The organism is Polaribacter atrinae, assembly GCF_038023995.1.
Taxonomy (GTDB): domain Bacteria; phylum Bacteroidota; class Bacteroidia; order Flavobacteriales; family Flavobacteriaceae; genus Polaribacter; species Polaribacter atrinae.
Map to the genome: position 1 here is coordinate 2,314,021 of NZ_CP150660.1, position 230,686 is coordinate 2,544,706.

Consider the following 230,686-nt stretch of genomic DNA (forward strand, 5'->3'; position numbering starts at 1 on the left):
TTGCAATTGGTTATGGTAAATTATTTGAAGCAAGTATCGATTTTCTAATCATTGCATTTACTGTTTTTGTAATTGTTAAAGCAATGAATTCTATGAAAAAGAAAGCAGACGACCCAAAGAACAAAGCAGTGGTTACACCTAAAAACATTGAGTTAATGAACAAAACCAATGAACTTTTAGAAAAACAAAATGAATATCTACAAAAACTTTTAATAGAAAAAAGTAAATGATGCTACATTTTGTAAAATTTACCTAAAAATAACGACCTATTTGTTATTAGATACTTAAGCTACAAAATATGATAAATACTAAAACAGCACTTTTATACCTATCTCTTTTTTCTTTTATAGGTTGCCAATCCGGACAAACCAATAAAACGCCTCAAGCAACTGTAAAAAAAGAAAAAAATCCTATTTCTGTAAATGAGCAATTTAATAATTATTGGTATTCTGGGAAAGCTGAGTTAAGTAGTTATACTTTAAAACAAGCTAGATATGGCGAAATACGAGACGGAGAAGTTGTCTTGGTTTTTGTTACAGAACCTTTTTCTGCTAGTAAACAAGTAAAATTAGACAATCCGCAACAAGCGGAAACCGATAATATTTCTGTTTTGAAATTAAACCATATTCGTAAATTTAATACAGGAATTTACGATTACTCCATTGTCACTTCTACTTTTACACCTATTAATACTAAAAACCATCCTTTTACTTTAAAATCAACAACTAGTATTCAAGAATGGTGTGGACATACATTTACACAATTAAATCTTGCTGATAATAACTATAATTTTAAACAATTCTCTTATTTTGAATCTGACGGAGACGAAGAAAAAACAATACAAAAAGCACTTTTAGAAGAAGATTTAATGACGAGAATTCGCATTCAAAAAGGACAATTATCAGAAGGCAAAATAGATTTGATTCCATCTACCATTTACAGTCGTTTTAATTATAAGAAAATGGATGTAGAGAAAGCTATTATCAGTAAAACAACTTCAGATAACACCTTAAATTATCAGATAAAATACCTAAGTATTGATAGAACAGTTTCTATTGATGTAGAAAAAGAATTTCCGTACAAGATCTTAGGTTGGTCAGAAGATAATGGTAGTGGTTTAATAACAACTGCTACGCTAAAAGCAAGTAGTAATGAACCTTATTGGAAACAAAAGAAATTAACAGATGCATCTAAAAGAGAAGCCCTAAAATTAAAATATTAATAAACTCTTTTAGGTTTCTTAAAATAACAACCATTTTAAAATTTAAGCCACCAGTAATGCCTATTGGATAAATCTTATTGGTTTTCTTAAACTTTTGTTGAGACAAAAAACAGTTGGAGTAAATACTGAATCTAGTAAATTAGTTTTTTCTATTGTAGAATTATAAGCAATTATAGTTTTTTATTGCCAGAAGTTAACATTTTATATAAATTTGATAGGTTTAACTTTTAACAAAAAGCGATGGTATTCTACAACAAAGTAAAATGGGTTCTTGGTATTTTAATGGTTTTCATTTTAATAATTGCAACAAATCTTATTGACAAAAACAATTTTTCTAGAGTTAAAGACTCTGTTGTTGCAATCTATAACGACAGACTTATTGCAAAAGATTTAATCTTTAAAATGTCTAATTCTATTCAAGAAAAAGAGTTAGCCGTTGTTGCTTCAGATTCAGTATTCTTTTCGGGCAGAAATAAAGAGGTTAGCCAGGATATTCAGGATTTTATTGAGATGTTTGAACAAACAAAACTAACACTACAAGAGAAGAAAATATTTAGTGCGTACAAAACGAATTTAGAAATATTAAAAAATACAGAATCCGATTTTATTCAGTCTAAATTTGTTGATAAGACTCCTTTAATCAACCATATATCAGCAGTAAAACTAAATCTTAATGACTTGTCAAAAATTCAGATAGTTGAAGGTAAAAGGCAAATGTCTTTAAGTGAAAAAGCGATTGATTCCATAGAGCTTTTTACAAAAATTGAAATTTATATATTGATTTTTCTTGCAATTTTAATTCAGATAATTGTCATTTATAAACCAAAAGAAAACTAAAAGCTAAAAGTATTAAATACACATTGCCTCTTATTTAGGTATAACTCAAGTAAGCTAAAGTAGCATAAGGGCAGACGTAAAATAAACACGCATTTTTTATCATTTGTAAAATTTTACTCGAATACCATTTCTCACCTTTGTGAAAAATAAAAATTATGAATTGGATTATTTTAGTTGTTGCAGGTTTATTTGAAGTGGTATTTGCTTTTTGCCTAGGAAAAGCAAAAGAAACTACGGGGAATGAGATGTATTTTTGGTACTTCGCCTTTTTTATCAGTTGTGCTATAAGCATGGGACTTTTAATCAAAGCAACTCAAACATTACCAATAGGAACAGCATATGCAGTATGGACAGGAATTGGAGCAGTTGGAACGGTTTTAGTAGGAATTGTTGTGTTTAAAGAACCCGCAACATTTTTAAGGTTACTATTTATTACTACACTAGTAATCTCTATTGTTGGCTTAAAAGCAGTATCACAATAAAGAAAACAACAAAGTTAAGATACAAAATAGACTCACTTCCTTTTCTTTAAATTGATATCGTTTTAGAAGTTCTTCTTCTATTTATTTACAAATAAATATACTTTATTCTTCAAAAAAACAGCTAACTTCGTTTAACTTTTGATAAGATTTAGTGAATTAAAACACACCTTATTATTATCTGTTTGCAAAATTAATTACAATAAATGAAAGATAAAGTAGAAGAGCTAATAAATGAAGCTCAAGAGCATACCTTAGATAAAAATATATACTTACATCAAAAACTAAGAGAACATTACACTAAGTCTACTCCTGAATTACAAGGTTGGATTGCTGAATGTGAAGATTATATTTTAAAAAATTATGGAAAAGATAGTGCTCCATGGAGAATATTTGAAAGATTAGATGTCAGAAAATTTGACGGAAATTACCCAGAAGATTTTGATAAGCAAAAAAAAAAAATCATTAGTGCACTAACATCTTGTCTAAGAATAAAATCTACTAAAAATACTGTAAACCATATACCTACTCCTGAACTTGACCTTTCAAAGGTATTCATCGTTCACGGTCATGATGAATTATTGAAAAATGAAGTTGCTAGATTTATTGAAAAATTGAAATTAGAAGCAATTATCTTACATGAAAAAGCAAGCTCTGGAAAAACTATCATAGAAAAAATAGAAGAATATTCTAATGTCGGATTTGGTATTGTTTTGTACACAGGGTGTGATATTGGAGCTAAAAATGAAGAAAATCCAACTCTTCAAAATAGAGCTAGACAAAATGTAGTATTTGAGCACGGTTTTCTAATTAGTAAAATTGGAAGAAGAAACGTTTGCGCATTAGTAAAAGGAGATATCGAAAAACCTAATGATATTTCAGGAGTCGTTTATGTTTCAACACAAGAAGAATGGAGGCTCAGTATATCTAAAGAGTTAAAAAATAGTGGGTACAATATTGATATGAACTTAGTTATTTAAAAAAAAGCAAAATATTTATATTTAACTAAGTAATAATACGAAACGAAAGGGCTTATCTCTTACCCTGCGTTTCACACACAAACACGTCAGTCTAACCCCATAAAAAAAAGGCGAAAATTTAAAATTTTCGCCTTTTTTTCATATATTATTTACGCTGAAATTACTCATTCTTTAAAGCATTCCAACCTTGTGCTTTTAATTCAATTTCCTGTCCTGCTCTTGTCACTAAATTTAGTCCTTGGTTTTCTGCAGTAACATGACCAATAATAGAAAAATGTGGGTTTCCTTTTATTTTATCAAAATCTGCAATAGGCACTGTAAATAAAAGTTCGTAATCTTCACCACCACTTAAAGCAACCATCGTAGAATCTAATTCAAATTCTTCACAAGCAGAAATTACTTGCGGATCTAAAGGCAATTTATCTTCATACACTTTACAACCTACTTTACTTTGCGTACAAATATGAAAAAGTTCTGACGAAAGTCCATCAGAAATATCAATCATAGAAGTTGGTTTTATTTCCATTTCTTTTAATAATCCAGAAATATCTCTACGTGCTTCTGGCTTTAATTGACGTTCAATTAAATAGGTATAACTATCTAAATCTGGCTGATTATTTGGATCAACCTTAAAAACTTGCTTTTCTCTCTCTAAAACTTGTAACCCTAAATAAGCAGCACCTAAATCTCCAGAAACAACAATTAAATCTGTTTCTTTTGCACCGTCTCTATACACAACATCGGCTTTTTCTGCCTTACCAATTGCGGTAACAGAAATTAAAATCCCTTTGGTAGATGACGTTGTGTCTCCACCAACCAAATCTACATTGTAACTCTCACAAGCTAACTGAATTCCGGCATACAATTCTTCAATTGCCTCTAACGGAAATCTATTAGAAACCGCAATAGAAACCGTAACCTGTTCTGCAACTCCATTCATCGCATACACATCAGATAAATTTACCATTACAGCCTTGTAACCTAAATGTTTTAGTGGCATATAACTTAAATCAAAATGTACACCTTCTATCAACAAATCTGTGGTAACCAACGTTTGTTTATCCGAAGCATCTAAAACGGCAGCATCATCTCCAACAGCTTTTATTGTTGATGCATTTTGTACCTTAAAATATTTTGTAATATGATTGATCAAGCCAAACTCACCTAGTTCAGCCAACGACGTCTTTTGTGTATTTTTATCTTCTAACATTTTGCAAAGATAAGTACATTCTAAAAAATTACAGAACTACTTTAGCACCTATATTTTTTATTATAACTTTTAAACAGTACTTTTAAATTCTAATCCTATTAGTTATGATTCGTTTTGTTGTTGTTTGCTTATTTATTTTTGTACATATTTATAGCGGAACTGCCCAAGAACTCATACAAATTGCAGAAGCAGAAGCAAAATCTGCTGCAACAAAAATTCATTTTAAAGCAAACCCAAACACTGCTAATTACAATATTACCTATCATAAATTAGAGTTTTCTGTAGATCCTAAAGTTGCAGCTATTTCTGGTAAAGTAACCACCACTTTTACCGCTTTAGACAATTTAACTACCGTTACTTTCGATTTAGACGATAATATGACTGTTACTTCGGTAACGCAAAACGGAAACGCTGTATCTTTTTCTCAAAACTCAAATGACGAATTGGTTATTACGCTTCAAACCACATTAAATCAAGGAAATTCCACATCAGTTACCATAAATTATGGCGGCAACCCAACAAGTAATGGTTTTGGTTCTTTTGAAGTAAATACACACGGAACAGCAAACACTCCTGTACTTTGGACACTCTCTGAGCCTTATGGTGCTTTAGGTTGGTGGCCTTGTAAACAAGATTTGAATGATAAAATTGACACTATTGATGTGTATATCACTGCACCTGAACAATATGTTTCCGTTTCCAACGGATTGGAGCAAGGCACAACCACTACTTTAGGTTCTAAAACAACACATTTTAAACACCAATATCCTATTCCTGCTTATTTAATTGCCATTGCAGTTACCGATTACGAAACCTATTCTCACCAAGTTTCTCATAATGACAACAACTTTCCGATTGTAAATTATGTCTATCCAGAAAGTTTAACCTCAGCCCAAAACAGTACTTTAGTTACCGTTGATATCATGGAACATTTTATCGATTTATTTGGTGATTATCCTTATAAAAATGAAAAATATGGACACGCTCAGTTTGGTTGGGGCGGCGGAATGGAACACACAACCGTTTCTTTTATGGGAAGTTTTAATAGAGGTTTAATTGCCCACGAGCTAGCACACCAATGGTTTGGTAATAAAGTTACTTGCGGCAGTTGGAAAGATATTTGGTTAAATGAAGGTTTTGCAACCTACTTATCTGGCTTAACAATAGAGCATTTAGACGGAGAAACTTCTTTTAAAAGCTGGAGAAATTCTACTATAAACTCCATAACTTCCTCTACAAGTGGAGCAGTTTACCTTTCTGATGTAGACACCACAAGCGTTAGCAGAATTTTTAATAGCAGATTAACCTATAATAAAGGCGCCATGGTTTTACACATGTTGCGCAAAAAATTAGGAGATACAAACTTTTTTAAAGGGATAAAAAACTACATAACCGATCCTAATTTGGCGTATGGTTATGCTAAAACACCCTATTTAATAACACATTTAGAAACTGCGAGTAGCTTAGATTTAAACGAGTTTTTTAACGATTGGGTGTACAACCAAGGATACCCAACTTACAACGTTGCATGGCATCAACCAACAACAAATACCATAAATATACAGGTAAACCAAACACAGAGTCATACTTCTGTTTCTTTCTTTGAAGCCAATATTCCTATACGTTTAAACGGAACGAATGGAGAAGTTTTAGATTTGGTTTTAAACAACTTAACGAATGGAGAAATATTTGTAGAAAATATAAATTTCCCAGTAAGTTCTATCGATTTTGACCCTGATTATCACTTAATTTCTAGAAATAGTACTACTACATTAGCTGTGGAGAACAATCCTTTTGTATTAGAAAACATCTCTTTGTTACCCAACCCAGTAAATACAGATTTAACCATTAAAACATCAAAAAATATAATTTTTAAAAAAGCTCTTTTATACAATACCCTTGGTAAAGAAGTACTAAAATCTAACAGTAAACATATAAATATTAGCGAACTAAGTGCTGGGATTTATTTTATTAAAGTTTTTACAGATTCAGGAAACTTATATAGAAAGATTATCAAAGAGTAGTTTTTTTTTAATTGAAATGTTCTCGATACAAAATTTCTTAAAAAGAAATTTCACTCGAACTGACAGTATGTATTATTCAAAAGACCTCTTAAGCGGAAATGACAAAACTGGGTGTAATAAAAACATACAATAACACGTTCAATTTGTCATTTCGAAGTATTGAGAAATCTCATAACAGTGATAACACAACACCTTCCAAACTTTATGTGATTTCTCCCAAAAAGATCGAAATGACAAAACTGGATGGAAACAAAACTGAACGCAAAAAAACACAAAGCTTATCACTTCGAAATATTGAGAAGTCTCATAACAGTGATACCTCAAAATTGTGGTAACAAAAATTGTATCGAGATGTTTTTAATCCCTATCACCAGTTTATAAATTAGTTTTTCTATTTTTACCGATATAAATAAACAACTCCTTGATTTCTATAACAACTTCAGAAAATAAAAAAGTCTATTTTGCATCCGACCAACACTTTGGAGCACCAACGCCAGAAGCTAGTTTTCCTCGCGAAAAAAAGTTTGTTGCTTGGTTAGACGAAGTAAAAAAAGATGCAGAAGCTATTTTTTTACTAGGTGATTTATTCGACTTTTGGTTCGAGTATAAAACAGTTGTGCCAAAAGGTTTTGTTAGGGTTTTAGGTAAATTAGCTGAAATAAGAGATAGCGGAATTCCTATTTACTTTTTTATTGGTAATCATGATTTATGGATGAATGATTATTTCGAAAAAGAACTCAACATACCGGTATATCATGAACCACAAGAATTTATAATCAACAATAAGAAGTTTTTAATTGGGCACGGAGACGGTTTAGGCCCTGGAGATCATGGCTACAAACGTATGAAAAAAGTCTTCACCTTCCCTTTATTCAAGTGGATGTTTAGATGGTTACACCCAGATATCGGAGTCAGTTTAGGGCATTATATGTCTGTAAAAAACAAATTAATTTCTGGTGATGATGATGCCAAATATTTAGGTGATGAAAACGAATGGTTGGTTTTGTATTGCAAAGAGAAACTAACCAAACAACATTACGATTACTTTGTGTTTGGACACAGACATCTTCCTTTAGAAATAAAATTGAAAGAAAATAGCACCTACATAAATCTAGGAGATTGGATTCAATATTTCACCTATGGTGAGTTTAAAGACTCCTTTAAACTTTTACAAGACAAATAAAAAAAGCGGCAAATTGCCGCTTTTTATTTTATAAAATAATACTCTTATTTTAGGTTAAAACTTACTCTAGCAAATAGGTGTCTACCACCAATACCAAATTGTTGAGATCTTCTAGACCAATCGAAACGACCATCACTACGGTTTGCATCAATTGCTCTATCTGGATATACATCTAATAAATTATTTGCACCTATGGTTAAAGTTAAACTCTCACTAGCTTTATAACCAAAAGATAAATCGGTAACAACTTTGGTTGCAAAGTCTTGTTGATTAGCAAGTGTATTCGTCGCTTCTGATACTTCTCCGAAATATACATTTCTTAAGAAAACATTAAACTTACCAGAAGTTAAACTGTTAGATAATACCATTTTTGTTCTTGGCACAGACTCTTCTAAATAGATTCTACTATCTTCTGGAAAATACGTTCCTTCTTGACCTGCATCTTTTAAAATTTGAGAAGAGTTAATATCTCCTGTTTGTTTTGTTTGAGAGAAAGTACCCGATAAATCTGTTTTTAACCTTGTAGTTGCCCCTAAATTTGCTTTGTGAGAAATTACAACATCTACACCTGTAGATCTAGTATCTATAGCATTTGCAAAGAATGATGCTGCTGTTGCATTTGCTTGCACTAATAATTGTGAAAGCTGTAAGTTAGCAGCATCAATTGGTACACCAGAACCATCTAGCATAGCCTCAAACTGACCTGTATATACTACTCTATCATCAATATTAACAACATACCCATCTACAGTAAAAGTAATATTAGATTCTGGCAACTTAGCTGTAAAACCTGCACTAAAACTATTAGAAGTTTCTTCTTTCAATTGAGGAATTCCTAATAACTGAGCCGCTTTACTATCATTTGCAAAAGTACCAACTTCTACTGGTAATCCTTGATCATCAAAAATTGTAGAAGTAGAATTATAATTTAATTGATGTAAAGAAGGTGCTCTAAAACCAGTATTAAAAGAAGCTCTAATTCTAAAGTTATCAGAAACCTTATAAATAGAGGCTAATTTAAAGTTTAAGGTACTACCAAAGTCTGAATAATTTTCATAACGTGTAGCAAAAGTAGTTGAAAAAGCATCCGAAAACTTTGCATCTAAATCTACATAAGCAGCAACACTACTACGTGCTCTATCTAATTCGTTTTTAGGACCAAATCCAGGAAATACCTGAGAACCTCCTGGTCTAGATCTTCCAAAGAAATCTAATAAAGGACTTGTTCCTGAAACACCTGTAAAAGCAGTACCATTTGCTTGGTATTGTGTGTATGATGCTTCTTCTCCTGAAATAATTTCGTAGTTTTCTAATCTGTGTTCACCACCAAAAGCAACACCAAAACCTTCAAACGTATCTTTATAAAATCTTGATAAATCTAAGTTGGTTGTATTCTGTGAAAATGAGAATCCACCAGCATCAAAAGTAGTACCAGATGCAGTTCCTTGAGAAGCATTGTAAGTATTACCAATAACATAATCGAAGGCATTTTTACCGTAGGTATTAGAAAAATCTACACTCCACTCACCAATATTTCCTTTTATACCCACTGCAAAAGATTGATCTGAAATTGTTGAGTTAATTTCAGGTAAAAATCCATTAATATACGCTGGTGTATAAGTTCTTTCTTGGTTTGGTAATCTGTAAAAACCTGCAGAGTTTCCGTCTCTAGAACTCATACCTGCAAAAGAATACAATTCTGTTCCATTATCATCTAAAGGTAATTTAAAATTAGCAAAAAATCTACCTCCACGTACTTTAGATTGTCCCACTCTCATGTTAAAATCTTTTCTTTCTAAGCCTCTAGCAGCTAATTCTGCAGTGGTATTATCTCCATTTAAAATTCCTTGCAACTGAGTTTTTGTAGTTGCTCCATTTAAATTAATACCAGCTTGGTTTGCATATTGTATTACATCACTTACATCATCATCTATTAATTTTGTAAGATCGTAACCATCATCACTTGCAAATCTTTCTACCGTATTATATAAGTTAAAGACATCACCTTCCCACTCTTTCATTCTGTTGTAAGCTTCTCTTACATCAAAATCTCCAGAAAAGTTAATAAAACCACCTTTGTCTCCTAAAGGCAACCCGTAACTAGCACTAACATTTGTTGTTTGCCCATCTACACCACCAGTTTGTCCGTTTGCGTTTTTACTAAAATTTGCTCCCGTAGTAACAGACATAGATAACTCATTAACACTTTCATTTAAAACAATGTTAATAACACCAGCAATTGCATCAGAACCGTATTGTGCCGCTGCACCATCTCTTAACACTTCTAATCTTTTAATAGCAGCTGCAGGTATTGCGTTTAAATCTGTACCAACAGAACCTCTACCAAAAGTACCATTCACGTTTATTAAAGAAGAGGTGTGTCTTCTTTTTCCGTTAATTAAAACCAATACTTGGTCTGGTCCTAACCCTCTTAAAGAAGCAGGATCTACGTGATCTGTTCCGTCAGAAATGGTTTGTGTATTTGAAGTAAATGAAGGTGCTACAAAATTTAAAATCTGATTTAAATTTACTTGCGGTGCACTTGCTGTTAATTCTTTAATATCTACAATATCAATAGGTACAGGAGAATCTATAGCAGATCTATTGGGATTTCTAGAACCAATTACTACTACTTCTTCTAAAGAATTATCTTCACTTAGCAAAATTGTTAGATAAGAAGTACTAGTAACATTTACCACTTTAGCAGCAAACCCCATAGAAGAAACCGTTAGTTTAACAGGTAAACTTTTTTACACTAACAGAAAACTCTCCATTAATATCTGTAACTATTCCGTTGGTTGTTCCTTTTTCAATAACATTAACATATGGTAAACCACCACCAGACGAATCTGTAACTTTACCCTTTATAGTCTGTGCTACCATGGCAAAAGGAAGCAAAAATAATAAAGTAATAACTACGTTTTTAAATAAGTAATTTTCTTTCATATTAAGGTGTTTTTAAGATTATTATCTCTAAATATCGCCTTTTAAAACTAAAAAGGCAATATTTTAACATTTTATTTAAGCTATCACTTTTTTATTAATTTAAAAAAATAGACATCTTTAACCTTCTTTTAACAACAATAATTTTGTTAATATTGTAGCTTTGTTCCTGTAAATTATAACACCTAACACAATATTACAATGGATGTAGATGTAAGAGCTATTAATGAAAAAATAGAAAGAGAAAGTGCCTTTATAGATATTCTTACTTTAGAAATGAATAAAGTAATTGTTGGTCAAAAACAAATGATAGAAAGTTTGTTAATTGGATTGATTGGAAACGGTCATATTTTGTTAGAAGGGGTTCCTGGATTGGCAAAAACATTAGCAATTAATACATTATCTAAAGCAGTACAAGCTAGTTTTAGTAGGGTACAGTTTACACCAGATTTACTACCTGCAGATGTTGTTGGAACCATGATTTACAACATGAAGGAAAATGGTTTTGAAATTAAAAAAGGACCTATTTTTGCAAACTTTGTGTTAGCAGATGAGATTAACAGAGCACCTGCAAAAGTACAATCTGCTTTATTAGAGGCAATGCAAGAGCGCCAGATTACTATTGGTGATACTACTTTTAAGTTAGACGAGCCTTTCTTAGTAATGGCAACTCAAAACCCGGTAGAACAAGAAGGAACATATCCTTTACCAGAAGCACAAGTAGATAGATTTATGCTAAAAGTGGTAATTGATTATCCTAAATTACAAGACGAGCAAATTATTATGCGTCAAAATTTATCTGGCGGATTTTCAAAAGTAAATCCTGTAGTTTCTGTTGATCAAATTATAAGAGCAAGAGAAGTTGCTAACGAAGTGTATATGGATGAAAAAATTGAGAAATACATTCTTGATATCATCTTTGCAACTCGTTATCCAGAAAAATACAACTTACCACAATTAAAAGATTTAATTAGTTTCGGAGCTTCACCAAGGGGAAGTATTAACCTTGCAAAAGCCGCAAAATGTTATGCTTTCATTAAAAGAAGAGGGTATGTAATACCAGAAGATGTTAGAGCAGTTGTTTTTGATATTTTACGTCACAGAATAGGAATCACATATGAAGCGGAAGCAGAAAATGTAACTTCTGTAGACATTATCAATTCTATTATTAACGAAATTGAAGTACCATAAAATTGTGTAATTGTTGAAACGTTTAATTGGGTAATTGTTAGTAATATTATCCTGCAATTCTCAATTAAATAAGTACACCAACGCACGCTTACACATTTAAACAATTACACGCTTACACATTGGAAACAAAAGAAATACTTAAAAAGGTTCGTAAAATAGAAATTAAGACAAAGCGTTTGTCTAATGATATTTTTGGAGGTGAATACCATTCATCATTCAAAGGACGTGGTATGACTTTTTCTGAGGTAAGGCAATACCAATTTGGCGATGACGTAAGAGCTATTGATTGGAATGTTACCGCTCGTTATAACGAACCTTATATTAAGGTTTTTGAAGAAGAACGTGAGTTAACCATGATGCTATTGGTAGATGTTTCTGGTTCTGAATTGTTCGGAACATCAACGCAGTTTAAAAAAGATACCGTTACAGAAATTGCTGCTACATTGGCTTTTTCGGCCACTCAGAATAATGATAAAGTAGGTCTAATTTTATTTTCTGATGGTGTAGAACTTTTTATTCCTCCTAAAAAAGGAAAAAGTCACGTTTTACGTATCATTAGAGAACTGATCGAATTTAAACCAAAAAGTAAAAAAACCAATATTGCTGCTGCTTTAAAGTTTTTATCTAGTGTGATGAAAAAAAGAGCCATTGTTTTTATGTTATCCGATTTTATGGATGATGATTATGAAAAAACATTAAAAATTGCGGCAAAGAAACACGATTTAACAGGGATAAGAGTTTTTGACAAACATGATGAAGAAATTCCTAATTTAGGAATGGTTCCTATGCTCGATTCAGAAACCGGTAATGTACAGTTGATAAACACAGCATCGAAATCTGTAAGAACAAGTTACAAAGCAAATGCTTTACGTTTAGCAGATTATTATACAAACATGTTTAAAAGAAGTGGCGCAGGTACCGTTAACACAAGAGTTGATGAAAACTACGTAAAAAAATTATTAGGTTATTTTAAACATAAAGGAAGATAGTAACGCAGTTACCCTTAAAAATGAAAAAACAAATACTCTACATACTGCTATTTATTTCTACTATTGGTTTTGCACAAAACCCTATAGTAAGGGCAGAAATTGATACTACTAATATTAGAATTGGTGAGCAATTTAATTTAAAGATTACAGTGGATGATACACAGAATGTAATCATGCCTAAACTGAATCTAAAAGGCTTAGAAATTATAGATTCTACCAAAGTAGATACTGTAAAAAACTCGTTAATAAGAAAGTATATTCTAACGGGTTTTGATAGTGGTGCATTTTACATTCCGCAACAACAAATTTTTGTAAAAAATCAAGCTTTTTTAACTGATTCTTTATTAGTAAACGTAGCTACCATAGCTATTGACACAACCAAGGTGAAGAAATTCCCGATTAAATCTATTAAAAGTGAACCATATACTTTTGATGATTTTAAAATATACATTTACATCCTTTTAGCAGCATTGGCTATTATTGGCTTCTGGATTTACTGGTTTGTGATCAGAAAAAGAAAAGAAGAAACAGAAGACCCAACATACAGAGCATTGCCTCCTTATGAAGAAGCTATTTTTAAGCTGAATGAATTAGATGAAAAACTATTGTGGCAAAACAATAAAATTAAAGAATACTATTCTGAATTGACAGAAATTGTGCGTGGTTATATAGAGCGAGAATTAAAAGTACCTGCTTTAGAAAAAACAACGGATGAGGTTTTAGATATGCTAAAAGACTTTAAAGATGCAGAAACTATACAAACATCAGAAGAAACTATTAAAAAGTTAAGAGATTTATTACGAGAAGCAGATTTGGTAAAGTTTGCAAAATCGAAACCTTTAGCTTTAGAAATAGAAGAAGATAGAAAAGATGCTCAGGATATTGTGAGTAGTTTAAAACCTAAACCAATTATTGAAGAGAATGATGAATTGGAGTAATTTTGAGTTTCATAATCCGGAGTTTTTATGGTTACTAATACTAATTCCATTAGTAGCGGTTTGGCATTTTTTTATGCGCAAAAAAGATGCAGCAGTTTTAACAATGCCCAGTATAAAAGGTTTTAAAACAGACTCGCTTTTATCTAAATTAAAACCACTTTTATACCTTTTAAGAATATTAGCCTTGGTAGCAATTATTGTTGCTTTAGCAAGACCAAGAAATGTTTCTGTTAGTAAAAAAACAAAAAGTAATAAAGGAATAGATATTGTAATGGCAATTGATGTTTCTGCAAGTATGTTGGCCAAAGATTTAAAACCTAACAGATTAGAAGCTCTTAAAAAAGTTGCTATAGATTTTGTTGATAGAAGACCAAACGACAGAATAGGAATTGTTGTTTATGCCGGCGAAAGTTTTACACAAACGCCTATTACAAGTGATAAAGGAATTGTAAAACGTACTATTTCTGAATTAAAATGGGGACAATTAGAAGGCGGAACCGCAATAGGTATGGGACTGGGTTCTGCAGTTAACAGATTAAAAGAAAGCACTGCAAAAAGTAAGGTTATTATCTTATTAACAGACGGTGTAAATAATTCTGGTAATATAGACCCAAGAACAGCTACAGAGCTTGCTAAAGAATTAGAAATTAAAACCTACACCATAGGATTAGGAACTAATGGAATGGCAGATTTTCCTTATAGTAGAGATCCTAGAACAGGTGAATTACAATTTAGAAAGCTTCCTGTAGAGATAGACGAAGATTTGCTTAAAGAAATAGCAGCGGAAACTCAAGGTAAATACTTTAGAGCTACAGACAACGAGTCTTTAAAAGAGATTTATGATGAAATTGATAAGCTAGAAAAAACAAAAATAGAAGAATTTAAATATTACAATTATCAAGAAAAATATAGAATTTTTATCTTTTTAGGATTAGGATTCTTGTTATTAGAGTTTTTTTTAAGAAACACCATCTTTAAGAGTTTTATATAGAAAAAGGTGTAATTGTTTATTTGTGTAATCGTGTAATTGAAAAAAGATGTATGTATTTTCATTTGAAAAATTAAAAGTTTGGCAAGAAGCTATTGATTTATCTGTTGAAGTTTACGGTATCTCAAAAAGTTTTCCTGTTGATGAAAAATATGGAATTACAAGCCAATTAAAAAGAGCTACAAATTCAATAGCTGCAAATATTGCAGAAGGAACATCAAGAATTACAAACAAAGACAAAGCACATTTTTCAACAATTGCTTTTAGTACAACAATGGAAGTTTTAAATCATATTATTTTATGTCACAAATTAAAGTTTATAGATGAAATTGTTTATAACGATATAAGGCAACGTATTTACAAAATATCAAACATGCTTAATGCTTTAAGAAAATCTCAATTAAACAGTTAAACAATTACACAGTTACACCTTTTCAATATGTATCGTATAGAAGAACCAATTTATTTTTCCCTGCTCATAATCATTCCAGCAATGATTGTTGTTTTCTTGTTGGTTTTATGGTGGAAAAAAAGAACACAGAAAAAATTTGCTGATTTAAATTTACTTCAAAATTTAGCACCAAATACTTCCACCTTTAAATCTGTTTTAAAATTGGTGTTTTTACTTTTAGGAATTACATTTTTAGTAATTGCTTTAGTAAACCCTAAAATGGGAACCAAATTACAAACCGTAAAAAGAGAAGGTGTAGATATTGTTTTTGCCTTAGATGTTTCTAAAAGTATGCTAGCAGAAGATATTGCGCCAAACAGATTAGAAAAAGCAAAACAAATTATCTCTAAAACTATTGAAAAACTAGGTTCTGATAGAGTTGGTATTATTATTTATGCAGGAAATGCGTATCCGCTTTTACCAATAACTACAGATCATGCCGCAGCAAATATGTTTTTGCAAAATGCAAATCCAGATATGGTTTCTAGTCAAGGTACAGACATCAATGGAGCTCTAGAATTAGCAAAAACTTATTATAATAATGACGAACAAACAAACCGTTTTTTAATTATTATTTCTGACGGAGAAGATCATCAAGAAGAAACAAAACAAGTAGCACAAACATTAACCGAAGAGGGGGTAAAGATTTACACAATTGGTGTAGGTTTAGAAAATGGAAGTCCAATTCCTATGCGAGTAAACGGTACTATGATTGGCTACAAAAAAGACAATAAAGGAGAAACTGTACTCACCAAACGCATGCCAGATGTTCTACAAGGCATTGCAGATGCAGCAAATGGTACTTATATTGATGGTAATGTTACAGATAAACCAGTAACAGTAATTGCAGATATTATTGCGAATGCTGAAAAAAGTGAATTCGAAACAAAACAATTTTCAGACTATAAAGACCAGTTTCAATGGTTTGTAGCAATAGGATTACTTTTCTTATTGATAGATATTTTATTATTTGATAAGAAAACGAAATGGTTGCGAAAAGTAGATTTGTTTGATGAAGAAAAAACGAAAAAATAATACATTTCATCCATCAGGAACGAAGCAATCACATACTTTTTATAAAACAAAACTTAAATGAGCCGATTAAAATTTTTAATCGGCTCATTCGTTGTATTTCATTCATCAGAAAGACTTTATTAGAAAATACAATTGGCTATTCTATTTAATAAATAAGGATACATTTTACTCACTAAGTGGGTAAAAAATACACACATAAAACATCGTAAAAAAGCTAAAACCCTGTAAACAAGGCATAGTTGCTAATGGTACATAAATTGATTTAAAATAGACATAACAAGATCTAATTAATAATCAACATGAAATCAGCAACCTTTAATTTAAAATTACATAACAATAAGTTTTCTATAGATGATAAAAAAAAGTCTCCAATTAATTTTAAAGCTATTCTTACGCTAGTAAGCTCATTTGTAATAATGATTGGTGCAGCTTTTGTAGTTTACATGTTACAAGATGATTTCTCTAAATTTAACTATGACAGATTAAACAACAACTTTGGATTTCTATTTTTTAGTCTAGCTGCAGCCCTATTTGCTTTTGGAGTAATGACATTTCTTTATGATCTATACTTATATTTTAAATACAAACCTATAGCATCTGTAAGCGATGAAGAATTACCTACAGTTACGGTAATTGTACCAGCATATAACGAAGGAAAACAAGTTTGGGCTACCTTAAAAAGTTTAGCTAAAAGTGATTATCCAAAAGAAAAATTACAATTATTATCTATTGATGATGGTAGTAAAGATGATACTTGGCAGTGGATGAAAGAAGCTAAAAAACTTTTAGGAGATCAAGTAACCATAATGCAACAACCAAAAAACATGGGTAAAAGACATGCTTTATACCGTGGTTTTAATATGGGAAGTGGAGAAATATTTGTAACTGTAGATAGTGACTCGATAGTTAAAAAAGACACACTTCGTAATTTAGTAAGTCCGATAGTTGTAGATAAAAAATGTGGTGCTGTAGCTGGTAATATTCAGGTATTGAATAACAACAAAGCTTTGTTACCAAAAATGCTAAACGTAAGTTTTGTAATGAGTTTCGAATTTAAGCGTTCTGCAGAAAGTAGTTTAAATTCGGTTTTATGTACTCCTGGTGCTTTAGCCGCTTACAAAGCTAGTGCTGTTTTTGCTTGTTTACCAGAATGGATAGACCAGAAATTTATGGGTAAAGCTTCTGATATTGGAGAAGACAGAGCCTTAACGAACATGATTTTAAAACAAGGATACAGCGTATTATTTCAAAAAAATGCATACGCATATACAAATGTACCAGAAGACTATATTGGTTTGTACAAAATGTTTATTAGATGGGGAAGAAGTAATGTAAGAGAAAACATTGCTATGTATAAATATGTATTTACCGACTTTAAAGAAGGTAGTAAATTCGGATCGAGATTATTATTTGTAACGCAGTCCATAAAAATGATCATGTCATATCCTTTTTTATTATTTATGATGTATTTCATTTTTACACATCCTGTTTTATTTATAAGCTCTACTTTGTTAAGTATTTTAGTCGTGTCTACTTTCCCTGTATTATTCTACACTAAGAGATATGATTTAAAACAAGCACTATGGGCGTATTCTTATAGCATACTTTATACTTTTGGCTTATTCTGGATTACTCCATACTCTATTGCAACCGCAGGTAAAAGCGGATGGTTAACAAGAGAAATAGCTGCATAAATAAAAACCAGAACAAAAACTACATACTCTTCTACAGTTTAAAGGCAGAACGAGAAACAAAAACATCCAATAGAATCTATAACAGGTTCTATTGGATGTTTTTTGATTTAAAGAAGAATAGCATTAAAATCTACTACAACATAACCAATTTACAACTGTAATAAGCCTACTAAAAACAACCTAAAACTATGAATATTAGGCTTATTAAAAATAACAACTTATTAACAAAATTCTTTTTTTGAATACCTTACTTTTGTAATCATTATTTTTATGTAAAAAGACACAAATTATGAAAGAAGTTAAAGATAACATGAAGATTTTACAGTACATCCTTATCGTTTTCTTGATGCTATTTTCACCGAAAGAAATTTTAGCACAAAAAGACTCTATTGCCCTACAACGAGAAGCTAGAAAACTCTTAAGACAAGGAAATGATTTATACAATAAAAAAAAATTTACAGATGCTTCTGTTGCATATCAGAAATCATTAGCAAATAATACAAAATATGATAAAGCTTCTTATAATTTAGGAAATGCTTTTTATGAAAATAATAATTTTAAAGAAGCTGTTCCACAATACGAATTGACTGCAGAAACTGCAAAAGACAAATTTACAAAGGCAGAAGCGTATCATAACATTGGTAATGCAATGATGGAACAAAAACAATATCAACCTGCCGTAGACGCCTATAAAAACTCTTTAAGAAACAACCCTAATGATGATGAAACTCGTTATAATTTAGCCGTTGCTCAATCTTTATTAGAAAAAGAAAATCAAGATAACAAAGACGATAGAAATAAGGACAACAAGGACAATAAAGATAAAGACCAGAAAGACAAAGACGATAAAAAAGACGGGGACGACAAAGACAAAAATAAGGACAAAAAAGACGAGAAAAACGAAAAAGATAAAGACGGTAAGGGGGATGATGAAAAGGATAAAAACAAAGATCCTAAAAAAGATGAGAAAAAGGAACAAGAAAAGCCAAAGCCTCAAAAAGGTAAAATGTCTCCAGAACAAGTAAAACAATTACTAGAAAGTTTAAATAACGAGGAAAAGAAAACTCAAAAGAAAATGAATGCTCAAAAGGCAAAAGGCGAAAAAGTAAAACAAGAAAAAGATTGGTAGAAATATGCCATTAATCTATATTGAAGCCTATTTTACATCATATTCTAAAAATTAGTTTATTTAAAAAATAAGTACAAAATTGAATACCTATAAAATTAAAAAAATAAGTAAAACTCAAGAGTGGTTTTCCCAGGCAGGAAAATTCCAAGGAGCTATCATGCTTATCTTTTGTTTAGTAACCACTTTTGTAGCTGCTCAAGAAGCTACTTTAACAGCCACAGTAAGTAAAAATAAATTGGCCGTAAACCAACGTTTACGAATTGAATTTACAATAAACAAACAAGGTGGAGATAATTTTTCTCCTCCTAAATTTACTAACTTTAAAGTAGTAGGAGGACCAAGTCAATCTGTTAGCCAGTCTTGGGTAAATGGAAAAACAAGCTTTTCACAATCTTATACTTACATTCTTCAACCAGAAAAGAAAGGAGAATTAACTATTGGAACTGCTAGTATTAAAATATCAGGAAAGACCATAAAAACAGATCCTATAAAAATTATAGTTTTAGATGCTGTAGACATTCCCAAAAACCCAAACGACCCAAATTATATTGCACAACAAAACATTCATTTAGTTGCAGAAATCTCTAAATCTAGACCTTATGTAGGAGAGGGTATTTATGTAGAATATAGATTGTATGTAAGCGAAAATGTAAGTGTCTATGATACCAATGTAACAGAAGCACCACAATACAATGGTTTCTGGAACCAAGCTATTAAATTAAATAATTTCCCTGTAAAAATGGGAAAATACAATGGAGAAGACTATAGATATATTGTACTTCAGAAAGCCTTATTAATACCTACAAAAACAGGAAACCTAACAATAGATCCAATGAAAATGGATATTATTATAGGAGTTCCTACAGGTAGAGCAGACTTTTTTGGAAATGTAATTACAAGAAATGTTCAGAAAGAATTTGCATCAGCTAAAAAAATAATTAATCCAAGAAGTCTTCCTTTAGAAGGCAAACCAGCAAACTTTACAGGTGCTGTTGGTGATTTTAATTTTGATGTTGCCTTAAGCAAAGAGGTTTTAAAAGCCAATGAAAGCTCTCAAATTAAAGTAGCAGTTTCTGGTAAGGGTAACTTAAAATTATTTGAATTACCAGAGGTAACAACTCCTGTTGAGTTAGAAAAATATCAACCAGAAAGAAAAGAAAAAGTTCAAGTAAATGCTGGTGGAATTTCTGGTGAAGTCTCAGATTTATATACTGTAGTTCCGCAGTATAAAGGAAAGTATAAAATACCGAATGTTTCTTTCTCTTATTTTAATCCGAATGAACAAAAATACCATACTATTACAACCGAAGATTTCTTTGTTGATGTTTTAGAAGGAAAAGAATTAAAACCAGCAATAGATACAAATGCTACACAAAAACAAGATGTAGTTTCTACAGGTAATAACTTTAGATACATACAAACAAAAAGTAATTTAGAAGCTGTAGACACAGAAGATTTCTTTAAATCTAACTTGTTTTACCTATTGTTATTATTACCGCTAATAACAATTCCTATTGGTATTTTTATTGCTAAAAAGAGTGAAGAAAGAAGCAATGACCTTATAGGAAACAAGCTTAGAAAAGCAGAAAAATTAGCTAAAAAATATTTATCTGAAGCTCAAAAACAATTAGGTAAAAAAGAAGCTTTTTACGAAGCTTTAGAACGAGCATTACACAATTACCTAAAAGCAAAATTAGGTATTGAAACAGCCGAAATTAGTAAAGAAAGAATTACAGAAATCTTAGAAAATAAAAAAGTTGAACCAACAACCATTATTCAATTTATAGAAGTTTTAAAACATTCTGATATGGCGCGTTACTCTCAAATAACAAATACAGAAATGGAAGCTGAATTTGAGCGTGCAAAACAAGTTATTGTTCAATTAGATAAACAATTATAATAAAATGAAGAAACTATTTTTTTTATTGCTGATAATTGCCAATTCGGTTACTGCACAAAATGTAGATAGCTTATTTGTATCTGCAAATAACTTATATAAAAACGGTAAATTTAGCGATGCTATTGAGTTCTATAAGAAAATAGAAGCAAAAGAGTTGGTATCATCAGAATTGTATTATAATTTAGGTAATTCGTATTATAAGCTTAACAAAGTAGGACCAGCAATCTACTATTATGAAAAAGCGTTACTCTTAGATCCTTTAAATGCAGATGTAAAAAATAATTTAGTTTTTGCAAAACGTTTGGCATTAGATAATATAGAAGAATTACCAAAAACAGTATTACAAAAATTTAAAATAAATTACCTACAAAAGCTCTCATATAACCAGTGGGCAATAGTAGCTGTATTATTTTCTATTTTAGGAAGCTTCTTATTTTTAATGTTTTATTTTGCTGATGGGCCTGCTAAAAAAAGATTCTATTTTACAACAAGTATTGTTAGTTTTCTATTTTTAATAACCTCTTTATTTATTACATATAACCAATATAATTTTGCTATTAATAATAAAGAAGCTGTTGTTTTTGCAGAAAAAACAAAAGTTAGAAATGCACCTACATTAAACTCAGAAGAAATATTTATGTTGCATGAAGGAACTAAAATTATAGTTTTAGATGACGTAGATGAATGGAACAAAGTTAAAATTAAAGATGGTAGGTTAGGTTGGATACACGCTGAAGACATCAAACTATTAAGCGATTTTTAATTTTTATTTAACATTTATTTCAAAAAGCTTTATTAAATTCGCAAAAACTAAAAAAACTTGAAGGTTAGAGTTGCAATTTTCTTTATAGTAATATTTTCATCCTTATTTATTGCGCCTACCGTAATTAGTTTGATTGATAGTACACAAGATGTAACTGTCTATCTAAATATGAGTGAGGAAGAAGAGAATCATGGAAAGAACACTCTTAAAGAAGTAAAAATTATTTCTTATTCTGATGTAGCGATCTCTTTTAGAAAAAATCAGAAGCGAAAAAATGTACGTTTTATGTCTAAAGACTACATTTCTGAGTACCCAAAAATTGCTACCCCTCCACCAAAGTTTGTACTATAACTTCCGTACAAAAAAAAACAAAAATTTACAAAATTTAACAAATAGCTCTACTCTAACAAGAATAGAGTAAAAAGATATTACATATGTTTAAAAATATTAAAAACGACTTACCTGCAAGTATTGTAGTGTTTTTCGTAGCGTTACCATTGTGTTTAGGTATTGCATTAGCAAGTGGTGCACCATTATTTTCTGGAGTAATTGCAGGTATAGTTGGTGGAGTTGTTGTAGGAGGACTTAGTGGTTCTAAGCTTGGTGTTAGTGGTCCTGCAGCTGGTTTAGCTGCAATTGTATTAACTGCTATTGCTACTTTAGGGAGTTATGAAAACTTCTTAGTAGCTGTAGTTTTAGGAGGAATTATTCAAATAATTTTTGGGTTTTTAAAAGCAGGTGTAATTGGATATTATTTTCCATCATCGGTAATTAAAGGAATGTTAACAGGTATTGGTATTATCATTATCTTAAAACAAATACCAAACTTTTTTGGTTATGATGAAGAATCTGCATGGGATTTAGAGTTTTTTGAAATAGATGGTGGAAACACTTTTTCTGAGCTTATTAAAATGTTTAGCAACATTAACCCAGGAGCCGCTTTAATAGGTTTTTTAAGTTTAGCAATTATCCTTTTTTGGGATATTGTATTAAGTAAGAAAGCTAAAATATTTAAAGTTATACAAGGCCCATTTATTGCCGTTGTTGCAGGAATCATTTTTTTCACCCTTACTTTAGGTAATGAAACACTATCAATAGCTAGTAAACATATGGTAAGTGTACCAATTCCAGAAGATTTAAGTTCTTTTGTTGGGCAGTTTAGTTTCCCTAACTTTTCAGTGATTTTTCAACATGAAGTGTGGATTGTAGCCTTTACAATTGCATTGGTTGCTAGTTTAGAAACATTATTAAGTGTTGAGGCCTGTGATAAATTAGATCCAGACAAAAATGTAACACCAACCAATAGAGAATTACTTGCACAAGGAACAGGAAATATCATTTCTGGTTTAATTGGTGGATTACCAATTACACAAGTAATTGTAAGAAGTTCTGCCAATGTACAATCTGGTGGAAAAACAAAATTATCTACCATTTTACATGGTTTACTTTTGTTAATCTCTGTAATTTTAATTCCTACTTTATTAAACAAAATTCCATTAGCTGTTTTAGCTTCGATTCTTTTAGTAGTAGGATATAAATTAGCAAAACCAGCACTTTTTAAACAAATGTATAAGTTAGGTTGGAAACAGTTTGTTCCTTTTATTGTTACGGTTGTAGGTATTGTATTTACAGATTTATTATCAGGAATTGGATTAGGGCTTTTAGTAGGAATTGTAGTGATCTTATTAAAGAGTTACCAAAACTCTCACTTTCTTCATATTGAAGACAACAGTAATGGTAAGCATAAGATAAAAATGACTTTAGCAGAAGAAGTAACTTTTTTCAACAAAGGAGCTATCTTAAAAGAACTAGACAACTTACCTTCTGACTCTTACTTACAAATAGATTTGATTAAAACAAGATATTTAGATAATGATATTATTGAAATACTTGAAGACTTTTTATATAAAGCTAAAGAAAGAAATATAGACATTAAGCTTATATCTAAACGAGGTACAGTAGAAAACCCAGAAAGTTTTATCAATTTTTTCAAGGAAAAACCAAAGTCTAACATTAGTTTGAGTTAAAAACTATACGTAAAAGAACTTAATAGCATCTACTTAGAAAAAGACGCTAAATTTTAAGACAAATAATTAATGAAACAAACGTTTCATTAACACAAAACATAAAAGAACATGAAAGCACATACTAAAGAAACACAAGCAACAATGACGCCTAAAAAAGCGTTAGATTTTTTAACAGAAGGAAACCAAAGGTTTCAAGATAACTTAAAGGCACATAGAAACTTATTAGAACAAGTAAACGACACTAGTACAGGTCAGTTTCCTTTTGCAACAATTTTAAGCTGTATAGATTCTAGAGTTTCTGCCGAGTTAATTTTTGATCAGGGTTTAGGAGACATCTTTAGTATTAGAATTGCTGGTAACTTTGTAAATCAAGATATTTTAGGCTCTATGGAGTTTGCTTGTAAGTTAGCAGGTACAAAACTAGTAGTAGTTTTAGGTCACACAAGCTGTGGCGCTATAAAAGGTGCTTGTGACAATGCAAAATTAGGAAATCTAACGGCAATGCTTAACAAAATTAAACCAGCAGTAAATTCTGTACTAGAACCAAAAGAAGTAAGTTTAAGAAAATCATCTAATTTAGAATTTGTAGATAACGTTGCCGCTAGAAATGTAGCACTTACTATAGACAGAATTAGAAATGAAAGTGATGTTTTAGCTGAAATGGAGCAAAATGGAGAAATTATGATTGTTGGCGCTATGTACAACATTAATGATGGAGCCGTTAATTTTATTAGTTAATTAAAATAAGTAACTTAATAAAAGAGGTACTACAAATCTCTTTTATTAAGTTATAATAATTACCTTTCCATAATAAATGTATTTATAATTGGTACTACAACTATAAATACATTCACATAAACTAAATATATAATTTAGCTAAAATTAAACGGAAAGAAACGAACTAAAACTTAAAAAATGAACTTAGAAACTGTATTTAAAAACAATGAAAATTGGGTTAATGAAAAACTATCTACAGATAAAGATTATTTTAAAGAATTAGGCAAAGGCCAAAAACCAGAATTATTATACATTGGTTGTTCAGACAGTAGAGCTACTGCAGAAGAGCTAATGGGTGCAAAACCCGGAGAAGTTTTTGTACACAGAAATATTGCTAATATGGTTATTAGTATCGATTTAAATGTAATGTCTGTAATTAATTATGCAGTAGACCATTTAAAAGTAGATCATGTAATTGTTTGTGGGCACTATGGCTGTGGCGGTGTTAAAGCTGCAATGCAATCTGCTGACCTTGGTATTTTAAACCCTTGGTTACGTAATATTAGAGATGTTTACAGAATTCATTCTACAGAATTGAATGCTATAAAATCTGAAGAAAAAAAATACGACCGTTTGGTAGAGTTAAACGTTAAAGAACAATGTGTTAACCTTATTAAAACGGCAGCCGTACAAAAAGCATACAGAGATCGTGGTTTAAAAGTACATGGTTGGGTCTTTGATGTACATTCAGGTAAATTAATTGACCTAAAAATAGACTTCGAAAAATACTTAGATGATATTATGGAAATTTATCATCTAGATTAATAAATAAAAACCCAAGGAACATTCCTTGGTTTTTTTATTTATATTTTAAAATATATAGTTCTTAAGAATTAGACCGTTTTCTCTGGTTTCTCTTCCTTTATGATGGATGGAAAAATAGTAGGCGCTACTTTTTTTACTGGACCGTACAAAATAGACTCTTCTAATGTTTCCTTTTCAATAAAAGGGATCGTATCATTCATTTTACCAAAAAATATAAAAACAACACTTAATATCAACCCTATTTTTAAAGCACCAAATACACCACCTAATATTTTATTTAGAATTCCTAAAGAAGCAAAATCTGCAATTTTAGTCAATGCTTTTCCTAGAAGTGCAATTACCACGATAATTATTATAAACGTAATGGCAAAAGAAGCTAAAGAGATATATTCTGGTGTCCAAGAAACATACTGTTGTAAAAAATCAGAAACAAAATAAGAGAAATGAATTGCTCCATACACACCACCAACTAACGCTACCAAAGAAGCAACTTCAACAAACAAGCCTTTTAACACCCCTCTAACAAAACCAAAAAGCAGTAATGAAGCTATAATAATGTCGAAAATATTCATGAAATTAATTTCCTCAAACCTACATAATTTTTTGTCAATTTAAAAATGTCAGTTGTATCTTTACAACTTATAAAAAAAGTAAGATGCCCAAAATACTCACCTTAAAAGAAAAATGGGATTTGTTAGTTCATAAATTAACAAATCAATTTGCAGATGGAGACGAATTAAATATGGATGGAATTATCTATTTAATTGGTGTACAAGAATTAGGACAAGGTCAAAGAGAATTTAAAAAAGACGAGAAAGTAAATCTAATGCATATTGCTATATGCAAACTTTTAGAGCCTTATGGTTATTACGAATTCGATTATTTTGATGATGATACTTGGCCACATTATAAAATACTTACAGAGCTACCAAACTTAAAACCTGGTGAACAAACCGTTTTAATGAAAGAGGCTATCATCAACTATTTTGAGTCTTTAAATTACTAATAATAAGCTATGTAACTCACAGCTCTATCACCTTTCTTAATACCATTTTTTGAAGAAGATATTTTTAAACCACTATCTCATCTTTAATAAATTGTAATTAATTTATTTTCAATTAGAAATCTAAACCTCTAACGATTAATAATTTAATAGAGAAATAGTACTTTTGGTACGCTTCTTGAAAATAGTTTAACAAGAACAAAAATCAACCTTAAAAGATGAAAAATATACTCGCGTTTCTATTCTTAATTTCTTCGTTTGCACATGCGCAATATACTATTAACGGAACCATGTCTCCAACCGTAGATACAGATTGGGTTATTTTGTACAAAATAGAAGGTGCAACACAGAAATTTATTCAAAACTCAAAAATTAAAACAAGTTCTGTTGATATACAAGGAAAAAAACAGCCATTAGGTAGCTTTAGTTTTACGTTACCAGAAAACACAAAAGTAGGTTCTTATAGAATAACATATAAATTAGAAGGTGCAGGTTTTGTAGATTTTGTTTTTAACAAAGAAGATGTAAGCTTTGGTTTTCACCCAAACTATGCAAACCAAACCGTAACTTTTACAACTTCTAAAGAAAATATGCTGTATAAAAGTTATTTAGATAAAATTTCTCCAGCGCAACAAACATTAGATTCTATACAAGTTGCTGCTTTACAAAATCAAAATTTAAATCTAAAAAACGAATACAAAGAAGCCTTAAAAATAGTGAATGCCATACAAAAAGAATACTTAGAGGCCTCAAACGGAATGTATGTTCAGCCTTTTATTAAAGCTTCATTAAGAAATAATCTTCCGGAAATTATAGAAACTCCAGAAAAGTATATGTCTAATATGATTGGAACTTTCTTTGATCCTATAGATTTTAACAACAAAACATTACTAAACTCTTCTTTTATTACCGATAGAATTACCGATTATGTTTTTTACATTAATTACTCTCAAGATGCAGAAACACAACAAAAACTATTTAAAGAATCTGTAGATAAAGTTTTTTCTAAGATTGATAATATCTCTTATAAAAAAGAGATTATCGAGTTTTTAATCAATCAGTTTGAAACTGATATGAATCTTGAATTAATAGATTATTTGTTCGATAATTATTATTCTAAACTACCAATTAACGTTCAAGACAATAGCTTTAAAGAAGAGAAACAAGCCTTATTTGCTGCAGAAGTAGGCAGAATTGCACCAGATTTCTCTTGGAAAGAAAATGGTAAACAATTTATGCTTTCTAAATTAAATGATGCCGAAAATTATTTATTGATTTTTTGGAGCACTACTTGCTCTCATTGTATTACAGAAGTACCTCAAGTACATACATTTTTAAAAGAAAATGACAAGGTAAAAGTAATCGCTTTTTCTTTAGAAGAAGATGCTTATGGTTGGAATAGTTTTAAGAAGACATTACCAAATTGGCATCATGTTTTAGGGTTAAATAAATGGCAAAACAAAACTGCTAGAACTTATAATATTGTTTCTACACCTAGTTATTTTATTTTAGATGCTAACAAAAAAATAATTGCAAAACCAGAACACTTAAAAGATGTAAAACTATTTTTCGCAAATAAATAATGATCAAAAAAGCACTTATAGCTCTAGTTTTCTTTATTAATTATACTGCTGTAAGTCAACATTTTTTTAAGATTAATTATACTGCTCCAGAATTTAAGTTATGGCTTACAGACGGCTCTAAATTAACCAATAAGGACATTAAAGGAAAAGTAGTAGTTTTTAAATTTTGGTTTACTTCTTGCATGCCTTGTTTAACAGATATTCCTAAATTAAATGATCTTGTTAAAGAGTTTGATAAAAGAGATGATCTTCTTTTTATAGCACCTGCTTTAGACAGAAAACCTGTGGTTGAAAAGTTACTAAAAGCACATCCTTTCAACTTTAAAATAGCTTATTCTGCTATGGATGTTAGTAAGAAATTTAACAAGCAACAAGTATACCCTTCTTATTTTATCATCAATAAAAAAGGCAAAATTGCTTACATAGATAGTGGCAGTAAAAAATCTGACATTAATGATTTAAGAAAAGCAATTGTAAAAGCATTAAAATAATTATTTCTTTTTCTTAGCTTGTTTTAAAGAAGTTATAACAATACCTATTATCACTAAAAAAGCACCAAAAAACTGAACTAAAGTCAATCTTTCTCCTAAAAAAAAAGACGCTAATATTATGGTAGATATTGGCCCAACACCTGCAACAATAGCAAAGTTTGACGAGCTAATCATCTTAATAGAAGTACTTACTAAAAACGAAGGAATTACGGTTGCAAATATTGCTATTAGAAGTCCAAAACTATATACTTGCCAAGGCAGATTAAACAAGTCTGTTTCTCCAATAATGCTAAAGTGAATAAACACACAAAAGCACGAAACTAACATGGCATAAGCTGTAAATTTTAGAACTCCGAATTTAGGAATTAACCAACCACTTCCAACCAAATAAGAAGCGTAGGTTATGGCACTTAAGAGCACGAAAAATCCACCTAAATAAACGTTGCTTCCAGAAACATCTACTTCATCAGAAAACGCAATTACAATTCCTAGATAAGATAAAAAGATGGCTAAGGCTTGGAATTTTGTAATAGGTTGCTTAAAAAAAAGTCTATTTAATAGAATTACATTTGTTGGGTATACAAATAAAATAATCCGTTCTAAGCTTGCTTTAATATAAGTTAAACCTTCAAAATCGAAATAGCTCGCCAGATAGTAACCAACCAAACCAAAAAACACTACCCAATAATAGTCGCTTTTTGTAGTATTAATAGCTGTGTTTTTATTTCGATATACATATGCAATAACTACATAAAACGGAAAAGAAAATAGCATTCTTAACAACAACATGGTAATGGCATCTACATTATAATTATATGCGAGCTTAACCATAACTGCTTTAGATGAAAAAAGTACAATGCCTAAAACACCTAATAAAACACCCAACCAAAAGTTTTTTTTCATCATAAAACGAAACTAAAATTTACGGTTTTAAAAAGTTGTTTTAAAATTGAACGATTACGATGTTCAGACAGGAATTTACGCTATTAATTCAGAGATTTAAGTTTACCTAAATACGTTTATCACAAGAAAATTTCGATTGTCAAAAACTTAATCAACAACCTCATCCCACGGCAAGGAGTATGCTTCCAAGACTAATACTTTTCATTTATAAGAAAACCAAAGGAGCATTAAATACTTGTCCATCGCCCTGCGATTAAAAATGAAGAAAAGCATCTTCTAAATGCTCAATTTTAGTTTCTTTTTTATGATGAATAATAGCAATAATATCAAACCGAACCTCAACATCTAAATCTTTTTCTACCACATAATAATCAATTGCAGAAACTAATAATTTAATTTTTTTAGCCTTTACAGCATCTTGTGGTTCCTCAAAATAATCTGAACTTCTTGTTTTTACCTCTACAGCAGCTAATATTTCTCCTTTTTGGGCAATAATATCTACTTCTGCCTTTAAATAACGGTAGTTTGTTTCTAAAATTTTATAACCATTTTTTAATAAAAAATCGATGGCTAATTTTTCTCCTTTTTTACCAAGCTCATTGTGTTCTGCCATTTTTTTAGTCTTCAGTAGGCAGTGTTCAGTTATCAAATAAAAATCGATAATAATTCGTTATGAAATTGCCAATATGTTAATTTACAAAATAATTGACAAACCAAACCTCAAAGGTTTTTAAATTCTTTGAGGTCTTCTTTATAAAAATATCTTTATTTAATTCTCAAAAACCACAGAACTCTGTCCTGTTCCAACTGTCAACTCTATTTTTCTTCCAAGAATTAAAGCTCTATTATCAGGTTCGTGACCTGCAGGAAAATCAAACATCACCGGAAAATTATACTCTTTTACAACATCTAGAACAAGCTCTTCTATAGTATGCCCCCAATTGGTAGAATTACTCTTGATTTTAGAAATGTCTCCAATAATTAAACCTTTACATTTATCAAAATAACCAGCACGTTTTAAGCTTTGTAACATTCTATCTATAGAATATTTATATTCTCCAATTTCTTCAATAAAAAGGATCTTACCATTTGTATCAACCTCACTATTAGAACCCAACATAGATGCTAATAATGCAAGGTTACCTCCTACTATTTGTCCGCTAACCTCTCCTTTTCTATTGTATTTAGAAGAAGGAATCGTGTATTTTAATTGCTCACCAAAAATTGCTTTTTTAAAAGTAGACAACGTTTCTACAATTAACTCTGGTTTATCATCTACGCTAGACCCCATCATTGCATGCATCGTTTCTACCCCAAGATTGTGAATATGACTATGAAAAGCCGTAATATCTGAATAGCCAATAATCCATTTAGGATGTTCTAGAAAAAAAGTATAATCTAATTTATCTAAAACCCTAACAGACCCATAACCACCACGTCCAGACCAAATTGCTTTAAAATTTGGGTTATCTAATGCTTTTTGAAAATCTGCTGCTCTTTCATCATCAGAACCTGCAAAATGACTGTCTTTATTAAAAATATGTTCTCCTAAAACAACTTTTAATCCCCAACTTTCTGCTAATTGTTTTGCTCTAGCAATGGTTGCTTCTCGGTTTTTTAAAATTCCGGCAGGTGCAACAATTGCAATAGTATCTCCTATTTGTAGGTAGGGAGGTGAAATTAATTTTTCTTGTGCTTTTACGAATGAGAAAATCATTAAAAGTGAAAGTGTAAAAAGTGTTTTTTTATTCAAAATTTGTCTTATTTATTTGGTACTAATCAACTAAAAATCTAATTACTGTAAATGTATCAATTTTCAATGGTTTTTAAAACTCCCTTTTTTGTACTTTTGCACTTCAAAAATCAGTCCACAATTAATACATAGAACACATGAGTGCTCCTAAAAGATATACAATTACTGCCGCTTTACCATATACAAATGGTCCAATACATATTGGTCACTTAGCAGGTGTTTACGTTCCTGCAGATATTTATGCGCGTTATTTACGTTTAACAGGTAATGATGTTGCCTACATTTCTGGTTCGGATGAGCATGGTGCTGCCATACCAATGAGAGCTAAAAAAGAAGGCGTTTCTCCGCAAGTAATTATTGATAAATACCACGGAATCATCAAAAAATCTTTTGAAGATTTCGGAATTTCTTTTGATAATTATTCTAGAACATCAGCTAAAATTCATCATGAAACTGCCTCAGAGTTTTTTACAAAAATGTATAATGATGGTGAGTTTATAGAAGAAGTTTCGGCACAATTGTATGACGCAGAAGCAAATCAGTTTTTAGCAGACAGGTTTGTGGTAGGAACTTGCCCAAAATGTGGTTTCGAAGAAAGTTATGGAGATCAATGTGAAAACTGTGGTACTTCTCACAACGCTACAGATTTAATTAATCCTAAATCTGCAATTACAGGAAATGTACCATCAGTAAAAGAAACAAAACACTGGTTTTTACCTCTAGATAAACACGAAGCTTTTTTACGTGAGTGGATTTTAGAAGGTCATAAAAAAGATTGGAAACCTAATGTTTACGGACAAGTAAAAAGTTGGGTAGAAGATGGTTTAAGACCAAGAGCAGTAACAAGAGATTTAGATTGGGGAATTCCGGTTCCTTTAAAAGATGCCGAAGGAAAAGTGTTATATGTTTGGTTTGATGCGCCAATTGGCTACATTTCATCTACCAAAGAATGGGCAGCAAGAGAAGGAAAAAACTGGGAAGATTATTGGAAAAAAGATGATACCAAATTGGTTCATTTTATAGGAAAAGACAATATTGTTTTTCACTGTATTATTTTTCCATCGATGTTAAAAGCACATGGAGATTATATTTTACCAGATAATGTACCTGCAAACGAGTTTTTAAATTTAGAAGGAAATAAATTATCGACTTCTAAAAACTGGGCAGTTTGGTTGCATGAGTATTTAGAAGAATTTCCAGATCAGCAAGATGTTTTACGTTATACATTAACTGCAAACGCACCAGAAAGTAAAGACAACGATTTTACTTGGAAAGATTTTCAGGCTAAAAACAACAACGAATTGGTTGCTATTTTTGGTAACTTTATCAACAGAGTTGTGGTTTTAACTAATAAATATTACGAAGGCATTATACCTGCGCCAAACGATTTTACAGAAGTAGATGAAGATGTTTTAGCAGCTGTAAAAGAGTTTCCGAATATTATTGGAAAGTCTATTGAAAGATATAGATTTAGAGAAGCTAGCCAAGAATTAATGAATTTAGCAAGACTCGGTAACAAGTATTTAGCCGATGAAGAGCCTTGGAAAGTTATAAAAGTAGATGCAGAACGTGTACAAACAATTATGTATGTTGCTTTGCAAATTTCTGCAGCTTTAGCAGTTGTTTCTAAACCATTTTTACCTTTTACTTCAGATAAATTAAAAGGTATTTTAAATATTGATGATAAACTGTCTTGGAATGATATTACTGAAAAAGAAATTTTATTACCTGCAGCTCATCAAATAAACAAAGCAGAATTATTGTTTTCTAAAATTGAGGATAAAACAATTGATGCTCAAATTGAAAAATTAGAAGCTACTAAAATTGCCAACGAACAAGAAAATAAAGTGGTAGAACCACAGAAAGAAACTATAGAATTTGATGATTTTACCAAACTAGATATTAGAATTGGTACCATTTTAGAAGCAGAAAAAGTAGCTAAAACTAAAAAGCTTTTAAAATTAAAGGTAGATGTTGGTATTGATACAAGAACCATTGTTTCTGGTATTGCAGAAAGCTTTAAACCAGAAGATATTATTGGTCAACAAGTTTCTGTTTTGGTAAACTTAGCACCTAGAAAAATTAGAGGTGTAGAAAGCCAAGGAATGATTTTAATGACAGATACTCCTGATGGAAAATTAGCCTTTGTAGAACCTACAAAAGAAGTTAAAAACGGACAACAAGTAAGTTAATACTTAAAAGAAATACAACTATAAAGAAGCCCTTAATTTTCATCTGAAAATTAAGGGCTTCTTTTTTTTTAAGTAAAATTAGCATAAATTAGTTCTTTTAAAAACTATGCCTTATTTATTAATAATAATTGAATTTTATTCAAAAAACACATCTTAAAGTTTAACTTTTCACCGATAATCACAAACAATTCACAGAAAGTTATGTTCTTTTTAACGAATTAATATTTTTTCTAATACCTAATGAATTAAATTTGTAGTAGAAAAACATTTTTACCTTAAAGATATTAGAGAAGTAACATGTTAAGAAATCCCTATAATTTTTAACAAATAAAAGTTACCCTCACTTTTGTTAAATCGCCAAAACATTAATTTATTTTGGCGATTTTCATTTTATTCTAATAATGCTTTTAACTATCCTAAAACTTCACTCTTATTCAATTCATTAACAAAAGGCTGACGATATAGTCTCTTACCCAATGCAGCGTTAATTGCATTTGCCACTGCGCCTCCTGCTGGTGGTAAACCTGGTTCTCCTAATCCGGTTGGAGATAAATCATTTTCTACAAAATGAACTACTACTTTTGGAGTTTCTTGCATTCTAATTAAACGATACGTATCAAAGTTTTTTGCATTTGGTTTTCCATCTTTAAAAGAGAAACCTGCATACATAGCATGCCCTATTCCATCTAAAACACCACCTTCTACTTGGTTTCTTGCTCCCGTTGGGTTTACAACAATACCACAATCTACGGCAACAGTTACTTTTTTAACTACAGGAAAACCATCTTTTAACACCATTTCGGCAATTTCAGCAACGTGTGTATTATGGCTATAATAAGCAGAAAAACCTTGGTAAACACCTTCTTTTGTTTTACCCCAATTTCCTTTTTCTCTCACTAATTTAATAGTATCTTCCATTCTTTGTCCAGAATATTCAATCTTTTCATCGGTAGATCCTTTTACAGACTGCAATAAATCTAAACGTAGTTGAATGGTGTCTATATTTAATTCTGCTGCTAATTCATCAAAGAAACTTTGTTCTACAAACGCTAAAAAATTGGTGTAAGGAGCTCTCCATGCTCCGGTTGTTATATTGCTATTATAACTACCTGTTTCTACTTTATAGTTAGGGATACATCCTGCAGGAAAAAAGTTAGGAATCAATCCGTACATGTTTCCATTTACAGCGGCTTCCTTTAAATGATAACCGGTTACCTTTCCGTCTTTTAAAGCTGCCTTTATTCTATATTTTACAGCTGGCTTATAAACTCCCGTTGTCATATCATCTTCTCTAGTAGAAACTAATTTTACCGGTTTTTTAATGGCATTAGATATTTCTGCAGCTTCATACACAAAATCTGCGTACAATCTTCTACCAAAACCACCACCCATTCTGGTCATTTCTAACGAGATTTTATCTACCTCAAAACCTAATAAATCTGCAACTACATTTGCTGCAAATTCTGGTGTTTGTACAGGGCCTGCTAAATGTATTTTTTCTGATGTAACATCAGCATAAAAATTCATGGGCTCCATACAATTATGTGGTAAAAAAGGAGAATGATATGTTTTTTCTATCACTTTATCTGCAGTGGCAAAAGCCTTTTTTATATCACCATCTTCTCTTCTTGTATTTAGTTTTTTACCCTCTAAAATTTCAGTTAAAACTTTATCATGGGTTTCTGTAGATTCTAATTTGCTATCTTTTTTCCAAACAGCAGCAAGTGCTTTTTTGCCTTTTATTGCCGCCCAAGTATTTTCTGCAATAACAACTACTTTATCTGTTTCAGACATGGTAAATGTCCAATTTGTCTTACCAGATGCCACATACTGTCTTATCTTATCACCAATCGTAATTACATCAATAACTCCTTTTACTTTTTTTGCGGCCGTAGCATCAAAACTTTCTAATATTTGTCCGAAAGCGGGTGGTCTTAAAACAGTAGCAATCACCATTCCGTCTGTTTTGTAATCAAATCCAAAAAGTGGTTTTCCTGTAATAATTTTATCAATATCTACATTTACAATTTCTTGACCAATAATGGTATAATCCTTAGTTTCTTTTAATGTTACATTTTCTGGCACTTCTAATAATGCTGCTTCTTTTACAACATCTCCATAACCTAATTGATCTCCATTTGCATTGGTAATAATTCCTTTTGATGCTTTACACGTACTTGCATCTACATTCCATTTTGCAGCTGCAGCATTTATCAACATTTGTTTAGTGGTTGCTCCTGTTTGTCTTAAAGCATCCCAACCAAATCGAATAGATTGACTTCCGCCAGCCAATTGTCTTGTAAAATTATTAGTGTCTAAATTTCCTTGCGCTACGTTAACTTTACTCCATTCTACATCTAATTCTTCTGCAATAAGCATTGGCATTGCTGTTTTTACACCTTGTCCAATTTCTGGATTTGGAGAAAAGATAGTAACATAACCGTCATCAGAAATTTTTATAAATGCATTAAAATCATTGAAGTTTAAACTCTCAATATCTACAGGCATTACTGCTTCTGGCTTACAAGCCGTTAATAAATTAAAGCCAATTAATAAACCACCACTTGCTAAAACTGATGCCTTTAAAAAGTTTCTTCTACTAAAATTATTTTTTGATATAGATTCCATTTTGTGAAGTAGTTTTATGATTAAGACATTTTATTTGCAGCAACTTTTACCGCTTTTTCAATTCTATTATATGAAGCACATCTACAAATGTTACCATTCATTGCTTCTCTAATTTCTTCCTCTGAAGGATTCTTATTTTCAGCTAAAAAAGCAGAAGCAGTCATAATTTGACCTGCCTGACAATAGCCACATTGCGGCACATCTATCTCTTTCCACGCCTCTTGTACCGGATGTTTTCCATCATTAGACAGCCCTTCTATAGTGGTGATTTTTACAGCATCTAAAATAGAAACTTGCATTTGACAACTTCTTGTTGCAACACCATCTAGATGAACAGTGCAGGCGCCACATTGCGCAATTCCGCAACCAAATTTTGTACCTACTAAATTTAGTTCATCTCTTAAAATCCATAGCAATGGAGTGTCTGCATCTGCAGATACTTTACGTTCTTTTCCGTTAATATGAAGTGTGTAATTTGGCATAGAAAGTCGGTTTTAAATTGAAGTTGGAAGTTACAAAAAATTGCTTTCGTTATTTTAACTAGAAGTTAAATGAATATATTTTGGGATTATTTTAACGAAAACAAACTATAAATACCTAAATAACAACACAATAATAAGTTAAAAATAGTTTAAAGCAAAAAAAATCCACCCTAAGAAAGGGTGGATTCAACTTTTTCAAATCAATTTTACGCAGCTTTATCTTACTATTTCTTTATTCCACATCTATAATTCGTTTTTGTTTTTCTGTTTTCTTTATCTTTTTTAAAATATCAAACAAACTTAGTTTTAACTCCCTGTGTTCTTTTAAGTGATTTTTAAATAAAATAAGTAATGTTTTATGCTCATTCTTATAAGTTTCTTTTTGCTGATCACCCTTACTATCTATAACTTCGAGGCTATTTTCATGTTTTTGAACCAATTGAATTAACGCATCATTGGTCTTTATAGAATTACTTAATTTCTCAATAATTTCTTTGCTTTTAGCGTAAGATTGAAAATTGATTAATTGAAGGGTATTCCATTTTATTAAGTCTTCGAAAAAGAGATATTCATCATTTAAAAACTCTAATTCTAAACGCCATTCTTTAGATTCATTGTGCATTTCTTCTGCACTTAACCATTTTATATAACTTGTATTTACATGTTTAATTTTCATCATAAATAGTATTAAATTCTATACTAAAAACTTATCTCCCCCTAATTTACTTAAAAAAACAAGCTTATAAAATGATTAATATCATCTAAATTAGTTTGTCTTTTCTCCTGAAGGAATTACTAAGAAAGGTACATTTAAGTGAAAACCTATTTGACTAATTGTTGATTTAAAAAATAGATTTTCGAAAAAAGAATGCTTATTGTTTATCATCACTAACAGATTTATTTGCATTTTTAATTGAAATTCAGAAATAGCACCTGTTACACTTTGGTTGCTTACACTATAGAATAAATGGGTAACATTTTTTAATATTTTATCTAACTTCTGTTTATTTTCTATTTGATTTTTAGATAAATCATCGCCATAAGTAGTGTTTATTATATTTATTCTAGAACTATTAGAAAGGCCAATATCTACAATTAGTTTTACTTGTTTTTCATTAAAAGAAACTTCATAGTCCGAAGGAAATAATACTTCTTTAGGAGCTTTAAAAGCATAATTACTTGGTATTGCTAACACTGGGCATTTTGCATTTTTAATTATATGTACGGTGTTAGAACCAAATAAAATTTCGGTTAAACCCGTTGCTCCTTTGGTTCCCATTAAAATAAGATCCATTACATATTTTTCATGCAACTCTTCTATCTCATTTATTAAAGTATTAAATGAAGCTATTTTACGATACGTATGGTTTGGATTTTTAAATTGATTTTCAATTTTTTGTTGAAGTTTATCAAGTCCTTCCTCTGATGTCTTTCTTACAACATCAATTAAATTAAAACCGTCAACACCCGGTGTCATATACTCTACATCATAAATCATTGGTGTATAAGTATTCATTATAAAGAAATTACATTTTTCGTCCTTAAATAATTGAACTGCATATTGAATTGCATTCCACGAATTATCTGAAAAATCTGTAGGTAAAAGTATATTTTTCATGATGTTTGTTTTTAATAAATTCTAAATTATATTTCCTATTCCATAATCTCCTAGAAGAGATCTTTCCTATAGATTTATTTTATCTATATGGCTTTAAAATAGACTATGTTGCTTTTTAAGTATAAAATGACCTCCTAAGTTTCTTAGATTCTCCTTAATAAAGAGTTAAATATCTATCAGAAAGATAGAGCGCATCTGTTGCAGAATTATTATCAGACTAAAAAAAAGTCTTTATTAGCCTGATAATAATTTAACCGAGCATTGATCTGTATTTACAGATAAGGTTTTGTAATTGCCTTTCTCTTTTGTAATTGCTTTTCTAAATCTGAAATAGTATTTTTTACAGCAAGTTCGTAATTTTTTTCATTTGACGATGCAAATAATCTTGGTCCTGGTGCACTTAATTCTATTTCACAAATTACGCCTTTGTTTTTAGAATCATTTTCTTTTTTAAAAAACACATCTGCTTTAATAATTGTTTCGAATTTTTTAACCAAACCATCTAGCTTTTTTTCTGTATAAGCTTCCATAGTTTCACTTGTAGACATGTTAACAAATTGAATATTCATTTTCATCTTTATGGTGTTTTTAGTTATTAATAAAAAAATTATTGAAACCTATCGTTTCGTATGTAGTTCTAAGATAATCCTTTTTAATTAAATTATTATAATAGCATATGCAATATTTAATAGATATAAACCTATTAGAAAAAGTAATGTATATATCGCCTGTACAAATCTAATATTTACAAGTTTTAACCAATGTATGGTTCGCTTCGGAATACTAAAAAGAGACAACCCTATAAGTAATGATGACCAACCAATTAGGGTAATTATAAGTTTCCAATTAGGCTCCCAAATGTTATGAAATAGAATATTTATCAAACCAATAATAATGGCTAAAAAAGAAAAAATAATCAGAAATTTTTGATCTTCTAAATCATTAAATATTTGCCTGATTCTTTTTGGATTAAAACTGAGTATAACGAAAAAAATAAGTAAGTAATAACCCCAAAACTTTGCTAAAAAAATTGAATTATCCATAACATATTGTTTTTATTCATGCAGTACTAAAAAAGGAACATCGGTATGATAACTTATTTCCGCTACCTTGGTATGAAATAATATTTGTTGAAAATAATTAAGATTTTTTGCAACCATGGCAATCATATCTATGTTTCTACTATTTACAAAACACTGTACAGCATCTTCTACTTTTTTATTTGTTAAAAAATGAAAACTGTGTTTGTAATTGTATAAGTAATCTTCGAGTAGTTCTTTACTTTTTCGTTGATCTTCATTTAAAACTGTAACTTTTTTACTTATATTTAAAACCCTTAAAGACGATTTTTTCTCTTCTAATATTGCTATTATTGGTTCTAAAATTTGTAATTCATTACACAAAGAAAAATCTGTTGGAAACGCAATTTCTTCTATTTTTTTAAATTTAGCATTTTCAGGCACCACTAAAGTTGTACACTTTACTTTTGTAATAACATCTCCCGTATTACTGCCTGTAATAAAACCAGTAAAACCACTAGCTCCTTTTGTTCCCATAACAATTACATCTATTTTTTTTTCTTCTACATGTTGTCTTATAGATTCAATAAAAAAATTAGAGTCTGTTAGAGTATAAAATTTATGGTTTTTATTATTATTAAAATTTAGCGCTATTTTTTGCTGAAGTTCTTTTAATTGTTTTTTTGCATTTTCTACGTTTACATCTATAATTATTTCTTGAGTGTTATCATAAAAATAATTGTCTACTACAACGTTATTTAACCTATTAACGTGTAACAAATAAAAATTGCACGTTGAGTGCTTATAAAAATTTAAAGCATACTCAATAGCATTCCAAGAATTGTCTGAAAAATCTGTAGGGAGTAAAATAGCTTTCATTTAAATTCATCTTTTTATCTAAAAGACAAATTTATTGCTACAATACTTTTTAAAAAATGATATTAGTCATATAGCCGCTAATTCATTTAATATCAAGAAATTTCTTTTAATTTTTCTAAGTCTAAAATTCTAATTGTTCTACCTTCTATTTCTATAAGACCTTGCTTTTTAAAACTAGACATTGTTCTTATTAAAGTTTCTGTTGCAATACCTGCAACACTAGCTAAATCGTTTCTAGAAATTTTAATTTGATCTTCTGGTTTTCTATTTAATTTCTCTGCAAACATTAAAATTGTCTTAGCTGTTTTTTTACTTACAGAACTATAAGCCATTTGCAAAAGTTGGTCTTTTACAACAGCTAAGTCTTCTGTTAACAACTCTATTAATTCTAGCGTTACTTTATGGTTTTTATTTAAGACACCTGTTAATGTTTTTTTAGAAAGCCCAACTAATTCTGTTTTCTGAATTGCAGTTGCAGATTCTTGATAGGCTAAATTTTGAGAAAAAGAAGTGTAACCAAATAAATCATCTTCTTTGTATAAAGCCGTAGTTAACTGTTTGCCTTGCTCATCTAACTTATGGCATTTTATGAGTCCGCTATTTATTAAGTAAATGTAATTAGAGTTATTACCTTCTTTATAGATACTTGCATCTTTAAGAAAAATAAAGGTTTCACCGTTATCTTCAAAATAATTTTTTAAATCATTAAGGCTTCTTATATCTTCTTCCTCTTCTTCTATGGCTTCGTTTATTTCTCTACGATCTTTTAGTATCGATACTTTAGCCAACCTACTTTCTATAGCACTTATTAATTCATCTTCATTAAAAGGCTTTGTTATATAATCATCTGCCCCTAAATCCATCCCTTTTCTTACATCACTTCTTTCTGTTTTTGCAGATAAGAAGATAAACGGAATGTGTTTGGTAACTTCATTTTTAGTTAAAGCTTCTAGAACACCATAACCATCTAACTCTGGCATCATAATATCACAAACAATAATATCTGGTACTATTTTTTGGGCTAGTTGTACACCTATTTTACCATTAGAAGCACTCGTAACTTCATAGTTTGATAATTCTAAAAGTTCTGAAGTGTTTTCTCTTAAAACTACATCATCCTCAATTAATAGTATTTTTCTCATTTTGCTGTATTAATAATCTTCAATGTAAACGTTGATCCTTTATTCTCTTCACTTTCAAAAGTAATCGTTCCGCCTAAGTTTTGTAAATGACTTTTAATAATATTTAAACCAATTCCTGTTCCTTCGGTTAATAAAGCATTTTCTGCTCTAAAATAACGGTTAAATATATTTTTTTGATCTGCTTTTGGAATCCCAATTCCTTGGTCTTTTATTTTAATAGTAGTAGCTGTATTATCTTGCTTTATTTTGATATCAATTTCCGTATTCTCTGGCGAATATTTAATAGCATTGTTTATTAAATTGGACAATGCCAATGCTATTGTTTTTTCATCTTGTGTTAAAGAAATTTCATCTATATCTTCTGGGTATTTAATTCTTTGTCCTTGCTTTAAAAGCATGTTTGCATTATAGATTACCTCATCTACTACCTTACTTAATTTAAAAGTATGAAACTTATAATTTATTTTACCAGTTTCTAATATTTCTATTGATAGAAAATCATTTAAAATATTATTTAAATAATGTACTTTATTGGTAATGGTCTCTAAATGCTTATTTCTTTTTTCTTGTTGTTCTGTTAACTTATACTTACCCAAAAGCATTGTAGAAGTTAAAATACCACTTAACGGTGTTTTAAACTCATGAGAAACTAAAGACAAAAACTTTGTTTTTAGTTCATTCAATTCTTTTTCTTTTTTTAAAGCATCTTTAATTTTGTTCTCTGCGTCTATCCTTTTTTGATTTTCGGCATCCAACTCTATGTTTACAGTCTTTAACTCTTGAACCGTTTTGCTTAATTCTTTTGTTCTCTCACAAACCTTTTTTTCTAGCTCATCATTTAGCTGAAATATTTCTTCTTCTTGTTGCTTACGAACAGAAATATCTATAACTAAAGCCATTATAAAAGTTTCTCCATTTATTTGAAACGGATTTAAACCTGCTTCTAACGGAAAAATGTCTCCATTTTTTCGGGCTCCATATAAGTCTCTCCCATTCCCCATCTGCCGTTTTTCTTTATTCATCATAAAACCCTTAAAATGGGCTCCATGACCAGCATGATAATTCTTAGGAATTAAAACATTAAGCGGTTGGTTTATAAGTTCTCCTGTATTATAACCAAACATTTTTTCTACAGAACTATTTACAGAAACTATATTTTGTTTGCCATTTACAACTACAACACCCTCCGAAACAGCTTCAAAAAGTACATTAAAAACATCCCGATCTTTACTTAGCATTTTAGTTATAAATTAACTGATTAAACAAAGAATAAAAATACTACATTTTAGAGGAAAATTACAGCATTTTATGACTATTATCATAATTTTATGCCTCAAAATTCTATAATTTTACTTTTACTCATAAATTCTTAATTATGAAACCTTCACAAAACACAATTATTTCTTTTTATGAAAACTTAGGTAAATTATTTTTCGCAATTGCTGCTGCAGACAATGTGGTAGAAGAAGTAGAATTTAATGTTTTAAAAGAAATTGTAAAAAACAAATGGACTAAAATAGATCCTACTGATGATGATTTTCATTCGGATGCTGCGTATCAAATAGAAACCGTTTTCGATTGGTTAAATAATGAAAGTTTTTCTAATTCTGAAACTTGTTATAATGAGTTTATCGATTTTAAAAAAGAACATCCCTCTTTATTTACAGAAGATATTAAGAGTCTAATTATAAAAACAGCAACTAAAATAGCTGCTTCCGTGGCAGATTTAAATAAATCTGAATTAATGTTGGTTGCAAAACTGAGTTTAGAACTTAAAAAATAATATATTTAGGTATCCTTTTAACTCAGTTGTAATACACAAATTTGTTGTAAAACATATAACATATTACTTTTTAAATACCTTAACCAATGGCTTCTATAGATTATTATAAAGTTTTAGGAATTACAAAAAATGCTTCTGAAGCCGATATTAAAAAAGCGTACAGAAAATTAGCACGAAAGTATCATCCAGATTTAAATCCGAATGATAAAACTGCCGAGAAAAATTTTAAAGAAATTAATGAAGCAAATGAAGTATTAAGCAATCCAGAAAATCGTAAGAAATACGATAAATATGGAGAGCATTGGCAAAATGGAGAAGCTTACGAGCAAGATAAACAAAGACAGCAGGAACACCAAAATAGGTCTCAAAGCAATCAAAGTGGTTATTCTCAAGAAGATTTTTCTGATATTTTTGGAGACATGTTTGGCGGCGGAGCATCTTCCGGAAGAAGAACCAATGCCAAATTTAGAGGACAAGATTATAATTCTGAAATTCAATTACATCTAAAAGATGTTTATGAAACGCAAAAACAAGTAATTACTGTTAATGGTAAAAATATTAGAATAACAATTCCTGCAGGTGTAGAAAACGGACAGGTTATCAAAATTAAAGGGCATGGTGGCGTAGGTGTAAATGGTGGTCCGAATGGAGATTTATACATTCAGTTTTCTATTGTTAATAACACTAAATTTAAGCGAGACAAAGACAATCTTTACTTAGATGTTGATTTAGATGTATATACCGCTTTATTAGGCGGACAATTAATGGTAGATACTTTTGATGGTAAAGTAAAGCTAACCATTAAGCCAGAGACAGAGAACGGAGCAAAAGTGAAACTAAAAGGAAAAGGGTTTCCTAAATACAGAAAAGAAGGTCAGTTTGGTGATTTATATATAACTTATCAACTTAAAATACCTACTAAACTAAGCGAAAAGGAAATAGAATTAATTAAAGAATTACAAAAACAACGCTAAACATGGAAACTCAAAACTTAATATCTATACAGCAGTTTTGTAAACACTATAGCATACCTACAGCTTTTATAGACGAATTAAAAGAGTATGAATTAATAGAAGTTATTGTAGCAAACGATGATCATTATATTAAAATTACTCAAATAACAGAAGTAGAAAAAATGATTCGTTTGCATTATGATTTAAACATAAATTTAGAAGGCGTTGATGTAATTTACAACTTATTGAACCAAGTAGATTCTTTAAAAAAAGAAATAACCAACTTAGAAAACAAACTTAAATTTTACCAAAACGAATAAAAATTTTAGTTAAAAAAGCGCATTAAAAGCTTATAAATTTCATTAAAATAAAAGAAAAAATTTACTAAACTGATTTATATCATATTTTATGTAACTGATTTTAATAAACTTAGTTACTTGTTTTAATTAAAACTTAGCATCATGATAACTAATTTAAAAGATAATGAATGCATACATCTATTAGCAAATAACTATGTAGGGCAACTGAGCTATATTTATATAGAAAGACCTTTTATTGTACCCATGACTTATTTTTTTGACAAGAAAAATAGTATTGTAGGTTATTCCGAAGAAGGTCATAAAACAAAGGCAATGAGAAATTATAGAAAAGTTTCTCTGCAGGTTTCAGAAAAAGCAGACAGCAATACCTGTAATTCTGTTTTAGTTCATGGAATTTATGAAGAACTAGCTGGTTCTGTAGCAAAAAAATATTTACATGATTTTACCGAAGGTATTAAAGCAATTATTTTAAAAAAGGAACACAGAGATTTGCATTGTATAAGCGATTTCTCTAACAAAAGAACACAGAAAAAAATTCCAATTGTTTTTAGAATTACTGTTGATGAAATGACCGGTAAAAAAATTACAAACGAGAGTTTATAACAAGAAAACATAAATATCAAATTTAAAAAGACCATCTAAAAAGGTGCAATACTTTCTAGACAGTCTCTTTCTATGTAATTTATTTAGCTCCCAAAAGCAATAATTCATTCACCATAATTTCGGTAACATATCTTTTTTCTCCTTCTTTGGTATCATAAGAACGGTTTGTTAACTTCCCTTCAACGGCAATTTCTTGTCCTTTATTTACATAGTTTTCTACCACTTTAACCAAACCTCCAGTAATAACAATATTATGCCAATAAGCACGCTCTACCTTATTACCTGCTTTGTCTTTGTAACTGTCATCTGTAGCCATAGAAAATTTGGCCATTTTATTACCGTCTTTAAAAGTTATTATTTCTGGATCTTGACCCAATCTACCAATTAACTGTACTTTGTTTCTTAACGTATTCATAAGATAAGTTTTTATGCATTTTTTTTGAATGCAGGTTTATAATTTGTTTTTGTCAATTCATTTTGACTCTGCAAAGTTGCGACACCATTGCAATTTTATTCGGTTACAAAACAATTACTTTCGGTTGTAATTATTTGTAGTCGTTTGTAAACGGATATTTTTAAGTATATTTACCTTATGATATTTCATTTAGAAACAGAAAGACTAATTCTTAGAGAACTTAGAATAACCGATTTAGAAGGTATTTTTGAATTAGACTCTAATCCAGAAGTGCATAAATATCTTGGTAATAAAACAATTAATACCAAGCAAGATGCAGAAAAAATAATTGCCTTTATTATAAATCAATATAAAGAAAACGGTATTGGACGGTTTGCTGTAATAGAAAAATCTACGGGTAATTTTATCGGTTGGTCTGGTTTAAAACTAAATAAAGGAACAAAAGAAAGCTTAAATGGTTTTCAAGATTTTATTGATATTGGCTATCGATTTATTCCAAGGTATTGGAAAAAAGGATATGCCTTAGAATCTGCCATTGCTTGTTTAGAGTACGGATTTAAAACCATGAATTTAGACATTATTTATGGTGCAGCAGAAACAGAAAATATTGGTTCTAATAAAATTTTACAAAAAATTGGATTGCAATTTGTTAATGAATTCGAAGAAGATAATAAGCAAGTAAATTGGTACGAACTTAAAAAAGCGAACTATGGAAAATAGAAAATGTTTAGAATGTGATGAAGTTGTTAAAGGTAGAGTTGATAAAAAATTCTGTTCAGACTATTGTAGAAATGCTTATAATAATCGGGTAAATAAAGACAGTAAAAACCTCATCAGGAATATTAACAATCGTCTTAGAAAAAATTACAAAATTTTATCAGAATTAAATACATCTGGTAAAACAAAAGTTACCAGAACCAAATTATATGATAAAGGTTTCGATTTTCAGTTCTTTACCTCTATTTACAAAACAAAAACAGGCAACACCTATTTTTATATTTATGATGAAGGTTATTTATCTTTAGAAAACGAGACTTTTTTATTAATTAGAAAAGAGTAAATCTTTATACAAATTGCAACTTATACTTCTTTAAAATGTTTTTAATTACAGATGTATCCCCATTCTTAATCCCGTTACTCTTTTTTGTAATAGTTGGTCTTATTATTTTTATAACTTATTATTTTAGTACAAAACAAAAAATTATAAGAACACTTTCTAAACTACCAATTAAACAAATAGGAAGCTTAAAAAATAACGAATTAACAAGATTTACAGGAAAAGCTTTACACGTTAAAGAGCCTTTAATTGCACCTTTTAGTAAAAGAAAATGTGTGTTTTATGTCATAAAAATTAAACAGCGGAAAAGTAATGGAAAACAACAACGCTGGCGAACAATTGTACATGAAGAAAAGGTACAAGATTTTTTTCTAGAAAAAAATAGTGATTTTGCCATGGTAAGACTCCATCAAAACCCTAAAAACTACACTAGTTATTTAGTAGCTGATAAAAAAGTAAAATCGGGTACTTTTAATGCACCAACTCCAGAATTTACCGCACTATTAGAAAATTATAATATTAAAAGTGAAAGTTTTTTCGGTTTCCATAAAACCTTGCGCTATACAGAAGCTATTATAGAAATTGGAGAAGAAATTACCGTTGCGGGTATTGCAAAATGGAAAAGTCTAAAAGCCCCCATAGAAGGCTATTCGTATTCTAAAATAGCCGAACTAGAAAGTTCTGATAAACAAAAGTTGATAATTACAGATTTACCAAATATTAAAACTAAAAAAAGGTTTTAACTATTCCAAGTATTTCCTTTTACGCTAATTGCAGCCTTTAAAACATCGGTTTGACTAATTTGACCAATTAATTTTCCGTTCTCTACCACGGGAAACCTTCTTCTGTGAGAACTAATAAATTTAAAAGCGGCATCAAAAATATTCGTATTCTTATCTATAGTATCCACACCGGTAGCCATATACATACCTACTGTATTATTAACATCCGAAGGCATATTGTAATATTTACTTTCAGAAATATGCTTAATACAATCTGTTTCAGAAATAATACCAATTAAATCATTTTTATCATTTACAACAGGTCCTCCAGAAATTTTATGTGTAATTAACTGCTCAATTACATGATCTAGCGTATCCTCAGCTTTAAAAGTGATCAATTTTTTTGTCATATAATCAGACACTAAAATTTGTGCATCCTCTTTTCCCTGACTAGTATCTCTTTTTCCTTGAAAGCTTTTAATTGCCATAGTAATAGTATTTTTTTGGTTCTCTTAAATTTACTGTTTTTTCTGTTTTCTGCAACTTTTTAGTCAAGTTTTTTTTTATTTCATACATTTATAGAAACTTATTTATCAAATAATCAAATGAAAGCCTTTTCTTCTCTTATATCTGTACTTATAATTATTGGAGTTATTTTTTGGAGTTTTTCAGATTTAAAACCCACTTATTCTCCCAAAAAGATAACATCAAAAAACGAATTTTCTATTAACAATGCCTTATATCATTTAAAAAATATTAGCAAAGAGGCACATTATACCGGTTCTAAAAACCATAAAGAAGTGCAGAACTACATTATACATGAACTTCAGAAAATGGGATTGAAAACGGAAATTCAAACGCAAACAGCCATTAACAAAAAATGGTTTGCAGCTACCACAGCAGAAAATATATTAGCTAGAATTAAAGGTTCTGAAAACGGAAAAGCGTTAATGCTCTTAACGCATTACGATTCTAACCCGCATTCTTCTTTGGGAGCAAGTGATGCTGGTTCTGGAGTAGTTACTATTTTAGAAGGAATTAGAGTTTTCTTAGAAAAAAATAAACAGCCTAAAAACGATATTATTATTCTTATTTCTGATGCAGAAGAACTCGGTTTACTGGGTGCACAAGCTTTTGTTGATGAACATCCTTGGACAAAAGATATTGGTTTGGTATTAAATTTTGAAGCTCGCGGAACTGGAGGTCCAAGTTATATGTTAATGGAAACCAATGGAAAAAACAGCAAGTTATTGTCTGAGTTTATGGCTGCAAAACCAAATTATCCTGCAGCAAATTCATTAATGTACAGTATTTATAAAAAATTACCAAACGATACAGATTTAACTATTTTTAGAGAAAAAGGAGACATAAACGGATTCAATTTTGCCTTTATTGGTGATCATTTCGATTATCATACTGCACAAGATTCTTATGAGCGTTTAGACAGAGAAACACTTTTACATCAGGCAGATTATTTTACGTCTACTGTAAATTATTTTGCAAATTCAGATCTAACAGATTTAAATTCTGATGAAGATTTTGTTTACGTAAATTTTCCGTTGGTAAAATTAGCTACTTATCCTTTTTCTTGGGTTTCAGCGATGCTGATTAGCGCTTTCATCCTATTTTTAGTATTACTTTTCTTCGGATTTAAAAAAGATAAACTATCCTTAAAAGGAATTTTAAAAGGTTTTGGAGCCTTTATTTTGGCTATTCTCTTATGCGGAGGAGTTTCTTTTGGTTTATGGAAGCTACTTTTACTAGTTCATCTTCAATATAAAGACATTTTACACGGTTTTACCTATAATGGATATCAATATATAGCTGCGTTTGTATTTCTTAATTTATGGGTCTTATTTAAAGTCTATAAATATACTTCTAATCACAAAAAAACTACCGATTTAATAATTGCGCCAATAATAGTTTGGTTCATTATTAACTTCTTTATAAATGTGTATTTAAAAGGTGCTGGTTTTTTTATCATTCCGGTGTTTGCTGCATTGATCATTTTAGCCGTTAATATTTTTGTAAATTTAGAAGAGAAGTCCAAACCAATCTTGTTTACCATTTTATCAATTCCAACTATCTATATTTTTGCGCCCTTAATTAAAATGTTTCCGGTTGGTCTCGGTTTAAAAATAGTGTCTGTAAGCGGCATTTTAATTGCCTTGGTTTTTGGGTTGATGATGCTATCATTGCATCAAAAGAAAACTTTTTGGATGCAAAAAACGGTGGGTTTGTTCGCTATTATTTTCTTTGGATTGGCAACCTACAATAGTGGTTTTTCTGTTGATAATAAAAAACCAAATAGCATTGTGTATATTGAGAACTCTGATGATAAAACCGCCTTTTTTGGAACTTACGATACCACTTTAGACACCTACACCAAACAATTTTTTGACGAAAATGCAGTAAAAGGAAGCATTGCAAATGCAGAAACCAAAAGTAAATACAATACGCGCTTTACCTATTATAAAAAAACGGAGTTTAAAAACATTAGCGCTGCTAACTTAGAAACAGTACTAGATACTATTATTGGAGACAAGCGTTTTTTAGAATTCACCGTTTCCTCCAATAGAAAAGTGAATAAATTAGAGTTTATCACTAAAAAGGAATTGAAGTTGCATCAATTTAAAGTAAATGATGTTTTGGTAAATGACGGGAAAAATTATATTGTAAAAAAAGGGACTTTTCTAGTCTATCATTTAGCAAACCAAGACAAAGAAGTAACACTTTCATTTAGTGTTTTAAAAGAGGCTGAATTAGACATTGTTATGAATGAAATTTCTTACGACCTATTAGAAAACAATCATTTTTCAATTATATCAAGAACAGAAGAAATGATGCCAATGCCTTTTGTTACGAATGATGCTATTATTATTTCTAAAAAGTTAAAATTGTAAAATTAAGAGGTTGAAAATAAAACTTTACACTATAGCTTGGCAATTAATCTTCTAATAACGAATAGTGCACAAACAAGTCTAGCCCTGATTGAAACGGCATCCTTTTTTATGTCTGTTCGAGTGATTTTTATGACAAAGGAAGAAAAATTGTATCGAGAACAGTAGAAAAAAGATATAGTGGAAAGCAGGTAACAGCTTCTAAAAAAACATGACTAAGATTTAATTTAAAACAAAAAAACATCCTGATTTCTCAGGATGCTTTTAAAATATATTTTTAAGCTATTTTTAATCTATTTCAGATACTCTTAAAGTATTTACCATTCCTTTTGCTTCTACTGGCATAGAGGTAAGGTTAATCATTAAATCTCCATCTTTAACAAATCCTTTTTCTTTAGATATTTTATTAATATCTACAACAGTATCATCTGTACTTAAGTTTTTGTCATAATAAAAAGCTTTTACACCCCAAAGTAAGTTTAGTTTTCCTAAAATTCTTCTTTCTGATGAAAATGCCAATATTTTAGCTTGTGGTCTCCATGCAGAAATTTGGAATGCTGTATAACCACTATTTGTTAAAGTAGAAATTGCGGTTGCATCGATGTCATTAGCCATTAAAGCTGCGTGATGACAAACCGATTTTGTAATAAATCTGTTTGTTCTAATATGTGGCGCTTCATGAGGTACTTTAATCATTCTAGAGTTTTCAACAGCTCTAATAATTTCAGACATTTTCTGAATTACTTTTAAAGGATGTTTCCCTACAGAAGTTTCTCCAGATAACATTACAGCATCTGCTCCGTCCATAATAGAATTAGCAACATCATTTACTTCTGCTCTTGTAGGAACAGGGTTATCAATCATTGTTTCCATCATTTGAGTTGCAATAATTACAGGAATTCTTGCTCTCTTAGCACGTCTTACTAATTTTTTCTGAATTAATGGAACGTCTTGCATAGGAATTTCTACTCCTAAATCTCCACGAGCAACCATTAAACCATCACAAAAAGGAATTAATGCATCTATATTTGCAACTGCCTCTGGTTTTTCTATTTTAGCAATTACCGGCACTCTATAATCTGAATGCTCGTCTATTAAATCACGTAACATTCTTAAATCTTCTGGTGTTCTTACAAAAGAAAGTGCCATCCAATCTACATTTAAACCTAAAGCAAAAACGGCATCTTCTTTATCTTTTTCTGTTAAAGCTGGTAAAGAAATAGCAGTGTTTGGTAAGTTTACTCCTTTTTTAGATTTTAAAGGCCCTCCAACAACGGTTCTTACAACAACTTCTTTGTCTTTATCTGTAGAAACTACTTCAAATAACAATTTACCATCATCTACCATAATATGCTCTCCAACTTTTACGTCTTTAGGAAAACGTTGGTACGTCATAAATGCTTTTTTGTTGGTACCAATACATCTTTCTGTTGTAAAAGTAAACAAGTCTCCATCATTTAAAACAACATCTTCTTCCATAACTCCTACACGAAGTTTTGGTCCTTGTAAATCTGCTAAAATGGCAACATTAAATCCTTCTTCTTCATTAATTTCTCTAATTCTTAGCACGTTTTGTTTTACAACATCGTAATCTGCATGAGAAAAATTAATTCTAAAAACGTTGACACCTGCAATTGCCAACTCTTTCATCTTTTCTTTAGTGTCTATTGCTGGACCTAAGGTTGCAACTATTTTTGTTTTTTTGTAGTCTTTCATGTTTAAAATATTAAAAAGTCTTTAGACTTTAAGGTGTTTTTATCTATTGAATATGCGGTAATTACATTCTCAATACTTTTAATTCTATTTAATGTCTTCATAACAAACTCATACTCTATATCTCCACAAATTTTTATAAAAAAATCTACTTTTTTCTTTTCTGGAATTAGATATGTTATTGTTTCTGATGTTAATAATAACTCGTTAGACGCTGTTTGGTTTTCTGTTCTATAACTGTTCGTTATTAGAAACCAGACGTAATCATATTCTATATTTTCGTAATTATATATAGAAAAAGAGGCTTTCTTTTCTTCTATAACAAATTCTAAATCTTCTTTTGCTTTATAAAACCTGGTATTTAGGTTTTTATTTAATAAGTAGGCAAGTTTATAGTCTTCTAAAGTAGAATGGATTCCTATTAAAGAATATTCTTCTTCGCAAAATTCGTCCATTTCTAAAGCGTGTACCTGCATAGATTATAACTAATACTCGTTTTTATGAAAAAACAAAATTACTAATTGTTTATGAACTTTACCGTTAATTTTAACGAAAACGTTATCGTGAGTTAGCCTAAATTAATTTCTTTTTGAAATGCAAAATAGACTCTTTTAGCAGCTTGCTCTTCTGCTTTTTTCTTAGAAGTAGCTCTACCTTTAGCTATCTGTTCTCCGTCTATACTTACCTTTACACTAAAGTGTTTGATAGCTTCGTTACCAGAATCTTCATAGGTTTCAAAAGTATATTTCTTCTTTTGTTTCTGACACCATTCTATAATAAGACCTTTGTAGCTAGTAACTTTTCCTTCTAGCTTTTCAATATCTACATAAGGAACAATTACATTCTCATAAATAAATTTCTGGCAAGTATTGTAGTTTTTATCTAAATAAATAGCACCTACTAATGCTTCAAAAATATTACCATGAATGTTATCTCCAACATTAGCTTGATCTATATTACTTTTTACGAAACGTATTAAGTTTAAATCTTTTCCTAATTCATTTAAATGCTCTCTACTAACAATTTTAGAGCGCATTTGTGTAAGGTAACCTTCGCTACCTGTAGGTACTTTTTTATATAAATACGATGCAATTACAGACCCTAAAATAGAATCTCCTAAAAACTCCAAACGTTCGTAATTAATAGGTATTCCTTTGCTGTCTAACATTTGCACAGATCTATGTGTAAATGCCTTTTTGTATTTATTTATTCTTCTAGGAGAAAAATTAAGTAGTTTTTTTAATTCGTTGTATAATCGTGCATCCTCTTCACTGTGAGGTTTTACTATTTTACGAATAAAATTCATAGAGTATTATTCATCTAGTTTTTTAAATGCAACACATGCATTATGCCCACCAAAACCAAAAGTATTACTCATAGCAATATTAATCTCTCGCTTTTGAGCTTTATTTAAAGTTAAGTTTAATTCTGGATTGATATTTTCATCTACATTAACATGATTAATTGTTGGAGGTACAATGCCATGTTTCATGGCTAAAATTGCGGCTATAGACTCTATAGCTCCTGCAGCTCCTAACAAGTGACCTGTCATAGATTTTGTAGAGTTGATATTAATATTCTTAGCATGCTCTCCAAAAACTGCAGAAATAGCTTTCAATTCTGCAACATCTCCTAACGGAGTAGAAGTACCATGTGTATTAATATGATCTACATCTTCTGGTTTAATTCCTGCATTTTCTAAGCAGTTATTCATTACAGCAATCACACCTATTCCTTCTGGATGTGGTGCCGTCATATGGTGAGCATCAGAAGACATTCCTCCTCCAATAACCTCAGCATAAATTTTTGCCCCTCTAGCTTTAGCATGCTCATAGCTTTCTAAAACCAAAGCACCTGCTCCTTCACCTAACACAAAACCATCTCGTTCTGCATCAAAAGGTCTAGACGCTGTTTCTGGACTTTCGTTTCTTGTAGACAAGGCGTGCATGGCATTAAAACCACCAACACCAGAAATTACAACTGCAGCTTCAGAGCCACCAGTTACAATAACATCACAAGTACCTAAACGAATATAATTTAAAGCATCTATCATTGCATTCGCAGATGACGCACATGCAGAAACCGTAGTATAGTTTGGCCCCATAAATCCATTTTTAATAGAAATATTTCCTGGCGCAATATCTGCAATCATTTTTGGGATAAAAAATGGGTTAAATTTTGGCGTACCATCTCCGGCTCCAAAATTTATAGCTTCGTTTTGAAAAGTTTCTAAGCCTCCAATTCCTGCTCCCCAAATTACACCAACGCGTAATTTGTTTAATTTTTCTAGATCAAAATTTGCATCTGCAATAGCCTCATCAGAAGCTACCATTGCATACTGCGTAAATGGATCCATTTTTCTAGCGTCCTTTCTATTAATAAAGTCCGTTACTTCAAAGTTTTTTAATTCACATGCAAAACGAGTTTTGAACTTGGCAGCATCAAACCGCTTGATAGGTGCTGCACCGCTAACTCCGTTAACTAAAGCATTCCAATACTCTTCAATATTATTACCAATTGGCGTAAGTGCGCCAAGTCCAGTGACTACAACTCGTTTTAACTGCATATAAATTTACTTTTTAGCTTCTTCAATATAGCTTACTGCTTGACCTACTGTTCCGATGTTCTCTGCTTGATCATCTGGTATTTGAATATCAAATTCTTTTTCGAATTCCATAATTAATTCAACAGTATCCAAAGAATCTGCTCCTAAATCGTTTGTGAAGCTAGCTTCTGTTGTTACTTCGTTATCGTCTACGCCTAATTTGTCTACGATAATAGCTTTTACTCTTGATGCAATGTCTGACATAATTTTGTGTTTTTTAAAATTTTAATCGGGGCAAAAATACAAATCTTAGCAATTAAAACTAATTTTTGTCCTAAAAATGATTCTTAAAAGTAAAGAAAAATATTTAATCTTCACTTATAATAATCAATTTGTTAATAATTATTCTTTTTTTTGTAGCTTAGAAATGAAGTTATGAAACGTATAGTTATTTTTGCTTCTGGTTCTGGAACGAACGCAGAAAACATTATCAAGTTTTTTAATCATACTAAAACCGCTAAGGTTACTTATGTGCTATGTAACAATGAGCATGCCAAAGTGTTTGATAGATGTAAAAAATTAGACATCAAATGTTTACATTTTAAAAAAGAGACTTTTTTTACTTCGGATGAAATCCTAAACCTATTAAAAGAGCAGGCTGATTACATTATTTTAGCAGGTTTTTTATGGAAAATTCCAACCAAAATTATCGATGCTTTTCCGAATAAAATCATTAATATTCACCCTGCATTGTTGCCAAAATATGGCGGAAAAGGGATGTACGGAATGAACGTTCATAAAGCGGTTAAAGAAAATAAAGAATCAGAAACTGGTATTACAATTCACTACGTAAATGCCAATTATGATGAAGGTGCCATCATTTATCAGGCAAAAACAGCTCTTTTAAGTGAAGATACCCCAGAAAAAATTGCAGAAAAGATCCATATTTTAGAACAACGTTACTTTCCAAGAGTTATTGAAGATGTAATTTTAGCTATAAATGAGTAAAAAAAAGTTTTATGTTGTTTGGAACGGGCGTAAAAAAGGGGTTTTTACGTCTTGGAAAGTCTGTAAAAAGCAAATTGATGGTTTTGAAGGTGCACAATACAAATCTTTTGCAGATTTAAATGAAGCCGAAATTGCAGCAACCAAAAACTATGCAGACTATGTAGGGAAAGACACTAAAAAGAAGACGTTATCATCAACAGAAAAAGAAAAAATTGGGAGACCTATTTTAGAAAGTATTTCTGTGGATGCAGCTTGTTCTGGAAATCCTGGTAAAATGGAATATAGAGGTGTTTTAACGCATAATAAGCAACAAATTTTTATAAAAGGCCCATTTGCTAGAGGAACTAACAATATTGGAGAATTCCTAGCTCTAGTCCACGGAATTGCTTTGTTAAAGAGCAAGAACAAGGAAAATATTCCTATTTATTCCGATTCTAAAATTGCCATGAGTTGGGTAAAGCAAAAAAGATGTAAAACCAACATGCATTTTGATGCTTCTAACAAAGATTTATTAGAATTGATTAAAAGAGCAGAAACTTGGCTAAAAAATAACACGTATAAAAATCCTATTTTGAAATGGGAAACCAAAGCTTGGGGAGAAATTCCTGCAGACTTTGGAAGGAAGTAGTTATCAGTTATCAGTTATCAGTTATCAGTTATCAGAATTTAAAAATTCTATGACTTCTATCCAATAGAAAACATAACAATTCTTATTAATACCTACTACCTGTCACTTAGAAGTGTTGAGAAGTCGCATAACAGTGATAACACAAAACCTATCAAACACTATGTGATTTCTCCCAAAAGGTCGGAATGACAAACTGCATAAAAATAAACTCAAAACTTGTCACTTCGAAGTATTGAGAAGTCACATAACAGTGATAACACAACAAAACTGAATAGCATTATGGGATTTCTCCCAAAAGGTCGAAATGACAAACTGCATGTAAAAAAAACCAAAACTTGTCACTTCGAAGTATTGAGAAGTCACATAACAGTGATAACACAAAACTGAACAGTAGTATGTGATTTCTCCTATCGTCGAAATGACAAACTGCATGTAAAAAAAACCAAAACTTGTCACTTCGAAGTAATGAGAAGTCGCATAACAGTGATAACACAAAACTTAAAAAATAGTATGTGATTTCTCCTATCGTCGAAATGACAAACTGTATAAAATAAACCACAAAACTTGTCACTTCGAAGTATTGAGAAGTCACATAACAGTGATAACACAAAAACTATCAAACACTATGTGATTTCTCCTAAAAGGTCGGAATGACAAACTGCATAAAAATAAATCATAAAACTTGTCACTTCGAAGTACTGAGAAGTCGCATAACAGTGATAACACAAAACTGAACAGTAGTATGTGATTTCTCCTATCGTCGAAATGACAAACTGTATGAAAATAAACCACAAAAATTGTCACTTCGAAGTACTGAGCAGCCGCATAACAGTGATAACACAAAACTGAATAACATTATGTGATTTCTCCCAAAAGGTCGAAATGACAAACTGTGTAAAAAGAATCTCCAAAACCTGTCACTTCGAAGTATTGAGAAGTCACATAACAGTGATAACACAACAATACTTAAAAAATAGTATGTGATTTCTCCTATCTTCGGAATGACAAACTGCATGAAAATAAACTACAAATTATACCCAATACTAAACATAATTATTCTAGGTAAAATAAAGGTTTTACTATCTGATATTAAATAATCTGAAAAGCTATTGCTTTGTTTAAACTGTGTATTAAACATATTTTGGACACTTATTTTATAAGACCAAGCAGCATCTTCTTTTTTATAAGAAAGTGTTGTATTTGCTATTTCATACACATTTTTTTGGCCTAATGTTTTATTCTGATAGTTGCTTAACTTATAATCAAAATTAAAAATAAAGCCTTTTAAAAAATCGTAATCTACAGTTACAAAAGGTTCTGTAGTTATAAATTTTGAAGTAGCATTACTAGAAATAAATTTACCAATATCTCTACTTACACCAACTTCTATTGTCGGAAAATTATCAAACAAGGTTTCGAAACCAACTTCGTAATTATAACCATTATTTTTATTGGTTTGTGTATTTCCGTTTAATTCTTGTAGGTATTTATTGTTACTAAAACCAACATCAAACTTATATTTTATATTTTTAATACTTTTTTCTAAATGTATGTTTCCATGAAGATCTTCAGACGGATTGTCGAACATTTTTACGGTTAAAAACTGGTTAATATCATTAAAATCTACTGTATTTCTAACTCCTTTTATCTGTTTACTAAAGTTTAAGTTTGCAAAAAGCATTAAACCTCTATACAAACTAAAACGACTGTAATAAATACGCGCTGCGTGATACAGGTTATTTTCTAGCGTTTCATTTCCTTTAAAAACCGAATTATACGATTGTAAATAAAAACGATTGGCAAATTTATCTACATCAGAAAAAGACGTTTTTAAATTGTAATTAATGGTAATTTTTTTGGATTTATTAAACTCAATTTTTGCTAAGAAATCTGGTAAAACAATCCATTTATTGTTTTCTAAATGGGTTTGTTTGTCTAATTTCCATTTATAATTGTGTAATTCAACTCCTTGTTTTAAAGTAAAAATTCCTGCTCTAAACTTATAATGCAATCCTACAAAGAAATCGTTTAGCTTTAAATTTAAATCGTTGCCAAAATCATCCGAAGAAAAATTATTTGTGGTGCCGTTATCTAACGTCTGAAAATCATCGCTAACAAAATCTTCGTTTAAAAATTTATTTCCCAACGTTGTATAAATATGATTGCTATTGTTAATTTCCCAAAAGTGTTTAAAAATAGCATCAATATTTTGTTCTTTAGTGTTTTTTAGTTGATGAATTCTTAACAATTCTTGATTTGTATCTGCCGGAATTAAACCTTGTAAAATAGCATCTTGTGTTTGCCAATAGTTTGTTTTATCACTTTTATCAAACACATAATTAAAAATGGATGAAAACGTGTGTTTATCATTTTGTCTTTTGTGCCATTCTATATTTTGGTTCATGTACGTTGCTGTTAAATCCCTATCTGTAGCAATAGTATTTGTATTGGCATTTATTAAGGAAGCAACTGTATTTATTTTAGTGTTATTGGTCCTTTTTACTTGGGTTCTTGCATACCATTTTTCTTTATTATTTGGTGTGTACTCTATATTTAGGTTTCCAATGCCTAACAAGTTATCTGTGGCTGTTTTATTGGTTCTTTGTTCTGTAAACGTGGTATATTCATTTTGGTTTTCTACAAAACTACTGGTATTTGTATTCGAAAAAATAGCATAACCAGAAACATCTAACTTTGAAGTTGCCGTTTTTGTAATGTTTAAAGCTCCAAATTTTTGGCTACTTGTCTGCAAATCTTTACTTTCTAAAAACTGAGAAAAATCGCCACCTTTCCATTTAAAATTACCGCTAAATATAGCATTCATACCGCCAGAAAAACTCATATAATCTCTAAACGTAAATGTTTTTTCGCCTATATTATTAATGTTACCTATAAAATTGACATTGGTTTTGGGTGAATAATAAAACAAATTGGCGCTAGTTTTATAAAAGTCGTTGTTGCCTTTACCTGCTTCTACATCACCAAAAAGAAAGCGTTTTTTATCTTCTTTTAGTTTGATGTTCATTGCCATCTCATCAGAATCTGTTAATCCTTTTAAAAATGAAACTTCGTTATAATTATCGATTACTTCTATATTACCAACAGCATTTGCAGGAATGTTTTCTACTGCCAATTTAGAATTACCTCCAAAAAACTTTTTACCATCTACCAACATTTTGGTTACTTTTTTACCCTGCACGGTAACTGTTCCGTTTTTACTTACTTCTACTCCAGGTAATTTTTTTAAAACATTTTTAAGTTTACGTTCTGTACCGTTTACAAATTTATCGGTTTTATAAGTAGTTGTGTCTCCTCTAACAGTTACAGGCATTTCTATAACCACCTCATCTAACTGTTCTGAAGATTGTTGTAAAACAAAGTCTTTTTTAGTAGTTTTTAAGGCTATAAATTGATGTTCTACAGGTTTATACCCTAAATAAGAAATACTAATAGAAATGGTGTCTCCTTTTTCTAATAGTAACTTATAATAGCCTTCGTTATCTGTAATGGCAAATTGTAAATTCTTAGAAACATCTTTGGGTTTTGCAATTACATTTGCATACGGCATTGGGGTTTGTAAGCTATCTTTTACGGAACCACTTAATGTTACTTTTTGGGCAAATAAAGAAGTAGAAATAATAATAAAAAAAAGTAATGATAGAAAGTGATTTAATTTCATATATGATTATCTTTTTTTATAAAATTCGGAAAATGATGTTCTTTTTAAAATGTCAAATTCTTTTCTAGAAAGTTTTTTTATTTTTTTCGGTTCTTTTATTATAATCTTTCCAATTGGGTTTAATTCTATTTTTATAGCCGTAATAACTATTGTATTTTTACTAATCTCTAAAATTACGCCAGGTAAACCAAAATAATTCATAACTCCGTAACTGTATGGGATTTTTGGAGTGTACCAAGCTTCTAAAGTTATTTTTTCTGTTTTTTTATTTCTTAAAACGGCTTTGTAACATAAAAACCCTCCGATCTTTTTAGTTTCTTGTTTTAACTCCCATATTGGCATTAAGTTTTGTATCAAAAAACACTCGCCTAATAAATAACAATCCAGAGTATTATTTTCATAGCTCATAACATTGTTAGATGTGTAGTATTTTTTTGAACTTCCTGACATAAGATATGTAAAGTTAAATTCTTCTTTATTTGTTAAATCCATTTTTTTTATAGCATGATATTCTGAAGCTACACTATTAAAACTCAATATTACTTTAACATCTTTTGCCTTTTTATAAAGTTCATTTACATGTTTTCTTATGTGTTTTTTATTCTTTTTACCTTTTTCTTGAATATAAGCTAAGGCCTTTTTGGCTGAAGCAAGGTATGTAATTCTCCCTTCGATGTTTTGTGAATGAAAAACAATTACATTTAAAAATAAAAAAATTAACAAATTGATATATTTTTTATTCATTTTATAAATAATTTTATACCCTCAAATTTTTTTAAACATTGAGGGTATTATTTTTTAATATTATTAACAACCTCTAAGACAACCAGTGTAATACCTCATATAAATTTCCATATACATGTCGTCATCGTTAGGATGATCACCTATATCTTCTGCAATCTCAAAAGTATTACCTCTAGCCCATCTTACACAATCACCAGCACAACCAAAATCTTCGACGATTTCAATAGCCTTTGCTGTTGTTGTAATCGGTGTTTCAGTCGAAACATTCGCATTCATCATAGTCCCAGTTGCAAATACAAAAACCATTGCAAAAATTATTTTTTTCATAATATAAAATTTGTAACCTAATTATTTATTTAATAATTTTTAGAACTTTATATGACTCAACAAGTTTAAAATTCTCTAAAAATTGGTAGAAAAAGGTTTACACATCAATGAGATTTCTCAATCGCTTAAAAAAGCTCATTTCGAAATGACAATCGTTTCATTTTTATATTTCTTAATGCTAACATAAATAAATATTCAAAATAGTTATACTATCTCCTTTTTCTAAAAGCAACATATAATAGCCTTCGTTATCTGTAATGGCAAACTGTAAGTTTTTAGAAACATCTTTGGGGTTTGCATACGACATTGGGGTTTGTAAACTGTCTTTTACAGATCATTAAAGGATTACTTTTTGGGAAAACAAAGTAGTTGAAACACTGAAAATAAATAGAAATAGGAGTTTGTTTTTCATAGGCTGTAAAAATTAATACCCTTTACTTTTTAAACAAAAAAATATTGTAATTATAAAATTATCTGTACTAATCAATACTTTTTAAATTTAAACCTTTGTACATTTTTTTACTCAATAGATTGAATTCATGTAAATTAATTTTCTTTCCAGTTTTGGTTTGTTCAATTTTTAGATTGTCAATTTTAACAATTTCTTTTAATTGATATTGAATATTACCTTCCTGTAATTGTATAATTAAACCCGGTAGACCATTAAATTCTTTTGGCCCAAAATTAAAAGGGATTTCAGGTGAAAACCAAGCAGTAATGTGCCTTTTTTTCAAACCACTGGTAGTTTCAATTTCTTTTATTAAAGTTGCTTGATAGCACAAGTACTTTCCACACCCTTTTGATAAACTCTTAATATTCCATCTATTTGCAGGAAGGGAAACTAAAAAATCTTGTCCAAAAGAATTTTTTTTCCATAAAACTCCTTCTTGATTTGTAAAGTAAGTTCCTTTGAACCTTCCAATTCTCTTAATTATAGAAATATGTCCTTTTTTTACGTCTAGTTGCTTTGGTAAATAAAAAATAGATTTCTTTTTATCAAAATCTAAAATAAAATCTATTTCTTTTGAAAGTGAAATAGTTTTAAGTGTCTCTTTTTTTTTTTTTAGAAGTAACTTTTCATATTTAGTTCCCAAATACTTTTCAGGTACTTTAAATTTTGTACTATCTATTACTTTTACATTATAATATGCTCTAAATGAATTTTGAGAGTTCATGTTATAATTAATAAAAAATAATACAATTGATATTTTAAGTATTTTCATATTGATTTTTTTTACTTAAACCTCAAGACATAACTCTTGAGGTTTTTAATTGATTGTTTTTTCTTTTTATAGGAAAAAGAAGTAAAACTGTTTTTATTATTGCCAATTTCTGAGACACGAATCATAAGCCTCTGCAAAGACATCGTAAGATTCTTCATAGCTTAACCCCCCAAATCCATACCAAGGCGTAGCCTCTATTTCTGCAAAATAAACAGCAGATTCTGCATTTTCCCAACAGACATCATTTAAAATAATATTTGAACTCATCATTGTTCCTGTTGCAAAAACAAAAACCATTACTAAAATTAATTTTTTCATAATATAAAATTTATAACCTAATTTTTTATTTAGGTTTATTTATTAAAAATATTTAGAGTTTTAGTTGAGTTAACAAGTTTAAAATTCTCTAAAAACTTGTAGAAAAAGGCTTACACATCAATGAGATTTCTCAATCGCTTAAAAAAGCTCATTTCGAAATGACAATCGTTTCATTTTTATATTTCTTAATTCCGCTAGCGGAGTTTTTTTTACTATTGATTATGAGGTTCTTAAATCACTTTAATGAACTCTCTTTACGGAATAACACTCGTTACAATCTATTGATTGATTAATTCGTAGTAATAATGTTATTTTGAAGGGAAGAAATTTTCTTTTTCACAGCATTTTTCTCTTTCCAAAGATGGAAAAGATATTTTTAAAAACCTAAAAAATCACTTTCCATTATAGCATACCCAATTATAGGTATAAGAACCTCACTGTTTTCAGGTATGCCAAAATGGAAATATTTTAAATACTAATTTTACTTATTTTTACATCGAAAAAGAAAAAATTAATGAGAGAAAGAGAAAGAGAAAGAGAAAGAATAAAAGATACTTGTAAAATTATATTAAACAATTTAGAAGAAAAAAGAAAACAAATTGGTGTAAGCCGTTATGAAATGGCACTTCATTTAGGCCTAACAGAAAATGGTTATTTTAAGGTTATTAAAGGACATACAAAGTTAGATGTAGAGCGCTTATTACTTATTTTAAATAAATTAACTATTTCTCCAAAGGAGTTTTTTAAAGATTATAAAGACTAATTGTAGATTACAAACAAAAAGTAAAAACCCAAAACTATGTTTAGTTTTGGGTTTTTATATTTATTAATTTACTTTAAGATTGCTTCGTAAAAACTCGCAATGACAATTCATTCTTATTATTAAACAGATTGCTTCACTATCGTTCGCAATGACAAATTATAAATTAGCCTTCATCAATTCTCTATTCATTCTTGCAATATTGTCTAAAGAAATTCCTTTAGGACACTCTACCTCACAAGCACCTGTATTTGTACAGTTACCAAAACCTTCTAAATCCATTTGTGCAACCATGTTTTTTACACGATCTGCAGCCTCTACTTGTCCTTGTGGTAACAAAGCATACTGAGATACTTTTGCACCTACAAATAACATTGCAGAAGAGTTTTTACAAGTTGCCACACAAGCACCACAACCAATACAAGCTGCTGCATCCATAGCTTCATCTGCTGCATGTTTAGAAATAGGTAATGAATTAGCATCTTGTGTATTACCAGAAGTGTTTACAGAAATGTAACCACCTGCTTGCTGAATACGCTCAAAAGCCATTCTATCTACAATTAAATCTTTTATTACTGGAAATGCTGCTGCTCTAAATGGCTCTATAGTAATAGTATCTCCATCGTTAAACATACGCATGTGTAACTGACAGGTAGTAATACCTCTATCTGGTCCGTGAGCTTCTCCATTAATGTATAAAGAACACATTCCGCAAATACCTTCACGACAGTCATGATCAAAAGCTACTGGTTCTTCTCCTGCATTTACTAATTGTTCGTTTAAAACATCTAGCATTTCTAAGAAAGACATGTGTTCTGAAATATCAGTGACTTTATAATCGACCATTTGACCTTTAGCGTCTGAGTCTTTTTGTCTCCAAATTTTTAACGTTAAATTCATTCCTTTACCTGACATATCTTTCTTATTTATATGAACGTTGTTTCAATTCAATATCGTTAAACTCTAATTCTTCTTTATGTAAAACTGCATCAGCAGGTTCACCTTTGTATTCCCAAGCAGAAACATAAGCAAAATCTTTATCGTTACGTTTTGCTTCACCTTTTTGTTCTCCGTCTAATTCTACAGATTCTTCTCTAAAGTGTCCTCCACAAGATTCATTTCTATTTAAAGCATCTTTAGCAAATAATTCTCCTAACTCTAAGAAATCTGCTACACGTCCTGCTTTTTCAAGTTCTACATTCATTTCGTTTGCAGATCCAGGCACCATTACATCTTTCCAGAATTCTTCACGAATTGCTTTAATTTCTACCATGGCAGCTTTTAAATCTTTTTCGTTTCGAGACATTCCTACTTTATCCCACATTACTTTACCTAAACGTTTGTGGAAATGGTCTACAGATTTTGTTCCTTTATTATTGATAAAGAACTCAATTCTATCTTTTACTTCTTTTTCAACTTCATCAAATTCTTTAGAATCTGTAGGTATTTTTCCTGTTCTAATATCATCAGCTAAATAATCTCCAATTGTATAAGGTAATACAAAGTAACCATCTGCTAAACCTTGCATTAAAGCAGAAGCGCCCAATCTGTTTGCTCCATGATCAGAGAAATTTGCTTCACCAATACAGTATAAACCTTCAACAGTAGTCATTAAGTTATAATCTACCCAAACACCACCCATTGTATAGTGTGTTGCAGGATAAATCATCATTGGAGTTTCATACGGGTTTTCAGCGATAATTTTTTCATACATCTGAAATAAGTTTCCGTATTTTTCTTCAATAATACCTTGACCTAATTTTATAATTTCTGCTTTAGAAGGGTTTTTAATACCGTGAATTTTTGCTTGCTCTGTACCATAACGTTCAAAAGCAGAAGCAAAATCCAAATACACAGCTTCACCTGTTGCGTTTACACCAAAACCAGCATCACAACGCTCTTTTGCTGCTCTAGAGGCAACATCACGCGGTACTAAGTTACCAAATGCAGGGTAACGTCTTTCTAAATAATAATCTCTATTTTCTTCAGCAATTTCAGTTGGTTTTAATTTACCAGCTTGTATTGCTTTTGCATCTTCAATTTTTGCAGGTACCCAAATTCTACCATCATTACGTAAAGATTCAGACATCAAGGTTAATTTAGACTGATAATCTCCAGAACGAGGAATACATGTTGGGTGAATTTGTGTAAAACAAGGGTTTGCAAAATATGCTCCTTTTTTATGAATTTTCCAAGCTGCAGTGGCATTAGAACCCATTGCATTTGTAGATAAGAAATACACGTTACCGTAGCCACCTGTTGCAATTACAACTGCATGCGCAGAATGACGTTCTATTTCTCCTGTTATTAAATCTCTAGCAATAATCCCTCTTGCCTTACCATCTACTTTTACAACATCTAACATTTCATGACGATTGAACATCTCTATCTTACCACGAGCAATTTGACGGTTCATTGCAGAATAACATCCTAATAATAATTGTTGTCCTGTTTGTCCTTTTGCATAAAAAGTTCTAGAAACTAAAACTCCACCAAACGAACGGTTGTCTAATAACCCACCATAATCACGTGCAAAAGGAACTCCTTGTGCCACACATTGATCTATAATGTTACCAGATACTTCTGCCAAACGGTGTACGTTTGCTTCACGAGAACGATAATCTCCTCCTTTTACAGTGTCGTAAAACAATCTGTAATTAGAATCTCCATCTCCCATGTAATTTTTTGCTGCATTAATTCCACCTTGTGCTGCAATAGAATGCGCTCTACGAGGAGAATCTTGGTAAGCAAATGCTTTTACGTTATATCCTAATTCTGCTAAGGTTGCTGCTGCAGAACCTCCTGCCAAACCTGTTCCTACAACAATAACATCTATGTTACGCTTGTTTGCTGGGTTTACAAGATCTATTTTGTCTTTATAAATTGTCCATTTATCTTTAATTGGACCTTTTGGTATTTTTGAATCTAAAGCCATAGTTATAAGATTAATGGTTAATGATTAAAATGATGAAACAATGCAACGATGATAAATCCTAAAGGAATAATAATAGAATATATTTTACCAAAGTTTTGTAATGCTTTTTTTCTACCTGCGGTAACTCCCATAGATTGGAAAGCAGAAGTAAAACCGTGTGCTAAATGTAATCCTAAGAAAACAAATGCTACAACATAAAATGCAACTCTCCAAAGAGGTACAAATTTTTCTTGCAACTCATGAAAATATCTTACAGGATCTTCTGGTAATGCTGCAATATATTTATGGTTAATTTCTGGAATCCAGAAATCTATAAAGTGAAGTACAATGAAAGCTAAAATAGCTGCTCCACTAAAAATCATGTTTCTACTCATCCAAGATGAATTAGCCGCTCCATTGTTTTTGGCGTAGGCAACTCCGTTTGCTTTTTTATTTTTTATTTCTAAAATAAAACCTAATACAAAGTGAAAAATAACACCAAAAACTAATACCGGTTGCAACGCAAACTGTACTAATGGATTGGTACCCATAAAATGAGATAACTCATTAAAGAGATCATCACTAAAGAGTGATGTAATATTTACCGCTAAATGTAAAATTAAGAAAAACATGAGGAAGAATGCAGAAAGCGCCATGGCTATCTTTCTTCCAACTGAAGATTTGAAAAATCCGCTCATTGTATAAATGTATGATTAAGTTATAATTGTTCTTTTACAAATGTACCATTTAGATATTCTTTATTGAAATATTAATGGTTGTTTTTTGGTTATTTAGAATCATTTTAAGATGACGATTTTGCGTAGCTTTATACTTCTAAATTTTGTTTTTTTTATACAGTTTATAACAGTGCCATTACTTCTGCAACAATAATTATAAGTACCAAAGAAAAAGGGTATACAGCCGCATAAGCTATTTGTGGTGCATCAGATTCCGTCATAGAATCGGTAGCACTTAAACCTGGTGTAGATGTCATACCTCCTGTTAATGCTCCTAAAATAGATAAAAAGTTAATTTTTAAAAAGAAACGACCAACAAGCACCGTAATAATCATCGGAATCAAAGTAATAAGAGCACCATATAAAAACAAAATAAAACCGTGTTTTTCAATCGCCGAAATTAAACTCTGTCCTGCTTTTAAACCTACAGGCGTTAAAAACAATAAAAGTCCGAACTGACGTAATATTTGATTTGCGGGACCTGATAAATTCCAAATTACAGTAGCAAATTTCCCTTTCCAACTTAAAAATATAGAAGATAAAAGTACACCACCAGTAAGCCCTAATTTTAAAGCGATACCTCCTAACGGAATGGCTATAGCCCCCACAAGAATACCAATAACAATACCAAATGCTACTGGTAAAAAACTTGTTTGTCCTATTCTTTTTAAACTATCGCCAAAGAGCTGAGTAACCGCAGGAACATTTCCTTTAGAACAAGAGACTAAAATCTTATCACCATATTTTATTTTGGTTGATGGATGTGGAGCTAAATCTATACTAGCTCTTCTAATACGCGTTATGGTAGCAGAATAATTTTCTAAAAGGTTAAGTTCTTCAATAGTCTTATTTACCACAGCATCATTGCTTACTACATACCATTTTACTTCATATGTTCCACTTCTAGGAATTTTAATATCGGTAACTTTACCTAATAAAACTTCTATTCTTTGTAATGCATTTACTGTACCTACTGCCTTTATAATATCTCCCGTTTCTAAAATAGTATCTTTTGTAGGAGAAATAGGCAGTTGATTAGGCTTCATAATACGTGAAATATTAGCCTTGGTCATAAAACGAATTCTCAATTCTCTTATCGTTTTACCGTTCACGTTTTCATTAGAGATAATCAAGTTTTTATTGATAACCAATGGGGTATTAGATTTCGATTTTTCTTCAAAATCCTTTTCCTCATTCTTAATATTTATTCTAAATAATGAAGGTCCTAATTTTACAAATAAAATAACACCTAAAACACCAAATGGATACGCAATACCATAACCAATAGATGCTAAAGGGGATTGAGAAGCCTCTATAGAAGCCGCCAAACCAGGTGTAGATGTTAACGCACCTGTTAACAAACCACTCATCATATTCATATCTACATCATAAATATAAGAAATAGACACAGCAGTTATTCCACCCGTTATAACTGTAAGTCCTGCCAAAATAATTAATTTAGCTCCCTGCTCTTTAAAAGAACTAAAAAAAGAGGGGCCTGCTTGCATACCTATGGTATAAATAAATAAGACCAACCCTACACTTTGTATAATTGGAGGAATATTAAAGGTAATCCCATTTAAATTGTACAGATATCCAAAAAAGATAGCGACAAAAATAACCGCAGAAGTATCAAAACTAATTCCTTTTATACGAACGTTCCCTAGGGCAATCCCTAAACCAATGACTAGAAATAACACAAAGTAATCTTTAGTGAGTAATTCTAAAAAAAATTCCATAATTTTTAATATTAATTTTATTCTATTTTATAAAAAATTGACTTTAATTTAAGTAGACAAAAGTAGGGCTTTACTGCATTTAATTTTTATGATAATTATCACTAGAATCCTTGCTATTACTGGTATTATTTAATTACATGTTCTCTAACTACTATATCTATTGAACGAATACGTTGTAGTATGTTTTATAAATTAAAACAAGGGGATTATTTAGTATTTGAAGGAATCAAGCATTTATCATTCTCCCATTTACCTCTAAGCGCCTCTTTGTGAATTACTTCTCCATTACAAGTTAAAAAATTACCTTTTTTATCTTTTTTTATGATTTTCATTTTCCCCTCCTCAATAGCATTTACAATTCTATAAATTAACCCTTTTTTAGAAACAACACTTCCTTTTGTTATTAGTTTTAATCCTTCTTCATTATTATGTAAATCCATTTCAGATGAAATTTCATCCGGCACAACACCATCTTCTAATTTTTGTTTTTTGTATGTTAAATAATTTTCTTTTTCATGTGCTTCTCCTAAAGAACGTGCAGAGCTCTCACCCATTTCTTGTGCTAATCTTGCCATCCAGTATGCATGCCTAAAAGCATCTACTTGCCCACCAGCTCCATCTTTATCTAATACATCTGTTTTTGCAATAGAATCTGCTACTTTATTTGTTTCTTTAGAAATCTCTAACGATTTTACAGCTTTAAAAGGATGAAAAATAACCCATTTTTTAATGGGTGCAGAAAGTTTAAAAAAACTTTTAAAATTAGATTGCCCAAATGATTGTAGAGCAAAAAGTATAGTTAAAAGAAATAGTGTCTTTTTCATTTTAGAAAATAATGGTTTATAAAAAGAAGTAAAAATACTTCTTTTATTCGAAAGCAATTTATCTAAGTTTTACAACCACTATGGCTACAATAAAATTATTTAACGTTTAACAACATAAATTTCCTGTAGAAAAATAAAAATATAGAAACCTATTTTAAAGACAGGATATTTATAATGTTTCCATTAAAAAAAATCTCATCTCCTACCTTTTTACCTAACAACAACTTACCTATAGGAGATGAAACAGATATAGCAAAATAGACCTTATGATCAATTGTAATTTGCCCTGCAGAAATAGACAAAAAATAATTAACCGAAACTGTTTCAACTACACTTCCTAGGTGAGCAACTGTAGATATTTTGTTTACTTCTATTTTAGCTAAAATTTCTTTCATTAATGTAATTCCGGTAAGTTGTTGACCCGCTTTTTCCATTTCTAATTGCAACATTGCCCTACCAGTTTCATGCTTATCACCTGCAGAACTTTTGGTTTCTGATTGCAATGCTTTTTGATTAGATGAAATAATTTCCGTTACCGTATGTAACCGTTTGTTTACAAAAATTTCACACTGATTAAAAAGTGCTTCTTTAATTTTTAATTGCGACATATATTATTCTACTATTTTCTTTTTCAGGAAACACAAAGGTATTTTCTAACTTATTATTTGTTGATTTCCGTTTAATTTAAAAAATCTTTTCACCATAAAATTTGAATATTTTTTTTGACTTTTCAGATAAATAAAGCCAAAGTTACGAGAACATAAAACCATTAAAAGATCTAATTTTCATAAATACTCTTCCTACTCTTTTTCATCTAAAAAAATTGAATTGACATTACTTTATAAACCCTAAAACCCACTGATAAAAGAACCACTTAAAACTAATCATCAAATAAAATACAAACACACTACTATTTTATATGATTCAGGATAAACATATCATAAAAACACACTAACAACCCAAAAACAAATACATAATTAATTATATAAACTCAAAAAACACCTTAAAACACTTTAATAAGTAGGTATATTTATCATTATACCGAGATAACAACACCTATAATTTAAACATAATTATGAGGTTTATAAAAAGACGTTGTACTTCAAAATTCAAACTTTAATTGTACCCAAACTAATTCTTTATTCTCTGTATTTAAATTCCCAAAAGACAATCCTAATAAACGGACAGAATTTGTAATTTCATCTTGAAACAACAACTCCTTTACCACAGGAAAAAACTCTTCTTTTGCCTGCATAAAATAATCTTTGGTTTTGCTTCTTGTTTGTTGTGTAAAATCTGAATATTTAATTTTTAAAGTAATGGTTTTTCCTTTTGTGTCTGATTTTTTCATGCGCTTTTCTAACTCATCAGCAATTTTATCTAACCTCTCTATCATAAAAATTTCAGAGGAAATATTTTCGCTAAAAGTTCTTTCTGCGGCAACCGATTTTCGAATTCTATTAGGTTTTACTGCACTATTATGAATACCACGAACAATGTTATAATAATGAGCACCAGATTTACCAAAAGATTTAACCAGCTCTTCTAGCGATTTTTTCTTTAAATCGTTTCCAACAAAAATGCCTAAATTATACATTTTAGCAGCTGTTACTTTACCAACTCCATAAAACTTATTGACTGGTAATTCTTCTAAAAACTGAATTACCTCATCTGGATGCACTGTTTTTTGCCCGTTTGGTTTGTTTATATCAGACGCCACTTTGGCAATAAACTTATTTATCGAAATTCCGGCGGAAGCCCTTAAACCTGTTTCTTCAAAAATTCGATCTCTAATTTCTCTTGCAATGGTATTTGCAGACGGATTTCCTTTTTTATTTTCTGTAACATCTAAATAAGCTTCATCTAAAGAAAGTGGCTCTACCAAGTCTGTATACTCGTAAAATATTTCTCTAACTTGTAATGAAATTTCTTTATAACGAGCAAAATCTGTGTTTACAAAAATTAAATGTGGGCATTTTTGTTTGGCTAAAGTTCCGCTCATGGCAGATTTTACTCCAAATTTACGTGCTTCATAACTCGCAGCAGAAATAACACCTCTTCTCCCTTCTCCACCAACAGCAATTGCTTTCCCTCTTAATTCTGGGTTGTCTAATTCTGCTACAGATGCGTAAAAAGCATCCATATCTACATGAATTATTTTTCTAAAGGGTGGTTGCAATTCCATGTTTCGAAAGTACAAAATGAGTTATAATTTTCTCTATATTTTGTTACTTGATTCAAAATTGTTTTCAAAATGATTTCATCAACAAAAAAATACCTACACGTAATTTGCTTAAATCAAAATTTGTCAATTTCTAAAACCAAATTAGCAATCAAAAACAATAACTTTGGCTTAAAAACGATAACCTAAAAGTACAATCAATAAAACCAATTCTTTAATTAGGTTTGATAATGAAAGTTTCCTTTTTTTCTTCGACTTATATCGTATATTTGCAGACAATTTAGATTTAATCTATTTAAAATTATGATAAAAGTTTCAGACACAGCGAAAAAGAAAGTCATAGAACTAATGACTGACGATGGCTTTAATGCAGCAACCGATTTTGTGCGCGTTGGTGTAAAAAGTGGTGGTTGTTCAGGTTTATCTTACGATTTAACTTTTGATAACAAACAAGAAGAAAATGATAAAGTTTTTATAGAGAATGATGTTAAAATCATTGTTGACAAAAAAAGCTTTTTATATTTAGTAGGAACCACCTTAGAATATTCTGGAGGTTTAAACGGAAAAGGATTTGTATTTAACAACCCAAACGCAAATAGAACTTGTGGTTGTGGAGAATCATTCTCACTTTAAAAATTTAAGAAAAAGATGTCAAAGTACACAGAGGAACAGCTAGAAGAAGAATTAAAAACCCAAGAATATAAATACGGTTTTTATACAGATATAGAAAGTGACACATTTCCTATAGGATTAAGTGAAGATGTTGTTCGTGCAATTTCTAAAAAGAAAAACGAGCCAGAATGGATGACCGAATGGCGTTTAGAAGCGTATAGAGTTTGGGAAAAAATGGAAGAACCAGATTGGGCAAATGTTAATTATGAGAAACCAAATTTTCAAGACATTGCTTACTATTCTGCTCCAAAAAAGAAGCCTAAATTAAATAGTTTAGATGAAGTAGACCCAGAATTATTAGACACTTTTAAGCGTTTAGGAATCTCTTTAGATGAACAAAAAAAATTAGCTAATGTAGCTGTAGATATTGTAATGGACTCTGTTTCTGTTGCTACTACTTTTAAGAAAACATTAGGTGAAAAAGGGATTATTTTTATGCCTATTTCAGAAGCAATTCAAGAACACCCAGAATTGGTCAAAAAATATTTAGGAACCGTTGTGCCAACAACAGATAACTTTTATGCAGCATTAAATTCGGCAGTTTTTTCTGACGGATCTTTCTGTTACATTCCTAAAGGTGTTCGTTGCCCAATGGAATTGTCTACTTATTTTAGAATTAATGAAGGTGGAACAGGACAATTTGAAAGAACTTTAGTTGTTGCAGATAAAGGGAGTTATGTTTCTTACTTAGAAGGATGTACAGCACCAAGTAGAGATGAAAACCAACTACACGCAGCAGTTGTAGAATTAATTGCATTAGACGATGCAGAAATTAAATATTCTACAGTACAAAACTGGTATCCTGGTAATAAAGAAGGAAAAGGTGGTGTTTACAATTTTGTAACTAAAAGAGGAATTTGTGAAAACAACGCAAAAATTTCTTGGACACAGGTAGAAACAGGTTCTGCTGTTACATGGAAATATCCTTCATGTATTTTAAAAGGAAACAATTCTGTAGGTGAGTTTTACTCAATTGCAGTTACTAACAATTTTCAACAAGCAGATACTGGAACAAAAATGATTCACTTGGGTAAAAACACCAAGTCTACCATTATTTCTAAAGGTATTTCTGCAGGTAACTCTCAAAACTCTTATAGAGGTTTGGTACATATTGGAGCTCGAGCAGAAAATGCGCGTAATTTCTCTCAATGTGATTCTTTATTAATGGGTAATGCATGTGGCGCACACACGTTTCCATATATAGAAGCTAAAAATAAATCTGCACAAATAGAACACGAAGCAACTACAAGTAAAATTGGTGAAGAACAATTATTTTACTGTAACCAACGTGGTATAGATACAGAAAAAGCAATTGCATTAATTGTAAACGGATTTAGTAAAGAAGTTCTAAATAAATTACCAATGGAATTTGCTGTAGAAGCTCAAAAATTATTGGAAATCAGTTTAGAAGGAAGTGTTGGATAATTGATAGCCAGCCATAAAATATATAATTATTAAAATAATGCTTTTAGCCAAAAACTAAAAGCCAATAGCATAAAAAGGATGTTAAAAATAGAAAATTTACAAGCGAGTATCGACAATAAATCAATTTTAAAAGGATTGAATTTAGAAGTAAAAGCAGGTGAAGTACATGCAATTATGGGACCTAATGGTGCTGGTAAAAGTACTTTAGCAAATATTATTGCAGGAAAAGAAGACTATGAAGTTACTGCTGGTACAATTGAATTAAATGGTGAAGATATTAGTGAATTAGCACCAGAAGAAAGAGCACATAACGGTGTGTTTTTATCTTTTCAATATCCTGTAGAAATTCCTGGAGTTTCTGTAACAAACTTTATTAAAACTGCTATTAACGAAACTCGTAAAGCAAAAGGTTTAGAAGACATGCCAGCAAAAGACATGTTAAAAATGATCAGAGAAAAATCTGAATTATTAGAAATAGACCGTAAATTTTTATCTCGTTCTTTAAACGAAGGTTTTTCTGGAGGAGAAAAGAAACGTAACGAAATTTTTCAAATGGCAATGTTAGAGCCTAAATTAGCTATTCTAGATGAAACAGATTCTGGTTTGGATATTGATGCTTTACGTATTGTTGCAAACGGAGTAAATAAATTAAAATCTAAAGACAACGCTGTTATTGTAATTACACACTACCAACGTTTATTAGATTATATCGTACCAGATTTTGTACACGTTTTACACGATGGAAAAATTGTAAAAAGTGGAGACGCTTCTTTAGCTTTAGAATTAGAAGAAAAAGGGTATGATTGGATTAAGCAAGAACTAGTATAAAATGTTTCTTGTTTCTATTGTTTAAAGTTTCATGTTTTGGCTACTATAAGAAGATTCGAAGATTTAGAAATATGGCAACTAGCTAGAAAATTAGCTCAACAAGTTATTTTTATTTCTAAAAATACTGATTTGAAAAACGATTATCGTTTTAAAGATCAAATTAAAGCTTCTTCTGGCTCAGTAATGGATAACATTGCTGAAGGTTTTGAAAGGGATGGAAATTTAGAGTTTAGACAATATTTATCAATTGCAAAAGGTTCTGCTGGAGAAGTTCGTTCACAATCTTACAGACTCTTTGATTCGGAATATATTTCTGAAGAAAAATTAAACAATTTAATTATTGAGTGTGAACATTTGAGTAAAAAAATAGCAAATTTTATCAGCTATTTAAATAAAAGAGATTTTAAAGGAACTAAGTTCAAGTAGTCACAACTTGAAACAAAAGAAACTTTAAACCTGAAACTTATAAAACAATGGAATTAAAAGATAAAATAGTATCGTCTTATGTTGCTTTTGAAAATGATGTAGATATCAATTCAGAAATACATAATATACGTACAAAAGCATTACAAAATTTTGAAACATTAGGGTTTCCTACCAAAAAATTGGAAGCATGGAAATACACTTCTCTAAACTCAATTTTAAAACAAGATTATAGTATTTTTCCTAACAAAGAAAATACAATTGAATTTGCGGATGTAAAACAGTATTTTATTCATGATATTGACACCTATAAAATTATTTTTATAGATGGAAAATACAGCTCTTTCCTTTCTGATGTAACGCATGATGGAAAAGATATTTGTTTACTTTCTTCAGCAATATCAAAACATAAGTATAGTCCTGTAATTGAAAACTATTTCAATAAAATTGCAAAACAAGATAATTTAACATCGTTAAATACTGCTTTTGCAAATGAAGGAGCTTACATTTATATTCCTAGAAATGTAGAGGTAGAAAAGCCAATTCAAATTATTAATTTTACAACAGGTTCTGAAGCTGCAACTATGATTCAGCCAAGAAACTTAATTGTTGTAGAAGAAAATGCACATGTTCAAATTATAGAACGTCATCAAAGTTTAACAGACAACGCTGTGTTGTCTAACGTTGTAACAGAGGTGTATGCAGCTAAAAATGCTACAGTAGATTATTATAAGATTCAGAATGACAATATAAATGCTTCTTTAGTAGACAATACCTACATAGAACAAAAAACAAATAGTGTTGTTTCTGTACATACCTTCTCTTTTGGAGGAAATATTACCAGAAATAATTTAAATTTCTATCAACGTGGAGAACACATGGACTCTATCTTAAAAGGAATTACAATTATTGAAGGAAAACAACATGTAGATCACCACACTTTGGTACATCACATAGAGCCAAATTGCGAATCTCATCAAGATTATAAAGGAATTTTTGACGAGCGTTCTACAGGAGTTTTTAACGGTAAAGTAATTGTTAATAAAGAAGCTCAGAAAACAAATGCATATCAACAAAACAACAATGTTTTAATTAGTGATAAAGCAACGATTAATGCAAAACCACAATTAGAAATTTTTGCTGATGATGTAAAATGTTCTCATGGTTGTACTATTGGTCAACTAGATGATGATGCTTTATTTTACATGCAACAACGTGGTATTCCTAAAAAAGAAGGGAAAGCATTATTAATGTTTGCTTTTGCAAATACCGTTTTAGAAAGCGTTAAAATACCAGAGGTAAAACAACGTATTACCAAATTAATTGCAGAAAAACTAAACGTAAATATTGGTTTCGATTTGTAAATCTTAAAACCACTTTTTATATAAAATACAACCACGCAAATTGCGTGGTTTTTTATGTCTATATATTTTTCGTAACTTTATAAAAAAACATAGATTATGAACAAAACAATTAAAACAATATTATTATTGGCTGGAGTTGCCTTGCTTGTTTACGGAACTTACACCATGATTCAACCAGAGACAGAAGTTTCTATTGGTGATTTAGATTTGATAAAATCTCAAGACAATACAAACTCTTATATTACAATTGCACTAGGTATTGCTGCTGTAGCACTTAGTTTGATAAAAGGTAAAAGTTAATAAACCAAACATTAAATTGCTTAATAAACCACTTAGAAATAAGTGGTTTTATTATGTTTTATCCTAAAATAGTTTACTCTGGTCTTGCTTTAAATTTTCTGATAAATAACGAATACACATAGACTGTAATTATACTAACCAACAGTATTGCCCAAAAACCATAATTCTGAAACCAGATTTCAAAATTACTTTTATAATTATAATTTTGAGGGTTTAACTCTAAATAAACATCTTTTAAATATCTAGAATAGCTAAAAGCTGCAAATAAAAAGAAGGTTGGTACTGCAAATAAAACTAAAGACCAAAAGATAGATATTACCGTTTTTTTCCATTTTAAAATATAAGAAAAAATTGAAAAAACGATAATTAAAAACGAGATAAATAACATTATAAAATACTCGTTGTACTTACTATACCCAAACAAATTGTTTGAAGAAGACATTAACCAAACTATTAATACCAAAACAACCAAACTTGCTACAAAACTTAACAATATTGTTTTAATACTTGTTGTTTTAAATATTAAAATAAGAATGCTTAAACAAAAAGAAAAGGCAATTATAAAATACATAAAGATAACATCAAAACCAGAGAAATAAGATTCATATACGTTCTTAAAGAAATTATCAGTATCATTAAAATCAAAGTACAAACTCTTAGAGTACGGAATATCTTTACCCGAAGATAAATTGTTGCCTTCATAACCTACACTTGTATAATATTCTACTTTAGGATTGCTTGAATGTATCAATTCAGTTAAAAGGTAACTTGGTTTATTATCAATTAATTCAAACCAATTATCTATTGTTAAGTTATGTTTTATTTCGTATTTTTTTGATAAAGAAAGCACCTCATTTAATCCTTCTTTTATTTTAACATCATCTTTATTACTTAGTATTTCTTCATAGAAATTAAGTTGATTTTTATAGTCTAAAGAGTCTTGACCGTAATTAAATTTCTCTTCTGAATAATTGAATAATGATGGATTTAAAAACTCTTTAAACTCACTTATATCAATTATAGTTCTATCACCATAATGATCAAAAGCAATTGCAGATCTAGTTTTGTTAGAGTTGTTCGTTTCTAAATTAGAATTATTATTGAACTTATAAAACTGTAAAAAATGACCATCCTTTTTAAAAAAAGCTTGAGTAGTATCAATATTATCTGTTAAATTATAATCATAACCAACTGCAACTTTTAAAGGAAAAGGAGCCGGATATTCTTTTTTATCTATTTCATATTTAACTTGTTCTTGCATTAAAAACAAACTAAACTTATTAAAAACCTTAATATCTCTATCTAATTCTTGCCAATTATAAAGAGATCTTGTTTTAATTTTCAACCCCGCTTTAAAAGAATAAAATTGTGATGTACTTATTAAAATGATAAGAAAAACAATACAAAATTGCTGAAAAACCATTCCCTTTTTTATAGAATATAAATTTTTAAAAGCATTGTTTCTTAAGTAAAAAATGATCCAAATTAATAAGATAAAAATAGAAATCAACACATTGTAATACACATTAGATGTATTAAAGAAAAAATTATCTAACTTATAGTGTTCTTTTAAGTCTGCTAAACCATTAACGGAAGAAAAGCCTATTAAAAAGAAAAGTAAATGAACAATTATATTTACTCCGAGCATCCAAACTAAACGAGTATTCCATATTAATGGGTAATGCTCTAAAAGGTATTTATTTATTTTATTGATGAAATTCATTTTTATTGTTTACATGATTAAGATACAAAAAAGCGTCTGGTAGATTTAGAAATATCTCTAATATACGTTACATTTAATTGATGAATTGCAATTGTATTTAGCACATTATTAAATGTAATTTCATCCTTAAAGTACAAGATATAAACACCTCCATTAAACTCTAGCTTTTCTAAATTCAGTTCTTTAAAAACAGTTTCTAATTCTTCTCTAGAGTTGGTTGCATCTAATTCTATAATTAATTGCTTTTCTGTTTTTTCTGCAATGTTTAACTCATTAGAAGGTTTACCGTTTCTTAAATAAATAACCTCATCAGAAATTTTTTCTACTTCATATAATTGCTGAGAAGAAAACACCATTGCAATTGGGTTTACAGGCGATTTAGACATCATCTTTAAATCTTCTAAGATAATTTGTTGTGCCAAAATATCTAAGTTTGCCAAAGGCTCATCTAACAAAATAATTTCTGGTTTGCGTAACATTGTTCTTGCCAACTCAAAACGCATTTTATATCCAGAAGAAAGTTCGCTCCATTTTAAATCTTTGTATTTCCAAAGACCAAACCTGGCAACCATCATTAAAACTAATAAATCATTTTTTTTACCTTTTACACCATAATGTACCAACGCAAATTTTAAATTATCTAAAACTTTACCATACCAAACAGCCGTTCTTTGTGGTATGTAAACCAACTTAGACAACACATCGTACGCGTCTTTATTTTCTGATGAAAAAGAATACTCTAAACTACCTGCAGATACTTTATTTAAAGAAGCCAACACCGTTAATAACGTTGTTTTTCCATTTCCATTTTCGCCAACTAAACCAAAAATATCTCCTTTTTTCAATTCTATATTTACAGGACCTAAAACAAAACGACCACTGTTATAATCTTTGGTAATATTTTCTGCTTTTAAAATGGTTGTACCAACTAAATTTTTGGTTTCAATTTTTATATTTTTTAGTTGATTACAGCATTCTGTAAACAACAAAAGCAGCGACGATTTATCATCACTACTTTCAGTTTCGTATTTTTCTACAAAGTCTAACACCTTAGTAAAAACTTCTACAGAATCGGTATTTAAAGAAGCATCTAAAAGCGTTCTATAACCTAAAGAAAAATCGCCTCTCTTAAAATATAAAAGCGCATTTTCTATTAATTCTTCTTGTGTTTGTATCATATTTCTCTGAATTCTAGCAATTTTTCTAATTTAGAAGTAATAAATTTATTTAATCGACTCAATCACACCTTTTAAAAAGGTGTTTTCATCAAAATTTCTCAAACCAAAACGGACAATCACCATCTCTTGGTCTGGTAAAACATATACTCTTTGTCCTTGAAAACCATCTGCATAATACATGTTTTTAGGTACATCTTTAAAATCATTTTCTGCATTTAACCAAAACTGTGCACCATAAGTTCCGTTAGAACCTAGTGTTGGCGTTGTAGCATAAGTCACCCAATCTTTAGTAAAAAGCTCTTCTCCATTCCAATTTCCGTTTTTAAGGTATAAAAGACCAAATTTAGACCAATCTCTTGCCGTTGCCCAAGAATAAGAAGAACCAACGTAATTTCCGCTTAAATCGGCTTCTAAGACCATAGAGTTCATTCCTATTTTATCAATAAAGTTAGTGTACCAAAAGTCTAAATATTCTTGATGTGTTTTAAAGTAAGTTCTTAAAATACCTGACAATAGATTGGAAGTTCCAGAAGAGTAATTCCAACTTTCGTTTGGGGTACCCACCAAAGGCTTATTTTCTTGCATCTTGGTCATATCTCTTTCTAGAAACAACATTTTAGTCGCATCAGAAATTTTTTCATAATTCTCATCCCATTCTAAACCAGAATTCATTTGTAATAAATTGTTAATGGTAATATTTTTACGATCATCATTTTGCCAAGAAGCAATTGGAGCTTTATCAAACACATTAATTCCACCTTGAGTTTCCATAATACCAAAAACAGTACTTAACAAACTCTTAGTCATAGACCACCCCAGTAATTTTGAATTTTTATCAAATCCGTCTACATATTTTTCTGAAACAATTTTATCTTTATAAATAACCAAAACCGCTCTTGTTTTATGTACAGCATCAAACAATAAATCAACCGATTCATTTAACTTATCATAATCTAAACTTGCAAAAACGGTATCAATTTGTGGTGCATTTCCGTAAGGATAAGGCGTATTATTGTCTGCTTTTAACCTTCTAGGAACTAAATAATCTGCAGTTTCATCGCTCTCTTCTAAAGTTAAAACAGCCCCTAAACCTTCTCTAAATATAGCTTTTCTGGTTAACAAGCCAAAAGCAGAAGACGTTGCATTCTTATTCTCTAAATCAATGGCATCAGCAGCCAAATTAACTGGAGAAAAATCATTGTCTGTTGTATCTGTAAACTCTAAAGTTCTATCTGCAACAAAAACAGACGAGGCGATATTTTTAGCCGAATAACCAGCCAAAAGATTCAATTTTGGGTAATTGTAAATAACAACACCAACTATAGTAATCAATATCAAAAGTAGAATTCGTTTAAAAATTTTCATCAGAAAAGAGTTTAGTTATGTAAAAATAAGAAATTCATATTGTCTTTATTACAAGTTTCACACTTCAACGGTTATCTTTGTGTTTTAAATTGATTTTGTATGATAAATGTTGATAAAATTAGAGCAGATTTTCCAATTCTAAAAAGAACGGTTCACGGAAAACCTTTAGTCTATTTTGATAATGCTGCCACTTCACAAACACCACAAGTTGTTATTGATGCCATTGTAGATTATTATAGTAATTACAATGCTAATATTCATAGAGGTGTACATACTTTAAGTCAGGAAGCAACCGATAAATATGAACAAGCGCGTATTAAAATTCAGCATCATTTTAATGCAAAAGAAGCGTATGAGATTATTTTAACTGCTGGTACAACAGACAGTATTAATAGAGTTGCTGCCGGTTTTGCATCACTTTTAAACACAGGCGACGAAATTATTGTTTCAGCTTTAGAACACCATTCTAATATTGTGCCTTGGCAAATGTTGTGCGAAAAAACAGGCACTATTTTAAAGGTCATTCCGATGTTAGAAGACGGTTCTTTAAACATGGAAGCTTACCACAATTTATTGAATGACAAGACAAAATTGGTTTTTTGTAACCATGTTTCTAACGCATTGGGAACCGTTAACCCAATTGAAGTAATTATTAATGCTGCACATAAAGTAAACGCTGCTGTTTTAATAGATGGAGCTCAGGCTACACCTCATATTAAACCAGATGTACAAGCTTTAAACGTTGATTTTTATGTAGCTTCTGCCCATAAATTATGTGGACCAACAGGTGTTGGAATGTTATACGGAAAACAAGAATGGTTAGAAAAACTACCGCCTTACCAAGGTGGTGGAGAAATGATAGCTACCGTAACTTTCGAAAAAACAACCTATGCTGGTTTGCCTCATAAATTTGAAGCTGGAACACCAAATATTTGTGGAGGAATTGCTTTTGGAGCTGCCATAGATTATCTAAATTCTATTGGTTTTGATGAAATTGCTGCGTATGAAAATGAACTTTTAGCTTACGGTACACAAGAACTTTTAAAGATTGAAGGCTTAAAAATTTACGGAACTACTAAAGATAAAACAGCGGTAATTTCTTTTAATGTAAATGATATTCATCCTTATGATATTGGATCTATATTAGATAAATTAGGAATTGCCGTTAGAACAGGCCATCATTGTGCACAACCCATTATGGACTTTTATAAAATACCAGGAACCATAAGAGCATCTTTCTCTTTCTACAACACAAAAGAAGAAATAGATGTTTTAGTTGCTGGACTAAAAAGAGCTGTAATGATGTTGTCTTAATTGTCATTGCGAAGAACGAAGAACGAAGAAATCTACTTATTCTAAGCTACAAATTTTCAGGTATTATATTCTATAATATAAAAAAAGGTTGAGAATTAAAATTCTCAACCTTTTTTCTGTACTTAATTGTATGTCTTTCTTATTGTAAAAGCGGTGAATAATTTGTTGGAAAATCCCCTGCTTTCGCTAAACCATTTGTAGCGGTTGTAAAGTTAGATCCAAATTTAGTGTCCATAGCAGCTAAAATTTTATTAGCCATTAAGGCATACCCTCTAGCAGTTAAATGAACTCCGTCTAAACTTACTAAGCCACCAGTAACTAAACTTGTAGTCATAGTATAACCATCAAAAACAACTCCTGTAGAAGCTTCTTGTAAAATACCTTTAAAATCTACCATTGCAATGTTATCATTAGAAGCAACAGCATCTTCTATTACTGTATTATAAGCATCTGTAGCCGTTTTAATTGCTAATTGTTCTTGTGGTGTAAGCACCCATTTATCTGCTAATGGAAGTGTAATTCCTTCTGCAGAAAACTGACCCGCTAAAGTTGCTGGTAAAAGTCCACCACTTTGAGTAATCAAAGTCCCAGCTGCAGTCATATTTACTTTTCCAATAACCGTACTACTTGGTAAAACAAATAAATCATTAGAAGTAGCAGACCTTGCTTTTCCATATTGTTGTCCTAATAAGCCAGCTACCAAAGGTGCAGCTGCTGCAGGTAAACCTAAAGACTCTACAAAAGGTACAAAAGTTGGGCTTGCTCCTAAAGCTGTAGCAATTGCCACAGTTAGATCTGTTGCATCTTCATCATACACAACCACAGGGTTTGTTTCTGTTGTAGAAAAGACAATAGAACGCTCTGGCTCTCCAGCACCTACATATATCTGATTAACAGCACCAAATACAGAGTTTAATAAAGGTATTTGAGCTTTTAAAGTTGGTCCTGTTTCTGCATCATTAGGATCTAAAGGGTTATAAGGCACCGTTGTAAAATGTGCTAATGTTGTAATATAAGGCAGATTAGCAACCACTCCTTTTGCTCCTCCGGATGTTAAGGTAGCAACCATGCCGTTAAAAACATTTGCAAAAACTAAAGGGTTTGTAATATCATTACTTCCATATGTAGCAGGATCTAAATTTCCTGTTGGATTTATTGCTGAAGGAGATTGATCTACTCCAGAACCTCCAGAAAGTGCATATCCTAAAACATCATTACCACCAATTTCTGATAATGTGAAAAAAGTTGGTGCCTGTGCCATAGCATCACCTAAAACAGTTGCTGAAGATGAAGATGCCATTCTTGCAAAATAAGGATTTGCTAAACCTGGAATAACGCCTGCAGAATTACCATAACCTGGCGCTAATAAATGAAAGCTTTTTGCACCTGGAATACCAAAGTTATTTAAGTTTCCGCTTACAGAAGAAGTAACTTCTGTAGTTGGCATTGCTGTTAAAGATTCTGGACCAGCACCATTAAAAAATAATCTTGGTCCTTGTATTACATTTCCTGAATATAACAACCCACCAATATTATCATTCATTAAAGGTTGATTAAAATCAGTGCCAAACTTTTTAGCTAGAATATTAGGAAAAGAGTTTTCTTGGGCTGCTTTAAACAAAGCTCCATCTGTAAAACCTGCAGTAAAAGAAGCTCCTATAGAAACATATTTAGAGAAATCTAAACCATTTACATTTAATTGAACTTCTGCTGCTATTTCTTCTTGAATTGTATCTAAATCATTGTTTACATCACAAGATATAAAACCAAGAGTTAAAAGAAACAATCCTATATATTTATAATTTTTCATAAATTATTCTATTTTTTTTTAGTTATTAATTGTCCAAGAAAGGTAGTATTGAGATCCAATTGCACCAACACCAGGCGCACTTAAATATTCTTTACCTGTTAAATTTGCACCTCCTAATTTAAATACAGATTTCCAAGTAGGAACACTGTAGTTAATTTGCGCATCTAATACAGTTCTAGAAGCAATAGTTGCGTCTAAGAAAGTAGATTCCCATCTATATTCATCTTGCCATCTTGCATTGATATTAAAACCAAAGTTTTTAAATAAATCTGTTTTTCCAAATTGTAATTTTACTTTGTGTTCTGGTGTATTAAAACCTGCTTCAAAATCAGGATCAGAAGATTGATCAAAATCAAATTTAGCATACGTGTAATTTAAACCTAAGTTAAAATCATCAAATACCTTAGTATTTAAACCAATTGTTGCACCGTAAGAATTAATATCTGCTGCAGAGTTTGTGTAGGTCTGAAATGCTACAAAATCTCCACTCCCTAAAGCAACTAAAGACAACGGAACTAAAGATCCACCTGGTCCAACAGGTGCTGTTTGTGTAAAAGCAACATCACCATAAAAAGGAACTACCACATTTTTATTTGCAATAAAGTCTTCATATTGATTGTAATACACACTTAAATCTACCGTAATTCTTTTCGTATCGCCTGTGTTAACAATACCTCTATAACCAACTTCAAAAGCGGTTACTCTTTCTGGCTTTACTAAAGCTACCTCAGCAGCAATAGGAGCAGCAATTTTACCTGCAGCAAAATTCTGAACAGAAATTGCAGAAAAAGCATTCTCATATGCAGATCTACCAGACACAGTAGTAGTACCAGAACCGGTAAAGTTTTGTCCTGTTCCACTAACAATTAATGATTGAGTAGAATATCTATCTAAATTATCTGGAGCAGAACCTACTAAATAAGCTCTTCCTGCATTTAAACCAATGTATTGGTCTTGTGTAGATGGGTTTCTAAAACCTGTTTGAAAAGAAGCTCTAAAATTTTGATTTTTATTTTCTCCACCTGCATACGCAAATGAAATTCTTGGAGAAAAATTACCTTCAAAGTTTTGTGCTTTGTCATAACGAATAGAGGCAGTTACTTTTAAACGATCTTCTTCTAAAAACTTCTTTTGTACTTGTGTGTACACACCATATTCATTGTACTTTATAGGACCATCATAATCTGTAAAAATACTTCCGCTAGAATTTAAAGAATATAATCTATAAGAACCACCTACTTGAAACTCTGCCCAATCTATATAATCTTGCAAGTTAAGGTTACCATCTGCATGGTAATATTTTGTATTGTCTTGAAATTTAGCCCCTGTAACTAAACTTGGGTCTGCTGTAACTTGATCAAAAGCAGCTTTAAATCCTGCTGTACCAGGTAATAATCTACCTGCTTCTGCTGTTTGTCTTGCAACTGCATGTGCTTCTTCTGCATTTAAACCACCTAATGTTCCTTGTACAAAAGCGCCAGTATATTGACCAAACCAAGTATTATCATCTTTCCAATATCTATTAATATTAATAGCTGCAAAACGAGAATCATAAGAGTTACCAGCATCTTCATTTGTTACGTAACCTCTAACAAAGAAATTTTTACCTTTAAGTTCTAATTTATGTTGCTCCATAAAGAAGTCCTTAATATTGTATCTATTAGTACCTTGATAAATGGTATTTCCAATACCAAATTTAGTGTTCCAAATAATTTCTAAACGATCATTACCCCAAGGGCGATAATTTAATGATCCTCCAAATTTTACACTTTTTGCTTCATAAGACATTAAATCACTTTCGTTGTACCCTGTTCTACTTACACTTTCATCAGGTAATAAAGCAGAAGCTCCAGCTGGTAAAATACCTAAACCTTCTAATGTCTGCGCTACACCTCTTAAGTTTGTAGAAACCTCATCTCCATAAACATTTAAACCATCATAATTTCTATCAGAATCTCTATCTCCAGAAACATACACTCCATCTTTTGTATTTCTATAATCTGTTGCATGCCACTCTTCTCCTTTTAAATAAGATAATGTAGCTTTTGCTGCAAACTTATCAGAAAAAGCATGCGCCATTCTAATATTAAAATCATAAAACTCATTGTCTCCTGCTGCTTCTTGACTTGTAATTCCTCCTTTTAAAGAAACACTAATTCCCTGATCATCAAAAGGGTTTTTACTTGTCATAAACATAATACCATTAAATGCGTTTGCACCATACAAAGCAGAAGAAGCTCCTGGTAATAATTCTACCGTGTTTACGTCTAGTTCAGACATACCAAGTAAATTACCCAATGCAAAATTTAATGCTGGAGATGAATTATCCATTCCGTCTACCAACTGCATAAAACGCGTGTTTGAAAAAGTAGCAAAACCACGCGTGTTTACAGATTTAAACGTTAAACTATTGGTATTTACATCTACTCCTTTTAAATTCTCTAATCCGTCATAAAAAGAGGGTGCAGAAGTGTTTTTAATAGCTCTACTATCCATTCTTTCAATGGTAACAGGAGATTCCATAACACGTTCTGGTGTTCTAGAAGCAGAAACTACAATTTCATCTAAAGAGGTTTCATTTTCTACCAAGCTAACCATTACTTTTTGATTGTTTTTTGTAATCTCAACTTTTTCTACATGAAACCCTAAAACAGAGATTTCTAAAGTAAATGGTGGGTTGTCTGAAACGTCCAATACAAATTTCCCATCAAAATCTGTGGTTGTTCCTAAAGCTTTTCTAGAAATTTTAATGTTTGCACCGGGAATTGTTTCGCCTGTTTTAGCATCGGTAACAGTACCTGTAACCGTGGTTTGACCAACCATGGCTACACTACTAAAAGCTATAAACGCAAGAAGTATAAGTTTTTTTATCATAATTTTAATTATTTGTTAGTTAAATGCAAAATACAATATTTTTTGAATAATATAATAAATAGGTCGTTATTTTAAGATTATAGCAATAAATCGCAATTATATTATCAAATAGAAAGTTCAAAAAAAACTACTCTTTTTACTATTAGCAGAAACACTTAGTTATTGTACATTTGTAATATCTTTAATTATCTTTTTTTGAATACAATTCAGAATATTTCTAATTTTTCTACTTCAGAAAAAACCTACGTTACCATTGGTACTTTTGATGGGGTACATTTTGGGCATCAAAAAATTATTGATAAACTTGTTTTAGAGGCTAAAAAAGCAAATAGAAAATCTGTTTTACTTACCTTTTTTCCGCATCCAAGAATGGTGTTGCAAAAAGACGCCACTATAGAGTTGATTAATACAATTGAAGAACGTGCCGAATTACTTAAAAAAACAGGCTTAGATTACTTAATCATTCATCCTTTTAGTAAAGATTTTTCTAGAATGACGGCACTTGAGTTTGTTCGTGATATTTTGGTGAATAAGCTTAATATTTCTAAATTAATTATTGGCTACGACCATCATTTTGGTAAAAATAGAGAAGGAAATATTGTTCAGCTTACTGAATATAGTCATTTATATGATTTTATTGTAGAAGAAATTCCAGCACAAGATATCGATGATGTTTCTGTAAGTTCTACCAAAGTAAGACACGCTTTAGCAACTGGAAACTTAAAAACTGCCAACAATTATTTAGGCTATAATTTTATGTTAAGCGGTACTGTTGTAAACGGGAAACAGTTAGGTGGAAAAATCGGTTATCCTACAGCAAATATTGATGTAAAAGAATCGTATAAATTAGTTCCTAAAACAGGCGTTTATGTAGTAAAATCTACCATAGACAATAACACCGTTTTTGGAATGATGAATATTGGTAGCAGACCAACTGTAGATGGAACTTACCAAACTATTGAAGTGCATTTTTTTGATTTTAACCAAGATTTATACAACCAATATCTTACAATAGAATTGCTTTATTTTTTACGTGATGAAGAAAAATTTAGTTCTATTGATGCTTTAATTGTTCAGATTAAAAAAGATGAGAAAACTGCTAGAGACTATATTAAGAATAAGCTTTAATTTTCTACCAAGTTTTATTTACACATAGTTTGTCTTTTAGACCTTTTAAGAGAAATCACATAAAGTTGCTCAGGTTTATGGGATCACTGCTATGAGATTTCTCCTTAAGTCGAAATGACAAGTTGGGGGTTTTGTTGTGTCTTTATTGTTATGATCTTTTCGAGACTTCAAAGTGACTGATTAAATTCATTTAGAATCTCTATGCGTTAAGGATAGCGCAATTGTTTGAGCTCTTTTTTGTTTTTCTACAAAAAAAGCGAGTGCAAAAGCCTGACCCTTGTGGTAACGCCCAAAAAACAAGTATTGCAAATCTTCTTTTTACCCTATTTTCTGCACATCTATATACTGAAACTTTTTATTAATGATTTCGTGGTAAAACCATTGTACAAATTATATCTTTGCATTTACAAAAATCTACAAAAATGTTACAAGTACAATTTATTAGAGACAATAAGGAAACGGTTTTAGCAGGTTTAGCTAAACGTAATTTTGCCAATGCAGCAACTATTATTGAACAAGTTTTAACTGCCGATGAAAATAGAAGGGCTACTCAGGTTGAGTTAGATAATACTTTGGCAGAATCTAATAAATTATCGAAAGAAATTGGTGGATTTTTCAAATCTGGAGAAGTACAAAAAGCAAATCTTTTAAAAGAAAAAACAGTTCAGTTAAAAGAAAAATCTAAAGAGCTTGGTGAAAATTTTAATGATTTTGCAGAAGAATTACAAACGCTTTTATACCAGATTCCGAATATTCCACATGCTTCTGTAAAAGCAGGAACTTCTGAAGAAGATAATGAGAACATTTTTAGTGAAGGTACCATTCCGGATTTAGGAGAAAATGCATTACCTCATTGGGAATTAGCTAAGAAATACGATATTATAGATTTCGAATTAGGAAATAAAATCACCGGTGCTGGTTTTCCGGTTTATAAAGGAAAAGGTGCAAGATTACAACGTGCTTTAATCAATTATTTTTTAGATAAAAACACAAAAGCAGGTTATACAGAAGTGCAAGTGCCACATTTGGTAAATACAGAATCTGCAACTGCAACGGGGCAATTGCCAGATAAAGACGGACAAATGTATCATTCTACAGTAGATGATTTATATTTAATTCCTACTGCAGAAATTCCTATTACCAATATGTTTCGTGGTAATTTAATGCAAGAAACAGAGTTCCCTATAACAGTTACAGGTTACACGCCTTGTTTTAGACGTGAAGCTGGTAGTTATGGTGCACACGTTCGTGGACTAAATAGATTACACCAGTTTGATAAAGTAGAGATTGTAAGAATTGAGCATCCAGATAATTCTTATAATGCTTTAAACGAAATGGTAGAGCATATTAAAGATATTTTAAGAGACTTAAAATTACCTTATAGAATTTTACGTTTGTGCGGTGGTGATACTGGTTTTACCTCTGCCCTAACATTCGATTTTGAAGTGTTTTCTACAGCGCAAGATAGATGGTTAGAAATTAGTTCTGCCTCTAACTTTGAATCTTTTCAGGCTAATAGATTAAAACTTCGTTTTAAAAATAAAGAAGGAAAAAGCGAATTAGCGCATACCTTAAACGGAAGTTCTTTGGCTTTACCACGTGTATTAGCAGGAATCTTAGAGAACTACCAAACAGCAGACGGAATTAAAATACCAGATGCTTTGGTACCTTATTGCGGCTTTGATATTATAGATTAATAATTAGTAAGCAGTATTCAGTTGGCAGTAAGCAGTTGGCTTGTTTGTATACTATTTGTTTATACAATTGAGTCCTGTTTACTTCAGCTACTAGCTGTAAACTAATTTTAGTTGGCAGTATTCAGTTAGTTTTTGTCTGAGTACTGAAGACTGAAAAACGGTAGACTAGTTTGCAACTACAGCTACCATTAATCTTTTATATTTATTCATTTCTAAAAGAGCATTTAAATACGCACTAATTTGTCCGTTTTTCATAAACTCGATAGAATTATTTTTTGCTATTTCGTATTGTTTTTTAAATGTATTCATCTTCTTAAAATTTGATTGGTTATTACTCTTTAGACAAGTTTCGTGCCAAAATGTTACAAAGAACACCCTAGAATAGGAGTCTTTAATAAATTTTTAACATATTTCTTACCTATCTTTGAAATTGATGAAACAACTGTTTTTACTTATTTTTATTACTATAACTAGCGTTAGCTTTTGTCAAAGTGATTATTATTTGGCGGAAGATTACTATAGAGAGGGAGAATATGAAAAAGCAACTCAAATTTTTAAAAACTTATACTCTAATAACCTTTTTAATACAACCTATTTAAGTAGATTAATTTCTTGCTATCAAGAAACCAATAAATTTAGTGAAGTAGAAAAACTATTAAAAACCGCACTTGACAAAGACCCTAAACAAGCTTTTTTTTATGTGCATTTAGGGTACAATTACCAAAGACAACAATTAACGGAGTTAGCAGAAAAAAATTACGCTATAGCTTTAAACTCTATTGATACAAACAGTTTTTATGGTGGTTTTATTGGTAGACTTTTTAAAGATTATAACCTTTTAGATCATGCAATTTTAGCTTACACAAAAACAATGGCTAAAAATAAAAAGGCAGATTATAACTTTAGAATTGCTCAGATTTATGGAGAAAAAGGGAACCTAAAAAAAATGTTTGAAGCTTACTTTAAGCTCGTTGATAAAAACATTGAAAATTACGATTTAGTAAAAAGATATACAAGTAGTTATATTACAGATGATGCAAAAAATGAAGCAAATATTTTATTTAGAAAAACACTTTTAAAAAAATCTGCAAGTAACCCAAAAGATGTTTGGAATGTATTATTAAGTTGGCTTTTTACACAACAAAAAGATTATAATAAAGCCTTTACACAAGAAAAAGCTTTGTACAAAAGAAACCCTGTTGACTTAAATTCGGTTTTTGATTTAGGAAAAATAGCTTTTGAAAACAAAGATTATAGTACTGCTAAAGAATGTTTTTATTTTATTACCCAACAAAAAACTTTACAAATAGAAAAAATTGAAGCTTCTTTATACCTTACAAAAATAGCTGTAGCAACGAATAATCCTGAAGTAGAAAAAATGTTTCTATCTCTTTTTAATCAGTACGGTAAAAATACATCAACCATAAAATTACAAGTGGAGTATGCTGATTTTTTAACTTTTAAAAAAGACAAACCAAACGAAGCTAAAACTGTTTTAGAAGAAGCTTTAAACTATTCTCGATCACGATTTGACAAAGCAAGAATAAAATTAAAGTTAGGAGATATTTTGGTTTTTACAGGGAACTACAACAAAGCATTAATCTATTTTTCTCAAATTCAAACGCAACTTAAAAATCACGAATTAGCACAACAAGCACGTTTTAAAGTAGCTCAAACAAGTTATTATAAAGCAGATTTTGCATGGGCTAAAGCACAGTTAAAAGTATTAAAAGGCTCTACAACACAATTAATTGCTAATGATGCATTAGAGCTGTTTTTAAAAATTACAGATAATGAACCAGTAGACTCTATTCCGTCTGGATTAAAGCAATTGGCAAAAGCAGAACTACTTTCTTATCAGAATAAAAATGAGGAAGCATTAACGGAATTACAGGGTTTATTTACACCTAAAAATGTTTTTGAAAACGGATTAACACCAGGAGAAGTTATTTATGATGATGTCTTATTTTTTGAAGCAAAACTATTCATCAAACAAAAAAAATATGAGGATGCTATTGTAAGTTTGTCTAAAATTATTGCAGCCGACAATCAAGGTATTTATGCAGATGATGTGTATTATGAAATGGCAGAATTGTATAATAATCAATTAAACAATCCAGAAAAAGCTTCAGAATACTATCAAAAGATTATTTTTGACTATTCTTCTAGTATTTATCTAGTAGATGCTAGAAAAAAATATCGAAAATTAAGAGGAGATAAAGTTTAGCGCTCTTATTTTTACAATTAAACATTTACCAAAAAATTACAATTACACAGCATAATGTACATATACAACGTAACTATAAATATAGATGAAACCGTTCATAAAGAATGGCTTACATTTATGGAAACTCATATTTTAACAGTCTTAAATACTGGTAGATTTACTGCAGCAAAACTAACTGAAGTTTTGGTAGAAGAAGAAATGGGTGGTAGAACTTATTCTATACAATATACTGCAAATACTAGAGAAGATTTAGACGATTATTATAAACACGAGGCAGAAACATTGCAACAGAAAAGTCTTCAAAAATTTGGTGATAAAATGTTAGCTTTTAGAACAGAATTAAAATTGATAAAAGAATTTTATCCTACAAATGCTAGTAATTAAGAACAAATATCTTACTTTTTAAAAACAGAAATATGTCAGTTAAAGCAAAAAAACATTTAGGTCAGCATTTTTTAACAGATGAAACCATAGCACAAGATATTGCCAATGCATTAACTGGTAATGGATATGATGATGTCTTAGAAATTGGCCCTGGAATGGGTGTTTTAACCAAATATTTATTACCAAAAAAAGCAAAGGTTACTGTCATGGAATTAGACAGAGAATCTGTTGCTTATTTGCATGAAACATTCCCTTTAGAGCACATTAAGTTAGACACTTCTAAAGAACATTTCGAAATTATTGAAGGCGATTTTTTAAAGAATCAAATTCAAGAGATTTTCAACAAAAAGCAAGTAGCAATTATTGGTAATTTCCCTTATAATATTTCTACACAAATTGTTTTTAAAGCGATAGAAAATAGAGAGTACGTACCAGAATTTGCTGGTATGTTTCAAAAGGAAGTAGCCATGCGAATTGCAGAAAAAGAAGGAAGTAAAGTGTACGGAATTTTGTCTGTTTTAACACAAGCCTTTTTTGATGTAGAATACTTATTTACGGTTCCGCCAACAGTATTTAATCCACCTCCAAAGGTAGACTCTGGTGTAATACGCTTAGTTCGTAAAAAAGATTATTCGTTACCTGTAGATGAAAAACTATTTTTTAGAGTTGTAAAAACAGCATTTAATCAACGAAGAAAAATGCTTCGTTCTAGTTTAAAGTCTTTCAATATTTCGGATACCTTAAAGGAAGACCCTATCTTTGCGAAACGCCCAGAACAATTATCTGTTTCTGAGTTTATTTCACTTACGCAAAAATTAGCAGAAAATGACGTTCGAAATCACTGATGAATCTTTAGAAAACCTTTCAGAGCTTATCATTGCTAAAAATGATAAAGAAATAACAGCATTATTTTCTGAAGTCCATTTTGCAGATATTGCAGAAGTTTTAGACGAAGTAAATTTTGATGAAGCTATTTATATTATCAAACTTTTAGATAGCGAAAAAACATCAGAAATACTTACAGAATTAGATGAAGATACGCGTGAGAAAATTTTAAAAAACTTATCGGCAAAAGAAATTGCCGATGAAGTTCGAGAAATGGACACGGATGATGCTGCCGATATTATTGGTGAACTTTCAGAAGAGCGTCAAAGGCGGGTAATGTCTGCTTTAGAAGATGATGATCACGCAGCAGATATTAAAGAATTATTGTCTTATAATGATAATTCTGCAGGTGCTTTAATGGCCAAAGAGCTGGTAAAAGTGTATGAAACCTGGACCGTTGCCGGTTGTATGCGTAGAATAAGAGGGCAAGCAAAAGACGTTACCAGAGTGCATTCTATTTACGTAGTAGATAAAGAAGATAAACTGGTGGGTAGAATGTCTTTAAAAGACTTAATAATTGCCAAATCAGACCATAAAATAGCAGACATCTGTAAAGCAAAAGTAGATGCTGTAAACGTACATGAAAATGATGAAGAGGTTGCCAAAATAATGGCAAAATATGATTTAGAAGCCATACCTGTTGTAGATGATAACAATGTTTTAGTAGGTAGAATTACCATTGATGATATTTTAGATGTTATTAGAGAAGAAGCCGATAAAGATTACCAAATGGCCGCTGGTTTTTCTCAAGATGTAGAAGCAGATGATACCATTTGGGAACTGACTAAAGCACGATTACCTTGGTTAATTTTAGCCCTTTTTGGAGGTTTTGTATCTGTTTCTGTCTTAGGTAGTTTTGATGGTGCCATAAACAGTTTTCCAGAACTGTTCTTTTTTACTCCATTAATTGCTGCAATGGCAGGAAATGTAGGCGTACAATCTTCTGCAATTATTGTACAAGGTTTGGCAAACGACAGCTTAAAAGGATCGCTTTTTAAACGATTGTTAAAAGAAATATTACAAGGTTTGTTAAACGGTTTTGTATTGGCAGCGTTGTTAATGTCTGCAGGAATGTTGTTTTTAGGTTTTCCTTTAGACTTAGGTATTACCGTAGCAGCATCTTTAATTTCTGTAATTATAATTGCCTCAATTATCGGGACTTTTATCCCTATTCTTTTAGCTAAAAAAGGCATCGACCCCGCTTTAGCAACAGGACCATTTATAACTACTAGTAATGATATTTTAGGAATTTTAATCTACTTTTCTATCGCTAAATTAGTCTTAGGTTTTTAATTTTTTTAGAAGCTATTTCCAGCTTTCTGCTATATCTTTTTGCTAAAAAAGCAAAAAGGATGCCGCTTCAATCTGGGCTAGACTTGTTTGCTAACTATAAGATTTTTAAAAAAAAATTAATAATTTAATGGCTCTTTCCTAGAATGTTTAACTCTTAAAATATAAATTTCGTTATCTTCAATTAAATAAGAAATTCGATAAGAATGTTTTTGAAAAGCTCTAATATTTCCTTTGTTATTCGTTTTAAAGTATCTAATTTATAAATTTCTGAATCTGTAGAAAGTATAGATACAGATTCGTAAACTTCTGTAATTATTTTAGAAGTAATATCAACAGATTTAGATTGTTCAAGAAGTTCTAAAAAACAATTATATAAATTTGATTCAGCTAAATTAGTCCAAATTATTTTTTTGACCATTGCTTAATATTTTCTCCAACTTTTTCATGAGAAAGTACCGATCCTTCCTCAACTTGATTTATAGCTTCTTCAATTTCAATATTATAACGTTTAATATCAATTCTTTCAGAAGAAGCAATTTTTCTATTTTTTAAAATCATTTTTATAGATTTTATCAAGTCAATATCTTTAACCTCATCAAGTTCTTTATGTATCCAATTTAAATCAGCTTGTAAATCCATAATTATTTATTTTTAAACCAAATATACAATTTATCAAGTTATTTTCTTAATTTCGAAAACAAGTCCCAAATAACAACTCCTGTAGTTACAGAGATATTTAAAGAATGTTTGGTACCCAACTGCGGAATTTCAATACACAAGTCAGAAGCAGTTACCACTTCTTGTTGCACACCTTTTACCTCATTCCCCATTACAATGGCATATTTTTCTCCTTCCGTCGGATAAAAAGTATCTAGCTTTGTACTATTTTCTGCTTGTTCAATTGCCAATACTTTTACACCGTCTGCTTTTAATTTTTCTACTAAAGTTAGCGTGTCTTCTACATATTCCCAAGCAACAGATTCGGTTGCTCCTAAAGCTGTTTTATGAATATCTTTGTTTGGCGGAGTTGCACAAATACCACATAAATAGATCTTTTCTATCAAAAAAGCATCACTAGTTCTAAAAACAGAACCAATGTTGTTTAAACTTCTAATATTGTCTAAAACTACTATAATTGGGGTTTTCTCTACAGTTTTAAATTCATCAACTGTAATTCTACCTAACTCGTTATTCTTTAATTTTCTCATAATTTAGTTTGGCTAAAGCCAATATTTTGTTCATTATTTATAACAATTGGGTTAAAACCCATTGCAATTGATGTCTTGCTTTTTATCAAATTAAATTCTGTTGTATTGAATCTAATTGAATTGCATCAGCTTTAGCTAGATAATTATAAACATCTAAAATGGTTTTAGCCAAACCTAACTTTGTTTTGTGAATAAGTTCACTACAAACTGCTACTGAATACTGCTCACTAATTTTTATCTTCGCAAAACTAACTGAAAATTTCCAAAAACTTGGCAAAATCAAAACCAAAAAAGGTTACTCCTTTAATGAAACAATACAATGCTATCAAGAATAAATATCCTGATGCGATGTTACTTTTTAGAGTAGGAGATTTTTACGAAACTTTTGGTGAAGATGCTAAAAAAGCTGCCGGTGTTTTAGGAATTACGTTAACAAAACGTGGTGCCGGAAGTGAAACAGAAACTGCTTTGGCAGGTTTTCCGCATCATTCTTTAAATACCTATTTACCTAAGTTGGTAAAAGCAGGAATGCGTGTTGCTATTTGCGATCAGCTAGAAGACCCAAAAATGACCAAAACCATTGTAAAACGTGGTGTTACAGAATTGGTTACGCCTGGTGTTTCTTTAAACGACGAAGTTTTACAAACCAAAACAAACAACTTTTTAGCGGCTGTTCATTTTGATAAAAAACAACTCGGAATTTCATTTCTTGATGTTTCTACTGGTGAATATTTAGTAGCGCAAGGAAATGCAGAATACATCGATAAATTGCTTCAAAATTTTGCTCCGAGTGAAGTTTTGGTTCAGAAACAACACAAGCAACAATTTTTAGAATTATTTGAAAACAGATATTATACGTTTTATCTTGATGATTGGGTTTTTCAAAAAGAATACGCAAACGAAACGTTACAGAATCATTTTGAAGTAAAAAGCTTAAAAGGTTTTGGAATTCAGGATGTTAAAAACGGAATTATTGCTGCCGGAGCGGTCATGTATTACTTGTCGGAAACGCAACATAATCAACTAAAACATATTCAGCATATTAGTAGAATTGCAGAAGACAATTATGTTTGGATGGACCGTTTTACAGTCAGAAATTTAGAATTATACAATCCGAATTCTATCAATGCAGTCACGCTTTTAAATGTTATTGATAAAACCATTTCGCCAATGGGCGGAAGACTTTTAAAACGTTGGTTGGCATTGCCATTAAAAAATATCGACGAAATTAAAAATCGTCATGAATTGGTAAAGTTTTTTATAGATTCAGATAAATTTTCACAAACGGTAACCTACCAACTAAAACAAATATCAGATTTAGAAAGATTGATTTCTAAAGTGGCAACCGGTAAAGCATCACCAAGAGAAATTGTACTTTTAAAAGATTCTTTAAAAGCGATTCTGCCGATAAAAGCATCCGCAGAAAAAAGTAAAAATAATACAGTAAAAGCACTCGGAAATCAATTACATACGTGTGCAGATTTAATAGAAAAAGTTTCGCAAACGTTGTTTGATGATGCACCTGTAAACATCAATAAAGGAAATGCAATTGCTACTGGAGTTCATCAAGAATTAGACGATTTACGTGCCATTTCTAACTCTGGTAAAGAGTATTTAGACAATATGTTAGCACGTGAAACGGAACGAACCGGAATTACAAGTTTAAAGATTTCCTTCAACAACGTTTTTGGCTATTATATAGAAGTTAGAAACTCGCATAAAGACAAAGTTCCACAAGAATGGATTCGTAAACAAACCTTGGTAAATGCAGAGCGTTATATTACCGAGGAATTAAAAGAATACGAAACCAAAATTTTAGGTGCCGAAGAAAAAATAGCCAAATTAGAGCAAGATATTTTTACTAAATTATTACAGTACATCATTCAATATGTACAGATAGTCCAAGAAAATGCACAGGTTATCGCAAAAATAGATTGTTTACTCTCTTTTTCTGTTTTGGCTATTGATAACAATTATGTGCGCCCAATTATGGATGAAAGCACAGATTTAGAAATTAAAAATGGTCGTCATCCAGTAATTGAAAAACAGTTGCCAATTGATCAAGCATATATTGCAAACGATGTGGTACTGAACAGAACTCAGCAACAAATTATAATGATTACCGGACCCAATATGTCTGGTAAATCGGCTATTCTAAGACAAACTGCATTGATTGTTTTACTAGCACAAATGGGAAGTTATGTGCCTGCTCAGAATGCAAAAATAGGAATTGTAGATAAGATTTTTACGCGTGTTGGTGCAAGTGATAATATTTCTATGGGCGAATCTACTTTTATGGTAGAAATGAATGAAACGGCATCGATCTTAAATAACGTTTCTGAGCGCAGTTTAATTCTTTTAGATGAAATTGGTAGAGGAACCTCTACTTATGACGGAATATCGATTGCTTGGGCTATATCTGAGTTTTTACACGAGCACCCAACCAAAGCAAAAACATTATTTGCTACACATTATCATGAATTGAATGAAATGACTACCACTTTTGAGCGCATTAAAAACTTTAATGTATCTGTAAAAGAATTAGAAAACACCATTATTTTCTTACGTAAACTGGTTTCTGGTGGTTCTGATCATAGTTTTGGTATTCATGTAGCTAAATTAGCAGGAATGCCAAATATGGTGATTCATAGAGCGAATAAAATATTAGCACAGTTAGAAAAAAACAATAAAAGCGGTCAAGTTAAAGATGTTTTAAAACAAGAACAAAATGAAGAAATGCAACTCAGCTTTTTTCAGTTAGATGATCCGTTATTAGAAAATATTAAAGAAGAAATTTTAGCAACAAATATTGATACTTTAACGCCTATTGAAGCCTTGATGAAGTTGAATGAAATTAAACGAATGTTGATTAAAAAGTAATGGTAAATAATTTAGAACAAGGTTTTTTCGGCATTGGAATTCAGAATGGAAAAACGCCCGAAAATTTAGGAGTTCTTTGGCGTTCTGCCCAAAATATGGGTGCTAGTTTTATTTTTACAATTGGTAATCGCTATGCTAAACAAGCTTGCGACACACACAAAGCAACAGGTGCAATGCCTTATTTTCATTACGAAACTTTTGAGGATTTCTTTAACAACCTCCCAAAAGGTGCTATGTTAGTGGGTGTAGAATTAGACGAAAAAGCAGTACAATTAGAAACTTTTACCCATCCTAGACGTTGTGTTTACTTATTAGGCGCAGAAGATCATGGAATGTCTAAATTAGCTATTGAAAAATCGCATCATTTAGTAAAGTTCAAATCTGAATTAAGCTTAAATGTTTCTGTTGCCGGAAGCATTATTATGTATGATCGGCAAGCGAAGTTTAATTTTTAAGTCTAAGAGAATTAAAATTACTTTCTATTAAGAAGCGTTGTTTTATTTTAATCGCAACTAATTTTGATAAAGCACTAATTTAGTAATTTTTCATAAACAGTGTTGTGTCACATTATTTTCTATTTTGGTTCAAACTTCCATTCAAAATCTGGTGTTATCATTGATTTGAAATCTTCCATTAAAAAATTCTTATAATCTTTATCTTCAGGTTTGAGGTCTTTCCATATAATAACATTTTTTTCAATTGTAGCATATTTTGAAAAAGTAATATCAAATTTCCCAATAGATTTATTGATGTTTTTAAGTTCTACAATATAAAACCGTTTTACTTTTAAGTTATTATCTACAAAATTTGGATGAATAGCCATATTTATTCCTTAATAATTAGACTGCTTGCTTGGATATATTAAAATATCGGTTGCAAAATTATGTCTTGCATATAAAGTCCTATGTGCTAAAGTCGCTGATAATTCATAACTATTATCGTTAATAAAAATATTCTGAAGATATTTTGTCAACTCTACAATTCCTGCTTGTTTATCTAAATTTATTCTCTCATCGATTGGTTTCTGCAATTGTTCACTTTCTTTATTTTTTAGCACGTTAAAGTTATTGTCAGGATGCAAATCTGTTTGTATAAATGTTTGAAAAGCTAGTTTTTCGTTTGATTTTTTAAGTTCCCATTTTGAAATACAATATTTTTTACCTTCTAAATTATTTTCTCTAAGAACTTCCATAAGTGAAATCATAGGATTGTCAGAGCAATAAAAAACAGGGAATTTAGGGAAGTTACATCTTCCAAATCCAACTAAATTAATTGGTGGATAACTATGTTCTGAAAATAAATTTTTGTTATTGAATGAATTTAATTCTCTAACTCCATAAAAAGGTAAACCAAAATTTTTATGTTCAATAAATTTAAAAATATTTGGTAAAAACTCAAATTCAGTTTGAATCAAAGCTTCAATTTTCTTTACAAAATTCTCAACATTATCTGATTTATTAAATTTTGAAAATTCAAGTTTTTTTAATCTTTCTATAGATTTGATTGTTTCTTTAAGACTTGGAAATTTTTCTATATCTAAATTCATTTTTTAATGTTGCACAACGTTTTTGTATAAGCTTTGTTTCCTGTTTTAATCAGTGAAGTTAATAAAATAAAACACAAACCAAGAAAATCCGCGAGGACTTTCGCAAGTGAGCAAAAAGCCAGTAATAAAATTTATAAGGTGTTATATGCCGCTATTTTTCCATTTATTTAATTTGTTACGGTCTAATTTTTCGTCAATTTTGTATTCAAATGCTCTAATTATCTTGTCATTTTCAATATTAAAAAACAGAACTCCATAATCGTTAAGTTTGACACACGGAATTTGTCTGTCTTTATTTTCGTATTGAAAAATCTCTGTCCATAAGCCCATCATATTTTTACGTTCAAAATAAACGCTGTCAATAAACGACTTTTTTGTCCTGCCGAAATAACGGCTAATACAAACAAAGTCGTCTGAGGTGATTTTATACAATCTTTCAAATTCTTTCACATTACAACAGTCAACAAAAATCTTCATCAATTCAATTGTCTTTTCGTCATTTATTAAGTATGTGTAGTTTTTATGATTTACGATTTTGTCAAGAGTTTTATATTGTTGCCTAACTTCGGAGTCTGTCGGATTAATTTCCAACGCCATTTTATAATACTTCAATGCTACTTCGTCTGCACTGTCGTTTGAGAAGCTTAGATTTTTCTCTGCTGTTACTATGTATTCTTTGAATTGCTCTAAATTCTCCATTTTATAAAGCATATAATATGTTGAATGAAAGTCCTGAATTGGTTTTCAAAAAATCAGTTTCTCTTTCTTTAAGTAATTCTATGATTTCTTCTGTTGTCATTGCCCTTTTATATATGTGTAATAACGTTGTTGTGTTATGGAAAGTTACGTATTTAAGCAATGAATTTACTAAATTAAATACGAACAGCGAAATTCCGAAGGAATTTCCCAAGTGAGCTATAATTAGCAATAAAGTTTATACAGCTTAAGTTAGCAGCTTTATTTTATTTCAAATTCTTTCACTATTGAATTTATTGGAATTGCTTTGACTTTCTCACCTTGCAATAAAAAAATTACATTTTTCGTTTTTCCAATTACTATTCCATTAACATTTTCATTGTCAGAGTATTTTAAGTTTATTGGAGAACCTCTTTGTTTGTTTATTTGTGAATTTTCCATAAAAATCAGCAGAAAGGTAAAGGTAGAAAATAAAAAGAATGAAAAATAAAGAGTACCTGTAAGAATTGAACCAGCTTTTTTTATCCCAACCAAAGTTCATTCTCGAGTAATTTTTAGGGATTTTTTTTTCATAAAAACTATCAAGTTTAGAAAATAGAAAAACTAATATTATTGTGATTGTAGAAAATAATAATATTTTAAAATCTGAAAAAGGAGCTACTAAAAAATCAAAAACATCTGCATAATCAAAAATATTGATTCCGAATTCCGAGTATTTTTGATAAGTAAAAAGCATTCCAATTCCAACAATCAAAATATAGAAAACTGTAATAACTGTTTGTATTTCTTTAAAAATAAGTTCGTAAGTATCTTTAATTAATCCTTCTTTCATATTCTTGGTCATATTGCTGCTAACGTTGTTGTGTTATGGAAAGTTGCGATTTTGTGAACGAGGAATTTCCAGCGGAAATTCCGAAGTTAGCAAAAAAGCAACAAGTTTTAAATTAAGCTAAATATAGCATTTTTTTATACAAGGTGTTGGCTACAGTTTTTTTATTTCTTTTGTTAATAAATGTAAATATGTATCTTTTCCAAAAGTTAATTTCATGGTTTTTTCATCTATTGGATTTGAGTTGTAAGGAACTTTTCTAATTTCGTGTTTTTCACAAATTAAATCTGCAATTGAATTCTTTGAGATTCGAAATTTTAAGTACTCATTATTTTTTGTCTTTAAAAAACGATTGAATTATTTCGGGAATATTTACTAAACCCAAAAATGGAAAAATAAATTTTAAAAATCTCTTAATATATTCATAGCGTTTTTAGTTTAAATTTTTGGCAATAGTTTTTTACTAGCTATAATTTTATATTCATATTTGTTTCCAAACAACCAACTCCATTTTCTCTTGTAATATGGGTCTTTCATTTTGATTATTCTTTTTCCTTTCTCCGAAATTGGATAAATTCTTTTTCCTTCTATTTCAAATATTCGAGTATTTAATATTTTTGGTGTTTGTGAAATACTATCTTTTATACTCATACTTATCGGTTTCCACATAAAAATATAAAAATCAAAAGTCAGTTTGTTTTCCTTTATTTTATATTCTCCATATTCACTCCAACTCAAATCATATTCATTTGTCCATTTAAAAGTTTTGTCAGGATATAACTCAAAAGATTCCAAAAGAAAAGTTTCTCTTAAATTACCTTTTATTCTAATTGTGTCCTGTCCGAAAGATTTTTGGTAGTTAAAAATCAAAATCAGAATGAAAATCTTCAATATGTTTTTCGTTTTCCTCAAATTGTAGCCAACGGTTTGATATCACTATCAAAAGTTCTTTTATCCCATTATTTAATGGTTTTGCTTACTTCTGTGATTTTCAAAAGTTATATTCCTCTGTTTTTTTATATTTTTGAAATGAGCGCTTAAATTTCAGTTACTTTTTTAGCAATCTGTTTTTATCCAAATTTACAACAAAAAGAATATTTTTGTGCCCCTATAATGCTAAGAAATAAAATATCGGTTAGTCTTTTTTCAATTGTATCCAAGTAAGACGATGCCATAATTTTTCTAAAGGCCCTTGTCCGTATTTGTTTATCCACCATTTAAAAAAGTAAAACTGAATAATCCACAATACAATACCGATTCCTAAACTTACCGTATGTCTTACATTTGGCCCTAAACCTAAGCCGTAACCAAAAAATACAAAGCTTCCTAATATAGATTGTAGCACATAGGCTGTTAAGCTCATACGACCAACATAACGCAAACCACCTACTAGTTTTCTAAACCCACCATATTGATAAAGCAACATAAAACCAGAGACTAATACAAATGTAAAGCTCAAGTTTTGATACATGGTAATGGCTTTTCCTAAAGAACCCACCACCACTTTTGTTTCTACCAAAGCAGCAAAATTTTCACCCAAGAAATAAAGCGGTATAAAAGCAATAGCAGCCACCACAAGCATTCTTTTCCAGAAACGAATAGAAGCATTACTAATAACAAATAGATCTTTAATACCTAGCCAATAGCCTAATACAAATAGTCCTGCAGTTTGTACGGTTCTACCTACTTGTAAAGACCAATAGAAAGTTACTTTATGTCCGTAAAGCGTGTTTGATTTTACTAAATCAAAAAAAGAATCACTCAATTGCCCTTCTTTAAGCATACGCCACAAATTACCTGTAGGCAAAACGGGTAAAACATAATCTGGGTCTATTAATGATTGTACATAATGCCACAACTCAATTGGCTGTAATAAAAGTAAAAAAGCCGCTAATAAAACAAAATTAGAAGACCAACCACGTACAAGAATAAGCACTACTCCTACCATGGCATAAAGTGACAGTATTTCTCCAGGGAAAAAGGCTCCGTTTACAATAGCAAATCCAACTAAGAGAATAAGTCGCCAAAAAAAACGACCTCCAAAATCTACACCAGCTTTAGCTTGCTTGCGATACATCATACTAAACGTAAGTCCGAAAAGCAATGCAAAAATGGCATACCCTTTACCTCCAAAGAGAAAAAACAACGTATCCCAAATATAACCATCTAACGTAGTTAACCATACTGGTTGTAAAGAAGCATCTGGAAATACATAAAAATTGAAATGCTCTATACTATGTAAAAGCATAATGGCTAAAATAGCGAAACCACGAAGCGCATCAACAGCATCTAATCTTTGCTTAGTGTTAGGTACGGAAGCTTTCATATGTAAGTTTTTGTGTAAAAATAAGGAATGATTTTAGCTTAAAAAAGCATAATCTATTGAATATAATATTCCACTTAACAATTCATTATAAGAGAAAAGAGCACCTATCACCCCAAAAAAAAGAGGAGAATTATTTTTTACTAAAACGTCTAGATACTTTGTATAAAAAATAGACCAATGCTGCTAAAAAAACTATTTGAATTACTTGCCAAATAAGAATACCTGCACTAAAATCATTTATTATTTCTTCCATAGTTTATGCTATTTTAATCAATATTTTTAATAATTATCTCTTAGTTCCTCAAATATCATTTGCATTCTCTTTTTTACTTCGCCGTTAGAATGCATGTAATGATTATTCATATAACTAAAAATCAATATTTTACCCGAGTTTGTAATTAAGTATCCGCTTAAATTATAATTATTTCCTAAAGTACCAGATTTTGCATGAATATACGGTTTTGGATTTCCAGAAAACCAATTTTTTAAAGTGCCTGATTTCCCTCCTACAGGAAAAAACTGAAACAATCTTTTTTCTGGCATATTTTGATACATTTTGGTTAAAACTTCTACAAAAGAAATAGGGGTAAATAAATTATACCTACTTAAACCAGAACCATCTACCCAGCGTGGTTTTTGTTTTAAATCTTGTAATTGATGTTCTAAAATAAAGTTTCTTGCTTTTGCAGAACTCAATGTATCTGAAAGTGTTGAGGATGCTAAAACTAAAATCTGTTCTGCTAAAAAATTATCGCTTACTTCCATCATTCTTTTAAATAATGAATCTTTAGGAATGCTATAGGCAATTGTAGCTGGTTTTAAAGGCGATTTATCTATCAAACCTACTTTGTTAGGTAGAATATCATTCCAGAGACTTAAAAGTAAAGAATCATTTATAATCATCGGAATTTCGGTGTCTCTTTTTCTATTTTTTCCGAAGTAAAAAGAATTAGAAAGCTCTTTTCTCCCATAACTTCTATCTGTGATTTTTAATTTATCAGCAAAATAAGTTGGGGTTAGTTTTATAGAATATTCATTTTGTATTGCAACGACATTTCCATACATTGGAAAAGCACTAACTTCTGGACTAAAATAACTATCGAAGTCTTCCCAAGCCCAACCTGGTCCGTATTTTTTATCAGAAATATTATTAGCAAGTAAATGTACTTTTTTATATTTTTTTGCCAATTTTAAAGCGGTACTGTCTTTAAAAAATGGATGTAAAAAAGTAGGATCTCCTGTGGCTTGTATGGTAAGTGTATCTTTATTTACAGCGTATTTAAAAGCCGGAATTGAATCTGGCAACATTTCTAAACCTGTAAAAAGTGTAAAAATTTTGGTATTACTAGCAGGAGTAAAATACTTATCTGCATTATAATTATAAAGTATTTTATCTGCTGTTACATCATAAATATAAATTCCTGTAAATTGATTATCAAAAAAAGAAGTTGTTATTTTTTGATCGATACTTTTAGCTAATTTAACAGTTTTACAGCTTGTAAAATACACGGTTACAAACAAAGTTACAAGGACTCTTTTAAGCATTTAAATTGTTTTTGATATATTTTTTTTCTAAACTACAAATATTTTGGTTTGTGAAGTTTATATATTGAATAAATATTTACCTTTGTAGTATATGAATACAATTCTTTTATTTATTAGTGGTCCAGAAATAATGGTTGTCATGTTAATTGTGGTAATGCTTTTTGGTGCAGATAAGATTCCTGAAATTGCTAGAGGATTAGGAAAAGGAATGCGTCAAGTAAAAGATGCAACCAACGATATTAAGAGAGAGATTAACGAAAGTTCTAAATTACCAAAAGCAGAAACTGATTCTGCAAAAGAAGTTACTCAAGGTGTTGGTGAAGATTTTAAAAAAATTCAAAACGACCTTAATAAAGGAATCAATTCTGTAAAGCAAGATATTGAAGATTTAACTGGTCCTATAAAGCGTAATTTTTAATTTCTACTTTATTCTAAATTTATTCTTAGAATAATGTAGTACCCTTTTTTTTAAAAAAAAATCACCTTTACTTCGCAGTAAGAAAAATCATATTTATACCCGTTAAAACAGAAACTATTTTACTCTAGTTATTGTTAAACCATCTCTAATAGGTAAAAGTACAGTTTCTACTCTATCGTCTGTATTAAGCAATTTATTGTACTCTAAAAGCACTTTAGTGTCTTTGTCTTTAGGATCTAATTTTTCAACTACTTTTCCACTCCAAAGTACATTATCAGACAAAATAATTCCGCCAGAATTCATTTTATCAATAATTAAATGAAAATAATTGATGTAATTAGATTTGTCAGCATCAATAAAAACCAAATCAAATTTCTCATCAATGGTAGGAATAATCTCTATTGCATTACCAACAAATTGTGCTATTTGATTTCTAAAGCCAGATTTCTCAAAGTATTTATTTTGTAGTGTTTCTAATTCTTCATTTTTATCTAACGTAAAAATTTTTCCTTCGGATGCCAAACCTTCTGTTAAACACAAAGCAGAATAACCAGTATAAGTACCAATTTCTAAGATGTTTTTTGGCTGAATTAATTTTGAAATCATAGACAATACTCTCCCTTGAAAAGCACCGCTTAACATTCTAGGATTCAAAACCTTTTGCCAAGTTTCTCTGCTTAATTCTTGTAAAATTGTAGGTTCTTGTTGTGAGTGATCTACAACGTAAGTATCAATATTTTCTGGTAAAAAATGCATCTTATAACTGGTCGAGCGCAGTCGAGACCTTATTAAGTTTCTTTAAAAATCCTCTCGACTGCACTCGAAAGGTAAAAAACAAAAGTACAAAAAAACGGAATCTATATTTCTATAAATCCCGTTTCAATCTAACAAAAAATCAAAAAATGTAGTTTTTTAAAAACTACCAAAATATTTTTATTCTTTAATTTTATTCAACTCTATTTTTAGAGCTTCCTTTTCTTCTTTACTAAGGCAACGGTTTGTTGTTTTGCAACTTTTTGCATGCCCTTTGTATACCTTTGTAAGTGTATTATTTTGCTTTGTGTATAATGAGCAAATTTTACATCTTAAAAAATGAATACTTAATTTCACTTTTTCCCCTAGAGTAGCAGCACCATATTGGCTTTTATCACAAATGGTTGTAGCTTCATCGCAGGTAATTTTTAAATTTTTAAACATGTCTTAATTATTAAACCAATTATCTTCCATACATTTTCTGAGCTGTGTTCTTGCCCTATGAATGATAACCCATAAATTTGACGCTGTAATATCTAATTCCTTACAAATTTCTTCAGTTTCAAACTCTTGTATGGTTTTCATTCTAAAAACCATTGCATATTTTTCAGGCAAAGCATCTATACAAGATTCTAACTGACTTTTTAATTCTTCATTTTCAATGGTTTTTTCAGATTGATTATCCCAGCTTTTTGGCACTCTCTCTTCCAACCAATTACCTTCATTTTCGCCATCATCATAAAAATTCATTCTAACTTCGGCTTGTCCTTTTTTAGAATTTATTTTTCTGTAATAATCTATTATTTTTCTTTTTAATATAGAAATCAACCAAGTTCTTTCTGTAGATTTTCCTTGAAAATTTTTAGCAGATTTTAATCCGGCAAAAAAAGTATCTTGAACTAAATCTTTAGCTAAATCACTATTATTTACACGTACAACAGCATAATTATACATATAATCTGCATAATTATCTATCCATTTGTCTGTGTTTAATACAACTTGCTCTTGTGTCATCTATATAAATAAAAACCAAATATAATGTTATTTTTTAATCTTTGCTCTTTACAATTCTTACTTCTTTTTATATCTGTCAAATAATAAACGACATTTTTGTTCTTAGAAAATTAAATCTAAATTTATAATTAGCCAACAATAAACTTACATAAATAATCTATTCTTAAAATTTTATCTTCTTAAGATTAACGAAAGATTAACTAGTATAATATTTGATGCTTTTCCTTACATTTACATACTATTTAAAAAACAAAAAGTATGTCAACAGCAAAAAAAGAATACAAAAAAGTTACAGTAAAATCTTTGGTAGATATGAAGAAGAATGGAGAGAAAATTTCCATGTTAACTGCCTATGATTTTACAATGGCAAAAATTTTAGATGGAGCTGGTATCGATGTTCTTTTGGTTGGTGATTCTGCTTCTAATGTTATGGCGGGCCATGAAACTACATTGCCTATTACACTAGATCAAATGATTTATCATGCAAGTTCTGTTGTTAGAGCTATAACTAGATGTTTGGTAGTTGTAGACTTACCTTTTGGTAGCTATCAATCGGATCCAAAAGAAGCGTTACGTTCTGCGATTCGAATTATGAAAGAAAGCGGTGGACATTCTATAAAACTAGAAGGTGGTAAAGAAATTAAAGAGTCAATTAAACGTATTTTAAATGCCGGAATTCCAGTAATGGGGCATTTAGGTTTAACGCCACAATCTATCTATAAATTTGGTACATATACTGTTAGAGCAAAAGAAGAAGAAGAAGCAGAACAATTAATGGAAGATGCTTTAATGTTAGAAAGATTAGGCTGTTTTGCCGTTGTTCTAGAAAAAGTACCTGCTAAATTAGCACAAGAAGTTGCAGAGGCAATCTCTATTCCGGTAATTGGTATTGGCGCCGGAAATGGTGTTGATGGTCAAGTTTTAGTTACCCACGATATGCTAGGAATGACTCATGAATTTCATCCTCGTTTTTTACGTAGATATTTAGATATGCATACAGAAATGACAGGCGCTTTTCAATCTTATATTGGCGATGTAAAAAGTGGAGATTTTCCAAGCGATAAAGAACAATATTAAGTATCGATGATTGGATAGTTAGATTATTGGATTGTTGGATTGTTGGATTTTACATAAACATTCTAAAAATTAGATGAATGAAATTTACAATTTTCTAACAATCTAATTATCTAAAAAATTATAAAAATGCATCGGTATAAAGATTTAAAATTTTGGCAATTAAGTAGAGTATTTTGTAATGATATTTACATTATTACTAAGTCTTTTCCTATAGATGAAAAGTTTGGATTAATTTCTCAATTAAGAAGAGCCGTAGTATCTATTCCTTCTAATAATGCAGAAGGAGCAGCAAGAAGTTCTAATAAAGATTTTAAACGTTTTCTAAGAATTTCTTTAGGATCTTGTTATGAAATTGAAACACAACTTTTAATTTCTTTTGATTTAGGGTTTCTTGAAAAAGAAGAACTTGAAAAACTTAATAACACGCTTCAACAAATTATTAAAATGATGTCTAAGTTTAATTCTTCTCTAAAAATCTAAAACTCCAACAATCTAAAATACTAAAAATGAAAATTTTACACCTAGACTCAAATCACGCGCTCTTAATAAATCAATTAAATGATTTAGGATATCAAAACGATGAAGATTACATTTCATCCAAAGAAGAAATTATAACTAAAATTCACAACTACGATGGTTTTATCATTAGAAGTAGGTTTTCTATTGATAAGGCATTTTTAGACAAAGCCACCAACTTAAAGTTTATTGGACGTGTTGGTGCAGGTTTAGAAAACATAGACTGTGCGCATGCAGAAAGCAAAGGAATTGCATTAATTGCTGCTCCAGAAGGAAATAGAAACGCTGTTGGAGAACATTCTTTAGGTATGTTATTATCACTTTTTAACAAGCTAAACAAAGCTGATAAAGAAGTTAGAAACGGAAAATGGTTGCGCGAAGAAAATCGCGGAATTGAGCTAGATGGTAGAACAGTTGGGTTAATTGGTTACGGAAATATGGGGAAATCTTTTGCAAAAAAACTACGTGGTTTTGATGTAGAAGTTTTGTGTTATGATATAAAACCAAATGTTGGCAATGCAAATTGCAAACAAGTTTCTTTAACAGAATTACAAGAAAAAGCAGACGTTTTAAGTTTACATACACCACAAACGCCACTTACTGAAAACATGATAAATTCTGATATTATCAATGGTTTTAAAAAGAATTTTTGGTTGATAAATACGGCTCGTGGAAAATCTGTGGTTACCAAAGATTTAGTTTCAGCTTTAAAAACTGGTAAAATTTCAGGTGCTGGTTTAGATGTTTTAGAGTACGAAAAAGCATCTTTCGAAAACCTTTTTTCTGATGATAAAATGCCAGAAGCTTTTCAATATTTAATCAATTCAGAAAATGTTTTATTGTCTCCTCATGTTGCCGGTTGGACTGTTGAAAGTAAAGAAAGGTTGGCACAAACCATAGTAGATAAAATTAAGGCAAAATTTTGTTAACTTGTATGCATCTAAATTGATGTTATGCAACCAAAGATTATTTCACCAGAAGATTATATAAATCAAGCCTTAGAAGAACGAAAAGAGTCCCTTAATAAATTACGTAAAACCATCTTAGAAAACCTTCCAAATGGTTTTGAAGAAGGGATACAATACGGAATGATTGCTTATTATGTTCCGCATTCATTGTATCCAAAAGGATATCATTGCACCCCAAAAGAACCTTTGCCTTTTATGAGTTTTGCTTCTCAGAAAAACTCCATTAATTTATACCATATGGGTATCTATGCGGTTCCAGAAATTTATAATTGGTTTGTAAACGAATATCCAAAGCATTGCAAACGTAAATTGGATATGGGTAAAAGTTGCATACGTTTTAAAAAAATAGAAGAAATCCCTTTTGAATTAATTTCACAATTATGTCAAAAAATTACAGTTGACAAATGGATTGAAATTTACGAAACGAATATAAAAAAGAACTAAAAATGAAAAATAGAGTTACAGGAATTGGTGGGATATTTTTTAAATCTACAGATGCAAATGCAGCAAAAGAATGGTACAAAAATCACTTAGGTTTTGATACTGATGATTGGGGTTGTACTTTTTGGTGGAAAGATAAAAACGGAAATAAATGCTCTACACAATGGAGTCCGTTTGCAGAAGATACCAAACATTTTGAACCTTCTAAAAAAGACTTTATGTTTAATTATAGAGTAGAAAATTTAGTAGAATTGATAGCAGAATTAAAAAAAGAAGGCGTTACTATTGTTGGTGAAATACAAGAATACGACTATGGTAAATTTGGTTGGATTTTAGACAACGAAGGAAACAAAATAGAGCTTTGGGAACCTATTGATGAGGCTTTTATTTAGAATTAGAAATCAAGAAATTAATCAGAAAAAACATGACAGAAAAGAATAAAAATTTAGACGAAAACGTAAAAAAAGCTGCAAGTTCTATTTCTAACGAAGCAAAAGAAACCTTAGAAAATACAAAACATAAAGCCAGTGAATTTGCAGACACCGCAAAAGAAAAAACAACTGAGTTTGTAGAGGATGCTAAAGAAATTTTTGAAGAAGCAAAAGGAAAAGTAAATGAGCTTTTATCTGATGAAAACATAGAAAAAGTAAAACACAAAGCAGAAGATTACTCCGAAATTGCAAAACAAAAAACTAGTGAATTTACAGAAGATGCAAAAGAAACCTTTGAAGATATAAAAGAAAAAGGTTCTGAATTAGCTGGTGAAGCTGCAGAGCATTTAGCAGATTTTGCAGAAGACGCCAAAGAGGAGCTAACAGATATCAAAGAAAAATCGAAAAGCTTTTTACAACGATTATTCAAAAAATAATAAAGAAAAATAAGTATGCATTTTTTATCTGACTACCCTACTGAGATTTTAATCTTAGTATTTTTAATCATTACTTTCTTAATATCCGCATTTGAAAAAATGTTAGACTGGAAAGGAAATGTATCTTTTATAAAAGATCACTTTAAAAACTCTCCATTAAAAAGTAGTGTTCCTTTTTTATTAGCCATTTTATTAATCATAGAAATATTTGCTGTAGGATTTATGATTACCGGAGTCTATCAAATTTACACTTCGCAAGTAAAAGAAATTGCATTACTCGGAATACAGCTTTCTGCGATTAGTATAATTTTTATGCTTGTTGGGCAACGTCTTGCAAAAGATTATCCAGGAGCGATGTCTTTAGGTGTCTATTTTATCATTTCACTTTGTGGTGTCTATTTACTAAATAAGTAAAATTGATTTTTTTAAAAGATTCTATAAGTAATACCTATTAAAAAAGCTCTTAAAACAATCGTTTTAAGAGCTTTTTTAATTTAACCAAGGTATTTCTATTCTATTCCATACAAAGATTTAATAACTCTTTTTAAAATCGATTTCAGACACTTTTAAAGCATAAAAACTAAAGCAGGATATTCTTTTCTTCTTTTTGATGTAAATTTTACTAAAAATTGATTTTATGATGTTCTTTTATAATTTTTGAGATGTCCTTATTTAAAATAGCATCATTTATTTTTCTTATGTTTTTCTACAACGTTATTTCATTACAATTAATGATGAAATTTAATATTAATAAAATACAGCTTTGTATGAATGTAAAAGCTAACAATGATTGATTAGAAAACGAATTATAATTTCAGATCTAAATAAGAATAACATTCTGAAGATCTCTTTTTATAAAAGTGGTTACTATCTACTGAAGCATCTTAGCTTTTAAAACTAATTTTAAATAGAAACAATTACTATTATGTATCTCATAAAAAAACACCCCTACTCCAACATTAGAAATCTTAAGGTAAAATTAAACCTTCCTTCATAAAGAATCTATTTTCTATTTATAGCTAAATTATAAAAACAGTTCTTAAATAGATTTTTAATATTACTTTAAAAAAGCACTTCATTTTATCTTGAAAACTAAATTGTTCCACGAGGAACAACTTGTTTTATTTCCATAAAAAAACCTTCAAACTTTTAATTTTGAAGGTTTATAATTATTAAAAATAAGATATATATAATTCTACTTCTTTTTAATTACATAAATTAAAGAAGAATATTCTTTTGTTTTTTTTGCTTTCAAATTTGAAACAAAACCTCTGTAAAATGCTTTAAGAGGATTCATTTTACCTGTTTTATACTTTTCACTTAAAAGAGAAACGTAATAAGAATCAAACCTCATAGGCAATACTTTTTCTACAACCATATTCTCTTCAAAAAATATTTTATGAATGGATTGTTGAGAAAAATGCCAAAGGTGTCTTGGTACATCAAAAGCAGCCCAATATTCTTTGTAATGTTTTGCATCATCACTTTTATAATTTGGAACCGCAATAATTAATCTACCATTATCAGCAAGTAACTCTTGTAATTTTAAAATATAATCAGACAATTTTTCTACATGTTCTAATACATGCCAAAGCGTAATTATATCAAATTTTTTATTTTGAATATTAAGTAATTCTTCTTGCAATAAAACTCCTTTTTCTTTGGCTATATTTCTTGCATCAGAACTTGGTTCTACACCAAGCACATTCCATCCATTAGAGTCACATACTTTTAAAAAATCTCCAGTACCTGCTCCTACATCTAAGATGTTTTTAGAATCTGTTTTAAAAGAATTAATTAAAGACAATTTTCTTTTTAACGTAATATTTTTTACAGCCTGATATGCTTTATCCATAACTGATTTTTTACTATCTGTATGTGAAATATAATTTTCACTTTTATAGTAATTTTCTAAATCTACAGGAATTGGTGAAGTTACCAACATATCATATTCCGTATTAAACATTACTTCATAAGTTTCATCTGAAACCGTAAAATCTTTACAATTTAAAAAAGGTTCTAATTTTTTGTGAAGCCCTCTTTTTTCCCCCATAATACTTTTTCTTTATAACATGTTCCACGAGGAACATTAGCAATTATTTTACATATTTTATCGACCCATATAAACTAAAAGAACAGAGATGTCGCTAGGGGAAACGCCACTAATTCTACTTGCTTGTGAAATGGATGTAGGTTGAATTTTACTCAACTTTTCTCTAGCTTCAAAAGATAGAGATTTTACTTTTTGATAATTAAAATTAGAAGGAATCATCACATTCTCTAACCTATTTAATTTATCTGCATTATTCTTTTCTTTCTCTATATAACCAGAGTATTTTAAATGAATAACAGCTTGTTCAATTGCTTCATTATCTATATTATTTTCTTCTAAGAAAACAGCTAATTTCTTTACGTTTTTAAAATCAGAAAACTCTAATTGTGGTCTTGCAGCAATTTTATAAAGCTTCATAGATTGGTTAATCAATGCCAAATTCTTTGCTTCTAAAATAGGATTTATCTCAGCTTCTTTAACACTTATTTCTTGTAAAAACTTAATTAACAAATCTGCTTTTGCTTGCTTTTCTATAACACGATCTAATCTTTCTTGAGATGCTAAACCTAATTTATACCCAATAGGTGTTAACCTTAAATCTGCATTATCTTGTCTTAAAAGCGTTCTATATTCTGCTCTAGAAGTAAACATTCTATAAGGTTCTTCTGTACCTTTAGTAATTAAATCATCTACTAAAACACCTATATAAGCTTCGTTTCTTTTTAAAACAAAAGGATCTTTTCCTTGCGTTTTTAAAGCAGCATTTACACCTGCCATTAAACCTTGTGCAGCTGCTTCTTCATAACCAGTTGTTCCGTTTATCTGACCAGCAAAAAATAAGTTTTCTATGATCTTAGTTTCTAAAGAATGTTTTAACTGTGTTGGCGGAAAATAATCATACTCTATTGCATAACCATATCTTAAAAATTTTACATTTTCAAAACCTGCAACAGAACGAATTGCCTTGTCTTGAATATCTTCTGGAAGAGACGTAGAAAATCCGTTTACATACATTTCACAAGTTGTCCATCCTTCTGGTTCAATAAACATTTGGTGTCTATCTTTGGTTGCAAAACGATCTATCTTATCTTCTATAGAAGGACAATATCTTGGTCCTGTAGATTTAATTCTACCATTAAACATTGGTGATCTATCAAACCCAGTACGCAACAAATCATGCACATCTAAATTAGTATATGTTAACCAACATGAACGTTGTTTTTGTAATGGTTTTGTAGTTGGTAAATAAGAAAATTTTTCGGTTACTTCATCTCCAGGTTGCTCAATCATCTTAGAATAATCTAAAGATCTACCATCAACTCTCGGAGGTGTACCTGTTTTCATTCTTCCAGATTCAAAACCTTTAGCAACTAAGTCTTCTGTAATTCCGGTAGAAGCTCCTTCTCCTGCTCTACCACCACCAAAACTTTTATCTCCAATATGTATTAAACCATTTAAAAAAGTACCAGCAGTTATTACCACAGTCTTCGCTTTTATTTCTAAACCTAAAGCTGTTTTAACACCAATAATTTTATTTCCATCAAACAATAAACCGTTCACAGAATCTTGATAAAAATCTACATTTTCTGTTTGCTCTAACATTGTTCTCCAACATTCTGCAAACTGCATTCTATCAGATTGTGCTCTCGGACTCCACATAGCAGGTCCTTTAGATTTATTCAGCATCTTAAATTGTATCGCTGTTTTATCAGTAACAATTCCACTGTAACCACCTAAAGCATCAATCTCTCTAATTATTTGTCCTTTTGCGATTCCACCCATTGCAGGATTACAACTCATTTGTGCAATATTTTGCAAATTCATTGTAATTAACAAAGTGTGAGCACCCATATTGGCAGCAGAAGCAGCAGCCTCACTCCCAGCGTGACCACCTCCTACTACAATAACATCGTATGTTGTTGAAAATAAACTCATTATATTATAGTTCCACGTGAAACCTTGTATTTATATTATTGATTATCAATTATTTGAATTCAGATAATGCCACATTTTCGGCATTTCTCATTTCTTTTTTTTCAGCTTCAGACTTATCTTTATATCCCATGTAATGAAGTACTCCATGTATCATTACTCTATGCAATTCTTCTATAAAAGTAACCTCAAAGTCTTTAGCATTATCGGCAACACGCTCAATAGAAATATAAATATCACCACTAATCAACTTGCCTAAAGTATTATCAAAACTAATAACATCTGTTAAAGTATCATGCTGTAAAAACTCTACATTTAATTTATGAAGATAATCATCATCACAAAAAATATAGTTCAATTCTCCAAGACTAAAACCATTTTTTGAAACCACATTATCTATCCAATATTCTAAAAGATTTTCATCTTTTAAATCAAATTCTGTTTCGTAATTAAAAGTAACCATAACTATTGCTTCTTTGAGTCAGAAAAATACGCCCTAACTTTGTTTTTATAATTTTGCTGCAAAGGTAATGATTGTCTGTTTAATATCTCTGTTTGATTGTAAAACTGCTTTTTAAATTCTAATGCTTTTATATTTCGCTTTTCAAACTCTTGTAAATTAGCATCGGATTTACGTTTATTATCCTCTCCTTGTTCTAAAGCTGCTTTATCTAGTTTTAACAATTCGTAGTTTAATTCTTGCATTTTTTGAAGTGTCGCTGCATTAAAACCTTTCTCTAAAATTTCGTTTTCTAAATCTTCCATTTTCTTTAAAGCTTTTTTAGCTTTATCATTAACCTGATTTCCTTCACCTTCAGAAATTCTAATTTGTTCTTGCAATTCTTGTCTTAAGAGACTTTGCTGTTTGTAAATTTCATAAATTTCTCCGTCTAAATCATTTTGAGGCTCACCTTCGCTACCATTACCTTTCTCTCCATTACTTCCTTCTTTACCTCCTTTACCCTTTTCTCCTTTGCTACCTGGTTTACCTTTATCACCTGGTTTTTTACCTTTTTCTCCTTCATTACCTTCTCCTTTTTTATCACCAGGTTTAATTCCTTTTTGCATCTTTTCAGATAATTCACCTTGCTTTTTTATAAGATCAGGCAGACTAATACCTTGGTCTTTTCCCTTTTTTCCTTTACCCATTTTCATAGACATGGAATTTTTCATACTACTTAACATATTACTTAAATAATCTGCCAAACTATTTACAGAAGTAATTACATAATGCTGGTTAGAGACACCGTATGAAAAAAGATTCTCAGAAAAATTATATAAAGATTGTTCTAAATTATAATGTGTTGTAGATAAATCATCTTTAATGATCGATGAAATTTTTGGCAAACGCATAGACAACACATACAAACTATCATCTATATGTTCAAAATAGGTTTTAAGTTCATTTTGTTTCTTTAAATCTTTTCCAAAATCTGGATGTGAAGTAGAAATTTCATCAAACTTATGCATTAAAGATTCTTGTTTGAAAGAAAAAATAACAAGGTTTTCTAAAATTTTACGCAAGTCATCTATGTTTTCTTCCATAGATTCTCCTTCCATCTCCATCATTACCGTTTGTATTTTAGCACTCATTTCTTTCATCTTTTTTGATGAATTCTTTTGATTCTTTTTAGCTCCTGCCTTAATTTCTTTAGAAAGGTTTTCTTCAGACTTTTTTAGTTCAGAATCAATAGCTTCTTTTTCATCCTCCACATCCGGAAGCTCCATAGGTTCTTTTAACTTGTTATTATCTTTAGTTAACTCTTCTAAATCATTTTTTATAGTTTCAAATTCTTTTTTTATTTCTTTCTGATTATCTAAATTATTATGTTTTTCTTGAGATATCTCTTCTTGTTTTTTAGCCAATTCTTCAACCTTATTAGCAATTTGCATTGTTTTTTGCTCAACATAAAAACGTTTTGTCAATTCTAAAATACGTTCTAGACTTCTTTCTTGCTGTTTATTTTGTTGTGATAATTCTTTCGCCTTTTTTAACAAATCTTCTTTGTTAAGCTTCTCTCCCATTTTCTGAATTTCATCTAACAACTTTTGCTGCTTGTCTAATTTTTTAAGCTCTTCAATACGTTTTTTTAACTCCTCTTTTTTATCCTGAAGATCTTCATTCTCTTCTTTTATTTCATCTAAATTGTCATGCAACTTTTCTGTCTGACGCTGCATCATTTGATTATAATTCTGCTGACGTTCTACAAATTTCTCTATCTTCTTTTTATCATTCCAGTTAATTTGCTTCTTACCTTGTAAATCTTGCTGAACTTTTTCTAATTCTTGCTGTTGCTTTTGTTGCTTGGTTATTGAATTTTCAATATTATTAATAGTATTTTTTTGTTCTTGAAGCAACTCCTCTTCTACTTCATCATTTGTTTTTTGGCGATACTTAAAAACTTGGCTCTTTGTTTTTTTACTTCCATTTACCGCATCATTATCAAACACCTGAAAAAACATTTCATAATTAATACCTGTTTCTAAATTTAATCCATCAGGAAACTGATAAAAAAAAGTTTGAATATTTTCTTTCGTTATTTCAATATCAAATTTATTTTGATTTTGGGGTTGCTCATCATTATAATAAACGAGTTGTAATTTTTTAATTCCATAGTCATCAGAAATCTGACCAGCAAACTGTGCACCTCCACGTGAAATACTATCTATATTAGATTGCACTGTAATTAATGGAAATTCATCTTTTACAACATCTACAGAAAACTGTAAATTCTCAAAATATTTTAAATCTTTATTAGATGATGATATTTGATAATTAAGCGGATTTGTAATCTTTTTAGAATAAGTAAAAATATTATCTGAATTTATATCAAAAAAAACACTTTCTTTATTGTTGATAAAAGCCACAGCATTTGTTTGATTTGCTGTTACGCTCCACGTAATAGTAGTACCTTCTGGCACCATTATATTACCAGTACTTTTAATCATTTCATTTTTCTTACCCAAATATCTAGGATACTTAACCTCTAAAGAAATAGCATTAATAGTAGGTGTTTTAACAACTTCAATCTTATATGGTTGAGATTGAACTCCGTTTGCCTCTATAAAAAAATCAATTGGTTTTTGAACATCAGAAAAAGTATAAGAAAATGTTCCGTTGCCTTTATTTTGTAAGAAATAGTACTGGTTTTCAAAATGGATTTTAGCCTCTATGGGCAACACATTTCCGACAGCTTCTACCAAAATAGAAATAGTATTTCCTTGTATCACTTTTAAATTTGAATTTGTTATCGAAAATAAAAATGGAGCTGGCGGATTATAAGCTATTTTGTAATTTACAACACGCTCTAAACTTTGCGATAATTTATCGTTATTACCTGTAAATAAAGTAATTAAAAAAATTAATACAGGAACTATTGCATATTTTAAATACTTTTTATTTTGCGTAAAATCTACTGCTTTTACAAACGGAATTGGTTGTAACTCTACTTCTTTTTGATGAATGCTCGCTAACAATAAATCAGATTCATTGTTATTTTTTTTTAATTGTAAAACATTCAATAATTTATCTTGAACTTCAGGAAAATGATTTCCAATTATTTTGGAAGATTGTTCATAAGTAATTCCTTTTCTAAGACCAATTAATTTAAAAATTGGTACTACAATAAATCTAATTAATAAAAACACTTCTACTAATAAGAAAAGTAAAAATAAAATAGTTCTAGCCGTTGGTTTTAACCACAAAAAATACTCTATAAATACTGTAAAAAAAAAGTAAAGAAATCCTAAAGAAAGAAATAATATGCTTCCTTTGATCAATTCACTAGTATAATATTTACGTGTAAATTGATGTAGTTTATCTTCTATGTTTATAAATTCTGCCATAATTAACTTTTAAAAATACTATTTTTACATAGATACACCATCAAATAATTGTTAAAACGATTTTTGTAAGTAATTAAAAAATAGTACTACTAAGTTTTAAAATCAAAAAAATTAAACAAATAACCAACTTTCTATTTTTATTCTTAACTATTTCTGCATTTTCTCAAGGTCCTTGGACACAAGAAAAAGGGAAATTTTATACCCAATTATCGTTTTCTACAATACCAAGTTATGATAAGTTTTTTGGTACCCAAATTATAGTATTAATGGAGAAATAACAGACAATACGATTCAGATTTATGGAGAATACGGAATTACAGATAACACAACTTTAATAGTAAATCTTCCATTTAAACTAATTTCTATAGATAATTTAAATTATATAGATCCAGCAGTAAATTGTATTGGAGATGGTTCAGAAAATATTAATGAAAACAAAACGAGTTTAGGAAATATAGAAATTGGTGTAAAACATAATTTCTATAAAAAAGACTGGTTACTTTCTGGTCAATTATCTGTAGAAGCAAACACAAGTTCATTTGATGAAAATTCAGGAATAAGAACTGGTTATGATGCTTTTACTTTTTCTCCCCTATTTTTAGCAGGTAAAAGTTTTAGTAATTCTTATTTACAATCTTATATTGGTGCAAAAATTAGAACTAATAATTACAGTTCTAACTTTAAATTTGGTGGAGAATACGGTTATAAAGTTTTTAAAAATATATGGATCATTGGTTTTCTTGATTTAGAAAAATCTTTTGAAAACGGAGATATTGAGTTACCAAACATTAATAGAATAACATCCTTATATGTTAATAACCAAGAATATGGTGTTGTTGGTTTAAAAGCAATTGGAGAATTTTCTGATAATTTTGGAGTTACCGCAAGTTTGCCAGCTGCTTTTTATGGAAACAATGTTGCCAAACAAGTAGCATTAACTGTTGGTGTTTATAAGAAGTTCTAAATAGTTTACAATATACATAACAAGTTAAAAGCCTTTTCTAAAGGCTTTTTTTTATGCCTTTAGAAAACTATCTTTGCAACCATAAAAAAACAGAAAAGATGGAATCTAATGTACGTGTTCGTTTTGCACCAAGTCCTACAGGGCCTTTGCATATTGGTGGTGTAAGAACAGCTTTATATAATTATTTATTTGCTAAAAAATATAACGGAACTTTTGTACTTCGTATAGAAGATACAGACCAAACACGCTATGTTGCAAATGCAGAACAATATATTATAGATGCTTTAGAATGGTGTAAAATTCCTTTTGATGAAGGCCCAGGAAAGAACGAAAAATTTGGTCCTTATAGACAATCAGAACGTAAAGAATTGTACAAAGAATATGCAGATAAACTAATTGAAACTGGTTGGGCATATTACTGTTTTGATTCTTCTGAAGCTTTAGATGCAGAAAGAAAAGCACATGAAGCAGAAGGTAAAACTTTTATCTATAACTGGCATAACAGAGCAGGCGGAACTTTAATAAACTCTTTAGTTTTAACTGATGAAGAAGTACAAAACAGAATAAATTCTGGCGAAAATTATGTAATCCGTTTTAAAACTCCTCAAGATGAGCTTTTAAGAATGGAAGATGAAATTCGTGGAAATATTAGAATTGATACCAATACTTTAGATGATAAAATTTTATTTAAAGGAGATGGTATGCCAACCTATCATTTAGCAAATATTGTAGATGATCATTTAATGGAAATCTCTCACGTTATTCGTGGAGAAGAATGGTTACCTTCTATGCCATTACATGTTTTATTATACAAAGCTTTTGGTTGGGATGCTCCTAAATTTGCACATTTACCATTAATTTTAAAACCAGTTGGTAAAGGAAAATTAAGCAAACGAGATGGAGATAAATTAGGTTTCCCAGTGTTTCCTTTAGAATATACAAACGATGCTACAGGTGATGTTTCACGTGGTTATAAAGAAGATGGTTATTTTTCTGATGCTTTTATAAACATGTTGGCTTTCTTAGGATGGAATCCTGGAACAGAACAAGAATTATTTAATTTAGAAGCTTTAATTGAAGCTTTCGAATTAAAACGTGTTAGTAAATCTGGTGCAAAATTTAATCCAGATAAAGCAAAATGGTTCAATCAACAATATATGCAGACAAAGTCTGATGATGAATTGACTGACTTATACCTTCCTATTCTTAAAGAAAAAGGAATTACTAAAGACAAAGAGTTTGTTTTAAAAGTAGTTTCTTCTATTAAAGAAAGAGCTGTTTTTGTACATGATTTTTGGGATTTATCAAATTTCTTCTTCGAAACTCCAACAGAATATGATGCAAAAGCTAGTAAGAAAAACTGGAAAGAAGGTACTGCAGAGTTAATGCAAGAATTAATTACTCAAATTTCATCAATCGAAGATTTTACATCAGAAAATACAGAGAAAGAAATTAAAGAATGGATTACTGCTAAAGAAATTGGTTTTGGTAAAGTAATGCAACCTTTAAGATTGTCTTTAGTTGGTAAATTAGCAGGACCGCATTTGTTTGATATTATTGCAATGATTGGTAAAGAAGAAACTATTAAAAGGTTAGAAAACGCCATCGAAAAACTATAATTATGAAAAAATTACTCTTAATAATTATTCTATTTTGTACAGTTACCGCTCATGCACAATATGGTTACGGAAATAGCCAAAGTAATCGTCAGAATCAAATGATGCAAACCCAACAGAAAGCACCAGAACCAGATTTTAATATAGAAAGATATGTTGGTATTGTAATTTATGACATCGAAAAAGCAGCAAAAAAATCGAGCATTAAACTTTCTTCTAAAGAAGGACAAGAATTTTCTAAGGTATTAACAAAGTATAATAAAGATATTAAAGACTTTACAAGAATTAATACGTTTGTACTAAGAAGTACCAAAGATATGGTAGATAATTTTCAGAAAGAAGTTATAAAAACTGGTGATCGTTCTTCTCAAAAAAAGGTTATGACAACCATGGCTGAAAATCTGAAACCTATTTCTGAAATCTTAAAAAAAGAAGACAAACAACTCGATGCCACTTTAAAGGATTTACTTTCTGAAAAGCAATATAAAAAGTGGATAAAGTATAATAGAAAAATGTATAAAATTTTTCCGAAAGAAGAAGAATAATTTAAAAGCTTAACCCTATAAAAATCCTGTAAAAAAATACTTTTTACAGGATTTTTTTTGATAAAACTGTAACATTTAAATAAAAATGCGTCCTATAAATAACTACTGAAATAGCCTATCTTTACATATAAACAAATTATTCACTTATTAAAAAATAAACTATGATACCAACTTCTATTATTATCCCTATTGTTATAATTGCACTGATATTATTTTCATCATTTTTTATGGTAAAGCAACAAACAGCTGCCATTATAGAACGTTTTGGAAAATTTCATAGCATTAAACAATCTGGACTGAAATTAAAAATTCCTTTTGTTGATAAAATTGCAGGAAAATTGAGTTTAAAAATTCAACAATTAGATGTAATTATTGAAACAAAAACCTTAGATGATGTTTTTGTTAAATTGAAAGTTTCTGTACAATATAAAGTAATCACAGAAAAAGTATATGATGCTTTTTATAAATTAGATTATCCGCATGATCAAATAACAAGTTATGTTTTTGATGTGGTAAGAGCAGAAGTACCTAAAATGAAATTAGATGACGTTTTTGTGAAAAAAAATGACATTGCCATTGCTGTAAAAACAGAATTAAATGATGCTATGTTAGATTATGGTTTCGATATTATTAGAACCCTTGTAACTGATATTGATCCAGATGCTCAGGTAAAAATAGCAATGAACAGAATTAATGCTGCAGATAGAGAAAAAACAGCTGCACAATATGAAGGAGATGCACAACGTATCTTAATTGTAGAGAAAGCAAAGGCAGAAGCAGAAAGTAAACGTTTACAAGGACAAGGTATTGCAGACCAAAGACGTGAAATTGCTCGTGGTTTAGAAGAGTCTGTAGACGTTTTAAACAGAGTTGGTATAAACAGCCAAGAAGCATCAGCATTAATCGTTGTAACACAACATTATGATACTTTACAATCTATTGGTAGTGAAACAAACAGTAATTTAATATTATTACCAAATTCGCCACAAGCTGGTAGTCAAATGTTAAACGATATGGTTGCTAGTTTTACAGCAAGTAACCAAATTGGTGAAGCTATGAAAAATGCAAAACCTAAAAAATTAGATAAATAATTATACAAAATTTTACTTCACCTTTTATAACAACAATAAAAGGTGAATTTTTCTGATAAAAAAAAATAATAAATGATAGTAACAACAACACCAACAATAGAAAACAGACCGGTAACTCAGTATTTAGGAATTGTAACTGGAGAAACCATTATTGGCGCTAATTTTATTAAAGATTTCTTTGCAGGAATTAGAGACATAGTTGGTGGACGTTCTGGTTCTTATGAAAAAGTTTTAAGAGAAGCTAAAGATTCTGCTTTAAAAGAAATGCAAGAAATGGCAAATTCTATAGGTGCAGAAGCTATTGTTGGTGTAGATTTAGATTATGAAACTGTTGGTAAAAATGGAGGAATGCTAATGGTTACAGCCTCTGGAACAGCAGTAAAGTTATAGTAAAATAGCTTTTTTAAGTATCTAATTCTTAATAAAATATTTAAACACAATATTTTATTAAGATTTTTTTTGTTTAAAAATATTGTCATACCTTTTTTATGATTCAAATCTATTGAAGATTGTATAGGAAAAACAGTAGTTTTATACGTAACTTTTATTTTATATATCTTTTAATATGCTGTGTTCAACTCATAAGTGCAACAAACTTATTATTTAAGGTTTCTATTGGGCTAAAATAATTAAATTTTCTGATAGGTCTGTTGTTTATTGATAATTCTACTTCTTTAATTCTTTGTTTAGATACTTTTCTTAAATCTGTTTTCTTTGGAAAAAACCTTCTAATAACACCAATTCTATTTTCAACAGTTCCTTTTTCTTGCGAAGTATAAGGAGTTGTAAAGTACGTTTTTACAATAAACTACCTCGGGGCAAGCCCACGAGGTATTAAAATAATTTGAGCTGTCCAGAATGAATTTTCTTGTATTCTTCTTTATCTTTTCCTTGGTTCTGAACATATTGCTGAATCACTTCCTTTCCTGCATACAAGCCAACCGTATTTGCATAAAATCCACTTGTCCAAAAATTCCCTCCCCATAATAATAATTTTATTTCTGGATGCAGACGGAACATCTCTCGCGCTGTTAAACTCTTTAGTATTCGAACTAATTTACTTATTGACAATTTAGGAACACTTTGAATTAGAAAATGAACATGGTTTGACTCATGCCCTATTTCTATAAACTCAATCTCATAACGTTCAGAAATCTCTGCACATATAGTTATTAAGGTTTTTCCAACATCTTCTGTTATAACACGCTTTCTGTATTTCAAAGGAAATACCAAGTGATACATCAACAAGGTTTTGTTATGGCTCTTATATATATGGTCATCTTTCACAAATTGAAGATACGCTTTTTCAAACTTTTCCTTTGCTACAAACCGAGGCAAGCCTCGGGGAATTCTTTTCGATTAATTCAACGAAAATAAAAACTTATTCTATTGTTAATCAATTAATTAAATTAATTTTAAGGAGCGACTATTTAGGCTTCTCCTCTTGTAATTCTCTATAATTACTTGGTAGTACACCGTATTCAGCTTTAAAACATTTTGTAAAATAAGAAGGGTTATTAAAACCAACCATATAAAGAATCTCACTAACAGTATGGTTTCCTTCAGAAAGTAAACGAGCTGATTTTTTTATTCGTATTAATCGAATAAAATGGTTAATAGATAATCCTGTAAGTGCTTTAATTTTTCTGTATAGTTGATCTTGACTCATTTGTACGCTCTCTGTTAGGCTCTGAACAGAAAATTCGGATTCTGAAATATGTGCTTCGATTTTAGAAATGATTTTTTCAATAAATTGTTTATCCACAGTGGTAGGAATAGTGTCTTTAGATACAGTATCTGCTAATAAAAATTTTCTTTTTAAGATGTCTCTTTCTTCAATTAATGCTTTAACACGGGTTAGTAATAATTTATTATTAAAAGGTTTTTCTATAAAAGCATCACTCCCTTTTTCAAATCCTTCAATTTTATCATCAATAGTATTTTTTGCCGTTAATAATATAACGGGAATATGTGAGGTGTTAATATTTGTTTTTATTTGTTTACAAACATCGTATCCACTCACCCCTTCCATCATAATATCACTTATTACTAAGTTTGGCATTTTTTTATGAACAATAGATAAACCTTCTTTACCGTTTTCTGCAGTATATACACGATACTTTTTTTCAAGAATTTCTTTTAGGTAATCTCGTATATCATTATTATCATCAATAACCAAAACAGATGCTATTTTAGAACTGTTTTCTACTATTTCTTCTGGCGGATTGGTTATATGGGTAGCCTCAGTATCATTATAAATTAAGTGACTATCGTACTGATTAAGTTCTTCTAATACTGGAAAATGAATAATAAATTCAGTGCCTTTATTTACTTGACTTTTTACCTCTATAGTACCTTTATGAGCTTCTACATACTTTTTTACTAAAGCAAGCCCTATACCTGTTCCTTGTAAAGGTGTATTTCTTTTAGATTGCTGAAAGCGAGTAAAAATAGATTCAATTTCATTTTCTGGAATACCTATGCCTGTATCTTTAATACCTATAGAAATGATGTCATCATTATTAGATACAAATATCATAATATGCCCATATTTTGGCGTAAATTTAATAGCATTGGCTAGTAAATTAAAAAGAATAGATTCTAGTTTAACAGGGTCTGCAGCTAGTAACAAATTTTCATAAGAACAAAATACTTCTAAATCAATAGATTTATTTTGAGAGAGTTCATTAAATTGATAATAAACACTTTGTATAAAATCCTTAATCTTAATTTGTTTAATATTAAGTGCTAAATTAATGGTTTCTACTTTTCTAAAGTCTAAAATTTGATTGATTAAATTCAAAAGCATTCGAGCATTTTTAAACATTCGTTGCAATTTTATTCGCATTTGTTCATCTGCTTTCCCACTAGATAATATTTCTTCAAGAGGACTTAATATTAGCGTTAATGGTGTTCTTATATCGTGAGAAATATTGGTAAAAAAAGACATTTTTTGTTGATGCATTTCATGCTCTTGTTCTTTCTCAAATTTTTGAACACGTAATTCTCTAGAAATTCGTGCTTTATTTAATAATATATTTGAAACCCAATAGATAATAATGCTAGATATTAAAAAATATAGGAAATATGCAAAATGGGTAGCCCACCAAGGCTTTAGTTTTATAATCGTTAACTTTTTTACATCTGTACTCCAAATATATTCTTGGTTAGCAACTTGTATATTTAACTCGTAAATGCCTGCTGGTACATTTGTATATGAAGCAGTTGTAGAGATGCTATTGGTTTCATTCCATATCGATTCAAATTTATTTAACTTATAGCGAAGCTTTACTTTTCGGTTTTTGTTAAAAGACAATGCATTAAGATCTATCGAAAATGTTTGTGAAAAATAAGGAAGTACAATTGTGTCATTATAATTAAGCTTCTTACTTAATACTACTTTGTTCTTTATTGGTAGATCAGGTGTTAAATATTGATCCATAATTTTTAGGTTCGATAAGGTGATTTTTGGAACTTTAGTGCTTTCAGGAAGACGGTTTAAATCAACTTTTATAAGTCCATTGTTAGAAGCCGCTAAAAGTAAATTACTCTTAGTGAGATTTAGAAGGTCATAAATTGTGTTGTTAGTTATAGATAAAGAAACATCATCTGTATTGTTTTGGAATGAAAAAAGGCCATTATAAGATCCTACCCAAATATTATTTTTGTTATCTCTAGCTAAAACAGAATTGATTCCTGTATTTAATAAAGGCAAAGTTTCAGGCTGTTTTCCTAACTTAATTTTACCTATACCTCTTTCACATAATATCCATAAATCTCCTGTTTTATCTAAAAAAAGGTTCCTTACACTAATTTTTTGTTTTGTATCTGTAAATTCTTGATAGTGTTTTAGTTCTTTTATATTACTACTAGAATCTAATTTTAAATGGTATATACCTTGTGTAAGTGAGCCAATCCAAGCTTCATTTTTATTCTCATCTAGTATTATAGAGCGTGCTCCAGTATTATTTAATGAGACATCTGTGGTAGATTGAATATTTTCTATGCGTTTTTCATTTATATAATATCGGAACACACCTTTTCTCCAACTACCTATCCAAAGTTGTCCATTAAAACCTAGCGTCATTGAATAAATCCGCTGGTTCTGTAACAAATTAAAAGCAGGATCTTCTTTAATTAGCTTATTCAATGTGGTATCAAATATTTTTATACCATGTCCCCAAGTACCTATATATAATAATTTACTAATTGGATCATAGCAAAGAGAAGATATCGATTTTAATTCATCATTATTTATTATGGAAACAAAACTTTTATCATTAATGTTGTATTGACACAAACCATTACCGTGAGTACCTAAAATAAATCTATCTTTTGGTAATTCTTCTATTGCCCAAACAATATTAGAAAACAGGTTTTTCTCATCTGTTTGGTCATATACAAAAGTGTAGTTTGTTTCATTAAGGTTTAGCAAATCTATACCTCCAAACCAAGTACCTAACCAAAGATTATTACGGCTATCAATATAAGAATGCAATATATAGTTAGAATGCAAACTGTTTCTTTTATTTTCAGAATAGTTAAATTGTTCTAGCAGTTTGCTATTTATATCATAATTATAGAGTCCATTACCTTCCGTTCCTGCCCATAAAGTTTGATTATGGATAGATAAAGTTCTAATAATTTGTTCATTCAATTTCCAGGGAACCTTTAAGGTTTGTAACGTGTTGTAATTTAATTGGTTATAATCTGGTACTTTAAATAACCCAACATTTGTACCTAAAAACAACATATTATTGTATGTAGCTATACAATAGATTGTTTTTACTGAGGTAAGTTCAATTGGATTATCAATTATATAATTTGTTTCCGTTTTGCGTATTCGAGTAACAAAAGAGTCATCGCCACCAACAAATATACTGTTACCTAAAGCTAATATTGCTTCAATACTACCTGATAGTTTAGCAATTTTTGTAGTATTCACTTTTGTAGAAGTAATAATATCTTCTTTAATTTCTGAACTTGAGAAATTATATAGAGTGCCGTCTCCACAGCCGACCCATACAACATCATTTTTATCAACAAACAATGCAGATATATTTAAAGACTTTATTGAAACATTTGTCCTTAATAATAATGGAACTATAACTTGTTTATACTTGTTAAATAAATAAAGTCCTTTGTGTCTACTTCCTATTAAAATCAGCCCTTTTTTAAGAGGTAATATAATTCGTATATTATTGCTAAAACCTATAGTGTTATTTTGATTGTAATTTTTAAATGTATTTCCATTAAAAACATCAAATCCTTCTGCAGTAGCTATGTAAATATATCCCTCGTCATCTTCGGTTATATGATCTACGCTATGTACAGATAACCCGTCCTTACTACTATAATTTATAAATTGAGCATAACTATAGTAATTAAAAAAAAGGCTGATTAATAGTAAGATTAAAGAATTTCTATATAAGGGCATTAAATCTGAATTATCATCTTAGTAAAGATACCATTTTAAATAAAAAAGAAACTATAATCATGAAAACATGTTATAAAAAACCGATTTTATGTTAGTGATTCGAAAATATAATAGACTTTTTGAATCTGTTCTAGTAAATAGTATTTATTATAATCTAGATTTGTTAACGAAAAGTTAATTAACCTAAATACTCTATTTTATGAAAAAAATTTTATTTTTTATTTGTTTGTTCTCATTTGCTCTTGCGAATGCACAATCAAAAGTAGTGACTGGAAAAGTCACTGATGATAATGCTGTTTCGATTGGAGGAGTTAGCATAATGGAAAAAAACACTAAAAAAGGTGTTATGACAGATTTTGATGGTAATTACTCAATATCTGTAAGTTCAGAAAATACCATTTTGGTTTTTTCTTATCTTGGAATGAAAACTTTTGAGCAGACTGTTGCCGGTAGTAACCAGATAAACGTTACTCTTAAAGAGGATGTATCTAATTTAGATGAAATAGTTATAATTGGTTATGGTACATCTAAAAGAAAAGATGTAACAGGTTCTGTTGTAAGTATTAAAGTTGAAGGCTCGCCAGCAGCATTAATGCCAACAACCAATGCATTGCAATTTTTACAAGGTACTGCTCCTGGTGTAAATATTGGTGCTATATCTAGTGCTGGTGGTTCACCTGGCTTATTGGTAAGAGGACAAAATTCAATCTCTGCTAGCAATGCTCCTTTAATTGTTTTAGATGGAGTTATTTTTGATGGTTCTTTAAATCAAATCGCTAACGGAGACATAGCTTCAATTGATGTATTAAAAGATGCAAGTTCTGCAGCTATTTATGGATCAAGATCTGCTAATGGAGTAATAATTATAACCACAAAAAGAGGGAAAACTGAAAAACCAACGATAAACCTAAATCATTACACAGGTATACAAAGTTGGTCACGTATCCCAAAGATGAAAAGTGGTGAAGAATTTATAAAATGGAGAGCAGACAATTTAAGTCTTACAAATGTAACTGATTTAAGTATAGAAAATATTCTTTCAACCAAGGAATACGATGCCTATCAGGCAGGTCATCAAATGGATTGGTTAGATGAAATTAGCCAATTCGCACCAATTCAAAATTACCAATTAAGTATTTCTGGGAGAACAAAAAGCACCAACTATTATGTGTCTGGAACTTATCTTGATCAAAAAGGAGTATTAGATGGTGATGAGTTTACATCGTTTAATTTGTCTTCTAAAATTGAAAACAAAATTACAGATTGGCTTTCTTTTGGATTGAGTACACGTTATGATTCACAAGATTATACTGGTTTTTCTCCAGATATTAATCAGGCTACAATGTATACGCCATATAGTAATAAATGGATTAAAGGAAGAGAAGATATTGTGCTAGATAAGTTTCCAACACCTAGTTTGTTAGTTAATCCTTACAATAACTTTTACAATGATGATTTAGATAAACGTTGGGGATTAAGAGGTTCTGGGTTTGTAAAAATCAAAGTTCCTGGTATAGAAGGATTAAGTTTTAAAAGTACATACACACAAAGTAGACGTGTTTTTGATAATGGTTTTTTTGCACATGAAAGAAGTTTTGTTAATCCAGATGTTGAAGATCAACTTAACAACCCTCAACAATTTCTTAATAAAACTTATGGAAGCAAGAGTAATGTAACTTATAATAGTTGGGTGTTTGACAATGTATTAACTTATGACAAGAACTTTGGCGATCATAAAATTACAGCGCTATTAGGTTATACTAAAGATGAATTTATAAGAGAATCTGTAGCTTTTAGTGGTACCGACTTTGAAAAAGCGGGCTCAAGTGATTTAGGTTTTTATGGGCTTAATCTGGGTAACCCAGAAAGAAAAGGAGGTAGTACATCTATCACCGAGAAACGTAATGTTGGGCAATTTGCGCGTCTTTATTATAATTATAAAAACAAGTATCACATAACAGGAACGTACCGTAGAGATGGGTACTCTGCTTTTGGTGAAGGTAACAAGTTTGGTGAATTTCCAGGAGTTTCTGTCGCTTGGACAGCCAGTGAAGAAGATTTTATTAAAAATAACATTTCACAAATCAACTATCTTAAGTTTAGAGTGTCATATGGAGAAAACGGAAATTTAGGAATCTCCCCTTATGAAACCCAAGCTGGGGTTAATAATGGTGTTACTATTTTTGGAGACCAAACATTTAATACTATATACCAATCAAGCCTTGGAAATAAAGCATTGTCTTGGGAAACTACAACATCTTTAAATTTAGGTTTAAATTTTTCTTTATTTAATAATAGAATTTCTGGTGATATTGAGTACTATAATAGTAAAACAACAGATCAATTACTCAATCGTAGATTACCTCCTTTTACAGGTTTTGGTGAAGTACGTACTAATATTGGAGAATTAGAGAATAAAGGTCTTGAAATTTCTTTAAAAACAGTTAACATTTCTTCTGAAGATTTTAAATGGAGTTCTGGAATGACATTTTGGTACAACCGTAATAAGCTTATTAGTCTTGTAGGAGCAGATGTAGACAAAGATGGTATTCCTGATGATGATATCGGAAATAGATGGTTTATAGGAGAATCTTTAAGTGCTATTTACGATTTTACTGTTAATGGTATTGTACAAACAGAAGATACAGACTATATAGCTACTTATGGTGCGAAACCAGGTGATTTAAAAATTGTTGATATTAATGGTAAAGATGCTAATGGAGATTTAACTGGTTTACCTGATGGAAAGATTAATGCAGATGATCGCTCAATAATAGGAGATGCTGCACCTAATTTTAGAGCTAACATAAGCAATACTTTTAATTATAAGAATTTTGAATTTTATTTTGATATTAATATAGTTGCTGGTGGTGGAAAAGATAACCGTTATCTAGGTAGTAATAAAAGAGCTTTTCTAGGATCATCTCAAGGTAACAATCATGTTGCAAACTGGGTTTCAGGAAGAGAATATTGGATGCCAGATAATCAAAGTAACACAGTGCCTAGACCTAATTACAATAATCCTTATGGGTATGGTTTCTACCAAAGTCGTGGATTTTTACGTTTGCAAAACGTTTCAATGGCATATAACTTTGATGATAGTGTTAAAAAATTGCTCAGAGTTAATGAATTTAAGGTATACGTTACTGGAAAGAATTTATTTACCAAAACAGATTGGGTTGGTTTAGATCCTGAAAATGCTGGTCAGATAGCAAGCTCAAGTCCTGTAATTCGTACGTTCACATTAGGTTTAAATCTTAGTTTCTAATAAATAATAAATACATTATGAAAAAACATATAAATATAACTATAATACTATTAAGTAGTTTGCTTACACTAGTATCTTGTTCAGAACAAGATTTTCTGAAAGAAGAACGTAAAGATGCCTTTACTACAGAAAATGCCTTTTTAAATAAAGCTCAGTTCGAAACACTTTTAGCAAGTAATTATAGGCTAATACAAGAAATTTATAATTCTGGAGATGTAGATAGTGATGTTTGGGCTTTAGGATTAGGAACCGATGTTTGTTTTTGGCCTTTAGGAGATGATAGAGTTTATAATGATTGGAGTTTAGTAAACCCTTTTGATACTTATACAGATAGATGGGTGAGCTGGCAATATCAAATGATTAGAAATTCTAATACAGTAATAGATGCTGCCCAAAAAGAGGGAGTTGCATGGAACAGTGATGCAGAAAGAGATGCTACTATCGCCGAAGGAAAGTTTTTTCGAGGATTTGCATATAGAAATCTTGCTAATATTTTTGGAGGAATGCCTATTGTAGATAGTCCAGTTACTTCGGCAAAAGTAGATTTTGTAAGAAATACAAGAGAAGAGTGTTGGGAGTTTGCAAAAAAAGATTTAGAATTCGCCCGTACAAATTTAAATACAACTGCTAAATACCCAGGTAAAGTTACCAAAGCTGCAGCGGATCATTTATTGTCTGAAGTTAATATTTCTTTAAAAGATTGGGATGGAGCAATAGCAGCAGCTACCCGAGTAATTGACGGTACAGATGGTGATTACAAATTAATGACAGGTCGTTTTGGTACGCGTAAAAATGAAACTGATAAAGGTAAAAATATATACTGGGATTTATTTCGTATGGGAAATCAAAATTATGAAACAGGGAATAAAGAAGCAATATGGGTAGCTCAATTTGAAGATAACTTAAATGGTGGAACTGTTAAATCTGGAAGACCAATTGTGGAACGTACTTGGTGGAATAGAATTTGGCTTTTTAAAAAAGCTGGATATACTGGTGTTGCATCAGATTCTACAGGTAGAGGTGCTTCGTTTGTAAGACCAACAACTCACGCTAATTACACAATTTGGAATAACACAGGTAATGATTTAAGAAATACAGAAGCAGTTATTAAACGAAAATTTTATTTTGCTAAAGATGTTGCTCCATATTTTAAAGGAGATCTAATTCCTAAATCTTTTTTAACCACAGCAGCAGATAGTCTACAAAATGTATATCCAAATTGGTCAAAATTTGGTACAGATAAGCATATTGGTGGTATACCTGATAATGGATACATTAGAGATTTTTATGTAATAAGGTTATCAGAAACATATTTATTAAGAGCTGAAGCCTATTTAGGAAAAGGCCAAAAAGACCTTGCTGCTGCAGACATTAATATTATTCATACAAGAGCACAATCCCCTCTAATTACAGGTACAGATGTAGATATTGACTATATACTTGATGAACGCATGAGGGAATTACTTGGAGAAGAATGGCGTATGTTAACATTATGTAGACTTGGAAAACTATATGATCGAGTATCAAGGTTTGGTTATGCACCAGCAAAAAATTCTATACAATTAAAAAACAACTTATTTCCAATACCCCAAAGAGTAATAGATGGTAATGTGGGAGCTGTTATAAAGCAAAACCCAGATTACTAATAAAATTTTGAGTTTGAGTTAATTTAATATTTGAGTTAATTTTAAAGGTGTCATTATAGCCGTAATGCATATGACACCTTTTTTTTAATTTAATTTCTATAAAAAATGATAAAAAAAAGAAGTTTAGTGTCCATTTGTGTTGTGTTATTTTTATGTAGCTCTTTACTAACTTTAAAAATACATTCACAAGAAAAAGAATCAGATTTTTTTGCTAAAATAGGTAATAAAGTTCAGAACAAGCGTATGAGTCTATTGGAAGAAAAAAAGCCTCCAATACTCTCAGAAATTTATTTACCTATTTCTAACGGTAAAAAAAATGCTTTTAAAGAAGTTAAAGAAATAAGTACAAAAGCTGAACTTGATAAAGAATTAGTGCATCTTAAAAATAAGTTTCTTCCTTTTATGGCTCAAATGGCACCAGAGCTTAAAAGTTATAGAGAGCGAATTTATTTAAAAGAGTTTCAATGGAGAATTGAAACAGAAAATGACCAAAAGAAATTTATTGAAACTTTAAAAGGTGGTGGTAATTGGGAAACAGTAAGTGTACCTCATTTCGGGGCACCTGTTGGGCGTGCAGTAACCTACTATTATAAAAAAGTAGTAATTACTGAGAAAATGCTTAAAGACAAAGCGCTCTTTATACATTTTAAAGGAGTAGATTATAAAGGACAAGTTTTTTTAAATGGTGCTTTCGTAGGCTCTCATGAAGGTTTTTTTGCACCTTTTGAATTTAATATTTCTAAATATGCCAAAGAAGGCGAAAATCAACTTTTAGTAAAAGTTGAAAACGATTATACTACAACAGGATTTGTTGCACCTGGTAAAGGACAAAAATTTGGAGATAAAATTTACGGAGTAACGGGTCTAGGTTATGATAATTTTTATGATGGTGGACATCAATGTGCAGCTGGTATGGGAATTTACCAAGATTGCTACATAGAATCACGCGACCCAGTTCATGTTAACGATGTTTTTGTAAGACCTAATTATAATACTGGAGAAGCAGAAATAAGATTAGAAATAAATAATTATAATGAAGACTCTAAACCAGTAAGCTTTAATATTTCTTTATTTGGACAAAATTTTAAATCTCCTAAAATAATAGACACACTTATTGTTCCTACTGTAATGCATGTCCCTGGAATAGGAGATTTACAAAAACCAACAGATTGGAAAAAAAGTAAAGTAGAATTAGGATATGGTGTAAATTTCTTTAAATATAAAATTAAAATACCAAACTTTAAGTCTTGGAGTAATGAAACACCTTGGCTATACCAATTACAAGTTAAGGTTCTTGATAAAAACAAACAAATAACAGATACAAAAAAGCAAACTTTTGGAATGCGATCTTTTACTATGGATACAGTTTCGATACCAAAAGGACAATTGTATTTCAATAATAAAAAAATTAGATTACGAGGAGCTAATACAATGGGTTTCTTGCAGCAAGATGTATATAAAAAAGACTGGAATCAGTTAATAGAAGATATTTTATTAGCGAAAGCTAGTAATATGAACTTTTTACGTACAACCCAAAGACTTGTGCAGCCAGAAATATATGATTATGCTGATCAACTGGGATTAATGTTACAAACAGACTTCCCAACTTTTGGAGGTATTAGGTATAATAAATGGGAAGAAAGCGTAAGACAAGCCTCAGAAATGGAACGATTGGTTCGTAACCACCCCAGCACTATTCTTGTAACTTATATCAACGAACGTTTTCCTAACGGAGAAGGTCACCCACATCGAAATATGGCAGAAGCAGAACAATATTTCTCTTTGTTCAGAGCTATGGATGAAGCTGTACATAAAGAAAACCCAGATAGGGTAATAAAAATTGGAGATGGTGATTATGACCCTCCTACTCCCGGTTTGCCAGACAACCATTGTTATAATACATGGTATAATGGGCATGGATTGAGTATCGGAAAAATGCACAAAGGCTATTGGCAATGGGTAAAACCAGATTGGTATTATGGCTGTGGGGAGTTTGGTGCAGAGGCTTTAGATCCTGTAGAAACCATGTATAAGTATTATCCAAAAGAATGGTTACCAAAAGATAAAGAAGACGATAAAAATTGGACTGCCAATCGTATTTTTGCAGCTCAAACACATAAGTTTCATTATATGTGGTACAATACTCAACATTCATTAAAAGATTGGGTAGATGCAAGTCAAGACCATCAAGCTTGGGCCTTAAAAACAGTTACAGAAGCGTTTAGAAGAGATAACAATATGATTACCTTTGCTGTACATCTTTTTATTGATGCGTGGCCAGCTGGATGGATGAAAACTATAATGGATGTAGACCGTAATCCAAAGAAAGCATTTTTCTCTTACCGAGATGCTTTGAAACCAATTATTGTTACTTCACGAAGCGATCGTAAACATTTCTTTTCTGAAGAAAGCATAAAAGTAGAATCTTGGATAAGTAATGATCTTAATAAGAACCCTAAAAATTATACACTAAAATATCAATTTGAACAAAAAGGTAAAATTTACCTAAGTGGTAGTATAAAAGCCAATGTTCCATCTAATAGCTCTGCTTTTCAAGGGTATATTTCTTTTGATGCTCCTAAGGTAAAAAAACGTACGTCTTACATCCTTAGAACAGCCGTTTTTAATGAAAAAGGGCAAAGCGTAGACCAATCAGAAATGGTTATAGATGTATTTCCAAAAAACAAACTAGAAAAAGAAATTAAAAAAGTTGCATTTTTAGGAGATGGTAATGGGGTAACGAATTACTTAAAGAAAAATTTAATATTAACAGATACATCTCAATGGCAAAAAGCAGATGTTATTTGGATAAACGATTTTAAACAATATCAAAAACATAAGGTAGCCTTAGATAAGCTAGTAGAATTGGGTAAGAAAGTTATTTTATACAACATTCCTGTAGGCAATCATCAAATTGCCTCTACCAAAGTAACGGTACAAAATACTACTATGGGGAGTTATAATTTTGTTTCACCAAAAACAGGTCACATAATGACTAAAAACGTGCAACCATTTGATTTTAAAATGTGGTATGATGAAGATGCAGAATATATAACACCTTTTTTAGATAAAATTGTACTATCTAACAATTTAAAACCTATACTTGGTTCTGGGAATACCAATTGGTTGGAAGACCAAGGAACTGCAATGGCTGCTGGAAGTATTAATGTAGGTAAAGGACAGATCATTATTTCACAAATAGATCTCTTAAATAGAATAAAAACAAATCCAACTGCTCGTAATTTTGTAATTAATTTATTGACAAAATAAGCATAGTAAATGATAATTAAGCTTTAAATAGAAAACTAATAAACGAAATATCATGGCGAAAAAAATAAACCGAAAACAAGCAATAAAAAATATCTTGGCAGGAATAGGAGCACCAATTTTAGCAGGGCCATTATACGGTCTATCTAATATTGCCGAAATTGGTAAACCCGCACCTGTAAGACCTTTTGGAAATAATGACATCTTAGAACCGATTACTGCAATAACCCTAGGAGCAGGTTCACGTGGTAACGTATATGGTAATTATGGACTTAAATTTTCAAATGAATTAGATATTGTTGGTGTTGCAGAGCCAATTGAAATAAGAAACGAAAGGTATGCAAAGAAGCATAATATTTCGAAAGAGAACAGGTTTGATACTTGGGAACGTGTTTTTGAACGACCAAAATTTGCAGATGCAATAATCATAACAACTCCAGATGATTTACACTATGGTCCTTGTATGAAAGCCCTAGCTATGGGATATGATATTTTGCTCGAAAAACCTATTGCTCCTACAGAACAAGAATGTAGAGATATTTTAGAATTACAAAAGAAAAATGGTAACATTGTAGCCGTTTGTCATGTGTTGCGTTACGCGCCCTACTTTATCAATCTTAAACAATTAATGGATTCTGGTGCTCTAGGAGAAATCATTAGCATACAACATTTAGAACCGATTGAACATATTCACATGGCGCACTCTTATGTGAGAGGTAATTGGCACAACTCAAAAAAAACAACACCAATTATTTTGGCGAAATCTTGCCATGATCTTGATATCTTAAGATGGTTAATTGGAAAAAAATGCGAAACAATTTCTGCTTTTGGTGGACTAAAATGGTTTAAATCAGAAAATGCACCTGAAGGAAGTACTGCAAGATGTGCAGATGGTTGCGCTGTAGAATCTACATGCCCCTACTCTGCCCTAAAAATTTATCATAGAGATAGACAAAGAAACTATGTATTCAGTCTTCCAGAAGATAAATCAAAACAAGGTGATTTTATCTTGGAGCAATTGGCAAAAACTAATTATGGACGTTGTGTATACAAAATGGGAAATGATCAACCAGATCACTATGTAACTTCTATGGAGTTTGAAGATGGAGTAACCGTAAATTTCTCAATGGAGGCATTTACCTCTTATCATGGAAGAAGAACGCGCGTTATGGGGTCTTTAGGTGATGTAGTTGGTGATATGGACGAATTTACGCATACAGATTTCTTAACAGGAAAACAAACCAAATGGGATGTTGCTGTAGAAGATGTTGAACATTATGAAAACAGCGGTCATGGTGGTGGTGATTGGTCTTTAGTAACTGATTGGGTTAAAGCAGTAAAAACAAAAGACCCAAATGTACTTAGTTCAACTATAGATACATCCATAGAAAGTCATTTAATGGGCTTCAATGCTGAAAAAAGTAGGTTAGAAAAAAAGACCATAACTATGAATATGTAAGAATTTTAAGTAATTAAAAATAGTTTTTTATGATTAAGTTTTTAAGTTTTACAATCTTTGTTTTGTTAGGAAATATAGCTTTAGCACAAGAAATTTATGTCTCTGCTTCAGGTAAAAAATCAGGAAAAGGAACATATCAATCTCCGTATAATAGTTTAGAAAAGGCACTTGAGAAATCTATACATATTAAAGGAGAAAATACAACTAAAAAGATAAATATCTTTATTAGAGAAGGTGTTTACAATATTAAAAATTCTATATTTTTAGACAGCACATATTCCTATATTAGTATTGAAGCCTATAAGGATGAAACGGTTGTTTTTTCAGGTGGTCAAAGCATTCCTGTAAAATCTTTAAAGAAAAGCAAGATAAAAGTTACTTCTAATAATCACCAGCTTCCCATATATGAAATTGATCTTAAAAAATTAGGTATTTCCAATTTTGGAAAATTACGGAACGTAGGTTTTTCTCGCCCTTATGGTCCTGCATGGGGTGAATTGTTCGTCAATAAAAAAGCCATGCATTTAGCACGCTGGCCCAATAAAAATATGGTACCAATGGGTAAAGTGTTAGAAAAAGGCTCTATACCTCGTAAAGGTGATTTTTCTAATTTAGGAGGGGTAATTCAGTACGATTCTTTACGAATAAATAATTGGGGCAAAGAAAAAAATGCTTGGATGTCTGGTTATTTTATGTGGGGATATGCTGATGATATGGTTAAAATTTCAAACGTCAACCCCGTAAAACAAACAATGAGCACTGCCACATCTACTTTATACGGTTATGGCAATGGTAAACCTTGGCAGAAATGGTATGGCGTAAATATACTTTATGAATTAGATGCCCCTGGAGAATATTATGTTGATAAGGAAAAGGGAATGCTATACTTTATGTCTGATGCAAAGAAAATTTCGAGTTTAGATTTTTCTATCCTTGAATACCCATTTTTTCAAATTGATGGTGCTGAAAACATTAATATAAAAGGAATTTCTTTTGAAAATTCTCGTGGAATTGGAATCTCTATGGTAAATACCAAAGGAGTAACCATTGATGCATGTAATTTTAAAAATCTTGGTAGTTTGGGGATTACTGTAGGTAAAGGTATTGAACCATTTTTAGAATATAGACATAAAGGTACAGGTGTTGCAAAGGGTGGAAAAGTAGGTAGTTTATTACAACATTTATATAGCAATACTACTTTTAATAGAGAAGGTGGTTTTAATAATAAGATCGTCAATTGTACTTTTTCTCAGCTTGGAGCTGGTGGAGTTTCATTAGGTGGTGGAAACCGTTTAACGCTAGAAGCAGGGAATAATCTTGTGGAAAATTGCTTGTTTTTTGATGTCAATAGAATAGAAAAATCATATAGGCCAGCAGTACATCTTACTGGTGTTGGTAATAAAGTTTTACATTGTGAAATGTACGATTTACCAAGCGTTGCTATTTTAATGCATGGAAATAACCATACCATAGAATACAATTATATTCATGATGTTTGTTTAGAAGTAGAAGATATGGGCGCTATTTATTACGGTAGAGACCCTTCTGAAAGAGGAACCTTAATTAGGTACAATTATATTGCAAATATTCCTGACGAATATAACACTAGTGCTGTATATCATGATGATGCTGCCTGTGGATTAACAGTTACAGATAATGTTTTTTATAAAGCAGGAAAACTTAATGTATTAATTGGTGGAGGCTCAGATAATATCTATAAAAATAATGTCTTTTTAGAAGGTAAAGTGGGTGTGCAAATAGGTAACAGGTTGCAAACATGGGCAAAGTGGGTTTTAGAAGATGGCGGGCTTTTCCGAGAACGTATGGAAGCAGTTAACTTTAAGGATTCACCCTATGTAGATCAATATCCAACACTAAAAACCTATTTTGAAAAGGCAGAAATTCCAACAGGAAACGTAGTTACTGAAAATGTTTTTATTAATTTAAAAAAGGTAAATGTTGGCAAAATAGAATGGTTAGGTTTTACAGATTCTAATTCTGTAACTAATAAAAACTTACCAAATATAAACTCTAAAAATGAATTTATAGATCTAATAGTTCATAAAATTCCTGAACTAAAAAAATTACCACTTAAGAAAATAGGTTTAAAAAAGTAAAATATTTTTATAAAGGAGCAAAAGAAGAAAAAAACTGCTAGAAGTAGATTTTAGTAATCATATTAAAGCTATTGTAAACACGAAACAATACAAACAAAGTGTATGCAAATCTATTGATTTTGATACCGTGAGCGCTGAAATTTAGTTGTTAAAGGTTTAGAGCATTCTTTTAAAACAATTCTAGCTAATAACAAGATTAAACAGATGAAATTAAATATAATTATAACAATTCTATACTCAATTTGTTTGACAATATCTAGTTATGCACAGGATATTTATATAGCTACCGATGGAAACAACAATAATTCAGGTACAAAAGAGAAACCTGTTGCATCACTTGAAGCAGCTCGAGATCTAATAAGACATTACAAATCTATTAATCATTTACCTAAAGGTGGAATTACTGTATGGATTGGTAAAGGGCAATATGACCAAACTAAACCATTCATTTTAAATGAAAATGATTCAGGCGAACCAGATGCTCCTATTGTTTGGAGAACATTACCAGACGAAAAAGTAAGTGTTACAGGAGGGAAACGTATTCCTTCTAACAAATTTAAAAAAGTTACAAATAAAGCAATCCTCAAACGGTTATCTAAAAATGCAGCTAAAAATGTGCTGCAAGTAAATTTGAAAAAACTAGGAATTTATGATTTTGGTAAGATAAAACAGTATGGCCATGCCCTATCTGTTACTCCTGCTCCAATCGAAGTTTTCTTCAATAATGATGCTATGACCCTAGCCCGATATCCAAATGAAGGCTATATTAATATTGGTAAAGTAATTAACCCAGGATCAGTACCACGAAAGCGTGATTATAGCAATCGAGGTGCAATTTTTGAATATACCGATTCGAGACACGATAAATGGGCAGGACAAAAGGATGTTTGGTTTCAAGGATCCTTTATGTGGGGTTATGCAGATGATAACATTCTGGTGGAATCAATTAATACAAAAAAGAAGCAAATTAAGCTAACTACCCCATCACTGTATGGCGTAGGAAGTGGACGTAATTATCAACATTATGTTGCTTATAATATTCTTGATGAACTTGATAGCCCTGGAGAATGGTATGTTCATAAAAAATCTGGGATACTCTATTTTTGGCCTCCAAATAATATTGACGATAGTTCCATTATGGTTTCCATATTAGAAGATCCAATTATTAGTTTAGAAGGAGCAAGTTATGTAACCATTCGTGACTTAACCATTGAGGTTGGAAGAGGTATTGGAGTTTATATGGAAAGAGGCTCTAATAATCTAATTGCGGGTTGCACCGTAAGGAATGTAGGTACAAGCGGGATTTTTATGGGTCAAGGCGCAAAACAAACATTTCCTTTTATTACCCATGATGATTATGAAGGCATACCCATATCAAGAAGAATAGGCAATTTACAAGGGCATATCTATAAATACACGCATTGGGATCGTAAAGCGGGATCAAATAACGGTATTTTAAGTTGTGATATTTACAATACTGGAAGTGGCGGAATTTATATAAGTGGAGGTAGTAAAAGTAAATTGATACCTGGTAATAATTATGCCGAAAATTGCAAAGTGCATAATTATAACAGACGTAACAAATTCCTTTGGTCGGGTATTAATATTGATGGTTGCGGTAATAGAATCTCTCATTGCGAAATATTTGATTCGGAATGGCAAGCCATATATGTTCATGGAAATGAGCATCTTTTTGAATACAACAATATTCATCATGTAACCTTAAACTCTGATGATACTTCGCCTTGGTATATTGGTCGAGACCCAAGTGACAGAGGAAATATTATCCGATATAATTATTTACATCATTGTGGTAACCCCAATCGAATGAATATGGGAATTTATTGTGATGATTCTACTACTGGTGTAGAAATATTTGGTAATGTATTTTATAAGATGGATACCAGACATGGCATGTTATTTTCTAACAGTGGATGGGATTTAAAGATGAAAAATAATATTATTATTGAACCCATTTCTTATACCGCTGAATTTTCTGCTCATTATTATACTTGGGGTAAAGCTGGAGTGCCTAAAGCATTTGGAAAACATGGCCTTTTAAGAAAACGTTTAACAGAAAACGTGAATATTTATCAAATCCCTTATTCTGAAAGATACCCAGAATTAATGAATTATTTAGACCTTATTGTTGATGAGAAAGAATGGGAAGGTATGCGAGCAAAACGAAATGTACTTAGTAAAAACCTTATTATTGGTGGTCCTAAAAATCCATTGCATTTAGTCGGTGGAGAGCATTCACAATGTAAATATGTTAATAATTACAGAACAGATGATGACCCTGGATTTGTAGACTACCAAAATGAGAATTACAACCTGCGTCCAGATTCAGAGGTATTTACAAAGATACCTGGATTCCAACCTGTTCCTTTTGATAAAATGGGATTGTATATTGATCAATATAGAAAAAATATTGATAAAATAATTTATAAAGATAAGTAGTGCCATCAATAAAAAATTAAAATTAAGAATATGAAAAATACTATATGCCATTATTTATTGATTGGTATTGCCTTAATCCTAGGATTAGCACAATGTCAACAAAGCAATGTACATTCTAATATTAGTAATACTGATGTTGTTTGGGAAACTCCTTCTGAAAACTCTTTAGGGGCTATGCCTGCAGGAAATGGAGATATAGGTATTAGTTTATGGGTAGAAAAAAATGGAGACCTTTTATTTTATGTGTCAAAAACGGACGCTTGGAGTGAAAATGGTCGTTTATTAAAATTAAATAAAATACGATTAACGCTTTCTCCAAACCCTTTTAAAGTAGGCAATACATTTCTTCAAAAGTTAGTAGTAAAAGATGGATTAATATTCATTGAAGGTGGAGCAAAAGAAGATAAAACTTCTATTAATGTTTGGGTAGACGCCAATCATCCTGTTATTGAGTTAGATATTAAAAGTTTAAAACCAATTAGCGCAAAAATAACTACAGAACCTTGGCGAGTTAACAAAAGAGTAATTACAAACACCACAGAACTTCATTCTGCTTACGGAATCCACGGAAAAGGTGCTTCCAAAGTTATTGTAGAAAAAGACTCAATACTCAATTCAATAGATAATAATTTAGTTTGGCTACATCGAAATAACCGATCTATTTGGAAAGAAAACCTTAAGTTACAAGGACTAGAAGAGTACACAAAAAATGCGATAGACCCAATACTTCACAATACATTTGGAGGTTTAGTTCGTTCTAATCAACTCGTTAAAACATCCCCAACCACATTAAAAACAACTAATCCTGTAAATAATATATCAGCATCTGTACATATATTAACCCTAAATTCATCAACGGAAGAAAAATGGTTAACTCAAATTAACCAAAACGCTAATTCAATTGAATTAAAATCGCGAAAAGATCGCTTGAAAAATCATAAAAATTGGTGGCAATCATTCTGGAAACAAAGTTATATACATGTATCAACTCAAAATGAATCTGAAAAGGAAAGAGTATTCAACATTTCTCGTGGTTACAACCTACAACGCTATATGAATGCTTGTTCTGGTCGTGGAAATTCTCCCATAAAATTTAATGGATCCATTTTTACAGTCGACACAGAAGATTTGGTTGGAGAATTTCAAGGTTTAAATGCCGATTATAGACGTTGGGGTGGCGCTTATTGGTGGCAAAACACACGTTTACCATATTGGTCAATGCTAGAATCTGGAGATTTCGAATTAATGAAACCTTTATTTAAAATGTATAAAGATGCATTGCCAATACGAAAATTTGCTACCAAAACGTATTACAATCATGAAGGTGCTTTTTTCCCTGAAACGATGTTTTTCTGGGGTAATTATGTAGATGCTAATTATGGGCGAGATAGATCGAAGTTACCGCTTGGTATGACCGAAAATCTATTCATCCGCTATTATTGGCAAGGAGGACTTGAGGTTTCACTAATGATGCTCGATTATTATTCGTTTACAAAAGATGAAGATTTTTTAAATGAAACCTTACTACCTGTGGTCACTGAAATTATTCATTTCTTTGACAAACATTGGGAGCGTGATGAAAATGGAAAAATACTGTTTGACCCTGCTATGGCTCTTGAAACCTACAATAAAGCTATTAATCCTTTGCCTGAAATAGTAGGAATTCATAAAGTTTGCTCAGAATTATTAAAACTTCCTACTTCTTCAACAAGCTCACTTCAAAAAAAACAATGGCAAAGGTTAATTTCTGAATTACCAGAAATTCCATTAGGAGAAGTAGATGGAAAAAAAGTACTAGCACCTGCTCACGAATACAGCGGAAAGCAAAATGTTGAAAACCCTGAGCTATATGCAATTTTCCCTTACCGTGTTTATGGAATGGGCAAACCAGATTTAGAATTAGCACGTCGTACTTTTGAAAAAAGAGCGGTAAAAGGAACTGGTGGCTGGCAGCAAAACGCCATTAAAGCAGCAATTTTAGGCCTAACTGAAGAAGCTTCAAAACTCACATCAACTAATTTTAATACTAAAAATAATGCATACCGTTTTCCAACAATGTGGGGACCTAATTTCGATTGGACTCCAGATCAAGATCACGGTTCGGTTGCTTTAATTGCTTTACAACGTATGTTGCTTCAGTATGATGAAGATCAAATTTTATTATTTCCTGCTTGGCCAAAAGACTGGGACGTAGACTTTAAACTATTTTCTCCAGATAATACAACTATAGAGGCTTCATTTAAAAATGGAAAGATTGAAAACTTAAATGTAAATCCAAAGAGTAAAAAACAAAATATAAAAATAATAACATCTACATCTGAATAAAACAAAATATAAACAATGAATACCACATTTGAAATTAAAGATAAAGTAGCCGTAATTACTGGAGGTGGAGGATCACTTGGTAGTTGTGTTGCAAAAAGCCTTGCATTGTCGGGTGTAAAAATAGTTTTACTAACTAGAAACGAACAGATATTAATTCCTCAACTCGAAGAATTGAGATCTGCAGGTTGCCAAGCAATAGCAATAAAAACAGATATTTTATCTGAAGAATCTTTACTGCAAGCAAAAGAAAAAATAATTGACCTTTATGGTAGAGTTGATATTTTATTAAATATTGCAGGAGGTAATTTACCCGGTGCAACTATTGGAGAAGATCAAACAATTTTTAATCTTGCTATGGAAGATTTTGACACAGTAACTAAATTAAACCTTAACGGAACAGTAATCCCTTCAATTGTATTTGGTAAAGTAATGTCAAATCAAAAAGAAGGTGTCATCATAAATTACTCTTCTATGGCTGTGCAAAGAGCAATTACAAGAGTAGCGGGTTATTCAGCATCAAAAGCAGCGATGGAAAACTTTACAAGATGGATGTCTGTTGAAATGGCTACTAAATTTGGAGATAAAATACGTGTAAATGCAATTGCACCAGGTTTTTTTATAGGGAATCAAAATAGAAAATTATTATTAAATGATGATGGTTCTTACACATCAAGAGGTGAGGCTATTATTAAAAATACGCCTATGGGAAGGTTTGGAAATGCGGATGAATTAAATGGAGTTATCCACTTTTTATGCAGTGACGCCTCTAAGTTTATTACTGGAGTTGTTATTCCTGTAGATGGTGGATTTAGTGCTTTTAGCGGTGTGTAAAATTTATAAATTATGAAAATGCTACAAACTTGGAGATGGTACGGACCAACAGACCCTGTAACCCTCTCAGACATAAAACAAGCTGGGGTTCAAGGTATTGTTACTGCATTACATCATATTCCTAATGGTGAAATATGGTCAGTTAACGAAATTCAAAAAAGAAAAAAACTCATTGAAGATAGCGGTCTGGTTTGGTCAGTTGTAGAATCTGTTCCAATACATGAAAGCATAAAAACCCAAACAGGTGATTTCAACAAAAGAATTGAAAATTATAAACAAAGCCTCATAAATTTAGCCAACTGTGGTATTTATGTAGTTTGCTATAATTTTATGCCAGTGTTAGATTGGACCCGTACTCATCTTCATTGGGAACTTGCAGATGGAAGTACCGCCTTAAGATTTGATAAAATTGATATGGTAGTTTTTGAGTGTTTTATAATGCAACGAACTGGTTGTGAATTAGACTATTCTTCTAAAGTTGTTGAACTGGCAAATGCTCGTTTTTTAAGTATGACACTACAAGAAAAACAACAACTTGAAGATAATATCCTAAAAGGTTTACCAGGTACAGTAGAAGATCTTACGATGCCGGTTTTTAAAGATATGATTGCTCAATACGATCATATCAACCACAAGGAGTTAAAATCTAATTTATCTTTTTTCCTTAATGAAGTTATTCCTGTAGCTGAAAAAAAAGGAATTAAAATGGCTATTCATCCTGATGATCCTCCATTTGATATTTTAGGACTTCCAAGAATTGTAAAATCTGAAGAAGACTTGGATGATTTGGTTAATTTTATAGATAGCCCCTCTAATGGAATCACATTTTGCACAGGTTCTTTAGGAACAAATCCAAAAAATAATCTTCCAAGTATGATTGAAAAATTTGGAAACCGAATTCATTTTCTTCATTTACGTAATGTGAAACGTGAAAAAGATGGTAGTTTTTATGAAGACAACCATTTAGAAGGTTCTTCAGATATGTATGAAATTGTTAAATCAGCCGTGAAAATTAGTAATGAACAGCAAATTTCTATACCAATGCGTCCTGATCATGGTCATCAAATGTTAGATGACTTAAAAACAAATAACAACTACCCAGGTTATACCGCTATAGGCCGTTTGCGTGGGTTAGCAGAATTGCGAGGACTAGAAATGGGAATAATTAAATCTTTATCATAAAATGAACAAAAATCTTATTCACGACAATTTTTTATTACATAACAAATTTTCAGAAGCACTTTATCATGATTATGCAGCCAAAATGCCCATAATAGATTACCATAATCATTTATCTCCATCAGAGATTGCAAATGATAAAGTATTTGGAAATATTACGGATGCTTGGTTAAAAGGAGACCATTACAAATGGCGAGCATTACGAGCTTTTGGAATTAATGAGAAATATATAACTGGGAATTCCACAGATAAAGAAAAATTTATGAATTGGGCTAAAACGGTGCCATATACTTTAAGAAATCCTCTTTATCATTGGACTCATTTAGAACTTGCAAGATATTTTAATATTTACGAATTATTAAATGAAAAGAATGGCGAGGCTATATTTAATGAAACGTCAAGCCTTTTAAATACACCTGAATTCAGTAGCAGAAGTTTATTAAAAAAAATGAATGTTGAAGTACTTTGTACTACAGAAGATCCTTTAGATACATTAATACATCATCAAAAAATAGCTTCAAGTAACCTTAAAACAAAAGTAAGTACTGCCTTTAGACCAGATAAGGCAATTACAATTGACGATCTTACTTATAATGATTATTTAGATAAATTAGAAGAAGTGGTTGGTTTTTCTATTTCTTCGTATGATGATTTATGTGATGCTTTAAAAAAACGGATTACCTATTTTAAAGAAAACGGTTGCACATTATCCGATCACGGTTTAAAATACATTTGTTTTGAAAATTATACGGAAACTGAAATTAAATCTATTTTTAAAAAGAAACGTTCTAGAAATAATATAACCAATTTAGAATCCTCAAAATTTCAAACTTCAATTTTACAATTTTTATGTGAAATTTATAGTGATTTGGGCTGGGTTCAGCAATTTCATTTAGGAGCACTTAGACAAAACAACAGTAGAATTACAAATCTATTAGGCGCTGATGCTGGTTGCGATTCTATTGGAGATTACCCACAAGTTTATACATTATCAAAATTTTTAGATAGTTTGGATTGTAAAAATAAATTAACAAAAACAATTATTTACAATTTAAATCCAGCCGATAATGAATCTTTTGCAACTATGGTTGGAAACTTTAATGATGGCTCCATAAAAGGAAAAATTCAATTTGGGTCTGGATGGTGGTTTATGGATCAGAAAGATGGCATTACAAAACAAATAAATACGCTATCTAATATGGGCTTATTAAGTTGTTTTGTAGGTATGCTTACAGATTCAAGAAGTTTTTTATCCTTTACAAGGCACGAGTATTTTAGACGCATACTTTGCAACATTTTTGGAGAAGAAATTGCAAAAGGCGAATTGCCAAACGATATTGAATGGGTTGGAAAAATAATTGAGGATATCTGCTATAAAAATGCAAAATCATATTTTAACTACTAATAATAGTATATATAATTAGTTGAATAAAAAGTACCTTAGAAAAGCGACAATATTAATAGCTAAATAATATTAACTCAGAGTAAACAATTTAGAACAACAAGCTAAAATGAATAAAATAAAACAGAGAATAGGAAACTATCGTTATCGAATATTGGGGTTATTATTATTTGCTACTACTATTAATTACTTTGATAGAAGTATTATTGGGGTTATGGCTCCAACACTTCAAAAATTATTTGATTGGACGAATAACGATTACGCAAATATTATTATAAGTTTTCAAGTTGCTTACGCAATTGGTATGTTAACTATGGGAGGCATAATTGATAAACTAGGAACTAAAATTGGATATACAGTTGCCATTGGAATTTGGAGTGTTTTTGGAATGTTACATGCTGCCGTAAGACCTGGTTTTAGTATTATTGGTTTTAGTTTGGCAAGATTTGGTTTAGGATTTGGAGAGGCTGGAAATTTCCCAGCAGCTATAAAAACTGTTGCAGAATGGTTTCCAAAAAAAGAACGGGCTTTTGCTACTGGAATTTTTAATGCAGCTACCAGTATTGGAGCCATAGCAGCACCTTTTGTGGTCGGTTTGATTGTTCATGAAGATGGTAAAAATTGGCAGATTCCATTTTTAATTACAGGGGCATTAAGTGCAATATGGATTATATTATGGTTGAAATATTATAAAAAACCAGAAGCGCATCCCTCACTAAGTAAAGAAGAACTTGAATACATACAAAGTGATTCTGAAGTCGAAACTGTAGGTGCGAAAATTCCTTGGATAAAAATTATAAAAAAACGTCAAGCCTGGGCTTTTGCCATGGCAAAAGTTACAGATGCTGTTTGGTGGTTTTACCTTTTCTGGGGAGCAAAGTTTTTAGCAGAAACCTTTGGTTTAAAATTAAAAGATATTGGATTACCATTTTTTATAATGTATATGCTAGCTGATTTAGGAAGTATTTTCGGAGGATATTTATCAGGATATTTTATAAGAAAAGGCTGGTCTGTTAATAAGGCTCGTAAAATTACATTACTAATATGCGCTGTTATGATTATTCCTGTAAGTTATGTAGCTTTTGCTGAAAATAAATGGGTTGCTGTAGTACTTATTGGTATTGGAGCGGCAGGACATCAGGCTTGGTCTGCTAATATATATACGCTAGTATCAGATGTTTTTCCTAAAAAAGCAACAGCTTCTGTTGTTGGAATTGGAGGAATGGTTGGTGCTGTCACCGGAATTGTAAGTAGTAAAATATTAGGCTCTCTATTGGATAAGGCAGACAATACTGCATATTTTTGGGCTTTCTTAATTGCTGGTTCTTGTTATTTAGTAGTTTTAGGGTGTATTCATTTATTGATGCCAAAAATGACTCCTTTGGATGAAAATTTAGTAACTGTTAAAGAATGATAAAAAAAACAAAGTAAATTTGGTCAAAAACGATATATTAATTAATCTATAAAAGTGAAGTATTATATAAAAAGTAGAAGTTTTTTTTAATGTGTTTAGTTTTTAGCTGTAATAAAAGCAAAGAAAGTTTTAATCAGAAACAAACACTCTTATCTAATTTTGTAAATCCTTTTATTGGTACAGGTGGTCATGGCCATACATATCCAAGTGCCACAGTCCCTTTTGTAATACTGCAAGTAAGTCCTGTAAATGGGATCAGTAAATGGGATTGGTGCTCGGGCTATCATTGTCCCAAGAGACCAATTTTGGCGTGTTAATTTTTCAATAGTCAATTGGAATCACGATATTACAGATGGTGTCTATTCTAGTAAAAAAGGTGAAGATGGTAAGTTTTTACACAAATATAATTGGGTTTGGTCGCCAACAGATGTTGTGAATATTCACGAACCATAAAACTGGGATTATGTATAATTTTCAACAAAATAATTGGGAAAAATGGTGTCTTTTAAAATTCCACAAGATGATAAAATCAAATGGGAACTGTATAGCTTATATCGTACTCAAAAGAACCATTATTTAAAAACAAAGCAATGGTTAACATCTATTGAAAGTATCAATCCGTCAGAAATTAAAATTGATGATAAAATCATCCAACCTTCCATAGAAAATCATAAAACAGGTTCGAATATAATGGTAAAAAGTCCGTTTTCAAATAAAATATTAACGATAAAAGAAGGTGTAAATTCATTTCAAAATAAATTAAATATGAAGACATTAAATAGAGCATCAATTTTACTTCTATTATTAGTTTTTATAGGATGTAATCAAAAAACGAAACATTAGAGATTGTTAAAGTTAAAAAAGTTGAAACAGCATTCGATTTTGGAGTATGGATTACCACTAAGGCAGGAAACACAAATGAAGCTTACTTAGCAGAATTTCAAAAATATAAAAATGGAGGAATTAATGAGGTTTTAATTAACACGTTAACAGACCCTAAAGAACTAAATCGTTTAATCCCTATAGCCACTAAAGCTGGTTTAAAAGTGCATGCATGGATTATGGCAGTAAATCGCCCTGATGTTACTATAGCTTTAAAACATACAGAATGGTATATGGTTAGTAGAAAAGGAAAATTGTGTTTTGATACACGCCCTTATGTAGAATATTACCAAGGGCTATGCCCTACTAGATAAGAAGCTAGAAATCATATTTTAGGTTTGGTAAAGGTTTAGCAAAAGTAGATGGCATTGAAAGTGTCCATTTAGATTATATTCGTTTTCTAGATATTTTCCTACCTATAGGGTTATTGCCTAAATATAACATAGTACAAGATACCGAAATGGCAGAATACGATTTTTGCTATTGTGATGAGTGTATTAATGCATTTGAAAAAATCCACCATAAAGAACCTCGTGAAAGTAAAAATACAGCCATTTATATGGAATAGAAAAACTTCAGATTAAACGCTATTAAGACATTAGTAGATGATGCTTATAGAACTGTACACAAATACAATAAAAAATTCACGGCTGCAGTATTTCCTTATCCAGAAATGGCAGATCATATGGTACGTCAACGTTGGGATAAATGGAATATTGATGAGGTATACCCAATGATTTACCACGGTTTTTATAATGAAGAAACAGAATGGATTGGCTACGCAACAAAACAAGGTGTTACCGATGTGAAATCTAAAAATATTGGTTTAAATACTGGAATTTACATACCTCCTTTTACTTCCGCTAAAGAATTAAAACAGGCTATTTTATTAGCTAAAGATAATGGAACAAAAGGAGTAACATTTTTTGATGGTCCTGAATTAACAGATGAGTATTTAACTACAATTAAAGAAACTAAAGCCAGTTTTAATTAAGAAAAAATATATAATGAATATAAATTATCTTATAAAGTTTATACCCATTTTAAAAGAGAGAATTTAGGGAGGAGATAAACTAAAAAAGTATTTTAATAAAAACATTAGTGTCCGATAAAAAAAGCCTCAATTTTTGAGGCTTTTTTCGTAATATATAAGAATTGATATCTGACGAAAAATTCAACTATGGGTAAAAGTACTATTTTTTTCGGACAGCCCATCTTCAGTCAAATGATAAGTTTAAATGATAAGGGTGAAATAACTGCGCGAGGTTTATCTGATAAATCAGATCCTTATTGCAAGCGGTTTTCGACATTTCAGCATTTAATAACAATGGTTTATGGTGTTACCTCAGGATGCAACTCATAACGAGAACTGTGCGGTGGCATTGTAAGTTATGGAGATAAAATTTCACATTGTAAGTTTGATTATTCTCCAAAACGAAGTACCATTTCTGATGCCAACAAAAGAAGGGATTGTATTGTCTTTAAAGATATTTATACTGATTTAGTAACCGAGTACCTTCCAGATTTATCGGATAGCCATAAGTCATTAGTTATTGATAAAAAAGTTTTTGCGATAGATTCCACTACAATCGCTCTTTTCCAACCAATTTTTGAGTGTGTTGGTCGTAATCCGAACAATGGAAAAAGAAAAGGAGGTATAAAAAGTCATCAAAAATTAGATATGCAGGCAGGAATACCAGTAAAGGTATATCATAGCAATGCACGTGAACACGATTCTCTATTCATACAAAAAGAAGGAATCATTAAAAAAAGGAGAAGTTGCTTTATTTGACAAAGCATATAATAACTACGCACTGTTTGATAAATGGAATAAAGATGAAATTTATTTTGTTACCCGAATAAACTACCTCGGGGCAAGCCCACGAGGTATTAAAATAATTTGAGCTGTCCAGAATGAATTTTCTTGTATTCTTCTTTATCTTTTCTTTGGTTCTGAACATATTGCTGAATCACTTCCTTTCCTGCATACAAGCCAACCCTATTTGCATAAAATCCACTTGTCCAAAAATTCCCTCCCCATAATAATAATTTTATTTCTGGATGCAGACGGAACATCTCTCGCGCTGTTAAACTCTTTAGTATTCGAACTAATTTACTTATTGACAATTTAGGAACACTTTGAATTAGAAAATGAACATGGTTTGATTCATGCCCTATTTCTATAAACTCAATCTCATAACGTTCAGGAATCTCTGCACATATAGTTATTAAGGTTTTTCCAACATCTTCTGTTATAACACGCTTTCTGTATTTCAAAGGAAATACCAAGTGATACATCAACAAGGTTTTGTTATGGCTCTTATATATATGGTCATCTTTCACAAATTGAAGATACGCTTTTTCAAAGCGTTATGAAAAACCATCCGTTTTTCAAACTTTTCCTTTGCTACAAACCGAGGCAAGCCTCGGGGAATTCTTTTCGATTAAAAAACAATGCTAAAGAAACACTTTTAGAAGAGTTCGACCTCGAACAAGCCACACCAGACAACATTTTAAGAGATGCTAAAATTGGTCTTAATTACAAGGATGATAACGGATTGGAAAAGCAAGTAGAGTTACGGTTAGTATCATTCTATCACCAAGAAAAAAACAAGGCATACTATTTTATTTCCAATCTTTTTGAACTACCAGCAGAACAAATAGCAATGCTTTATAAAAAACGATGGGAAATAGAATTACTGTTCAAAAAAATAAAACAAAACTTCCCTTTACAATACTTTTATAGAGATAACAAAAATGCGATACAAATACAGATTTGGTCTACACTTATAGCATTATTACTTATTACCGTTATGAAAAAGAAGTTAACAAAATCCTCCATTCAATAACTTAACGCAACAAATCTAAATTAATAGATTTGTAAAATGGAATTAAAAAAACATAGACGATTAACTTTAAAAGAAAGAGTTATTATTCAGACACTTTTAAAGGAAAAAAAGACTAAATCTTATATAGCAAATAGACTTGATAGATCTCGTTCAACTATCGGTAGAGAAGTTAATAAATTTGTAACAGAACCAGGTGAAAAATATGATGCTGATTTAGCTCATTGGTGTGCTAAATCAGATTATTTAAACAAGAGAAATTTAGATAAAATAAGTACATATTCTTTACTTAGATATTTTGTATATAAAGGTCTTTTATTAAACTGGACTCCTGAACAGATTTCTGGAAGACTAAAAAAATTATATCCCAATGATCCGATAATGTCTATTTCGCATGAAGCTATTTATAGACACATTTATACCAGACCACAAGCCCGTTTAAACAAAAAGTTAATTAAACTATTAGTTCGTAAAAAAACAAGACGTAGAACCTCTAAAAAAAGACGTGGTGGTGGAAGTAAGATTATAAACCAAGTCAGCATTGACAATAGACCAGGGCATATTGAACTCAGAAATGAAGTTGGACATTGGGAAGGAGATTTAGTCATTGGAAAGAACCATAAAAGCGCCATAGGAACCATTGTAGAACGTAAAACAAGATTCACTTTAATTATTAAATTAGAATCTAAAAAAGCGGATGAAGTAGCTAATGAATTTTCTAAAATATTAAATAAATTAAATCCTATTTATAAAAAATCTATGACATATGACAACGGTATTGAAATGGCAAGACACGAAAAAATCACTAAAAAAACAGGTATGAAAATATATTTTGCTCACCCCTATTCTTCATGGGAAAGAGGAACAAACGAAAACACAAATGGACTCATTAGAAGATACCTTCCAAAGGGAACTAATTTTAATGAAATCGACTTAAAACAACTTCAAATTATTCAAGAAAAATTAAACAATAGACCTCGAAAAATTATAGGGTATAAAACACCAAAAGAAATGATGGATATTGAACTGAAATTTGTAGCTTAGTAACATCTAAAAGCTAAAACGTTTTGTTGCGTTACAACATTGAATCCAAGAATCATGGAGTTTTTCTAATTTGGTTAGTTTATTACAAAAATATCTTTTCAGTTATCTTAATTTTGTAGACGTTTTTTACTAACGTAGCCTCTTATGCTAAAGAATTTGTGAAAAATAAAGGTAATCCTGATTGTTTTCAAGGAAAATTTAGTTTTTAATAAAGTCAATAATACAGGGGCTTACTTTTTGGTTTTAATAATTAAAAAACCTGTTTATTTAATTGAAAGCTCATAATGTAGTATTTTTAAGTTTTATCGGACAACAGTATTTGTAAATGTAAATTATATAACAGATATTTCTGGCAACGCAAGAGGTTATTTATTATAATCAGAATTTATACCAATAGTTATTCCCGTATCTAGAAGTTTTTCTAAACAATCTTTACAAAGTTTGATACAATAAATCTTCCCTTTTATCCCAAATACTCTAAAAAACTTCCTGTTTACAACAAATTTATAATAATTTGAATTAAGATATATATTTGTCTCATGAAAAAGAATATAAAAATATTGGGGGATTTTTTTAATTCATATACAAAAAGCTCAACTTGTATTATACAAATTGAGCTTTTTTTATGTTTAAAAAGAGTAACCTATTATTATTTTTTCTCTTCTAATTTTTCTTCTGGTTCTTCTTTAGCAGCGTTTTTAAACTCTTTAATTCCGCTTCCTAAACCTTTCATTAATTCTGGAATTTTCTTACCACCAAATAATAGTAAAACTACTACCACAATAATAATTAGTTGTGGACCACCAATGAACATAAAATTTGTTGCTAAACTATACATGTTTTCTTTTATTTAATAATACAAATATACAAAAAAGGGAATAACAGTACCCTTTGTTAATTCCTTTTTTGAATAATTCCACCAATTACTTTTTTATCTTGAACAACCTCTGGATCTCCCTTGTAAAATATAGATCCTCCAAAGCTTACTTTAGCACTTAAAGTTTTACCAGCTAAAACTTCTGCTTTAGCTCCTGTACCTGCAAAAACATTAGAATTACTAGTTACTTGCATGTCAAAACCATTATAAATACCATATAAGTCTACATCTACTTCTTGGTTATCTGCAGTACCAGTTAATTTTATAATTCCGCCAGATGATGTTTTAACAGTTAAATATTTAACGTCTGTTGTTAAATTAATAAAAGCTCTTTCTTGCGAGTTAACTTCTAATTTATCTTGATTTATATCTTTACCGGTTACCGTTGCACCTTCATTAGCATCTATAATAGCTATATTTTTATTATAATAGAGCTTTACTAATACTTGACCATCTGCAGCATTGTTTTCTGGTTTTAAAGAGAAAGGTAAAGATATTTTTAAGATGTTATTCACATTCTTAATTTTAACCATTTCAGATTTTTCTCCAGTAATTTCTAATTTTTGATCTGCAGATTTTATCAATTCTAACTCTATACCATTATAAACTTTTAACTCAGAATAATCACCCAAATTTTTAGTTACAGTTGTTTGTGCAGCTAATGTAAAACTGAACATTAACGTGAATATGAATACTATTTTTTTCATTTTATTAAAATTAAATTACAATACTTAAGTCAATAAACATGCCACTTTATAAATAATATAACGTTTATAAAGTGGCAAAATTGTTAAATTTTATTTTTCTATTAAAGCAAAATCTAAATGTTTTCTTTCTAAATCTGTATGTTTTACTCTTACTTTAACATCATCTCCTAACTGATATAGTTTTTTAGAAGCTTGACCTACAATAGCATATTGCTTTTCATCAAAAATATAATAATCACTTTTTATATCTCTAATTCTTACCATTCCTTCACATTTATTAGAAGAAATCTCTACATAAATTCCCCATTCTGTAACCCCAGTAATTACACCTTCAAAAATTTCATCTTTATGATCTTGCATGTATTTTACTTGCATGTATTTAATAGATGATCTTTCTGCTTTAGAGGCTAATTCTTCTCTGTTAGATGAATGTTTACACTTTTCTTCATATTTATCTGCTTTTGGGCTATCTCCGCCATCTAAATAGTGTTGAAGTAATCTATGTGTCATTACATCTGGATAACGTCTAATAGGCGATGTAAAATGACTATAATAATCAAAAGCCAATCCATAATGCCCAATATTTTGGGTTGTATAAACTGCTTTAGACATGGTTCTAATAGTTAAAGTCTCAATCATGTTAGATTCTGCTTTACCATGTACATCACTTAATAACTGATTTAAAGAATCTGAAGTAGATTTTTTAGTATCTGTATTAATTTTGTATCCAAATTTACGGACCATATTTTCTAAAGAAGCCAATTTTTCTACATCTGGTTCATCATGAACCCTATAAATAAATGTTTTATTGGTTGCTTTTCCTTTAGAAAAACCAATAAATTCAGCAACTTTTCTATTAGCTAACAACATAAATTCTTCAATTAATTTGTTAGCATCTTTAGATTCTTTAAAGAAAACACCAACTGGGTTTGCTTCTTCATCTAAATTAAACTTCACTTCTACTCTATCAAAAGAAATTGCACCTTGTTTCATTCTTTTTTTACGAAGAATTTTAGCCAACTCATCTAATTTTAAAGTAGCTTCTACAACTTCTGGAGCTACTACATAAGATTCATCTGTAATAGAAATATCTTCTGGCATTGTATACGGTTGAACATCATCAGATAATTTAACGTTTTCTATAATAGATTGTGCTTCTTCATAAGCAAAACGTTGGTCTGAATACGTTACCGTTCTACCAAACCACTCACCTACTACTTGTGCTTTTTCATTCAATTCAAAAACTGCAGAAAACGTTAATTTTTCTTCATTTGGTCTTAAAGAACAAACTCCGTTAGATAACATTTCTGGTAACATTGGTACTACTCTATCTACTAAATAAACAGAGGTTGCTCTTTTATAAGCTTCATCATCTAAAATAGTTTTAGGTTGTAAATAATGCGATACATCTGCAATATGAATTCCTATTTCGTAATTACCATTTTCTAATTTTGTAAATGACAATGCATCATCAAAATCTTTTGCATCTTTAGGATCTATCGTAAAAGTTAAGTCTTTACGCATATCTCTACGCTTAGAAATCTCTTTTTCTGTAATTTCAATTGGTAATGATTCTGCTTCTTTTTCTACCTCTGGTTCAAACTCATAAGGCAAACCAAATTCTAATAAAATAGAATGCATTTCTGTATTATGATCTCCTGGTTTACCAAGGACTGTGGTAATTTTTCCGAAAGGATTTTTAGAGTTTTTAGGCCAATCTATTAATGAAGCTTGTACTTTATCTCCGTCTACTGCTCCATTTAATTTATTTTCTGATACAAAAATATCTGCATACATTTTGTTGTTATCCGGCACTACAAAACCAAAATTTTTAGTTTTACTTTTTTGTAAAACACCTACAAATTCTGTTTTTGCACGCTCAATAATTTCTACAACATCTGCTTCATATTTCTTACCACTACGTCTTTTATAAACATACGCTTTTACAGTATCGTTATGTAAACCTTTACCCAAATTAATATTTGGAATAAAAATATCGTCTTCGTAATCATCTGTTACAAAATATCCATTTCCTGTAGACGTAACATCTAACGTACCAATAGAATATTTTTTATCAACATTTATTTGAAACTTACCTCTTTCTACTTCTTTAATTTCTTTAGTTACAGCTAATTCTGCTAATTTCTTAATTATTTGGGTTTTACCATCTGTATCAGAAATCTTTAATTTTGCTGCAATTTGCTTATGGTTATAAGATTTTTCGCTGTCTTGTTTTAATACTTTAAATATATTTCTGGTTAAGTCTTTTACAACATTCCCTTTCTTTTTATATATTTTATTTTTCTTTTTTGTCATTAATTCTTACTTCTTATTATATGATACTAAATTACAATTATTTACTCTGATTGGCTATTAAAAAATAGTTATCAATCTAAAATTGTAATTTGGCATTACTTTAATTATTATTTTATGTCTAAATCTTGGTTTATAATTGCAAATCCTATTTCTGGAAATCGGAATTTTTCTAAACAATGGAAGGAAATTCAACAATTATTAAACAATAAGAAAATAGACTTTTCTTTTGCTTTTACAAAATTTTCTAAACACTAAATTGAATTGGTTGATACCGCAATTCAACAAGGCTTTAGAAATATTATTTCGATTGGTGGAGATGGAACACTACATAATGTAGTTAACGGAATAATGATGCAAAGATACGCAAAAACTTCTGATATAACTATTGCGGTAATTCCACAAGGAACCGGCAACGATTGGATAAAGAGTTATAACATACCTAATAACGTAGAAAAAGCAATTGAAATTATATCTAAAAAGAACATCGTTTTACAAGATATTGGTATTTTAGAACACGAGAATAAAACTACTTTTTTTAATAATGTAGCAGGTTTAGGTTATGATGGTTACATTGTTAATAAACTAAAAACTTTAAAACGTTTTGGTTCATTAGCTTATATATTAAGCGGAATAGCAGGTTTATTTTTTTATAAAAAAACCGTGTTTAAAATTATTTTTAATGATAAAGTATTAGAAACTAATTGTTTAATGACTGTTTTTGGAATTTGTAAATTTTCTGGAGGCGGAATGCAGTTTACAAAAAATGTAAATTCTACAGATGGTTTATTAGACATTACTATTGCTAAAAACCTGACTATCTTTGATTTAATTTTTAATCTTAGAAAACTATATTCTGGTAAAATTGTAGATCATAAAAAAATAGAAACTTATAAAACCAAAGAAATTAGAGTAGTTCCACAAACGCAAAAACCTTTTATTCAGGCTGATGGTGAGTTAATTGGCACAGGAGAAGTAACAGTAAAAATTATAGAAAAAGCAATTAACTTTGTAATCAATTAAGTAAAAATTCTAAATACTTTTTATTTTTAAACGGAATAACAACATAAGTACAATTTCGTTGTTTTTATATCTACATTTAAAAAGACTTCTACTTTCTTAAAATTAAAAAAGAACTTTAGTATTTATCAGTAAAAAATTATTGAATCAAAATTAAGTCAATTTCTTCTCTATTTTCTTTTTACTTTCCTCCTATTTCATTTTTACGTTTTCAACAGTTATAAACATTCTTTATTATAATTATATTTTCTTTTTAAATTTAAAAAAAACAATGATTGTTATAATAGTGTGTGAATAGCTACTATAAAATAATCACTTTTTATTTTTTAATTTCAGTTATTAAAAACCATTGACAAGTTATGAGTTACTTAAAAGCTTAAAAATCAATTTAATTTTAGAGTTATTAACAATAGTTATAAACAGTAGTTAACTTAAAATTCTTAATAGTTAACATCCAAATCTATGTAAACAAATGGTTAATTTTATGTTGATAAACTTTTATCAAAAACTCATAAAAAAAGTTGTGTATGTCATGTTACTCGCTGTATTGTAAAATTTATTTAATATACCAAATTTACTTATAAAAGTTTGCTGATACTTCTTAATAATTACCTAACATAGCTAAAGACTTAAAAATTAAAAGGTTATTAAAAAAGCTATTTTTTTGATTGTTTATAACTGTTGATAACCGTTAGTTTCTGTATTTTTGTTGCTACAACACAATTAAAATCAATTTATTATGACAATTGCCATTGGTAACGATCACGCAGGTACAGAATACAAATTCGAAATTATAAAACATTTAGAAGAAAAAGGATATAAAGTTCTAAATTTTGGAACCGATACAAACGATTCTATGGATTATCCAGATGCTATTCATCCAACAGCAGATGCTGTAGAAAGTGGTAAAGCAACAATGGGTATTATTTTATGTGGTTCTGGTAATGGAGCACAAATGACCGCTAATAAACACCAAGGTATTAGAGCTGCTTTGTGTTGGAACAATGAACTAGTTGCATTAACAAGACAACATAATAACGCAAACGTTCTTACCATACCTGCACGTTTTGTGTCTTTACAACAAGCTATTGGTTTTGTAGATGTTTTTCTTTCTACAGAATTTGAAGGTGGAAGACATGGAGATAGAGTACAAAAAATTTCTTGTGCCGGATAAATAATTTTTCCGATACAGAATTCAATAAAAAATCACTCGGAGTAACAATGTGTTAATAACTGTTGTTTTTTGAGTGATTTTACTTTTTTAGCCAAATTATATAGACAATATAAAGATTTTAAGATGATGAATTTTCAAATAAAAACCTTTCAAGAATTAAATACTACAGAACTTTATAAGATACTTCAATTACGATCGGAAGTTTTTGTGGTAGAACAAGATTGTGTATACCAAGATGTAGATTTTAAAGATCAAAAAGCTTTACATGTTATTGGTACTAAAAATGATAAAATTGTTGCGTACACACGTATTTTTAAACCAGGAGATTACTTTACAAATAGCAGTATTGGTAGAGTTGTTGTTGCAGCATCAGAAAGAAAATATGGCTACGGACACAATTTAATGAAAGCTTCTATCGAAGCCATAAAAACTCATTTTAATGTAGATAAAATTACGATTTCTGCACAAAAATATTTAAAGAAATTCTACGAAACACATCAATTTATTCAGGTTGGTGAGGAATATTTAGAAGATGGAATTCCGCATATTAGAATGGATAGAAACTAATTAGTTTCCATCCAACTTATCATTTCGACGATAGGAGAAATCTCATAAAGTTACACAACTATAAATACTTAGAAATGATAAAATTTTAGATAAATTATCTTCTTTTAAAAATTGATTCTAAAGCTTAAATTAGGGGTAAATGGTAAAGAATAATTGTTTACTCTTCTTACATTATTTTCGCTCGTTTCATCTACAACATAATAAGAATCTATAGTGTTATTTTTATCAGTTAAATTAGTAAAACCAATACGAACAGTAGATTTTATAGCTTCAGAAAAATTAAAATCATAACTTCCAGAAAGATCTAATCTAAAGAAATTATCTAGTTTTTCTTGGTTAGGATTGTTATAATTTACAATAGTTCTGTTACCACTTTCTATAGTTTCATTTCCTACAATAGGTGTTGTATAAGGTTTACCAGAACGTAAAACACCCCCAAAAGAAACCTTTAAAAATTTGGTAAAATTATAGTTAAAAGCAGCACTTAAAGAATGTGTAATATCTAAACTATTAGCAAACGTTGTTGGATTAAAAATATCGAATGTATAATTGTTTTTTGCGTAGGTATAGCTTAACCAAGTACTAATTTTATCAGTTTGTTTATTAACTAAAAACTCAACACCTTTTACTTCATAATTTCCAATAGAATTTAGGGTTTGTGTGTTGTTATAAAAACCTTGATTTACGGCTGTAATTCCATCTGCTTTTTTATAAAAACCAGTAATATCTACATATAATTTATTTTTAGAATATGCAGCTCCAAAAGAAGCTTGTTTACTTTTTATAATAGGAGTATTTTTATCATCAGAAAGAATCCATCTTCGTTTTTCTATGCCTAAAAAATTATCTTCAAAATCTATTTTCTGTGCGGTTGTTTGGTTTTTAAATTCACCTTCTAATTTTATAGATACTTCGGTATTTAGTTGCTGGCGGATATTAATTCTAGGCTCTACTACAAATTTAGTAAACTTATCAAAGTAGTTTGTTCTTACTCCAAATCTTGCGTACGTATTTTTTTTATGATATTTAATTTCAGAATAAAAAGCACTTTTTAACAACACGTTTTTATCTGTTTTAGAAAAAGTTGGTGCGTTTACAGTTGTGGTATTTTTAACACCTATTTCATTCAATACTAGTCCGTTAGTAAAATGTAAAATATCAGAAAACTCATATTTAGTATCTACTTTTATTTCTGTTTCTAATACATTATTAAATTGTGTTTGATACTGGTCTGAATCTTTATTATAATCTGAAGAGTTTATTTTATAATCTGAAAAAAAGAGAGATACGTTACTAGAAAATTTAGAATCCCAATTTGCTTGCCAAGTAATATTTGCTCCCAAATTTTCTTGTTTTAAAGTACTATTTTCTTCAATAGTTGTAGTGTTAGTAGTATATTTTTCTTGATAATCTAAATTGTTTTTTATGTGAATAAAATTGGCTCTAATTGCGTGATTATAGTTAACATCATATAAAAATTTAAAAGAATAATCGTAGAAATAAAATTTAGATTCAGTGTTATTTACAGCGCTAGAAGAAATGGAGTTATTTTGAAAACTACGAGAGAAATAATTATTATAAGTTGGGGTGTTAATAACATCTGTAAATGATCTTCTTGCAGAAATATGTACTTCTAAATTCTTCTTTATAGGAACTTGTACAAAGGCATCTGCACTTAACAAATTAAACCCACCACCACCAGAAAGTTTATTTGTAATTTTATTAGAAGTTTCCATTTTTATGGTTGATGAAACTCCGTCTGAAAACGCACTACTTGTTCCGTTTTTAGTAACAGATATTTTTTTTGTTAAATACGGATTGTAAGCAGAAATTAGACCAAAAAAATGACCCGAATGATACATTTTTATACCATCCCAAAGCACTAAATTTTGGTCATTGGTACCTCCTCTTACATTAATATTAGAAATACTTTCATTTATACTTTCTACACCTGGTAAAATTTTAATTGTTTTTAAAATATCTGGTTCAATTAAGCCTGGTAGAATTCCAAATTTTTCTGTGTCTAAAACAGTACTACCATCAGCATTTTTATGCAAACCAGCAGTTAAAAATTTAGGCATTATAATTTCTGATAATTCTTCTGTTTCTTCTTCTAAAAAGACTTCTTTACAGTGAGTAGAAAATAGTTCTTTAGCAGTAATAATTTTAGTTTTAAAACTGATAAAAGAAATGGTTAAAGTGGCATTTACAGGTACATTTTTTAAATAAAAAAGACCTTTACTATTAGTGGTTGTACCTAATTTATAGCCATTTACCTTTACAGATGTTAAAAATAAAGGTTCTAAAGAGTTAGCATCTAAAACGGATCCGCAAACAGAAATATACTTATTTAAAAAAGAAACAGTTACATATCTGTTGTCTAGTGTTTTAAATTGTAAAAACGTTTCTTTATTTAAATAAGAGATAAGATTTTCTATAGAAATACCTTCTTTTGGCTTTGGTATAAAAATATTTTTTACATCATTATCTGAATAAGAAAATTTTATATCATAACTTTTTTCAAGTGTTAATAATAAAGAAGAAAGTGGCAATTTATCAGAAGAATTCTGAGAAAATACCATACTTACAGTCAATAAATAACTTATAAAAAAAAGTGTATACTTATTTAGCATAATTAAAGATAGTAATTTTTTTACCATCAATTTTATAAGATAATTGTAAAGGAATTGTCACTGATTTTAGCGCAATGTTTATATCTGTATGTGTAAACCCACCAGAATATAAAATATCTAAATCAACATTTGTGGTTTCTATAGTGTAGGCAAACTGATTTTCTATTTCATCTAAAACAAAACGCAAAGCAGTACTTTTAAAATTAGATTCTTTTTGCAACCAAGATTTTTCTTTAATATCAAAAGTGTTTTTCATATCTATAACGCCATTTACTACTTTAAAAATGGTTCCTTTAGGTAGTTTTACCAAGGTATCTTTATAAGCAACACTTACCAACCCTTCGTAGGTTTTTACTTCAAAATAATTATCTCTTTCTTTTACATTAAATTTTGTACCAAGCACAGTTACAGCTCCAATAGTGGTATTTACGGTAAATTTTTTCCCTTTTTGAACTCTAAAAAAAGCTTCTCCGTCTAAGGTTAAGTTTCTATTTTCTTGCCAACTTTCTTTGGCATAAGAAAGTTCTGAATTTGCGTTTAAAACTACCTCAGAATTATCTGGTAATTGAAAGTTTTTTGTTTCTGCAAATTCTGTTTTAAAGATGGAATTATTAGTATTATTAAAAAGAAGAAAATAAGAAGTTGTTAGTAATACTACCAATGTTGCAGCATATTTATAGAATTTATTAAAATTAAATGAAACCACTTTTCCTTTTTTAGAGGTATTTTTAGTTTTTAATTTTAAGTCTGCAAGCGCTTTTTCTACATCAACTTTTGGGGTTTCTATTTGTGTAGAATAATGTGCTATCTTTTCTATAGTTTTAAAATCTTTTGTTTCTTTTAAACGCGCTAGTTCTTCATCAGAATTTTCTCTGTTTAGCCACTTTAAGATGTCGTTTTCGTTTTTCATTTTTTGTACTTCTATATATATAACAACTAATTAGTAGTTTACCCTATCTTTAAATACCACTAATTTTTGTTCTTAATTTTTTTAATGCTGATGACATTCTTTTTTCTACTGCTTTTTGAGATATTTCTAACATTTTTGCAATTTCTCTGTATTTTTTTCCGTCAATTCTATTCATTAAAAAAACCTCACGTTCTCCTTCTGTTAAACCTGCAATAGCATTTTTTAATTTGTCTTTAAACTCTTCTTCTTCTAATAGATACTCTGGACTTTGGTTATTAACATCTAAATAAGGAGAACTTTTTGCATATTCAAAAACCACTTTTTTGTGTTTTACTTTATTTAGAAAAAGATTGTTAATAACTGTAAATAAGTAAGACTTAGCTTTTGTAAAATCGATCTTAGCACAATGCTCCCATATCTTTATAAAGGCTTCTTGTGCTAAATCTAAAGAGGTATTCTTATCTCCAGATTTATAGTAGGCAAAATTACTGGCAGATTGTATATGAGAAGTATAAAACTCATTAAAATTGATTTCATCACAAAGAGATTTATCACTCATAATAAAAGGGGGTTAAATAAAAAATGTAAAAAAAATAGATGACAAAGGTAGGGTAAATAAATGTTTAGTTGTTTTACTTACAGAACAACTAAAAAAGAGTTATTCAATTAAAACTAGGGTAAAATAGTTGACAGCTGTTTTACTTACATACACAAGAAATCAAAAATATTAAATTTTATTATTATGAAATCATTAAAATTAATTATCGCAATTTCTTTAACTGCAATAGTAGGTTTTACTTCATGTCAATCTGAAGAAAGTAAAGAAGTAGGTACAAACCCTAATACAAATTCATCTACTTCTACCACCGCTTCTAATTATGAAAGAGCAGCTAAAAATGATGGTTCTGAAGATGATTTTTTAGACGGAAACTCATGTACTGAATTATTATTTCCATTAACTGCAACAGTAAACGGACAACAAGTTACACTAATAAGTAAATTAGATTTTTCTACAGTTTTAAATATAATGGGAGAGTTTAATGATGATAGTGATGCTGTAACTTTTAACTTTCCAATTAGTGTAAAAACAAGTAGTTATTCAGAAGTAAAAATTAATAATCAAGCAGAGTTTGATACTTTAAAACAAGAATGTGAACAAGCAGAATCTGATGGTAAAAATGCCATTTCTTGTATAGATATCAATTTTCCGGTAACCATGTTAACTTATAGTATAAGTTTAGAACAAACAGGTACTGTAGTTGTACAAACACAAGAACAACTACATACGTTTATGACAGATTTAGAATCTGATGAGTTATTTGCTGTAAATTATCCAATAAATGCAACATTAAGTAACGGTACCTCTGTTCAAATTAATAGTGATGCAGAGTTTCAAAATGCCATTTCAGAATGTGCACAATATCAAGAAGAAAAAGAAGAGGCAAAAGAAACTGCCGTAGAAGTAGAAGCTATTTTATCAGGAACTAAATTTAAAGTAGAATCATTTGTTACAGCTGGTGTAAATACTGCAAATGATTATGCAGATTGGTCTATAGAATTTACAAACGATTTAAAAGTAGTAGCTAAAAATGTAGTTAATGCTACGTTAAATGAAGTAGAAGGAACGTATACAGTAAGTTCAGAAATGGATGCTTTTGTAAATATCAATTTTGCAAGTAATACAGCAGTAAGTGCTTTAGGTAATGATTGGTTTGTAGCTACTTATAGCAATACCTTAATTACTTTAAAGAGTAAAACAGATACTTCTGTAACTCTAGTTTTTAAGAAAATTTAAAGAATAATAGTTAGTGATAGATATAGTTAGTTGATGATAACTTTACAGCTATTCCCCTAATACCCCTAAAATAGCTGTAAAGTTTTAATACAAACAAATGAAAAATATTTTTTTACAAGTAACTTTAATTTGTACTATATTATTCTCATGTTCTTCATCAGAAGAAGAAATAATAGATCATGAAACCGGTAATTTAATTAACGTAAGTACCAACAGACAAACAACAGGATCTTCTGCAAATGATTTACTTTCTGGAGGTATTTTTAAAAAAATGATTGTAGAAATTGCTTATATAAAAGGTTTTAAACCAACCGAAACAGCAATAAATAATTTTAAAAATTTTATTACCAATAGAATCAATAAACCAGAAGGAATTGAGTTTGTAACTAATGAAATTTCTTATACAGAAAAAGAAATATATACTTTAGATGAAGTAATAGCTTTAGAAAAAGAGCATAGAACAGCATACAATTCAGATACCAAAATTGCTGTGTGGGTATTATTTGTTAACGGTAAATCTTCTAAAGATACGAGTTCTAATGCCATCTTAGGAGTTGCATATTGGAATACTTCTTTTGTTATTTACGAAGAAACTATACAAGGTTTAAGTAATAGTGCTTTTGAACCAAAAAGGAGTTTATTAGAGTCGTCGGTAATTAATCATGAATTTGGGCATATTTTAGGTTTAACAAATTTAGGAAGTGAATTACAAAGTAATCATGAAGATACAGCACATCCAAAACATTGTAGAGAAGATGATTGTTTAATGTATTGGGCAGCAGAAACAAGCCAAGGAATAGGCAATATGATTTCTGGAGGACAAGTACCAACATTAGACGCACAATGTTTGGAAGATTTAAAAGCAAATGGTGGAAAATAATTTTAAAAATAGAAAAATGAAAACAATATATTTAACAATAGCATTAATGGTTACAAGTATACTAACATTACATGCGCAAGACAGAAAAAACAAGTCAACAGCAGGTATTAAAGGAGGATATAATATGTCTTCTGTTAGTTTTGATGGCACGTCAGAAACAGATAAATTACACGGATATCACATAGGTATTTATGGAGAATCTTATATTGGTAATTACCTTTCTATTCAACCAGAAATTATGTATTCTAAACAAGGATATAAAATTATAGATCAATCTGGTACTTATACGCAAAAACTAGATTACATAAATGTGCCCTTAATGTTAAAATTATACCCTGTAAAAAGTTTCTTCTTAGAAGCCGGACCACAAATTGGTTTTTCAATATCGCACAAAGAAACCTTTGATAGTGGTTTTATTTTATATGATACTGAAAAAGAATTTGAGCCTAATAATTTTGATTGGGGAGTGAATGTAGGAGCTGGTTTTAAAAGCGATTCAGGCCTAAGTTTAGGTGTAAGATACCATTTAGGTCAAAATGATATTTATGATGAAGACAAGCCTAAAAATAGAGTTTGGCAACTTTATGTAGCATTAGAACTTTAAACACAAAAAGGGAGATAAATTAATTTTTATCTCCCTTTTTTGTCATCTTGTAAAGTAAGTAACCAAAACCCACTACAAAGTGTAGAATAATTACAGCAGCTACTATATATAAGGTGGTATTAGAATTATTCATAATGTAAAAATAGCAATATAAAAGTTGTTTTTTTGTGATAAATGTTACATTAAATTATCAACCTCTTTTACGCCACTAATATCTAAATTCCCCAATTTTATTTTACCAATTCTCACCCGAATTAAACGTAAAGTTGGCAAACCTACAGCAGCGGTCATTTTACGTACTTGCCTAAATTTACCTTCTGTAATAATAATAGAAACCCAACTTGTTGGTCCGTGTCTTTCATCTCTAATTTTCATGCTTCTTAGCGGAAACTTAGGATCGTCTATTATAAAAGCTTTACCGGGTTTTGTCATGTATTTTTTACCATTAAAACCAATTTCTACACCAGTTTGTAATTGCTCAATTTCTTTTTGGGTGATAATACCATCAACTTGTACGTAATATTCTTTTTCGTATTTATGAGACCTAATTTCTGCAGATACTTTACCATCTGTTGTTAATAAAAGTAATCCTTCAGAGGGTACATCTAAACGACCAATTGCCATGGTTCCTTTAGGGAAATCGTGTAAATCTCCTAATAATTTTTTCTTCCGCTTTGCGGGATTTACAAACTGAGAAATCATTCCCCAAGGTTTGTGAATTATAAAATGACGGTGTTTTTCTATCAAATTACTAGTCTTTTAAAGAAGATAAAAACCCATTAAAAGAAGCCCAATACATTTCATTACCTTCCGTAGTTTTCCATAAAGCTCTAGAACCATGAATTCCTTTTACTTCTGGTATAAAATGTGTTAAATAATTAGAATCTACTTTATTTACTAATGTTTTAACGTCAGCACTTTCACTTAAAGAAGAAGTAACAAAAACAGGTTTTTTATACGTACTTATACTTTTATTAATGTCTATTCCTTTAAAATATTCACCAGGACTAAATGCTGCAACTGCTTTAATTTTAGCATTATCTACGCCCATTAAAAGTGCTAAAGAAGAAGAGTAAGAACTACCAACTAATATAATTTTTTGCCCACCATTTTGATTGTATATATAATTTATAGCAGCTTCAATATCTTGTTTTGCATCTAAATAAGTATCTCCTAAACCTTTTGCACGAGCAGCTATTGCTGTTTGATTATTTATATTATTAACCGTTTTACCAGATCGTTGGTCTATTGCCATTACTGCATATCCCAACTTAGTTAATTCTATAGCAGAATCCTTGTATTCTCCTCTACTATAACCTGCCTGATGACATAGTAAAACAGTAATTGGTGTCTCTTTATTTTTATAAATATCTGCAGTAATTGGTAAACTATCTTTAGAAGGAAATGTAATGGTTTCTTTTTCTAAAGTAGGTTTTGTTTCTTCTTGTATCGTTTTATTTTCTGACACTACATTGGTTGGAGTTGTCTGTTTATTTTTACAAGAAAAAAGTAAGAGTACGCTAAGAATTAAGGTGTATTTTATCATTTTGTTTAGAATGTAATTTTAGTATTTATAAATTTTATAACTAAGATATTTTAATGAAATTACAATACTTTAATTGTTACAGAAAAAGTATTTTTTCCTTCGGATAAACGCATGTTTTCTTCAGAAAATTTTTGGTCTGTGTAAGATGTATATTGTGTAATTGGCTCAATACAAAGCATGTTATCTACTTCTGTCCATAACATAAAATTATTAAAGTTTTTTGTAGTAATTTCTAAATCGTTTTTATCGATATTTTTTAAGATGATTTTATCAGAATTTAAGATAGGACAAGCATTAGCTCCTGCTTTATAAACATCTGCTAAAGTAACTTCTGTACCGTTAGATATTAATGTTTCTTTACCTGTATTTGATAATAAAAAAGCAGGATGATACCCTAACATAAATGGCATTCCTTTATCAGAATTAATGATAAATTCTATGTTTAAAACATCATTTTCTAAAGTAAAATTCTTTTCAAAAGTAAAATCAAAAGGCCAAGAAAGATTTTGTTCTGTAGATTTTTTAGGAAATTTACTATTGTTAATAAGTGTATTATTTTTGTATTTTTTGATGAATTTAGCCGAGTTCTCATCCGAAGAGATTAAAGAATATTCTAATTCACGCAACAAACCATGTTGATCTAAAATAGCATCACCATTTTTGGTATGCACTCTAAAATTATTTTTAGAAGTGGGTCCTATGACCGGAAACATTTCATCGTCAGCATTACGCCAACCTTTGTTTCCTTTTTGATGAATGTATTCTTTTTCATCTTTTTTTAAACTAATCAGTTCTCCTTTTTCTATGTTAACCTTAGATTTTTTATCACTAGAAATTAAGGATTGTATACTTTTCATATTAATTTAATTTTTCAGGATTTTTACCTATTTTTTTTGATTCAGAATTTACCCTTCTTTCCAATTTTTTTATATCCTCTTCAGGTGGTAAATTTTCTGGTTTAATTCCTCTTTCAATTAGTATTTTTCTTACAGAACTATTGTTAGTTACATGCTCTTTAGATATACTTTTTTCAGTTCTTAAATCTTTTTCTTTGGTATTGAAAACAGTTATTTCTGTTGCAAAATCTTTTGCTTTAATAGTAATAGTTGGTAAATAATCTGCCAAAGCTCTACTATTAGGAATGCCTAATTTAACTTTCATTTGTTTTGTTGATTTACCAAATAATGCTTGATCTCCTTTACTTCTTATCAACCCAAAATTTTTGTCATTACCAGTTTTTTCATAAATTAATTCTGATAAATCTTTTTCTGACAATGTTAATTTTTGTCTTGCTTGTAATCTTTCCCAATCTTTAATTCTTTGTTCAATTAACTCAAATTTTCTAGTTTGCATTGCAAAATAATTTTGAGCGAAAGCAATGCTCTCTTTTCTAGGATCTCCATTCTGAGCAATTAAATAACAAGCATATCTTGTAAGCATTAAATCTTCTATTTCTCTTTTGGTATTAGAACCAATTTCAACCATTTTCCTGACGTCAGGAAAATGGTCAAGAATATCATTTCCGGTTATATCACAAGAAACCTTTGCCTTATTAATAACTTTTATAAAATTTTCCCATTTTGAATAACCTAATAGAATTTGTAAATCCCTTGCAAACCAAAACTCTATATCACTTTCAGTAGTTTGAGAATAGTCTTCAAAATTTTTAGTTAGACTTTGTACAATTTCTTTTTTCATCTTTTTTCAATTTTTTATAAAAATACAAAAAAAGATGTGTACAAAAACAAACTCTTTTTGTAACTTGTGGCACTTATTTAAAAATAAAACAAGCAAGATTAATGGCGACAGATAAAGAAAAAACAGCAAAGCTAAAAGCACTTCAACTTACTCTAGATAAGCTAGATAAAACGTATGGTAAAGGAGCTGTAATGAAATTAGGTGATGTAGTAACTGAAGATATAGATGCAATTTCATCTGGATCTTTAGGGTTAGATTTAGCTTTAGGTGTTGGTGGTTATCCAAGAGGTAGGGTTATTGAAATATACGGACCAGAATCTTCTGGTAAAACTACTTTAACATTACATGCAATTGCAGAGGCTCAGAAAGCTGGTGGAATTGCAGCATTTATTGATGCAGAGCATGCATTTGATAAATTTTATGCAGAAAATTTAGGAGTAGATATCGATAATTTAATTATTTCTCAACCAGATCATGGTGAACAAGCATTAGAAATTGCAGAAAACTTAATTCGTTCTGGTGCAATTGATATTGTGGTTATTGATTCTGTTGCAGCATTAACTCCAAAATCTGAGATTGAAGGAGAAATGGGTGATTCTAAAATGGGTTTACATGCTCGTTTAATGTCTCAAGCATTACGTAAATTAACAGGTACTATTTCTAAAACAAAATGTACCGTTATATTTATTAACCAATTACGTGAAAAAATTGGGGTAATGTTCGGTAATCCAGAAACTACAACGGGTGGTAATGCATTAAAATTTTATGCTTCTGTACGTTTAGATATTAGAAGAAGAACACAAATTAAAGACGGAGACAAAGTTATTGGAAACAGTACCAAAGTTAAAGTTGTTAAAAATAAAGTAGCACCTCCTTTCCAAATTGCAGAATTTGATATTATGTATGGACAAGGAATCTCTAAAGTTGGTGAAATTTTAGATATTGGTGTAGAATTAGGTATTGTTAAGAAAAGTGGTTCTTGGTTTAGTTACGGAGAAACAAAATTAGGGCAAGGTAGAGACGCTGTTAAAGGCTTAATTAAAGACAATCCTGAGTTAGCAGAAGAACTTGAAGGTAAAATTAAGATTGCTATTGAAAATCAAGAATAATTATTAAAAGTTCTAACTATTATTATTAAACTGCTATAGAAGTAATCAATCTATAGCAGTTTTCTTATTTATAAAAGGCATTCTTTCTAGTTTTACCTTATGTATTTAATACGTAATAAGCTTCTAAGTCTTACTTAGAAAGTAACTTTACAATCCATAAGATAAGATATAAACCTAAGCCAAAACCTGCAAATACAACAGCAATTAGAAAGCCTATTCTAATAAATTTTGTTTCTACATTAATCTTTGGACTTAACCATTCTGAAACTCCTAAAATCATATTTTTATTTTTTGTTGTGTTAGTAAAGGTAATTAAACTATAATAGACCTAAATAAGATATCTTAATGAATAGAAGATATAGTTATAAAGAAAGGTAAAACATATTTAATTAGTCTGATGAAACTTATTATAAATAACAGTTATATCGTTTAAATTAATATAAACTATTTTTATATTTTGTCCTGTTAAAATAAATGTTTATCCTTTATTTATTATAATTGATACTTTTTATTTTTAAATTTGCAAAAGGTATATTTTTTAGAATTTTTACCTTTTAAAAAGAGAATATGAAATACAAATATGTAATTATACAAGACAAACAAGAGGCTCTTGATAATTTAAAAGCTACTTTAGATAACCATTCTAATTATAAACTTGTAGATGTTGCAACGACGCTAGAAGATGGGTTTTCATTAATTATAAAAACAAAACCTAACCTTATTTTTTTAGATGTAGAAATTGATGATAAAAACTCTTTTACACTTATTCCAAAGTTAAAAGAATTTTTTATTGAATTGCCAACCATTATTATGACTACCTCTCATAATTATTATGCAAAAGAAGCGGTAAACAATCAAGTATCTTATTTTTTAAGTAAACCAATTGAACCTGTAGAACTGCAAAAATCTTTATTTTTATTTGAGAAAAAATTTATAGAAGGACAAACACATCTTGCTGTAAAAACAAGTTCTGATATCCATATTTTGGATTACAAAGACATTTGTTTTTTACAAGCAGAAAGAAACTATACAAGTGTATTTAATTTAATGGGAGAGAAGTTATCAACTTCAAAATCTTTAAAACATTTTGAAGAAACTTTGCCTAAAAAATTCATTCGTATTCATAAGAGCTTTATTATTAATAAAAACTGTATTGATAGATTAAATACTAGAAAAGGACAAATTTTTTTGAAACCAATGGATGCATTAAAAGATCTAGAGGAAAACTTTATCCCTATTAGAAAAGAATATGTTCAGAAACTTAAAAATTCTTTTTCTTTTTAAAATATTTATTTTATAAAAAAAATAATAATCGTTAGTCCTTGTATATTAGTTTTTTGTAACTTATATAAGTTAATTTATCCTAATTTTTTATTGATGATATAAACGCTTAATTTTACGTTTATTGTTAAATAAATAATTCCCGCTTAGGCGGGAATTATTATTATAATGAAATTCTTAAAATACCTGTTTTAAGAAACTTTTTAGTTTTTAAACTCCTGTACTTCCAAAACCACCAGCTCCTCGCTCAGTTTCGCTTAAAACAGTTACTTCTTTCCAATTTACACGCTCGTGTTTTGCAATAATTAATTGTGCAATTCTTTCCCCATCATTTATTACAAAATCATCATTAGATAAGTTAACTAAAATTACCCCAATTTCACCTCTGTAATCTGCATCAACAGTTCCTGGAGAATTTAAAACGGTGATTCCTTTTTTAGCAGCCAATCCACTTCTTGGTCTTACTTGTGCTTCAAAACCAATTGGTAAAGCTATAAATAAACCTGTTTTAACAATGGCTCTTTCTAAAGGCTTTAATGTGATTGCTGTTTCTATATTTGCTCTTAAATCCATTCCTGCAGCACCTTCCGTTTCGTAATTAGGTGTTGCGTGTTTCGATTTGTTAATTATTTTTACGTTCATTGTCATTATAAATTATATAAAAATGTAATTACTTCTAAAAATTCTGCTTTCCAAAAAGACTCGGTATGTTTTCCTTCTGGATCAATTTTAGTTTTCATGTTTTCTGTAGGAAAACCAAGATCTAATAAGCGTTCTGCCATATTTTCTGTGTCGGTAACCATAATAGCTTCTTCTTTATCACCAGCTAATAAATAAAGTCTTGTATTTTTCTGATTCCCATTTTCTTCAGCAAATTTAATTACTTTATTAGAAAACCAAAAAGAGGGAGAAAGTGCACCAATTTTACCAAATACCTCAGGATGTTTTAATCCGCCATAAAAAGAAATCAATCCACCTAAAGAGCTACCAATAATTGCGGTGTTTTCTGGAGCAGGTTTGGTTCTGTAATTTTTATCAATAAAAGGTTTTAGTTCGTTTACTAAAAAATCGACATAAATAGCTCCTTTTCCTCCTCCATATTTTAGATTTTTCCAAGGAGTATATTCTTCAATTCTTTTTTCTCCACCATTTTCTACACCAACCACAATAAAACTTTTGCCTGTTTTTTTGTAAAGTTCATTTAATGTTTCGTCAATTTCCCATTCGCCAACAAAAGACGTTGCATCATCAAATAAATTTTGAGCATCGTGCATATAAATTACATCGTATTTTTCTGTTGATGTAGTATAATTTGGAGGTAAATACAACCAAATTTTATGTGAAATATCGTTTAAACCATCAATAACAAAGGTGGTTTCTAAAATAGAAACATTGGCTGTTTTTGTAGAAGTTTTTTCTGGTACAATCTCTTTTTTACCTTCGGATTTTTTTACCTTACAAGCGTTTAAAACAAGTAGAGAAACTAAAAAAAGTATGGTTATTCTATTCATATCTATCGTTTTAATATTTGTTTAATTTCCTCTTTTTCATTGTAATAAATCAATCCGAAGAAAAGTAAAATGGTTACTATAGAAAACCAGTATTGTCCTCTAAATAAGGTAAAAGAAATCCATTCAAATACAATTGAGAAGACTAAATAATACGCTATTTTTTTTAATTTATAATTTACAGGATAATGTTTTTTACCAACAAAATAAGACAATACCATCATGGTACCAAATGCTATTAACGTTGCCCAAGCAGAAGCCATAAATCCTATTTTAGGAATCATTATTAGATTAAATATTATGGTTATGAATGCTCCAACAATAGAAAAGTACATTCCGTATTTTGTTTTGTCTGTAAGTTTATACCAAATAGATAAATTGTTATAAATACCTAAAAATAAGTTTGCTAAAAGTATAATTGGTACAATAGAAAGAGCAGTGAAATATTCTGGTTTTCCTAATAAAATTTGTGCAAACAAATCGATAAAAACAACTACAATTAGCATAAAAAAAGAACCAAAAATGGTAAACCAAGTTAAAACTTTAGAATAGGTTTCTTTGGCATTTTTTTTATCAGCATTATTAAAGAAAAATGGTTCTGCACCCAAACGGAATGCCATAATATATAAGGTCATAAAAACACCTAACTTGTAACAAGCTGCGTAAATACCCATTTGTTTTTCTCCCAAAATATCTCCCAAGAGAAGTTTGTCTAAATTTTCATTGGTTACAAAGGCTAGACTTCCAATCATGATTGGAAAACTATATTTGAACATTCTTTTAAAAAGTGTAATATCAAACTCGAATTTAAATTTAAAAATAGAAGGAAAAAGCAATATAAAAGTAGATAAACTTGCCACTGTTCCTGCAACAAAAATGTGTATCACTTTTGGGTAGTTATTGTAATAATTTACAATGGCTTCAGGTAAAGAAATTCCGTTTTTAATAGCATAAGGCACAAACCACAAAAAGAAAACATTTAAAATAGTGAAAACACCAATATTTATCAGTTTTATTGCCGTAAATTTTAAAGGTTTGTTAGTAACACGCAAATAAGCAAAAGGGACAACTACTAAGGTATCTAGTGTAATTGTATAGACTAATAATTTAAAAAATAAAGGATTTTTAAATCCGAAGAAAACAGCAATTTCATCATTAAAAAATAACGCCAAAAAAAAGAAGATTAAAGTTGAAATTAACAAACTAATAAAGGATGTAGAAACCACTTTTCCTTTCTCTTTTTCCTTCGAAAAAAAACGAAAGAAAGCCGTTTCCATCCCAAAAGTTAATAGTGCATTTAAATAAGCAGCGTAGACGTAATAATCTGTATTTACTGCATATTTTTCTGCATCTAAAGTAGAGGTATGTAGTTTAACCAAAAAGATGTTAATTGCACGCGGTAAAACAGCGGCAATTCCGTATATTATGGTGTCTTTAAAAAAACGTTTTAAGGAACTCAAAAATTTTAAATTAGCGTTCACAAATATAATAATATGTAAATGCAATCCTTAAAAGATAATAGTTTTATTACTTTTGATATAAAAAACAAGATTCATGATTGAACAGAAAAAAATAGCGGTCTTTGGTGGAGGAAGTTGGGCGACTGCCATTGTAAAAATGTTGTCTGAAAATATGGATACAATTGGCTGGTACATGAGAAATGAACAAGCAATTGAACACATTAAAGAAAACGAACATAACCCTAATTATTTACAGTCTGCAGAATTAAATGCAGAGCAATTAGATTTGTCTAACGACATTAATTATACAGTAGAAAATTATGACGTTCTTATTTTTGCAATTCCATCTGCTTTTTTAACAAGTGAATTAAAAAAATTAACATCCTCTTTAGAGGGAAAAATCATTTTTTCTGCCATTAAAGGTATTGTGCCAGAAACGGGATTAATTATTGGAGAACATTTTAATAGAGAATATAATATTCCTTTAGAAAATATTGGGGTTATTACAGGTCCTTGTCATGCAGAAGAAGTGGCTATGGAACGTTTATCATACTTAACAATTGCCTGTAAAGATGAAATGAAGGCAAAGTTTATAGAAAAATCTATTCAAAGCTGGTACATAAAAACCAAGATTTCAGACGATATTATTGGTACAGAATATGCAGCCATGTTAAAAAATATTTATGCAGTTGCAGCAGGTATTGCACATGGTTTGGGGTATGGAGATAATTTTCAGGCAGTTCTAATGAGTAACGCAATTAGAGAGATGAAAAGCTTTATAAAAAAGGTGCATAAAATGAAACGTAACATTAACAATTCTGCCTATTTGGGAGATTTATTAGTTACTGGGTATTCTCTTTTTAGTAGAAATAGACAATTTGGAAACATGGTTGGTAAAGGTTATACGGTTAAATCTGCACAAATGGAAATGAGCATGATTGCAGAGGGATACTACGCTACTAAAAGTGCCTTTAAAATGAAAGAAGAAAACGGTGCAAACACACCTATTATAGATACTGTTTATAATATTTTATATGCAAATAAAAACCCTAAAAAAGAATTTCAAAAATTGACTGATAAATTAGATTAAATGTTTAATTTTGAACATTCAAGTAATATATTAAACAATTACAATGAAAACAATACAAGAAGTTGTAGAAAGCACCATTAGAAAAACACCTTTTATAGAAGAGGCTTTAAATGAAAAGTTGATAAATGTTTCTTCTTTGGCAAGAATTATTCTACCCGAAGTTTCTACTGCATTAAAGAAAGAAGTAAAGGTTGGTGCAGTTATGATGGCTATTAATAGACTTTCTCCTGCTAGCGAATTACGTATTAGAAAGAATATTAAAAAATTAGCTTTAGATTTAGGTGATGTAATTGTACGCTCTGATTTGTGCGATTTCACTTTTAAAAATACAACTTCGTTATTAAAAGAAATTGCAAAAATTTTAATGAAATCATCAGAAAGTTCTGATTATTTTTTAACCGTTTCTCAAGGTATTTTTGAAACTAATATTGTTACTAGTAAAAATTTAGAACCTTTTGTAAATGAGATTTTCGAAAAAGAAGCACTTATTTCTAATGTTTTAGATTTGGCGTCTATTACAATTAAACTTCCTAAAGAAAACCAAGAACAGTCTGGTATTTATTATTTTATTTTAAAACAATTGGCTTGGGCAGATATTCCGTTACAAGAAATTATTTCTACTACAAATGAAATGACAATTGTGGTAAAAGAAGAAGATATTAACCAAACTTTTGCCATTTTAATGGATATGAAATTGAGTTAAAATGACAAAGCAAGATCCTTATGCAGCATTAAGAATTAAGGAATTCAATATCTTTTTATTTGTTAGATTTCTGCTAGTTTTTGGTTGGTCTATGCAATTTATTGTAATTGAATGGCAAGTATATTCAATTACAAAAGATCCCTTATCTCTAGGTATAATAGGCTTAATGGAAATTATTCCGGCATTTACAATGGCTTTATTTGCAGGTCATATTGTAGATCAAAATGAAAAAAGAAACTTATTTGCTATTTGTATTGCAGCTTTTTCTTTTATTAGTTTAGGTTTATTTTATTAACATCAGAGATTATTGTAGGTGATTGGTCTACAAACTCCGTTTTATATTCTATTTACGGATTGGTTTTTTTTGGTGGATTTTTACGTTCTTTTTTCGGACCTACAATTTTCTCTTTAGTGGCATTATTGGTTCCTAAAAAGATATATCATAATGCAGCAACATGGAGTACTAGTACTTGGAAAACAGCTTCGGTTTCTGGTGCTTTATTTGGTGGTTTTTTTATAGGTTGGATTGGTGTTGACCAAACTCTTTGTTTAGTTTTTATCTTGGTAATGCTATCTTTAATTTTTACTTTTTTAATTGATAAGAAACCTATCTTAAACAAAAAGATTGGGGAGCCAATGAAAGAAAGTTTAAAAGCAGGAGTAAGGTTTGTATTTCAAAACAAAGCTATTTTAGGTGTTTTAACATTAGATATGATTGCGGTTTTATTCGGTGGAACCGTAGCTATTTTATCTGTTTTTGCACAAGATGTTTTAAAAGTTGGGCCAGAAGGTTTCGGTATTTTAAATGCTTCTATTTCTATGGGAAGTATTGTTACAATGTTTTTAACAACTTACATTCCTATCAACAGAAAAACAGGTAAAAAAATGTTGGTTTCTGTCTTTGTTTTCGGGTTGAGTATTATTGCTTTTGGGTTATCTTCTATTTTCTGGGTTAGTATTTTAGCATTGTTTATAAGTGGTGCTGCAGACGGGATTTCGATGGTAATTCGTCAGACAATTTTACAATTAAAAACGCCCGATGATATGCGAGGTAGAGTATCTTCTGTAAATTCTATGTTTGTGGGTTCTTCTAACGAGTTAGGTGCTTTTGAAAGTGGTTTAGCTGCAAAGTTTTTAGGAGCTTCTATGGCGGTTGTTTTTGGCGGAACCATGACTTTACTTACGGTTGTTGGTATTGGTGCTTTAAACCCTACTTTAAGAGATTTAGATTTAACAGAAGAGATTGAAACGAACCAAACTGAAACCTAGTTTTACTATTTTTTTAAGGCATAAAAAACCGTTTATCGGTTTTAGTGATAAACGGTTGTAAAAATATTATTTTTCTTCTTTTATGGCTGAAATGGATTTGACAGTCAGTTTTTCTCCGGTAAAATTCCCTTCTTCATCAATCAGTTCTATTTCTTTTTGTATCCAAGTAATATTGAATTTTTTACCAATTATTTCTTCTTCGTATAAAGAAAGTTCAATGTTTTCGTCTAAGTCGTAGAACAAAATAGTTACTTCTTTAGCATCTACAAATTTAAAATATTCAGCTTCTGTTACACCTTTAAAAGTAGCAACAATTTTGTTTTCTTTTTCTTGTGCAGAAATTGTATTTACAGCAAAAGAAAGGGTAAATAACAGCACGAATGCTGATGCATATAATTTTTTCATGATTTTTAATTTTAAGGTTATTTTTTAATAAATATAGTAGCTGCTCTTTTTCTTAAAAGAACTTGCTTTGTTTTTGAAGTACTCGAAACTATATTTTCATAAGCCTTAAAATTACTGATAAGTGTATATCAAATATACATTTTTTTTGAATTGAAAATTAAATTAGATATAATTTTTTCAAGAAATGAATAATTATTTTTAAGTGTTATTTTTTTACTTATTAGTTGATTTGTAGTTATTTAAAGTATTTGTTTTTTTGAAACCAAAGTTGGTACACAATTTTTAAATATGATAAACAGCGTTAGAATACTATAAGAATTACTTTTTAAATTTTAAGTAATTTTATCATTAGAAAAGACAAACCATATTTTAACTAAAAGAGTCTAGCATACTATTTGTAAAATTTCACAAAAGGTGGTTAGCAATTATTTTTTTGTCTTAATAGATAATATGGTTTTCACAGTAATTTTTGCTCCTGTTTTTTGTCCCTTAGAATCATATTCATCTACAAGTTTATTTTTCCAAGTAAGTATAAAGCTTTTGTTTATTTTACTATCATCTTCTTTCTCAAAAATTACTCTTCTTGCTAGGTTATAAAATAAATATTCTTGATTATTATCATCAATAAATTTATAGTCATGGTTTTCTGTAGCACCTACATAAGTAGCAACTAATGTATGTACTGTTTCTTGAAATGATATTTTTTTTGCAGAAAAAGAGAATGCAATAAACAAGATAACAATTGTGGTGTATAACGTTTTCATAATTCTTAAATTTAAGGTTATTGTAAATTATAAATATTTTAAATACTCTTTTTGGGATAAAGAAGTTATTTAAATAGAAAAATCGTAAACATCATAATGATAGGATGTTATATTCAAATATATAACTTTTTTTTTTTAAAGTATTGTATTTTAATGAAGTTGTTTTTCAGTAAATTAATGGTTCTAAATAGTGTTTAAAAGATGTTTTAACATAAAAAACCTCACAGATTTTTACAATCTATGAGGTTTTTTATATTAGTGTTTTTAAAACTATACTTTACTTAAAAGTAGTAGCCAATAGTATTTTTTCTTCTAATTCTAATTGATGTTTTTCGGTTATTTTTTCATCCCAAGAAAAATGAGTTTTAAACAAATCTAAAACATATTCTTTATACAAAATTACACTGCGAGCGTCAAAAAACAAGCGACCTGTTCTGCGCATAAAAAAATCGGTTGGTGTGCAGGTCATTTCGTAATTTATAGTAAACCAAACTTCTGCTTTTATCATTTTTTCTTGCATATTATCATGCATTAAATCATCAAACTTTTGTAAAATAATATCTGTTTGTTTTCCATAATTATGCACTAAATACTCTGCATCTTTTCTATCGAAATCTACTTCTGCAATTCTATTTTGAATAGCATCTGTATAACTTTGTACTTCTTTATAATTATTAAATGTTCCACCAGAAAGTGCTATTTGTTTGGTTTTTATTTCCTCAAATTTCTTATCGAATCTACGTTCATACTTTTTGGCTATTAAATCTACAATTCGTTCTGCCATTTTTCTATAACCTGTTAATTTACCACCGGCAATAGAAATCAACTCTGTATCAGAAACAAATATTTCATCTTTTCTAGATAATTCTGAAGCAGATTTGCCTTCTTCATGAATTAATGGTCGCAATCCTGCCCAAGAAGACTCAACATCATCCAACGTAAGTTGTACGTCTGTAAACATATTATTTACAGCAGAAATAAGGTAAGTAGCATCTACCAAATTGGTTTCTACCTTATTTTTATCTAATTGATAATTGGTGTCTGTGGTACCAAAATAAGTGACTCTTCCACGTGGAATCGCAAACATCATGCGCCCATCTGGAATATCAAAATAAACAGATTGTTTTACAGGTAATTTATCATGAGCCACTACTAAATGTACTCCTTTGGTTAAATGCAACCTTTTACCAGTTTTAGAATGGTTAATTTGTCTTAATTCATCTACCCAAGGCCCACAAGCATTTACTACATATTTTGCTTTAATATCAAAAGAATCTCCCGTAAAAGTGTCTTTTACTTTTGCACCAACAACCCTATTTTCTTCATAAATAAATTGGGTTGCTTCTGTATAATTTAAAATTTTAGCCTCGTAATCTAAAGCTGTTTTTAGTACTTCTATGGTTAAACGAGCATCATCTGTTCTGTATTCTGCATAATAGCCTGCACCATTTAAAATTCCTTTTGGTAACATGGGCTCTTTCTCTAAAGCTTCTGCTTTGTCTAACATTTTTCGTTTGTCTTCTCCTTCTACAGATGCTAAAATATCGTAGACTTTTAATCCGATAGATGTTAACCAAGAACCATAGGTTCCACCTTCAATTAAAGGTAAAATCATTTTTTCTGGAACTACTAAATGTGGTGCTAAATCATGCACAATGGCACGTTCTGTACCTACCTCTTTAACCAACCAAAAATCGAATTGTTTTAAATACCGTAAACCTCCGTGAATGAGTTTGGTAGATTTACTAGAAGTACCAGAAGCAAAGTCGTTTTTTTCTATCAAAGCAACTTTCATTCCTCTAGAAGCTGCATCTAATGCAATACCTGCGCCTGTAATTCCACCACCAATAATGAGTACATCAAATTGGGTAGACTGTAAATCTTGTGTACTTTTTTTTCTATTTAAATAGGAAAAGTTGTTCATGTTTAAAGTTAAATTATAATAATAAAAAATTTAAAAGTATATATTTGCTTACAAAATACATAAATCAACCCTATGATATACAAATACTTTAAGCAAATTTTTCTTTTTTTCTTTTTAGCTTCTTTTTCTTTAGTTGCTCAAAATTCATCAGAAAAACAACTTATAATTAAAGATTATAATTTAACAAAATTAGAGAATCTAAAGGAAGAATTTTCTACAAACTTTAGAAAAGAAAAAGAGAATGCTACTCTTTTAGCAACTCAAAGAGGTTGGAAAATGAAATTTACAGACACTAAAGGTTCTTATTATGAATTAATGAAAGTCTCTAAAGAAGGTACCCCTTTGTATTATAAAACGTACAATGTTGATGCAGCTATTTCTACCAGAACAAATTATTTACATAATAATGGAGGTCTTGGCTTAAATATAGAAGGTCAGGGGATGACAGCCTATGTTTGGGATGGTGGTATTGCAAGAGCAACACACCAAGAATATGATGGAGATGGTGGAGAAGATAGATTTTCTGTAGGAGATTTTTCATCAGAATTAAATTTTCATGCAGCTCATGTAATGGGAACTATTATTTCTTCTGGTTTTGAGCCAGAAGCAAAAGGGATGGCTCCTAAGGCAAAAGGAATTGGTTATGATTGGAATAACGATTTATCTGAGGCTACGATTGCTGCTTCAAACGGAATGTTAGTTTCAAATCATTCTTATGGTATTGCTGCTAGAGATGATGATAATGAAGTACAAATTCCATCTTATTATTTTGGCGCTTATATTTCTACTTCTAGAAACTGGGATAACTTAATGTACAATGCACCTTATTATTTAATGGTTGTAGCTGCAGGAAATGATGGTAATGACAATACTGCAAATGAATCTCCTTTAGAAGGAAGTGCTGCTTTTGATAAGTTAACAAGTTGGTCTACTACAAAAAATAGTTTGGTTATTGCAAATGGGCAAGATGCATTAATAGATGCAAATGGTGCATTATTATCGGTTAATAGAAATACGAGTAGTTCACAAGGTCCAACAGACGATTTAAGAATTAAACCAGACATAATGGGGAATGGATCTTCTTTATATTCTACTTATGATTCTGCAGACAATGCTTATAATTCAATTTCTGGTACTTCAATGGCTTCTCCAAACGTAACAGGTTCTTTATTGTTATTACAACAATATTATAAAGAAACATATGGTAGCTTTATGAAAGCAGCTACTTTAAAAGGATTGGCACTACATACTGCAGATGATACAGATATTGCTGGACCCGATGCAAAAACAGGTTGGGGGTTAATGAATACTAAAGTAGCTGCAGAAACAATTACTAAAAAAGGTTTTGAATCTTGGATTTCTGAAGAGGTTTTAACCAATGGAAACTCTTATTCTGTAACCGTTAATTCTGATGGTTTAAACCCTTTATTAGCATCTGTTTCTTGGACAGATAAACCAGGAGCTGTAAGTGAAGGGTTAGTAAATGATGCAACAGCTGTCTTAGTAAACGATTTAGATATTAAAATTACTAGAGATGGTGTTGAGTATAAGCCTTGGAGATTAACAGGAGTTAATAGTAATGAAAAAGGAGATAATTTAGTAGATCCTTATGAAAGAGTAGATATAGAAAATCCAACTTCTGGAGAGTATACCATTACAGTTACTCACAAAGGTACTTTAGAAGAAGCTCAAAATTTTTCTTTAATTGTAACTGGTATTTCTGGTGATTTTACTTTTGTAGTAGATAAATTAGAACAAGCATTTTGTTCTAATGAAGATGCTGTTTTTAATTTTGAATATAGACAAGCAGTTGCAGGCACTACACAGTTCTCTGTTACAGGAGCTCCTGAAGATTTATCAGTAGCTTTTTCTAATGAATCGTTAAGTGCAGATGGAAGTTTTAATTTAACTTTTGGTAATTTAATAAATGTACCAGCAGGTTCTTATGAAATTGAAGTACAGGGAGATAACGGAAATGAAATTCAAAAAAGAATAATTAGATTGATCGTTCTTCATCCAAATTTTGATAATAATCCATTAGAATTAGAATTCCCAGAGAATGGGCAGAAAGGGATTGCAAAAAAAGTATCATTAGCGTGGAAAACAAATCTAAATGCTGAAAACTATGTGGTAGAATTATCTAACTCACCAAGTTTTAGTACTCTTTTATTTACAGATGTTATTTCTGCTACAACAATAGATATCGTTGATTTAGAAACGAATTCTGTATATTATTGGAGAGTAAAACCAACAAATAAGTGTGGAGAAGGAGCATACTCTTCTACTTTTAGTTTTCAAACAGGACTTACAGATTGTACAAATATTTATACTGCTACAGATTTTTCTGCGGCAGGTATAGACGAAACATCTTCAAGTGCTACAGCAATTGTTCCTATTAGTATAACAGAAAATTTATCTATTAATAAAATTATTTTAACAACAGATATAACACATTCAAGTATACAAGAGTTAACGATTTCTTTACAAGCCCCAGCTAGTATTGGTGGTGCTAGTGTAGTTCTTTTATCTGATGCTTGTGGTGATAGAGGAGATATAAGAAATACTACTTTTGATGATGATGCAGGTGTATTATTTTGTAATTTTTCAACACCAGCAGTAACCGGAACCATAGCACCGGATAACAATATGAGTTTACCATTTTTAGGAAAATCTGCAATGGGAGACTGGAAATTAATTGTTCAAGACAATTCAGAATTAAATGGAGGTCAAATTAATGCTGTTTCTATTACAATCTGTTCATCAGTAGTAAATGCAAGTGTTCCTGATTTCTCTACTTCTAATTTAGTATTAAATGGAAGTTTAAATTATGTAATAAATGCGAGTAACATGAGTGCTTCTACTGTTTCTGAAACAGAAGAACAACAAGTCTACACGTTGGTAGAGTTAGCTAAGAAAGGAGCTCTTAATAAAGAAGGAACAGAATTAGTTTCTGGAGATACTTTTACCCAAGCAGATATAACAGCTGGTAAAATTACCTTTACAAATGCAGAGACAACTTCTTTTACAGATCAGTTTAAAGTTAATGTAACAAACGCTGCAAAAGGATGGTTAGCAAACCAAACAGTTACCATACAAGAAGGTGTTTTAAATACAAATGAATTTTCTTTAAATGATGTTTCTTTATGGCCTAACCCAGTAAAAGGTATCTTAAATGTAAAATTAAATAATGCAATTGGTAATGATGTAATTATCTCTTTATTTGACTTACAAGGAAGAAAAATTTTCAATTCTGTAAATAAGTCAACAACAGATGTATTTACTAAAGAAATAGATACCAAGAATATTTCTTCAGGTGTTTATTTATTAGGGATAGAACAAGGAGGTAAAAAAGCAACTAAAAAGATAATTATTGCACAATAAATTAACTTTTAAAAATAATAAAAAAAGTCAAAACATCTGTTTTGGCTTTTTTTATTATTTTTAATTAAATGGTAAAAAAATTTTTATTTAAACTTCATTTTTTATATGTTTATAAAAAAAATACACACACAATGGCAATATTAGATTTATTTTCTACAGGAAAACACAAACAAGAAATTGGGCATTTTGCTAATATTGTAAAAATTGCAAAAGTAGATGGTATAATAACAGATAGTGAAAAAGAATTATTAATTAGAGTAGGTAAAAACTTAAATATTACTTTAGATGAGTTTGCTATTATTCTTAATAATCCAGAAAAATTTCCAACCAACGCGCCTGCAAGTTATGATGATAGAATAGAACGTTTGTATCGTTTAGCTAAAATGATTTTAGTAGACGGAGAAGCAAAGTTAACAGAAGTTGAATTGATGAAAAAAATTGCTGTTCGCTTACATTTTTCTCATGAAAATGCAGAAAAGGTTTGTGATGAAGCCATTCATTTAGTTTTAAATGATAACAGTTTAGAAGATTTTACTAAGGCTATTAAAAAAGTACATAATTCTTAATTGCAAACAATTCACAACCTAGAGTTGTGGTTGTCCTGGATGGACGATCTCGCAGAGCAAGATTATGTAGTTATAGATGATTTTATAGACAATAACCTTTATAAAGAAATTAAAAACTTCCTTTTTGAAAACATAGATGTTTTTGATAGAGCAGGTATTGGTTCGCTTAACCAACACACAATAAAAAAAAACATTCGTGGCGATAAAACCTATTGGTTAAATAAAGAACGAGATACAATTCTTAAAGATTTTTGGAATTTATTAGAAGAAACAAAAAGTACATTAAATAGGTATTGTTATTTAAGTTTATCTGGTCAAGAATTTCATTTAGCTCACTATCCTTCTGGAGGTTATTATAAAAGGCATTTAGATCAATTTGAAGGTAGAAATAATAGAATGATTTCTATGATTATTTACCTAAATGATAATTGGGAAACAGAAAATGGTGGCCAATTGGAAATTTTGGATAAAAATAAAAAATTACAATTAGTAGAACCTATTGCAAAAAGATGTGTTTTATTTAAAAGTGATAAAGTACCACATGCTGTTTTAAAATCTTTTAAAGACAGGTATAGTTTAACAGGTTGGTTGCTTTACCAACCAACAAGTTTAGGGCCATTATTAGGTTAATTACAGGTTTCTTTTTTATAAGTTACAGAAATGCTACAGTTATTATTCTAAAATATTAGTTGGTAAACCATCAATACTGGTTTGGTTTTTATCTTGCCAGTATTGTGCTATACCTTCTTTACCTTGCGCTGTAGCCCAATCATTTAATTGGTTTCTTTCTCCTTTATATTCCATAAACGGAATAGACATACCGCAAGAAGTTTGTGCAGAATCTATGGTAATATCAAAAATCTGACGCGTTCCTGGAGTTTCTGGAAACAACGTAATTAACTCATTCCAAGAAGCATCTCCCTCTTTAATTTCTTTCCCTTTTCCGTACAGACGCAAAATATTTGGTGCGCCTTCAAAAGCACAAAACATCATGGTAATTCTGTCGTTTTCTAATAAATGAGCAGCAGTTTCGTTTCCACTTCCGGTAACATTTAACCATAAAACCCGGTTTTCATTAACAACTCTAAAAGAATCCATTCCTTTTGGTGATAAATTAATTCTACCAGAAATAGGAGCAGTAGCAACAAAAAATATTTTTTGAGCTTCAATAAATTTTTGAAGTCTTGACGTTAGTTTTGTGTAAAATTTAGACATGCTATAAATCGTTATGAGGTGCTAATTTACAAATTATCGTTTTAATTGTTTATTTTAGGCAAAAATTACATTTTTTTATGGAATATGGATTTCTCTCAGTAATACCCCCAATTGTTGCCATCATTTTAGCCTTAAAAACCAAGCAAGTGTATATTGCTTTGTTATTTGGTATCTGGTTTTCTTGGTTAATCATAGAAGGTTTTAATCCGTTAGCAGGAACTTTAGCAATGATTGAAGGAATGGTAAACGTTTTTCAATCCGAAGGAAATACAAGAACCATCATGTTTAGTGCATTAGTTGGTGCTTTATTAATTTTTATTCAATATTCTAGGGGAGTAGAAGGCTTTATCAATATTATTAATAGAAGATTAGAAAAACTTGAAGGTAAAAAAACAGGTTATAGTAGAGTAATGGTTCAAGTTTTAGCAACTTTTACGGGCTTATTACTGTTTGTTGAAACAAGTATTAGTTCTTTAACTGTTGGTACTTTGTATCGTCCTATTTTCGATAAATTAGGCATTCCACGAGAAAAACTAGCATACATAGCAGATTCTAGTTCTGCACCTTCCTCTATATTAATTCCGTTTAATGCTTGGGGCGCTTTTATAATGGGGCTTTTATTAACACAAGGAATAGACAAACCTTTTGCAATGATGATTGCATCCATCAAATATAATTTTTATCCTGTACTGGCAATTGCAATTGTTTTTATCGTAATTTTTACGAAGAAAGATTTTGGTCCAATGAAAAAAGCCGAAAAAAGAACCAAAGATACAGGTGAATTAATGGATAAAGGTTCTACACCAATGGTTTCAGATGAAATTACTTCTTTTCCACCAAAAGAAGGCATTCCTGCAAGAGCATATAATATGATTGTGCCTCTTTTAACCATGGTTTTAATGATGCCTATTAACTTAGTTTATACAGGTTGGAAAGAAGTTAAAGAATATACATCAACTTTAGATCATATACAACAAGCAATTGGTGCAGGTTCTGGTTCTTCATCAGTTTTATACGCTGTAATTACCGCACTTTTAGTCGCAATTATAATGTATATTATTCAAGGTTTTTTAAAACCAAAAGAAGCTGTAAATTTAACTTTAAAAGGAATTAGTGAGTTAATGCCTTTGGCTTTATTAATGTTACTAGCATTTGCTATTGGAGATGCTTGTAAAGAGTTAGAAACCGGTATTTACGTTGCCAATGTAACCAAAGATTGGTTGTCGCCAGAATTGTTGCCTGCAGTTGTTTTTATCATCAGTTCTTTTATTGCTTTTTCTACCGGAACATCTTGGGGAACCTTTGCTATTATGTTGGCAATTTCAATGCCAATGGCAAATATTCATGGGGCAGATGTAACTATTGTAGTTGCTGCAACTTTAGGAGGCGGAATTTTTGGAGACCATTGTTCGCCAATTTCAGATACTTCAATTATCTCTTCCATGGCATCGGCGAGTGACCATATAGACCATGTAAAAACACAGTTGCCTTACGCTTTAATAGGAGGTGTAATTACAGTAATTATGTATTTAATTATTGGGTTTATGGGATAGTTAAATTCTTTTGAATAACTAACTTTTAATAATTTGGGCGTTACCACTAGGGTCGCGCTTTCCACTATATCTTTTTATGAAAAATAAAAAGGATGCCGTTCCAATCGCTAACGCGGGCGAATTTATAAACAGTAGTCATTTCTCATAATTTGTCATTTCGAAATGAGCCTTTTTAGGAGATTGAGAAATCTCACACAATTCTCATACACTTTTTTTAAAAGGTAGAAAACTACTTGAAATCATAAGAACTGAGTGAAAAATGTATTGATTATCAATGCTATGAGATTTCTCCTAACGTCAAAATGACAAGTTGTGTGTGTCGTTTTAAGTTTTCACTTTTATGCGACTTCTCATTACTTCGAAGTGACAATTTTAATTTTTAAAAGTTTGATATAATGATTAACAGAATCAAGAACCCAAAGTTTGTCATTTCGAAATGAGCTTTTTTGAGCGATTGAGAAATCTCACACAATTCTCACACACTTTTTTTAAAAGGTAGAAAACTACTTGAAATCATAAGAACTGAGTAAAAAATGTATTGAGTATCACTGCTATTAGGTTTCTCCTAACGTAGAAACGACAAGTTGTGTGTGTCGTTTTAAGTTTTCACTGTTATTCGACTTCTCATTACTTCGAAGTGACAATTTTAATTTTTAAAAGTTTGATATAATAATTAACAGAATCAAGAACCCAAAGTTTGTCATTTCGAAATGAGCTTTTTTAGGCGATTGAGAAATCTCATAATCTTTTGAATTAAGAGGTCTCTATCTTCTATTTTACCGGAATGATACCTAGAAATTATGTGTGCTTAATCAAGCAAAAAAATGAATTTGTAAAATAGGAAGATATCCTCAAAACTTTACTTATTCAGCTAAAATACCACGTTTTTTAATTTCATCAATCATACGCAAAGCACCTTCTTTAACGGTGTTTTCTTTAAAGAAAAATGTTTTTTCGTGTAAGGTGTTACCTTCAAAAAAAGAAACCTGAAAACGGTTATTTAACTTGAATAATTCAGGTTGAATAAATTCAATTTTAGCAAAAGAATTTGCTGGAAGTTTGTCTAATTTTTTACGCAACAAAGAAGTTGTTTTTGTCTCAGAAAAACCTTGAGAAACAATTACCATCATTTCTAAGTCTACTTTCTTATTATTAATGATATACACATTCCAATCATCTGTTTTGTACAAATCATTGTATTCATAAACAACAGCCATTTCTACGTCTGTAACTTCGGGTATTTGAATGTCTTTTTTCATAAATAATAACTAAGAAAATAATTTGTTTGTGTCTTTGTAATTTGGTGTAATAAAACCTCGTAAACTATTTATAATTAGATGCTCAAAAACAACATCGATACCATAAACTTCAAAAAGATTTTTAGGATTAAAAACAAACTCTTCAATTCTTGTAAAATACAAATCGCAAAACAAATCTATGTTTAAACTTTTGCGAAGATACTCTTTTTCTATAGCGTCTTCTAGCAAAGGTTTTAAGTTATTTTTTATAAAGGTGTCTTTAAAGTTTTTAAAAACAGCATCTGCATTGTGGTAATATTTCTTAATTCCGTATAAAAATGTAGGCTGAAAATAGTTTAAATATTGAAAACTATTTTTCTGAATTAAGATTATCCGTTCTATAGGATCTTCTGTATTTTTTAGAATTTTTTCTACTTCGTGCAGGTACTTATCAACAATAAAACGAGCACCTTTAGAAATAAGTTCATCTTTATTTTTAAAGTGTTTGTAGATGGTTTTTTTAGAAATACCAAGTTCAGAAGCAAGCTGATTCATAGAAAAACGCTTGCTTCCAAATTTGATAAAGTTGGTAATAGAACACTCTAAAAGTTCTTGTTTACTAACCATTTTAGTTTATTTTAAACCACCACCAAGTGCTTCATATAAGTTTACAACAGATTGTAATTGTTGTAATCTGCTACCAATAACTTTAATTTCTGAACTTAAAGCGCTTTGTCTAGCTGTTAATAAGTCTAAATAAGTGGCATATCCGTTCTTTAATAATTCTTCAGAATTTTTTTCTGCCTCACGCAAAGCTTTCACTTCGTTTTGTAAGAATTCATACTTCTTGTTTTCAGAATTGTAAGAATACAATGCATTAGAAACTTCGTTACCTGCAACTAATAAAGTCTTTTTAAAGTTTAGTAGTGCTTGTTCTTGTTGTGCAAGAGCAACTTCTTTTTGTGTTTTTAACTTTCGTTTATTAAAAATAGGTTGTGTTAAACCACCAACAATATTGGCAAATAAAGAGTTTGCATTAAATAATTTATCTAATTCTAAACTTTGTAATCCGCCAGAGGCAGTTAAAGTTAAAGAAGGATATAAACTACTTCTAGCAGCATTTGTCAATTCAAAAGCGCTAATTAATCCATATTCAGCAGCCATCACATCCGGACGATTACTTAATAATTGAGAAGCAAAACCTAATTTCATTTCAGAATTTATAGTTTGTTTGTCTAAATTACTTCTATCAATTTGTTGAGGTGCTTTGCCTAACAAAATACCTAGCGTATTTTCCGCCTTAAAAAGAGCTACTTCTAAATCTACTTCTAATGCTTTTGCATTATTGTATTGTGCAATATTTTGATCTACTGCTACTTGATTTGTTAAACCTGCTTCTTTTAAAGCTTTAATAGTTTCTACTCCTTTTTTTCTTGTTTTAATAGATGTTTTGGTAATTTCTAACTGAGCATCTAAAGCTAAAATAGTGTAGTATGTGCTTGCAATACTAGAAATCAATTGCGTTTTTACGGCTTGATGTCCAGCAACACTTTGTAAATAAACAGCTTGTGTTGCACGTTTATTACTACGTATTTTTCCCCAAATATCTGCTTCCCAAGAAAGGGATGCAGTAACATCCCATTGATCTGTAGAAGTATCCGTTAAAAATGCTCCAAACTGACTGTTTTTAGATAATTCTTGATGTGTAAGATTAGGACCTACACTTAAAGAAGGTAAATACCCTGCTTTTCCTTGTTTAGCATACGCTTCTGCTGCAACTATTTGTTGAATTGCAATTCTAATGTCCATATTGTTTTGCAATCCTTCTTCTATATATTGCTGCAAATAGGTATCTGTAAACAAGGTTTTCCAAGATATATCTGCCATAGATATACTATCTGATGGCAAATTATCTGTTCTGTACAAGTTTTCTGTTTCTTCTACTGTTGGTCTTGTATACTCTTTAGCAACAAAACAACTTTGTAACGTAAAAGCCATTACAGCTAAAACGACTCCTTTTTGAAGGTTTTTGTTTTTTATAATTGATATCATCTTATTCTTCTTCATTTTGTTGAGAAATAACTGCTGGTTTACTAGAAACTTTTTCTTGTAACCATTGAAATAATATAAATAGTATCGGAATTACAAAGACTCCTAAAATGGTTCCTATCAACATTCCTCCAACGGCACCTGTACCGATAGAATTGTTTCCTTCAGATCCAACTCCTTTTGCTAGTACTAATGGCATTAAACCAAGAATAAAGGCAAATGAGGTCATTAAAATAGGACGTAAACGAGATTTTGCTCCATGAATAGCTGCATCTACAATACTTTCTCCATTTTTACGTCTTTGCAGTGCAAACTCCACAATTAGTATGGCGTTCTTGGCGAGCAGACCAATTAGCATAATTAATGCAATTTGGAAATAAATATTGTTTTCTAGTCCAAATAAGTAGGTACTTATATAGGCCCCAAATACACCAAATGGAAGTGAAAACACAACTGCAAATGGTAATAAATAACTTTCATACTGTGCACTTAATAAGAAATACACAAACAAGATACTCAAAGCAAAAATAAATATGGTTTGGCTACCTGCACTTACTTCTTCTCTAGTTAAACCAGAATATGCAATAGTATAATTACTTGGTAATTTAGCAACTTCTTCTTCAATAACTCTAATAGCATCTCCAGTACTAAAACCTTCGTTTGTTGCACCTGTTATAGTTGTAGAGTTAAATAAGTTGAAACGCGTTACCGATTGTGGTCCATATACACGTTCTAATTTTACAAACTGTGTAATTGGTGTCATTTCACCAGAGTTTGTTCTAACATACATGCTATTTAAATCATCTACGGTTGCTCTATCATCTGGTAAAGCTTGAATATATACCCTAAATTGTTTTCCAAATTTTGAGAAATCCGAAGCATATATACCTCCAATATAACCTTGCAATGTTGAGAAAATACTATTAATAGGCACTCCTTTTTCTTTTGCTAAAGGCACATTAATTACCATTTCATATTGTGGATAATTTGTATTAAAAGAAGATTGTGCATATTTAATTTCTGGATGACTCATTAAAGCCATTGCAAATTCTTTATTTGTTTTGTCTAAGTCTTTAAATTCACCTCCAAATTTATCTAGTAAATTTACTTCAAAACCTGCAGAGTTACCAAAACCTCTAATACTTGGTGGCGAGAAGAAAATAATATTTGCTTCTGGTATGGTAGCTGCAATTCCAAATAATTTACCTGTAATTGCTTGTACAGAAGTAGAAGGATCTTCACGTTCTCCCCAATCTGCTAATTTTATAATACCAAAACCGTAATTACTACCAGCTCCACTAATTAAACTTCTACCTTTAACAATGTTAACAGCAACAATTCCATCAATATCTTTAATTTTATTATACAAATCCATAGAAACTGCGTTTGTTCTGTCTAAAGAAGCTCCTGCTGGTAACTCTATATTTGCAAAAAGAATTCCTCTATCTTCATTAGGTACAAAACCGGTTGGTGTTTGTTCTGATGCCCAAAAAATTCCAACAATAGCTAAGACTAATAATAAACCAGATACCCATTTTCTCTTATATAAGAAATGTAGTGATTTTCCATATCTATCAATAGTTGCGTTAAATCCACGATTAAAAAGTGTGTAAAAACGCTTTAAAGGACTTTTACCTTTAATTTCTTCATCTTCTTTATGTGGTTTTAATAATAAAGCACATAATGCCGGACTTAAAGTTAATGCGTTTACTGCAGAAATAAGGATTGCAATAATTAATGTAACTCCAAATTGCTCATAAAAAACTCCTGTTGGTCCAGAGATAAAAGTAACCGGAATAAATACAGCTGCCATTACCAAAGTAATAGATATAATTGCTCCAGAAATTTCATTCATGGCAGTTAAAGTTGCTTTTTTAGCACTCTTTTCTCCTTCATCTAATTTGGCATGTACGGCTTCTACAACCACAATGGCATCATCCACTACAATACCAATTGCAAGTACTAATGCAAATAGTGTTAATAAGTTAATTGAATATCCAAAAACATTCAAGAAAAAGAACGTACCAATAATAGAAACTGGTACAGCTATCGCTGGAATTAAGGTAGATCTAAAATCTTGTAAGAAGATAAATACCACTAAGAATACCAATAAAAAGGCTTCTAATAAAGTATGAATTACTTTTTCTATAGAGGCATTTAAAAACAAACTTGTATCATAAGGAACAAAAATATCTAATCCTTCTGGTAAGTCTTTTTTAACTTCTTCTAAGGTTTCTTTAATGTTTTCAATAATTACTTTTGCATTAGAACCTTTTGTTTGAAAAATCCCCATAAAAACTGCAGGATTTCCTTTACTCATTGCGTTAGACGCATAAGATTGTGCATCTAATTCTATTTCAGCAACATCATTTAAACGAAGAAATTGTCCGTTTCCTAATGCTTTTATAATAACATCACCATATTGTTTTTCTTCTTTAAAACGACCACTATAGGTTAATGTATATGAAAATGATTCTCCACTATTCTCACCTAAAGAACCTGCAGCTGCTTCTAAGTTTTGTTCTGCTAAGGCTGCTGTAATATCTGAAGGAATTAAATTATAAGCTGCTAATTTTTCTGGTTTTAACCAGATTCTCATAGCATAATCTTGTTGAGAGAATACACTAACATCTCCAACACCACTAATACGTTGCATAGCAGGAATTACGTTTATTTTTAAATAATTCTGAATAAAAGTAGCGTCGTAATTGTCGCTTTCAGAATACATAGAAATAAACATCAATGCACTTGTTTCTTGTTTTTGTGTTGTTACACCCGTTTGTACTACTTCTGCGGGTAACAATGGTGTTGCTCTAGCCACACGGTTTTGAACGTTTACGGCAGCAATATCTGCATCTATTTCTTGACTGAAATAAACAGTTATTTCTGCTGTACCTGTGTTAGATGCTGTAGATGTGATGTACGTCATACCTTCTACACCATTAATTTGCTCTTCAATAGGTACAATTACACTTTCTAAAACTGTTTCTGCGTTGGCTCCAGCATAAGAGGCAATTACCTTTATGGTTGGTGGAGCAATATCTGGGTATTCTTCTATTGGTAGGCTTGTAACGCTTATAATTCCAAGCAAAACAATAATAATAGAAATTACGGTTGAAAGAACGGGTCTTTCAATAAATGTTTTTAACATAACTAAATAAGTTTATGGTTTGCTAGTTTTTAAATAAAGTTTCTACAGGTTTAATTGCATCATCAAAAGGAGTGTTTTGTGGTGTAATAACCGTACCACTTCTTAATTTACCAACCCCAGATACTACAATCTTATCTTTTAAATTGATTCCTGATTCAACTATATATAAATTTCCTACTGCTGCTTTTACTTTTATAATTGAAGTTTCTACTTTGTTACCTTCACTTAATTTAAACAACATAATATTTCCTTGTTGTTCATAAGTTGCTTGCTGTGGAACAACAATTGCATCTTCGTAAATTGTTGGAATTTGAATTTTACCACTATTTCCATTTGTTAACAGTTGGTTTGGATTGTTAAAAACAGCTCTTAAACTAACAGTACCTGTATTTTTGTTTACTTGACCTGTGCTTGTTTCTATTTTTCCTTTTTCTGCATAGGTACTTCCATTTGCTAATACTAGATTGATAGCAGAATAATTTGCAAGCTTTTCTTCTAAGTTTTTACCTTCAGCATTTTGTAAAAAGTCTAAATATTCACTTTCGTTTAAACTAAAAAAAGCATACACTTTACTAATATCACTAACTGTTGTTAAAGGAGTAGGATCTGCAGGACTCACTAATGCGCCTTCTCTATAATTAATTGCACCTATATAACCATCTACTTGACTTCTAATGGTTCCGTATCCAATACTTGCAGAAACACTACTATAATTTGCTTTAGCTTGTGCTAAATTTGCTTTCGCAGTTTCTAACTGTACAGCACTTATAATGTTTTTTTCTACTAACGGTATTAATTTGTTAACTTCTACTTGAGCAACATTAATACGTGCTTTTGCTGCACTAGCATCTTGACTTAAAGACTGTGTTTCTAACTTAAATAACACTTGTCCTTTACGTACTTTCTGGCCTTCGTCTACCATTACTTTTTGTACGTAACCAGAAACCTTTGCTCTTACGGCACTATTTACAATACCTTCTAAACTTGTTGGGTATTCATTAAAACTTGTAACAGTTTTAGTTTGCATGGTAACTACAGGAAAAGAAGGTGCAGGACCTTGTGCTGCTGCGGCTGGTTGCTCTTTGTTGGTGCAACTTGCAATTACTAAAAATACACCTAATGATAGTAATGATAATAATTTATAATGTTTCATTTTTTGTCTTGGTTTAAATATCGAATTTATTATTGTCTAGTTTTAATTTTAATTCCTCTACAGAGGATGTAGCTCCGTCTATAAATTTTATATAATCGTCATGAAAATTTAAATCGAATTTTTCACTTTCATTTTCAATTTTATTCTTGTTTATAGTTTCTTTATAATTTTTTATTTCTAAATGCATTTCACGTTCTTCTTTCCACTTATGTATCATACTATCTATATGCTGAAGGACCATTCCTTTATTAAGGATAAAATATTTTTTTCGATCACCTGTTTTTGTGAAATACACTATTTTATGTAAATCTTGTAAATGATTAACGTGTGTAGAAATGGTACTTTTACTTGCACAAAGTATGGTTACCATATCTTCAAAAGTGACTCCTTTTTTACCTGTTAAGATGATGTAAGCTAAAATACGAGCTGCAACAGGTGCTAATTGTTCTCTGTCTTCTATATGCACACCTAGTTTTTCAACCAAGGCCATTTTTATTTTACAGATTTCTTCTTTCATTTTATTTACTTTAAGACTGTTTTTAAAGTAAATTATTTATTAACAGTCAAATTCTTTGCAAAGATATATTTTTAGTTCGGAACAAACCGAACTTTACGAAGTTAATTTTTTGTTAAAGGGAAAAGCCGATAGTAATATCGGTTTTAAATTTTGTAATATGTAAGTTTGAAATGTGTTTACTATCCTCTTTTAGCGGGTAATAACCTGGTTAATAAGTCTTTAAAAAGTTTTCTTTTGCAACTATAGAATTACCAAAGTTTATAAAACTCTTCTTTAGAGATAACATCTCCGTCACATTCATCTATGGTTAATGTGCCTTCACACAAACCACCAAACTCATCTTCTAGATGATCTTCATCATATTTAGTAACTTTTTCGTTTTTGTAAACGGTAATTTGTTTTAAAACTTCATCTGCATCATTGGTTTCAAAATACCAAGTTGAGGTTCCCCAATCTGCATATTCATCATCTCTTTCTTCGTCCCAAAATTGTGTAAAATATTTCATTATCTAAATTATTTTTTACTATTAAAATTCACAATACTGATTATACAAACTTGTTAACTCTTTCCTTGCTAGGTTTTATAAAACAGACTTAAACTGTTCTAAGAAACGTTTGTCGTTTTCATAAAACATTCTAATATCTGGTATTTGATATAATAACATGGCAATACGTTCTATTCCCATACCAAAAGCATACCCAGAATATTTTGTTGGATCTATATTTGCATTTTTCAATACATTAGGGTCTACCATTCCGCATCCCATTATTTCTAACCAACCGGTACCTTTTGTAATTTTATAATCTGTTTCTGTTTCTAAGCCCCAATAGATATCTACTTCTGCACTTGGCTCAGTAAACGGAAAATAAGAAGGACGTAAACGAATTTTAGATTTACCAAACATCTCTTTAGTAAAGTATAAAAGTGTTTGTTTTAAATCGGCAAAAGAAACATCTGTATCAATATATAAACCTTCTACTTGATGAAAAATACAATGCGCTCTTGCAGAAATATCTTCATTTCTAAAAACTCTTCCTGGAGAAATAGTTCTTATAGGTGGTTTATTTTCTTCCATATAGCGTACTTGTACAGAAGAAGTGTGTGTTCTTAATAAAATATCTGGATCTTGTTCTATAAAGAACGTGTCTTGCATGTCTCTTGCAGGATGATATTCTGGTAAATTTAAAGCGGTAAAGTTATGCCAATCATCTTCTATTTCTGGTCCTTCAGAAACGGTAAAACCAATTCTGTTAAAAACATCAATAATTTGGTTTCTTACCAATGAAATTGGATGACGAGATCCTAAATTAATAGGTTCTGACGGACGTGATAAATCTCCATAAAAAGATTTATGACTCGTTGCACTGTCTAAAGACTCGCTTAGTTCGGCAACTTTTCCTTCTGCAGATTTTTTTAAATTATTTAATGCTTGTCCAAAATCTTTACGCAATTCTGCATCTACATTTTTAAATTCTGCAAATAAATCTTTAAGTAAACCTTTGTTACCTAAGTATTTAATTCTAAAAGTTTCAACTTCTTCTTTTGTAGTTGCATTAAATGATTTTACATCACCAATCAGTTCTTTTACTTTATCTAACATTACATACTAAATTAGATGGCGAATTTACACATTTTTATTTTTGTTGAATATAATTTTGAGCTGAATACTTACTTTTATTAATGTTCTAAACTAGAAAATTAATATATTGTAGAATATATTAAACAGCATAAAAATGAAAGAAAATATCTTATCTAATTTAAAATCCTATGCATTTAAAGAGGTAACTTTTGATAAATTAATGCAAAATAGAATTAATAAGGTATTAATTGTTTGTTCTAATTATGATTTTTATATGCTTGAAGAAGATGGTAGAATTGAAGAACGAATTTTTAATGAATACACTTCTTTAAACTTAAGGCATCCACCAAATTTTATTCATGCAAATTCTGCAAAAAGAGCAATTAAAATGATGGAGTCTCATCAAATAGACATTGTAATTACGTGGTTAGATATTGGTAATTATAATGCTTTTGATACATCAAAAAAAATTAAAGAGGCGTATCCTAATGTTCCTATTGCGGCTTTAAGTCATCATTCTTCTCAATTAAGAAGTAAGCTACAAAAAGAAAATACAGATAGTATCGATTTTGTTTTTCATTGGAATGGAAATGCAGATATATTTTTGGCTATCATTAAATTAACCGAAGACAGAATGAATGCTGAGGTTGATATTAATACAGTGGGTGTTAAAGCAATATTATTGGTAGAAGATTCGCTAAAGTTTTACTCTAGATATATTCCGCTTATTTATAAAATTCTTCTTAAACAAACCCAAGGATTAATGTCTGAAGGATTAAATGAGCATAGAAAAATGCTATTAATGCGAGGGAGACCAAAAATTTTATTAGCCACTACTTTTGAAGAAGGTATTGATTTATTTGATACATACAAAGAAAATTTACTAGGCGTAATATCTGATGTTAATTATTTTAAAGATGGTGTTAGAAATAAAGAAGCAGGTTTTTTATTATTAGACTATGTAAGAAAATATAAACGGTATTTTCCTTTTTTAATGCAATCATCTAATGAAAATAATGAAAAACGAACGTTAGAATTAAAAGGTAAATTTTTATATAAACATTCAGAAACCTTGGGTGTTGATATCAAAAATTATATTATAAAATACTTTGCTTTTGGAGATTTCGAGTTTTGGGATCCTACCCAAATGAAAGTTTTAGCAACCGCTAAAGATTTAGGTGAATTTCAAAGAGCGATAAAGAGTGTTACTGAAGATTGTTTGATGTATCATGCTAAAAGAAGTGAGTTTTCTAAATGGTTAAAATCAAGAGCACTGTTTCCTTTAGCAGATTTATTGAGCATTATAGAATATGATGAATTTGAAAGCAATGGTCAAATAAGAGATTTCTTAATTAATTCTATCAAAGCATATTTAGTTTACAGATCTAGAGGTGTAATTGTAAAGTTTAATAAAAATAAATATGATGAGTTTGTTGGTTATGCAAGAATAGGTGAAGGTGCTTTAGGAGGAAAAGCAAGAGGTTTGGCTTTTATAGATTCCTTTTTAAAACGCAATAATTTATATAACAAATATAAAAACGTAAGTATTACCATACCAAGAACAGTGGTAATAAGTACAGAGGTTTTTGATCAGTTTATAGAAACCCATAAATTGATAAAATTTGCAGCAAAATGTACAGATGATGATAAAATATTACATGAGTTTATTTCAAAAGATTTACCAGAATGGGCTTTAGAAGATATTAGAGCATTTTTAAAAACCACGAAATGCCCTATTGCTGTACGTTCATCTAGTATGTTAGAAGATTCTAACTATCAGCCTTTTGCAGGTGTTTTTGCAACGTATATGATTCCAGATTCTGAAATAGACAAAAAAGTTGAAATGGTTTCTAATGCTATTAAATCTGTTATAGCATCTGCTTTTTTTGAAAACAGTAAATCATATTTAAAAGCAATATCACATACTATAGAAGAAGATAAAATGGCTGTAATTTTGCAAGAAGTTATAGGTAAGCCATACCAAGATGTATATTATCCAAATATTTCTGGGGTAGCACGTTCTATTAATTTTTATCCTATTGGAGAGGAAAAGGCAAGTGAAGGAATTGCTAATATTGCTTTAGGTTTAGGAGAAATAATTGTGGGTGGCGGACAAACATTACGCTTTTCACCATCTTATCCAAAAAAAATATTGCAACTATCTTCTCCGGGTTCAACACAAAGAGAAACGCAACAGTATTTTTATGGTTTAGATTTAAATCCTGATAGTTATAAGGTTTCTACTTGCGAAGCCATCAATAAAAAGAAAGTTACCATTAGAAAAGCAGAAAACCATGGATCTTTAAAATTTGTAGCTTCAACTTATGATTTACAAAATAATACCATTAGACCTGGTGTAATGCATGATGGTATCCGTGTAATTACGTTCGATAATATATTAAAATACAATACGTTTCCATTGCCAGAAATTTTACAAGACCTTTTGCGTGTTGGGCAACGAGAAATGAGAAACCCAATAGAAATAGAATTTGCCGTAAAACTAGATGTTCCTGCAGGTAAGCCAAAAGAATTTAGTTTTTTACAAATTAGGCCTATCATAGAAAGTATGGAAACGGTAAGTAAATTGCCTGAAAACTTAGATATTTCTGAAACTATAATTTATTCTGAATCTGCTTTAGGAAATGGTAAATATGAAAACATTTGTGATGTAGTTTATGTAAAACCCGAAACGTTTAATTCGGCAAATACACGAGATATTGCATGTGCGGTTGAAGAAATTAATAAAAAATTTGTAGCACTAGACAAACCCTATATTTTGGTAGGGCCTGGGCGTTGGGGATCAAGTGATTCTTGGTTAGGAATTCCGGTACTTTGGTCTCAAATTTCTGCTGCAAAAATAATAGTAGAATCTGGTTTAAATGATTTTAGAATAGATCCGAGTCAAGGAACCCATTTCTTTCAAAATTTAACCTCTTTTAAAGTGGGATATTTAACTATAAACCCTTTTGTAAAAGATGGCTTTTTTGATGTAGATTATTTAAATAAACAAGAAGCTGTTTTTGAAGATTCTTACCTAAGACATATTTCTTTTAAAAATGAACTAACAGTTATTATTGATGGAGAAAACAATAAAGCGGCTATTTTTAAAGAAGGTATTTCCTTGGGTAACAGTGCTTCAGATGTAGAAGAGTCGTTTGAAGAATTGCCTCCTGAAGGATTTATGTAAAATGTATATATAATAAAAAAACAACTCAAATAATTCAAAAAATATTAAGATTCTTAGAAAATGGATAAATTATTGTTAATTATTAAAAATTACAATAAATATTTTATTTAAAAACAATTTTAAAATGTATTTTTGATGAGTAACATATTCAATAAAGAATTACTAATTATACCATTATGAATGTAAAGGAAATTTTAACAAATTTGGAAACAAAACACCCTGGTGAAAAAGAATATTTACAGGCTGTTAAAGAGGTTTTAGAGTCTATTGAGACAATTTATAATGAAAACCCACAATACGAAGCCGCTAAAATTATTGAGCGCTTAGTAGAACCAGATAGAATTTTAACATTTAGAATTTCTTGGATTGATGATGCAGGACAGGTTCAAGTTAATATAGGTCATAGAGTACAGTTTAACAATGCGATAGGGCCATATAAAGGAGGTATTCGCTTACACCCAAGTGTAAACTTAAGTATCTTAAAGTTTTTAGGATTTGAGCAAATATTTAAAAATGCCTTAACAACACTACCAATGGGAGGTGGAAAAGGAGGTTCAGATTTTAATCCAAAAGGAAAATCAGACACTGAGATAATGCGTTTTTGCCAAGCATTTATGTTAGAGTTATGGAGAATGATTGGGCCAAGTACAGATGTACCAGCTGGAGATATTGGAACTGGTGGTAGGGAAATTGGGTTTATGTACGGTATGTACAAAAAACTACAACAAGAACATACAGGCGTATTTACAGGAAAAGGTTTAAACTGGGGAGGAAGCTTAATTAGACCAGAAGCAACAGGTTTTGGTGGTGTTTACTTTACAAAAGAAATATTAGAAACCAAAAATGATGATTTTAAAGGGAAAACAATTGCACTTTCTGGTTTTGGAAATGTAACATGGGGTGTCGCTTTAAAAATCACAGAATTAGGCGGAAAAGTAGTTACAATTTCTGGTCCTGATGGATATATTTATGATGAAAAAGGGTTAGATGATGATAAAATTAGTTACTTATTACAATTAAGAGCATCTAATAATGATATTGTTTCTCCTTATGTACTTGAATTTCCAGAAGCAAAATTTTATCCTAATGAAAAACCATGGAGCGTAAAATGTGATATTGCAATGCCTTGTGCTACCCAAAATGAATTAAATGGAGAAGATGCCATAAAATTAGTTGCAAATGGTGTACAATATGTAGCAGAGGTTTCTAATATGGGTTGTACTCCAGAAGCTATTCATGCATTTCATAATGCTAAAATTTTATACGCACCTGGTAAAGCAGTAAATGCTGGTGGAGTAGGAGTTTCTGGTTTAGAAATGTCTCAAAACGCCATGAAATTAAACTGGACAAAAGAAGAAGTAGACGAAAAATTACATCAAATAATGCATTCTATTCATACTGCTTGTTTAAAATATGGTACAGAAGAAGATGGCTATATTAATTATGTAAAAGGAGCAAACATTGCTGGTTTTATTAAAGTAGCAGACTCTATGTTAGATTTAGGAGTTGTCTAAAATATTAATTTATTTAAAGTTTAAAACGCATCATTTTTTTGATGCGTTTTTTTTGTTTCTTATAATAAGTTAAAATGCTATTATGTCTGTTTTTGAATACATTTCAATAAATAAAGGAAGGCAAATTTTTACAGATTTTAAATTTGTAATACTCATCAGTAAAAATAAATTTAATAGGGTAATAGTGTCTTAAATAATATGGGAAATAAGGTTAGTGAAATAGGTCTTTTTTTTAGGTTGATAACTTAAGTTTTAAAGGAGTTGGATAAAGAACTTTAGTGCTTTTTAACTTTAAAAATATTCAAAATAACTTATATTTGCTTAGTTAAATGTTTATAAAAGTCAAAAAAAAATGTCTACGAATACAGAGTCCAGAATAGAAGATTTCATGCAGTTGGTTGAACAAAGAAACAGCCATGAAACGGAATTTTTACAAGCAGTGAGAGAAGTAGCCGAAACCTTAATTCCTTTTATTGTTGAAAATAAAAAGTATTACGGAAAAAACCTTTTATTAAGAATGGTAGAGCCTGAGAGATTAATTTCTTTTAGAGTAACATGGACAGATGATAGTGGAGAGATAAGGGTTAATAGAGGGTATAGAATACAAATGAATTCTGCTATTGGACCATATAAAGGTGGTTTGAGATTTCACCCTTCTGTAAATGCTAGTATTCTAAAATTTTTGGCTTTTGAACAAGTATTTAAAAACTCTTTAACAACATTGCCAATGGGTGGTGGTAAAGGAGGTTCTGATTTTGATCCAAAAGGAAAATCTGATCGTGAGATTATGAATTTTTGTCAAAATTTTATGAGTGAATTGCAAAAACATATTGGACAACATATAGATGTACCAGCAGGAGATATTGGAGTTGGCGCAAGAGAGATTGGCTACATGTTTGGAATGTATAAAAAATTGAAAACAGAATTTACAGGAGTTCTAACAGGAAAAGGAGTTGCTTATGGTGGTTCATTAATAAGACCAGAAGCTACAGGTTATGGAAACGTGTATTTTGCAGAAGCTATGCTGAAACTTAAAAACGAATCTTTTAAAGGAAAAAATGTAGTTATTTCTGGTTCTGGTAATGTTGCACAATATGCAGCAGAAAAAGCGATTCAATTTGGAGCAAAGGTATTAACACTTTCTGATTCTGGAGGTTATATTTATGATGAAGATGGTATAGATGCTGAAAAATTAAACCAAGTAATGTATATTAAAAATGAAAAACGTGGTAGAATTAGCGAATATTTAGAAGAATACCCAAAAGCAAAGTATTTTAAAGGAGAAAGACCTTGGTCTGTTAAATGTGATATTGCGTTGCCATGTGCTACTCAAAATGAATTAAATGGAGAAGAAGCAAAAACATTAATAGACAACGGTTGTATATGTGTTTCTGAAGGTGCAAATATGCCTTCTACACCAGAGGCCGTTCATGAATACCAAAAAGCAAAAATATTATACGCTCCAGGAAAAGCTTCAAATGCTGGTGGTGTTGCTACTTCTGGTCTAGAAATGAGTCAAAACTCATTACGATTAAACTGGTCTAGAGAAGAAGTAGACGAAAGGTTAAAAGAAATTATGCAAAAAATACATGATTCTTGTGTAGAGCATGGTAAGAATGAAGATGGAACTGTAGATTATATCAAAGGAGCAAATATTGCTGGTTTTGTAAAAATTGCAGATGCTATGTTAGCACAAGGTGTAGTGTAGAAAAACGCTTATAAGTTACTATATAAATGAAACGTGTCAATTAATTGACACGTTTTTTTGTTTATTTGTCCATATAAAAACAATTTATGAACTTTTTAATTTTTATTTTCTTAGGTTTTGGTGTTGCGGTTTTAGGTAGTATAACACCTAGTTTTTTAAATCTGACTGTAGTTAAATTCAGTTTAAGAAATGGTAAAAAAGCAGCGTTCTATCTTATTGGTGGTTATGCTACAGTTTTATTTTTTCAAGCGAATATAGGTGCTTATCTATCGAGTATTTTAATGGAAAACTCAGAGTATATAACCTTGTTACAAAAGATAGGTACAGGTATTCTTTTGCTGCTATCCATTAACTTTTTTAGACTGTATTTTACGTCAAAAGAAAAGAGGATAAAAGAAGAAATACCTAAATCTAAGGCTTATTTACATGGTATTGGAATGTCTCTTTTAAACACTATTGCAATTCCGTTTTATTTTACAACGATCTCTGTTTTAATAGGGTTAGAATATTTTGAATATTCTTACTTAAATGGATTTTATTTTTCAATTGGTTCTACAATTGGTTCTTTTACGCTATATTCATTATATGCTATTATTGCTAAAAAAATTGAACACAAACTTACTTTTATTGCTTCTAAAATGGATTTTATTTTAGGGTGTTTAACAGGTGTAGTTGCGGTAGGAAACTTCGTTTTTTTACTTTATAAATAATTTATTTTGAATATATTTTTACTTTTTTTCTTCGGATTTATGTTCTCTTTTGTAGGGTCTATTACGCCAAGTATGCTAAATATGACTGCTCTAAAAATTAGTTTAGAAAAAGGGAAATTGGCAGCTAACAAATACGCATTCGGAGTTTCTTTAATGATCATTCCGCAAGTGATAATTGCTGTTATTTTAACCAAATACATTGCGCAAACCCCAACCATTTTAGAAACTATAGAAAAAGCAGGAATCGTTGTTTTTATAGCCTTATCTTACTATTTTTATAACGAATCTAAAAAAGGAAAAATAAAGGTTGATGCAGTAAAAACTAAAAGTATAAATCCTTTACTAACCGGAATTTCACTATCTGTTTTAAACATGTTTGGGATTCCTTTTTTTAGCGGAACCATTATTACCTTAGATGTTTTTAATCTGTTTAGTTTTGATTTTGTTTCTGTGTTCTTCTTTATTTTAGGATCTGTATTAGGTACATTTTATATCCTATTTTTATATGGAAAATTCGCAAAAATAATTCAACAAAAAACAGGGAAGCTAACAAAAGATATCAATTTAATTCTATCAATTATAACAGGTTTAGTAGCTGTTTTTACAGTTGTAAAACTATTTATTTAAAGAGAAAATGAAAATTTTAAAAAACATTATCATTCAAGGAAAACACAGCAAACCAACTGTAACAGATGTGTTTTATAAGGAAGATCAACAACCAAAAAAAGTAGTTGTTTTTTGTCATGGTTACAAGGGATTTAAAGATTGGGGCGCTTGGAATTTATTGGCGGAAACTTTTGCAAAAGCAGGATTTTTCTTTATAAAATTCAACTTTTCTCATAATGGAGGCACTGCTGTAAACCCAATTGATTTTCCGGATTTAGAGGCTTTCGGTAATAATAATTATACCAAAGAATTAGACGATTTAGAAAGTGTAATCGATTGGATTGCTACAAACACCACTTATAAAAATGAAGTAGATGTAAATGATATTTCAATAATTGGACATAGTAGAGGTGGCGGAATTGTGCTACTAAAAGCAAATGAAGACGCAAGAGTAAAAAAAGTAATTTCTTTGGCTTCTGTTTGCGATTTTGGCTCTAGAGGTACAATTACTGACGATTTAGAGAATTGGAAAAGAACAGGTGTAAAATATGTCTTAAACGGAAGAACAAAGCAAAATATGCCGCATTTCTATCAGTTTTATTTAGACTTTAAAGAAAACGAGACGCGTTTAAATATTCAAAAAGCTGTAGCCAATTTAAAAATTCCACAGTTAATAATTCATGGAGATAAAGATACTTCTGTTTCTCTAGATGAAGGTAAAAAAATACATACTTGGAATGGTGAAAGTCAGTTAGAAATCATTAAAAATGCAGACCATGTTTTTAATGTTTCTCATCCTTGGTACAAGGAAAATATGTCTAAAGAATTAGAAGAAGTCGCAGCGCTTTGTGTCTCTTTTTTAAAAAAATAAATCTACAAAGTAATTCCTTGTAGATTTATTTTAGAGTACTGGTTTTAGTTTATAAATTCTTTGTCAGAAAAGTAAAGGTCTATGGGAGATGCTCCTACTTTTGTTACTGTGTTTGCTACAGTTTTATCTAAGTTATAAATTACTAAAACACTATTATCTGGATCCATAAAATCTTCCAAACCAATTACATAAACTTGTTTTGTTTTTGGGTGTTGTTTTACAACAGTGTTTAAGGCAATTCCTTCATTAATTGGTGTTGCAAACTCTTCAATTACTTTCGTTTCTGTATCAAAAGTATAAATTTTTCCAGATGCAGATTCAGACCAAAAAGCATTCGTACTTTCTGAGTTCATAGTTAAAATACTGTTTTTAAATAAATTAATAGCAGTATCTGTTACTGTTACTGTTTCATTTATAGAATAATTTGCATTTAGTTTTGTAAAGGTAGCATCTGTGGCTCTTTTTTCTTTTGCTACCCAAATACTTCCATTTTTATCTTTTAAAAGCCCAGAAATAGCATCATCAAATGTTATTGCAGAAGTAAATTCTTTAGTAGTAATATTCATTACAACTAATTCTTTTCCATCTGCAATTAAAACATTTTCAGCATCTAAAATTAGTGCAGAATTGTTAAAAAGAATTTTATTAGAAACATCAGTTATTGCATCTCCAATACCAGTAGTTGTATTTACATGACAAAGATTATAATTTCTATTTCTTCCTGATCCAGAGGTGTTAATTACCAAACCATCCGTTTTAGAATACATTTGTAAATAGGATGGAGAAGATACGTTAGAAGAAGTTATAGATTCTTCTACTTCTAAATTTTCTGTATTAACTTTAGAAATGTATGAAGGTCCGTTTTGACTTACAATATATAGTTCATTATTGTAGCTAGAAAAAGAAGTGCTTTCTGCATTGTCAAATACATGAACGTTTTGTGTTGCAAGTTGATTTTCGTCTAGAAATGTAATTGCTGTTTTATCACTTTCTAGAGATAAGATAAAAGCATTGTTGTAAGTTGGTAGTGCTTCTTCAAAAACTACATCTTTTTTAGTGCAGGATACAACAAATAATAAACCAATTAAGGCTAATTTAGATAGATAACTTTTCATTATGATTGATTTTAAAATTTTAAAAAACAAAATAGGCAAGTTCTCAACCTTTTATAAAAGTAGAAAAACAGTGCATATAATACATATTTCTTTTTAACTTTTTTCCCGAAAGTTAAAAAAGACGAATATAATTTTTGGCAGGTCTCCTGGCTTGCATTTTGTTAAAACCTTCCCGTCTTTAACTAAGACAGTGGTGTAAGAAATAACGATAATCTAATAATTAGACAATGCTTACAGTTGCGGGAACAGCTCAGGTTTTCTTTTAAAAGTTACCTGATTCCCTTTTAATTTTAATTCAATTTATTGAATATAAAACCAAAAATTTATAGTGTAAAAGTATTTCCTTTTTTCATCTAAAAAAAACTATTTTTAACAAATAATCTAGACTATTTTTAGATCTAAAGTATGGTAACTTCCTTTTAGTAGTAAGTCCTTATTTTTAAGGAATGACGTTAAGAATTTGAGGTGTTTGGAGGTTAGAGAACTTGTTATAAAACAGTACAAATCATGGTTTTAAAATCATTAAAAAAGCAGGCTATTTTTTTATGTTTCTCATCCTTAGAAATATGAAAACATGTCTAAAGAGTTAGAAGAGGTAACAGTAGTTTGTATTGTTTTTTTTAATAATTAGCGATTTATCAATCGCTAAAAAGCTCATTTCGAAATGACAAAGCTAAACGGAATAGAATAAATCTAATTGTCACTTCGAAGTATTGAGAAGTCTCATAACCGTGATGCCATAATACAGCGTTGTTTTATGTAATTGCTTTTTCCGTTCTAAATGACAAAACTGAATCCAAAAAAACATAGAATTTGTCACTTCGAAGTATTGAGAAGTCTCATAACAATGATCCCACAAAACTGAGGAGAAAAACAATCAACTAAAACCTCAAACTATTTCTCACTTTCCAATTCTAAAACTTTCTGAATCATTTTATCATCTTGATGCATAATTCTATAAAAACCAACATCACCAAAAAGAGTGTTTGCAATAGCTGCTTTTAAGTATTTTTTTAAGTTTTGGCTGGTGCTAAAAGAAGGTGTAGGTCTGTCTTTAATATCAGACAAGTAGCTGTTAAAAACCGTTTCATCGGTATCAAAATCAGTAATAAAATTAGCTATGGTCCATTTTTGTAGTTTTTTTCTATTGTTATCTACATAGTCAAAAGCAAAATCATTTATAGAGTTAAAGTAGAAACCATTCATATAAGAAGTGGTGTCTATGGCAACAAAAATATCCGGAATAATACCGCCACCGCCGTAAACAACTTTTCCTTTAGGAGTAGTATATTTTAATGAATCTACCACTTTTATACTGTCTTTACTTAAGAGTTCTCCATTAGCAACCCTCTTTTGATAATCTGTATAATAATTTTTATTTCCTTCGTGGTCATAAGGTTTCTGAATAGAACGACCGGTAGGGGTGTAGTAACGTGCCGTTGTTAAACGCACTGCAGAACCATCGCCTAAATCCATTTCTATTTGTACCAACCCTTTTCCAAAAGAACGTCTACCTATAATTGTTCCTTTATCATTGTCTTGTAAAGCACCTGCTAAAATTTCTGATGCAGATGCAGAGTTTTCATCAATTAAAACATACAAACCACCTTTTTCAAAATCTCCTTTAGAGGTTGCAAAAGACTCTTCTACTTTATTTTTGTTGTTTTTGGTAAAAACAATCAGTTTATCATCTTCTAAAAATTCATCAATAATGCTATTTGCAATGTCTATAAAGCCACCACCATTTCCTCTAATATCAAGAATTAAATCGGTCATTCCATCATCTATTAAGGTGTTTAATGACGTTTTAAATTCACTATACGTATTTCTCGCAAAACGATCTAGTTTTATATAACCAATAGAATCGTTAATCATATAGGCTAAATCAACACTTTTAATATTTACATTACCACGAGTAACGGAAACAGTAAAGAGAGAATCGTTGCTTTTTCTATACATTTTAAGAGCTACTTTGGTATCTGGTTTTCCTTTTAAATAACCAGGCACTTTATCTGTAAACATGCCTTTACCATACAAAGTATCTTTATCTGCCATTAAAATACGATCGCCAGCTTTAATACCTGCCTTTATACCTGGTCCGCCTTTTATGGGTTGTATAACAGTAATGGAATCGTTTATAATTCTAAACTGAACACCAATACCTACAAAATTACCTTGCATATTTTCTTTAACAGCTTGCAAGTTCTCTTTAGGGATATACACAGAATGAGGATCTAATTTACCTAACATTTGCGTAATGGCACCATCTAATAAACTCTCCGTATTTACGGTATCTACGTAATCCTTTTCAATAAAATTAATAAGTTTCCTTATTTTTATTTCTTGAGATGAGTTTTTGTTTAAAGACAATATATTGTTAGAGCTACCATTTAGTGAAACACCAATTAGTAAACCAAAAATAACTGCTAAAGATAAATATATAGGAAGGTTGTTTTTATTTTTCATAAGGTAAATGCATGATTTCTACGCCTGCTTTTTCTAAAAAATTAATGCCAGAGGTATCTTTGTATGACTCTGCAAAAACAACACGTTTTATTCCTGCTTGGTGAATTAATTTACTGCATTGCGTGCATGGAGATAAGGTAATATATAAGGTGGCACCGTTTGCCGATTGGGTAGAAGAAGCAACTTTTAAGATGGCATTTGCCTCTGCATGTAAAACTTCCCACTTTGTAACTCCATTACAATCTTCACAACAATTATCAAAACCAGTGGGTGTTCCGTTAAAACCATCAGAAATAATCATTCTGCCCTTTACAATAAGCGCGCCTACTTGTTTACGTTTACAATGAGATAATTTTCCCCATTCGCGAGCCATTTTTAAATAAGCCCTATCGTATTTTAATTGTTTCTTATCAGTCATACAGAACGAAAGTAAAAAGATTTACAGAAATAAGACGTTAATAATTAGACAAAATTTATTTAGATGTTCTTTAAGCATTATTTTTGGGCGTTCCCTTTCAGGTCGGGCTTTACGCTACAATCTTTTTATTCATTCTTCATAAAAAGGATTTTCACTGCAATCCCTAACGCAGCCTACAAGTTGTCAATAGTAAAAAAACGAAAACTTGGTTGTTTACCAAAACACTCTATCGGTCATCATTTGTATGGCAAAACCAATTACAATAGAAGAACAAACTAAAATCCAATCTCTTCTGCTAGCTCTAAAAAAGTTTTGTAGTAGTGTACCAACAATTAAAATTCCTAAAACAATAATAATCTGAGCAGCTTCTATACCTAATGCGAATTCTAATAACGGAAACAATTTATTTTCTTCTTTACCAACCATCATTTTAAAATAGTTAGAAAAACCTAAACCGTGAATTAAACCAAAAAACAAAGCAAATATTAAGTTGATGTTTTGTTTACCAGAAGCAGTGTTTTTTGCTGTAAAAACATTTATAGCTCCTGTTATAAAAATGGTTACCGGAATTAAAAATTCAATCATATCCATTTTAATTTTTAGAATACCATAAGCAGATAAAGCCAAAGTAATAGAATGACCAATTGTGAATAATGTAACCAGCCATAAAACTTTTTTCCATTGTTTAAAGCTAAATACAACAGCTAAAACAATTAAAAATAAAATATGGTCATAAGCAGCTAAATCTAACACATGGTTTAAGCCCATTTTAAAATACAGTAAAAAATCGTCCATTAAAAAAATAATAATTAAGTGAATGGTAAAGATATTAAAAACTGTAATCGAAATAAAGCGTAAATACACTATTAACAATTCTAATTGCTAAATTTTAACTATTATCAATTTTATAAGTATTCATTTCTTTAAATCAATAATAATTTAATTAATACGTAAATTTTATAAAATTAAATATGTACAAATAAGTAATAATACTTAGTTTTGTAGTTTAAATACGTAATTATGAAAACAATTATAGTTGTAGGTAATGGAATGGTTGGTTATAAATTTTGTGAAAAATTTGTAGCAGCATCTGTAAATGAAGAATTTAAAGTTATTGTTTTTGGTGAAGAGCCAAGACCTGCTTACGATAGAGTCCATTTAAGTGAGTTTTTCGAAAACCAAGATGCAAAAGCTTTAGAGATGGCGCCTGCAGAATGGTATAAAGAAAATAAAATCGATTTAATTGTTGATGAAAGAGTTTCCGACATTCAAAGAACTACAAAAACTATAATCACTGCCAAAAACAGAGTTTTTAATTACGATTACTTAGTTTTAGCAACAGGATCTTCTGCTTTTGTGCCGCCAATTAAAGGTGTAGAAAAAGAAGGAGTTTTTGTGTACAGAACTATAGAAGATTTAGAAGGGATGTTGGCGTATGCAGCAAATCTTAAGGAGAAGAATCCAAATGCAAGAGCTGCTGTTTTAGGTGGAGGTTTATTAGGTTTAGAAGCAGGTAAAGCTGTTATGGATATGGGTTTAGAGCCTCATATTATAGAGTTTGCGCCTAAATTAATGCCAAGACAATTAGATGCAAGAAGTAGTAAAGTATTGCAATTAAAATTAGAATCGATAGGATTAAATATACATTTAAGTAAAGCAACGAACCAGATTTTAGGAGACGATGCTATTACGGGAATGGAGTTTGGCGAAGACGATGTTTTAGATGTAGAAATATTAGTAGTTTCTGCAGGAATTCGTCCAAGAGATGAACTTGGTAAAACTTGTGGCTTAGAAATGGGCGTTCGTGGCGGAATTGTAGTTGACAATAAAATGAAAACTTCCGACGAAAACATCTTCGCAATCGGAGAAGTTGCTTTGTACAACCAAATGATTTATGGTTTGGTTGCTCCTGGTTACGATATGGCTGGTGTTGCAGTAAATCAGATTATTGGAAACACAGAAGAATTAATGCCAGCTGAGATTGACATGTCTACCAAATTAAAATTAATTGGTGTAGATGTAGCAAGTTTTGGAGAACCTTTTATGCCTGTATCTAAAGGACATTCTGTTATTTTCGAAAACAAAACACAACATTTATATAAAAGAATTAATGTTAGTTTAGATGGTAAATCTTTATTAGGAGGAATCTTAGTAGGGGATGCATCAGACTATAATATGTTGCATCAAGTATTTTTAAACGGAATGGCAATTCCAGAAGATGCTGCACAATTAATTTTACCAGCAACAGAAGGCGGTGCTTTTGGTAGCGCACTAGATTTACCAGACGAGGCGCAAATTTGTTCTTGTGAGAATGTAAGTAAAGGTCAAATTTGTGGAGCTATCAAAGATGGTTCTTGCGAAGATTTAGCAGGCGTTATTGCATCAACAAAAGCAAGTACAAGTTGTGGTGGTTGTAAACCAATGGTTACAGATTTGGTTAACGAAACTTTAAAATCGTTAGGTAAAACGGTTAAAAATGTAATTTGCGAACATTTTGAATATAGCAGACAAGAATTATACGGAATTATAAAAGCTAAAAAATTAACTTCTTTTAATGAAGTTTTAGACGCTGCAGGAACCGGTCATGGTTGTGAAACTTGTAAGCCGTTAGTTTCTTCAATTTTTGCAAGTTTATATAATGATACTCCAAATAAAGAAGACGTTACACAAGATACAAACGATAAATTTTTGGCAAACATACAACGTAACGGAACCTATTCTGTGGTGCCAAGAATTGCAGGTGGAGAGCTAACGCCAGAGGATTTAATTGTTTTAGGACAAATAGGTTCGAAATATAATTTATATACAAAAATTACCGGTGGAGCGCGTATCGATTTCTTTGGTGCAGAATTAAATGACTTACCAGCAATTTGGACAGAGTTAATTGATGCAGGTTTTGAAAGTGGTCATGCATACGGAAAATCTTTAAGAACTGTAAAAAGTTGTGTAGGTTCTACATGGTGTCGTTATGGTTTAGATGAAAGTATCACGTTTGCCATCGAACTAGAAAACAGGTATAAAGGATTGCGTTCTCCACATAAAATTAAAGGAGGTGTTTCTGGTTGTATCCGTGAATGTGCAGAAGCTAGAGGTAAAGATTTTGGAATTATTGCTGTAGAAGGTGGTTGGAATCTTTATGTGGGTGGAAACGGTGGTGCAACACCAAGACACGCACAGTTATTAGCCGAAAAAATAGACAATGAAACGGTTATAAAATATTTAGATCGTTACTTAATTTATTACATACAAACAGCTGCTCCGTTAATGAGAACTGCTGCTTGGTTAGATAAATTAGAAGGCGGAATAGAGCAATTGAAAAAAGTGGTTATCGAAGACAGTTTACATATTGTTGAAGATTTAGAAAAAGAGATGCAATTCTTAGTGGATGCTTACGAATGTGAGTGGAAACAAGCCATCGCAAACGAAGAAACAAAGAAACGTTTTCATCATTTTGTAAATTCAGATGATAGAGATGACAACTTAGTATTTGTGCCTTTACGTGATCAAAAAATGCCAGAACTCTGGAAAAATTAATTTTTTCAGGTACAAATAAAACGCACAGTTTTGTCATTTCGACATAAGGAGAAATCGTATAAAGTTGCTAAACATTATGTGTTCACTGTAATGTGACTTCTCTTAAAATCGAAGTGACAGAACGTTTTAAAATAACATTTTAAATCTCAATTATTTTTAACAAGACTACTTAATTGAACAGAAATAACAAATATAATTATGGACACATTACTTTTAAAATACAAAACAGTAAAAGAAGCAGAAGTAAAGGTTTGGTTTAAAGCCGCTCCAGTAAGTGCGTTTCCAAAAGATGGTGGTGCGTGTGTAAAGTACAAAGATTTACAAATTGCTGTTTTCAATTTTTCTAGATTAGATAAATGGTATGCATGTCAGAATTTATCACCAGAAAAACAAGAAATGGTGTTGTCTAGAGGTATGTTGGGCGATCATAAAGGGATTCCTAAAATTGCATGTCCTTTGCATAAAAAAACGTTTTCATTAGAAACTGGCGAAAATTTAAATGCAGATTTAGCACCTATTGCTGTATATCCTATTAAGATTGAAGCAGAAAATGTGTATATTGGCTTCTCTGAATAAAACTAAAAAATGAAGCCTACAAGATTTGAAACTGCTATTGCTATTATTGATAAAAAAAACGCAGAAGACCCAAACAATTACCAAGTTTCTGGATTAGAGTATCCTAAAGAATTATTATATTCTCAAAGGATGACTAGAAAGTTACTTCAGTTTGATCCAAATGCATCAAAAGCACTTCAAATTGCGGCAAGAGCACAACATATTTGTCGTTGGAAAATTGGAAGAAAAGAGTTTCCGATGGATAGAGTTGGGTACCTAAAATGGCGTGAAGAATTAAAAAAGATGCACGCAGAATTGACTGGAGAAATCTTAGAACAAGTTGGTTTTGATGCTCAATTTGTAGATAGAGTTCAGAAAATTATCTTAAAAAAACTCATCAAGAAAAACGAAGAATCTCAAACTTTAGAAGATGTTATTTGTCTAGTTTTTCTAGATTATTATTTTGATGAATTTGCAGCGAAACATAGCGATGAAAAAATCATTGATATTTTAAAGAAAACGTGGGTAAAAATGTCTGATAAGGGGCATGAAGCAGCTTTAAAAATACCATTTTCAGAAAAAAGTTTAGCGTTGGTAAAACAAGCCATTTCATAATAAATGTAATCTAAATAATGACTAAAAACGGCAATTCATTAGACCAAAGAACGTTTAATAAATTAAGCCGTTTGTATATTATTGCGTTAAGTGCCATTGCGCTTACAATAATTATCAGTCAAGTTTTAATTCGCAATCATTTAGAAACTCAAAAAAGTGATTCTACCGTAATTAATGTTGCTGGTAGACAAAGAATGCTGAGTCAGAAATTAACCAAAGAAATTGTTTCCCTTTCTGATTATTCTGATAAAAAAAACAGACTTCGACTTAAAAATAATATCTCAGAAACTCTCTATTTATGGAAGTTATCGCACAATGCACTTCAAAAGGGAAATGACAGTTTAGGGCTTCCTGAACATAATAGCGATAAAATTAAAAGTGAATTTAAAGCGATTAATCCTGTTTTTAATACTATTGAAAAAGCTTCAAAAACAATTTTACAAAAGTTAGAAGATGCTACAATTTCTATTGATGAATTAGCATTCGAAATTGAAAAAGTAACCAAAAACGAAGGTTCTTTTTTATTGATGATGGATGAAATTGTAAATCAATACAATGTAGAAGCCGATAAAAAAATAGCTTGGTTAAAAAAGTTAGAATTGTTTTTAATGTCTTGTACATTATTAATTCTTTTAGGAGAATTTTTATTCATTTTTTGGCCAACTGCAAAATCCGTAAAAGCAACACTCTCAGAATTATTATTTGCAGAAAAAAGAGCTAAAAAAATGGCTTTTGATGCAGATGAGCTAAGCCTTTCTAAAGAAAAATCAATAAAAGAATTACGTGCTTTAAGTCATGCGATGGATGAAACGTTGTTGTTTGCAAGAACTTCTCCAAGCGGCAATTTAATTCATATGGGAAATAAGTTTTCTCGTTTGTTTAAATTATCAAAATCGAACAAAGAAGTATTGATTTGGAATGTTTTATCTAACAATGAAAACGAACAATTATTTATTGAAAATTTAATTAGTAAACATAAAAAAACAGGTTGGCAAGGAGAGGTAAAAGCAACCATAAAAGGAGATGTAGATATTTGGTTAGAAATGTCTTTAGTGCCTTATAGACCAACAGAAGATAGGTCTGAATTGTTAATTATTGCTTCAGAAATTACCGAAAGAAAAGCGGCTCAAACAGAAATTGAAAGACTTACAAAGGCCAATTTTGAAGAGAAAATGAGTCAGCAAAAAATAATCTCAAGCAAGATTATTGAAAATCAAGAAAAAGAACAAAACAGAATTGCTAAAGACGTTCATGACGGAATTGGACAAATGCTTACAGGATTAAAATACAATCTAGAAAGCATCAATATGAATGATATTGAGAAAACAACGTCTAAAATAGAACACCTAAAAGAATTAACCACCAACATTATAAAAGGAGTTAGAACCGCTACTTTTAACTTAACTCCGCCAGAATTATCAGATCACGGAATTGTGCCTGCCATAACCAAATTAACACAAGAATTGGGTAGATTAACAGGTAAAGAAATTATGTTTTATAACAAAACAGATTTTAATGATCGTTTAGATTCTTTGGTTGAAATTAATATTTATAGAATTACCCAAGAAGCAATTAATAATGCTATTAAATATGCAGATTCTTCACATATTTTAGTGTCACTTTCTCACAGTAAAAATATTTTAAGTATTGTTATTGATGATGATGGCCAAGGTTTTGAACCATCGAAAGTAAAGAAAGTAAAAAACGGAGATGGAGGCATGGGAATGACCTTTATGAAAGAAAGAATTAAATATATTGATGGTCGTTTATTCTTAAATTCAGAATTAGGAAAAGGGACAAGAGTTACTTTGAATATTCCTATTTAAAACACAATCTTATCATTTCTACTTTAGGAGAAATCTTATAACAGTGATTGTCAAAAATAGCGCAATATTATGTGATTTCTCACTGCGTTCGAAATGACAAACTAGTGCATTATAAAACTCCTCACCAGATAAATACGTAGTTTTACTTAAAAACCTTATTTTTGTACGTATAAAATAGTTGCAATTATGATAAATGTAGTTTTAGCAGACGACCACGTTTTGGTAAGAGATGGAATAAAAGCACTTTTAGAAGATCAATCAGGAATTACCGTAATTGATGAAGCTTCTAACGGAAAAGAGGCTTTAGAAGTTATTGCTAAAAATAAACCTCATGTACTTATTGTAGATATTCGTATGCCAGAAATGAACGGAATTGAAGTGGTTGCAGAAATTACAAAACAGAAAATAGATGTAAAAACCTTAGTGCTTTCTATGCACGATTCTGAAGAGTATGTTTTAAAATCTATACAAGCAGGTGCAGATGGGTATTTGTTAAAAGGAGCTAGTAAAGAAGAGTTTTTAAAAGCGGTAAATAATGTAGCCGCTGGCGATAAGTATTTTACGGGTGATGTTTCTACCATTATAATGAACAACTTTGTAAGCGGAAAAACGAGTAAAGTTATTGAGGAGCAAAAAGAAGTTAAAGTTGCGCCTTTTAAACTAACTAAAAGAGAAAGACAAATACTTAATTTAGTTTTAGAATTAAAGAATAATAAAGATATTGCAGAAGAATTGTCTATTAGTAAGCGTACTGCAGAGGTGCATCGTTTTAATTTAATGAAGAAATTAGAGGCTAAAAACCTACAAGAATTAACAAATAAGGCCAAAGAGTATCAGTTGATATAGGTCTTTTGATTGTAAATATATCTGTGTAATAACTCACCGCAAAGTTTTCAAAGTTATATCGCCAAGGGCACAAAGAAAAAAACCTCAGTGCATCTCTTTGTTTCTCCGTGAGTCTCTGTGTAATAACTCACCGAAAAGTTCACAAAGTTATATCGCCAAGGACGCAAAGAAAAAACCTCAGTACATCTCTATGCGGCAATTAATGCTTATTTTTTTGTTTGATTTTTCTTTAACTTATCAATTACAAATACACTGTATATCATAATTAACAAGCCAAGAATCATAGCGCTATATTGTAAAGTTTTATAATCAGCTAAAAATGTCATTCCGAGTGTTGAAAGTGCCATTCCAACCACAAATAGATTTATTCCTTTATTATTTTTCATTTTTGTTCCGTTTATTTTCAATTGATTAGTAGTCTAATTGAACTATTTGTTACACTTTACCTTTTGATTTTAAATTGAATAGAACAATTTGTTGGAATACACCTTTTTCATAACAATTATTTTTCAACTCCAATTTTATCATATTCTTAAATTCAATACTACGTAATTATTAATCTACTAATAATTATAAAATACGTATTTTTTAGTATAATAATTAAGTATTTATACTTATTTTTGTGTATCTAAAAATATGTATTATGATAAATCTATCTCAAGAAAAATCTACAAAATTAAGTTTATTCGATTTTAAGAATGTATCCACTCGTACATTTTGGATTACATCAATATCATTCTTTTTATGCTTTTTTGCATGGTTTGGTATTGTACCTTTTATGCCAGATGTTGTAAAAGATTTAGGCTTAACACCAGATCAAAAATGGAATTCAATTATTTTAGCCGTTTCAGGAACCGTATTTGCACGTTTACTAATTGGTAAATTATGTGATAAATACGGACCAAGATTATGTTATACATGGTTGCTAATGTTAGGTGCAATTCCTGTTGTTTTATGTGGATTAGTACAAACACCAACGCAATTTTTAGTTTGTAGATTATTTATTGGTTTTATTGGAGCTTCCTTTGTAATTACACAAGTACATACTTCTTTAATGTTTGCACCAAATATTGTAGGAACCGCAAATGCAACTTCTGCAGGTTGGGGTAACTTAGGTGGTGGCGCAAATAGATTAGGTATGCCTTTAATTGCAGCAGCAGTGGTTGCTTTTGGTGTTGCAGACGGAGAGGCTTGGAGATATTCTATGGTTATTGCTGGTATTGTTTGTTTTTTAATGGGTATTGTATATTACTTATTTACAACAGATACACCAAAAGGAAACTTTGGCGAATTAAAAGCAGCTGGAGAAATGGTTGTTACTAAAAAAGACCAAATAGGATTTTTAGAAGTATTAAAAGATTATAGAGTTTGGATTCTTTTTGTAGTATATGCTGCAAGTTTTGGAATTGAATTAACAGTGTATGGAACTATGGATGATTATCTTCAGAATACGTTTCAATTACAAAGAGTAACAGCTGGTAACATTGTATTGTCTTTTGCATTGATGAATATTTTTGCAAGAACTTTAGGTGGTTTCTTTGGAGATAAATTTGGTAAGTTAAAAGGATTGAGAGGTCGTGTTTTATTCTTGTCTTTCATCTTAACCTTACAAGGAGTTATGTTGATCTTTTTCTCTGGAGCTACAAGTCTTGTTTTAGGAGTTGTTTTATTAATATTATTTAGTTTAAGTGTACAAATGGCAGAAGGAGCAACGTTTTCTGTAGTGCCATTTATCAATAAAAAAGCCATTGGTTCTGTTTCTGGAATTGTTGGAGCAGGAGGAAATGTTGGTGCATTTTTAGCAGCAATGTTATTAAAATCTAAATCTTCATTGGCAGAAAAAGCAGCCATTGTATCTAGCGAAGGTTTAGGAGATGAGGTTATTAAGGCAGCGCAATCTGCAGCTTCTTCAAGTGCCGTTGCAAACGGATATTTATTAATTGGTTTTGTGATTGTTGCTACGGGTATTGCAGCGTTAGCAATTAAGTTTTCTACAGAAGAAGAAGATGAAACAGAAAAAATAAATGGTTTATCACCAGAGTTGATACCAATTAAAGTAAAAAGATAAAACAGATGAATGTCGCCCCAATTATCTAATAAATAAAGAATCGAAAAACAGATTTAAAAATTCAGTTCTCTTTTTTAAATGTATTCAGAATAAAAAAATTGAATTTTGGTTAGTAAAATTTTAATGTCGTATTTTGTATAAAACCTTGGTCTAAATGATTAAAAATGAAATTAAAACAACGTGTTCTTATTGTGGAGTAGGTTGCGGAATTATCGTAAAAAAAGACATGAACAACAAGGTTTTTGTTGAAGGAGATAAAGACCATCCTGTTAACAAAGGGATGTTGTGTTCTAAAGGAATGAACTTGCATTATGTTGCAAATGATACTTCAGACAGAATTTTATATCCAGAAATGCGTTGGAGTCGTTCTCATCCGCGTGAGCGTGTTTCTTGGGATACTGCTTTAGATAGAGCTGCCAGCGTTTTTAAATCAATTATAAAAAACATGGTCCAGATTCTGTAGTGTTTTACGTTACCGGACAAAGTTTAACAGAAGAATATTACATTGCTAATAAACTGACAAAAGGGTTTTTAGGAACCAATAATATAGACACCAACTCACGTTTATGTATGAGTTCTGCTGTGGTTGGTTATAAAAAAACATTCGGAGAAGATAGTGTGCCAATTTCGTACGACGATATAGAATTAGCTGATACTTTTTTAATAACAGGTGCAAATCCTGCTTGGTGTCATCCAATTTTGTTTAGGCGAATTGAAAAACGCAAAGAAGAAAATCCGAAGGTAAAAGTAATTGTAATTGATCCACGTAAAACAGATTCTGCAAAATTTGCAGATTTGCATTTGCAATTAACACCAGGAACCGACGTTGTTTTATACAATGCTATTGGTAGGTGTTTGTACAAAAGTGGTTTAATTGATGAAGATTTTATTAAGAACCACACACAAGGTTTTGATGGTTATAAAGAAGTTATTTTTGGAACGACTTTAAAACAAGCGTCTAAAATTTGTGGAGTTCCTGCAAAAGAAATTCAGAAAGCTGCAGAAATGATTGGTCTTTCTAAAGGCTTTATCAGTATGTGGGCAATGGGTTTAAACCAAAGTGTAATTGGTACAGACAAAAACACATCACTTTTAAATTTATCATTAATAACTGGTCAGGTTGGTAAACCTGGTGCAGGTCCTTTTTCATTAACGGGTCAGCCAAATGCAATGGGCGGACGAGAAGTTGGTGGAATGGCAAACTTGTTAGCGGTTCATAAAGATTTAGGAAACGAAGAACATAGAAGAGAAGTTGCACAATTTTGGGGAGTAGATAAAATATCTGCAAAACCAGGATTAACAGCAACAGAATTATTTGATGCTTTAGAAAGCGGAAAGGTAAAAGCGGTATGGATTGCGAGTACAAATCCTTTGGTGAGTATGCCAAATTCTCATCAAATAGAAAAAGCCATGGCAAAATCTAAATTTGTGGTGGTACAAGAAATTTCTCATAAAGCAGATACTTTAAATTATGCAGATTTGGTGTTGCCAGCTGCTGCGTGGTTAGAAAAAGAAGGTACCATGACAAATTCTGAAAGAAGAATTTCTTATTTACCAAAAGAAATTGAAGCGCCAGGAGAAGCAAGACCAGATGTAGAGATTTTCTGTGATTTTGCACAAAGAATGGGCTTTAGAGGTTTTAATTATAATGGTGCAGAAGAAATTTATGATGAATATGCTTCGATGACCAAAGGAACAAATATTGATGTTTCTTTTTTAAATTATGATCGATTAAAAAACGAAGGTACTTTTCAGTGGCCCGTAAATGAATATAGAAGTAAAGGAACGCCACGTCTTTTTGAGGATAAAAAGTTTTATACACCTTCTCAAAAAGCAATTTTTAATGTTCCATCAACCATAGAAAATACATCAGTAAAAACGAATGACGAGTTTCCGTTAATTTTAACCACAGGTCGTGTTAGAGATCAGTGGCACACGATGACCAAAACAGGAAAAGTAGCAAGATTAAAAACACATTATCCAAAACCTGTTTTAGAAATAAATCCTGTAGATGCGTATTTAAATAAAATTAAGGACGGAGATATTACAGAGATAAAAAGTGCTAACGGAGTTGTTAGAGTACGTGCAAAAATTACAGACGAAATTAAAGAAGGCGTTGTTTTCTTACCAATGCATTGGGGTAAAGTGCTAAATAGTAATTTAAATAGAGCTAATAATTTAACCAATACACATATAGATCCGGTTTCTAAAGAGCCAGATTTTAAATTTACATCGGTTTCAGTTTCAAAATATAAAAAACCGAAAGACAAAATTATTATTGCAGGTGCTGGAGCTGCCGCTTTTAGATTTTTACAAAATTATAGAGATTATAACGAGGTGGATGAAATTCATGTTTTTTCTAAGGAATCTAACTTGTTTTACAACCGTGTTTTATTACCAGAATATATTACAGAAGAACTTTCTTGGGAGCAATTATTAAAAATAAAAAATGCTGAATTAAAGAATTTAAATATTAAAATTCACCCAGAAACAATTATAGAAAAAATTGATAAAGAGACTAAAATTGTTACAGATTCTAACGGTGAAACTCATTCGTTTGATAAGTTAATTTTAGCAACCGGAAGTAGACCTTTTATACCTAAAGATGTGCAAATAGATTTACCAGGTCGTTTTACCATGCGTAATAAAAATGATGCAGATCGATTTAAAAATTATTTAGATGCTACAGGTTTACCGCCAGAAGAACAACATGTTGTAATTGTTGGTGGAGGTTTGTTAGGTTTAGAGTTGGCTGCAGCGATGAAGCACAAGAATGTAAAAATCACTATTATTCAGCGTGCATCTAGATTAATGGAACGTCAATTAGATAAAATTTCTAGTAAATTATTATCAATAAACGTACAAGAAAGAGGGATTCAAATTTATTTTGATAATGAAGTAAGTACTGTTTTTTGATGATGAAGATACAGGTGAATTAACCATCAACCTAAAAAGTGGAAAATACATTTCAGCCAATGCAATTGTGTATGCAATTGGTACAAGACCCAATATAGAAATTGCTAAAAATAACGGTATTGTTTGCGGGCGAGGCGTAAAGGTAAATCAGCATTTACAATCTTCTCATCCAGATATTTTTGCGATTGGAGAAATTGCCGAATTCAATAATAAATTATTTGGTATTACCTCTGCAGCAGAAGAACAAGCAGGCATTTTAGCCAATTTTATTGCAGGCGATATTAGTGAGGCTTACAAAGGTTCTGTGCTAATGAATATTCTAAAATTTAGCGATTTAAACTTGTGTAGTATTGGCGAGATTTCTGTTCCGGATAACGACCCAAGTTACGAGGAAATTATTTTTACAGATATTTCTAAAGGATATTATAAGAAGTGTATTGTAAAAGATGATTTACTAATTGGTGCCGTTTTAGTAGGTGATAAAAATGAATTTGCAGAGTTTAAAACCTTAATTGAAAGCAAGATTGAAATGTCTGACAAACGAGATACTTTGTTAAGAGGCGCATCTAATGATGCACCTGTTTTAGGAAAATTAGTTTGTTCTTGTAGCCAAGTAGGAGAAGGAAATATTGAAGAAGCCATTGCTAAAGGATGTTCTAATTTTACGGAATTATGTAACAAAACAGGCGCAGGTTTAGGGTGTGGAAGTTGTAAAACGGAAGTAAGAGAAATTTTGAACAATGCAAAAGTAACAGTATGAGCGAGCAGTTAAATAGAATCATTGTAAGAGGTGGAGTTTTATCTCCTGGAGAACTAAAGTACATTTGTGAATCTGTAGAAAGTTTGGGCTTAAAAACCATTTCTTTTGGATCTAGACAAGATATTTTATTACCTAAAAATGTAAATCAAGAAGAGTTAGCTCAATTTGATAAATTAAAAATTGTAGAAACCGATAAAACAGGTGTAGAAAATATTGTTTCGTCTTATGTTTGTGCAGATATTTTTCCGAGTACGTCTTGGTTAACCGGAGATAGATATTTATATCTTTTAGAACAATTTAGCACAGAATCTAAATTAAAAATAAATTTAACAGATCCAAAACAGCGTTTGGTTCCTTTGTTACAGGGAATATAAACTTTATCGCTTCAGAACACGAAGATTATTGGTATTTGTATGTCAGGCTTCCAGATTGGAAAAAAACACAAATGTACCCTGCTTTAATTTATAGTTGGGATTTAGATAAGATTGAAACTGCTATTGAAAACGTTCTTCAAGAAGAGCCAGAAACCATCGAAATGATTTTCGATTTGGTAAGTGATGCCGTAGATACCAATAATAGAACGGTAGATAAACCTTTAGAAGTGCCTTTTTACCCTTTTCCTTATTTTGAAGGAATGAACAAAATTGGTATGGATAAATACTGGTTAGGTTTGTATTGGAGAAACAATAAATATGATATTTCTTTCTTAAAAGAAATGTGCGAATTGTGTTCTGAAAATAAGATTGGTAAAATTTCTATTACACCTTGGAAATCTTTTGTGGTGAAAGGGATTCCGAAAGAATCTAAACTGGTTTGGGAGAAGTTTTTAGGGAAGCGAGGAATCATTGTACGCCATTCTATGTTAGAGTTAAATTGGCATATTCCTGTAGCTAATAAAGATGCTTTAAATTTAAAGAAATACTTGGTTTCTAATTTCGATCAAAACGATATTAGTACGTATGGTTTAACCTTCGGAATTACAGATTATAGCAAAGCAGCTTATTATTTTACATCGATAGTTGTCGAAAAAAATAAACAACCAGAAATGATTGGCAACTTTCAAACAAGAGATACGTATAATCTTTTGTATGCTAAAAATTTCGATCCAAATACAAGGCAATATATTATGCACGTTCAAGACGTGGATAAAGTAGAATTACCAGGTTTGTTAATGGAATTAAGTCAGTTGTATTTTGATCAATTAGGAAGTGAAATAGAAGCAGAAAAAGAAGTTGAGGTACAAAAAGAAACCACAGAATTAGAAGTTTATCAATGTAAAGATTGTTTAACAATTTACGATGAAGCCTTTGGCGATATTACTCAAAATATCCCTGCAGAAACCCTTTTTAGTACGCTTCCAGAAAGCTATGAATGTTCGCTTTGTGAAGCTCCAAAATCTAGTTTCCAAAAAGCAGTATTGGTTAAATAAAATCAATTTATAACACAGACAAAAGTTTTAAAAATAAGCTTTTTTGAATTACTATAAATATGAGACTTATCATATAAAAGATATTTTTGTCTTTTTATATTGCGTCTTCAAATAAAAATTAAATCAGAATTTAAAATAGAAATCAAAATGAAAAAACAATACGTAATTTTAGGGTTAATGTTAGTATGCTTTCAATTTGCAAAAGCACAATTTACTTTAGATGGAGAATTTAGACCACGTACAGAATATAGAAACGGATTTGGAAGTTTAATTCCGGATGCTTCTGATGCTGGTTTTGGAATTTCGACAAGAGTGCGTTTAAATACCAGCTACATGACAGACAATTATTGGGTGTACGTAAGTTTACAAGATGTAATGGTGTGGGGAGAAAACAGACAAATTTTACCTTATGATCAAAATAATTCTTTTGCAATTTTTCAGGCTTGGGCAGAGCTTAAACTGGGTGAGAATACATCTACAAGAGTTGGTCGTCAAGTATTATCTTATGATGATCAACGAATTTTAGGAGGATTAGATTGGGCACAACAAGGTAGAAACCACGATGCAGCTTTACTTAAATATAAAAAGGATAGTTTTATGTTAGATGTTGCGTTAGCATTTAATCAAGATTACTCAAACCCAACAGGTTTTCAATCTGCAGGTACTGCATACAATACAACAGGTTATTTTTCATATAAAACCATGCAAATGTTATATATGAAACAAAAATGGGAGAAATTAACAGGTAGTTTATTATTGTTAAATAACGGATTTCAAGAATTTGATGCTGTATCAGGAGAAGCAGACGGCGTAAGTAATTTACAAACCTTAGGAACACATTTAGATTATAAATCTGGTAGTTTTGGTTTGTCTGCAAATGCTTTTTTACAGACAGGTAAGCGTCAAGGAAATGTAGATGTAAAAGGAGCGTATTTGGTTGGTTTAGATGCAACGTATAAAGTAGCTCCAAAAGTAAGTTTAGGATTAGGTATAGAAGCTATTAGTGGTAATGATGGTGCTGCAGGAGAAACGGGAGCATTTTTTCCATTATATGGAACAAATCATAAATTTAATGGTTTTATGGATTATTTTTATGTGGGTAATCATGCAAACTCAATTGGTTTGGTAGATCTTCATGTAAGTGCAAACTTCATTTTAAATGAATCTTCTAGTTTACTAGTAAAAGCACTTAATTTTAGAGGAGAACAAGCATTAGCAAGTGGAGAGAAATCTTTAGGAACAGAAATAGATTTAGTGTACAAAAAGAACTTTAAAGGATATTCTTTAGTACTTGGATATTCTCAAATGTTTGCAAGCGATGGTATGTATGAATTAAAAGGAGTTACAGAAGCTGCTGCTGCAAATAATCAAAATTGGGCTTGGGCAATGTTGGTAATTAAGCCAAAATTTTTAAACTAGAAATTAAAAATAAGTACCCTAAATTGTTAGTATTATAGTTTCTTTTAGTGTTAAGAATTATAACTACTACTATTTTGAATCCCTCTTCTTAGAGGGATTTTTCTTTTAGATAATATTTCTAATGTCTACTAAAAACATCGCGTTTTTAAGTTGGCTTTATGAAATTCAATTTGGTTAGATAGAAACTATTATGTGAAGATTTGAATTACGAATATTTTTTAAAAAACGATCTTTTAATATACAAAACACTTAAAAACAGTTAGTTGATAGGGTTTTGTTTCTTATATCTTTTAGGGTAGTGGTCTTAAGTTTTTTAAGATACACTAATGATAAACTACTTTAAAATATAGCAGAAAATCTTTATTATTTTCAACTTTTAATCATGAGATTATTAGTAATTTTATCAAAAAAAAATGAAGTATAAAGCTGTTATTTTCGATTTAGATGGTACGCTCGTAAATTCTATAAAAGATATTGCAGATGCCATGAATATTGTACTTGAAAATAGGAATTATCCTACCTATAATTATGATACGTATAAAACTTTTGTAGGAAGTGGAGTAAGGAGTTTGGTGGTGAAGGCGTTGCCAGATGAAAACCCTAAAAATGAAGAGGTAGAAGCGTGTTTTATAGAGATGATGCAGGTGTACAGCAAATGTTGTACAAATAAAACAATGCCTTATGATGGTATCTTAGAACTATTAAATCAATTAGATGCTAAAAATATTAAAGTAAGTGTGCTTTCTAATAAAGAAGATACTTTAACTAAAAAAGTATCAGCCTTTTTGCTACCAGATTTTTTGAGTCCAGTTTTAGGATTGAAAGTTGAGGTTGATAAAAAACCAAATCCGAAAGTGGCTTTGCAAATTTGTGACGAGATACAAGTAAAACCAGAAGAAACCATTTTTGTGGGGGACACAGATGTTGATATTTTAGTCGCTAAAAATGCAAATATGATCCCTGTTGGTGTGTCTTGGGGTTTTAGAGATAAAGAAAGTCTAATTGACGCTGGAGCAACACACATTTTAGAACATCCTTTAGATTTGATGAAAATTTTAGAGCGTGTTTAAAAAATAAAAAAAAATCGCCTAAAGAAATTTAGACGATTTTTTTGTTAAAATTATGTTTGGCAATTTCTTACCAGAATAAACAGTACAATACGGTTAATAAAATACATACTGTTATAGATCCCATATTGAATAATGGTGATGTTTTAAATAAATCTTTAGTGATTTCAATTCCTTTAGGATCATCTGCTCCTTTATTTTGAATATTACTCATTATCATGATAATAACAAGAGTTAAAAGCGTTGTAATTCCCATTTGATGCATCCAAGGCTCGAATACAGGGATAGCAATAAACTTTAAAGCCAATGCAATAGGAATAGATAAAATTGCTCCCCAAATAGCTGCATTGTTGGTTGTTTTTTTCCAGAATAAACCTAACATAAATACTGCTAAAATACCAGGACTTACAACACCTGTATATTCTTGTATAAATTGAAATGCTTGGTCAATTCCTCCTAAAAGTGGCGCAACAATAACAGCGATTAATAAAGCAACTGCAGCAGAAATTCTTCCTACATTTACTGTTGTTTTATCATCTGCATTTTTGTTAATGTATTGCTTGTAAATATCCATTGTAAAAATGGTAGAGGTAGAATTTAACATCGAAGCTAAAGAAGAAACAATTGCCGCTGCTAAAGCTGCAAAAGCCACACCTTTTAGTCCGGTTGGTAAAAACTGTAACAACCAAGGATATGCTTTATCTGCTTGCTCTACAGAAGGTACATTTAACATACCTGCTTCTCCTAAATTAGCCATAATAGATGAATCATTTACCATTACATACGCTGCAATACCAGGAATTACTACGATTAATGGAATTACTAATTTTAAAAAAGCTGCTAATAAGATCCCTTTTTGAGACTCTTTTAAAGATTTAGCTGCTAAAGTTCTTTGTATAATGTATTGATTGAATCCCCAGTAATATAAATTGGCAACCCATAAACCACCAACTAATACCCAAATACCAGGTAAGTTTACATAGTTATCATTAGATTCTTCTAAAATCATGTGGAATTTTTCTGGTGCAGCTTCCCAAACTTTAGAGAAACCTGCAATCATTCCTTCTCCTCCAGAAACGGTATTTAATGCCAAGTAAGTGGTAATTAATCCACCAAAAACTAAAAATACTACTTGTATTACATCTGTCCAAGCTACGGCAGATAAACCTCCATATAAAGAGTAGGCCGCTGCAAAAAGTGCCAAACCAACAATAGCGTACATCATATCTACACCCATAATGGTTTCAATAGCCAAACCTCCTAAATACAATACTGAAGCAAGGTTTACAAAAATGTATAAAGCTAACCAGAAAACGGCTAAGATTGTTTTAAGGTTTGTAGAGAAACGTTTTTCTACAAACTCAGGAATTGTATATAATCCTTTTTCAATAAAAATAGGTAGAAAATATTTACCAACAATTATTAAGGTTAAGGCTGCCATCCATTCATAAGAAGCAATTGCAATACCTAATGCAAAACCAGAACCAGACATACCAATAAATTGT

Annotated in this window: 202 protein-coding genes, 6 pseudogenes and 1 riboswitch (2 of these 209 running past the window's edge); of the genes and pseudogenes, 114 read left to right on the top strand and 94 right to left on the bottom strand. The window is 30.3% G+C overall.

Going from position 1 to position 230,686, the window contains the following annotated elements; genetic code table 11:
- The 5 genes from mscL to WG945_RS10175 form a co-directional block, all read left to right on the top strand.
- A protein-coding gene (mscL, locus tag WG945_RS10155) for a large conductance mechanosensitive channel protein MscL (protein ID WP_068447627.1) crosses the window boundary here: on the top strand, nucleotides 1-230 show its final stretch. Its footprint begins 232 nt before the window's first position; only the last 230 of its 462 coding nucleotides appear in the window; its start codon lies off the left edge, out of view; the stop codon is at nucleotides 228-230.
- A gap of 68 nt (nucleotides 231-298) precedes the next feature.
- Nucleotides 299-1,222: a hypothetical protein gene (locus WG945_RS10160; RefSeq protein WP_068447629.1), complete on the top strand. Its 924-nt coding sequence runs from the start codon at nucleotides 299-301 to the stop codon at nucleotides 1,220-1,222.
- A gap of 240 nt (nucleotides 1,223-1,462) precedes the next feature.
- Complete coding sequence (locus WG945_RS10165; RefSeq protein WP_068447630.1) at nucleotides 1,463-2,059, top strand: chemotaxis protein; 597 nt, start codon at nucleotides 1,463-1,465, stop codon at nucleotides 2,057-2,059.
- Nucleotides 2,060-2,214: 155 nt separating this feature from the next.
- Nucleotides 2,215-2,541, top strand: coding sequence for a DMT family transporter (locus WG945_RS10170; RefSeq protein WP_068447633.1), 327 nt, complete (start codon nucleotides 2,215-2,217; stop codon nucleotides 2,539-2,541).
- 203 nt (nucleotides 2,542-2,744) lie between these two features.
- A complete protein-coding gene (locus WG945_RS10175; protein WP_068447634.1) occupies nucleotides 2,745-3,518 on the top strand; it encodes a TIR domain-containing protein in 774 nt (257 codons plus the stop codon).
- A 160-nt stretch (nucleotides 3,519-3,678) separates the two neighbouring features.
- On the opposite strand, the gene thiL is transcribed toward WG945_RS10175, so the two are convergent.
- On the bottom strand, nucleotides 3,679-4,728 hold the full coding sequence (gene thiL / locus WG945_RS10180) for a thiamine-phosphate kinase (RefSeq protein WP_068447636.1): 1,050 nt from the start codon (nucleotides 4,726-4,728) through the stop codon (nucleotides 3,679-3,681).
- Nucleotides 4,729-4,832: 104 nt separating this feature from the next.
- Here thiL and WG945_RS10185 point away from each other — a divergent pair, with 104 nt between their 5' ends.
- Together WG945_RS10185 and WG945_RS10190 are read left to right on the top strand one after the other, a co-directional pair.
- On the top strand, nucleotides 4,833-6,752 hold the full coding sequence (locus tag WG945_RS10185; RefSeq protein WP_068447638.1) for a M1 family aminopeptidase: 1,920 nt from the start codon (nucleotides 4,833-4,835) through the stop codon (nucleotides 6,750-6,752).
- Between the two features lie 421 nt (nucleotides 6,753-7,173).
- Nucleotides 7,174-7,935, top strand: a complete 762-nt coding sequence (locus WG945_RS10190; protein WP_068447640.1) for a UDP-2,3-diacylglucosamine diphosphatase — start codon at nucleotides 7,174-7,176, stop codon at nucleotides 7,933-7,935.
- 44 nt (nucleotides 7,936-7,979) lie between these two features.
- On the opposite strand, the pseudogene WG945_RS10195 reads toward WG945_RS10190, so the two are convergent.
- A pseudogene (locus tag WG945_RS10195) lies at nucleotides 7,980-10,881 on the bottom strand (TonB-dependent receptor).
- 198 nt (nucleotides 10,882-11,079) lie between these two features.
- Between WG945_RS10195 and WG945_RS10200 the strand changes: the two are divergent.
- From WG945_RS10200 to WG945_RS10265, 14 genes are all read left to right on the top strand, one after another.
- Nucleotides 11,080-12,069, top strand: a complete 990-nt coding sequence (locus tag WG945_RS10200; protein WP_068447642.1) for an AAA family ATPase — start codon at nucleotides 11,080-11,082, stop codon at nucleotides 12,067-12,069.
- A gap of 119 nt (nucleotides 12,070-12,188) precedes the next feature.
- Nucleotides 12,189-13,058 (top strand): DUF58 domain-containing protein, encoded by an 870-nt coding sequence (locus WG945_RS10205; protein WP_068447643.1) that lies wholly within the window; start codon nucleotides 12,189-12,191, stop codon nucleotides 13,056-13,058.
- Nucleotides 13,059-13,078: 20 nt separating this feature from the next.
- On the top strand, nucleotides 13,079-13,996 hold the full coding sequence (locus WG945_RS10210) for a BatD family protein (RefSeq protein ID WP_068447645.1): 918 nt from the start codon (nucleotides 13,079-13,081) through the stop codon (nucleotides 13,994-13,996).
- Nucleotides 13,983-14,987 (top strand): vWA domain-containing protein, encoded by a 1,005-nt coding sequence (locus WG945_RS10215; RefSeq protein WP_068447978.1) that lies wholly within the window; start codon nucleotides 13,983-13,985, stop codon nucleotides 14,985-14,987. The genes WG945_RS10210 and WG945_RS10215 overlap by 14 nt, the downstream gene beginning before the upstream one ends.
- Nucleotides 14,988-15,033: 46 nt before the next feature.
- Nucleotides 15,034-15,396, top strand: coding sequence for a four helix bundle protein (locus WG945_RS10220; RefSeq protein ID WP_068447647.1), 363 nt, complete (start codon nucleotides 15,034-15,036; stop codon nucleotides 15,394-15,396).
- Nucleotides 15,397-15,423: 27 nt separating this feature from the next.
- Entirely contained in the window at nucleotides 15,424-16,470 is a 1,047-nt protein-coding gene (locus WG945_RS10225) for a VWA domain-containing protein (protein WP_197482029.1), read from the top strand.
- Between the two features lie 299 nt (nucleotides 16,471-16,769).
- Complete coding sequence (locus WG945_RS10230; RefSeq protein WP_082864144.1) at nucleotides 16,770-18,164, top strand: glycosyltransferase; 1,395 nt, start codon at nucleotides 16,770-16,772, stop codon at nucleotides 18,162-18,164.
- Between the two features lie 289 nt (nucleotides 18,165-18,453).
- Nucleotides 18,454-19,293 (top strand): tetratricopeptide repeat protein, encoded by an 840-nt coding sequence (locus tag WG945_RS10235; protein WP_231874493.1) that lies wholly within the window; start codon nucleotides 18,454-18,456, stop codon nucleotides 19,291-19,293.
- 79 nt (nucleotides 19,294-19,372) lie between these two features.
- The gene (locus WG945_RS10240; RefSeq protein ID WP_231874495.1) at nucleotides 19,373-21,193 is read left to right on the top strand and encodes a BatD family protein; all 1,821 of its coding nucleotides are present in this window, start codon (nucleotides 19,373-19,375) and stop codon (nucleotides 21,191-21,193) included.
- A 4-nt stretch (nucleotides 21,194-21,197) separates the two neighbouring features.
- Nucleotides 21,198-21,956: an SH3 domain-containing protein gene (locus tag WG945_RS10245; RefSeq protein WP_068447650.1), complete on the top strand. Its 759-nt coding sequence runs from the start codon at nucleotides 21,198-21,200 to the stop codon at nucleotides 21,954-21,956.
- Between the two features lie 57 nt (nucleotides 21,957-22,013).
- A complete protein-coding gene (locus tag WG945_RS10250; protein WP_068447653.1) occupies nucleotides 22,014-22,307 on the top strand; it encodes a hypothetical protein in 294 nt (97 codons plus the stop codon).
- Between the two features lie 83 nt (nucleotides 22,308-22,390).
- Nucleotides 22,391-23,983: a SulP family inorganic anion transporter gene (locus WG945_RS10255; protein ID WP_068447655.1), complete on the top strand. Its 1,593-nt coding sequence runs from the start codon at nucleotides 22,391-22,393 to the stop codon at nucleotides 23,981-23,983.
- A 108-nt stretch (nucleotides 23,984-24,091) separates the two neighbouring features.
- The gene (locus tag WG945_RS10260; RefSeq protein WP_068447656.1) at nucleotides 24,092-24,721 is read left to right on the top strand and encodes a carbonic anhydrase family protein; all 630 of its coding nucleotides are present in this window, start codon (nucleotides 24,092-24,094) and stop codon (nucleotides 24,719-24,721) included.
- Nucleotides 24,722-24,898: 177 nt separating this feature from the next.
- Nucleotides 24,899-25,525 (top strand): carbonic anhydrase, encoded by a 627-nt coding sequence (locus tag WG945_RS10265; RefSeq protein WP_068447658.1) that lies wholly within the window; start codon nucleotides 24,899-24,901, stop codon nucleotides 25,523-25,525.
- A 68-nt stretch (nucleotides 25,526-25,593) separates the two neighbouring features.
- On the opposite strand, the gene WG945_RS10270 is transcribed toward WG945_RS10265, so the two are convergent.
- Nucleotides 25,594-26,097: a CvpA family protein gene (locus tag WG945_RS10270; protein ID WP_068447660.1), complete on the bottom strand. Its 504-nt coding sequence runs from the start codon at nucleotides 26,095-26,097 to the stop codon at nucleotides 25,594-25,596.
- Nucleotides 26,098-26,180: 83 nt separating this feature from the next.
- On the opposite strand from WG945_RS10270, the gene WG945_RS10275 reads away from it, so the two are divergent.
- The 3 genes from WG945_RS10275 (at nucleotide 26,181) to WG945_RS10285 (ending at nucleotide 28,602) form a co-directional block, all read left to right on the top strand.
- Nucleotides 26,181-26,531, top strand: coding sequence for a hypothetical protein (locus tag WG945_RS10275; protein WP_068447662.1), 351 nt, complete (start codon nucleotides 26,181-26,183; stop codon nucleotides 26,529-26,531).
- Between the two features lie 215 nt (nucleotides 26,532-26,746).
- Nucleotides 26,747-28,111, top strand: a complete 1,365-nt coding sequence (locus WG945_RS10280; protein WP_068447664.1) for a TlpA family protein disulfide reductase — start codon at nucleotides 26,747-26,749, stop codon at nucleotides 28,109-28,111.
- Nucleotides 28,111-28,602: a TlpA family protein disulfide reductase gene (locus WG945_RS10285; RefSeq protein ID WP_068447665.1), complete on the top strand. Its 492-nt coding sequence runs from the start codon at nucleotides 28,111-28,113 to the stop codon at nucleotides 28,600-28,602. Before WG945_RS10280 ends, WG945_RS10285 begins: the two co-directional genes overlap by 1 nt.
- Here the strand turns inward: WG945_RS10285 and WG945_RS10290 are convergent, their stop codons facing one another.
- From WG945_RS10290 to WG945_RS10300, 3 genes are all read right to left on the bottom strand, one after another.
- Nucleotides 28,603-29,508, bottom strand: a complete 906-nt coding sequence (locus tag WG945_RS10290) for a DMT family transporter (protein WP_068447667.1) — start codon at nucleotides 29,506-29,508, stop codon at nucleotides 28,603-28,605.
- Nucleotides 29,509-29,758: 250 nt separating this feature from the next.
- A complete protein-coding gene (locus WG945_RS10295; protein WP_068447668.1) occupies nucleotides 29,759-30,118 on the bottom strand; it encodes a YraN family protein in 360 nt (119 codons plus the stop codon).
- Nucleotides 30,119-30,274: 156 nt separating this feature from the next.
- A complete protein-coding gene (locus WG945_RS10300; RefSeq protein WP_317039156.1) occupies nucleotides 30,275-31,258 on the bottom strand; it encodes an LD-carboxypeptidase in 984 nt (327 codons plus the stop codon).
- A 137-nt stretch (nucleotides 31,259-31,395) separates the two neighbouring features.
- On the opposite strand from WG945_RS10300, the gene metG reads away from it, so the two are divergent.
- Nucleotides 31,396-33,450 (top strand): methionine--tRNA ligase, encoded by a 2,055-nt coding sequence (gene metG, locus WG945_RS10305; protein WP_068447672.1) that lies wholly within the window; start codon nucleotides 31,396-31,398, stop codon nucleotides 33,448-33,450.
- A 411-nt stretch (nucleotides 33,451-33,861) separates the two neighbouring features.
- Here metG and WG945_RS10310 read toward each other — a convergent pair whose 3' ends face one another.
- The 8 genes from WG945_RS10310 to WG945_RS10345 form a co-directional block, all read right to left on the bottom strand.
- The gene (locus WG945_RS10310; protein ID WP_068447674.1) at nucleotides 33,862-36,078 is read right to left on the bottom strand and encodes a xanthine dehydrogenase family protein molybdopterin-binding subunit; all 2,217 of its coding nucleotides are present in this window, start codon (nucleotides 36,076-36,078) and stop codon (nucleotides 33,862-33,864) included.
- 20 nt (nucleotides 36,079-36,098) lie between these two features.
- Entirely contained in the window at nucleotides 36,099-36,560 is a 462-nt protein-coding gene (locus WG945_RS10315) for a (2Fe-2S)-binding protein (RefSeq protein WP_068447676.1), read from the bottom strand.
- Nucleotides 36,561-36,792: 232 nt separating this feature from the next.
- Entirely contained in the window at nucleotides 36,793-37,239 is a 447-nt protein-coding gene (locus tag WG945_RS10320) for a hypothetical protein (protein ID WP_068447678.1), read from the bottom strand.
- Nucleotides 37,240-37,326: 87 nt separating this feature from the next.
- Nucleotides 37,327-38,178, bottom strand: coding sequence for a universal stress protein (locus WG945_RS10325; RefSeq protein ID WP_068447680.1), 852 nt, complete (start codon nucleotides 38,176-38,178; stop codon nucleotides 37,327-37,329).
- A 272-nt stretch (nucleotides 38,179-38,450) separates the two neighbouring features.
- Nucleotides 38,451-38,753 carry a ribosome hibernation-promoting factor, HPF/YfiA family gene (gene hpf, locus WG945_RS10330; RefSeq protein ID WP_068447682.1) on the bottom strand — a complete coding sequence of 101 codons (303 nt, stop codon included), beginning with the start codon at nucleotides 38,751-38,753 and terminating at the stop codon, nucleotides 38,451-38,453.
- A 480-nt stretch (nucleotides 38,754-39,233) separates the two neighbouring features.
- A complete protein-coding gene (locus WG945_RS10335; RefSeq protein ID WP_068447686.1) occupies nucleotides 39,234-40,076 on the bottom strand; it encodes a universal stress protein in 843 nt (280 codons plus the stop codon).
- 92 nt (nucleotides 40,077-40,168) lie between these two features.
- Nucleotides 40,169-41,218 carry a response regulator gene (locus tag WG945_RS10340; RefSeq protein ID WP_068447687.1) on the bottom strand — a complete coding sequence of 350 codons (1,050 nt, stop codon included), beginning with the start codon at nucleotides 41,216-41,218 and terminating at the stop codon, nucleotides 40,169-40,171.
- Complete coding sequence (locus tag WG945_RS10345) at nucleotides 41,215-42,456, bottom strand: PAS domain-containing sensor histidine kinase (protein ID WP_068447691.1); 1,242 nt, start codon at nucleotides 42,454-42,456, stop codon at nucleotides 41,215-41,217. Before WG945_RS10345 ends, WG945_RS10340 begins: the two co-directional genes overlap by 4 nt.
- Nucleotides 42,457-42,593: 137 nt before the next feature.
- Here WG945_RS10345 and WG945_RS10350 point away from each other — a divergent pair, with 137 nt between their 5' ends.
- From WG945_RS10350 to WG945_RS10365, 4 genes are all read left to right on the top strand, one after another.
- Nucleotides 42,594-43,001, top strand: a complete 408-nt coding sequence (locus WG945_RS10350; RefSeq protein ID WP_068447692.1) for a hypothetical protein — start codon at nucleotides 42,594-42,596, stop codon at nucleotides 42,999-43,001.
- 86 nt (nucleotides 43,002-43,087) lie between these two features.
- The gene (locus tag WG945_RS10355; RefSeq protein ID WP_068447693.1) at nucleotides 43,088-43,975 is read left to right on the top strand and encodes a DnaJ C-terminal domain-containing protein; all 888 of its coding nucleotides are present in this window, start codon (nucleotides 43,088-43,090) and stop codon (nucleotides 43,973-43,975) included.
- A gap of 2 nt (nucleotides 43,976-43,977) precedes the next feature.
- A complete protein-coding gene (locus tag WG945_RS10360) occupies nucleotides 43,978-44,274 on the top strand; it encodes a chaperone modulator CbpM (RefSeq protein WP_068447695.1) in 297 nt (98 codons plus the stop codon).
- A 141-nt stretch (nucleotides 44,275-44,415) separates the two neighbouring features.
- The gene (locus WG945_RS10365; protein ID WP_068447697.1) at nucleotides 44,416-44,877 is read left to right on the top strand and encodes a pyridoxamine 5'-phosphate oxidase family protein; all 462 of its coding nucleotides are present in this window, start codon (nucleotides 44,416-44,418) and stop codon (nucleotides 44,875-44,877) included.
- 79 nt (nucleotides 44,878-44,956) lie between these two features.
- On the opposite strand, the gene WG945_RS10370 is transcribed toward WG945_RS10365, so the two are convergent.
- Nucleotides 44,957-45,292, bottom strand: coding sequence for a single-stranded DNA-binding protein (locus WG945_RS10370; protein WP_068447699.1), 336 nt, complete (start codon nucleotides 45,290-45,292; stop codon nucleotides 44,957-44,959).
- A gap of 177 nt (nucleotides 45,293-45,469) precedes the next feature.
- Between WG945_RS10370 and WG945_RS10375 the strand changes: the two genes are divergently transcribed.
- The 3 genes from WG945_RS10375 to WG945_RS10385 are packed head-to-tail and all read left to right on the top strand — an operon-like array spanning nucleotide 45,470 to nucleotide 47,092.
- Entirely contained in the window at nucleotides 45,470-46,012 is a 543-nt protein-coding gene (locus tag WG945_RS10375) for a GNAT family N-acetyltransferase (RefSeq protein WP_068447701.1), read from the top strand.
- Complete coding sequence (locus WG945_RS10380) at nucleotides 46,002-46,352, top strand: hypothetical protein (protein ID WP_068447703.1); 351 nt, start codon at nucleotides 46,002-46,004, stop codon at nucleotides 46,350-46,352. Before WG945_RS10375 ends, WG945_RS10380 begins: the two co-directional genes overlap by 11 nt.
- A gap of 35 nt (nucleotides 46,353-46,387) precedes the next feature.
- Complete coding sequence (locus WG945_RS10385; RefSeq protein ID WP_068447707.1) at nucleotides 46,388-47,092, top strand: GIDE domain-containing protein; 705 nt, start codon at nucleotides 46,388-46,390, stop codon at nucleotides 47,090-47,092.
- Here WG945_RS10385 and WG945_RS10390 read toward each other — a convergent pair.
- Nucleotides 47,089-47,559 (bottom strand): CBS domain-containing protein, encoded by a 471-nt coding sequence (locus WG945_RS10390; RefSeq protein ID WP_068447709.1) that lies wholly within the window; start codon nucleotides 47,557-47,559, stop codon nucleotides 47,089-47,091. The genes WG945_RS10385 and WG945_RS10390 overlap by 4 nt on opposite strands.
- A gap of 117 nt (nucleotides 47,560-47,676) precedes the next feature.
- Between WG945_RS10390 and WG945_RS10395 the strand changes: the two genes are divergently transcribed.
- Nucleotides 47,677-49,974, top strand: coding sequence for a M28 family peptidase (locus tag WG945_RS10395; protein ID WP_068447711.1), 2,298 nt, complete (start codon nucleotides 47,677-47,679; stop codon nucleotides 49,972-49,974).
- A gap of 285 nt (nucleotides 49,975-50,259) precedes the next feature.
- On the opposite strand, the gene pyk is transcribed toward WG945_RS10395, so the two are convergent.
- The 5 genes from pyk to WG945_RS10420 form a co-directional block, all read right to left on the bottom strand.
- Nucleotides 50,260-51,687, bottom strand: coding sequence for a pyruvate kinase (pyk, locus tag WG945_RS10400; RefSeq protein WP_068447712.1), 1,428 nt, complete (start codon nucleotides 51,685-51,687; stop codon nucleotides 50,260-50,262).
- Nucleotides 51,688-51,689: 2 nt separating this feature from the next.
- Entirely contained in the window at nucleotides 51,690-52,160 is a 471-nt protein-coding gene (locus WG945_RS10405; RefSeq protein WP_068447714.1) for an IPExxxVDY family protein, read from the bottom strand.
- A gap of 92 nt (nucleotides 52,161-52,252) precedes the next feature.
- Nucleotides 52,253-52,990, bottom strand: a complete 738-nt coding sequence (rnc, locus tag WG945_RS10410) for a ribonuclease III (RefSeq protein WP_068447716.1) — start codon at nucleotides 52,988-52,990, stop codon at nucleotides 52,253-52,255.
- 6 nt (nucleotides 52,991-52,996) lie between these two features.
- Nucleotides 52,997-54,250, bottom strand: coding sequence for a beta-ketoacyl-ACP synthase II (fabF, locus tag WG945_RS10415; RefSeq protein ID WP_068447717.1), 1,254 nt, complete (start codon nucleotides 54,248-54,250; stop codon nucleotides 52,997-52,999).
- Between the two features lie 6 nt (nucleotides 54,251-54,256).
- Nucleotides 54,257-54,493 (bottom strand): acyl carrier protein, encoded by a 237-nt coding sequence (locus WG945_RS10420; protein ID WP_004569249.1) that lies wholly within the window; start codon nucleotides 54,491-54,493, stop codon nucleotides 54,257-54,259.
- 171 nt (nucleotides 54,494-54,664) lie between these two features.
- Here WG945_RS10420 and WG945_RS10425 point away from each other — a divergent pair, with 171 nt between their 5' ends.
- Both WG945_RS10425 and WG945_RS10430 read left to right on the top strand, forming a co-directional pair.
- Nucleotides 54,665-55,237, top strand: a complete 573-nt coding sequence (locus tag WG945_RS10425) for a phosphoribosylglycinamide formyltransferase (RefSeq protein ID WP_068447718.1) — start codon at nucleotides 54,665-54,667, stop codon at nucleotides 55,235-55,237.
- Nucleotides 55,230-55,865, top strand: coding sequence for a viroplasmin family protein (locus tag WG945_RS10430; protein WP_068447720.1), 636 nt, complete (start codon nucleotides 55,230-55,232; stop codon nucleotides 55,863-55,865). Before WG945_RS10425 ends, WG945_RS10430 begins: the two co-directional genes overlap by 8 nt.
- Before the next feature lie 1,024 nt (nucleotides 55,866-56,889).
- On the opposite strand, the gene WG945_RS10435 is transcribed toward WG945_RS10430, so the two are convergent.
- The 6 genes from WG945_RS10435 to WG945_RS10460 all read right to left on the bottom strand — a co-directional run bounded on the left by WG945_RS10435 (nucleotide 56,890) and on the right by WG945_RS10460 (nucleotide 62,156).
- A complete protein-coding gene (locus WG945_RS10435; protein ID WP_068447722.1) occupies nucleotides 56,890-59,544 on the bottom strand; it encodes a carboxypeptidase-like regulatory domain-containing protein in 2,655 nt (884 codons plus the stop codon).
- A 6-nt stretch (nucleotides 59,545-59,550) separates the two neighbouring features.
- Nucleotides 59,551-60,288 carry a GLPGLI family protein gene (locus tag WG945_RS10440; protein ID WP_068447724.1) on the bottom strand — a complete coding sequence of 246 codons (738 nt, stop codon included), beginning with the start codon at nucleotides 60,286-60,288 and terminating at the stop codon, nucleotides 59,551-59,553.
- Between the two features lie 63 nt (nucleotides 60,289-60,351).
- Nucleotides 60,352-60,615: a hypothetical protein gene (locus WG945_RS10445; protein WP_068447726.1), complete on the bottom strand. Its 264-nt coding sequence runs from the start codon at nucleotides 60,613-60,615 to the stop codon at nucleotides 60,352-60,354.
- Nucleotides 60,616-60,793: 178 nt separating this feature from the next.
- On the bottom strand, nucleotides 60,794-60,922 hold the full coding sequence (locus WG945_RS10450; RefSeq protein ID WP_262501905.1) for a hypothetical protein: 129 nt from the start codon (nucleotides 60,920-60,922) through the stop codon (nucleotides 60,794-60,796).
- A 172-nt stretch (nucleotides 60,923-61,094) separates the two neighbouring features.
- A complete protein-coding gene (locus WG945_RS10455) occupies nucleotides 61,095-61,838 on the bottom strand; it encodes a GLPGLI family protein (protein ID WP_082864146.1) in 744 nt (247 codons plus the stop codon).
- Nucleotides 61,839-61,934: 96 nt separating this feature from the next.
- Entirely contained in the window at nucleotides 61,935-62,156 is a 222-nt protein-coding gene (locus tag WG945_RS10460; RefSeq protein ID WP_068447729.1) for a hypothetical protein, read from the bottom strand.
- 514 nt (nucleotides 62,157-62,670) lie between these two features.
- Between WG945_RS10460 and WG945_RS10465 the strand changes: the two genes are divergently transcribed.
- Nucleotides 62,671-62,919: a helix-turn-helix domain-containing protein gene (locus WG945_RS10465; RefSeq protein WP_068447730.1), complete on the top strand. Its 249-nt coding sequence runs from the start codon at nucleotides 62,671-62,673 to the stop codon at nucleotides 62,917-62,919.
- 156 nt (nucleotides 62,920-63,075) lie between these two features.
- Here WG945_RS10465 and WG945_RS10470 read toward each other — a convergent pair whose 3' ends face one another.
- The 7 genes from WG945_RS10470 to dinB form a co-directional block, all read right to left on the bottom strand.
- Nucleotides 63,076-63,816 carry a succinate dehydrogenase/fumarate reductase iron-sulfur subunit gene (locus WG945_RS10470; RefSeq protein WP_068447987.1) on the bottom strand — a complete coding sequence of 247 codons (741 nt, stop codon included), beginning with the start codon at nucleotides 63,814-63,816 and terminating at the stop codon, nucleotides 63,076-63,078.
- Nucleotides 63,817-63,838: 22 nt separating this feature from the next.
- Nucleotides 63,839-65,851, bottom strand: a complete 2,013-nt coding sequence (locus tag WG945_RS10475) for a fumarate reductase/succinate dehydrogenase flavoprotein subunit (RefSeq protein WP_068447731.1) — start codon at nucleotides 65,849-65,851, stop codon at nucleotides 63,839-63,841.
- A 17-nt stretch (nucleotides 65,852-65,868) separates the two neighbouring features.
- Nucleotides 65,869-66,528, bottom strand: coding sequence for a succinate dehydrogenase cytochrome b subunit (locus WG945_RS10480; RefSeq protein ID WP_068447733.1), 660 nt, complete (start codon nucleotides 66,526-66,528; stop codon nucleotides 65,869-65,871).
- Between the two features lie 161 nt (nucleotides 66,529-66,689).
- A complete protein-coding gene (locus WG945_RS10485) occupies nucleotides 66,690-68,306 on the bottom strand; it encodes an aspartate:alanine exchanger family transporter (protein ID WP_068447736.1) in 1,617 nt (538 codons plus the stop codon).
- A gap of 206 nt (nucleotides 68,307-68,512) precedes the next feature.
- Nucleotides 68,513-69,130, bottom strand: coding sequence for a DUF6973 domain-containing protein (locus WG945_RS10490; RefSeq protein ID WP_068447738.1), 618 nt, complete (start codon nucleotides 69,128-69,130; stop codon nucleotides 68,513-68,515).
- Nucleotides 69,131-69,279: 149 nt separating this feature from the next.
- The gene (locus tag WG945_RS10495) at nucleotides 69,280-69,738 is read right to left on the bottom strand and encodes a GreA/GreB family elongation factor (RefSeq protein ID WP_068447740.1); all 459 of its coding nucleotides are present in this window, start codon (nucleotides 69,736-69,738) and stop codon (nucleotides 69,280-69,282) included.
- Between the two features lie 494 nt (nucleotides 69,739-70,232).
- Nucleotides 70,233-71,315 (bottom strand): DNA polymerase IV, encoded by a 1,083-nt coding sequence (gene dinB, locus WG945_RS10500; RefSeq protein WP_068447742.1) that lies wholly within the window; start codon nucleotides 71,313-71,315, stop codon nucleotides 70,233-70,235.
- A 300-nt stretch (nucleotides 71,316-71,615) separates the two neighbouring features.
- Between dinB and WG945_RS10505 the strand changes: the two genes are divergently transcribed.
- The 6 genes from WG945_RS10505 (at nucleotide 71,616) to WG945_RS10530 (ending at nucleotide 76,324) form a co-directional block, all read left to right on the top strand.
- Nucleotides 71,616-71,945, top strand: a complete 330-nt coding sequence (locus WG945_RS10505; protein WP_068447744.1) for a HesB/IscA family protein — start codon at nucleotides 71,616-71,618, stop codon at nucleotides 71,943-71,945.
- Between the two features lie 15 nt (nucleotides 71,946-71,960).
- Nucleotides 71,961-73,409, top strand: coding sequence for a Fe-S cluster assembly protein SufB (sufB, locus tag WG945_RS10510; RefSeq protein WP_068447746.1), 1,449 nt, complete (start codon nucleotides 71,961-71,963; stop codon nucleotides 73,407-73,409).
- 78 nt (nucleotides 73,410-73,487) lie between these two features.
- Nucleotides 73,488-74,237 carry a Fe-S cluster assembly ATPase SufC gene (gene sufC, locus WG945_RS10515; RefSeq protein WP_068447748.1) on the top strand — a complete coding sequence of 250 codons (750 nt, stop codon included), beginning with the start codon at nucleotides 73,488-73,490 and terminating at the stop codon, nucleotides 74,235-74,237.
- A gap of 36 nt (nucleotides 74,238-74,273) precedes the next feature.
- A complete protein-coding gene (locus tag WG945_RS10520) occupies nucleotides 74,274-74,663 on the top strand; it encodes a four helix bundle protein (protein ID WP_068447751.1) in 390 nt (129 codons plus the stop codon).
- Nucleotides 74,664-74,710: 47 nt separating this feature from the next.
- Nucleotides 74,711-76,024 carry a Fe-S cluster assembly protein SufD gene (gene sufD / locus WG945_RS10525; RefSeq protein WP_068447753.1) on the top strand — a complete coding sequence of 438 codons (1,314 nt, stop codon included), beginning with the start codon at nucleotides 74,711-74,713 and terminating at the stop codon, nucleotides 76,022-76,024.
- 96 nt (nucleotides 76,025-76,120) lie between these two features.
- Nucleotides 76,121-76,324: a hypothetical protein gene (locus WG945_RS10530; protein WP_068447754.1), complete on the top strand. Its 204-nt coding sequence runs from the start codon at nucleotides 76,121-76,123 to the stop codon at nucleotides 76,322-76,324.
- 73 nt (nucleotides 76,325-76,397) lie between these two features.
- Here the strand turns inward: WG945_RS10530 and WG945_RS10535 are convergent, their stop codons facing one another.
- From WG945_RS10535 to WG945_RS10545, 3 genes are read right to left on the bottom strand one after another with little or no spacing between them, the layout of a single operon-like run.
- On the bottom strand, nucleotides 76,398-78,047 hold the full coding sequence (locus WG945_RS10535) for a hypothetical protein (RefSeq protein ID WP_068447756.1): 1,650 nt from the start codon (nucleotides 78,045-78,047) through the stop codon (nucleotides 76,398-76,400).
- Nucleotides 78,048-78,064: 17 nt separating this feature from the next.
- Entirely contained in the window at nucleotides 78,065-79,225 is a 1,161-nt protein-coding gene (locus WG945_RS10540; protein ID WP_068447757.1) for an ATP-binding cassette domain-containing protein, read from the bottom strand.
- 45 nt (nucleotides 79,226-79,270) lie between these two features.
- Nucleotides 79,271-80,590 carry a serine hydrolase domain-containing protein gene (locus WG945_RS10545; RefSeq protein WP_068447758.1) on the bottom strand — a complete coding sequence of 440 codons (1,320 nt, stop codon included), beginning with the start codon at nucleotides 80,588-80,590 and terminating at the stop codon, nucleotides 79,271-79,273.
- A 99-nt stretch (nucleotides 80,591-80,689) separates the two neighbouring features.
- Between WG945_RS10545 and WG945_RS10550 the strand changes: the two genes are divergently transcribed.
- The gene (locus WG945_RS10550) at nucleotides 80,690-81,904 is read left to right on the top strand and encodes an aminotransferase class V-fold PLP-dependent enzyme (protein WP_068447760.1); all 1,215 of its coding nucleotides are present in this window, start codon (nucleotides 80,690-80,692) and stop codon (nucleotides 81,902-81,904) included.
- 139 nt (nucleotides 81,905-82,043) lie between these two features.
- Here the strand turns inward: WG945_RS10550 and WG945_RS10555 are convergent, their stop codons facing one another.
- Together WG945_RS10555 and WG945_RS10560 are read right to left on the bottom strand one after the other, a co-directional pair.
- Nucleotides 82,044-83,714 carry a G-D-S-L family lipolytic protein gene (locus WG945_RS10555; protein WP_068447762.1) on the bottom strand — a complete coding sequence of 557 codons (1,671 nt, stop codon included), beginning with the start codon at nucleotides 83,712-83,714 and terminating at the stop codon, nucleotides 82,044-82,046.
- Nucleotides 83,715-83,732: 18 nt separating this feature from the next.
- The gene (locus WG945_RS10560; protein ID WP_068447763.1) at nucleotides 83,733-86,588 is read right to left on the bottom strand and encodes a TonB-dependent receptor; all 2,856 of its coding nucleotides are present in this window, start codon (nucleotides 86,586-86,588) and stop codon (nucleotides 83,733-83,735) included.
- Between the two features lie 195 nt (nucleotides 86,589-86,783).
- Between WG945_RS10560 and WG945_RS10565 the strand changes: the two genes are divergently transcribed.
- Nucleotides 86,784-87,716 (top strand): bifunctional riboflavin kinase/FAD synthetase, encoded by a 933-nt coding sequence (locus WG945_RS10565; RefSeq protein ID WP_068447765.1) that lies wholly within the window; start codon nucleotides 86,784-86,786, stop codon nucleotides 87,714-87,716.
- Between the two features lie 422 nt (nucleotides 87,717-88,138).
- Nucleotides 88,139-89,413, top strand: a complete 1,275-nt coding sequence (gene serS, locus WG945_RS10570) for a serine--tRNA ligase (RefSeq protein ID WP_068447767.1) — start codon at nucleotides 88,139-88,141, stop codon at nucleotides 89,411-89,413.
- 165 nt (nucleotides 89,414-89,578) lie between these two features.
- Here the strand turns inward: serS and WG945_RS10575 are convergent, their stop codons facing one another.
- Nucleotides 89,579-89,722: a hypothetical protein gene (locus tag WG945_RS10575; RefSeq protein WP_197482030.1), complete on the bottom strand. Its 144-nt coding sequence runs from the start codon at nucleotides 89,720-89,722 to the stop codon at nucleotides 89,579-89,581.
- Between the two features lie 193 nt (nucleotides 89,723-89,915).
- Here WG945_RS10575 and WG945_RS10580 point away from each other — a divergent pair, with 193 nt between their 5' ends.
- The 4 genes from WG945_RS10580 to mgtE are packed head-to-tail and all read left to right on the top strand — an operon-like array spanning nucleotide 89,916 to nucleotide 94,202.
- Nucleotides 89,916-91,640, top strand: a complete 1,725-nt coding sequence (locus tag WG945_RS10580; RefSeq protein ID WP_231874497.1) for a tetratricopeptide repeat protein — start codon at nucleotides 89,916-89,918, stop codon at nucleotides 91,638-91,640.
- 54 nt (nucleotides 91,641-91,694) lie between these two features.
- Nucleotides 91,695-92,024: a DUF4286 family protein gene (locus WG945_RS10585; protein ID WP_068447771.1), complete on the top strand. Its 330-nt coding sequence runs from the start codon at nucleotides 91,695-91,697 to the stop codon at nucleotides 92,022-92,024.
- 32 nt (nucleotides 92,025-92,056) lie between these two features.
- Complete coding sequence (gene rsmA, locus WG945_RS10590) at nucleotides 92,057-92,869, top strand: 16S rRNA (adenine(1518)-N(6)/adenine(1519)-N(6))-dimethyltransferase RsmA (RefSeq protein WP_068447773.1); 813 nt, start codon at nucleotides 92,057-92,059, stop codon at nucleotides 92,867-92,869.
- Nucleotides 92,850-94,202: a magnesium transporter gene (gene mgtE / locus WG945_RS10595; RefSeq protein WP_068447776.1), complete on the top strand. Its 1,353-nt coding sequence runs from the start codon at nucleotides 92,850-92,852 to the stop codon at nucleotides 94,200-94,202. The genes rsmA and mgtE overlap by 20 nt, the downstream gene beginning before the upstream one ends.
- 181 nt (nucleotides 94,203-94,383) lie before the next feature.
- On the opposite strand, the gene WG945_RS10600 is transcribed toward mgtE, so the two are convergent.
- From WG945_RS10600 to WG945_RS10610, 3 genes are read right to left on the bottom strand one after another with little or no spacing between them, the layout of a single operon-like run.
- The gene (locus WG945_RS10600) at nucleotides 94,384-94,620 is read right to left on the bottom strand and encodes a hypothetical protein (protein WP_068447778.1); all 237 of its coding nucleotides are present in this window, start codon (nucleotides 94,618-94,620) and stop codon (nucleotides 94,384-94,386) included.
- Nucleotides 94,605-94,841, bottom strand: coding sequence for a hypothetical protein (locus WG945_RS10605; RefSeq protein ID WP_068447780.1), 237 nt, complete (start codon nucleotides 94,839-94,841; stop codon nucleotides 94,605-94,607). The genes WG945_RS10600 and WG945_RS10605 overlap by 16 nt, the downstream gene beginning before the upstream one ends.
- A 38-nt stretch (nucleotides 94,842-94,879) precedes the next feature.
- Nucleotides 94,880-95,410: an RNA methyltransferase gene (locus WG945_RS10610; protein ID WP_068447782.1), complete on the bottom strand. Its 531-nt coding sequence runs from the start codon at nucleotides 95,408-95,410 to the stop codon at nucleotides 94,880-94,882.
- A 306-nt stretch (nucleotides 95,411-95,716) separates the two neighbouring features.
- Here WG945_RS10610 and mutS point away from each other — a divergent pair, with 306 nt between their 5' ends.
- A complete protein-coding gene (mutS, locus tag WG945_RS10615; RefSeq protein WP_394364769.1) occupies nucleotides 95,717-98,290 on the top strand; it encodes a DNA mismatch repair protein MutS in 2,574 nt (857 codons plus the stop codon).
- The gene (locus WG945_RS10620) at nucleotides 98,290-98,745 is read left to right on the top strand and encodes an RNA methyltransferase (RefSeq protein WP_068447789.1); all 456 of its coding nucleotides are present in this window, start codon (nucleotides 98,290-98,292) and stop codon (nucleotides 98,743-98,745) included. Before mutS ends, WG945_RS10620 begins: the two co-directional genes overlap by 1 nt.
- A 119-nt stretch (nucleotides 98,746-98,864) precedes the next feature.
- Here WG945_RS10620 and WG945_RS10625 read toward each other — a convergent pair whose 3' ends face one another.
- The 8 genes from WG945_RS10625 to WG945_RS10660 form a co-directional block, all read right to left on the bottom strand.
- On the bottom strand, nucleotides 98,865-99,113 hold the full coding sequence (locus tag WG945_RS10625; protein ID WP_231874505.1) for a hypothetical protein: 249 nt from the start codon (nucleotides 99,111-99,113) through the stop codon (nucleotides 98,865-98,867).
- Nucleotides 99,114-99,122: 9 nt separating this feature from the next.
- Nucleotides 99,123-99,836 (bottom strand): RES domain-containing protein, encoded by a 714-nt coding sequence (locus WG945_RS10630; protein ID WP_231874507.1) that lies wholly within the window; start codon nucleotides 99,834-99,836, stop codon nucleotides 99,123-99,125.
- A 141-nt stretch (nucleotides 99,837-99,977) separates the two neighbouring features.
- Nucleotides 99,978-100,535 carry a hypothetical protein gene (locus tag WG945_RS10635; RefSeq protein WP_157603516.1) on the bottom strand — a complete coding sequence of 186 codons (558 nt, stop codon included), beginning with the start codon at nucleotides 100,533-100,535 and terminating at the stop codon, nucleotides 99,978-99,980.
- 258 nt (nucleotides 100,536-100,793) lie between these two features.
- Nucleotides 100,794-100,973: a hypothetical protein gene (locus tag WG945_RS10640; protein ID WP_197482031.1), complete on the bottom strand. Its 180-nt coding sequence runs from the start codon at nucleotides 100,971-100,973 to the stop codon at nucleotides 100,794-100,796.
- 826 nt (nucleotides 100,974-101,799) lie between these two features.
- A complete protein-coding gene (locus tag WG945_RS10645) occupies nucleotides 101,800-102,156 on the bottom strand; it encodes a hypothetical protein (RefSeq protein ID WP_157603518.1) in 357 nt (118 codons plus the stop codon).
- 340 nt (nucleotides 102,157-102,496) lie between these two features.
- Nucleotides 102,497-103,687 (bottom strand): DUF418 domain-containing protein, encoded by a 1,191-nt coding sequence (locus WG945_RS10650; RefSeq protein WP_068447793.1) that lies wholly within the window; start codon nucleotides 103,685-103,687, stop codon nucleotides 102,497-102,499.
- 130 nt (nucleotides 103,688-103,817) lie between these two features.
- A complete protein-coding gene (locus tag WG945_RS10655; protein WP_262501906.1) occupies nucleotides 103,818-103,940 on the bottom strand; it encodes a hypothetical protein in 123 nt (40 codons plus the stop codon).
- 26 nt (nucleotides 103,941-103,966) lie between these two features.
- Nucleotides 103,967-105,232 (bottom strand): D-alanyl-D-alanine carboxypeptidase/D-alanyl-D-alanine-endopeptidase, encoded by a 1,266-nt coding sequence (locus tag WG945_RS10660; protein ID WP_068447795.1) that lies wholly within the window; start codon nucleotides 105,230-105,232, stop codon nucleotides 103,967-103,969.
- 91 nt (nucleotides 105,233-105,323) lie between these two features.
- Between WG945_RS10660 and WG945_RS10665 the strand changes: the two genes are divergently transcribed.
- Nucleotides 105,324-105,650: a Sec-independent protein translocase subunit TatA/TatB gene (locus tag WG945_RS10665; RefSeq protein WP_068447797.1), complete on the top strand. Its 327-nt coding sequence runs from the start codon at nucleotides 105,324-105,326 to the stop codon at nucleotides 105,648-105,650.
- A gap of 114 nt (nucleotides 105,651-105,764) precedes the next feature.
- On the opposite strand, the gene WG945_RS10670 is transcribed toward WG945_RS10665, so the two are convergent.
- From WG945_RS10670 to WG945_RS10680, 3 genes are all read right to left on the bottom strand, one after another.
- Complete coding sequence (locus WG945_RS10670; protein WP_068447799.1) at nucleotides 105,765-106,406, bottom strand: O-methyltransferase; 642 nt, start codon at nucleotides 106,404-106,406, stop codon at nucleotides 105,765-105,767.
- A gap of 177 nt (nucleotides 106,407-106,583) precedes the next feature.
- Nucleotides 106,584-106,847 carry a hypothetical protein gene (locus WG945_RS10675; RefSeq protein ID WP_068447801.1) on the bottom strand — a complete coding sequence of 88 codons (264 nt, stop codon included), beginning with the start codon at nucleotides 106,845-106,847 and terminating at the stop codon, nucleotides 106,584-106,586.
- A 3-nt stretch (nucleotides 106,848-106,850) separates the two neighbouring features.
- Nucleotides 106,851-107,417 (bottom strand): sigma-70 family RNA polymerase sigma factor, encoded by a 567-nt coding sequence (locus WG945_RS10680; RefSeq protein WP_068447802.1) that lies wholly within the window; start codon nucleotides 107,415-107,417, stop codon nucleotides 106,851-106,853.
- Nucleotides 107,418-107,675: 258 nt separating this feature from the next.
- On the opposite strand from WG945_RS10680, the gene panB reads away from it, so the two are divergent.
- The 7 genes from panB (at nucleotide 107,676) to WG945_RS10715 (ending at nucleotide 111,701) form a co-directional block, all read left to right on the top strand.
- Nucleotides 107,676-108,494: a 3-methyl-2-oxobutanoate hydroxymethyltransferase gene (gene panB, locus WG945_RS10685; protein WP_068447804.1), complete on the top strand. Its 819-nt coding sequence runs from the start codon at nucleotides 107,676-107,678 to the stop codon at nucleotides 108,492-108,494.
- A gap of 126 nt (nucleotides 108,495-108,620) precedes the next feature.
- Nucleotides 108,621-108,974 carry a four helix bundle protein gene (locus WG945_RS10690; RefSeq protein ID WP_068447806.1) on the top strand — a complete coding sequence of 118 codons (354 nt, stop codon included), beginning with the start codon at nucleotides 108,621-108,623 and terminating at the stop codon, nucleotides 108,972-108,974.
- A gap of 26 nt (nucleotides 108,975-109,000) precedes the next feature.
- On the top strand, nucleotides 109,001-109,939 hold the full coding sequence (locus WG945_RS10695) for a 2-hydroxyacid dehydrogenase (protein WP_068447808.1): 939 nt from the start codon (nucleotides 109,001-109,003) through the stop codon (nucleotides 109,937-109,939).
- A 24-nt stretch (nucleotides 109,940-109,963) separates the two neighbouring features.
- Entirely contained in the window at nucleotides 109,964-110,422 is a 459-nt protein-coding gene (locus tag WG945_RS10700; protein ID WP_068447809.1) for a DUF1801 domain-containing protein, read from the top strand.
- A gap of 2 nt (nucleotides 110,423-110,424) precedes the next feature.
- Nucleotides 110,425-110,811 (top strand): VOC family protein, encoded by a 387-nt coding sequence (locus tag WG945_RS10705; RefSeq protein ID WP_068447811.1) that lies wholly within the window; start codon nucleotides 110,425-110,427, stop codon nucleotides 110,809-110,811.
- 32 nt (nucleotides 110,812-110,843) lie between these two features.
- On the top strand, nucleotides 110,844-111,287 hold the full coding sequence (locus WG945_RS10710) for a hypothetical protein (protein WP_068447813.1): 444 nt from the start codon (nucleotides 110,844-110,846) through the stop codon (nucleotides 111,285-111,287).
- A 15-nt stretch (nucleotides 111,288-111,302) separates the two neighbouring features.
- A complete protein-coding gene (locus tag WG945_RS10715) occupies nucleotides 111,303-111,701 on the top strand; it encodes a DoxX family protein (RefSeq protein WP_068447815.1) in 399 nt (132 codons plus the stop codon).
- Between the two features lie 781 nt (nucleotides 111,702-112,482).
- Here the strand turns inward: WG945_RS10715 and WG945_RS10720 are convergent.
- From WG945_RS10720 to WG945_RS10735, 4 genes are read right to left on the bottom strand one after another with little or no spacing between them, the layout of a single operon-like run.
- Nucleotides 112,483-113,340, bottom strand: a complete 858-nt coding sequence (locus tag WG945_RS10720; protein ID WP_068447817.1) for a class I SAM-dependent methyltransferase — start codon at nucleotides 113,338-113,340, stop codon at nucleotides 112,483-112,485.
- 57 nt (nucleotides 113,341-113,397) lie between these two features.
- Nucleotides 113,398-115,275, bottom strand: coding sequence for a tRNA uridine-5-carboxymethylaminomethyl(34) synthesis enzyme MnmG (gene mnmG, locus WG945_RS10725; protein ID WP_068447819.1), 1,878 nt, complete (start codon nucleotides 115,273-115,275; stop codon nucleotides 113,398-113,400).
- Nucleotides 115,276-115,324: 49 nt separating this feature from the next.
- Complete coding sequence (gene ybeY / locus WG945_RS10730) at nucleotides 115,325-115,735, bottom strand: rRNA maturation RNase YbeY (protein WP_068447821.1); 411 nt, start codon at nucleotides 115,733-115,735, stop codon at nucleotides 115,325-115,327.
- A 2-nt stretch (nucleotides 115,736-115,737) separates the two neighbouring features.
- The gene (locus WG945_RS10735) at nucleotides 115,738-119,118 is read right to left on the bottom strand and encodes a DUF4175 family protein (RefSeq protein ID WP_068447824.1); all 3,381 of its coding nucleotides are present in this window, start codon (nucleotides 119,116-119,118) and stop codon (nucleotides 115,738-115,740) included.
- Nucleotides 119,119-120,180: 1,062 nt separating this feature from the next.
- On the opposite strand from WG945_RS10735, the gene gltX reads away from it, so the two are divergent.
- The 4 genes from gltX (at nucleotide 120,181) to WG945_RS10755 (ending at nucleotide 123,724) form a co-directional block, all read left to right on the top strand.
- Nucleotides 120,181-121,701 (top strand): glutamate--tRNA ligase, encoded by a 1,521-nt coding sequence (gene gltX, locus WG945_RS10740; protein ID WP_068447990.1) that lies wholly within the window; start codon nucleotides 120,181-120,183, stop codon nucleotides 121,699-121,701.
- A gap of 2 nt (nucleotides 121,702-121,703) precedes the next feature.
- The gene (locus WG945_RS10745) at nucleotides 121,704-122,243 is read left to right on the top strand and encodes a hypothetical protein (RefSeq protein WP_068447826.1); all 540 of its coding nucleotides are present in this window, start codon (nucleotides 121,704-121,706) and stop codon (nucleotides 122,241-122,243) included.
- Nucleotides 122,244-122,404: 161 nt separating this feature from the next.
- Nucleotides 122,405-123,334, top strand: coding sequence for an SPFH domain-containing protein (locus WG945_RS10750; protein WP_197482032.1), 930 nt, complete (start codon nucleotides 122,405-122,407; stop codon nucleotides 123,332-123,334).
- Between the two features lie 72 nt (nucleotides 123,335-123,406).
- Nucleotides 123,407-123,724 (top strand): heavy metal-binding domain-containing protein, encoded by a 318-nt coding sequence (locus WG945_RS10755; protein ID WP_068447828.1) that lies wholly within the window; start codon nucleotides 123,407-123,409, stop codon nucleotides 123,722-123,724.
- A gap of 184 nt (nucleotides 123,725-123,908) precedes the next feature.
- On the opposite strand, the pseudogene WG945_RS17770 reads toward WG945_RS10755, so the two are convergent.
- The 3 genes and pseudogenes from WG945_RS17770 to WG945_RS10765 all read right to left on the bottom strand — a co-directional run.
- Nucleotides 123,909-124,136, bottom strand: a pseudogene (locus WG945_RS17770) (IS30 family transposase); the annotation flags it as partial.
- A gap of 32 nt (nucleotides 124,137-124,168) precedes the next feature.
- Nucleotides 124,169-124,621, bottom strand: a complete 453-nt coding sequence (gene tnpA, locus WG945_RS10760) for an IS200/IS605 family transposase (protein WP_157603529.1) — start codon at nucleotides 124,619-124,621, stop codon at nucleotides 124,169-124,171.
- A gap of 139 nt (nucleotides 124,622-124,760) precedes the next feature.
- Nucleotides 124,761-128,771 carry a hybrid sensor histidine kinase/response regulator transcription factor gene (locus tag WG945_RS10765; protein WP_068447829.1) on the bottom strand — a complete coding sequence of 1,337 codons (4,011 nt, stop codon included), beginning with the start codon at nucleotides 128,769-128,771 and terminating at the stop codon, nucleotides 124,761-124,763.
- A gap of 199 nt (nucleotides 128,772-128,970) precedes the next feature.
- Between WG945_RS10765 and WG945_RS10770 the strand changes: the two genes are divergently transcribed.
- From WG945_RS10770 to WG945_RS17775, 17 genes and pseudogenes are all read left to right on the top strand, one after another.
- The gene (locus WG945_RS10770) at nucleotides 128,971-132,039 is read left to right on the top strand and encodes a SusC/RagA family TonB-linked outer membrane protein (protein WP_068447833.1); all 3,069 of its coding nucleotides are present in this window, start codon (nucleotides 128,971-128,973) and stop codon (nucleotides 132,037-132,039) included.
- 17 nt (nucleotides 132,040-132,056) lie between these two features.
- Nucleotides 132,057-133,685, top strand: coding sequence for a RagB/SusD family nutrient uptake outer membrane protein (locus WG945_RS10775; protein WP_068447835.1), 1,629 nt, complete (start codon nucleotides 132,057-132,059; stop codon nucleotides 133,683-133,685).
- A gap of 105 nt (nucleotides 133,686-133,790) precedes the next feature.
- Nucleotides 133,791-136,955: a glycoside hydrolase family 2 protein gene (locus tag WG945_RS10780; protein ID WP_082864148.1), complete on the top strand. Its 3,165-nt coding sequence runs from the start codon at nucleotides 133,791-133,793 to the stop codon at nucleotides 136,953-136,955.
- Nucleotides 136,956-137,007: 52 nt separating this feature from the next.
- Nucleotides 137,008-138,411, top strand: a complete 1,404-nt coding sequence (locus WG945_RS10785; RefSeq protein WP_082864149.1) for a Gfo/Idh/MocA family protein — start codon at nucleotides 137,008-137,010, stop codon at nucleotides 138,409-138,411.
- A 29-nt stretch (nucleotides 138,412-138,440) separates the two neighbouring features.
- Nucleotides 138,441-140,528, top strand: a complete 2,088-nt coding sequence (locus WG945_RS10790) for a right-handed parallel beta-helix repeat-containing protein (RefSeq protein WP_082864150.1) — start codon at nucleotides 138,441-138,443, stop codon at nucleotides 140,526-140,528.
- Nucleotides 140,529-140,732: 204 nt separating this feature from the next.
- The gene (locus WG945_RS10795; protein ID WP_068447837.1) at nucleotides 140,733-142,988 is read left to right on the top strand and encodes a right-handed parallel beta-helix repeat-containing protein; all 2,256 of its coding nucleotides are present in this window, start codon (nucleotides 140,733-140,735) and stop codon (nucleotides 142,986-142,988) included.
- Nucleotides 142,989-143,018: 30 nt separating this feature from the next.
- Nucleotides 143,019-145,313 carry a DUF5703 domain-containing protein gene (locus WG945_RS10800; RefSeq protein ID WP_068447839.1) on the top strand — a complete coding sequence of 765 codons (2,295 nt, stop codon included), beginning with the start codon at nucleotides 143,019-143,021 and terminating at the stop codon, nucleotides 145,311-145,313.
- Between the two features lie 15 nt (nucleotides 145,314-145,328).
- Nucleotides 145,329-146,144, top strand: a complete 816-nt coding sequence (locus WG945_RS10805; protein ID WP_068447841.1) for an SDR family oxidoreductase — start codon at nucleotides 145,329-145,331, stop codon at nucleotides 146,142-146,144.
- Nucleotides 146,145-146,162: 18 nt separating this feature from the next.
- A complete protein-coding gene (gene uxuA / locus WG945_RS10810; protein WP_157603531.1) occupies nucleotides 146,163-147,326 on the top strand; it encodes a mannonate dehydratase in 1,164 nt (387 codons plus the stop codon).
- Between the two features lies 1 nt (nucleotide 147,327).
- A complete protein-coding gene (gene uxaC / locus WG945_RS10815; protein ID WP_068447845.1) occupies nucleotides 147,328-148,728 on the top strand; it encodes a glucuronate isomerase in 1,401 nt (466 codons plus the stop codon).
- A 106-nt stretch (nucleotides 148,729-148,834) separates the two neighbouring features.
- On the top strand, nucleotides 148,835-150,139 hold the full coding sequence (locus WG945_RS10820) for an MFS transporter (RefSeq protein ID WP_068447847.1): 1,305 nt from the start codon (nucleotides 148,835-148,837) through the stop codon (nucleotides 150,137-150,139).
- 89 nt (nucleotides 150,140-150,228) lie between these two features.
- Nucleotides 150,229-150,426, top strand: a pseudogene (locus WG945_RS10825) (hypothetical protein); the annotation flags it as partial.
- The gene (locus WG945_RS10830) at nucleotides 150,389-150,592 is read left to right on the top strand and encodes a hypothetical protein (protein WP_068447848.1); all 204 of its coding nucleotides are present in this window, start codon (nucleotides 150,389-150,391) and stop codon (nucleotides 150,590-150,592) included. The pseudogene WG945_RS10825 and the gene WG945_RS10830, both read left to right, overlap by 38 nt.
- 42 nt (nucleotides 150,593-150,634) lie before the next feature.
- Nucleotides 150,635-150,982 (top strand): hypothetical protein, encoded by a 348-nt coding sequence (locus tag WG945_RS10835; RefSeq protein ID WP_068447850.1) that lies wholly within the window; start codon nucleotides 150,635-150,637, stop codon nucleotides 150,980-150,982.
- Between the two features lie 218 nt (nucleotides 150,983-151,200).
- Entirely contained in the window at nucleotides 151,201-151,335 is a 135-nt protein-coding gene (locus WG945_RS10840) for a hypothetical protein (RefSeq protein WP_317039159.1), read from the top strand.
- Between the two features lie 359 nt (nucleotides 151,336-151,694).
- Nucleotides 151,695-152,015, top strand: a complete 321-nt coding sequence (locus WG945_RS10845; protein WP_317039160.1) for a hypothetical protein — start codon at nucleotides 151,695-151,697, stop codon at nucleotides 152,013-152,015.
- A gap of 186 nt (nucleotides 152,016-152,201) precedes the next feature.
- Nucleotides 152,202-152,384, top strand: coding sequence for a DUF4372 domain-containing protein (locus tag WG945_RS17775; RefSeq protein WP_082864151.1), 183 nt, complete (start codon nucleotides 152,202-152,204; stop codon nucleotides 152,382-152,384).
- Between the two features lie 527 nt (nucleotides 152,385-152,911).
- Here the strand turns inward: WG945_RS17775 and tnpA (WG945_RS10850) are convergent.
- Nucleotides 152,912-153,364 (bottom strand): IS200/IS605 family transposase, encoded by a 453-nt coding sequence (gene tnpA / locus WG945_RS10850; protein ID WP_157603520.1) that lies wholly within the window; start codon nucleotides 153,362-153,364, stop codon nucleotides 152,912-152,914.
- A gap of 29 nt (nucleotides 153,365-153,393) precedes the next feature.
- Here tnpA (WG945_RS10850) and WG945_RS10855 point away from each other — a divergent pair, with 29 nt between their 5' ends.
- Nucleotides 153,394-153,870: a transposase gene (locus WG945_RS10855; protein ID WP_068447855.1), complete on the top strand. Its 477-nt coding sequence runs from the start codon at nucleotides 153,394-153,396 to the stop codon at nucleotides 153,868-153,870.
- Between the two features lie 36 nt (nucleotides 153,871-153,906).
- The gene (locus WG945_RS10860) at nucleotides 153,907-154,911 is read left to right on the top strand and encodes an IS30 family transposase (RefSeq protein ID WP_068447857.1); all 1,005 of its coding nucleotides are present in this window, start codon (nucleotides 153,907-153,909) and stop codon (nucleotides 154,909-154,911) included.
- Between the two features lie 649 nt (nucleotides 154,912-155,560).
- Here WG945_RS10860 and tatA read toward each other — a convergent pair.
- From tatA to rnr, 3 genes are all read right to left on the bottom strand, one after another.
- Nucleotides 155,561-155,749, bottom strand: coding sequence for a twin-arginine translocase TatA/TatE family subunit (gene tatA / locus WG945_RS10865; protein ID WP_068447859.1), 189 nt, complete (start codon nucleotides 155,747-155,749; stop codon nucleotides 155,561-155,563).
- 56 nt (nucleotides 155,750-155,805) lie between these two features.
- The gene (locus WG945_RS10870) at nucleotides 155,806-156,495 is read right to left on the bottom strand and encodes a head GIN domain-containing protein (protein WP_068447861.1); all 690 of its coding nucleotides are present in this window, start codon (nucleotides 156,493-156,495) and stop codon (nucleotides 155,806-155,808) included.
- Nucleotides 156,496-156,585: 90 nt separating this feature from the next.
- On the bottom strand, nucleotides 156,586-158,811 hold the full coding sequence (gene rnr / locus WG945_RS10875; protein ID WP_068447864.1) for a ribonuclease R: 2,226 nt from the start codon (nucleotides 158,809-158,811) through the stop codon (nucleotides 156,586-156,588).
- A 114-nt stretch (nucleotides 158,812-158,925) separates the two neighbouring features.
- Between rnr and WG945_RS10880 the strand changes: the two genes are divergently transcribed.
- The 4 genes from WG945_RS10880 to WG945_RS10895 all read left to right on the top strand — a co-directional run bounded on the left by WG945_RS10880 (nucleotide 158,926) and on the right by WG945_RS10895 (nucleotide 161,569).
- Complete coding sequence (locus WG945_RS10880; protein WP_231874509.1) at nucleotides 158,926-159,066, top strand: hypothetical protein; 141 nt, start codon at nucleotides 158,926-158,928, stop codon at nucleotides 159,064-159,066.
- 6 nt (nucleotides 159,067-159,072) lie between these two features.
- Entirely contained in the window at nucleotides 159,073-159,831 is a 759-nt protein-coding gene (locus WG945_RS10885; RefSeq protein ID WP_231874516.1) for a diacylglycerol/lipid kinase family protein, read from the top strand.
- 736 nt (nucleotides 159,832-160,567) lie between these two features.
- On the top strand, nucleotides 160,568-161,002 hold the full coding sequence (rpiB, locus tag WG945_RS10890; RefSeq protein ID WP_068447865.1) for a ribose 5-phosphate isomerase B: 435 nt from the start codon (nucleotides 160,568-160,570) through the stop codon (nucleotides 161,000-161,002).
- A gap of 126 nt (nucleotides 161,003-161,128) precedes the next feature.
- A complete protein-coding gene (locus WG945_RS10895; RefSeq protein ID WP_068448006.1) occupies nucleotides 161,129-161,569 on the top strand; it encodes a GNAT family N-acetyltransferase in 441 nt (146 codons plus the stop codon).
- Between the two features lie 104 nt (nucleotides 161,570-161,673).
- Here WG945_RS10895 and WG945_RS10900 read toward each other — a convergent pair whose 3' ends face one another.
- The 3 genes from WG945_RS10900 to WG945_RS10910 are packed head-to-tail and all read right to left on the bottom strand — an operon-like array spanning nucleotide 161,674 to nucleotide 165,671.
- Complete coding sequence (locus WG945_RS10900) at nucleotides 161,674-164,229, bottom strand: TonB-dependent receptor (RefSeq protein WP_157603522.1); 2,556 nt, start codon at nucleotides 164,227-164,229, stop codon at nucleotides 161,674-161,676.
- The gene (locus WG945_RS10905) at nucleotides 164,192-165,112 is read right to left on the bottom strand and encodes a FecR family protein (protein WP_068447867.1); all 921 of its coding nucleotides are present in this window, start codon (nucleotides 165,110-165,112) and stop codon (nucleotides 164,192-164,194) included. The genes WG945_RS10900 and WG945_RS10905 overlap by 38 nt, the downstream gene beginning before the upstream one ends.
- Before the next feature lie 49 nt (nucleotides 165,113-165,161).
- Nucleotides 165,162-165,671 carry an RNA polymerase sigma factor gene (locus WG945_RS10910; RefSeq protein WP_068447869.1) on the bottom strand — a complete coding sequence of 170 codons (510 nt, stop codon included), beginning with the start codon at nucleotides 165,669-165,671 and terminating at the stop codon, nucleotides 165,162-165,164.
- Nucleotides 165,672-165,854: 183 nt separating this feature from the next.
- On the opposite strand from WG945_RS10910, the gene WG945_RS10915 reads away from it, so the two are divergent.
- The 3 genes from WG945_RS10915 to WG945_RS10925 all read left to right on the top strand — a co-directional run bounded on the left by WG945_RS10915 (nucleotide 165,855) and on the right by WG945_RS10925 (nucleotide 168,391).
- Nucleotides 165,855-166,907, top strand: coding sequence for a hypothetical protein (locus tag WG945_RS10915; RefSeq protein WP_068447871.1), 1,053 nt, complete (start codon nucleotides 165,855-165,857; stop codon nucleotides 166,905-166,907).
- A gap of 97 nt (nucleotides 166,908-167,004) precedes the next feature.
- On the top strand, nucleotides 167,005-167,787 hold the full coding sequence (locus tag WG945_RS10920; RefSeq protein ID WP_068447873.1) for a membrane metalloprotease: 783 nt from the start codon (nucleotides 167,005-167,007) through the stop codon (nucleotides 167,785-167,787).
- Between the two features lie 16 nt (nucleotides 167,788-167,803).
- Nucleotides 167,804-168,391, top strand: coding sequence for a porin family protein (locus WG945_RS10925; protein ID WP_197482036.1), 588 nt, complete (start codon nucleotides 167,804-167,806; stop codon nucleotides 168,389-168,391).
- 177 nt (nucleotides 168,392-168,568) lie between these two features.
- Here WG945_RS10925 and WG945_RS10930 read toward each other — a convergent pair whose 3' ends face one another.
- The 4 genes from WG945_RS10930 to dinD are packed head-to-tail and all read right to left on the bottom strand — an operon-like array spanning nucleotide 168,569 to nucleotide 171,635.
- A complete protein-coding gene (locus WG945_RS10930; RefSeq protein WP_262501909.1) occupies nucleotides 168,569-169,135 on the bottom strand; it encodes a pseudouridine synthase in 567 nt (188 codons plus the stop codon).
- A gap of 7 nt (nucleotides 169,136-169,142) precedes the next feature.
- On the bottom strand, nucleotides 169,143-169,937 hold the full coding sequence (locus WG945_RS10935) for an alpha/beta hydrolase (protein ID WP_068447877.1): 795 nt from the start codon (nucleotides 169,935-169,937) through the stop codon (nucleotides 169,143-169,145).
- 59 nt (nucleotides 169,938-169,996) lie between these two features.
- Complete coding sequence (locus WG945_RS10940) at nucleotides 169,997-170,794, bottom strand: aldose 1-epimerase (protein WP_068447879.1); 798 nt, start codon at nucleotides 170,792-170,794, stop codon at nucleotides 169,997-169,999.
- Nucleotide 170,795: 1 nt separating this feature from the next.
- Nucleotides 170,796-171,635, bottom strand: a complete 840-nt coding sequence (gene dinD, locus WG945_RS10945) for a DNA damage-inducible protein D (protein WP_068447881.1) — start codon at nucleotides 171,633-171,635, stop codon at nucleotides 170,796-170,798.
- 101 nt (nucleotides 171,636-171,736) lie between these two features.
- Here dinD and recA point away from each other — a divergent pair, with 101 nt between their 5' ends.
- Nucleotides 171,737-172,744, top strand: coding sequence for a recombinase RecA (gene recA / locus WG945_RS10950; protein WP_068447884.1), 1,008 nt, complete (start codon nucleotides 171,737-171,739; stop codon nucleotides 172,742-172,744).
- A gap of 130 nt (nucleotides 172,745-172,874) precedes the next feature.
- Here the strand turns inward: recA and WG945_RS10955 are convergent, their stop codons facing one another.
- Nucleotides 172,875-173,024 (bottom strand): PspC domain-containing protein, encoded by a 150-nt coding sequence (locus WG945_RS10955; protein WP_082864152.1) that lies wholly within the window; start codon nucleotides 173,022-173,024, stop codon nucleotides 172,875-172,877.
- A gap of 287 nt (nucleotides 173,025-173,311) precedes the next feature.
- Between WG945_RS10955 and WG945_RS10960 the strand changes: the two genes are divergently transcribed.
- Nucleotides 173,312-174,028 carry a LytR/AlgR family response regulator transcription factor gene (locus WG945_RS10960; RefSeq protein WP_068447886.1) on the top strand — a complete coding sequence of 239 codons (717 nt, stop codon included), beginning with the start codon at nucleotides 173,312-173,314 and terminating at the stop codon, nucleotides 174,026-174,028.
- Nucleotides 174,029-174,235: 207 nt separating this feature from the next.
- Here the strand turns inward: WG945_RS10960 and dut are convergent, their stop codons facing one another.
- From dut to WG945_RS10975, 3 genes are read right to left on the bottom strand one after another with little or no spacing between them, the layout of a single operon-like run.
- Entirely contained in the window at nucleotides 174,236-174,667 is a 432-nt protein-coding gene (gene dut, locus WG945_RS10965) for a dUTP diphosphatase (RefSeq protein ID WP_068448014.1), read from the bottom strand.
- Between the two features lie 5 nt (nucleotides 174,668-174,672).
- Nucleotides 174,673-175,536 (bottom strand): alpha/beta hydrolase, encoded by an 864-nt coding sequence (locus WG945_RS10970; protein WP_068447888.1) that lies wholly within the window; start codon nucleotides 175,534-175,536, stop codon nucleotides 174,673-174,675.
- Nucleotides 175,537-175,538: 2 nt separating this feature from the next.
- Entirely contained in the window at nucleotides 175,539-176,993 is a 1,455-nt protein-coding gene (locus WG945_RS10975; RefSeq protein WP_068447890.1) for an oligosaccharide flippase family protein, read from the bottom strand.
- Nucleotides 176,994-177,087: 94 nt separating this feature from the next.
- Here WG945_RS10975 and WG945_RS10980 point away from each other — a divergent pair, with 94 nt between their 5' ends.
- The 3 genes and pseudogenes from WG945_RS10980 to WG945_RS10990 all read left to right on the top strand — a co-directional run bounded on the left by WG945_RS10980 (nucleotide 177,088) and on the right by WG945_RS10990 (nucleotide 180,055).
- Nucleotides 177,088-178,083 (top strand): NAD(P)H-dependent glycerol-3-phosphate dehydrogenase, encoded by a 996-nt coding sequence (locus WG945_RS10980; RefSeq protein WP_068447892.1) that lies wholly within the window; start codon nucleotides 177,088-177,090, stop codon nucleotides 178,081-178,083.
- Nucleotides 178,084-178,126: 43 nt separating this feature from the next.
- Nucleotides 178,127-178,786 carry a hypothetical protein gene (locus WG945_RS10985; RefSeq protein WP_068447893.1) on the top strand — a complete coding sequence of 220 codons (660 nt, stop codon included), beginning with the start codon at nucleotides 178,127-178,129 and terminating at the stop codon, nucleotides 178,784-178,786.
- 1 nt (nucleotide 178,787) lies between these two features.
- Nucleotides 178,788-180,055: pseudogene (locus tag WG945_RS10990) on the top strand (MFS transporter).
- A 66-nt stretch (nucleotides 180,056-180,121) separates the two neighbouring features.
- Here WG945_RS10990 and WG945_RS10995 read toward each other — a convergent pair.
- The 3 genes from WG945_RS10995 to WG945_RS11005 form a co-directional block, all read right to left on the bottom strand.
- Nucleotides 180,122-180,460, bottom strand: coding sequence for a hypothetical protein (locus tag WG945_RS10995; protein ID WP_068447894.1), 339 nt, complete (start codon nucleotides 180,458-180,460; stop codon nucleotides 180,122-180,124).
- A 425-nt stretch (nucleotides 180,461-180,885) separates the two neighbouring features.
- On the bottom strand, nucleotides 180,886-181,224 hold the full coding sequence (locus WG945_RS11000) for a hypothetical protein (protein WP_068447895.1): 339 nt from the start codon (nucleotides 181,222-181,224) through the stop codon (nucleotides 180,886-180,888).
- A gap of 277 nt (nucleotides 181,225-181,501) precedes the next feature.
- Entirely contained in the window at nucleotides 181,502-183,148 is a 1,647-nt protein-coding gene (locus tag WG945_RS11005) for a glycerol-3-phosphate dehydrogenase/oxidase (RefSeq protein ID WP_068447897.1), read from the bottom strand.
- Nucleotides 183,149-183,220: 72 nt separating this feature from the next.
- Between WG945_RS11005 and WG945_RS11010 the strand changes: the two genes are divergently transcribed.
- The 3 genes from WG945_RS11010 to WG945_RS11020 all read left to right on the top strand — a co-directional run bounded on the left by WG945_RS11010 (nucleotide 183,221) and on the right by WG945_RS11020 (nucleotide 187,725).
- Nucleotides 183,221-186,529, top strand: coding sequence for a S8 family serine peptidase (locus WG945_RS11010; RefSeq protein WP_068447899.1), 3,309 nt, complete (start codon nucleotides 183,221-183,223; stop codon nucleotides 186,527-186,529).
- A 131-nt stretch (nucleotides 186,530-186,660) separates the two neighbouring features.
- Entirely contained in the window at nucleotides 186,661-187,095 is a 435-nt protein-coding gene (locus WG945_RS11015; protein ID WP_068448016.1) for a hypothetical protein, read from the top strand.
- A 39-nt stretch (nucleotides 187,096-187,134) separates the two neighbouring features.
- Complete coding sequence (locus WG945_RS11020) at nucleotides 187,135-187,725, top strand: 2OG-Fe(II) oxygenase (protein ID WP_068447901.1); 591 nt, start codon at nucleotides 187,135-187,137, stop codon at nucleotides 187,723-187,725.
- Between the two features lie 42 nt (nucleotides 187,726-187,767).
- Here WG945_RS11020 and WG945_RS11025 read toward each other — a convergent pair whose 3' ends face one another.
- Nucleotides 187,768-188,310 carry a pyridoxamine 5'-phosphate oxidase family protein gene (locus WG945_RS11025; protein ID WP_068447903.1) on the bottom strand — a complete coding sequence of 181 codons (543 nt, stop codon included), beginning with the start codon at nucleotides 188,308-188,310 and terminating at the stop codon, nucleotides 187,768-187,770.
- A 77-nt stretch (nucleotides 188,311-188,387) separates the two neighbouring features.
- Between WG945_RS11025 and WG945_RS11030 the strand changes: the two genes are divergently transcribed.
- A complete protein-coding gene (locus WG945_RS11030; RefSeq protein WP_068447905.1) occupies nucleotides 188,388-189,863 on the top strand; it encodes a Na+/H+ antiporter NhaC family protein in 1,476 nt (491 codons plus the stop codon).
- An 863-nt stretch (nucleotides 189,864-190,726) separates the two neighbouring features.
- On the opposite strand, the gene WG945_RS11035 is transcribed toward WG945_RS11030, so the two are convergent.
- The 8 genes from WG945_RS11035 to pheS all read right to left on the bottom strand — a co-directional run bounded on the left by WG945_RS11035 (nucleotide 190,727) and on the right by pheS (nucleotide 199,572).
- Nucleotides 190,727-191,122, bottom strand: coding sequence for a hypothetical protein (locus WG945_RS11035; RefSeq protein ID WP_068447907.1), 396 nt, complete (start codon nucleotides 191,120-191,122; stop codon nucleotides 190,727-190,729).
- 9 nt (nucleotides 191,123-191,131) lie between these two features.
- Nucleotides 191,132-191,728, bottom strand: coding sequence for a TetR/AcrR family transcriptional regulator (locus WG945_RS11040; protein WP_068447909.1), 597 nt, complete (start codon nucleotides 191,726-191,728; stop codon nucleotides 191,132-191,134).
- A gap of 6 nt (nucleotides 191,729-191,734) precedes the next feature.
- On the bottom strand, nucleotides 191,735-193,153 hold the full coding sequence (locus WG945_RS11045) for an efflux transporter outer membrane subunit (protein WP_068448018.1): 1,419 nt from the start codon (nucleotides 193,151-193,153) through the stop codon (nucleotides 191,735-191,737).
- A 1-nt stretch (nucleotide 193,154) separates the two neighbouring features.
- Nucleotides 193,155-196,301, bottom strand: a complete 3,147-nt coding sequence (locus tag WG945_RS11050; protein ID WP_068447911.1) for an efflux RND transporter permease subunit — start codon at nucleotides 196,299-196,301, stop codon at nucleotides 193,155-193,157.
- A gap of 22 nt (nucleotides 196,302-196,323) precedes the next feature.
- The gene (locus WG945_RS11055) at nucleotides 196,324-197,454 is read right to left on the bottom strand and encodes an efflux RND transporter periplasmic adaptor subunit (protein WP_068447913.1); all 1,131 of its coding nucleotides are present in this window, start codon (nucleotides 197,452-197,454) and stop codon (nucleotides 196,324-196,326) included.
- A 13-nt stretch (nucleotides 197,455-197,467) separates the two neighbouring features.
- The gene (locus WG945_RS11060) at nucleotides 197,468-197,971 is read right to left on the bottom strand and encodes a GbsR/MarR family transcriptional regulator (RefSeq protein ID WP_068447915.1); all 504 of its coding nucleotides are present in this window, start codon (nucleotides 197,969-197,971) and stop codon (nucleotides 197,468-197,470) included.
- Between the two features lie 248 nt (nucleotides 197,972-198,219).
- Complete coding sequence (locus WG945_RS11065) at nucleotides 198,220-198,477, bottom strand: hypothetical protein (RefSeq protein ID WP_068447917.1); 258 nt, start codon at nucleotides 198,475-198,477, stop codon at nucleotides 198,220-198,222.
- Nucleotides 198,478-198,552: 75 nt separating this feature from the next.
- Entirely contained in the window at nucleotides 198,553-199,572 is a 1,020-nt protein-coding gene (gene pheS / locus WG945_RS11070) for a phenylalanine--tRNA ligase subunit alpha (protein ID WP_068447919.1), read from the bottom strand.
- A 133-nt stretch (nucleotides 199,573-199,705) separates the two neighbouring features.
- Here pheS and WG945_RS11075 point away from each other — a divergent pair, with 133 nt between their 5' ends.
- From WG945_RS11075 to WG945_RS11100, 6 genes are all read left to right on the top strand, one after another.
- Nucleotides 199,706-202,738, top strand: coding sequence for a PEP/pyruvate-binding domain-containing protein (locus WG945_RS11075; protein WP_068447921.1), 3,033 nt, complete (start codon nucleotides 199,706-199,708; stop codon nucleotides 202,736-202,738).
- 176 nt (nucleotides 202,739-202,914) lie between these two features.
- Nucleotides 202,915-204,252: an NADP-specific glutamate dehydrogenase gene (gdhA, locus tag WG945_RS11080; RefSeq protein WP_068447923.1), complete on the top strand. Its 1,338-nt coding sequence runs from the start codon at nucleotides 202,915-202,917 to the stop codon at nucleotides 204,250-204,252.
- Between the two features lie 352 nt (nucleotides 204,253-204,604).
- Nucleotides 204,605-205,960, top strand: a complete 1,356-nt coding sequence (gene gdhA, locus WG945_RS11085) for an NADP-specific glutamate dehydrogenase (protein WP_068447925.1) — start codon at nucleotides 204,605-204,607, stop codon at nucleotides 205,958-205,960.
- Nucleotides 205,961-206,046: 86 nt separating this feature from the next.
- Nucleotides 206,047-206,670: a LysE family translocator gene (locus WG945_RS11090; protein WP_068447927.1), complete on the top strand. Its 624-nt coding sequence runs from the start codon at nucleotides 206,047-206,049 to the stop codon at nucleotides 206,668-206,670.
- 6 nt (nucleotides 206,671-206,676) lie between these two features.
- On the top strand, nucleotides 206,677-207,297 hold the full coding sequence (locus tag WG945_RS11095) for a glutamate dehydrogenase (RefSeq protein WP_231874520.1): 621 nt from the start codon (nucleotides 206,677-206,679) through the stop codon (nucleotides 207,295-207,297).
- Between the two features lie 7 nt (nucleotides 207,298-207,304).
- Nucleotides 207,305-208,147 (top strand): alpha/beta hydrolase family protein, encoded by an 843-nt coding sequence (locus tag WG945_RS11100; protein WP_068447931.1) that lies wholly within the window; start codon nucleotides 207,305-207,307, stop codon nucleotides 208,145-208,147.
- Nucleotides 208,148-208,191: 44 nt separating this feature from the next.
- Here the strand turns inward: WG945_RS11100 and WG945_RS11105 are convergent, their stop codons facing one another.
- From WG945_RS11105 to WG945_RS11120, 4 genes are all read right to left on the bottom strand, one after another.
- Nucleotides 208,192-209,262 carry a DUF5074 domain-containing protein gene (locus WG945_RS11105; protein ID WP_068447933.1) on the bottom strand — a complete coding sequence of 357 codons (1,071 nt, stop codon included), beginning with the start codon at nucleotides 209,260-209,262 and terminating at the stop codon, nucleotides 208,192-208,194.
- Nucleotides 209,263-209,382: 120 nt separating this feature from the next.
- Nucleotides 209,383-209,597, bottom strand: a riboswitch (cobalamin riboswitch).
- 559 nt (nucleotides 209,598-210,156) lie between these two features.
- Complete coding sequence (locus tag WG945_RS11110; protein WP_068447935.1) at nucleotides 210,157-211,728, bottom strand: S41 family peptidase; 1,572 nt, start codon at nucleotides 211,726-211,728, stop codon at nucleotides 210,157-210,159.
- Nucleotides 211,718-212,146, bottom strand: a complete 429-nt coding sequence (locus WG945_RS11115) for a deoxycytidylate deaminase (protein ID WP_068447937.1) — start codon at nucleotides 212,144-212,146, stop codon at nucleotides 211,718-211,720. The genes WG945_RS11110 and WG945_RS11115 overlap by 11 nt, the downstream gene beginning before the upstream one ends.
- A gap of 213 nt (nucleotides 212,147-212,359) precedes the next feature.
- Nucleotides 212,360-212,941 carry a HupE/UreJ family protein gene (locus tag WG945_RS11120; protein WP_068447938.1) on the bottom strand — a complete coding sequence of 194 codons (582 nt, stop codon included), beginning with the start codon at nucleotides 212,939-212,941 and terminating at the stop codon, nucleotides 212,360-212,362.
- A 225-nt stretch (nucleotides 212,942-213,166) separates the two neighbouring features.
- On the opposite strand from WG945_RS11120, the gene nirB reads away from it, so the two are divergent.
- The 5 genes from nirB to WG945_RS11145 all read left to right on the top strand — a co-directional run bounded on the left by nirB (nucleotide 213,167) and on the right by WG945_RS11145 (nucleotide 219,522).
- Nucleotides 213,167-215,680 carry a nitrite reductase large subunit NirB gene (nirB, locus tag WG945_RS11125; protein WP_068447939.1) on the top strand — a complete coding sequence of 838 codons (2,514 nt, stop codon included), beginning with the start codon at nucleotides 213,167-213,169 and terminating at the stop codon, nucleotides 215,678-215,680.
- Between the two features lie 198 nt (nucleotides 215,681-215,878).
- Nucleotides 215,879-216,256 (top strand): nitrite reductase small subunit NirD, encoded by a 378-nt coding sequence (nirD, locus tag WG945_RS11130; protein ID WP_068447941.1) that lies wholly within the window; start codon nucleotides 215,879-215,881, stop codon nucleotides 216,254-216,256.
- 9 nt (nucleotides 216,257-216,265) lie between these two features.
- Entirely contained in the window at nucleotides 216,266-216,850 is a 585-nt protein-coding gene (locus WG945_RS11135) for a DUF4202 domain-containing protein (RefSeq protein ID WP_068447943.1), read from the top strand.
- 17 nt (nucleotides 216,851-216,867) lie between these two features.
- Complete coding sequence (locus tag WG945_RS11140; RefSeq protein ID WP_068447945.1) at nucleotides 216,868-218,676, top strand: type IV pili methyl-accepting chemotaxis transducer N-terminal domain-containing protein; 1,809 nt, start codon at nucleotides 216,868-216,870, stop codon at nucleotides 218,674-218,676.
- A gap of 186 nt (nucleotides 218,677-218,862) precedes the next feature.
- Complete coding sequence (locus tag WG945_RS11145) at nucleotides 218,863-219,522, top strand: response regulator transcription factor (protein ID WP_068447946.1); 660 nt, start codon at nucleotides 218,863-218,865, stop codon at nucleotides 219,520-219,522.
- A 206-nt stretch (nucleotides 219,523-219,728) separates the two neighbouring features.
- Here WG945_RS11145 and WG945_RS11150 read toward each other — a convergent pair whose 3' ends face one another.
- A complete protein-coding gene (locus tag WG945_RS11150) occupies nucleotides 219,729-219,908 on the bottom strand; it encodes a hypothetical protein (protein WP_068447949.1) in 180 nt (59 codons plus the stop codon).
- Between the two features lie 257 nt (nucleotides 219,909-220,165).
- Here WG945_RS11150 and WG945_RS11155 point away from each other — a divergent pair, with 257 nt between their 5' ends.
- The 5 genes and pseudogenes from WG945_RS11155 (at nucleotide 220,166) to WG945_RS11180 (ending at nucleotide 229,184) form a co-directional block, all read left to right on the top strand.
- Entirely contained in the window at nucleotides 220,166-221,590 is a 1,425-nt protein-coding gene (locus tag WG945_RS11155; protein WP_068447951.1) for an MFS transporter, read from the top strand.
- Nucleotides 221,591-221,744: 154 nt separating this feature from the next.
- Nucleotides 221,745-225,266, top strand: a pseudogene (locus tag WG945_RS11160) (molybdopterin-dependent oxidoreductase).
- Nucleotides 225,263-226,695, top strand: a pseudogene (locus WG945_RS11170) (rubredoxin). Before WG945_RS11160 ends, WG945_RS11170 begins: the two co-directional pseudogenes overlap by 4 nt.
- A 147-nt stretch (nucleotides 226,696-226,842) precedes the next feature.
- Complete coding sequence (locus WG945_RS11175; protein ID WP_068448020.1) at nucleotides 226,843-228,114, top strand: alginate export family protein; 1,272 nt, start codon at nucleotides 226,843-226,845, stop codon at nucleotides 228,112-228,114.
- A gap of 413 nt (nucleotides 228,115-228,527) precedes the next feature.
- On the top strand, nucleotides 228,528-229,184 hold the full coding sequence (locus WG945_RS11180) for an HAD family hydrolase (RefSeq protein ID WP_068447953.1): 657 nt from the start codon (nucleotides 228,528-228,530) through the stop codon (nucleotides 229,182-229,184).
- 67 nt (nucleotides 229,185-229,251) lie between these two features.
- Here the strand turns inward: WG945_RS11180 and WG945_RS11185 are convergent, their stop codons facing one another.
- Nucleotides 229,252-230,686 carry the 3' portion of a sodium/sugar symporter gene (locus WG945_RS11185; RefSeq protein ID WP_068447955.1) on the bottom strand. 194 nt of this gene lie beyond the right edge of the window, so 1,435 of the gene's 1,629 nt are visible here — the last part of the coding sequence; its start codon lies beyond the right edge, outside the window; it ends in the stop codon at nucleotides 229,252-229,254.

Coding starts and splice junctions, on each gene's coding strand:
- WG945_RS10605 (WP_068447780.1), bottom strand. CDS start 94,841: ATGGATTTACAAGCTGATTTAAATTGGATACATAAAGAACTTGATGAG.
- WG945_RS10430 (WP_068447720.1), top strand. CDS start 55,230: ATGAGTAAAAAAAAGTTTTATGTTGTTTGGAACGGGCGTAAAAAAGGG.
- rpiB (WP_068447865.1), top strand. CDS start 160,568: ATGACAATTGCCATTGGTAACGATCACGCAGGTACAGAATACAAATTC.
- WG945_RS10170 (WP_068447633.1), top strand. CDS start 2,215: ATGAATTGGATTATTTTAGTTGTTGCAGGTTTATTTGAAGTGGTATTT.
- WG945_RS10960 (WP_068447886.1), top strand. CDS start 173,312: ATGAAATACAAATATGTAATTATACAAGACAAACAAGAGGCTCTTGAT.
- WG945_RS10295 (WP_068447668.1), bottom strand. CDS start 30,118: ATGGCAGAACACAATGAGCTTGGTAAAAAAGGAGAAAAATTAGCCATC.
- WG945_RS10710 (WP_068447813.1), top strand. CDS start 110,844: ATGACAGAAAAGAATAAAAATTTAGACGAAAACGTAAAAAAAGCTGCA.
- WG945_RS11055 (WP_068447913.1), bottom strand. CDS start 197,454: ATGAAACATTATAAATTATTATCATTACTATCATTAGGTGTATTTTTA.
- WG945_RS11025 (WP_068447903.1), bottom strand. CDS start 188,310: ATGTCTAAATTTTACACAAAACTAACGTCAAGACTTCAAAAATTTATT.
- WG945_RS11145 (WP_068447946.1), top strand. CDS start 218,863: ATGATAAATGTAGTTTTAGCAGACGACCACGTTTTGGTAAGAGATGGA.
- WG945_RS10855 (WP_068447855.1), top strand. CDS start 153,394: ATGAAAAACCATCCGTTTTTCAAACTTTTCCTTTGCTACAAACCGAGG.
- WG945_RS10485 (WP_068447736.1), bottom strand. CDS start 68,306: ATGGAATTTTTTTTAGAATTACTCACTAAAGATTACTTTGTGTTATTT.
- rnc (WP_068447716.1), bottom strand. CDS start 52,990: ATGAATTTTATTCGTAAAATAGTAAAACCTCACAGTGAAGAGGATGCA.
- WG945_RS10470 (WP_068447987.1), bottom strand. CDS start 63,816: ATGAATTTAACGTTAAAAATTTGGAGACAAAAAGACTCAGACGCTAAA.
- WG945_RS10980 (WP_068447892.1), top strand. CDS start 177,088: ATGATTGAACAGAAAAAAATAGCGGTCTTTGGTGGAGGAAGTTGGGCG.
- WG945_RS11105 (WP_068447933.1), bottom strand. CDS start 209,262: ATGAAAAGTTATCTATCTAAATTAGCCTTAATTGGTTTATTATTTGTT.
- WG945_RS10705 (WP_068447811.1), top strand. CDS start 110,425: ATGAAAAATAGAGTTACAGGAATTGGTGGGATATTTTTTAAATCTACA.
- WG945_RS10495 (WP_068447740.1), bottom strand. CDS start 69,738: ATGTCGCAATTAAAAATTAAAGAAGCACTTTTTAATCAGTGTGAAATT.
- WG945_RS10270 (WP_068447660.1), bottom strand. CDS start 26,097: ATGAATATTTTCGACATTATTATAGCTTCATTACTGCTTTTTGGTTTT.
- WG945_RS10460 (WP_068447729.1), bottom strand. CDS start 62,156: ATGAAAAAATTAATTTTAGTAATGGTTTTTGTTTTTGCAACAGGAACA.
- pheS (WP_068447919.1), bottom strand. CDS start 199,572: ATGTTAGATAAAGTAAAAGAACTGATTGGTGATGTAAAATCATTTAAT.
- WG945_RS10780 (WP_082864148.1), top strand. CDS start 133,791: ATGATAAAAAAAAGAAGTTTAGTGTCCATTTGTGTTGTGTTATTTTTA.
- WG945_RS11030 (WP_068447905.1), top strand. CDS start 188,388: ATGGAATATGGATTTCTCTCAGTAATACCCCCAATTGTTGCCATCATT.
- panB (WP_068447804.1), top strand. CDS start 107,676: ATGTCAACAGCAAAAAAAGAATACAAAAAAGTTACAGTAAAATCTTTG.
- WG945_RS10385 (WP_068447707.1), top strand. CDS start 46,388: ATGTTTTTAATTACAGATGTATCCCCATTCTTAATCCCGTTACTCTTT.
- WG945_RS10260 (WP_068447656.1), top strand. CDS start 24,092: ATGAAAGCACATACTAAAGAAACACAAGCAACAATGACGCCTAAAAAA.
- WG945_RS10625 (WP_231874505.1), bottom strand. CDS start 99,113: ATGGCTATTCATCCAAATTTTGTAGATAATAACTTAAAAGTAAAACGG.
- WG945_RS10370 (WP_068447699.1), bottom strand. CDS start 45,292: ATGAATACGTTAAGAAACAAAGTACAGTTAATTGGTAGATTGGGTCAA.
- WG945_RS10750 (WP_197482032.1), top strand. CDS start 122,405: ATGATACCAACTTCTATTATTATCCCTATTGTTATAATTGCACTGATA.
- pyk (WP_068447712.1), bottom strand. CDS start 51,687: ATGAAAGACTACAAAAAAACAAAAATAGTTGCAACCTTAGGTCCAGCA.
- WG945_RS10455 (WP_082864146.1), bottom strand. CDS start 61,838: ATGAAAATACTTAAAATATCAATTGTATTATTTTTTATTAATTATAAC.
- WG945_RS10910 (WP_068447869.1), bottom strand. CDS start 165,671: ATGAGTGATAAATCTCTTTGTGATGAAATCAATTTTAATGAGTTTTAT.
- WG945_RS10660 (WP_068447795.1), bottom strand. CDS start 105,232: ATGCTTAAAAGAGTCCTTGTAACTTTGTTTGTAACCGTGTATTTTACA.
- rsmA (WP_068447773.1), top strand. CDS start 92,057: ATGTCAGTTAAAGCAAAAAAACATTTAGGTCAGCATTTTTTAACAGAT.
- WG945_RS10630 (WP_231874507.1), bottom strand. CDS start 99,836: ATGAATTTAGATATAGAAAAATTTCCAAGTCTTAAAGAAACAATCAAA.
- WG945_RS17775 (WP_082864151.1), top strand. CDS start 152,202: ATGGGTAAAAGTACTATTTTTTTCGGACAGCCCATCTTCAGTCAAATG.
- WG945_RS10435 (WP_068447722.1), bottom strand. CDS start 59,544: ATGAAATTAAATCACTTTCTATCATTACTTTTTTTTATTATTATTTCT.
- uxaC (WP_068447845.1), top strand. CDS start 147,328: ATGAACAAAAATCTTATTCACGACAATTTTTTATTACATAACAAATTT.
- uxuA (WP_157603531.1), top strand. CDS start 146,163: ATGCTACAAACTTGGAGATGGTACGGACCAACAGACCCTGTAACCCTC.
- WG945_RS10830 (WP_068447848.1), top strand. CDS start 150,389: ATGGGATCAGTAAATGGGATTGGTGCTCGGGCTATCATTGTCCCAAGA.
- WG945_RS10320 (WP_068447678.1), bottom strand. CDS start 37,239: ATGATGAAAATTAAACATGTAAATACAAGTTATATAAAATGGTTAAGT.
- WG945_RS10535 (WP_068447756.1), bottom strand. CDS start 78,047: ATGAATTTCATCAATAAAATAAATAAATACCTTTTAGAGCATTACCCA.
- WG945_RS11060 (WP_068447915.1), bottom strand. CDS start 197,971: ATGAAAGAAGAAATCTGTAAAATAAAAATGGCCTTGGTTGAAAAACTA.
- gltX (WP_068447990.1), top strand. CDS start 120,181: ATGGAATCTAATGTACGTGTTCGTTTTGCACCAAGTCCTACAGGGCCT.
- WG945_RS10390 (WP_068447709.1), bottom strand. CDS start 47,559: ATGGCAATTAAAAGCTTTCAAGGAAAAAGAGATACTAGTCAGGGAAAA.
- WG945_RS10995 (WP_068447894.1), bottom strand. CDS start 180,460: ATGAAAAAATTATATGCATCAGCATTCGTGCTGTTATTTACCCTTTCT.
- WG945_RS10235 (WP_231874493.1), top strand. CDS start 18,454: ATGAAAGAAGTTAAAGATAACATGAAGATTTTACAGTACATCCTTATC.
- WG945_RS11135 (WP_068447943.1), top strand. CDS start 216,266: ATGAAGCCTACAAGATTTGAAACTGCTATTGCTATTATTGATAAAAAA.
- WG945_RS10860 (WP_068447857.1), top strand. CDS start 153,907: ATGGAATTAAAAAAACATAGACGATTAACTTTAAAAGAAAGAGTTATT.
- WG945_RS10345 (WP_068447691.1), bottom strand. CDS start 42,456: ATGCTAAGTAAAGATCGGGATGTTTTTAATGTACTTTTTGAAGCTGTT.
- WG945_RS10715 (WP_068447815.1), top strand. CDS start 111,303: ATGCATTTTTTATCTGACTACCCTACTGAGATTTTAATCTTAGTATTT.
- WG945_RS10230 (WP_082864144.1), top strand. CDS start 16,770: ATGAAATCAGCAACCTTTAATTTAAAATTACATAACAATAAGTTTTCT.
- WG945_RS10280 (WP_068447664.1), top strand. CDS start 26,747: ATGAAAAATATACTCGCGTTTCTATTCTTAATTTCTTCGTTTGCACAT.
- nirD (WP_068447941.1), top strand. CDS start 215,879: ATGGACACATTACTTTTAAAATACAAAACAGTAAAAGAAGCAGAAGTA.
- WG945_RS10340 (WP_068447687.1), bottom strand. CDS start 41,218: ATGAGAAAAATACTATTAATTGAGGATGATGTAGTTTTAAGAGAAAAC.
- WG945_RS10700 (WP_068447809.1), top strand. CDS start 109,964: ATGCAACCAAAGATTATTTCACCAGAAGATTATATAAATCAAGCCTTA.
- WG945_RS10840 (WP_317039159.1), top strand. CDS start 151,201: ATGGCAGTAAATCGCCCTGATGTTACTATAGCTTTAAAACATACAGAA.
- recA (WP_068447884.1), top strand. CDS start 171,737: ATGGCGACAGATAAAGAAAAAACAGCAAAGCTAAAAGCACTTCAACTT.
- WG945_RS10720 (WP_068447817.1), bottom strand. CDS start 113,340: ATGGGGGAAAAAAGAGGGCTTCACAAAAAATTAGAACCTTTTTTAAAT.
- WG945_RS10650 (WP_068447793.1), bottom strand. CDS start 103,687: ATGAAAGCTTCCGTACCTAACACTAAGCAAAGATTAGATGCTGTTGAT.
- WG945_RS10905 (WP_068447867.1), bottom strand. CDS start 165,112: ATGAAAAACGAAAACGACATCTTAAAGTGGCTAAACAGAGAAAATTCT.
- mgtE (WP_068447776.1), top strand. CDS start 92,850: ATGACGTTCGAAATCACTGATGAATCTTTAGAAAACCTTTCAGAGCTT.
- WG945_RS10880 (WP_231874509.1), top strand. CDS start 158,926: ATGTCTAAATCTTGGTTTATAATTGCAAATCCTATTTCTGGAAATCGG.
- WG945_RS10285 (WP_068447665.1), top strand. CDS start 28,111: ATGATCAAAAAAGCACTTATAGCTCTAGTTTTCTTTATTAATTATACT.
- WG945_RS11155 (WP_068447951.1), top strand. CDS start 220,166: ATGATAAATCTATCTCAAGAAAAATCTACAAAATTAAGTTTATTCGAT.
- WG945_RS10380 (WP_068447703.1), top strand. CDS start 46,002: ATGGAAAATAGAAAATGTTTAGAATGTGATGAAGTTGTTAAAGGTAGA.
- WG945_RS10940 (WP_068447879.1), bottom strand. CDS start 170,794: ATGAAAAGTATACAATCCTTAATTTCTAGTGATAAAAAATCTAAGGTT.
- WG945_RS10420 (WP_004569249.1), bottom strand. CDS start 54,493: ATGTCAGACATTGCATCAAGAGTAAAAGCTATTATCGTAGACAAATTA.
- WG945_RS10970 (WP_068447888.1), bottom strand. CDS start 175,536: ATGAATAGAATAACCATACTTTTTTTAGTTTCTCTACTTGTTTTAAAC.
- dinD (WP_068447881.1), bottom strand. CDS start 171,635: ATGAAAAAAGAAATTGTACAAAGTCTAACTAAAAATTTTGAAGACTAT.
- WG945_RS10375 (WP_068447701.1), top strand. CDS start 45,470: ATGATATTTCATTTAGAAACAGAAAGACTAATTCTTAGAGAACTTAGA.
- WG945_RS10755 (WP_068447828.1), top strand. CDS start 123,407: ATGATAGTAACAACAACACCAACAATAGAAAACAGACCGGTAACTCAG.
- ybeY (WP_068447821.1), bottom strand. CDS start 115,735: ATGGTTACTTTTAATTACGAAACAGAATTTGATTTAAAAGATGAAAAT.
- WG945_RS10325 (WP_068447680.1), bottom strand. CDS start 38,178: ATGAAAAATATACTTTTACCTACAGATTTTTCAGATAATTCGTGGAAT.
- WG945_RS10480 (WP_068447733.1), bottom strand. CDS start 66,528: ATGAGCGGATTTTTCAAATCTTCAGTTGGAAGAAAGATAGCCATGGCG.
- tatA (WP_068447859.1), bottom strand. CDS start 155,749: ATGTATAGTTTAGCAACAAATTTTATGTTCATTGGTGGTCCACAACTA.
- WG945_RS10775 (WP_068447835.1), top strand. CDS start 132,057: ATGAAAAAACATATAAATATAACTATAATACTATTAAGTAGTTTGCTT.
- WG945_RS11050 (WP_068447911.1), bottom strand. CDS start 196,301: ATGTTAAAAACATTTATTGAAAGACCCGTTCTTTCAACCGTAATTTCT.
- dinB (WP_068447742.1), bottom strand. CDS start 71,315: ATGGAATTGCAACCACCCTTTAGAAAAATAATTCATGTAGATATGGAT.
- WG945_RS10215 (WP_068447978.1), top strand. CDS start 13,983: ATGAATTGGAGTAATTTTGAGTTTCATAATCCGGAGTTTTTATGGTTA.
- WG945_RS11000 (WP_068447895.1), bottom strand. CDS start 181,224: ATGAAAACGTTATACACCACAATTGTTATCTTGTTTATTGCATTCTCT.
- WG945_RS10395 (WP_068447711.1), top strand. CDS start 47,677: ATGAAAGCCTTTTCTTCTCTTATATCTGTACTTATAATTATTGGAGTT.
- WG945_RS10770 (WP_068447833.1), top strand. CDS start 128,971: ATGAAAAAAATTTTATTTTTTATTTGTTTGTTCTCATTTGCTCTTGCG.
- WG945_RS10465 (WP_068447730.1), top strand. CDS start 62,671: ATGAGAGAAAGAGAAAGAGAAAGAGAAAGAATAAAAGATACTTGTAAA.
- WG945_RS10175 (WP_068447634.1), top strand. CDS start 2,745: ATGAAAGATAAAGTAGAAGAGCTAATAAATGAAGCTCAAGAGCATACC.
- dut (WP_068448014.1), bottom strand. CDS start 174,667: ATGAACGTAAAAATAATTAACAAATCGAAACACGCAACACCTAATTAC.
- WG945_RS10695 (WP_068447808.1), top strand. CDS start 109,001: ATGAAAATTTTACACCTAGACTCAAATCACGCGCTCTTAATAAATCAA.
- WG945_RS10540 (WP_068447757.1), bottom strand. CDS start 79,225: ATGATACAAACACAAGAAGAATTAATAGAAAATGCGCTTTTATATTTT.
- hpf (WP_068447682.1), bottom strand. CDS start 38,753: ATGAAAATGAATATTCAATTTGTTAACATGTCTACAAGTGAAACTATG.
- WG945_RS10220 (WP_068447647.1), top strand. CDS start 15,034: ATGTATGTATTTTCATTTGAAAAATTAAAAGTTTGGCAAGAAGCTATT.
- WG945_RS10620 (WP_068447789.1), top strand. CDS start 98,290: ATGGTAAATAATTTAGAACAAGGTTTTTTCGGCATTGGAATTCAGAAT.
- WG945_RS10445 (WP_068447726.1), bottom strand. CDS start 60,615: ATGAAAAAAATAATTTTTGCAATGGTTTTTGTATTTGCAACTGGGACT.
- WG945_RS10900 (WP_157603522.1), bottom strand. CDS start 164,229: ATGGTAAAAAAATTACTATCTTTAATTATGCTAAATAAGTATACACTT.
- WG945_RS10210 (WP_068447645.1), top strand. CDS start 13,079: ATGAAAAAACAAATACTCTACATACTGCTATTTATTTCTACTATTGGT.
- WG945_RS10845 (WP_317039160.1), top strand. CDS start 151,695: ATGGCAGATCATATGGTACGTCAACGTTGGGATAAATGGAATATTGAT.
- WG945_RS11035 (WP_068447907.1), bottom strand. CDS start 191,122: ATGAAAAAAGACATTCAAATACCCGAAGTTACAGACGTAGAAATGGCT.
- WG945_RS10425 (WP_068447718.1), top strand. CDS start 54,665: ATGAAACGTATAGTTATTTTTGCTTCTGGTTCTGGAACGAACGCAGAA.
- WG945_RS11120 (WP_068447938.1), bottom strand. CDS start 212,941: ATGGACGATTTTTTACTGTATTTTAAAATGGGCTTAAACCATGTGTTA.
- WG945_RS11005 (WP_068447897.1), bottom strand. CDS start 183,148: ATGAACAACTTTTCCTATTTAAATAGAAAAAAAAGTACACAAGATTTA.
- WG945_RS10365 (WP_068447697.1), top strand. CDS start 44,416: ATGATAACTAATTTAAAAGATAATGAATGCATACATCTATTAGCAAAT.
- WG945_RS11140 (WP_068447945.1), top strand. CDS start 216,868: ATGACTAAAAACGGCAATTCATTAGACCAAAGAACGTTTAATAAATTA.
- WG945_RS11040 (WP_068447909.1), bottom strand. CDS start 191,728: ATGGTTAGTAAACAAGAACTTTTAGAGTGTTCTATTACCAACTTTATC.
- WG945_RS10640 (WP_197482031.1), bottom strand. CDS start 100,973: ATGGAAAATTCACAAATAAACAAACAAAGAGGTTCTCCAATAAACTTA.
- WG945_RS10245 (WP_068447650.1), top strand. CDS start 21,198: ATGAAGAAACTATTTTTTTTATTGCTGATAATTGCCAATTCGGTTACT.
- WG945_RS10255 (WP_068447655.1), top strand. CDS start 22,391: ATGTTTAAAAATATTAAAAACGACTTACCTGCAAGTATTGTAGTGTTT.
- metG (WP_068447672.1), top strand. CDS start 31,396: ATGAGTGCTCCTAAAAGATATACAATTACTGCCGCTTTACCATATACA.
- WG945_RS10160 (WP_068447629.1), top strand. CDS start 299: ATGATAAATACTAAAACAGCACTTTTATACCTATCTCTTTTTTCTTTT.
- WG945_RS10870 (WP_068447861.1), bottom strand. CDS start 156,495: ATGAAAAAAATAGTATTCATATTCACGTTAATGTTCAGTTTTACATTA.
- WG945_RS10635 (WP_157603516.1), bottom strand. CDS start 100,535: ATGGAGAATTTAGAGCAATTCAAAGAATACATAGTAACAGCAGAGAAA.
- WG945_RS10655 (WP_262501906.1), bottom strand. CDS start 103,940: ATGGAAGAAATAATAAATGATTTTAGTGCAGGTATTCTTATTTGGCAA.
- WG945_RS10675 (WP_068447801.1), bottom strand. CDS start 106,847: ATGTTTAAAAATTTAAAAATTACCTGCGATGAAGCTACAACCATTTGT.
- WG945_RS11010 (WP_068447899.1), top strand. CDS start 183,221: ATGATATACAAATACTTTAAGCAAATTTTTCTTTTTTTCTTTTTAGCT.
- WG945_RS10335 (WP_068447686.1), bottom strand. CDS start 40,076: ATGAAAGCTATTTTACTCCCTACAGATTTTTCAGACAATTCTTGGAAT.
- WG945_RS10955 (WP_082864152.1), bottom strand. CDS start 173,024: ATGATTTTAGGAGTTTCAGAATGGTTAAGTCCAAAGATTAATGTAGAA.
- WG945_RS10985 (WP_068447893.1), top strand. CDS start 178,127: ATGAAAACAATACAAGAAGTTGTAGAAAGCACCATTAGAAAAACACCT.
- WG945_RS10185 (WP_068447638.1), top strand. CDS start 4,833: ATGATTCGTTTTGTTGTTGTTTGCTTATTTATTTTTGTACATATTTAT.
- WG945_RS10225 (WP_197482029.1), top strand. CDS start 15,424: ATGTATCGTATAGAAGAACCAATTTATTTTTCCCTGCTCATAATCATT.
- fabF (WP_068447717.1), bottom strand. CDS start 54,250: ATGCAGTTAAAACGAGTTGTAGTCACTGGACTTGGCGCACTTACGCCA.
- WG945_RS10690 (WP_068447806.1), top strand. CDS start 108,621: ATGCATCGGTATAAAGATTTAAAATTTTGGCAATTAAGTAGAGTATTT.
- WG945_RS10530 (WP_068447754.1), top strand. CDS start 76,121: ATGAACAAAACAATTAAAACAATATTATTATTGGCTGGAGTTGCCTTG.
- WG945_RS11065 (WP_068447917.1), bottom strand. CDS start 198,477: ATGAAATATTTTACACAATTTTGGGACGAAGAAAGAGATGATGAATAT.
- WG945_RS10600 (WP_068447778.1), bottom strand. CDS start 94,620: ATGGTCAAAAAAATAATTTGGACTAATTTAGCTGAATCAAATTTATAT.
- WG945_RS11180 (WP_068447953.1), top strand. CDS start 228,528: ATGAAGTATAAAGCTGTTATTTTCGATTTAGATGGTACGCTCGTAAAT.
- WG945_RS10475 (WP_068447731.1), bottom strand. CDS start 65,851: ATGGCTTTAGATTCAAAAATACCAAAAGGTCCAATTAAAGATAAATGG.
- WG945_RS10350 (WP_068447692.1), top strand. CDS start 42,594: ATGAAACCTTCACAAAACACAATTATTTCTTTTTATGAAAACTTAGGT.
- WG945_RS11115 (WP_068447937.1), bottom strand. CDS start 212,146: ATGACTGATAAGAAACAATTAAAATACGATAGGGCTTATTTAAAAATG.
- WG945_RS11045 (WP_068448018.1), bottom strand. CDS start 193,153: ATGATATCAATTATAAAAAACAAAAACCTTCAAAAAGGAGTCGTTTTA.
- WG945_RS10360 (WP_068447695.1), top strand. CDS start 43,978: ATGGAAACTCAAAACTTAATATCTATACAGCAGTTTTGTAAACACTAT.
- WG945_RS10275 (WP_068447662.1), top strand. CDS start 26,181: ATGCCCAAAATACTCACCTTAAAAGAAAAATGGGATTTGTTAGTTCAT.
- WG945_RS10355 (WP_068447693.1), top strand. CDS start 43,088: ATGGCTTCTATAGATTATTATAAAGTTTTAGGAATTACAAAAAATGCT.
- WG945_RS10680 (WP_068447802.1), bottom strand. CDS start 107,417: ATGACACAAGAGCAAGTTGTATTAAACACAGACAAATGGATAGATAAT.
- mutS (WP_394364769.1), top strand. CDS start 95,717: ATGAAACAATACAATGCTATCAAGAATAAATATCCTGATGCGATGTTA.
- WG945_RS10895 (WP_068448006.1), top strand. CDS start 161,129: ATGAATTTTCAAATAAAAACCTTTCAAGAATTAAATACTACAGAACTT.
- WG945_RS10785 (WP_082864149.1), top strand. CDS start 137,008: ATGGCGAAAAAAATAAACCGAAAACAAGCAATAAAAAATATCTTGGCA.
- WG945_RS11100 (WP_068447931.1), top strand. CDS start 207,305: ATGAAAATTTTAAAAAACATTATCATTCAAGGAAAACACAGCAAACCA.
- WG945_RS10800 (WP_068447839.1), top strand. CDS start 143,019: ATGAAAAATACTATATGCCATTATTTATTGATTGGTATTGCCTTAATC.
- WG945_RS11150 (WP_068447949.1), bottom strand. CDS start 219,908: ATGAAAAATAATAAAGGAATAAATCTATTTGTGGTTGGAATGGCACTT.
- WG945_RS11075 (WP_068447921.1), top strand. CDS start 199,706: ATGAAAGAAAATATCTTATCTAATTTAAAATCCTATGCATTTAAAGAG.
- WG945_RS11020 (WP_068447901.1), top strand. CDS start 187,135: ATGGACGATCTCGCAGAGCAAGATTATGTAGTTATAGATGATTTTATA.
- WG945_RS10560 (WP_068447763.1), bottom strand. CDS start 86,588: ATGATAAAAAAACTTATACTTCTTGCGTTTATAGCTTTTAGTAGTGTA.
- WG945_RS10290 (WP_068447667.1), bottom strand. CDS start 29,508: ATGATGAAAAAAAACTTTTGGTTGGGTGTTTTATTAGGTGTTTTAGGC.
- WG945_RS10450 (WP_262501905.1), bottom strand. CDS start 60,922: ATGTCGTATGCAAACCCCAAAGATGTTTCTAAAAACTTACAGTTTGCC.
- WG945_RS10585 (WP_068447771.1), top strand. CDS start 91,695: ATGTACATATACAACGTAACTATAAATATAGATGAAACCGTTCATAAA.
- WG945_RS10920 (WP_068447873.1), top strand. CDS start 167,005: ATGAAAAATATTTTTTTACAAGTAACTTTAATTTGTACTATATTATTC.
- WG945_RS10165 (WP_068447630.1), top strand. CDS start 1,463: ATGGTATTCTACAACAAAGTAAAATGGGTTCTTGGTATTTTAATGGTT.
- WG945_RS10555 (WP_068447762.1), bottom strand. CDS start 83,714: ATGAAAAATTATAAATATATAGGATTGTTTCTTTTAACTCTTGGTTTT.
- WG945_RS10935 (WP_068447877.1), bottom strand. CDS start 169,937: ATGATAAAATACACCTTAATTCTTAGCGTACTCTTACTTTTTTCTTGT.
- WG945_RS10670 (WP_068447799.1), bottom strand. CDS start 106,406: ATGCATTTTTTACCAGAAAATATTGATACTTACGTTGTAGATCACTCA.
- mnmG (WP_068447819.1), bottom strand. CDS start 115,275: ATGAGTTTATTTTCAACAACATACGATGTTATTGTAGTAGGAGGTGGT.
- WG945_RS10310 (WP_068447674.1), bottom strand. CDS start 36,078: ATGGAATCTATATCAAAAAATAATTTTAGTAGAAGAAACTTTTTAAAG.
- WG945_RS10550 (WP_068447760.1), top strand. CDS start 80,690: ATGATAAATGTTGATAAAATTAGAGCAGATTTTCCAATTCTAAAAAGA.
- WG945_RS10665 (WP_068447797.1), top strand. CDS start 105,324: ATGAATACAATTCTTTTATTTATTAGTGGTCCAGAAATAATGGTTGTC.
- WG945_RS10200 (WP_068447642.1), top strand. CDS start 11,080: ATGGATGTAGATGTAAGAGCTATTAATGAAAAAATAGAAAGAGAAAGT.
- WG945_RS10490 (WP_068447738.1), bottom strand. CDS start 69,130: ATGAAAAAGACACTATTTCTTTTAACTATACTTTTTGCTCTACAATCA.
- WG945_RS10925 (WP_197482036.1), top strand. CDS start 167,804: ATGAAAACAATATATTTAACAATAGCATTAATGGTTACAAGTATACTA.
- WG945_RS10820 (WP_068447847.1), top strand. CDS start 148,835: ATGAATAAAATAAAACAGAGAATAGGAAACTATCGTTATCGAATATTG.
- sufC (WP_068447748.1), top strand. CDS start 73,488: ATGTTAAAAATAGAAAATTTACAAGCGAGTATCGACAATAAATCAATT.
- WG945_RS11090 (WP_068447927.1), top strand. CDS start 206,047: ATGAACTTTTTAATTTTTATTTTCTTAGGTTTTGGTGTTGCGGTTTTA.
- WG945_RS10505 (WP_068447744.1), top strand. CDS start 71,616: ATGATAAAAGTTTCAGACACAGCGAAAAAGAAAGTCATAGAACTAATG.
- WG945_RS10765 (WP_068447829.1), bottom strand. CDS start 128,771: ATGCCCTTATATAGAAATTCTTTAATCTTACTATTAATCAGCCTTTTT.
- WG945_RS10265 (WP_068447658.1), top strand. CDS start 24,899: ATGAACTTAGAAACTGTATTTAAAAACAATGAAAATTGGGTTAATGAA.
- sufD (WP_068447753.1), top strand. CDS start 74,711: ATGGAATTAAAAGATAAAATAGTATCGTCTTATGTTGCTTTTGAAAAT.
- WG945_RS10790 (WP_082864150.1), top strand. CDS start 138,441: ATGATTAAGTTTTTAAGTTTTACAATCTTTGTTTTGTTAGGAAATATA.
- WG945_RS11175 (WP_068448020.1), top strand. CDS start 226,843: ATGAAAAAACAATACGTAATTTTAGGGTTAATGTTAGTATGCTTTCAA.
- WG945_RS10440 (WP_068447724.1), bottom strand. CDS start 60,288: ATGAATAAAAAATATATCAATTTGTTAATTTTTTTATTTTTAAATGTA.
- nirB (WP_068447939.1), top strand. CDS start 213,167: ATGAAAACAATTATAGTTGTAGGTAATGGAATGGTTGGTTATAAATTT.
- WG945_RS10805 (WP_068447841.1), top strand. CDS start 145,329: ATGAATACCACATTTGAAATTAAAGATAAAGTAGCCGTAATTACTGGA.
- gdhA (WP_068447925.1), top strand. CDS start 204,605: ATGTCTACGAATACAGAGTCCAGAATAGAAGATTTCATGCAGTTGGTT.
- WG945_RS10795 (WP_068447837.1), top strand. CDS start 140,733: ATGAAATTAAATATAATTATAACAATTCTATACTCAATTTGTTTGACA.
- WG945_RS11110 (WP_068447935.1), bottom strand. CDS start 211,728: ATGAAAAATAAAAACAACCTTCCTATATATTTATCTTTAGCAGTTATT.
- WG945_RS10405 (WP_068447714.1), bottom strand. CDS start 52,160: ATGCAGGTACACGCTTTAGAAATGGACGAATTTTGCGAAGAAGAATAT.
- WG945_RS10315 (WP_068447676.1), bottom strand. CDS start 36,560: ATGCCAAATTACACACTTCATATTAACGGAAAAGAACGTAAAGTATCT.
- WG945_RS10835 (WP_068447850.1), top strand. CDS start 150,635: ATGGTGTCTTTTAAAATTCCACAAGATGATAAAATCAAATGGGAACTG.
- WG945_RS10745 (WP_068447826.1), top strand. CDS start 121,704: ATGAAAAAATTACTCTTAATAATTATTCTATTTTGTACAGTTACCGCT.
- WG945_RS10915 (WP_068447871.1), top strand. CDS start 165,855: ATGAAATCATTAAAATTAATTATCGCAATTTCTTTAACTGCAATAGTA.
- WG945_RS10735 (WP_068447824.1), bottom strand. CDS start 119,118: ATGGCAGAATTTATAAACATAGAAGATAAACTACATCAATTTACACGT.
- thiL (WP_068447636.1), bottom strand. CDS start 4,728: ATGTTAGAAGATAAAAATACACAAAAGACGTCGTTGGCTGAACTAGGT.
- rnr (WP_068447864.1), bottom strand. CDS start 158,811: ATGACAAAAAAGAAAAATAAAATATATAAAAAGAAAGGGAATGTTGTA.
- WG945_RS11015 (WP_068448016.1), top strand. CDS start 186,661: ATGGCAATATTAGATTTATTTTCTACAGGAAAACACAAACAAGAAATT.
- serS (WP_068447767.1), top strand. CDS start 88,139: ATGTTACAAGTACAATTTATTAGAGACAATAAGGAAACGGTTTTAGCA.
- WG945_RS10575 (WP_197482030.1), bottom strand. CDS start 89,722: ATGAATACATTTAAAAAACAATACGAAATAGCAAAAAATAATTCTATC.
- WG945_RS10610 (WP_068447782.1), bottom strand. CDS start 95,410: ATGAGAAAATTAAAGAATAACGAGTTAGGTAGAATTACAGTTGATGAA.
- gdhA (WP_068447923.1), top strand. CDS start 202,915: ATGAATGTAAAGGAAATTTTAACAAATTTGGAAACAAAACACCCTGGT.
- WG945_RS10545 (WP_068447758.1), bottom strand. CDS start 80,590: ATGAAAATTTTTAAACGAATTCTACTTTTGATATTGATTACTATAGTT.
- sufB (WP_068447746.1), top strand. CDS start 71,961: ATGTCAAAGTACACAGAGGAACAGCTAGAAGAAGAATTAAAAACCCAA.